Source organism: Metabacillus arenae, from assembly GCF_014773385.1.
Taxonomy (GTDB): Bacteria; Bacillota; Bacilli; order Bacillales; family Bacillaceae; genus Metabacillus_D; species Metabacillus_D arenae.
Genome location: NZ_JACXAI010000005.1, coordinates 57672 through 226547, shown reverse-complemented (window position 1 = coordinate 226547; position 168876 = coordinate 57672). Strand labels below are relative to the sequence as shown.

General features: G+C 38.4%; 142 protein-coding genes, 3 tRNA genes, 1 rRNA gene and 5 pseudogenes (1 of these 151 cut by a window edge). 114 read left to right on the top strand and 37 right to left on the bottom strand.

All coding sequences use genetic code 11. The annotated features are described in order from the left end of the window. From IC621_RS06505 to dnaA, 10 genes and pseudogenes are all read right to left on the bottom strand, one after another. Positions 1–170 (bottom strand): 16S ribosomal RNA (locus IC621_RS06505); the annotation flags it as partial. Positions 171–419: 249 nt separating this feature from the next. After that, positions 420–1000, bottom strand: a pseudogene (locus IC621_RS27145) (HD-GYP domain-containing protein). Between the two features lie 169 nt (positions 1001–1169). Next, on the bottom strand, positions 1170–1523 hold the full coding sequence (locus IC621_RS06490) for a hypothetical protein (RefSeq protein ID WP_191156878.1): 354 nt from the start codon (positions 1521–1523) through the stop codon (positions 1170–1172). 187 nt (positions 1524–1710) lie between these two features. Beyond that, positions 1711–4230 (bottom strand): DNA gyrase subunit A, encoded by a 2520-nt coding sequence (gyrA, locus tag IC621_RS06485; RefSeq protein ID WP_191156876.1) that lies wholly within the window; start codon positions 4228–4230, stop codon positions 1711–1713. Between the two features lie 700 nt (positions 4231–4930). Further along, the gene (gene gyrB, locus IC621_RS06480; RefSeq protein WP_191156915.1) at positions 4931–6850 is read right to left on the bottom strand and encodes a DNA topoisomerase (ATP-hydrolyzing) subunit B; all 1920 of its coding nucleotides are present in this window, start codon (positions 6848–6850) and stop codon (positions 4931–4933) included. Positions 6851–6990: 140 nt separating this feature from the next. After that, positions 6991–7254: an extracellular matrix regulator RemB gene (gene remB / locus IC621_RS06475; protein ID WP_191156874.1), complete on the bottom strand. Its 264-nt coding sequence runs from the start codon at positions 7252–7254 to the stop codon at positions 6991–6993. Between the two features lie 8 nt (positions 7255–7262). Next, positions 7263–8387, bottom strand: coding sequence for a DNA replication/repair protein RecF (gene recF / locus IC621_RS06470; RefSeq protein WP_191156872.1), 1125 nt, complete (start codon positions 8385–8387; stop codon positions 7263–7265). 15 nt (positions 8388–8402) lie between these two features. Then, positions 8403–8618 carry a S4 domain-containing protein YaaA gene (yaaA, locus tag IC621_RS06465; protein WP_191156870.1) on the bottom strand — a complete coding sequence of 72 codons (216 nt, stop codon included), beginning with the start codon at positions 8616–8618 and terminating at the stop codon, positions 8403–8405. Between the two features lie 431 nt (positions 8619–9049). After that, positions 9050–10186 (bottom strand): DNA polymerase III subunit beta, encoded by a 1137-nt coding sequence (gene dnaN, locus IC621_RS06460; protein WP_191156868.1) that lies wholly within the window; start codon positions 10184–10186, stop codon positions 9050–9052. Between the two features lie 273 nt (positions 10187–10459). After that, a complete protein-coding gene (gene dnaA, locus IC621_RS06455) occupies positions 10460–11809 on the bottom strand; it encodes a chromosomal replication initiator protein DnaA (protein WP_191156866.1) in 1350 nt (449 codons plus the stop codon). A gap of 634 nt (positions 11810–12443) precedes the next feature. On the opposite strand from dnaA, the gene rpmH reads away from it, so the two are divergent. The 8 genes from rpmH (at position 12444) to noc (ending at position 20918) form a co-directional block, all read left to right on the top strand. Next, a complete protein-coding gene (gene rpmH / locus IC621_RS06450) occupies positions 12444–12578 on the top strand; it encodes a 50S ribosomal protein L34 (protein ID WP_191156864.1) in 135 nt (44 codons plus the stop codon). Positions 12579–12911: 333 nt separating this feature from the next. Beyond that, positions 12912–13277, top strand: a complete 366-nt coding sequence (gene rnpA / locus IC621_RS06445) for a ribonuclease P protein component (protein ID WP_191156862.1) — start codon at positions 12912–12914, stop codon at positions 13275–13277. Between the two features lie 261 nt (positions 13278–13538). Beyond that, positions 13539–14309, top strand: coding sequence for a YidC family membrane integrase SpoIIIJ (gene spoIIIJ / locus IC621_RS06440; RefSeq protein WP_191156860.1), 771 nt, complete (start codon positions 13539–13541; stop codon positions 14307–14309). Further along, positions 14306–15037, top strand: a complete 732-nt coding sequence (jag, locus tag IC621_RS06435) for an RNA-binding cell elongation regulator Jag/EloR (protein ID WP_318153012.1) — start codon at positions 14306–14308, stop codon at positions 15035–15037. Before spoIIIJ ends, jag begins: the two co-directional genes overlap by 4 nt. A gap of 793 nt (positions 15038–15830) precedes the next feature. Further along, a complete protein-coding gene (gene mnmE / locus IC621_RS06430; RefSeq protein WP_191156858.1) occupies positions 15831–17216 on the top strand; it encodes a tRNA uridine-5-carboxymethylaminomethyl(34) synthesis GTPase MnmE in 1386 nt (461 codons plus the stop codon). Between the two features lie 79 nt (positions 17217–17295). Beyond that, the gene (gene mnmG, locus IC621_RS06425) at positions 17296–19185 is read left to right on the top strand and encodes a tRNA uridine-5-carboxymethylaminomethyl(34) synthesis enzyme MnmG (RefSeq protein ID WP_191156856.1); all 1890 of its coding nucleotides are present in this window, start codon (positions 17296–17298) and stop codon (positions 19183–19185) included. Between the two features lie 24 nt (positions 19186–19209). Then, positions 19210–19926 carry a 16S rRNA (guanine(527)-N(7))-methyltransferase RsmG gene (rsmG, locus tag IC621_RS06420; RefSeq protein ID WP_191156911.1) on the top strand — a complete coding sequence of 239 codons (717 nt, stop codon included), beginning with the start codon at positions 19210–19212 and terminating at the stop codon, positions 19924–19926. 113 nt (positions 19927–20039) lie between these two features. Then, positions 20040–20918: a nucleoid occlusion protein gene (noc, locus tag IC621_RS06415; RefSeq protein WP_191156854.1), complete on the top strand. Its 879-nt coding sequence runs from the start codon at positions 20040–20042 to the stop codon at positions 20916–20918. Positions 20919–21255: 337 nt separating this feature from the next. Here the strand turns inward: noc and IC621_RS06410 are convergent, their stop codons facing one another. After that, positions 21256–21609 (bottom strand): cupin, encoded by a 354-nt coding sequence (locus IC621_RS06410; RefSeq protein WP_191156852.1) that lies wholly within the window; start codon positions 21607–21609, stop codon positions 21256–21258. Positions 21610–21800: 191 nt separating this feature from the next. On the opposite strand from IC621_RS06410, the gene IC621_RS06405 reads away from it, so the two are divergent. Continuing rightward, complete coding sequence (locus IC621_RS06405; protein WP_191156850.1) at positions 21801–22562, top strand: ParA family protein; 762 nt, start codon at positions 21801–21803, stop codon at positions 22560–22562. After that, positions 22555–23409, top strand: coding sequence for a ParB/RepB/Spo0J family partition protein (locus IC621_RS06400; protein WP_191156848.1), 855 nt, complete (start codon positions 22555–22557; stop codon positions 23407–23409). Before IC621_RS06405 ends, IC621_RS06400 begins: the two co-directional genes overlap by 8 nt. A gap of 221 nt (positions 23410–23630) precedes the next feature. On the opposite strand, the gene yyaC is transcribed toward IC621_RS06400, so the two are convergent. Further along, positions 23631–24260 carry a spore protease YyaC gene (gene yyaC / locus IC621_RS06395; protein WP_191156846.1) on the bottom strand — a complete coding sequence of 210 codons (630 nt, stop codon included), beginning with the start codon at positions 24258–24260 and terminating at the stop codon, positions 23631–23633. A 98-nt stretch (positions 24261–24358) separates the two neighbouring features. Between yyaC and IC621_RS06390 the strand changes: the two genes are divergently transcribed. From IC621_RS06390 to IC621_RS06265, 26 genes are all read left to right on the top strand, one after another. Continuing rightward, on the top strand, positions 24359–25378 hold the full coding sequence (locus IC621_RS06390; protein WP_191156844.1) for a YkvI family membrane protein: 1020 nt from the start codon (positions 24359–24361) through the stop codon (positions 25376–25378). A gap of 55 nt (positions 25379–25433) precedes the next feature. Then, positions 25434–26324: a mechanosensitive ion channel family protein gene (locus IC621_RS06385; RefSeq protein WP_191156843.1), complete on the top strand. Its 891-nt coding sequence runs from the start codon at positions 25434–25436 to the stop codon at positions 26322–26324. After that, positions 26321–26518, top strand: a complete 198-nt coding sequence (locus IC621_RS06380; protein WP_191156841.1) for a DUF951 domain-containing protein — start codon at positions 26321–26323, stop codon at positions 26516–26518. Before IC621_RS06385 ends, IC621_RS06380 begins: the two co-directional genes overlap by 4 nt. Positions 26519–26662: 144 nt before the next feature. Continuing rightward, positions 26663–27763, top strand: coding sequence for a redox-regulated ATPase YchF (gene ychF, locus IC621_RS06375; protein WP_191156839.1), 1101 nt, complete (start codon positions 26663–26665; stop codon positions 27761–27763). A gap of 265 nt (positions 27764–28028) precedes the next feature. Then, positions 28029–28316, top strand: coding sequence for a 30S ribosomal protein S6 (rpsF, locus tag IC621_RS06370; protein WP_191156837.1), 288 nt, complete (start codon positions 28029–28031; stop codon positions 28314–28316). Positions 28317–28356: 40 nt separating this feature from the next. Continuing rightward, positions 28357–28845 (top strand): single-stranded DNA-binding protein, encoded by a 489-nt coding sequence (ssb, locus tag IC621_RS06365; RefSeq protein WP_191156835.1) that lies wholly within the window; start codon positions 28357–28359, stop codon positions 28843–28845. A 32-nt stretch (positions 28846–28877) separates the two neighbouring features. Continuing rightward, positions 28878–29114, top strand: coding sequence for a 30S ribosomal protein S18 (rpsR, locus tag IC621_RS06360; RefSeq protein WP_191156833.1), 237 nt, complete (start codon positions 28878–28880; stop codon positions 29112–29114). Between the two features lie 364 nt (positions 29115–29478). Then, positions 29479–30405, top strand: coding sequence for a YybS family protein (locus tag IC621_RS06355; RefSeq protein WP_191156831.1), 927 nt, complete (start codon positions 29479–29481; stop codon positions 30403–30405). A 36-nt stretch (positions 30406–30441) separates the two neighbouring features. Further along, positions 30442–32418: a DHH family phosphoesterase gene (locus tag IC621_RS06350; RefSeq protein ID WP_191156829.1), complete on the top strand. Its 1977-nt coding sequence runs from the start codon at positions 30442–30444 to the stop codon at positions 32416–32418. Then, complete coding sequence (gene rplI / locus IC621_RS06345) at positions 32415–32864, top strand: 50S ribosomal protein L9 (protein WP_191156827.1); 450 nt, start codon at positions 32415–32417, stop codon at positions 32862–32864. The genes IC621_RS06350 and rplI overlap by 4 nt, the downstream gene beginning before the upstream one ends. 605 nt (positions 32865–33469) lie before the next feature. Further along, on the top strand, positions 33470–34822 hold the full coding sequence (dnaB, locus tag IC621_RS06340) for a replicative DNA helicase (RefSeq protein ID WP_396652985.1): 1353 nt from the start codon (positions 33470–33472) through the stop codon (positions 34820–34822). 700 nt (positions 34823–35522) lie between these two features. Further along, positions 35523–36815, top strand: a complete 1293-nt coding sequence (locus IC621_RS06335) for an adenylosuccinate synthase (RefSeq protein ID WP_191156823.1) — start codon at positions 35523–35525, stop codon at positions 36813–36815. A 678-nt stretch (positions 36816–37493) separates the two neighbouring features. Then, positions 37494–37569, top strand: a tRNA-Lys gene (locus tag IC621_RS06330). A gap of 10 nt (positions 37570–37579) precedes the next feature. Beyond that, positions 37580–37651 (top strand) — tRNA-Glu (locus tag IC621_RS06325). 151 nt (positions 37652–37802) lie between these two features. Beyond that, positions 37803–37875: transfer RNA gene (locus IC621_RS06320), tRNA-Phe, on the top strand. Positions 37876–38393: 518 nt separating this feature from the next. After that, positions 38394–39839 (top strand): peptidoglycan DD-metalloendopeptidase family protein, encoded by a 1446-nt coding sequence (locus tag IC621_RS06315; RefSeq protein WP_191156821.1) that lies wholly within the window; start codon positions 38394–38396, stop codon positions 39837–39839. A gap of 218 nt (positions 39840–40057) precedes the next feature. Further along, positions 40058–40762, top strand: coding sequence for a response regulator YycF (gene yycF, locus IC621_RS06310; protein ID WP_191156819.1), 705 nt, complete (start codon positions 40058–40060; stop codon positions 40760–40762). 5 nt (positions 40763–40767) lie between these two features. Further along, positions 40768–42603 (top strand): cell wall metabolism sensor histidine kinase WalK, encoded by a 1836-nt coding sequence (gene walK, locus IC621_RS06305; RefSeq protein WP_191156817.1) that lies wholly within the window; start codon positions 40768–40770, stop codon positions 42601–42603. Beyond that, positions 42600–43940 (top strand): YycH family regulatory protein, encoded by a 1341-nt coding sequence (locus IC621_RS06300; RefSeq protein ID WP_191156816.1) that lies wholly within the window; start codon positions 42600–42602, stop codon positions 43938–43940. Before walK ends, IC621_RS06300 begins: the two co-directional genes overlap by 4 nt. Continuing rightward, positions 43927–44721: a two-component system regulatory protein YycI gene (locus IC621_RS06295; protein WP_191156814.1), complete on the top strand. Its 795-nt coding sequence runs from the start codon at positions 43927–43929 to the stop codon at positions 44719–44721. Before IC621_RS06300 ends, IC621_RS06295 begins: the two co-directional genes overlap by 14 nt. 40 nt (positions 44722–44761) lie before the next feature. Next, positions 44762–45556, top strand: a complete 795-nt coding sequence (locus IC621_RS06290) for an MBL fold metallo-hydrolase (protein ID WP_191156812.1) — start codon at positions 44762–44764, stop codon at positions 45554–45556. Between the two features lie 126 nt (positions 45557–45682). Further along, positions 45683–46903 carry a S1C family serine protease gene (locus tag IC621_RS06285; RefSeq protein WP_191156810.1) on the top strand — a complete coding sequence of 407 codons (1221 nt, stop codon included), beginning with the start codon at positions 45683–45685 and terminating at the stop codon, positions 46901–46903. 71 nt (positions 46904–46974) lie between these two features. Then, positions 46975–47637: a type 1 glutamine amidotransferase domain-containing protein gene (locus tag IC621_RS06280; RefSeq protein ID WP_191156808.1), complete on the top strand. Its 663-nt coding sequence runs from the start codon at positions 46975–46977 to the stop codon at positions 47635–47637. Positions 47638–47913: 276 nt separating this feature from the next. Continuing rightward, a complete protein-coding gene (locus tag IC621_RS06275; RefSeq protein ID WP_191156806.1) occupies positions 47914–48069 on the top strand; it encodes a CxxH/CxxC protein in 156 nt (51 codons plus the stop codon). A gap of 83 nt (positions 48070–48152) precedes the next feature. Beyond that, complete coding sequence (gene rlmH / locus IC621_RS06270; RefSeq protein WP_191156804.1) at positions 48153–48632, top strand: 23S rRNA (pseudouridine(1915)-N(3))-methyltransferase RlmH; 480 nt, start codon at positions 48153–48155, stop codon at positions 48630–48632. Between the two features lie 720 nt (positions 48633–49352). Beyond that, the gene (locus IC621_RS06265; RefSeq protein WP_191156802.1) at positions 49353–50015 is read left to right on the top strand and encodes a DNA-binding response regulator; all 663 of its coding nucleotides are present in this window, start codon (positions 49353–49355) and stop codon (positions 50013–50015) included. A gap of 260 nt (positions 50016–50275) precedes the next feature. Here the strand turns inward: IC621_RS06265 and IC621_RS06260 are convergent, their stop codons facing one another. Then, the gene (locus tag IC621_RS06260) at positions 50276–51025 is read right to left on the bottom strand and encodes an SDR family oxidoreductase (RefSeq protein ID WP_191156800.1); all 750 of its coding nucleotides are present in this window, start codon (positions 51023–51025) and stop codon (positions 50276–50278) included. 108 nt (positions 51026–51133) lie between these two features. Between IC621_RS06260 and IC621_RS06255 the strand changes: the two genes are divergently transcribed. From IC621_RS06255 to IC621_RS26830, 3 genes are all read left to right on the top strand, one after another. After that, complete coding sequence (locus tag IC621_RS06255; protein WP_318153011.1) at positions 51134–51697, top strand: TetR/AcrR family transcriptional regulator; 564 nt, start codon at positions 51134–51136, stop codon at positions 51695–51697. Between the two features lie 582 nt (positions 51698–52279). Beyond that, positions 52280–54043 carry a tetratricopeptide repeat protein gene (locus IC621_RS06250; RefSeq protein ID WP_191156798.1) on the top strand — a complete coding sequence of 588 codons (1764 nt, stop codon included), beginning with the start codon at positions 52280–52282 and terminating at the stop codon, positions 54041–54043. Positions 54044–54633: 590 nt separating this feature from the next. After that, a complete protein-coding gene (locus IC621_RS26830; RefSeq protein WP_263575982.1) occupies positions 54634–54756 on the top strand; it encodes a hypothetical protein in 123 nt (40 codons plus the stop codon). A gap of 91 nt (positions 54757–54847) precedes the next feature. On the opposite strand, the gene IC621_RS06245 is transcribed toward IC621_RS26830, so the two are convergent. From IC621_RS06245 to IC621_RS06230, 3 genes are read right to left on the bottom strand one after another with little or no spacing between them, the layout of a single operon-like run. Continuing rightward, positions 54848–55096, bottom strand: a complete 249-nt coding sequence (locus IC621_RS06245) for a hypothetical protein (RefSeq protein WP_191156796.1) — start codon at positions 55094–55096, stop codon at positions 54848–54850. 56 nt (positions 55097–55152) lie between these two features. Continuing rightward, positions 55153–56397 (bottom strand): tetratricopeptide repeat protein, encoded by a 1245-nt coding sequence (locus IC621_RS26365; protein ID WP_224752344.1) that lies wholly within the window; start codon positions 56395–56397, stop codon positions 55153–55155. A gap of 1 nt (position 56398) precedes the next feature. Further along, positions 56399–57100, bottom strand: a complete 702-nt coding sequence (locus IC621_RS06230; protein WP_191156794.1) for a DUF4915 domain-containing protein — start codon at positions 57098–57100, stop codon at positions 56399–56401. Between the two features lie 380 nt (positions 57101–57480). On the opposite strand from IC621_RS06230, the gene IC621_RS06225 reads away from it, so the two are divergent. From IC621_RS06225 to IC621_RS06200, 6 genes and pseudogenes are all read left to right on the top strand, one after another. Then, positions 57481–57624 (top strand): hypothetical protein, encoded by a 144-nt coding sequence (locus tag IC621_RS06225; RefSeq protein WP_191156792.1) that lies wholly within the window; start codon positions 57481–57483, stop codon positions 57622–57624. A 142-nt stretch (positions 57625–57766) separates the two neighbouring features. After that, a pseudogene (locus IC621_RS27140) lies at positions 57767–57877 on the top strand (adenylyl-sulfate kinase); the annotation flags it as partial. 252 nt (positions 57878–58129) lie between these two features. Further along, positions 58130–59473 (top strand): phenylacetate--CoA ligase family protein, encoded by a 1344-nt coding sequence (locus IC621_RS06215; RefSeq protein ID WP_191156789.1) that lies wholly within the window; start codon positions 58130–58132, stop codon positions 59471–59473. Positions 59474–59506: 33 nt separating this feature from the next. Next, the gene (locus IC621_RS06210; RefSeq protein ID WP_191156787.1) at positions 59507–60742 is read left to right on the top strand and encodes a phenylacetate--CoA ligase family protein; all 1236 of its coding nucleotides are present in this window, start codon (positions 59507–59509) and stop codon (positions 60740–60742) included. 72 nt (positions 60743–60814) lie between these two features. After that, positions 60815–61657: pseudogene (locus tag IC621_RS06205) on the top strand (bifunctional 3-deoxy-7-phosphoheptulonate synthase/chorismate mutase); the annotation flags it as partial. Between the two features lie 56 nt (positions 61658–61713). Continuing rightward, entirely contained in the window at positions 61714–62310 is a 597-nt protein-coding gene (locus IC621_RS06200; RefSeq protein ID WP_191156783.1) for a 4-hydroxybenzoate synthetase, read from the top strand. Between the two features lie 118 nt (positions 62311–62428). On the opposite strand, the gene IC621_RS06195 is transcribed toward IC621_RS06200, so the two are convergent. Beyond that, entirely contained in the window at positions 62429–62734 is a 306-nt protein-coding gene (locus IC621_RS06195; RefSeq protein ID WP_224752343.1) for a hypothetical protein, read from the bottom strand. Positions 62735–62968: 234 nt separating this feature from the next. Then, positions 62969–63187, bottom strand: coding sequence for a hypothetical protein (locus IC621_RS06190; RefSeq protein ID WP_191156781.1), 219 nt, complete (start codon positions 63185–63187; stop codon positions 62969–62971). Between the two features lie 170 nt (positions 63188–63357). Here IC621_RS06190 and IC621_RS06185 point away from each other — a divergent pair, with 170 nt between their 5' ends. The 5 genes from IC621_RS06185 (at position 63358) to IC621_RS06165 (ending at position 69966) form a co-directional block, all read left to right on the top strand. Continuing rightward, positions 63358–63756, top strand: a complete 399-nt coding sequence (locus IC621_RS06185) for a hypothetical protein (RefSeq protein ID WP_191156780.1) — start codon at positions 63358–63360, stop codon at positions 63754–63756. Continuing rightward, on the top strand, positions 63683–63919 hold the full coding sequence (locus tag IC621_RS06180; RefSeq protein WP_318153010.1) for an N-acetylmuramoyl-L-alanine amidase: 237 nt from the start codon (positions 63683–63685) through the stop codon (positions 63917–63919). The genes IC621_RS06185 and IC621_RS06180 overlap by 74 nt, the downstream gene beginning before the upstream one ends. Positions 63920–64009: 90 nt before the next feature. Further along, entirely contained in the window at positions 64010–64819 is an 810-nt protein-coding gene (locus tag IC621_RS06175) for a CPBP family intramembrane glutamic endopeptidase (protein ID WP_191156903.1), read from the top strand. Positions 64820–65406: 587 nt separating this feature from the next. Next, a complete protein-coding gene (locus IC621_RS06170; RefSeq protein ID WP_191156776.1) occupies positions 65407–68130 on the top strand; it encodes an MBL fold metallo-hydrolase in 2724 nt (907 codons plus the stop codon). 378 nt (positions 68131–68508) lie between these two features. After that, on the top strand, positions 68509–69966 hold the full coding sequence (locus IC621_RS06165; protein WP_396652980.1) for a YdiU family protein: 1458 nt from the start codon (positions 68509–68511) through the stop codon (positions 69964–69966). A 715-nt stretch (positions 69967–70681) separates the two neighbouring features. Here the strand turns inward: IC621_RS06165 and IC621_RS06160 are convergent. The 4 genes and pseudogenes from IC621_RS06160 to IC621_RS06145 all read right to left on the bottom strand — a co-directional run bounded on the left by IC621_RS06160 (position 70682) and on the right by IC621_RS06145 (position 73775). After that, positions 70682–71251: pseudogene (locus IC621_RS06160) on the bottom strand (permease). A gap of 119 nt (positions 71252–71370) precedes the next feature. Further along, positions 71371–71949, bottom strand: coding sequence for a TetR-like C-terminal domain-containing protein (locus IC621_RS06155; RefSeq protein ID WP_191156772.1), 579 nt, complete (start codon positions 71947–71949; stop codon positions 71371–71373). A 19-nt stretch (positions 71950–71968) separates the two neighbouring features. Further along, on the bottom strand, positions 71969–72682 hold the full coding sequence (locus tag IC621_RS06150) for an MBL fold metallo-hydrolase (RefSeq protein WP_191156770.1): 714 nt from the start codon (positions 72680–72682) through the stop codon (positions 71969–71971). Between the two features lie 220 nt (positions 72683–72902). Next, complete coding sequence (locus tag IC621_RS06145) at positions 72903–73775, bottom strand: pentapeptide repeat-containing protein (RefSeq protein ID WP_191156768.1); 873 nt, start codon at positions 73773–73775, stop codon at positions 72903–72905. Positions 73776–74080: 305 nt separating this feature from the next. On the opposite strand from IC621_RS06145, the gene IC621_RS06140 reads away from it, so the two are divergent. Both IC621_RS06140 and IC621_RS06135 read left to right on the top strand, forming a co-directional pair. Then, a complete protein-coding gene (locus IC621_RS06140) occupies positions 74081–74749 on the top strand; it encodes a YdeI/OmpD-associated family protein (protein WP_191156766.1) in 669 nt (222 codons plus the stop codon). 559 nt (positions 74750–75308) lie between these two features. Further along, the gene (locus tag IC621_RS06135) at positions 75309–75653 is read left to right on the top strand and encodes a c-type cytochrome (RefSeq protein WP_191156764.1); all 345 of its coding nucleotides are present in this window, start codon (positions 75309–75311) and stop codon (positions 75651–75653) included. Positions 75654–75743: 90 nt separating this feature from the next. On the opposite strand, the gene IC621_RS06130 is transcribed toward IC621_RS06135, so the two are convergent. Continuing rightward, positions 75744–76004, bottom strand: coding sequence for a hypothetical protein (locus tag IC621_RS06130; RefSeq protein ID WP_191156763.1), 261 nt, complete (start codon positions 76002–76004; stop codon positions 75744–75746). Positions 76005–76448: 444 nt separating this feature from the next. Between IC621_RS06130 and IC621_RS06125 the strand changes: the two genes are divergently transcribed. The 7 genes from IC621_RS06125 (at position 76449) to IC621_RS06095 (ending at position 84542) form a co-directional block, all read left to right on the top strand. Beyond that, on the top strand, positions 76449–77228 hold the full coding sequence (locus IC621_RS06125; protein ID WP_191156761.1) for a glycerophosphodiester phosphodiesterase: 780 nt from the start codon (positions 76449–76451) through the stop codon (positions 77226–77228). A 408-nt stretch (positions 77229–77636) separates the two neighbouring features. After that, entirely contained in the window at positions 77637–78626 is a 990-nt protein-coding gene (locus IC621_RS06120; RefSeq protein WP_191156759.1) for a LacI family DNA-binding transcriptional regulator, read from the top strand. A gap of 562 nt (positions 78627–79188) precedes the next feature. Then, positions 79189–80163, top strand: coding sequence for a substrate-binding domain-containing protein (locus tag IC621_RS06115; protein ID WP_396652979.1), 975 nt, complete (start codon positions 79189–79191; stop codon positions 80161–80163). 76 nt (positions 80164–80239) lie between these two features. Then, a complete protein-coding gene (locus tag IC621_RS06110; RefSeq protein WP_191156755.1) occupies positions 80240–81751 on the top strand; it encodes a sugar ABC transporter ATP-binding protein in 1512 nt (503 codons plus the stop codon). Next, entirely contained in the window at positions 81744–82724 is a 981-nt protein-coding gene (locus IC621_RS06105; protein ID WP_224752342.1) for an ABC transporter permease, read from the top strand. Before IC621_RS06110 ends, IC621_RS06105 begins: the two co-directional genes overlap by 8 nt. Positions 82725–82736: 12 nt before the next feature. Next, the gene (locus tag IC621_RS06100; RefSeq protein WP_191156752.1) at positions 82737–83804 is read left to right on the top strand and encodes a Gfo/Idh/MocA family protein; all 1068 of its coding nucleotides are present in this window, start codon (positions 82737–82739) and stop codon (positions 83802–83804) included. A gap of 249 nt (positions 83805–84053) precedes the next feature. After that, on the top strand, positions 84054–84542 hold the full coding sequence (locus IC621_RS06095; protein ID WP_191156750.1) for a PaaI family thioesterase: 489 nt from the start codon (positions 84054–84056) through the stop codon (positions 84540–84542). Between the two features lie 193 nt (positions 84543–84735). Here the strand turns inward: IC621_RS06095 and IC621_RS06090 are convergent, their stop codons facing one another. Beyond that, entirely contained in the window at positions 84736–85908 is a 1173-nt protein-coding gene (locus IC621_RS06090; protein WP_191156748.1) for an MFS transporter, read from the bottom strand. Between the two features lie 446 nt (positions 85909–86354). On the opposite strand from IC621_RS06090, the gene IC621_RS06085 reads away from it, so the two are divergent. The 9 genes from IC621_RS06085 to IC621_RS06045 all read left to right on the top strand — a co-directional run bounded on the left by IC621_RS06085 (position 86355) and on the right by IC621_RS06045 (position 95818). After that, positions 86355–87221 (top strand): MurR/RpiR family transcriptional regulator, encoded by an 867-nt coding sequence (locus IC621_RS06085; protein WP_191156746.1) that lies wholly within the window; start codon positions 86355–86357, stop codon positions 87219–87221. Between the two features lie 158 nt (positions 87222–87379). Further along, complete coding sequence (locus IC621_RS06080; protein ID WP_191156744.1) at positions 87380–88417, top strand: DctP family TRAP transporter solute-binding subunit; 1038 nt, start codon at positions 87380–87382, stop codon at positions 88415–88417. Positions 88418–88488: 71 nt separating this feature from the next. Next, the gene (locus tag IC621_RS06075; protein ID WP_191156742.1) at positions 88489–88983 is read left to right on the top strand and encodes a TRAP transporter small permease; all 495 of its coding nucleotides are present in this window, start codon (positions 88489–88491) and stop codon (positions 88981–88983) included. 15 nt (positions 88984–88998) lie between these two features. Then, a complete protein-coding gene (locus IC621_RS06070; protein ID WP_191156740.1) occupies positions 88999–90276 on the top strand; it encodes a TRAP transporter large permease in 1278 nt (425 codons plus the stop codon). A 104-nt stretch (positions 90277–90380) separates the two neighbouring features. Next, positions 90381–91418 carry a zinc-dependent dehydrogenase gene (locus IC621_RS06065; protein WP_191156738.1) on the top strand — a complete coding sequence of 346 codons (1038 nt, stop codon included), beginning with the start codon at positions 90381–90383 and terminating at the stop codon, positions 91416–91418. Positions 91419–91456: 38 nt separating this feature from the next. Then, entirely contained in the window at positions 91457–92281 is an 825-nt protein-coding gene (locus IC621_RS06060) for a class I fructose-bisphosphate aldolase (protein ID WP_191156736.1), read from the top strand. A 12-nt stretch (positions 92282–92293) separates the two neighbouring features. Then, positions 92294–93859: a xylulokinase gene (locus tag IC621_RS06055; RefSeq protein ID WP_191156735.1), complete on the top strand. Its 1566-nt coding sequence runs from the start codon at positions 92294–92296 to the stop codon at positions 93857–93859. Next, positions 93835–94779 carry a ribose-phosphate diphosphokinase gene (locus IC621_RS06050; RefSeq protein ID WP_191156734.1) on the top strand — a complete coding sequence of 315 codons (945 nt, stop codon included), beginning with the start codon at positions 93835–93837 and terminating at the stop codon, positions 94777–94779. Before IC621_RS06055 ends, IC621_RS06050 begins: the two co-directional genes overlap by 25 nt. A 52-nt stretch (positions 94780–94831) precedes the next feature. Then, positions 94832–95818 carry a 2-hydroxyacid dehydrogenase gene (locus IC621_RS06045; protein ID WP_191156733.1) on the top strand — a complete coding sequence of 329 codons (987 nt, stop codon included), beginning with the start codon at positions 94832–94834 and terminating at the stop codon, positions 95816–95818. Positions 95819–96397: 579 nt separating this feature from the next. On the opposite strand, the gene IC621_RS06040 is transcribed toward IC621_RS06045, so the two are convergent. Continuing rightward, positions 96398–96649 (bottom strand): hypothetical protein, encoded by a 252-nt coding sequence (locus IC621_RS06040; RefSeq protein WP_191156917.1) that lies wholly within the window; start codon positions 96647–96649, stop codon positions 96398–96400. A gap of 715 nt (positions 96650–97364) precedes the next feature. Here IC621_RS06040 and IC621_RS06035 point away from each other — a divergent pair. The 4 genes from IC621_RS06035 to IC621_RS06020 all read left to right on the top strand — a co-directional run bounded on the left by IC621_RS06035 (position 97365) and on the right by IC621_RS06020 (position 101792). Then, on the top strand, positions 97365–100016 hold the full coding sequence (locus tag IC621_RS06035) for a DEAD/DEAH box helicase family protein (RefSeq protein WP_191156732.1): 2652 nt from the start codon (positions 97365–97367) through the stop codon (positions 100014–100016). 115 nt (positions 100017–100131) lie between these two features. Beyond that, a complete protein-coding gene (locus IC621_RS06030; RefSeq protein ID WP_191156731.1) occupies positions 100132–100416 on the top strand; it encodes a thiamine-binding protein in 285 nt (94 codons plus the stop codon). A 651-nt stretch (positions 100417–101067) separates the two neighbouring features. Beyond that, positions 101068–101565 carry a DUF6773 family protein gene (locus IC621_RS06025; RefSeq protein ID WP_191156730.1) on the top strand — a complete coding sequence of 166 codons (498 nt, stop codon included), beginning with the start codon at positions 101068–101070 and terminating at the stop codon, positions 101563–101565. Positions 101566–101597: 32 nt separating this feature from the next. Then, complete coding sequence (locus IC621_RS06020; RefSeq protein WP_191156729.1) at positions 101598–101792, top strand: helix-turn-helix transcriptional regulator; 195 nt, start codon at positions 101598–101600, stop codon at positions 101790–101792. 201 nt (positions 101793–101993) lie between these two features. Here IC621_RS06020 and IC621_RS06015 read toward each other — a convergent pair whose 3' ends face one another. After that, positions 101994–103463, bottom strand: a complete 1470-nt coding sequence (locus tag IC621_RS06015) for an alpha-amylase (RefSeq protein WP_191156728.1) — start codon at positions 103461–103463, stop codon at positions 101994–101996. 244 nt (positions 103464–103707) lie between these two features. Here IC621_RS06015 and IC621_RS06010 point away from each other — a divergent pair, with 244 nt between their 5' ends. From IC621_RS06010 to IC621_RS26360, 13 genes are all read left to right on the top strand, one after another. Next, complete coding sequence (locus tag IC621_RS06010; protein ID WP_191156727.1) at positions 103708–104493, top strand: ABC transporter ATP-binding protein; 786 nt, start codon at positions 103708–103710, stop codon at positions 104491–104493. After that, positions 104493–106136 (top strand): hypothetical protein, encoded by a 1644-nt coding sequence (locus IC621_RS06005; RefSeq protein ID WP_224752341.1) that lies wholly within the window; start codon positions 104493–104495, stop codon positions 106134–106136. The genes IC621_RS06010 and IC621_RS06005 overlap by 1 nt, the downstream gene beginning before the upstream one ends. Before the next feature lie 157 nt (positions 106137–106293). Further along, positions 106294–106998, top strand: coding sequence for a class I SAM-dependent methyltransferase (locus IC621_RS06000; protein ID WP_191156726.1), 705 nt, complete (start codon positions 106294–106296; stop codon positions 106996–106998). 229 nt (positions 106999–107227) lie between these two features. Next, positions 107228–107593: a hypothetical protein gene (locus IC621_RS05995; protein ID WP_191156725.1), complete on the top strand. Its 366-nt coding sequence runs from the start codon at positions 107228–107230 to the stop codon at positions 107591–107593. A 66-nt stretch (positions 107594–107659) separates the two neighbouring features. Then, positions 107660–107986 carry a hypothetical protein gene (locus IC621_RS05990; RefSeq protein ID WP_191156724.1) on the top strand — a complete coding sequence of 109 codons (327 nt, stop codon included), beginning with the start codon at positions 107660–107662 and terminating at the stop codon, positions 107984–107986. Positions 107987–108253: 267 nt separating this feature from the next. Then, positions 108254–108547: a WXG100 family type VII secretion target gene (locus tag IC621_RS05985; RefSeq protein ID WP_191156723.1), complete on the top strand. Its 294-nt coding sequence runs from the start codon at positions 108254–108256 to the stop codon at positions 108545–108547. 89 nt (positions 108548–108636) lie between these two features. Then, entirely contained in the window at positions 108637–108876 is a 240-nt protein-coding gene (locus tag IC621_RS05980) for an EsaB/YukD family protein (RefSeq protein WP_191156722.1), read from the top strand. A gap of 11 nt (positions 108877–108887) precedes the next feature. Next, positions 108888–110210 carry a type VII secretion protein EssB gene (gene essB, locus IC621_RS05975; protein ID WP_191156721.1) on the top strand — a complete coding sequence of 441 codons (1323 nt, stop codon included), beginning with the start codon at positions 108888–108890 and terminating at the stop codon, positions 110208–110210. A 24-nt stretch (positions 110211–110234) separates the two neighbouring features. After that, complete coding sequence (gene essC / locus IC621_RS05970) at positions 110235–114719, top strand: type VII secretion protein EssC (RefSeq protein ID WP_191156720.1); 4485 nt, start codon at positions 110235–110237, stop codon at positions 114717–114719. Then, positions 114716–117706 carry a type VII secretion protein EsaA gene (gene esaA, locus IC621_RS05965; RefSeq protein ID WP_191156719.1) on the top strand — a complete coding sequence of 997 codons (2991 nt, stop codon included), beginning with the start codon at positions 114716–114718 and terminating at the stop codon, positions 117704–117706. The genes essC and esaA overlap by 4 nt, the downstream gene beginning before the upstream one ends. Continuing rightward, complete coding sequence (gene essA, locus IC621_RS05960; protein ID WP_191156717.1) at positions 117696–118178, top strand: type VII secretion protein EssA; 483 nt, start codon at positions 117696–117698, stop codon at positions 118176–118178. The genes esaA and essA overlap by 11 nt, the downstream gene beginning before the upstream one ends. Positions 118179–118636: 458 nt before the next feature. Beyond that, the gene (gene purU / locus IC621_RS05955) at positions 118637–119524 is read left to right on the top strand and encodes a formyltetrahydrofolate deformylase (protein WP_191156715.1); all 888 of its coding nucleotides are present in this window, start codon (positions 118637–118639) and stop codon (positions 119522–119524) included. A 75-nt stretch (positions 119525–119599) separates the two neighbouring features. Continuing rightward, complete coding sequence (locus IC621_RS26360; RefSeq protein WP_224752340.1) at positions 119600–119707, top strand: hypothetical protein; 108 nt, start codon at positions 119600–119602, stop codon at positions 119705–119707. Positions 119708–120527: 820 nt separating this feature from the next. Here IC621_RS26360 and IC621_RS05950 read toward each other — a convergent pair. Further along, a complete protein-coding gene (locus IC621_RS05950) occupies positions 120528–120776 on the bottom strand; it encodes a GlsB/YeaQ/YmgE family stress response membrane protein (protein WP_191156713.1) in 249 nt (82 codons plus the stop codon). Between the two features lie 426 nt (positions 120777–121202). On the opposite strand from IC621_RS05950, the gene IC621_RS05945 reads away from it, so the two are divergent. The 7 genes and pseudogenes from IC621_RS05945 to IC621_RS26355 form a co-directional block, all read left to right on the top strand. Then, complete coding sequence (locus tag IC621_RS05945) at positions 121203–122384, top strand: ParM/StbA family protein (protein WP_191156711.1); 1182 nt, start codon at positions 121203–121205, stop codon at positions 122382–122384. A gap of 12 nt (positions 122385–122396) precedes the next feature. Next, positions 122397–122999, top strand: coding sequence for a hypothetical protein (locus tag IC621_RS05940; protein ID WP_191156709.1), 603 nt, complete (start codon positions 122397–122399; stop codon positions 122997–122999). 188 nt (positions 123000–123187) lie between these two features. Continuing rightward, the gene (locus IC621_RS05935) at positions 123188–124819 is read left to right on the top strand and encodes an SLC13 family permease (RefSeq protein ID WP_191156707.1); all 1632 of its coding nucleotides are present in this window, start codon (positions 123188–123190) and stop codon (positions 124817–124819) included. 362 nt (positions 124820–125181) lie between these two features. Beyond that, entirely contained in the window at positions 125182–127080 is a 1899-nt protein-coding gene (locus tag IC621_RS05930; RefSeq protein ID WP_191156705.1) for an ABC-F family ATP-binding cassette domain-containing protein, read from the top strand. 308 nt (positions 127081–127388) lie between these two features. Beyond that, complete coding sequence (locus tag IC621_RS05925) at positions 127389–129182, top strand: cation:proton antiporter (protein WP_191156703.1); 1794 nt, start codon at positions 127389–127391, stop codon at positions 129180–129182. Between the two features lie 269 nt (positions 129183–129451). Further along, positions 129452–131629: a DNA topoisomerase III gene (locus IC621_RS05920; protein WP_191156701.1), complete on the top strand. Its 2178-nt coding sequence runs from the start codon at positions 129452–129454 to the stop codon at positions 131627–131629. A 189-nt stretch (positions 131630–131818) separates the two neighbouring features. Beyond that, a pseudogene (locus IC621_RS26355) lies at positions 131819–132076 on the top strand (virginiamycin B lyase family protein); the annotation flags it as partial. Positions 132077–132203: 127 nt separating this feature from the next. On the opposite strand, the gene IC621_RS05915 reads toward IC621_RS26355, so the two are convergent. Together IC621_RS05915 and IC621_RS05910 are read right to left on the bottom strand one after the other, a co-directional pair. After that, positions 132204–132995 (bottom strand): endonuclease/exonuclease/phosphatase family protein, encoded by a 792-nt coding sequence (locus IC621_RS05915; RefSeq protein WP_191156699.1) that lies wholly within the window; start codon positions 132993–132995, stop codon positions 132204–132206. 2 nt (positions 132996–132997) lie between these two features. Continuing rightward, the gene (locus tag IC621_RS05910) at positions 132998–134635 is read right to left on the bottom strand and encodes a PTS transporter subunit IIBC (RefSeq protein ID WP_191156697.1); all 1638 of its coding nucleotides are present in this window, start codon (positions 134633–134635) and stop codon (positions 132998–133000) included. Positions 134636–135215: 580 nt separating this feature from the next. On the opposite strand from IC621_RS05910, the gene IC621_RS05905 reads away from it, so the two are divergent. Beyond that, entirely contained in the window at positions 135216–135476 is a 261-nt protein-coding gene (locus IC621_RS05905) for a hypothetical protein (RefSeq protein WP_191156695.1), read from the top strand. A 134-nt stretch (positions 135477–135610) separates the two neighbouring features. Here the strand turns inward: IC621_RS05905 and IC621_RS05900 are convergent, their stop codons facing one another. After that, complete coding sequence (locus tag IC621_RS05900; protein ID WP_191156693.1) at positions 135611–136489, bottom strand: AraC family transcriptional regulator; 879 nt, start codon at positions 136487–136489, stop codon at positions 135611–135613. A gap of 242 nt (positions 136490–136731) precedes the next feature. On the opposite strand from IC621_RS05900, the gene IC621_RS05895 reads away from it, so the two are divergent. From IC621_RS05895 to qoxD, 6 genes are all read left to right on the top strand, one after another. Next, positions 136732–137910 (top strand): galactokinase, encoded by a 1179-nt coding sequence (locus IC621_RS05895; protein WP_191156691.1) that lies wholly within the window; start codon positions 136732–136734, stop codon positions 137908–137910. A gap of 77 nt (positions 137911–137987) precedes the next feature. Continuing rightward, on the top strand, positions 137988–139502 hold the full coding sequence (galT, locus tag IC621_RS05890) for a UDP-glucose--hexose-1-phosphate uridylyltransferase (protein ID WP_191156689.1): 1515 nt from the start codon (positions 137988–137990) through the stop codon (positions 139500–139502). Between the two features lie 848 nt (positions 139503–140350). Then, positions 140351–141328, top strand: a complete 978-nt coding sequence (gene qoxA, locus IC621_RS05885) for a cytochrome aa3 quinol oxidase subunit II (RefSeq protein ID WP_318153009.1) — start codon at positions 140351–140353, stop codon at positions 141326–141328. A gap of 17 nt (positions 141329–141345) precedes the next feature. Next, the gene (qoxB, locus tag IC621_RS05880) at positions 141346–143301 is read left to right on the top strand and encodes a cytochrome aa3 quinol oxidase subunit I (protein ID WP_224752339.1); all 1956 of its coding nucleotides are present in this window, start codon (positions 141346–141348) and stop codon (positions 143299–143301) included. A gap of 4 nt (positions 143302–143305) precedes the next feature. Next, complete coding sequence (gene qoxC / locus IC621_RS05875; protein WP_191156687.1) at positions 143306–143917, top strand: cytochrome aa3 quinol oxidase subunit III; 612 nt, start codon at positions 143306–143308, stop codon at positions 143915–143917. Between the two features lies 1 nt (position 143918). Next, positions 143919–144248 (top strand): cytochrome aa3 quinol oxidase subunit IV, encoded by a 330-nt coding sequence (gene qoxD, locus IC621_RS05870; RefSeq protein ID WP_191156685.1) that lies wholly within the window; start codon positions 143919–143921, stop codon positions 144246–144248. A gap of 27 nt (positions 144249–144275) precedes the next feature. On the opposite strand, the gene IC621_RS05865 is transcribed toward qoxD, so the two are convergent. After that, positions 144276–144557 (bottom strand): spore morphogenesis/germination protein YwcE, encoded by a 282-nt coding sequence (locus IC621_RS05865; protein ID WP_191156683.1) that lies wholly within the window; start codon positions 144555–144557, stop codon positions 144276–144278. A gap of 160 nt (positions 144558–144717) precedes the next feature. Here IC621_RS05865 and IC621_RS05860 point away from each other — a divergent pair, with 160 nt between their 5' ends. The 4 genes from IC621_RS05860 to IC621_RS05845 all read left to right on the top strand — a co-directional run bounded on the left by IC621_RS05860 (position 144718) and on the right by IC621_RS05845 (position 148259). Next, the gene (locus IC621_RS05860; protein ID WP_191156681.1) at positions 144718–145185 is read left to right on the top strand and encodes an SRPBCC family protein; all 468 of its coding nucleotides are present in this window, start codon (positions 144718–144720) and stop codon (positions 145183–145185) included. A gap of 365 nt (positions 145186–145550) precedes the next feature. Continuing rightward, complete coding sequence (locus tag IC621_RS05855; RefSeq protein WP_191156679.1) at positions 145551–146474, top strand: hypothetical protein; 924 nt, start codon at positions 145551–145553, stop codon at positions 146472–146474. A 19-nt stretch (positions 146475–146493) separates the two neighbouring features. Next, positions 146494–147669, top strand: a complete 1176-nt coding sequence (locus tag IC621_RS05850) for a GNAT family N-acetyltransferase (RefSeq protein ID WP_191156677.1) — start codon at positions 146494–146496, stop codon at positions 147667–147669. 344 nt (positions 147670–148013) lie between these two features. Further along, on the top strand, positions 148014–148259 hold the full coding sequence (locus tag IC621_RS05845; RefSeq protein WP_191156676.1) for a DUF2164 domain-containing protein: 246 nt from the start codon (positions 148014–148016) through the stop codon (positions 148257–148259). 223 nt (positions 148260–148482) lie between these two features. Here the strand turns inward: IC621_RS05845 and IC621_RS05840 are convergent, their stop codons facing one another. Next, positions 148483–149802 (bottom strand): YjiH family protein, encoded by a 1320-nt coding sequence (locus IC621_RS05840; RefSeq protein ID WP_224752351.1) that lies wholly within the window; start codon positions 149800–149802, stop codon positions 148483–148485. Positions 149803–150067: 265 nt separating this feature from the next. Then, positions 150068–151243 (bottom strand): amidohydrolase, encoded by a 1176-nt coding sequence (locus tag IC621_RS05835; protein ID WP_318153008.1) that lies wholly within the window; start codon positions 151241–151243, stop codon positions 150068–150070. A gap of 343 nt (positions 151244–151586) precedes the next feature. Here IC621_RS05835 and nfsA point away from each other — a divergent pair, with 343 nt between their 5' ends. Next, positions 151587–152336, top strand: coding sequence for an oxygen-insensitive NADPH nitroreductase (nfsA, locus tag IC621_RS05830; protein WP_191156674.1), 750 nt, complete (start codon positions 151587–151589; stop codon positions 152334–152336). Positions 152337–153076: 740 nt separating this feature from the next. Here the strand turns inward: nfsA and IC621_RS05825 are convergent. Both IC621_RS05825 and IC621_RS05820 read right to left on the bottom strand, forming a co-directional pair. Then, the gene (locus IC621_RS05825; protein ID WP_191156673.1) at positions 153077–153373 is read right to left on the bottom strand and encodes a hypothetical protein; all 297 of its coding nucleotides are present in this window, start codon (positions 153371–153373) and stop codon (positions 153077–153079) included. Positions 153374–153539: 166 nt separating this feature from the next. Further along, on the bottom strand, positions 153540–155963 hold the full coding sequence (locus tag IC621_RS05820; protein ID WP_191156671.1) for a S8 family peptidase: 2424 nt from the start codon (positions 155961–155963) through the stop codon (positions 153540–153542). 689 nt (positions 155964–156652) lie between these two features. Here IC621_RS05820 and IC621_RS05815 point away from each other — a divergent pair. The 6 genes from IC621_RS05815 to IC621_RS05790 all read left to right on the top strand — a co-directional run bounded on the left by IC621_RS05815 (position 156653) and on the right by IC621_RS05790 (position 164184). Then, on the top strand, positions 156653–157534 hold the full coding sequence (locus IC621_RS05815; RefSeq protein ID WP_191156894.1) for an ABC transporter permease: 882 nt from the start codon (positions 156653–156655) through the stop codon (positions 157532–157534). 20 nt (positions 157535–157554) lie between these two features. Continuing rightward, entirely contained in the window at positions 157555–158436 is an 882-nt protein-coding gene (locus IC621_RS05810) for a carbohydrate ABC transporter permease (protein WP_191156668.1), read from the top strand. 122 nt (positions 158437–158558) lie between these two features. Further along, entirely contained in the window at positions 158559–160166 is a 1608-nt protein-coding gene (locus IC621_RS05805) for an ABC transporter substrate-binding protein (RefSeq protein ID WP_191156666.1), read from the top strand. A gap of 15 nt (positions 160167–160181) precedes the next feature. Next, the gene (locus IC621_RS05800) at positions 160182–161642 is read left to right on the top strand and encodes a glycoside hydrolase family 32 protein (RefSeq protein WP_191156664.1); all 1461 of its coding nucleotides are present in this window, start codon (positions 160182–160184) and stop codon (positions 161640–161642) included. A gap of 446 nt (positions 161643–162088) precedes the next feature. After that, on the top strand, positions 162089–163933 hold the full coding sequence (locus tag IC621_RS05795; protein WP_224752337.1) for a glycoside hydrolase family 32 protein: 1845 nt from the start codon (positions 162089–162091) through the stop codon (positions 163931–163933). A 2-nt stretch (positions 163934–163935) separates the two neighbouring features. After that, positions 163936–164184 carry a hypothetical protein gene (locus IC621_RS05790; protein ID WP_191156662.1) on the top strand — a complete coding sequence of 83 codons (249 nt, stop codon included), beginning with the start codon at positions 163936–163938 and terminating at the stop codon, positions 164182–164184. A 10-nt stretch (positions 164185–164194) separates the two neighbouring features. Here the strand turns inward: IC621_RS05790 and IC621_RS05785 are convergent, their stop codons facing one another. Then, positions 164195–165007, bottom strand: coding sequence for a bifunctional hydroxymethylpyrimidine kinase/phosphomethylpyrimidine kinase (locus IC621_RS05785; RefSeq protein WP_191156660.1), 813 nt, complete (start codon positions 165005–165007; stop codon positions 164195–164197). A gap of 283 nt (positions 165008–165290) precedes the next feature. On the opposite strand from IC621_RS05785, the gene galE reads away from it, so the two are divergent. Both galE and IC621_RS05775 read left to right on the top strand, forming a co-directional pair. Next, on the top strand, positions 165291–166283 hold the full coding sequence (galE, locus tag IC621_RS05780) for a UDP-glucose 4-epimerase GalE (RefSeq protein WP_191156658.1): 993 nt from the start codon (positions 165291–165293) through the stop codon (positions 166281–166283). Positions 166284–166379: 96 nt separating this feature from the next. Then, a complete protein-coding gene (locus IC621_RS05775; RefSeq protein WP_191156656.1) occupies positions 166380–166766 on the top strand; it encodes a cupredoxin domain-containing protein in 387 nt (128 codons plus the stop codon). A 59-nt stretch (positions 166767–166825) separates the two neighbouring features. On the opposite strand, the gene IC621_RS05770 is transcribed toward IC621_RS05775, so the two are convergent. After that, positions 166826–167146, bottom strand: coding sequence for a general stress protein (locus IC621_RS05770; RefSeq protein ID WP_191156654.1), 321 nt, complete (start codon positions 167144–167146; stop codon positions 166826–166828). 91 nt (positions 167147–167237) lie between these two features. On the opposite strand from IC621_RS05770, the gene IC621_RS05765 reads away from it, so the two are divergent. Beyond that, entirely contained in the window at positions 167238–168044 is an 807-nt protein-coding gene (locus IC621_RS05765) for a glycosyltransferase family 2 protein (protein ID WP_191156652.1), read from the top strand. A gap of 226 nt (positions 168045–168270) precedes the next feature. Continuing rightward, positions 168271–168876, top strand: the 5' portion of a protein-coding gene (locus IC621_RS05760) for a uracil-DNA glycosylase (protein ID WP_191156890.1). The gene runs 81 nt beyond the window's last position; the window shows 606 of its 687 coding nt (coding positions 1–606); the start codon lies at positions 168271–168273; its stop codon lies off the right edge, out of view.

The following is a 168876-nucleotide window of genomic DNA, read 5'->3' as shown; positions in this document are numbered from 1 at the left end:
TAGCCCCGGTTTCCCGGAGTTATCCCAGTCTTACAGGCAGGTTGCCCACGTGTTACTCACCCGTCCGCCGCTAACCAATCAAAAGCAAGCTTTTAAATGATTCGCTCGACTTGCATGTATTAGGCACGCCGCCAGCGTTCGTCCTGAGCCAGGATCAAACTCTCCGATAAAATGTAGAGTTGATTAGCTCTTTAAAAAATAAAAATAGAATTAACGTTGACGCTTTGCTTTGTTTAGTTTTCAAAGAACTTTAGTGTCACCTCTCAAAAGCGACTACTTTAATATAACATTTAGGCTCTTAAAAAGTCAACACTTTTTTTATTTCTTTATCAAATATGACAAGTGCTCTAAAGCCAACTTATAAAGTATAACATGAAAACTGAATTGGTCAAGGAGAAAAGAGCAAAATATTTTTGCTTTTACATTAGTTCTTTTATGTATAATTGGTGATTTTCGTTGAGATTTATGACCTCTTCTGTATCATTGATTTTTACTATTGGCCGGCCTGGTTCATTTTCAACAAAATAGACGATATCAGCAACTCGTCCGTCAGATAGCATCAGTTGCGATTTAGACATTAAAGATCCTATTAATTTTGTAAGTGTTTCGACCACAGCTAAATCATATTTTCCAAACTCATCTTTACGTATTTGTTCAAGAGCTTTTATCGGAGATTGTCTTTGCCGGTAAGGACGATATGAAACCATAGCCTGGTAAACATCAGCAACTCCAACAATTTTTCCATATGTATGCAGTTCTGTTCCGTTCCTGCCTAATGGATAACCACTTCCATTTAATCGTTTTGATGTTGAAGAATACCTACTTTTACAGCTTCTTTTACAGCTTTTAAATTTTTGATCATTTGATAACTATATAGGGGATGCTGTTTAATTTCGTTGAATTCACGATCTGTTAATGGAATACATTTTGCCATAACGTTTTCTTCAATTTTAGACATGCCGCAATCAGCTAAAAGGCCTGTAATAGCGATCTGAAAAATGTCCCCTTTTGAATAATTAAGTTTATAAGCAAATACCCCACTTAGTAAAGCAACAGATATTGCATGAAATAAATATATTCCCGCATTTGGATTTGGACATATTGAAATAACCTTAAGACCGTTTCAGGCTTTTGAAGAGCTTTGTCCAATAATGGAATTAAGATATGTCTTACTTTTCCAATATCGACAAATGTCCACCTCGCCATGAAAGAAACATTTTTTTATACGCAGACACTGCTTCTACATAGAAATGTTCGATATCTAATTCATTTATTATTTCTGAAGGTTTCACATCTGCTTCATGGCTCTCAACATTCGACAAAGTTGTTTTAAAAGCACGAAAATCTATTCCGTTTACAAGCTTTGGCTTTACATCCACATCTTTAATTAAAAAGACAGATAGGATTTGCAGGAGCTCTTTATTTAATACAGCTTCCTTAAGCAAAAGCGGTCGGTTTGTTTTTAAAATAACATCTTCTGATAAAATACAGCCTTCTTTAAGCTCATACACTGGTACTCTCAAGCTTTCAACCTCCCTTTTTTTATTATAAATGGCAAAGGATGTAAAAAGAGAATTTTTTCATCGGAAAACCAGCAGAACGTTTAAAATAAATTTGAATCTGATAAGTGTTTCCTTAGAGTAAACCGACAACAAATAAGCAGGTGCTCAATGCATAGAAAAAACGCAGCAAACAAAGCTGCGTTTAAAATTACTCTTCATTTGGTTCCGTTTCAGTGTTTGTATTTACATCTGCGGGGTTATCTTCTGTCTCCATGTCAACTATTTCTTCCGGTTTTTCTTCCTCTTTCTCAACTATTGCAACTGTTGCGACATATTCATTTTCATCAAGCCTTATCAGCTTAACTCCTTGAGTATTTCGACCCATTGTGGAAATACCGCTGACATCCATCCGAATCAGGACACCGCTTGCTGTAATCAACATTAGGTCCTCATCTCCTTTTGGAGTTTTAACGGAGACTACCTGGCCGTTTTTGTCAGTGATGTTACACGTTTTGAGTCCTTTACCGCCACGGCTTTGAATACGATATTCTTCAGCTGGAGTCCGCTTACCATAACCATTATGTGTGACAATGAGGACATCCGTTTTTTCCTCGAGAATTTCCATTCCTACTACTTCATCATCTTGATCTAGAGTAATCCCTTTAACTCCAGTTGCCGTACGGCCCATTAATCTTACATCTGTCTCAGGGAAGCGAATGAGCATTCCGTTCTTCGTTCCAATGATCATATGCTTCGAGCCATCAGTCAATCGAACAGAAATTAATTCGTCCTCCTCTCTTAAATTAAGAGCAATCAAACCGCCTTTTCGGATATTAGCAAACTGAGAGAGAGCCGTACGTTTTGAGATCCCTTCTTTTGTCGTAAAGAATATATACCAATCATCTACGAACTCGGAAACTGGGATAATGGCATTTATCCATTCTCCTTTTTCAATACCTAATAAGTTTATAATCGGTATACCTTTTGCTGTCCGGCTGTATTCAGGAATTTCATACCCTTTTGCACGGTATACTTTTCCTTTATTTGTAAAGAATAGGATCGTATCATGTGTAGAGGTCGTTAATAGATGCTCAACAAAGTCATCTTCGTTTGTTCCCATTCCTTGAATACCACGTCCTCCTCGTTTTTGACTCTTATACGTAGAAAGAGGAAGCCGTTTAATATAGCCATTATGCGTTAATGTTAATACAATGTTTTCTACAGGAATTAAATCTTCATCCTCAATCATTTCAATTCCACCGGCAACTAGCTCAGTACGGCGCTCATCATTGAAGCGGTCTTTAATTTCCGTTAGTTCATTGCGAATAATCTCAAGTACTTTTTCTTCATCGGCTAAAATAGCTTTTAATTCAGCTATTAGCTTGAGTAAGTTTTGATATTCTTCTTCAATCTTCTCTCTTTCCAATCCTGTTAAACGCTGCAAACGCATATCCAAGATCGCTTGAGCTTGCTTTTCTGATAAAGAAAACTGCTCCATCAGGCCCTGTCTTGCAATATCAGTTGTTTGAGAGTTGCGAATTAAGTTAATGACAGCATCTAAGTTATCAAGAGCGATACGCAAGCCCTCTAAAATATGAGCTCTAGCCTCTGCTTTCCGAAGTTCAAAAGCAGTTCTTCGTTTGATTACTACTTTTTGATGCTCAAGATAGTGATATAAGCATTGCTTCAAGTTTAAAACTTGAGGCTGTCCGTCAACTAATGCTAGAAGGTTTATACCAAAGCTTGTTTGAAGAGCTGTTTGTTTAAATAAATTGTTTAGCAATACATTTGCATTTGCGTCTTTTCGGACTTCAATGACAATACGCATCCCTTTTCGGTCTGACTCATCACGAAGATCTGAAATTCCCTCGATTTTCTTATCACGTGCAAGGTCTGCAATTTTTTCAATTAATCTTGCTTTATTGACTTGATAAGGAAGCTCTTTGACAAGGATAACTTGCTTTCCTGAAGGTTTTTCTTCTATCTCAACTTTAGCACGAATGGTGATGGAACCCCGTCCCGTTTCGTAAGCTTTTCTAATTCCGCTTCTTCCAAGAATTTGGCCTGCTGTCGGGAAGTCTGGACCTGGGATAATTTCCATTAATTCAGCAATTGTAATATCTGGGTCTTTACTTAGCGCTAAAACACCATCAACCACTTCTCCAAGCTGATGGGGCGGAATGTTTGTTGCCATCCCTACCGCAATACCCGCTGCTCCATTTACGAGCAGGTTAGGAAATCTTGAAGGTAAGACAATTGGTTCTCTTTCTGAACCATCGTAGTTATCTTGATAATCTATTGTATCTTTCGTAATATCACGCAATAGCTCCATAGATATTTTAGACATACGTGCCTCTGTGTAACGCATGGCAGCTGCTGCATCGCCATCAACCGATCCAAAGTTTCCATGACCGTCTACCAGCATGTAACGGAAGTTAAAATCCTGAGCCATCCGAACCATCGAATCATAAACAGCTGAATCACCATGCGGATGATACTTACCAATAACTTCCCCAACAATACGAGCTGATTTCTTGAATGGTTTATCGCTCGTCATCCCAAGGTCATTCATAGCATACAAAATTCGCCGGTGAACAGGCTTTAATCCATCACGAACATCTGGAAGTGCACGGGAAACGATAACACTCATCGCATAGTCCAAGAAAGATGTTCTCATCTCTTGGCTTATATTTATTTCCTTTACTCGAGGTTTTAAATTTTCATCCATCATAATACCTCCTTCATGTCAAAACTTAGAACGATAAGCTCAAGTCAGATTTTATCCAAAATCTCAAGGTCACAACATATCATTCTGATAATATAAAAAATGGGAGCTAGGTGTCTCCACCCATTCATTGAGAAAAATTTTATAGAAAATAATTCTTTGAAACCTTCAGGAAAAATCCATGATTAGAAGCTTCAGTTTTATGTGATTATTTTTTTCAGCATACACTCCATTATATCAATAATAGATGGACATTACACATCATTTTAAAAGATTCATGCTAATTATGTCGATAAATATAGTTATTGAGAGTTTTTTTGTATTATTTAATAGCAAAGCAGCTCAGACTTAGGGGAGGGGAGGAGCCGAGTTGATTAAATATATATATCAGCTTTGCCGCCTTCGATTTCTCCAAAAAATGACCCTAACCTATTAATTTATAGGCTGTAATCTCTTTTTTGTGTTTATACCTACTTCCCTTAAGAGTAGCTGTTTACCGTTTTGGAAATGCAATTACCCCAGTAGAAACTGTAACAGCATAAAACCAGATTATTAGAATATATGCCGGCTAAAAAGGATACCTGACAATTTTCATATTACGCATGCGATAAATTATTTTATTCTCTTTCAAAATGAGTTAGGAACTTGACGATTTGCCAACCAAGAAAAAAAACACTCAGCGCAAACTGAGTGTTCAACCTAGCTAGATATCAAGATTTTTAACGTATTTTGCATTTTCTTCAATGAAGTTCCGACGGGGCTCTACTTTATCTCCCATCAAAATATCGAAGGTTTCGTCTGCTTCCATTGCATCTTCGAGTGTAACTTGAAGCAGGGTTCTTGTTTCAGGGTCCATTGTTGTTTCCCAAAGCTGTTCGGGATTCATCTCACCTAAACCTTTGTAACGCTGGATCCCTGGTTTCGGCTGTTGCGGCATTTCTGCTAAATATCGTTCAAGCTCTTTGTCATTATAAGCATATTCAATCCGTTTTCCTTGTTGAATTTTATATAGTGGCGGCTGGGCAATATAGACAAAGCCGCTTTCGATCACTTGACGCATATAGCGGTAAAAGAATGTTAGCAATAAAGTTCGAATATGGGCTCCATCAACGTCCGCATCCGTCATAATGACAATTTTATGATAACGGGCTTTCTCCGCATGAAAATCCTCGCCTACCCCTGTTCCGAGAGCCGTAATGATAGTACGAATCTCATTATTAGATAGAATTTTATCTAGGCGGGCTTTTTCAACATTCAAAATTTTTCCTCTCAAAGGGAGAATTGCTTGGAAATGGCGATCACGCCCTTGTTTAGCAGATCCACCCGCTGAGTCTCCCTCAACGACATAAAGTTCTGAAATAGAGGGATCTTTAGAAGAACAATCTGCTAGTTTTCCTGGTAAATTTGATATTTCCAATGCACTTTTTCTTCGTGTCAATTCGCGTGCTTTTTTTGCAGCCATACGAGCTCTCGCTGCCATTACTCCCTTTTCAACTATCTTTCTAGCTGAAGAAGGGTTTTCAAGTAAGAAGGTCTCTAGAGCTTCTGAAAATACTGAGTCAGTTACCGTTCTCGCTTCAGAGTTCCCGAGCTTCGTTTTTGTTTGTCCTTCAAACTGAGGATCAGGGTGCTTTATTGAGATAATGGCAGTCAGCCCTTCACGGACATCTTCCCCGGTTAAGTTTTGATCATTTTCTTTAAAGACACCGTTTTTCCGTGCGTAATCGTTAATCACACGTGTAAGTGCTGTCTTAAAACCAGCCTCGTGAGTTCCGCCTTCATACGTATGAATATTGTTGGCAAACGAGTAGATATTACTTGTATAGCTGTCGTTATACTGCAGGGCTACTTCAATGGAGATGGAATCCTTTTCCCCTTCAATATAGACTGGCTCCTCATGAACAACTTCCCTTGTGCGATTTAAATGCTCAACATATGATTTGATACCACCCTCATAGTGGTATTCCTTGGTCCGTTTTTCTTCTCGTTTATCTTCAATCGTAATTTTTAAGCCTCTATTTAAAAACGCTAGTTCGCGTATACGAGTTGCTAAAATGTCGAATTCATACACGATCGTTTCCTTGAAAATTTCAGGATCTGGTTTAAAGTGAGTAATCGTTCCCGTAATGTCAGTTTCACCAATTACCTTTAAATCTTCACAAGGTACGCCTCGTTCATATTTTTGATAATGTATTTTCCCATCACGATGTACTTTTACATCCAATTCGGTGGAAAGGGCGTTTACAACAGAGGCACCTACCCCATGAAGGCCGCCGGATACCTTATATCCTCCGCCGCCAAATTTCCCCCCTGCATGAAGTACAGTCATAATGACTTCAACTGCAGGACGGCCCATTTTTTCTTGAATACCGACTGGAATACCGCGCCCATTGTCTTTTATTGTTATACTATTATCTTCTTCAATTATGACGTTAATTTCTGTACAGTAACCTGCCAGAGCTTCATCAATACTGTTATCAACAATTTCCCAGACTAAATGATGCAAACCTTTTGAGCTTGTTGAACCAATATACATTCCAGGACGTTTACGAACGGCTTCAAGTCCTTCTAAAACCTGGATCTGATTCTCATCATATGCATTTTGCTCCATTTTTTGTTCCATCGCCATGCGAATCACCTGCACTTTTCTAAAACATAAATTTATAAACTGTATAAGTCTCCAGCTTGTGATGACCTATAGACCCCTCCAACCTATCAATCAGGCAGGCTCAGTACTTTTTTAACTTGACCCATAAATTATTCTTAATCTTTTAAAGAGGACATTTTTGGATCGAACATTGAATGTGACCGCCTTTTTAAAGTACTTGAACCTAAAGGTGAAAAATAAATATGTTCAGTTGTAATAACAATTGATTTAGGTTCACTTTGAGAAAGGTGGACAAACTGGGATTTCTGCCTATCCATAAATTCCTGATAGAAAGGTGATGCTTGCGATGAATAGTAGTCTAAAATCATCACAACTTCTCGGGACGGTACAACAAAATTGTCACCTAAATGGATATACATATTCCTACTCACCTCGAGTTGACAGAAACCAGTTCTCCAGTGGAGACGTGGAACATTGTGGCTTCTTTTAAAGTTTGATGGTCAATTCCTTCAACACTAGTTGTTGTAACAAAGGTTTGCACCTTTCCTTGAATTGTATTAAGTAAGTGTGATTGCCTGAAATCATCCAACTCAGATAATACATCATCAAGTAAAAGAATGGGATATTCTCCAATTTCCTCGTGAATCAATTCAATCTCCGCAAGCTTTAAGGAAAGGGCTGTTGTTCTTTGTTGTCCTTGTGAGCCGTAGGTTTGAACGTCACGTTCATTTACCAAAAATTGTAAATCATCACGATGAGGACCTGCTAAAGTCGTACCACGTTCGATTTCTCTTTCTCTTATTTTATCAAATTTTTCTTCGTATGCTTCTATCATTTTCGACAAATCTCCGTCATCTGATACGTCAACAGAAGAAAGGTAATGAATGGTGAGGTTTTCAAGGTCTCTGCTTATCCCTGAATGAATAGGCTCTGCCCATTTTTGTAATTGCTTTATGAATTCAAGCCGTTTGATAACAAGCTTCGTTGCAACTTCAATCAACTGAGCAGTTAAGACATCAAGCATTGTCAGATCAGTTTGCTTTTTTGTCATAAGCTGCTTTAAATATTGATTTCGTTGATTCATGATTTTTTGATAACGGCTAAGATCATAAATATAAACTGGGGAAACTTGTCCAATTTCCATATCGATAAACCGCCTACGGATCTGCGGGCTGCCTTTTACTAGATTTAAGTCCTCAGGAGCAAACATGATAACATTCATTGCTCCAATATATTGACTAAGCTTTTTTTGCTCAATATGATTGACCCTAGCTTTCTTTCCCTTTTTAGAAAGCACAAGCTGCATTGGAATCGAGCCATTAGCTTTTTGAACCCTACCCTCTATTTTAGCATATTCTTCATCCCATTGAATTAATTCTTTATCATTAGATGTTCGGTGGGATTTTGCCATAGCCAAAACATAGATCGCTTCCATCATGTTTGTTTTGCCTTGGGCATTCTCTCCAAGTATGACATTCACTTTATTTTGAAAATCAACTGAAAGCTTTTTATAATTTCGATAGTTTGTTAACGTTAATTCTTTGATAAACAATATCGTTCACCAACTTTAATTAGTCACTGTAAATATACCGACCTCAGGGATCTTTACTTCATCTCCTGGAGTAAGCTTCTTTCCTCTGCGATTTTCTGGTTCTCCATTCACATAGACCTCATATTCTTGGAGAAACCATTTTGCCATTCCGCCGGATTGGATAACATCTGCTAGCTTTAAAAATTGGCCGAGTGTAATGGTTTCCGTTTCAATTTTGATAGCCTCTGCCATTTGCTTCGCCTACTTTCTACTAGTCACTAATACCTTATTGTACTAAAAAAATGATCTTGTTGGAAAGAATATTTCTGTTAGAGGAGGTTTTATCCGCCTAAGATCAGGATAAACTCCGTGAACCTTCAAATGAAAAGCAAAAAGGCACACCCAGGGTCGGAGCAGGACAACGATATCTGTATACCATTACCCGAGCTTAAACTTCTTTTCGTAAGAAAAGCTCAGGGGCGCTAGTCCTTAAGCGAGCTGGCATGAAGGTTGTATCGGCGGATTAGCTTATGACCTAAAGACTGATTGCGCTTGGAGCTTAGACACTAAAGCTAAGTACAAAATACATTTTCTTATCTAATAAAATACCTGACTCCCCTAACACTTCAAATAGTAATCTCGTGTATATGGGGAGCCAGGCACTTGCAGGACAGCTCAAGGCATTAATATGTTCTAACAGGTAATATTAATTGCAAAATCGTTTCATTCTGAGGGGTTCTGATTAAGAAAGGGCGCATTGCCCCAGTGAAACTGATTTTAATGTCTGTCCCTTCTAACGCCTTTAATGCATCTAACATATATTTTGCACTAAAGGAAATTTTTAATTCCTCACCCTCAATATGGTGAGTTTGAACCTCTTCACTTACTTTTCCGATCTCAGGAGAATTTGAAGAAACTTCTAATATTCCCCCTGGAAGTGTTGATAGCTTTACTACATTGTTCCTTCCCTCTCTTGCAAGCAGGGAAGCACGATCAATTGTTTGTAAAAATTCTTTGGATTGCACTTCTACCTCTGTTTTGCTTTCTTCAGGTATTAAACGAGATGTATCTGGATAATTTCCTTCTAAGAGCCTTGAAAAGAAAAGGAGGTTTTTGGCTTTAAAGAGTACTTGGTTCTCTGTAATAACAATATCGATAAGATCGCTTGTATCATCTAAAATTTTGCTTAATTCATTTAAACTTTTTCCAGGAATGACGACATTGTATGATTCTTGATGATCATTTTCTATTTTTGCCATTCTTAAAGCGAGGCGGTGGCTATCTGTTGCAATACAGGTCAATTCTCCAAACTCGAGTCTCCAGTTTACACCTGTCAAGATAGGTCTTGTTTCTGAAGTAGAAACAGCAAATACAGTTTGACGGATTAATGTTTTTATTAAATCGATTGGTATCTGAAATACATGGTGCTCCTCTACTTGTGGAAGATGTGGATATTCATCTGAGTCTAAACCATTTAAATTAAATTCTGCTTTACCTGAACTGATTCTAGTTAAATAGTTTTCTCCAACCTCAATTTCCACAGTATCCTTCGGTAGCTTTTTCACAATTTCACTAAAAAATTTTGCTTGCAGGACAATACTTCCCGGTTGTTTAATTTCGATAATTTCTGATCCTTCTTCTTCGGCAGGTATAAATGATTCAATGGAAATATCAGAATCACTTCCTGTTAAAGTAACTCCCTCATTTGAAGCCACAATTTTTATCCCTGTCAGAATAGGAATAGTCGTTCTAGATGGGACTGCCTTCAAAACATCTTGGATGCTGTTCACTAATTTGTCTCTTTGAATGATAAATTTCATTTTTCATGATCCTCCTTACCAATTCATAGGCATACTTTTTATCAACTGTTTATATATATTTTTTTAAAAAATTAGTAGAAGTAATAGTAGGGCCTGTGATTATGTGGATAACTTCGAAATGATAAGGAAACACAGACTATCCACATGTGGACAGCCTGTGTATGAATCGAGCTGAGTTATTCACATTATCCCTATAATCATTTTACCTCATTAGAACATGATAGGTCCTATAAATCTCGGTAGATAAAAAAATAATAAGGGTAATTTATAACTTTACCCTCTTAATTGGTCTCGAATCTCTTTTATTTGCTTTTGGAGTTGATCATCTGAATGAAGCAGCTTTGAAATCTTTTCATGTGCGTGTATAACAGTCGTATGATCTCTTCCTCCAAATTCTTCACCAATTTTAGGAAGAGATGAATCTGTTAGCTCTCTTGATAAATACATGGCAATCTGTCTTGGAAAAGCAACCGACTTCGTTCTTTTTTTAGCCTTGAAATCTTCTAACTTAACGTTAAAATGTTGCCCTACATTTCTTTGAATCTCTTGAATTGTTATCATTTTAGGTTTTGAGCTTGGTATGATATCCTTCAGTGCTTCAGCGGCCAAATCAGCATTTATATCTTTATTGATAAGAGAGGAATAAGCAACGACTCGTATAAGGGCCCCTTCTAATTCACGAATATTAGAATCAATTTGATTTGCAATATAAAGCATGACTTCGTTCGGAATATCTAAGCCCTCTGCTTTTGCTTTCTTCCGTAAAATCGCTATCCTAGTTTCCAAATCTGGCGGTGTAATATCAGTAATAAGTCCCCACTCAAACCTCGAGCGCAAACGGTCTTCAAGAGTAGGTATTTCTTTTGGCGGCCGATCACTTGATATGATAATTTGCTTACTTTCTTCATGAAGGGTATTAAATGTATGGAAAAACTCTTCTTGAGTTTGTTCTTTTCCAGCTAAGAATTGAATATCGTCTATTAAAAGAACATCTACATTTCGATATTTATTTCGAAAATCGACAGCCTTATTATCTCGAATAGAGTTAATAAACTCATTTGTAAATTTTTCAGATGACAAATAAACAACCTTTGCACTAGGGTTGTGGTCAATTACATAGTGTCCGATCGCATGCATTAAGTGAGTTTTTCCAAGACCTACTCCCCCGTATATAAATAATGGATTATAGGCTTTTGCAGGTGCTTCTGCAACAGCAAGTGATGCAGCATGGGCAAAACGATTTCCAGATCCTATAACAAACGTATCAAACGTATATTTAGAGTTAAGTACATTTTGAGGAAGCTCTCCATGCTCCTCCTCATCCTTTGTTAGTTTCTTTATCGGAGATTTTGGCATAAAATCTTCCTCATTTTGATTCTGTGGAATAATAAATTTTATCCCAAGTTTTTCTCCTGTTAAGTCATATATGGTATCGGCAATCAAGCGCAAATACCTTGATTCAAGCCAGTCCCTAGCAAATTCATTGGGTGCAGTTATGATTAATATATCGCCTTGTAATGCATGAGCTTTGGTAGATTTAAGCCATGTCTCAAAGCTTGGCTTGCTCAATTTTTTCTCTATTTTAGCCAGAGCTCGATTCCATAAATCTGCTATGTTTTCCATTATTGGTCTATCCCTCCTTTACTCTTGGATTGGCTTTGGGTGCATAATAAAACCACCATGCATAAATATTCATCAACAGATATTGTTGAGAAATATATAATATAGTAGAAAAACGTCTTTTCGACACAATTCATCTATTGTGGACAATTTTCTTCACAGGCTGTTTAAAAACTTTCCACATTTTATCCACAATCTGTGGATAAAAGAAAATCTATTTTCAGTTATTCAGGGTTAAAACACAAATATAATATCAAAATAAAGCAAGTGTTGCAATGATTTTTTGAAACTTATCCACATAAGTCGCAGTATGTGGGGGAAAATTGTCCACATGTGAAAGAAGTGTGAAAAACTTGTCGATAAGGGGTGTGGATAGAGAAAAATATGTCAATAAAATATCCACAGAGGAGAAGAAGGATTTTTTTCCTAAATTGGATAGACAATTTGCTTACTTGAATATAGGTTCTTGATCTAAGAAATTTGATTAGCTTTTTTAATCTATGCCCAATTTTATGTTTCAAGACGAGCTTGAAGGAGCTCCATGCGTCTTGCACTTTTGCTCTTGACAATATTAGTAGCTACTCACTATAATTAATAAGACTGTCTTTAACAGCTATTCCTCAGGGAGGTGTCATATATGAAAAGAACATATCAACCAAGCAAACGTAAACATAGTAAAGTTCACGGTTTTCGCAGCCGTATGAGCACAAGCAACGGACGTAAAGTTTTAGCTCGCCGTCGCCGTAAAGGAAGAAAAGTATTATCTGCTTAGGCCACTGAAATTTGTCAGTGGTCTTTTTTGCTAGATAAGAAAGTTTACGTCAATAAAAATAGTTACGTACTACAGGAAGGTATTACGCCCTAACTCCAGGCGCAATCACAAGCAATTTGTTAAAAAGCTAATGAACAGTGCCCTCAAGCCGGACTGTGCTTGTTGCCGAAGGACCAGCGCCTTTGCGAATTTCTTTCCTTCCGGTTCAAACTTATGCAGTGTCCCATCTAGTTCAAAAAAGAGGACACTGTTTTAATACATAAAGATTAAGGAAATAATGACACCTAAAGTAAAAAGAGTTGTCAGGAAGTTAAATACGGAGTGAGTAACAAAATGAAAAAGCGTAATCGTGTTAAAAAAAATGAAGACTTCCAAAAGATCTTTAAACAAGGAAAGTCCATGGCAAACCGTCAATTTGTTATTTATCTTCTTGATCAACCTGAAGAAAAAGAGTTTCGTTTGGGACTTTCTGTGAGTAAAAAAATCGGAAATGCCGTGACAAGAAATCGAATTAAAAGACTAATACGGCAAGTTTTTTTAGAAGAAAAGGAATTGCTGCAAAATAGGAAGGATTATTTGATTATTGCCAGAAAACCTGCTTCAGAAATGGGTTACGAGGAAGTGAAAAAGAGTCTGCAGCATCTTTTTAGAAAAACAAATGTGTACAAGAAAAGAAAAAATAAAAAGTATTCTGGTTAAATCTATCAAAGAAAAAAGAATTTTCTTTTGAAAGATGTTAAACTGTTTTTATGAATGGCTGTTTTCGCAAACTTTGTTTCTATCTGCAGGCAAAGCCTATCATTTCAAAAGTTAAGATATCTTTTTCGAAGTGAGAGGTTAGATGTGAGACTAGAAGCAATCGGCGAACCGCCGATTGCCTTTATTAAAAGGTACTTATATGTTTGAAAAGAGCCTAATGAAAAGACTGAAATAAAGTTAAATGCTTAGGAGGAAAGTCGGTTGAAAAGGCGAATATTTTTATTGCTAGGACTTGTCGGTTTGTTAACCATTTTAACTGGTTGTACAGAAATTAATGAACCGATAACAGACAAGAGTGAAGGTTTTTGGAATCAATACATTGTTTATCCGCTGTCATGGCTGATTACATACTTTTCTAATCTAACTGGTGATAATTATGGATTAGGGATTATCATCGTTACACTGCTTATCCGTTTTGCGATTTTGCCTTTAATGATAAAGCAAATGAGAAGTTCCAAAGCTATGCAGGAATTGCAGCCTGAAATGCAGAAATTACGTGAGAAATATAGTTCTAAAGATCAAAAAACTCAACAAAAACTACAACAGGAAACGATGGCCTTATTCCAAAAGAATGGTGTAAATCCACTGGCAGGCTGTTTTCCATTACTTGTTCAAATGCCGATTCTCATTGGTTTTTATCATGCAATTATGAGAACACAGGAAATCGCAAACCACAATTTCCTATGGTTTGATTTAGGGGAAAGAGATCCTTTCTTTATCCTTCCAATCGTAGCCGGGATTACAACGTTTATCCAGCAAAAAATGATGATGGCAGGAACAGCCAATCAAAATCCGCAAATGGCTATGATGCTTTATATCATGCCGATTATGATTGTTGTCTTCGCTATAAGCTTTCCGGCAGCGTTATCATTATACTGGGTTGTCGGTAACTTATTTATGATAGCTCAAACATTTTTTATTCACGGTTCAAAAACAAAAGTAACTGAACCTGCGGGAGGAACGAAAAAGTGAGAGAGATAACTGCTACTGGACAGACCGTCGATGAAGCAGTAAAATCCGCATTGGCTGAACTCAACATGACAAAAGAAGATGTCGAAATTCATACCATTGACGAAGGTAAAAAAGGTTTTCTAGGGATATTTGGGCAACGACCTGCCGTTGTAAAAGTGAAAGTAAAAGCTGGGCCAACTGCTATTTCTGCCTTGACCTATGAAGATGAACAAGAAAAGAACCCCAGCATAACGGCTGAAAGCAATTCAGAAGTCTCTTTTGAAGCAGATGAGGAATTACAGCAAAAACCAATTGAAAAAGCTCAACAATTTTTAACAAATGTCATTGAAAAAATGGGTGTTGAAGCAAAAATATCTATGAAACAAGCTGGCCGTAGTTGTACATTTCAAGTAGAAGGGGAACAGATTGCTCTTCTAATCGGAAAAAGGGGACAAACATTAAATTCCCTGCAATATTTAACACAGCTTGTGGCGAATCGGCATTCTGATCAATATATTCAAATAGTAGTTGACGCTGAAAATTATCGTTCCCGCCGAGAAGAAACACTCAACCAGCTAGCAGAAAAGCTGGCAAATCAGGCAATTCGCACTTCTAAAGAAGTATCACTTGAACCTATGCCATCTTACGAACGGAAAATTATTCATGCTGCCTTAACGAAAAGAAGAGATGTTAAAACCTATTCAGTTGGCGAAGAACCGAGAAGGCATATTGTTATTGCAAAAAAATAAAGAAATTTGGGTACCGGCGATTAGCCGGTATTTTTTTGTGGTTTCAGAATGTTTAAGTACATTAAAGTATTAACGCATTATAGTTAGTTATCATTGTCCAGCTGCAGCGCCTTGGTCACAAGCCATTCATCAAACAAGGAATAAATGCCTTTCTGTGAAGCTTTCATTTACTTTGTCTGAGCTGTTCAAGGTGCTTCCGCTTACCCTTGTTGCCTAGCTCCAAGCTCCTTATGTCTTGAGTTAAAAAACCTATCCGTCATAAAAATGAAAATCCTCCGAGTTGCGTCTCTTCTAAATGTTAATAGATATATCCTTGATTTTCACTTTTGTTCACAATTTCAATAAATTTCATCAAAAGTAGGTGTGGATAATAGGAAGTGAATGATTGTTATAAACATGTGGATAAGTTAAAATGATTAAAGAATATGCAGATGTGGATAATAATGAGAAGTGTTTCTCTTTAATAAAAAAAGGAAATATGCTATCTTAAAGTTTTGATTGCAATAAAACTTTTTTTCTAATAGATAATAAAGAACTAAAGTAGATGAGGTAATTAAATAAGAAACCGGCTCTTCCGCCGATTTCAGGTAATTCCCACGTCTGACATCTAACTTCAAGAAAGACTCGGAAGTGTTTTTCTTTCTAGAATATATCTAGCGTAAGGAACCATAGGCCATTTAAGCAAATCCGCCTTTGAAGGTTAAAGAACAGCCTTTCAGCTGGCTCAGCTTATACTTGTCGCCGAAGAACCAGCGCCTTGCGCTTTCTTAATTAAATGAGGTGAAATGCTCAAATGGAATTTGATACGATTGCAGCCATATCTACACCAATGGGGGAAGGAGCTATTGCTATTGTGCGCCTCAGCGGGAATGAGGCAATTTCAATTGCTGATTCGATCTTTAAAGCACCTGCTCCCAAGAAGCTGAGAGAAGTGGCCACTCATACCATTCATTATGGAAATATTGTCGATCCCGAGACTCTTCAAGTCATTGAGGAAGTCATGATCTCAGTCATGAAAGGACCAAAAACATTTACGCGAGAAGATGTCATTGAAATAAATTGCCATGGTGGTCTTGTAACGGTAAACAAAGTCCTTCAGCTTGTATTAAATCAAGGAGCAAGATTGGCAGAGCCAGGTGAATTTACAAAGCGGGCATTCTTAAATGGAAGAATTGACTTATCTCAAGCAGAAGCAGTCATGGATTTGATCAGAGCGAAGACAGACCGCGCCATGAATGTAGCATTAGGACAAATGGAGGGAAGATTGTCAAAGCTAATCAAACGACTTCGACAGGAAATTCTAGAAACATTAGCACATGTTGAGGTAAATATCGATTATCCAGAATACGATGATGTCGAGGAAATGACTCATCATATGCTTATAGAAAAAGCAACTTCTGTAAAAACTGAGATTCAAAAGCTGCTGCAAACCTCTCAGCAGGGGAAAATATTAAGAGAAGGACTTTCAACTGTCATTATTGGAAGACCTAATGTAGGAAAGTCCTCTCTTTTAAACAGCCTTGTCCATGAAAATAAAGCAATTGTTACAGATATTCCAGGCACAACACGTGATGTTATCGAAGAATATGTGAACGTTAGAGGGGTGCCTTTAAGACTTGTTGACACAGCAGGTATCCGTGAGACAGAGGACATTGTTGAACGAATCGGAGTTGAACGGTCAAGGCAGGTTTTAAAAGAGGCAGACCTCATTTTACTTGTATTGAACTATAGTGACGACTTGACCCATGAGGATGAGCAGCTGTTTGAAGCAATCAAGGGAATGGACGTCATTGTGATAGTAAATAAAACAGACTTGCCGCAAAAGATTGATCTAAAACGAGTTCAGACCCTTGCCGAAGGGCGTCCTGTCGTCACAACCTCTTTATTAGAGGAGCAAGGAGTAGATGAACTGGAAACAGCAATAAGCTCTCTTTTCTTTGAAGGAAATGTTCAAGGGGGAGATTTAACATACGTCTCTAATACACGTCACATTGCCTTACTTACTCAGGCAAAGAAAACGATAGAGGATGCTTTAGATGGAATTGAGGCTGGAGTGCCGATTGATATTGTACAGATAGATTTAACGAGATGCTGGGAGCTGCTAGGTGAAATTGTTGGAGATTCAGTTCAAGAAAGCTTAATTGATCAGCTTTTTTCACAATTTTGCTTAGGAAAATAGCAAAACTCATCTGGTCAAAATTGGATTGTGTCGTTCGCCTTATGAAAGAAAAAAGGATTTTGAAAAAGGAGGAAAAAACATGGGATATCAAGCAGGCAGGTACGATGTAGTGGTTGTAGGTGCTGGTCACGCTGGTGTTGAGGCCGCGCTCGCATCAGCAAGATTAGGAGCAAAAACACTTGCTCTTACCATCAATCTTGACATGGTTGCATTCATGCCCTGCAACCCTTCAGTCGGCGGACCCGCAAAAGGTATTGTTGTCCGTGAAATCGATGCCCTTGGCGGAGAAATGGGCAAAAATATAGATAAAACACACATTCAAATGAGAATGCTGAATACCGGAAAAGGACCTGCTGTCAGAGCATTAAGAGCTCAGGCAGATAAGTTCCTTTATCAGCATGAATTAAAGAAAACAATGGAAAATGAATCGAATTTGACGCTTCTTCAAGGTATGGTTGAAAAATTGATTATAGAAGACGGAGAGTGCAGGGGAGTTATTACTCAAACAGGGGCAGAATATCGGGCAAATGCAGTTGTCTTAACAACTGGGACTTTTTTAAGAGGGAAAATTATATTGGGGGATTTGTCTTATTCTAGCGGTCCGAACAATCAACAGCCTTCAATTAAGTTATCAGAGCATTTAGAGGAATTAGGTTTTGATCTTGTTCGCTTTAAGACAGGAACCCCTCCACGTGTAAACAGCCATTCCATTGATTACAGTAAAACAGAAATTCAGCCGGGTGACGAAGTACCCAGAGCTTTTTCATATGAGACGACAAAATACATTACAGATCAGCTTCCGTGCTGGTTAACCTATACAAGTGAAGAAACTCATCAGATTATTGATGCCAATCTTCATCGGTCCCCAATGTTTTCAGGAATGATCAAAGGGACAGGTCCAAGATATTGTCCATCAATAGAAGATAAGGTTGTCCGATTTAATGATAAGCCTCGTCATCAGATTTTTCTTGAACCTGAAGGAAGGAATACACAAGAGGTCTACGTACAGGGGCTTTCAACTAGTCTTCCTGAAGATGTCCAGCAAGACATGTTAAAAACGATTCCAGGTCTTGAAAATGTTCAAATGATGCGGGCAGGTTATGCAATTGAGTATGACGCGATCGTTCCGACACAGCTATGGCCAACATTAGAAACGAAAAAAGTATCTGCTCTTTTCACCGCTGGTCAAATAAATGGAACCTCTGGTTACGAAGAAGCAGCAGGCCAAGGGATTATGGCCGGTATCAACGCAGCTCAAAAAGCACTTGGTAAAGAAGAAGTGATTTTAGGAAGATCAGATGCCTATATTGGTGTCTTAATCGATGACCTGGTTACAAAAGGAACAAATGAGCCATATCGATTGTTAACGTCAAGAGCAGAATATCGCCTGCTGCTCCGTCATGATAATGCAGATTTAAGGCTAACTGAGCTTGGTCATGAGCTTGGTCTTATCAAAGAGGAACGATACAAGCGTTTTGTTGAAAAAAAGGAAGCAATTAAACAAGAGAAAAAACGGCTTCATTCCATTATCATCAAACCAAATAAAGAAACACAGGCCTTAATTGATTCTATCGGGGGCAGCTCTTTAAAAGATGGAATTAGAGCAACCGATTTGTTAAAGCGTCCTGAAATGAAATATGAGCATATCCTTCAGCTTGCACCTTCTGAAAAGGAAATCGATGCTGATGTGCAAGAACAGGTAGAAATTCAAATTAAATACGAAGGATATATTGAAAAATCTCTTCAGCAGGTAGAAAAACTGAAAAAAATGGAGAATAAAAAAATACCAGATCACATCGATTATGATGCGATTACCGGTCTTGCTTCAGAAGCACGTCAAAAATTAAAAGAAGTACGTCCTTTATCTGTCGCCCAAGCCTCAAGAATATCCGGAGTGAACCCAGCTGATGTTTCCATCTTGCTGGTTTATATTGAGCAGGGGAGAATCGCAAAGGTTTCTAATGAATAATGGAAAGAAGAAAGGGCCTGAATGATGAATAGTAATCAATTTCAAACCATGCTTGAGGAGAAGGGAATTACTCTTACTCCTAAGCAGCTTCAGCAATTTAATGATTATTATGAGCTATTAGTTGAGTGGAATGAAAAAATGAACTTAACTTCTATAACAAATAAAGAAGAAGTGTATTTAAAGCATTTTTATGATTCTATTTCAGCAGCTTTTTATTTTGACTTTACTAAACCATTATCAGTTTGTGATGTGGGAGCTGGAGCTGGCTTCCCAAGTATTCCGATTAAAATTTGCTTCCCCCATATCGAAGTATCAATTGTTGACTCGCTGAATAAAAGGATTACCTTTTTACAGGCATTAGCTGATAAACTAAAATTAAATAAAGTGAATTTTTATCATGACCGGGCAGAGACATTCGGAAAAAATAAGCAGCACCGAGAATCTTATGATGTAGTGACTGCCAGAGCTGTTGCAAGGTTATCTGTCCTTAGTGAGCTTTGTTTGCCATTAGCAAAAAGGAACGGTCATTTTCTTGCTTTAAAGGCAGCGTCAGCAAAAGACGAATTAGAAAACGCACAAAAGGCGATCAAAACATTGGGCGGTAACGTAAGGAAATTAGATGAATTTCTCCTTCCAATGGAAAACAGTTTACGTTCAATTATTGTGATTGAAAAACAAAAAAACACTCCGAAAACCTATCCGCGTAAGCCGGGAACACCTAATAAAACACCAATTGAATAGTTCCATTAGGTGTTCCATAAGGAGAATTTTTTTTGTAAGATAGAATATGAGCAGGAAATAAGAATAGGAAAAGAGAATTATATAGTGGTAGTTTTTAAAGGTGGTGTAAGCTCATGAAGAGTCCCTTTTCACGTTTATTCGGTTTAGGAGAAAAGGCGCAATCTGAATCAGATTCAACAGAAGAAATTGAAATGGTCGAAGAAAACGAAGACTCAGTAAAAGAACAAGTACATCAAATCCCAGTTCATGAAATTATTCCAAATCAATATCAACCCCGCACCATTTTTGCGGATGAAAAGATAGAAGAGCTTTCTCAAACAATAAAAACTCATGGTATTATTCAGCCAATTGTGGTTCGCAGCATGGAGGGCGAAGCAAGCTATGAACTTATTGCCGGGGAAAGACGCTGGCGTGCAGTTCAAAAGCTAGGCTGGGAAACAATACCGGCTATTATAAAGAATTATAGTGATGCAGAGACTGCCTCCGTGGCCCTCATTGAAAACCTTCAGCGTGAGGAGCTGTCTGCTATCGAAGAAGCTATGGCCTATGCAAAATTACTCGAGCTTCACCGATTAACTCAGGAAGCTCTTGCCCAAAGACTCGGAAAAGGACAGTCAACAGTTGCTAATAAGCTTCGTCTTTTAAAATTGCCTCAGGAAGTACAAGATGCGTTGCTTCAGAAAAAAATAACAGAGAGACATGCAAGAGCATTAATTCCACTCAAATTGCATGAGCTTCAAGTAAACTTAGTAGAAGAAATTGTAGCAAAACAGTTGAATGTTAAACAAACAGAAGACAGGGTCGTAAAACTCCTTGAAAAGGAAAAGCCTAAACCTGCGGTTAAAAGAAGATCCTTTAGCCGGGATACAAGAATCGCAATGAATACAATCAGGCAATCCCTTACTATGGTGGAGGATACGGGTGTGAAAATCAATTCTGAAGAAGAAGAATTTGAAGATTATATCCAATTCACCATAAAAATCCCAAAATAAAACGAATATGACGATACCAATTAATACGGCAGAGTAATGTGTGAATAATAAATTTTTATTCATTATGAAATGCCCCAGTCAATTTCAGTTTTTCGAGGACAAATCGAAACTCTAAGATTATTAAAGTTTTTATGTAAAAATGAATATTCGGCTCGAATTTCTGTTATAGATAACAGGTACAAAAACAGTGTTCAAAGCGCCTTGAGCATTTTCAAGGCGCTACAAAATGCGAGGTCACAACCCAATCCTCCCATAAATCCCTTTTCGGTTAGGCTTGTAGTGTACTTCCCGCAGCTGTCCAAGAGACTTTTTGCTTTCGTTTCTTTCTTGTCTTATCTTATTTTCTTGTCATTTGTTCAGGATTTAAGTCTTCTCCCTCTATAACGATAGCGGTGAGCCCTTCTTTTGTCGTCGTTTCATGGCCTTCTCCCTGTCTCCAGAAAGCCGCTTCTCCAGCCTGAATTTTTATCCTTTGCTCTGCTTCACCTCTTACCCATCCTTCACCTTGAATAACAAGCAATAGTTGATTAGTGGCAGCTTCATGAAAGCCAATTACACCCTCTGTTTCAAGTTGCATACAAGCAATATGGATATGTTTCATTTCTTGTTTGATAATAGGCATCAAAGAAAAATTGGAAGAAAAAAGATTGATTGGTTTCCCAACAGCCTTATCAAATCGATATATTTCCACATTTCCCCCTCCTTGTTAAACTAATATTCTATCTTTTAAGTCTTTTTTCCTCTGTATTTTCCAGGAAATTATATTAAAATATTTTTATAACCAAAAATAAATGATTATATCATGAAAAGTGAAAACAATTCTACCGTGTGTTCATTTTTTTGATAAAATAGAAATACGCCAATTTGAAAGTAGGTGACACCATGGGCAAGATTATCGCAATTGCAAACCAAAAAGGTGGAGTTGGTAAGACAACAACATCGGTTAACCTTGGAGCCTGTTTAGCCTATATCGGAAAAAGAGTTTTAATTGTAGATGTAGATCCACAAGGAAATGCAACGAGTGGAATAGGAATTGATAAAGCAGATGTTGACCAATGTATCTATGATATTTTAGTAGAAGATGCAGAAGTTAAGGACATTATTAAACCTACCTCTGTCGAAAATCTAGATGCAATTCCTGCTACCATTCAGTTAGCTGGAGCTGAGATTGAGCTTGTTCCGACCATTTCAAGAGAAGTCCGGCTTAAACGAGCGCTGGAAAAAGTAAAACACCACTATGATTATATGATTGTCGATTGTCCTCCATCACTTGGTCTCTTAACGATAAATGCTCTAACTGCATCTGATGCCGTTATTATACCAGTACAGTGTGAGTACTATGCACTCGAAGGGTTGAGTCAGTTATTAAATACTGTTCGGCTAGTTCAAAAACATTTAAACACTGATCTTGGCATTGAAGGGGTTTTGCTCACAATGCTAGATGCACGTACAAATTTAGGAATTCAAGTAATTGAAGAAGTAAAGAAATACTTCCAAGAAAAAGTTTACAGAACGATTATTCCTCGGAATGTTCGTCTAAGTGAAGCTCCAAGCCACGGGCAACCTATTATCTTATATGATCCACGCTCTAGAGGGGCGGAAGTATATTTAGATTTAGCAAAGGAAGTGGTGGCAAATGGCTAGAGGACTTGGTAAAGGTATAAATGCATTGTTTAACAACATGGAGGTCAGTAAAGAGGATTCTGTTCTAGAAATAAACATTAAAGATCTTAGACCAAATCCTTATCAGCCAAGAAAAACCTTTCAAGAAGCGGCTATTGATGAATTAAAAGAGTCTATTGAACAGCATGGCATCCTGCAGCCATTAATCGTCCGAAAAAGTATTAAAGGATTTGAAATTGTAGTTGGGGAACGTCGTTTTCGAGCAGCAAAAAAAGCAAATTTAAAAACAGTTCCTGCAGTTATACGAGAATTTAATGAAAAGCAAATGATGGAATTAGCCTTACTAGAAAATCTTCAACGTGAGGATTTAACTCCAATCGAGGAAGCACAAGCTTATCAATCCCTATTAGAAGAATTACATATGACACAAGAGGAATTAGCAAAACGATTAGGGAAGAGCCGCCCACATATTGCAAATCATTTGCGGTTATTAACCCTTCCCGCAACTGTCCAAACGCTTATTTCAGAAGGTAAGCTGTCAATGGGACATGGACGGACATTGCTGGGATTGAAAAAGAAGGAAAAGCTTTCGCCATTAGTGGAAAAAATTCAAAAAGAACAATTAAATGTCCGCCAAGTTGAGCAGCTGGTCCAACAATTAAATGATCATGTTTCACGTGAAACAAGGAAAGCACCGATTAAAAAAGATATCTTTCTCAAAGAACGGGAATCGTATTTACAAGATTACTTTGGCACCTCTGTTACCATAAAGCAGCAGAAGAAAAAAGGGAAAATTGAAATTGAATTTCTGTCACCCGAAGATCTTGAGAGAATACTAGAATTGTTGAAACAAAAACAATCATCTTAAATAGTAAAGGAGTTGACCTTTAGAAATCATCAATATTTCTATCTCAGCTTCTTTTTTTTGGGTTAAAATGTTTTAGTCATTATCCAGATCAGGCGAGTATAGCCTGCAATCACGGGTCAAAACTTGATAGTATTAATTTTAGCCGATGGGCTAAATATGCTGAAAGTACAGAAGATTCAGATAGCAAATTTGTTGGCCGAGCCTTTTTATATCTGTTTAATTTATTGCTCAATATGTGGTTCAGGAATGGGGTTGATGGCAGGCTTAAATAATGCTTTCTTTCTTGCAAAGGCTCTGTCTGTCATATACAGGCTTTCAGCTATGATATCAGACATTGTCATTACTAAATGGAGCCTTGTATTTTGCAGAACAAAAAATTCCATAAAGCCACTTACATTTACTATGCCATTAATATGGATATCACCAACAGCTGGCAGCTCTTTATTTACTCCTGAACCTGGTTTGATAGGACCTGCTCCTACTTGAAAGGTACCCACGTTCTTAATCCTTCCTAAACAGGCATCGATTGCAATAATAAATGGGTTTCGGTGAGCTTCTTTAATCCTTTTAACTGATTCTTGAAGGTTAACAGCATGAACAGGATCTTTTAACGTCCCATATACGTGAAAATGAGATAACCTTTTCTCCATAAGCTTTGTGCCCGTAAGCGGCCCCAGGCTGTCACCAGTTGAACGATCTGTCCCAATGCATAAAACAACAATCGGCTTATAAAAAAGACGTGGCAATAAATCCTGAATACTAGACGATAAGTGACGTACCGCGTCCTCATCTTCATGTGAGATACGGTCTGGTGTTCTTTGCGATGAAAAAAGCCCTGATTTTAGAATCATAGGATTCACTCCCTCGTCATAGTAGTAACAGTATACGGAAGAAGTTTCCTTTCTATACATGGAACAAGTAACTTTCTATTTAGGCGAGGTGTTGAAGTTTGTGGAGTGCGGGATTTAAATGGATGTTCCTCATTTTAGGTACGATAATTGGAGCAGGCTATGCATCTGGCAGAGAACTATGGCAGTTTTTTGGTTTTGAAAGTGGACTGGCCATTCTATTATTCACCATTTTTTTTAGTTTTGCATGCTATACGATTATGAAAATCAGTTATAAAGAAAAGTCTGAGCATTTTTTTCCTGTTTTGGAGAGATTAGTAGGAACAAAACTATCATATGTGTATGATGTCTTGATTATCGTGTATTTATTTACAACGACTGTTGTTATGATCGCAGGCGGCGGGGCTACATTAGAAGTGTTTTCTGTTCCATATTGGATGGGAATTATCGTATTTTGTCTGATGTTAGCCGGTTTATTTTTCTGGGATGTGGATGGGGTTTTTTCGCTAAATTCATTTCTGATTCCTATTCTTATTATAGGATTATTAGTTGCTTTGATGTCTTTTCAATTTCAACACCCTCATGCTTGGATTTTAAATATGGAAAAGCAATATAATTGGCCTTCGGCATTAACATTTACTTCCTTGAATATACTGCCCCTTGTTGCTGTTTTATCAGCGATTGGAAAGGAAATAAAGTCTATTAAAGAGGCGAAGATTGCAAGCATTGGCAGCGGGTGTATTCTAGGGGGGATTTCTCTTTTATATAATGAAACACTGGTTCAATTAGCCGATTATATTGGAGACTACGAAATTCCCCTCTTTGCAATATTAGAAGGATCCCCTGTTATCGCAATAGTTTTTATGTCCTTTGTTTTATGGCTTGCAATTTATACAACAGCTGTTTCAGGGATATTTGGATTAGCCACTCGATTTAGAAAAATTGTAAATATTCCAATTTGGCTCATGGCCTCAATCTTTGTTTTACTGATGATTCCTTTTACATCATTGGGGTTCTCCGCTTTAATATCGTTTTTGTATCCTTTATACGGGTTGATTAATTTATACTTACTTGTTGCAATTTTACTCTTTCCATTAACAAATCGCTACAAATGGGATTAAAATCCTGCTAAAATAAGGACATCAAATTGGTTTTTGTAGTAAGTGAGGTTCTATAATGAATATACTAGAGAATATTTGGAAGAGGCTTATTGACTATTTATCCAATGAGGAGCTCTGGGTAAGTATGGGACAAGGCTTTTTGAAAATCATTCTAATTATTGCCTTGTCCATCTTGCTCATTAAGATTGGAAAAATCGCCGTTCATAAAGTGTTTAACTTTCGCTCAAGATCCCCTTTGCGAATTTCGGAAAGAAGAGAAAATACTCTTGTTCGCTTGCTTGAAAATGTTTTAACCTACATTATTTATTTTGTAGCTCTTATGATGGTTCTAGAAACCTTCACAATTGATGTAAAAGCATTAATTGCTGGTGCAGGAATCGTTGGACTTGCAGTCGGGTTCGGTGCTCAAAGCTTAGTGAAGGATGTTATTACAGGATTTTTTATTATTTTTGAAGATCAATTTTCTGTTGGTGATTATGTTCGAGTCGGCCAATTTGAAGGCCATGTAGAAGAAATCGGCTTACGCACAACAAAAATTAAAAATTGGACCGGTGAGCTTCACATTATTCCAAATGGTAATATTATGGAGGTTACTAATTTTTCAATCCATAATAGCATTGCATTTGTAGATGTAAGTGTTGCATATGAGGGCGATATTTCAGAATCAGAAAGAGTTATTCAAGAGCTGCTTGAGGAGCTCCCTTCAAAATATGAAGAGATGTTGACTACACCTGAGCTTTTAGGAGTTCAAATGTTAGGTGCTTCCGAGGTGACGCTGAGAGTCGTGTGTGAAGTAGAACCTATGGCTCATTTTGGTGTAGCCCGCATTCTTCGTAAAGAAATTAAACAAAGACTTGACCAGCATGGAATCGAAATTCCATTTCCGCGTATCGTGATGTACAACCGCAGTGAAAATCAGGTAGCTGAGAAAGGAAGAGAAGCATGATCGAAAAAGAGTTCGGCTTAAACGATATAGTAGAAATGAAAAAACAGCACCCTTGCGGCGCTAATCGCTGGAAAATTATCCGAATGGGAATGGATATAAGAATTAAATGTGAAGGCTGTTCCCATAGTGTAATGATACCTCGCAGGGAATTTTCACGAAAAATGAAGAAGGTGCTGGTAAAACACGAAGAATAGCAGAGCTTGCTTTCTTGGGTACCAGGTACCAAAAGTACCTGGACCCTCTCTTGCGCTTTTCATATATAGTCCATATAATTGTGAAAGATTGGTCAGAATCGGAAATGAATCGATGATGATGTTTATTATAGAGGAGTTGAAATTATGGCACTGACTGCAGGAATTGTCGGTCTACCAAACGTAGGAAAATCTACTTTATTTAATGCTATTACTCAAGCTGGAGCTGAATCAGCAAATTATCCTTTTTGTACTATCGATCCAAATGTTGGAATAGTGGAAGTACCAGATGTTCGTCTGCAAAAGCTTACTGAACTAGTTCAACCGAAAAAAACGGTTCCAACCGCTTTTGAATTTACAGATATTGCTGGGATTGTAAAAGGCGCGAGTAAAGGAGAAGGTCTTGGTAATAAATTCCTTTCTCACATTCGTCAGGTCGATGCAATTTGCCACGTTGTGAGGTGTTTTGCTGATGATAACATTACACACGTCTCAGGGAATGTTGATCCTGTCTCTGATATTGAAACGATTAATTTAGAGTTAATTTTAGCAGACTTAGAGACAGTAGATAAACGTATCGGCAGAGTTGAAAAGTTAGCAAAACAAAAAGATAAAGCTGCTTCATATGAGTTTGAAGTGTTGTCAAAATTAAAAGAGGCATTCGAAAATGAAAGGCCAGCAAGAGCTGTTGAATTTACTGAAGAACAGCTTAAGCTTGTGAAGCAGCTTCATCTTCTAACAATCAAGCCTGTTTTGTATGTAGCAAATGTAAGTGAAGATGAGGTAGCAGATCCATCTGGAAATTCTTATGTACAACAAGTTCGCGAATTTGCAAGCAATGAAAATGCTAAAGTAATTGTCATATGTGCCAAAATTGAATCAGAAATTGCTGAGCTTGATGGAGAAGAAAAAGCGATGTTCCTTGAAGAACTTGGAATAGAGGAATCAGGCTTAGATCAATTAATTAATGCCGCTTATCATTTACTTGGGCTGGCTACTTATTTCACTGCAGGTGTCCAGGAAGTACGTGCTTGGACATTCCGTAAAGGGATGAAAGCACCTGCTTGTGCCGGTGTCATTCATACAGATTTTGAACGAGGCTTCATCCGTGCCGAAACGGTAGCCTATGATGATTTATTAGCAGCAGGTACGATGACGGCTGCACGGGAAGCAGGGAAAGTTCGTTTAGAGGGGAAAGAATACGAAGTAAAAGATGGGGATGTTATTCATTTCCGTTTTAATGTCTAAGCTCTTTTCTGAATGATTGTTTCTTTTTTGAACGAACGTTAAACAAAGAAAATCAATATCTCTCCTGTTTCCCTTCTTACTCTATGGGAAACAAAGATTTTAGAGTGATTAACTCTGTTTGAATGACGTCGAAGTTTACGAAAACAATCAATGTCTATGCTATTGCACTATGAAATAAAAGTTGGTATAATGTAAAATTGTGAGTAATATAAATATTGCTCCTTGCCCATTATGGGCCGTTTAGACCAAAAGGAGGTGCGAAAAGATGAGAAAATACGAAATTATGTATATCATCCGCCCAAACATTGAGGACGAGGCTAAAAAAGCTCTTGTAGAACGTTTTAATGGCGTTTTAACTGAAAATGGTGCGGAGATTAATGAGACGAAAGAATGGGGAAAACGTCGCTTAGCATATGAAATCAATGATTTCCGTGACGGCTTCTATATGATCTTGAAAGCCCAAGCAAACACTGAAGCAGTTCAAGAATTCGATCGTTTAGCGAAAATCAATGACGACATCATTCGTCATATCGTTGTAAAAGAAGAAGAATAATCAAATCGATCAAAATATCAAGCAAAGGATGGTCTTGATTATGATCAATAGAGTCGTATTAGTCGGAAGACTTACAAAAGATCCAGAATTGCGTTATACCCCGAATGGTGTAGCTGTAGCAACATTTACTCTTGCAGTGAATCGCCAATTTACGAATCAGCAAGGGGAACGTGAAGCTGACTTCATTAACTGTGTAATTTGGCGCAGACCAGCTGAGAACGTAGCAAACTTTCTGAAAAAGGGAAGCTTGGCAGGCGTGGATGGCCGCCTTCAAACACGAAACTATGAAGATCAAACAGGCAAACGCGTTTATGTGACTGAAGTCGTAGCTGATAGTGTTCAGTTCTTAGAACCTAAGAACAGCAGCGGCGGAAACAATTATGGCGGTGGATCTAATAACAGAAATGCATTTGGTTCTGATCAGAATCAAAACCAGCGAAACAATCAAGGTCATACAAGCTTTGATAATGATCCATTTGCTAACGATGGAAAACCGATTGATATTTCAGACGATGATTTACCGTTTTAATAAATAATCTATGTTGAAGGGAGGATATAACCATGGCAGGACGCAGAGGTGGACGTGCTAAACGTCGTAAAGTGTGTTATTTCACAGCTAACGGTATTACACATATCGATTACAAAGAAGTAGACCTACTAAAAAAATTCGTTTCTGAACGCGGTAAAATTTTACCTCGCCGTGTGACTGGTACTAGCGCTAAATATCAACGTAAGTTGACTTCAGCTATTAAACGTGCTCGTCAAATGGCTTTACTTCCATACGTTTCAGGTGAATAATGAAAACCTTAGCAGCAGGACCGTTTCCTGCTGCTTTGTTTTGTATCGCGGAAATAAACCTGAACCAAGGTCACGCAGATTTTCTGCTTTTTTTATTTTGGCAGTCAAACCCCATTGATGAAGATTTTTTTTCTGTCGAGTTTATTACCCATCTTTTTATCCTCTTATCTTCTGACAGAAAAACCTCATCGATCAACCTTCAGAACAAACTTCTCTATTACTTTCCTTGCATCATACCCTTCACGAATGTTTCACTTTATTTGATTTATTAGCTGAAAGTGTCATACAATAATCTTGGACTGTTTTTATTCTGGGGGATTATACGAGAAGATTAGCATCGTGTTAAGATTGATGAGGTGAAAATGTGAAACAGACAAACTTCCTTACAGAGGGTGCTGTGCTATTAGCGCTCTATGCTGTATTGCTCTTTTTAGTGATATACATACCAGTCATTGGAGTAGTTCTTATGTTTGGATTGGCACTGCCTTTCATCATAATTGCTTACCGTTACAGTATTAAGCAATCCCTATTAGTCTATTTTGCCTCCCTGCTGCTTTCTATGCTTATTGCAAACGTGAGCGGTATTGGAACGACACTAATTTTTGCAACAGCTGGTATTCTTATGGGGCATTATTATAAAAAAAATCAAACGATGTCTGCTATTATTGCAGGGTCTCTCTCCTATTTTGTAACAACCGCCATTCTTTACAGTGCGGTTATCGCTTTTTTGCAAATTGATATCCCGGGGCTAATTGAAGAATCTTTCCAACAATCTATCTCATTATTTCAATCAATGGGGCAGGATATAGGAGATGAACAATTAAAGCTACTAAAGGAGCAGCTTCAAACTGCGGAATACATGTTTCCTAGTGTGTTTGTCATTACCGGTGTGATTCTTTCCTTTATTACACACTTAATTTGTTCCCTTATGTTAAGGCGTTTAAAGGTGCAAATCCAGCCTTTGCCACCTTTTCGGGAATGGAGTCTCCCCAAAAATTTAATTTGGTATTATCTAATAGCAACGATTCTGATGCTTTTTAATTTAGAAAAAGGAAGCTACTGGTATATTGCTGCATTAAATGTATATTATGTATTAAATTTTGCAATGACAGTTCAAGGTCTTTCTTTCGTTTATTTTTACAGTCATCATAAAAAAGTTTCGAAAGCACTACCTATTCTTGTGACCGTCTTTTCAATAATCCTCCCGTTTTTACAACAAATTGTGAGGATATTAGGTATAATTGATTTAGGCTTTAACTTGAGAACGCGGATTAAACAAGTAGGGAAATAACATGATTTCATCCACTGTTACGAGGAGCTGACAAGAATGCCTAGTTTTTACGATAAGCCATTGTTCAGGTACCCTGTATATGCACTAATCGGCGTGACAGTGATCGCAACCATTTTTCTCCTGTATTTCAACTGGATCATTGGGGTATCTGGAATAGTCATCTTGTTGCTGATTCTCTTCTTTCTGAAACATGCCGATTTAAAAATTAAATCTGAAATGGAAGATTATATTTCAACCCTTTCTTATCGGCTTAAAAAAGTCGGTGAGGAAGCCCTCATGGAGATGCCGATAGGAATTTTGTTATATAATGATAACCATTATGTCGAATGGACGAACCCATTTATGGCTACTTGCTTTGATGAAGATACATTGGTGGGCAGATCCCTTTATGATTTGGCAGACTCTCTCATTCCTTTAATTAAACAAGAAATCGACATGGAAACAATCAACTTATATGAGCGGAAATTTAAGGTGATTATTAAAAGAGAGGAACGGTTGTTATATTTTTTTGATGTAACAGAGCAAATTGAAATTGAGAAGCAGTATGAAGATGAACAGACAGTCCTTGCCTTTATTTTTCTTGATAATTATGATGAGATTACCCAAGGGATGGACGATCAGACGAGAAGTACAATCAATAGTGAAGTGACCTCTTTATTGAACAAATGGGCAACAGATTATGGGATCTTTTTAAAAAGAATCTCTTCTGAAAGATTTATTGGTGTACTAAATGAAAATATATTAACCAGCTTGGAAAAGTCAAAGTTTTCTATATTAGATGAAGTTCGTGAAAAGACAACAATGCAAAATGTCTCTTTAACCTTAAGCATTGGAATTGGCGCTGGAATTCAATCATTGGCAGAATTAGGTGATTTTGCACAATCCAGCTTGGATCTTGCGCTTGGAAGAGGCGGAGATCAAGTAGCTATCAAACAGCCGAATGGGAAAGTGAAATTTTTTGGCGGCAAAACAAACCCAATGGAAAAAAGAACCCGAGTGCGAGCCCGTGTCATTTCTCATGCTCTTAAAGAGATTATCTCACAAAGCGATAAGGTTCTTATTATGGGACACAAATATCCAGATATGGATGCGATCGGGGCTGCAATTGGGATCTTGAAGGTAGCTCAAGTCAATAATAAAGATGGTTTTATTGTACTGGATCCGAAGGAAATCGATTCAAGTGTGAAACGGTTGTTAGATGAAGTAAAACAGCATTCTGAATTATGGTCAAGATTTATCACTCCTGAGGAAGCCTATGAAATTTCAACCGATGATACCCTTCTTGTTGTAGTTGATACACACAAACCTTCTCTTGTTATTGATGAACGCCTCGTAAATAGACTTGATCATATTGTTGTCATTGATCATCACCGAAGAGGAGAAGACTTTATTAAAGACCCTCTGCTCGTCTATATGGAGCCTTATGCATCCTCCACAGCCGAGCTTGTGACAGAGCTGCTTGAGTACCAGCCGAAACAATTAAAAATGAATATGATTGAAGCCACATCTTTATTAGCAGGGATTATCGTAGATACAAAAAGCTTTACATTAAGAACAGGATCAAGAACATTTGATGCCGCCTCGTATTTGAGGGGAAAGGGTGCTGACACCGTTCTTGTCCAGAAGTTTATGAAGGAAAATATTGAGACTTATGTGAAGCGTGCGAAGCTTATTCAAAATGCAGAAATGTTTAAAGATGGTATTGCTATCGCAAAATCATCTGATGAGGGAGACTTCTTTGAGCAAGTAATAATTGCGCAAGCAGCAGATACATTACTTACAATGAATGGAGTTATTGCTTCTTTTGTCATTGCACGTCGAAGTGAGGATCTGGTCAGTATAAGTGCCCGATCTCTTGGAGATATCAATGTCCAAGTGATTATGGAAGCTTTAGATGGAGGCGGTCATTTATCAAATGCGGCCACTCAAATGCAAGGAATTACGATTTTACAGACAGAAAGTCAATTAAAAACGGCGATCTTGGAATATCTTGAAGGAGGAACAAAATCATGAAAGTTATTTTTCTAAAGGATGTTAAAGGTAAAGGAAAAAAAGGGGATGTAAAAAACGTTGCTGACGGATATGCTCACAACTTCCTAATTAAACAGGGGCTTGCTGTTGAAGCAAATAATGCCAATGTCAAATCGTTAGAAGCCCAAAAAAACAAGGAAAAGAAAGAAGCAACAGAAGAACTTGAACATGCAAAGGAACTAAAGGAAACTCTAGAATCCTTAACGGTTGAGTTTCAAGCTAAATCTGGTGAAGGCGGCCGTTTATTCGGTTCTATTACGAGCAAACAAATTGCGGAAGAACTTAAAAAGGCACACAATATCAAGGTTGATAAACGAAAAATAGAACTTCCTGAGGCAATTCGAGCTCTTGGTTACACAAATGTACCTGTCAAGCTCCATTCTGAAGTAACAGCCCTACTAAAGGTTCACGTTAAAGAACAAGCATAATCAGCAAAATAAAAGGCGATAACCTCGCCTTTTATTTTCTTGCCTATTAGATTTACGTTGCTTCTAGATTTTTGTGCAGGTCCATCGCATTAGCCAATAGTTTAGGATGTTATTTATTTCATGAAGTGACGTTTTAAAATTCGAATTACATTCACAGTGAGGCTCGCCTTGAGGCTGGCTCAATTAGGGGCAAAGGCTTTGAGAAAGAAAAAATCCCCTTCTATGAGGCCTGTCTCACGCTATTCTGGGCTTTTCAAAACGCCTCCTACTTCCATTATGTGAAATAAACAATTAATTGTAAAAGAATGTTATAAATTGTTCAACTGCAGCGCCTATCACCCTGAGAAGGTTAAAGAAAAACTTTTATCAGATCTTCTTGTGCTTGCCCTAGGTTGGACAACGCGCTAATTTTGAAATATTTGTAGAGGTATTGAATAAGAAATCGGCTTGTTCGCCGATTTCATCCATTCTCACCTCTCACTTCTCACTTCCAGAATGACAGGGAATATCTTCTACTTGATGATTCCTGTGTTTCCCCTATAGTGTATAGGATAGGGTTTTTTATTAATTAAAATGGAGGGCGGTGACCAGCTTTGAATGAAGTGATGAATGATCGGATTCCACCCCAAAATATAGAGGCAGAACAAGCAGTTATCGGAGCCATATTTTTGGAACCCTCTGCTTTAACGCTGGCATCAGAGCTGTTAATTCCTGAAGATTTTTATCGTGCATCCCATCAAAAGATCTATAATGCCATGCTTTCCTTATCTGATAAAGGAGAGCCTGTAGATTTAGTAACAGTGACTTCAGAGCTTGCAGATGTTGATCTTCTTGATGAAATCGGCGGAATTTCTTATTTAAGTGATGTGGCAAACTCTGTTCCAACAGCTGCTAATATTGAATATTACGCGAAAATTGTCGAAGAAAAATCCATTCTGCGTCGTTTGATTCGTACAGCTACAGGAATTGCCCAAGATGGATATTCACGAGAAGATGAAGTGGAAAGCGTATTAAGTGAAGCGGAAAAAAACATTATGGAGGTTGCCCAAAGAAAGAATGCGGGTGCCTTTCAAAATATTAAGGACGTTTTGGTCCAAACCTATGACAATATTGAACTACTTCATAATCGAAAAGGTGAAATTACCGGAATTCCAACGGGATTTAGTGAATTAGACAGAATGACAGCCGGCTTTCAGCGAAACGATTTAATTATTGTTGCCGCCCGTCCTTCTGTCGGGAAAACCGCTTTTGCGCTGAACATTGCCCAAAATGTCGCGACAAAGACAGATGAGAGCGTAGCGATCTTTAGTTTGGAGATGGGGGCAGAGCAGCTGGTAATGCGGATGCTTTGTGCAGAGGGAAACATTAATGCTCAAAATTTAAGGACTGGTAACTTGACTCCAGAGGACTGGGGCAAGCTAACAATGGCGATGGGCAGTTTGTCGAACGCTGGTATATATATAGATGACACCCCAGGTATTCGTGTCGGTGAAATCCGTGCAAAGTGTCGCCGTCTTAAACAGGAAAGCGGATTAGGAATGATTTTAATCGATTACCTGCAATTAATTCAAGGGAGCGGGCGCAGCGGAGAAAACCGTCAGCAGGAAGTTTCGGAGATTTCTAGATCACTGAAGGCCCTTGCCCGTGAGCTTAAGGTTCCAGTTATCGCCTTATCACAGCTTTCCCGCGGTGTTGAACAAAGACAAGATAAACGGCCTATGATGTCTGATATCCGTGAATCAGGAAGTATTGAGCAGGATGCAGATATTGTCGCATTCTTATACCGTGACGATTACTATGATAAGGAATCAGAAAACAAAAACATCATTGAAATTATTATTGCAAAACAACGTAATGGCCCAGTAGGAACGGTATCCCTTGCGTTTGTCAAAGAATACAACAAATTCGTAAATTTAGAACGGAGATTTGATGACACAGATGTTCCGCCTGGTGCATAAAAAAGCTTGCTCTATTTCAGAGGAGCTTTTTTGTGATTTCAGAAAGTTTAAGTAGATTAAAGTATTAACGTATTAAAGTTAGTTATTATTGTTCAGCGCAGGCGGACAGGACGTCCAAGTGCCAGCAGGCATAAGGCCGTGACGCCTTTGCCGGCCAGGCGCCATCAGTCCTTAGGTCATAAGCTAATCCGTCAAAAAGGTTAAAGAACAACCTTTCTGTCGGCTCGTCTTATGCTTATCGCCGTATAGCGGGCGTCCAGTGCTTTTCATTCTTTTGTAATGATCTATGAAGAAAGTATTAGTCATTTATTTGATCGGAAAAGTCGTACATAGACATGCAATTGTGAAGTTTTTAATCCTTCTATACATTTAGAAAAGTTCTGGATTTGTTAGACCACAATGGAAAAGAGTAACATCCCTCACTTTTTTACCTTTTACAGTATAACGACTAACAAATATTGATTCACCACTCTCATTTCCCAAGAAATAATTTTGTAAATGTTTATTAAGAAACAATTCTCTTAATCTATTAAACTCTTTTTCAAACAACAGATAGGTAGAATTATAAATTACACGAACAAATTAATAATATATTAATATTAACGTTCGGATTTTACATTGACTTTCGTCCTTTACGTTGGTAAAATTAACTTGTTTGATTGTGCAAAAAGTGTTTTTTAAAGCTATGGAGGTGCACGAAATGTCTTCGGTTGTAGTCGTTGGTACACAATGGGGAGATGAAGGAAAAGGTAAAATTACCGACTTTCTTTCAGAAAATGCAGAAGTGATCGCTCGTTATCAAGGTGGTAACAATGCAGGTCATACTATTAAGTTTAATGGTGAAACGTACAAGCTTCATCTGATTCCATCAGGGATTTTCTACAATGATAAAGTATGTGTAATTGGAAATGGTATGGTAGTTGACCCAAAAGCTCTAGTGACAGAGTTAAAATATTTACATGACCGCGGGGTTAGCACAGATAATTTACGGATCAGCAACCGCGCCCATGTCATTCTGCCTTACCACTTAAAGCTCGATGCGGTCGAGGAAGAACGTAAAGGCGCTAATAAAATTGGTACGACTAAAAAAGGAATCGGTCCTGCTTATATGGATAAAGCAGCAAGAATCGGAATTCGTATTGCAGATTTATTAGACCGTGAAGTTTTTGAAGAAAAATTAGCTCGAAATTTAGAAGAAAAAAATCGTTTATTTGAAAGAATGTATGAAGTTGAAGGCTTTACTTTAGAAGAAATTTTAGACGAATATTATGAGTATGGTCAGCAATTTAAACATTATGTTACAGATACATCTGTTGTATTAAATGATGCTCTAGACGAAGGGCGCCGTGTGTTATTTGAGGGTGCACAAGGGGTAATGCTTGATATTGACCAAGGAACATATCCGTTTGTAACTTCATCCAACCCTGTCGCAGGGGGAGTTACAATTGGTTCTGGTGTAGGTCCAACAAAAATTCAGCACGTAGTTGGCGTATCAAAAGCATATACAACCCGTGTTGGGGACGGTCCATTCCCGACAGAGCTTGATAATGAAATCGGTCATCAAATCCGTGAAGTAGGTCGTGAATATGGAACTACTACAGGCAGAGCACGCCGTGTAGGCTGGTTTGACAGTGTAGTTGTCCGCCATGCACGCAGAGTGAGTGGGATAACGGACCTATCTTTAAATTCAATTGATGTCTTAACTGGTATCGAGACTTTAAAGATCTGCACAGCTTACCGGTATAAAGGTGAAGTAATGGAAGAGTTTCCAGCAAGCTTAAAGGCACTAGCTGAATGTGAACCAGTTTATGAAGAACTGCCAGGCTGGTCTGAAGACATCACAGGTGTGAAAAACTTAGGAGAGCTGCCTCCTAATGCACGTCATTACATTGAACGTGTTTCTCAATTGACAGGTATTCCGATTTCAATTTTTTCTGTGGGACCTGATCGTACACAAACGAACGTTGTCCGCAGTGTATACCGAGCAAACTAAATATTTATTAGGAGGGTGATATGGAGGCGGTGAGCCTTCAGGTTACCCTCTTCTTTTATTTTTGACTATATTCCTTTTATAAAATGTTGTTCCTTAAGAATCCCTTTGAATAAGTAAGTAATAAATTATTCCAGCCAATAAATATGATTAGCCTCCAAAAGATCGGCAAACGGTTAATATAATTGCTAAACTGTAAATAAAATTGATTTGCAGCAAGTAAAATTACCAATCCGGCCACTAAAATCAAAGAATCGGCAAATAAATTTTAAGATAAAGCCAGAAATCGGGATGCTGGCGCCAATAAAGGTAAAATGAGGAAAATATATGTCATTTTTTTGCTGTACTAGATTAGCCATCTACCTACAAAATTAAAATCTATTATTTTTATTTAAAAATTCTATTGTATAATAGATCAACTTTGTGATATCATTAACAATGTCTTGTTTGACAAGTTATTTTTCTTTACAATTGCTGGTGAGGACGCCTGCGACAAGATGTGAAAAAAAATATTGCTACTCATTATTAAAATGAGCCATTAGCTCAGTTGGTAGAGCACGAACGAGTAAGCTGCGGAGCGAAACATCAGCGTACTCATCGAGCTGCTTCTTGCATAAGCTTCCTGAGATGAGGACGTCTGCGACAAGAACAAAACAAAATATTGCTACTCATTATTAAAATGAGCCATTAGCTCAGTTGGTAGAGCATCTGACTTTTAATCAGAGGGTCGAAGGTTCGAGTCCTTCATGGCTCACCATTTACTATATGGCCCGTTGGTCAAGCGGTTAAGACACCGCCCTTTCACGGCGGTAACACGGGTTCGAATCCCGTACGGGTCATGTTCTTTACATAAATAGAACAATGACAGAGCCTCATATTACAGATTGAAAAAGCTCTGACAAAGAAATAAAAAGGGCTTTACCCTAAGTAATTCCTGAGATTTGGGCGAAGGTTGCGAGTACAAACTGAATTTAATTTTTGATTATATACGGCTCGGTAGCTCAGTTGGTAGAGCAAAGGACTGAAAATCCTTGTGTCGGCGGTTCGATTCCGTCCCGAGCCACTTGAAAAAAGCATGGTCTCACACTATGCTTTTTTTTGTTAGTTAAAATTTTAAGTATATTAAAACATCTTATAATTAGTAATCGTATCCAGCTCCAACACCTATCTGATTCAAGGCGTCCTATGCTTTACGAACTTGATTCTAGTTTTTTAAAAAAATTGCCGTCACCAAAGCTTTTCACTCTTTATTCATCCAAAATCTATTAGATCAGATCTTAACTCCTCTTTTATTATCTGCTTCTTAAGTTTTATTTTAAATTTCGAACAAAAATTTTAAATTCCTCTTTTTATTTCCCTTTTATGGCATTTCAAATCAGAACCAGATAATGACAAATTGCGCTAATTATTGTCACTATTAATACAGTAGTATTACAATTTGGATACATTCACAGAAATGTAAGTGTTTTTATGGTATTTTAATATGGTGTTAAAGAACTAGATAATGAAAGAACTAGATCTTTTGTTATATAGGTAGGAAAAATAAACCATATATGTTCTTTGGTTTTAGGGGGAAACATAGTGTTTAAGAAGCATAGTAGACTGAGAGAAAGCTTTCGGCTAAAATTTAATAGAATACATAAAATAATGGCAGGCGCTGCTGCTTTTGCTGCTGCATTTACCTTTGGGGTTCAAAGCGCGAGTGCTGATGAAAATCTAGCTACTGTTTATCATATATATTTAAATGATACATACGTAGGAACGATTGACAATAAAGACTTAATTATAGATGTCGAGAAAGAAAAAGTAGAAGAGGCACAAGGTAAGTATCAAGATTTTGAGCTGACAGTTGAGGATATGGAGATTGTCCCTGAGCAAATGTTCCGTCCTGTTGCTGATAATAATGAGGCATTGAATAAGCTAAAAAGTGAATTAGATGTTGCTGTTAAGTCTACAACAATTCAAATAGGTGACAAGTCGGTGGCTCATTTCAGTTCAAAAGAAGATGCAGAAAAAGTATTAAATGAGTACAAGAAGAAATTTGTTTCGGAAGATGTTTTGAAACAATTGGAACAGCCTGATGAAATAAAGCACTCTGAGCCGTTAAAAGAAGGTCAATCTCGGATAACGGACGTTTCCTTTTCTGAAAATGTTTCTCTTACAGAGCAAAAGGTTTCTCCAGACGAAGTTTTAACAGTTGAAGAAGGGGTAAAGCTCCTTGAAAAAGGGACATTAGAAGAGAAAGAATATGAAGTAAAAGATAGTGATAATTTAAGTGAAATTGCATCAAGCCATGACCTTGGGCTTGAGGAGCTATTAAAGTTAAACCCCGGACTGAAGGATGATTCTGTCATTAACAAGGGCGATAAGTTAAAAGTAACTGAATATCTGCCATTTGTAAAAGTTCTTGTTCAAGAAGAGGTTTCAGAAAAACAAGTGGTAGAGTATGAAACAGAAACGATTGAGGATTCCTCAAAGTTTAAAGGAGAAACAGAAACAAAACAAAAAGGTGAAAATGGAGAAAAGCTCCTAAACTATGTCGTGCATAAGGAAAATGGCTCCGAAGTAAAACGTGAAACGTTAAAAGAAGAAACATTAAAAGAGCCTGTAAAAGAAATTATCGTCGAAGGAACAAAGGTTATTCCTTCCCGTGGAACCGGAAACCTTGACTGGCCTGCAGTTGGTGGCTATATTTCAAGTAAAATGGGAACACGATGGGGAAAAATGCATAAAGGGATTGATATTGCACGTCCAAGTGACCGTACGATCAAGGCTGCTGATAATGGCAAAATTGTATCAGCTGGAAATGATGGTGCATATGGCAACAAGATTGAAATTGACCATAATAATGGTCTGCGCACAGTTTATGCTCATCTCGACTCCCTTTCTGTTTCAGTTGGGGACACCGTTTCAAAAGGCCAGAAAATTGGTGTCATGGGTTCGACCGGCCGCTCTACTGGCGTTCATTTGCATTTTGAAGTATACAAAAACGGGTCGCTTCAAGATCCTTTGAAATATGTTAAGTAAGTATGATCTCCTCTAGCATTGCTAGAGGTTTTTCTATATACCGGCAATAAATAACATGTTAAAATACGGTTTATTAAAGGATAAATTGGATACTGAGAAGAAGGTTATACTAGAGAGAGATGACTACTATAACCATGGTACATATAAGTAGAAGTAGATGAATGTTTTTATTCTGTCTGTTAAATTAGTATAAGGACTGCTTAAAAGGAGCGAAAAAAATGGAAAAAAGGATTCTTGTTGTAGATGACGAAAAACCAATTGCAGATATATTAGAGTTCAACCTTAAAAAAGAAGGATATGAAGTCCATTGTGCTTATGATGGTAATGAAGCCATTGATATGGTAGATGAAATCAAGCCTGATCTTATCTTGCTTGATATTATGCTACCAAATAGAGATGGAATGGAAGTTTGCAGAGAGATTCGGAAGACATATGACATCCCAATTATTATGCTGACGGCAAAAGACTCAGAAATCGATAAAGTATTAGGCTTGGAGCTTGGTGCAGATGACTATGTGACAAAGCCGTTTAGTACAAGAGAATTATTGGCACGTGTAAAAGCTAATTTGAGAAGACAACAGACGCAAGGTATTGAAGAACCATCAGATACGAATGAAATTCATATCGGGTCTCTTGTTATTCACCCTGATGCATATGTTGTTTCAAAACGAGGGGAAACGATTGAGCTGACTCATCGAGAGTTTGAGCTTCTTCATTATTTAGCGAAACATATTGGACAAGTTATGACTCGTGAGCATTTGCTGCAAACTGTGTGGGGGTATGACTACTTTGGTGATGTGAGAACTGTTGATGTTACTGTAAGACGCTTACGGGAAAAAATTGAAGATAACCCTAGTCATCCAACATGGATTGTAACAAGACGAGGAGTAGGCTATTATTTGCGAAACCCTGAACAGGAGTAGGATAAATGGATAAAGTTGGTTTTTTTAGATCCATTCATTTTAAGGTTACCATGATTTATGTATTGCTCATTATATTGGCGATGCAAATTATAGGGGTTTATTTTGTCCAGCGACTGGAAGACTCTCTTATAAATAATTATAATGATTCCCTTGATAAGCGAGTCAATTTATTGGCTTATAGTATTGAGCAGGAAATATCAAAAGAAGATCTGGAAGAAGGATCTGAAAACACTTCAAATAATATTTCTTCGATTCTGATGGATTTTGTCACAGAAGAAATCCAGGAAGTAAGAGTGATTGATAAGAATAGTAAGGTAATTGGAACATCTAATCCATATAATCGGGAAATTGTCGGGAAGCGGACAACAGAGGCATTGATTAAGCGGACTCTTGCATTAGGTCAGCCGCATCACAATATCATGTTTGATACACAATCAAATCAACGTGTCCGCATATCCTCTACTCCTATCAAGAGTAACCTTAATCAGGAGGTAAAAGGTGCCATTTACCTTGTTGCTTCTATGGAGGATGTTTTTAATCAAATGCAGGTCATCAATCGAATTCTTTATACTGGAACAGCCATTTCCTTAGTGATAACGGCTGTATTAGGCGTCATTTTAGGGAGAACGATCACTCGTCCACTTTCAGATATGAGAAAACAAGCGATGGCTCTTGCGAAAGGGAATTTCACTAGAAAAGTAAGAGTATATGGAGAGGATGAAATTGGGCAGCTTGCAACAACTTTTAATCATCTGACTGATGAGCTGGAGGAAGCTCATGCTATGACTGAAGGGGAACGCAAAAAGCTTGCTTCTGTTATTGCCCATATGACAGATGGAGTTATTGCAACAAATCGGAAGGGTGAAATCATATTAATCAATGATCCAGCTCTTGAGATGTTAAATGTTTCACGTGAAACGGTATTAGAAAGACCTATCGTAGATTTTCTTCCAAATGACGGAGAGTCGTACCAATTCAATGAATTAATTGAACAGCAAGAATCTCTAATTTTAGATATTAGTACAGAAGAAAAGCCTTATATTCTGAGGGTTAATTTTTCTGTCATTCAAAAAGAAAAAGGAAGATTTGATGGCCTCATCGCTGTTTTCTATGATGTGACGGAACAGGAAAAAATTGAACAAGAACGAAGAGAATTTGTAGCGAATGTATCACATGAGTTAAGAACTCCGCTCACAACGATGCGAAGCTATTTAGAGGCGCTGGCAGAAGGTGCGTGGAAGGATAAAGAGATTGCTCCACAGTTTCTAAATGTCACCCAAAATGAAACTGAACGAATGATTCGTTTAGTGAATGACCTTCTTCAGCTATCAAAATTGGATAGTACAGATTATCGATTAAACAAGCAATGGATTAACTTCACTGGTTTCTTCAACAAAATAATTGACCGCTTTGAAATGACAAAGAAACAGCATGTTACTTTTAACAGGCAATTGCCAGAGCAGCCATTATATGTAGATATTGATACAGATAAAATCACACAAGTACTGGATAATATTATTTCGAATGCTTTAAAGTATTCCCCTGAAGGTGGAGAGGTTACTTTTAAGATTGATATTTTAAAAGAGCACCTTCAAATAAGTGTTCAAGACCAAGGGGTAGGAATTCCACAAGATAGTGTGAAGAAAATTTTTGAGCGTTTTTATAGAGTGGACAAAGCCCGAACTCGTAAATTAGGAGGAACAGGTTTAGGGCTTGCGATTGCCAAGGAAATGATTCATGCCCATGAGGGGGATATTTGGGCTAGCAGCAGGGAAGGCAGAGGAACAACTATTTACTTTACGATTCCATATACAGAGGATCAAGAGGATGAGTGGGAATGAATATTGAAAATATAAAAAGTGCTTTGTTAACTCTCCTAGTTTTGATTGGAATCTTTTTCACATGGAATATTTGGACCTATCAGCCCAATTATGATTCCTTGCCAGATAGTCCTTTGCTCGAAAGCTCCCCAATTTCCCAAGAAACAAAAGAAGTCCATGAAGTGATTCGGCCTTTCCAAATCATTTTGCATGAAAACAAAAAACATTATGGGTCTTATCATGACTCTTCAATTAAAAGTGTATGGAAAGAACTCAGAAGATGGCAATTTGAAACTACTTTTGATATTACAAATCAATTTTCGGATAAGGAATTTTATCAATGGATTCATGGAGAGGATGGAAACAACAAAATAGAAATTGTTTTCTCTGACGAAATTCCTATAAAGGTGCTGCAAACGATTTTTAATTGGAAAACAGAAGAAACCTTTTATCAATCTTTTGACAGGATCGTCCTTCCTGAAGCAGAAAAACAAGGAAATCAAAAAATATATTTTGCTTCTTATGAAAATCAGACTGTTTTTGAAGTAACGGTAGGCAACCAAATGGCTCTTGAAACAGTCGCAAATATATTCGAGGATAAAGAAAATTATGAACCTTACTTTTCTTATAAGGTGAATTCACGGAAAGTTTTCTTTTTACCTGCAAACTCCTTAACCTTTTATAAGAAGCAATTTTTAACAGAGACAATTAGCGGGGAGAAATTTAAACAAGCCTTATTCAATAATCCTTTGTATGTAAGGCAGGAAGTAGGATTTTCTAGAAATATCTATACTGATGCAACCAGGCTTCTTGAAATTTATCCAAAACAGAATGAGTTGACTTTTGTCAATCAAGGCAGTGAGCCTACTGTATCCTTAGAAGGCGGAGATGCCATCCTGCATAGCATTAACTATTTGAATAATCATGGCGGCTGGACGGATAACTATAAATTTTTCCACATTAACGGCAATCAGGAAGTGACCTTTAATTTAAATGTAGACAGTCTTCCTGTTTTTGAGAGTAAAGAGCAGCCTTACCACCCCACAACAATTCGCCAGCGCTGGGGAAGTGTTGAAATCTCCAATTATCACCGCCCAACCTATAAGCTCGGAAATAATGCGTTTGAAACAAGTCAAAGCTCTCTGCCAACCGGAGAAAAACTAATCGAATACTTGAAAAACAACGAATATAACCTTGGTGAGATCAAGAGTATTTTTCCTGCTTATGAACTAACATCAACAGATCAGCAAGTGGTGGTCGTTACGCCTGTTTGGTGTTTAGAAACCGAAATGAGTAATTTTATAACAATTGGCTCGAAGAGTTCAGATCAAGGGGGCAAAGAAATTGGATTGGAGTAAAACAAAAACCATCTTCATTATTGCCTTCCTAGTTCTTGACGTGTTTTTAGCGATTCAATTTTTTACTAAACAAAAAGAGGCTAATATTGAAATTATTCAAAAATCACCTATTCAGGATCAGTTAAAGCAGGATAATATCACATACGGAGATCTGCCGAAAATTGATAAGGCGACATATATTACAGGAAAAAGAAAAGAATTTACGAAGAAGGAAATCGGTAGTCTTAAAAACCAAACAATTGTATCAACCCAAAATGAAGGTGAGCCTGTTTACCGTTTAGAAGCTACATTTGATGATCCGATTACTTTACCTGAAACAAATCCTGCAAGTATGCTTAATCAATTTGTAACGGAAAATATTCTTTTTGGAGATAAATATAGCCTGTGGAAGATTGAAGATTATCAAATCATTTATTTTCAACAATTCGAAGGAAAAACAATCTTTCAAAGCATACTTGATCAAAATGGCAGAATTGGTATGGTGCTATTGAGATTGAACGAGAAGAAAGAAATAGTGTCTTATGAACAAACAATGCTTGAAGGAATACAAGAAATTCAAGAAAATGAAAATGTTTTATCTGCTTTAAAAGCGATTGAAGCTGCTTACAATGCCCATGAAATCAGCCCGAATAGTGAAGTATCAAAGGTGGAGCTTGGATATTTCACTCATATTCCGCTTTCAAATGTTCAAATAATGGCACCAACCTGGCACATTGTCATTAATGAGAAAGAGGATATTTTTGTGAATGCCTCTGAAGGAATTGTGAGCAGGCCCGATTAAATGAAATAAATAAGAAATTTAGTAACTGGAGTGAGAAACGATGAGCTTGCATTTTAGTGTGCTCGCAAGCGGAAGTACGGGGAACGCATTTTTTGTAGAAACGGAGGATCATTCCTTTCTTGTTGACGCTGGTCTTAGCGGCAAACAGCTTGAGCTGTTAATTGGCCAAATCAATCGCAGCATGGACAAGCTAAGCGGTATCCTGGTCACCCACGAGCATAGTGATCATATTAAAGGGTTAGGCATTATTGCGAGGAAATATAACCTCCCTATTTACGCAAACGAAAAAACGTGGATGGCAATGGAAGGGTCATTAGGGAAAATAGCTACGGACCAAAAGTTTCATTTTGAAACAGAAACGGTTAAAAGCTTTGGATCGCTTGAGGTTGAGTCATTTGGTGTTTCTCATGATGCGGCTGAACCGATGTTTTATGTGTTTCATCATGAAGGAAAGAAGCTTGCGCTTATTACAGATACGGGCTATGTGAGTGATCGAATGAAGGGAATTATCCGTAATGCAGACGCCTTTGTATTTGAAAGTAATCACGATGTTGAAATGCTCCGGATGGGGCGGTATCCATGGAGTGTCAAGCGTCGGATCTTAAGTGATGTTGGACATGTTTCAAATGAAGACGCCGCAATTGCGATGACAGAAGTAATTGGAGATCAAACAAAACGTATTTATCTGGCACATTTAAGTAAAGATAATAATATGAAGGATTTAGCAAGATTATCTGTAAACCAAACACTTGCAAGTAAAGGGTTTATTACTGGTGAACAATTTGCTCTGTATGACACGGATCCTAAATCTCCGACGCCTCTTGCAGCAATATAAAAAACCCATGTAACGGACTGGGTGCCTTCATACATTTTATGGTCAAGCAGCTCTGCCACATAGAAAGACAATTATTATCCAGGTCATCGGCAAATTGTTCACCGTCTGAAAGGAAGGGACTCAAGAATGGGTTATTATGATGAGGAGAATGAGAAATATAGCCAAAAGCAAAAGGGAAACCGAGGCGGCTGGTTTTTAGCTGGTGCAGTCGGTGCTATATTAGGAGCTCTTCTTATGATTTTCGCTTTACCTGTTTTATCCAACCTCAATTTTTTGCCTTATGATCTTCAACTAGGCGGTGAAGAAGAATCTGAAACAACGCAAAATGAGGAGCCTGGCCCGCAAAAAAATGTCAAGGTAGATGTGAATACCGCTGTAACGAATGTCGTAGATGATGTGTCAGATGCTGTCGTAGGAGTTGTTAACCTTCAGGAAGCAGGTTTTTGGGATGAAAAAGGGGAAGCTGGGACAGGCTCTGGAGTTATTTACAAAAAGGATGGGAATACAGCGTTTGTTGTGACAAATCATCATGTTATTGCTGATGCTTCTCAAATTGAATTAAGTTTAAGCAGCGGGGAAAGAGTGCCAGCTGAATTATTGGGAAGCGATCAATTAACAGATTTGGCTGTGCTTCAAGTAAACAGTGAAAAGATTGAAAAAGTAGGTGACTTTGGGGACTCGGATAAAGTTAAGCCTGGAGAACCTGTTATTGCGATCGGTAACCCTTTAGGGCTGCAATTTTCCGGGTCTGTTACTCAGGGGATCATTTCAGGAACAGAGCGAGCAATTCCAGTTGATTCGGATCAGAACGGTCAGGTTGATTGGAATGCAGAAGTATTGCAAACTGATGCCGCTATTAACCCTGGGAACAGCGGTGGTGCTTTAATTAATATCGATGGAAAAGTCATTGGAATTAATTCCATGAAAATTGCGCAATCTTCTGTAGAAGGGATTGGACTCGCCATTCCAAGTAATTTAGCCGTTCCGATCATTGATGATCTTGAACGCTTTGGAGAGGTACGAAGACCTGAGCTTGGTGTAGGCTTGCAATCGCTAAGTGATATTTCAAGCTATCATTGGCAAGAAACCTTAAAGCTTCCTAAAGAAGTTACAAATGGGGTTGTTGTCATGTCTGTCAACCAGCTTTCCTCTGCAGGCCAAAGCGGATTAAAGGAGCTGGATGTCATTACCGAATTTGCAGGCGAAAAGGTTCAGGATATTATCGGCTTTAGAAAAGAGCTTTACAAGCAGGAAGTCGGCAGTTCTGTAAATGTTGTTTTCTATCGAAACGGTGAAAAACAATCACTCGACATTAAATTGGGAAAACAAAGTATACAAGGGAGCTAACAGCTCTCTTGTTTTTTTTCCTTAATAATGGGGTATTTTAAGATAAACGATTGTAAAAGGAAGTGAATAGGATGGCTGAGAAAATTTTGATGATTGTCACGACTGCAGATAAAGTAACAGATGACATAAAAACCGGAATTTGGCTATCAGAATTTGCGGAACCTTTTATTGAATTTAAAAAATACGGTTATGACGTAACAATAGCCAGTCCAAAGGGCGGAAAGGCCCCTTTAGATCCTAACAGCATGGAAGAAAACCAGCCTAAAGGTTTTATTGAAGCGATACCGTTCCTTGACAGTACTTTGAGACTTGAGGAAGTGGAACCAAGTGAGTATAAAGCGGTCTTCCTTCCTGGCGGACATGGAACGATGTTTGATCTGCCAGATAATAAGACACTTCATACGATCCTAAAATATTTTATAGATAAAGGCAAACTGATTGGAGCGGTCTGTCATGGACCATCGGGATTGGTAGAGGCAAAAGGAAGCGACGGCCGTCACTTTGTGAACGGGAAAAAGCTGACAGCATTTACAGATGCAGAAGAAAAAGAAACAACTTTGGATGGGCATATGCCCTTCTTACTAGAAAGCAAACTGAGAGAATTAGGAGCTCTCTTCGTTGAAGCGCCCGAGTTTACAGATCATGTCGTAGTAGACCGAAATTTAGTTACAGGTCAAAACCCTCAGTCAAGTCTAAGTACGGCTAGAGCATTTTTAGAGGAATTGCAAAAATAATTTTTGGAAGCCGGTCTTTTTTTGATAAGGTCGGTTTTTTTATTTTACTGAGTTGGTTGAAGTGTTATATGTTAATGTAAGTTATACCTCCAGCGCCTAACCCGCCTGAGTTGACATACCAAACCGACCGAAAAGGTTAAAGAAAAACCTTTTTGACGGCACACCTAAGTGCTTGTCACCAAAGGACTAGCGTTTTGTGTTTTTCGTTCTTGTTGATAAGTGGATTTCATGATAAAACTAGTAGAGGAATCTACCTGTGGATAAGGAGAAGATAGAATGAAATGTTGTGCGGATCATGTCGAATTAGCGATCGATATGTATGTCGATGAGCACGAAACAGCTCCGGAAATAATAAAAATTGAAGATTTCAACAATTTATCCACAACCTGTGGATTATGTGAAAAACCCGCTATATATATAGTAGGGATCTAATATTTCTATACCATATGTGGATGGGAAATACACATCTGTGGATAAAGTGTGTGCATAACTTGTTTTTAAAGTGGGGATGAACTGTGAATATCACAATTTGTACAATAGGAAAATTAAAGGAAAAATATTTAAAGCAAGGAATAGACGAATATTTAAAGCGGTTAACTCTCTACGCAAAGGTAGAAATCATCGAGCTGCCAGACGAAAAAGCACCTGAAAATTTAAGCGAACAAGAAATGCTGCAAGTTAAAGATAAAGAAGGCGACCGCATCCTCTCCAAGCTATCAGACGATACTCACGTCATCGCCCTCGCCATCGAAGGAAAAATGAAAACCTCCGAGCAGCTGGCCGCTGATTTAGACAAGCTTGCCACATACGGGAAAAGCAAGATAGCTTTTATTATTGGGGGATCACTCGGGCTAAGTGACGCCGTTATGAAACGGGCGAACGTCACCCTGTCCTTTTCAAAAATGACCTTCCCTCATCAGCTGATGCGGCTGATTTTGCTTGAGCAGGTTTATCGTGCTTTTCGGATTAATCGGGGGGAGCCGTATCATAAGTAAATGAGGTTTTAAGCCAAATTGCCTCTCCTTAAGGATGGGGAGGCTAGAACTTAACAAGTTTTCTTAGGAGAAATCGAAATAATAAGAATTTTAAGGAAATAGGTTGACAAAATTATGAATCCTTTTAAACTAAAAATAGCTCTATCCTCAAACTCCTCTGCAACATTTTCTTTTCTCCTTTCCTATCGCATAAAATAGCTTTTATTTTTTAAATTATTTGTCTTAATTCACCTTTTATTTTCTCCAATCGATACCACATTAAACCTCTTTTTTACTTCACATTAACACCCGTTAATTATAAAAATTTGTTCGAAGTTAAATGAAAAATGAAGGGAGATGATTTATTCGTATTTACCATACTATTTGGCAAACCGCCTGAAAATTATCATTTGTCATTTGAAGAGTATCGAGAAAAATGTTTGCGATTAGGATTTCATGGTTCCGATTGAGGAATAGGTATTAGTCTTTGAAGAATTAGCAGAGGATATTGAGGATAGATGGGCTTTCAAATTAGTAAATCATTTAATTTTTGTGGTTTGTCCACTAAATTTTGATTAAATTATGAGGATTTTTCCTTTGTTGGCTGTTCAGAGCTTTAGAACAGGTGGTTTCCGGATCAATTCTGATTGCATCGCTTGCTGGAACGATTTTTGGAAATATGTTAAGGTACCTCTCATTTAGATAAGGAATGAATTACCATTGGATAGGAGGAGGGATGCTATGGGATTTGAAGAAGAATACCAAGCATTTATGAAAGCTCACTTACAGGTAAGAACTGGTGAACGGTTGCGGCGCTTACAAGAAGGTCACAGCCATGCTGAAAGGGTGTTTTTGAGGCAAGTGTGGTGGCCTTTATTTTATCAATTCAGCTATCTTCATCCGGAATATGAAGTCAATGATTTCAAGGATGGCAAAAGATATTTGGACTTTGCTTATATTCGTCCCGCCATCCGGATTTGCTTTGAGATCGACGGGTATGGCCCTCACCTGAAGAACCTTAGCAGATGGCAATTTTCCGACAGCCTGGAACGTCAAAACCAGTTGGTGATTGACGGATGGACCGTGATCCGTTTTTCTTATGACCAAGTTAAAGAGCAACCTCGTCGGTGCCAACAAAATGTCCAGCAAGTGATTGGCCGATGGCTGGGTGATGAGCTGGATCAGAGCTCTTTGTCCATTTTCGAAAAGGAAGTGCTTCGACTAGCGATTCGAAAAGGAGAAGCCATATCCCCTATAGAAGTCGAGAAGTATCTGAAGGTAAGTGACAAGACGGTAAAAAAAGTACTCTCTCAACTAGTCGATAAAAAGAAGCTGATTCCTGCATCAGGAACCATGAGAATCCGCTCTTATCGGTTGGGGGAACAGGTTAAGCATCCGGTCTGATAAATAGACGGAAAAATTACTCTTAATTAGTAAATTAGATAAAAAATAGCTTAAATAGACGGAGAAATTCCTCCTATTGACCCTAAAACCGCGAAAATGGGGGATTTTGCTTTGCATAACCGGAAAACCCCCGCTTATACACCTCGAAACGAGCTCCATTCTGCATCTAACCGAAAAATCTCCGCTTATTTTATTTTCGCTGATCATTCATCACTGCCATCCTGTATTCCAACATCCATTTACGCTCAAGGCTCATTCATTCATTCTTTTGCCATCAAATTGGGAAGGAAGTCGGGGAAGTATTTACCGGCAAAACGCATAAATTTTGAGAAACCAGGTACTACACGTTTTTTGTTTTTTTCCATACCTTTGATTCCATGCTTAACGAGAGTCTTCAAACTCATATTTGGACCTCTTTTCTGCATGTTCGGTTCAAGATTGGTTTCGGCAACGAGAGGTGGGACAAGCTCCATTACGTGAATATTTTTATTCGATTTCTTTAGCTGTATTCGAAGTGCATCGGTAAACATATGCACGCCTGCTTTTGTTGCGGAATACACAGGTTGAATGGGCGAAGTAACATAGGAAAGACCAGAGCTAACGGTTACGATCATGGCTTCTCTTTGTTTGGAGAATTGGGGAAGCAATGCTTTTGTTATCCAAATGGTCCCGTTTAAATTCGTTTCAACTTCAGAGGTTGCCTGCTCCAGGTCAACGTTTTCATCTAGCATTTTAAATGGACGCATGATGCCTGCTGAGTTGATTAAGATATTGGCCTCGGGATAGTTTTCATTAATAAATGCTGCGATTTTGCGAACAGAATCCGCATTTGAAATGTTCCCTCGAAGCCCGATTAGTCCTTTATTATCTTTTGTTATTTTATCGATGGTTTCTTGATTACGACCAACAACAATGACTTTATTGCCACGTTTCAACAATTCATTGGCAAAGGCAAGACCAATACCTGAAGTGCCGCCCGTGATGATAATAGTGTTATTTTTAAGCTCCATATTGTTTCTCCTCTGTTGGTTACAAATTTTAATTTTTGTAACTAAATAATAATATTAAGATATACTGTTTAGTTACAAAAGTCAATAGTTGTAACTGAAAGTGTTTGTATGTATAATGAATGCATGAAAAGTTTAAGCAGAGAACTAATATTGGAAACCGCTCACCGAATGGTGGCTGAACAAGGCATGGAGAAAGTTAATCTTTCAAAAGTCGCAAATGAACTAGGAACGACTCATGCGGCGATCTATAAGTATTTCACAGGAAAAGAAGAACTATGGACTGCTCTTGCAAGTTCATGGCTTAATCATGAATTGGCAATACTTTTTCCTTTTGAAACTGAAAATTATTCATCTACAAAGGAAATCGTTCATGACTGGCTATGGAGTTTAAGCGAATCAAAATATCAATCTTATTTACGTGAGCCAGAAATGTTCAAGTTATATACTACCTATATTGATGGAAATCCAATTGTATGGGCCCGACACATTGAAGATTTAGTGGGAAGCTTAAAAGCGGCAAGTAAAATCGAAGACAACGGACTTTTACATGCCCTTCTGTTGGCATTCTCCTGGTTTTCCGCGCCTGCCTTTGCAGAAAAGTGGTTACTGATTGATATTAAAAGAGAATTTGAAGGGGTCTGGAGAGTGGTTGAAGCGGGGATCTTGGAATAACAGCAATATTTGGCGGATGGTTTATGGTGCGGCTAGATATAGTAAAATTCTCCTGCTACACATCGTCAAGGGCCTATAACTTGCCGTTACAGACAGCGCGGTAACCGTATCATAAGTGATGCTAAAATAGAAAGGGACTTTAATGTGTCCCTTATCTCTTTATCCGTTGGATTTTGTTTGTCTAAGGCTGATAAATGAACTTTCTTTTCATGGATATAACTTCCCATTAATAATAGCAGCCATATTGCTGGATTAACAATAACCAAAGTAGGAATAACCTTGGTTCATATGCCTGGTCGCTTCTTGCATATCAAGTATCGTTATGCTAAAGAAAATATTTCACAATGATTGCAGACAAAACCTTCTTATCCATTTATTTTGGCATAACGATACGGTTAACATTGGCATTAGCCGAGAACATATCAAAAGCAAGGGCATATAAATATTATGTATTTCTTTATATATGAATGGTGCCGAGAATCGTGCCGGTCATAGAGGCGATGGCATGCCTGGTATTGGAAGATCATGATATACGACAAACTGCAATGTTGGGCTGAAGATATTTGAAAGGGAGAGTTATCCATGTCTGACGACAAGCTGGAGAGAGAGAGAAAATTAAAGGATTTACTGGTACGTTTAACGGATTCGCCATTTTACAAACGAAAATTAGCGGATTATAATCTGATGAACATAGGACTAAAGCAAATCTCAACATTGCCGATTACAGTAAAAGGCGAACTTCGAAAGGCAGGAGCACTTGACCATCTTGCTGTTGACCGTAAAGAAGCGGTGCATTATTGCGAATCGTTCGGCACTTCTGGAGAACCGGCATCTGCTTGGTTTACGAAGGAGGATTTGGAAACTGGCATAAGACAAATAAAAGGGTGCGGGGTACGGTTTGACAAAGAAGACATTGTACTGCTTCGATTTCCACATGGATTGACGGCTACCGCATTTCTAATGCAGCAAACCTGCCTTCAAGTGGGAGCGACGATCATCCCCGAGTATAGTACGGTTACACCTTATCCTAAGGTGCTTGATCTCATGAATCGATTGAACGTCACGATCATTGCCGGATCTCCTCGCGAGATAGAATTGTTGGCCGAGACGGCGCGCTTGCTTGGTTTAAACAGCAGCGAGCATTTCTCCTCTCTTCGGGCGATCATTGTTACCGGAGAAGTAGTGGGTAAACGTCGAAAGGAGCATTTGAAACAGAAGTGGGGTGTTCCAATAATTGATATATACGGTACTGCCGAGACTGCTAATATTGCAGCTATGTGCGAGCATGGCATGATGCATGTCTTAGAGCAGGACGTTGTGGTTGAAGCGCTGAAGGAAGATGGTTCCGGGCTTGTCAAACCGGGGGAGAGGGGGCTCGCTGCGATTACGACATTGTCCCATCAAGCTTCACCGCTGCTGCGGTATCTCAACGAAGACGTGATCTCCGTCGAGCAGGGTTTATGCGCATGCGGCCAAACCGAAAGCAAGCTCGTCCATTATGGTCGACTGAAGGATAGAATTAGATTTGGGGAGATTGTGTTGGATGACAAGGATATTCAGGACGCCATATACTCGTTAGCTCCCGTACCCGATGCTTGGAAAGCTATGCAGCAAGAGAACGGATTTCATATGATTCTCGATTCGGAGCGATATGCCGATTGGTCGTTGGAGGGAATTCAGGTTCAATTATCCGAAATGCTGAAGGTGACGGTAACCGCGGAGATCGGCTTCGGTACGCTGCTTAACCGGGATGAGCTCGCACGAAATGTTGCTTCAAAGAGACAGGTCTATATTTGTAAGCGCGACAACGAAGATCCCGACATAAGCAGCTTCATTCTACTGCGGGACTTGCTTCGTCGCGGTTACAACGAGTTTATGAGCTGCAAGTACGAGAAAGCACAGCAATTGTTCGAAGAGGCGGTAGCTCTGAGTCCCCACAGTGCGGAAGCGCATGCATGGCTGGCTGCGGTTTACGGTCGTAAGATCGATGCCGCTTGGAGTTTGACGGAGAAAATTGAACTTTTTTCGATGCTGGAAAACGAGATTACGACCGCCCTTGAAATCGATCCGACATTGCCACTCGCTAGGAGAATGAACGGATCCAAATTGTTAAATACGCCGGATATGCTAGGGGGAGATCCCGCCGTAGCAATTAATGAATTCCGTTATTGTATCGACCAGGGGATGAATGATGTTGAAATATGGGTATCCCTGGCTGAATGCTATATGAAAACGGATGATCCAGTTAAAGCGATAGAAGCATTAAAAGCAGCATTGGCTCTAGAGCCAATGCATGAAAGGGCGGCACAATTATTGCAGCAAGCAAAAAAACGCAAGCATTTATAAAAAATAGCGAGAATAAAAGGTAAAAAAGTTTAAACTATTCGTGTGCAAGGGTTGTCATGTTGTCAAACGAGTACCATACCGAAGTAAAGGGAGAAGAAAGAAGCACAACCCTTATTACAAAAAGCCTACTCGAAGAATGGGGAAGGCTTCTATGTGCATGCACCGAAACAGAAAGGGAATGTCAAAGAGCAGCTCAATATATTGCAAGATAAATTCGTTGACCTGAGATAGGGTTAGGACGCGGGGAATATGGTGGGGAGTATGTAACGTTTAAATACGTCTCGATAAAACAAAACGCTCTTGGTAGAAGCATTTATCGGATGATTAGTGCCTCACATACCTGGTGAACATTTTAAACAATTCGCTATTATAGGGGATATTCACATCGCCTCAAACGTCAAAGCAAAGAAAAAATCAGCTTATTTCCACAATCCAGTCGTCGTCAAATCGTGAAAGTGAAACGAATGGTTCGTAAAAGAAATTGGAGAGAGAGAATACAACACCAGACAGGGAAAGATCCGATGAATTGACTCAAGTATTCGTATTATTTTAAATACAAAGGAGAAGTCTGTCCTCAGGATAGCGAGTTAGTGAAAAAGCAGTATGTGAAACAAGCCATCAACTATCAATGCTTTGCTTGTCATGAGGAAGAGGCAATTCCTTATGATGGCGAACGAGATTTTGACATTATGAATGGAGGCGATCCGACCTAGAGCATAAATGTATCCAGAATACTACAAAGGCATTCATGGCCAGGAATACAAACTATCGGATGTCCTCACATCATGATAAAGGACCAGGCGGTTATGCCCGGTTTTTCTTAATACTCTCTACCCCACTCGTTATCATTTCTTGTCCGGTTGCTATGACACCACTCCTCAAGGTTATAGCGATTTTTCGCAATAGGATTCGGGGAGACTGATTTCCATCACTCACCACATCATTCATTTCATTGCTGACTCGGGTAGCACCATTGATCAAAGCAGTTGCAATGATCGGCTCGGTTTGTTTCCTTATATTCTTAACGATCTTCTTAAACGCATCTTTAGACATGCGTGTCACCTCCTTTCAAAAGAAACTTTCCTTCCTATGCCCTGTTGCAGCATGGACTAGCGCCGTCCTTTCTGATTCAGCCGATTGCGAGGAGTTTCTTCTTTCTTTTGCTGCTCCGCCCAGCTCAGGAGCTCGCTCCCGGCGGCACGAACGGCCTTTCTTATCAAAATTGATGTGGGGCTCTCAGTGTTCGGTATATGCTCAACAGCGGGTTTCCCTTCCAAAGATTTAAGCTTTAGCTTGAGGAGATGCAGAAAATCAGAATCCTGCGTTTCGTTCGTCAGCCTCCTCCAGCACATAATCGCAGCCTGATTTCGACCGATCCGGCAATATACTTCGCCAAGTTCGTAGATAAGCTTCAAGTAATTATTGGTCTCAAGGAAGCCTTCTTCATGCATTTTCTGATCGATGAGAAAGGTGTAATCTTCAATCACCGTGTGGGCCCGGTGGAAATATTTTTCAGGCAATCTATATGCGGCTCTGCCTCGCAGCAGTCGGATCCTGCCATTCTGAGGGGCGGCACTTACCGCTCCATCAAGAATCTTCAGGCCTGCTTTCGAACCCTTCAATCTACTCAACGGTGATGTCTTATCCCGAGCGATTAGCATCATGGTGATGCCATAGTATGCATCCACAAGCGGGTGGCCCGGATAGTCGGATCGCGCCCTTTCCACCAACTGCTGCATGTCTTGAACGGCCTTTTTATTGCCTCCCAAGGCGTCCTTGTGTAATGGAATAACCTGCTCAAGAAAAATCTCGATATCCTTCTCGCTTTTTTTTTCCAATTGTCTATTCGACTGGGTTAATTGCTGCAATACTTCATTCGCTTCGCTCAATTTTCCTGCATTTTGGTAAGCAGCGCTTAAATCCTCTATAATTTCCCTTACTTGCTTATTAGTAAGGTAACTAGGATCTTCTTTATAACGATCCAGCAGGAAGGAGAAGTCTTCGATCGCCGTCTGTGAGCAATGGAAGAAGGATTCTGGCAGTCTCAGACATACATTCGCACGCAACAACCGAATTTCCTTCTGGTTCGGGTCCATGGAAATTGCTTGATTCAATGAATCTAGTCCTTCCTGCGCTTTATCCGCTTTTTCCAGAGGCTGAACAGCATCTCGTGCTAATAGCACAAGAGTGCTACCGTAATAGGCTTCAATTAGAGCATTGTCGGGCTCGGTTTTGCGAAGCTTTAAGAAAATCTCATAGGCGTTTTTCACCGCCTTATTATCTCCGTCTACGCCTTTCATAAGAACCCTTTTTCCTTCCTCGAATTGCTTCATAAATGTGTCGTTTTTTTTCATTTCAATTTTCCCCTCCCAATGAAATAATCGGGTCAAGAACAAGAATCTGATACACTTGTTGCGCTGGCAATGATACAAATCGAGAGATTCTAAATTCGGGATTGTAGACATAGATTCCGCCATCCAAGCAGCAATTCGAGAACTCATGAGGGATTCGTAAAACATGCCGCATCCTGCTCTGACCGATAAAGATCGTATCGTCCGTTATTGCAAGTCCGCGTGTAAAACCTGGTAGTTGAATTGGCGCTTCGTCCCCGGTTATGACACTGAACGACATAGAGTCGCAATAAGATAGTTTGTTTTGATGCACCATTATCGAATGAGGCATATACAAACTCTTTACGACGACATGATTCGCCGGGTCTATGTCGAGGTGTTGACGGGGATGAAAATCGGTCAAATCAATCGCGACAATCCCACCGTTTTTATGAATTGGCTCCAGATACCATTTACCATAGGGAGAAAACATAGAAACATATAAAGTACGACCATCCAACCAAATGTCATTAATATGATGAACGTCTTTGTCCGCAGAATTGAATCGAATCTCCCCTATTCGGGTGAACGTATCGGTCTCATAGCATCCGATCGCATTAATCGCCGTTTCCACAACCAAAACAACATTATCATTAAACTTAACGATGTCGTGAAAATCGAGTTTCAAGTGTTTCGTTTTCTGGATGACTTGGAATCTCTGGTCCATAGTAATGATTTGATTATCGTCGGACGTTACGAATAATCGATCCTTAACCAATGTCATTCCCGAACAACTGCCGGTGTATAGCTTCTCCAAAGCGTTATTTTTAAAGTCTAACAAAAATAATCCACCCTGATCTGAACCACTGGCTGGACAGCTTATTAGAAGACGTGTATTCAGATATTGAAAGTCTTGATCATTCTCCAAGCCGAATAACAACACGGATTAACCCCCTCCTTAAAATAAACATTTGTGCTAATTACGATATGTATGGTTTATATGAACGGTTTAGATGGAATACTCACATTTTAATAAAATGTGTTTTTGTCCGAATCAAGTCTGACTTTCCTTGCATTTCATAAAGAGTAAAGGAAGGAGTGGAGAACATGAATGATAGAAAGCTAAATAAAAAAGAGAAAAAAGTAGAAAAAGTAAAAGAGAAGTTGGCAAAAAAATCGAAGAAAAGCAGGTTAAAGATAAAAGCAAAAAAGATAAGAAAGTGCAAAAAGATTGAAGCAAGAAATTATTAGAGCTGATCAAAACTATCTAAGGAAACAATTCGTAGTATATCCGAGGCTGCAAAGCTCTTTATAGAGCGGGAATGGTTACGCCTTTTTGCAAGGACCGTGCCCTCACACATTCTTTACTTCTTGAAGGTGATTTAATCAATTTTATGTGACGTGTTCGCTCGGCGAATGCGAAAGACGGGAACCTAAAGGTCTTGATAAAAAGGTCAAAGCAGGTGAAATCCTGGGAATTTATCGGTATATCCTATCTTTATGAATCCTAGATCACAAGAGACCTTTATAGAAACCGATACAAATGGCAGGAGATTTCGCCTGCGCAGATTCTGTACGGCTTTACATTTCTATAACTTTATTTTCAAAGAGACGCAATGATAGTTGTCCGTTGGGATCTCCACAATCGATATTAGGCTTCAGGTGGTCGTAAGATGTTGTCCTATCTCTATCTCAGGGCCATTGGTACATTCTGTATAGGCCGCGTTATTAAGAATACATGGAAAGGAGGATTTAGATGAAGTTTCAAACTCATAAGATGTCAGTTTCCATTGACGAACATTCATCCCATCTAGAACAATTCAAGGAATTTTATAAGCAATTGGATGATGAAGGAAAAACCATTGAAATACTTCCTCATCAAAAAATAGAAGATTATCAGTTAAAAGCTGTTAACGCCACTCTTGCTCATGTGTGGAACCGAAATGAATACTACCGTTCGACATTGAAAGAGGCAGGCTTCACAGTGCCTAAAATCGATAGTTTAAAACAATTAGCTTCCGTACCGATGCTGAAGAAAGATGTCATTAGAGGTGATAAAGAAAAGATATTATGCGTCGATTCGAAAGAAATAGGCCAAGTTCACCTTACTAGCGGCACATCGGGTAAGCCAATATATACCTCTTACACATTAGCTGATCAATATGTATACGATCTGCTGCCGAAGTATTTGGAGCTGTTTAAGGAGTCGGACGATGATGTCGCGGCAATTGCGCTGCCTTATGAATTTGCACTGCCCGGCCTTGGATTTCAGCGATTATTTCAATTTGCGTTTGGTACGATGGTTCTTTCGCTTGGCAAAGGCGGTTACATGGCTCCTATCGATAAGTCGTTAGAATTAATGAAGGAATTTCAAGCCACTGTCCTTACTACAACCCCTTCTTACGCAGCACTCTTAGCAGAAGAAGGCGAGAAGTTTGGTATAAAAATTGGGGAAGATATTCGCCTGAAGAAAATATGGCTTACTGGCGAAGGATGCTCTTCCCCCTTCCGCGAACGGCTGGAAAAGTGGTGGGGATGCGAAGTCTCGTTCTTCTACGGCTCAACCGAGTGCGGAGTTGTCGGTGTAGAATGCAGTAAGCATAAAGGGTATCACGTCATGGAAGGGCATGTGAAAGTCGAAATCGTTGATCCGGTTTCGGAGGAAGTGCTTCCGTACGGTCGAACGGGAGAAATCGTTGTGACGACGCTGCTGCGTGAAGGAATGCCGATGGTGCGCTACCGGACCGGGGATCTTGGCAACTTACAAAAATCCAAATGCGATTGCGGAATTACAATGGACGTTATGCAGCTTAGAGGCCGAATGGAGCATATGCTGCGCTTGGGCACCGAAGACTATTCTCCATTCTTGATCGAGCACTTTCTCATGGAGATTCCCGAAGTAGGTTTATGGTATCACCTTAAGATGGATCAAGGAGTACTCACAATCGAAGCCGAGAAGTTTCGGACAAAGCTAAGTGACGAGCAATTGGCGGCAAAAATTCAAAAGCATATGGCTGATCGGATTGGGATACATTGCGAAGTCGTAATCAGACACGATATTCCTCGTACGTTCGGCAAAGCGACCAGAGTATTCAATTAGCTATAAACAAAAAACGAGAGAGGAGGTGCCTTAATGAGTGACATCGATAGAGAGAGGGCGCGAAAGTTTCAGGAGATGTATGTGCGAATTCTAAAATCTCCTTTGTACAAGAGGAAATTATCGGACTATGCTTTAAACGGCATTGAATTGAGTCACATCCAGACACTTCCGTTAACGACAAAGGGAGATCTGCGGAAAGCCGGCATCTTCGGTCACCTCGCCGTCGATATGAAGGATATCGCTCAATACCACGAATCGACCGGCACGACCGGGGAGCCCTCCGCTGCCTGGTTTACGCAAAAAGATTTGATGAATGGCGGAAGACAATTGATGGAATGCGGTGTGGGTTTGACGTCTGAAGATCTGGTGCTGATCCGCTTTCCTTACGCAATGGCGCTGCCTGCATTCTTAATGCAGCATGCAGCTTGGCAGACAGGAGCTGGGGTCGTTCCCGCAAGCGGACGTACTGTAGTTACCCCTTACCCCAGAGTGTTAAGCCTGATGAAAAATCTTTCTGTCACGGTGTTGGCGGGACTCCCGCGTGAGATGGAACTGCTGGCCGAAACAGCTCGTCTCGGCGGTTCTGAGCCGAGCAAGGACTTTCCGGCTCTGCGCGCCATATGCGTTGCTGGTGAATTAATGAGCGACAAGCGCAGGGAGCATATAGAAAAGCTGTGGAGCGTGCCTGTATTTAATATGTACGGTTCGACGGAAACTGCCAATATCGCTACAATGTGCGAGTATGGCACAATGCATATCGTAGAACAAGATTTTTTCGTAGAAGTACTGAGTGAGGACGGTTCAAACCCCGTCGCTTATGGAGAAAGAGGGTTTGCGGCAATCACGACGCTTTCCCATCAGGGTTCTCCTCTGCTGCGATACTTTAATGAAGACATTATCTCTGTAGAGCCCTGTTTATGCGATTGCGGCCGGGCTGGAGCCAAGCTGGTTCATTACGGCAGAAGCAAGGATCGAATCCGTTTCGGAAATATCGTCCTAGATGCAATGGATATTCAGGAAGCCGTATATTTGTTGTCTCCTGCTCCGGATGCTTGGAAAGTGCTAGAGCAGGAAGAGGGGCTGCACATTTTACTAGATTCGCATGATTCCGGGAAATGGTCGGAGGAAAATGTCAGTTCTCGATTATCTTCTCGACTTCAAGTGCCGGTCACAGTTGAAATCACTACGTTGCTCGATCGTGTCGATCTCATAAGTAACGTTCCATCGATAAAGCCTGTATATATCAAAAAGCGAAGTAACGGCGCATAGAAATAGATCCATTGAATTCGGGTAGCATAACGATAATTGGTTAGGAGGATTCCCATTAATTAGACTGAAAGAAAGGAATTGTTCATCATGAACGATAAATTGCAACAAGAGAAATCACTGCTTCTCGTAAGCCGCCACCATAAAAGCGAGGATACGATTATTAATATTAAGCAAGCAGTGATCGGTGGTTCTTCGCATATGCTGATCGCAGGTCCCTGCTCGATCGAATCGAGAGATCAGCTCTTAACGGTTGCTTCCGCTTTAAAGAAAGCTGGCTTAACGGTTTTACGCGGCGGGGCGTTCAAACCGAGAACTTCTCCTTACGATTTTCAAGGGCTCGGTGAAGAGGGATTAAAAATTATGAAGGATGTGGCGGATGAAATCGGAATGGTGACAGTCAGCGAAATTATGAGTCCCGCTCAAATCGATACAGCCGCCCGTTATATCGATATCTTTCAAATAGGTGCGCGCAACATGCATAACTTTGACCTGCTGAAAGCAGTCGGACAAACGCAGAAGCCCATACTACTGAAACGCGGCCTTTCCGCTACTTTGAAGGAGTTTATGCTCGCAGCAGAATATATTCTGCATCAAGGGAATAACCGGGTCATGTTAATCGAACGTGGTATACGCACTTTCGAGCAAGCGACTCGCAATACGCTTGATATTTCTGCTGTTCCCATCTTAAAGCAGGAGACCCATCTTCCAGTGCTAGTGGATGTCAGTCATTCTACCGGGCGGAAAGATATTCTGCTGCCTTGTGCAAAGGCAGTGCTTGCCGCTGGCGCCGATGGGATTATGGTTGAGGTGCACCCGAATCCTCCGGCCGCTCTCTCCGACGCGAAGCAGCAAGTCAACATAGATGAGTTTTATGCGTTCTGGAAGGGGCTCTGCGATTCCGGTTTGTACCATTAACTTTCAGGTAACTGCCCGAAGAGAGTCGCGCACTATTGTCTAATGGAGGTGAGAGTTTGATAGACTCACAGTTTGAGCGAAAGAGGTCGGATGTTTTACACGGATTGATATTCGACTTTCTATTAGTAACGGATGGACGGACAACGGATTTGCTGGAAATGCTGTTGAACGAAAAAATTATTGTACAAGTGATCCGGCAAGAACAGATAGGTGAAGAGGATACAAACCTGATGGGTGAATCCTCGGGAGGTCCGTACTATATTCGAGAATCGCTTTTGATCGGCGAGAAAAGTCGATTTGTCGTGTCACACAACATTGCGCTTGTATATTCTAAGCATGTACCTCCCGCTTTGTTCGAGAAAATTGCGCATCGACAAGAGGGAATTGGAAAAGCGATCAGCTCACTCGGAATGCGTACATTCCGAAAGGTGGCCGATTCTGGATTCATGAACGAAGAGGAAACGGTCGATCTTTTTCAACAGCCGATCAAGATACACTTTCCTAATTTGCAAAAAAAGGTACCTTACAAAAGATACTTCATTTATTTTGGAAGTAAACCGGGGATTCAGATACTCGAATATTTCCATCCAAGCATCATCGGACACCGTTTACAGCAAGGGATGGCGAAAGAGCAATCGAACAAAGAAGAATAAGGTTCTAAGGGAGTAACTGATCAATGGGTGGCTTTACAGGGAGAAACGCATCCCTTAGGTCAGCCATTGCTTTTGAATATGCAGGCCTCAGCAGTAAATGATATGCTGACAGGCTTCTTTATTTTTTTCTCGATTTTGCTTTCATTTGTTCGACGATATCGACTCCGGAGTCGACCATTTGTTCACCAGCATATTGTACGCCCTTCTTTACGGCTTCGAATAATTTTCCTGCAACGATATCGACGGGTTGATCACGATCTTCTAAGGCTTTAATAATTTCTTGCTGGGTTACGTCTGCTCCGTTTTTGACCGCCGTCGTGTAGTTCGCAGTAAAGTATCTAAATCCGCGATTGATTTCGCGAAAAATTCTCGAAAACTCTTGATTTTCCCTTGACAACTGCTTCACCTCCTTACGATACTTCATTTAGCCATTCTCGACTCTTTCCCTTTCCTCGTTCAACATACCTTTGCAATATTCCGCTTCCTGAAAAACGATCGACCTGTTGATACGCTTCACAAAGTTTGTAGATCATTCTACGTTGCCGTGGGATGCTTTCGTTATCGAGCATCCAGCCAGACGCAATTGTGTGAATATGCGGTTTGCTTTTCGAATGGAGTCTACATTTCCTGCTGCCCCTTCATCATGAACTGAATCGCTTCAGAGCCTCTGCTCGTCGGATTCGGCTTTCAACGTGGCCGCAACCTCGTCATCCTGCATCGGAATGGAATCAATCGTTCCCGTTCGTTTCTTGTCGTACCAAGATGTAAACAATGCAACGATAACGCCAACCACAAGTACGAAAACAAACACCCCGCATAAACTCATTCCCAGAATGAATAAGGTTTTATCCCTAAAACCCATATTACTTGTTTTCATTCTCCTTTCACTCCTACCTTATAAGAATAGTTCAGTATATGAATAAATACCCTAGATCATATAGGTAATGGACCATTATTCGGTGAATTCCACTTTAGTCCAATCCAGATTCGCTCACTCACATAAACATATAAAGAGTCATCAAACATATAAAAGGAGGTTCCCAATCAATGGATCATATTCAGAGGAAAACTGATTCTAATCCGGCCGCAGATGAAGAAGCACTTTCGACAGTTTCGAAACAGGAGGGCGATTTGGAGTGGAAGCGGTTTATCCAAAAAGAGTTAAAGAAACTAGAAAATCAGGAAAAGGATGAAGGGAAAGAAGACTCGGAGAAGACCTCATCGGCTGAGACTGAGTTTAATTTCAGTTCCCTTATCGAGAAGATACCTCTAGAAAAATTGATCGATTCGGCAGTACGAAATTTTAAGAAAAAGATAGAATCGGAAAAAACAGACAACAAACCAAAAAAGGAGAAAAAAGAATCTAATAAGCATGATTATAAATATGAAGATGATCAGGAAGAAGAAACATACAGGCCAAGGAGGCGCCGAAAAAAAATATATTAGAAAAACCAAAAGAACGAACCGTGGAGTTAAAAAGGGTAATCTCTACATGACAAACGTATCTAACCATTTCCCTTCTGTTTTGGTTGAAGGTGGATTTATGACGAATAAAGAAGAAGCAACACTCATAACCGTTTACCATAAGCATTGGATTGAATCTAGTTAAGAAAAAAGCCCTTCCTATTGGAGGGACTTATTTTAACGGGTTATTTTCAAAATAGATCGATAGCGACTAAGAGAAGGTGCATCACGATTGATGAAGGAAGCACTTTTACTTCATTCCACTGTTTTACGAAATATAGCGTCATTGTTCTTATTTGGGATACTTATTATCATTTTACAAACAAATCACTACCTGCTGATGAGTGTTTGGGGAATATGCGCATGGTTATTTTTCTTCAATAAATCAATGAGATTTTTTATTTTGACAACGACGGCTTTTGGAATCGGATTCTTTCTATATGGCTATGTGAACTCGCATTGGATCACCCACCTGAATCCTGAGGGATTGCTCATCATACTTAATAGGTTGTCGTTGATTTTTCTCATTCTTCCGTTAACAGCCATATCGCTTATTTATAAACTTCCTTTCATGCGATATTGGCAAAGCCCGCAATGGGGTGAGTTGGTTCGCGTACCGTTTATTTTGTCAGGCTTCCATCACACGAAGGTAAGTGTATTTCTCTCCATTGCGATGATGATAAATCTTATTGCTTTTATGCCATTTATTGTGAACAATGGTTGGGCATACATCCAGGAAATATGGTGGTTCATGCTTATTTTTTCAATTATTAACTCCGTGCTTGAAGAAATCATTTGGAGAGGCATGCTTCTAAGTCGTTTTTCTGAGCACTTTGGCAATCGATGGGCGATAATGATAACGAGCATAGGCTTTGGGCTGCAGCATTATTCCCTTGGATTCTCTTGGGGTGGTTGCCTTGTATTCACTTTGGGAGGGCTGTTTTTCGGTGCTATTACAGTCAAATCAAAAAGTATCATTCCTGCAGTAATATGGCATATGTCAATCAATGCCCTAATGGTTCTTAGCGGAATGATAGTAAAATAAACCAATGTATGGATATCCCTCGCCAAATGAAAGGAAAATCTGAAGACCAACGTGAGAAAGAGCCTGTCCCAAAACGAAAGGAAGACATAACTTAGGCCTATTCCATCGCGATGATACCTGAGGACGTTCATTATGAAAGAGTGACTCTCAAGGGATCGGAATTAAATTCATCCCGTATTTCCTGAGTGACAGGGGGACAGAATATTAGTCTATCTTCACCAGTATCGTCAATTTCCCGTTCATCAAAAAATGTTATCCAGACAGGGATTAATGAGAGCTTTTTTCTTAATACGGTTACCCCCTCCGATCGAAAATTTAATTTTCATTTTACGAACTAATACTTAGCAAGGTATAGTTTAACAATACCTTGCATGCAGACAGCGTGCAAAAACATAGTTCTGCTCCTGAAAGACCGGATATTTTTCAGAAGGGTTGTTAACTAACTTTTATGCATTTGAAACATTTTAGATATAATAATAATAGAAAATTAGTTTCAAAAACTGCTATAGACTATCAGTCGCATAAGCACTAAAGCTAACTCTGAAGGTATAGTTTATGAATAAAAAAGCTTTGAGGGGGAAATAACGGTGAAAGTTAGTGTTTTGGGAGGCGGAAATGAAGTAGGTGCCTCTTGTTTACATATTCAAATAGCGGGTACGAGTCTGTTAATTGATGCTGGGATGAGAATGAATGGTGACGATCCGCTTCCTGCACTTGGTATGCTTGAAAGCCTTGATCATCCGAAGGCAGTACTTGTTACACACGCCCATGCCGATCATATTGGCGCCCTGCCCATCATTCATTCCCTTTACCCGAATATACCAGTATATGCAACGCCGCCTACAGCTGATTTAATGAAAATTATGATGAAAGATTCATATAAAATATTAGAACAGCGATGCAGAGAAACAAATACGTTGCCGCCATATACGGAAGAACAGGTAAAGGATTTGCTTAATTCCATTCTTCTTTTTCCAGCCAGTGGAGAATTACGGGTTGGCAATGTTAAAATTAGAAGCTTTCGTGCAGGGCACATTTTAGGCGCGGTCATGTTTTTGATTGAAGGAGAAGGTGAAACGATTTTTATCACTGGCGACTTAAGTTTTAAAGCTGGCCGAACCATATCAGGTGCACAAGTACCTCATCATATTCAACCGGATGTTTTGATAATGGAATCAACATACGGAAATAGAGCCCATACAGATCGTAATACAGAAGAAAATCGCCTTGCAAAACACGTTTCAGAGGTTATATCTAACGGTGGTTTTGTTCTTATTCCCGCATTTGCATTGGGACGGGCACAGGAAGTTCTGCTTATCTTACAGGATTATATGGACAAAGGACTTATTCCAGAATTTCCTATTTATGTTGATGGGCTTGTCACTCCAATCAGTAAAATCTATAACAACTATCCACACTTCTTAAAAGGTCCTGTTGCCTATCGAATAAAGAATCTTGGAGATGCGTTTATAAGGGAAGGACGTTGCAGGGCAATCCATTCAAAAGAACGTGAGTCAGTCTTAAGTGGAAAGCCTGGTTGTATTGTAGCTTCATCTGGTATGTTAATCGGTGGTGCAAGCTCTTGGTATGCGGAAAGGCTTGTGTCAAACGAAAAAAATGCTATTTTCATAACGGGATATCAAGATGAGGAAAGTCCTGGAAGGAAACTGTTGAATATTGCCGACGGGATAGAAGATCATATCGAGCTGAATGGGACAAGTTATCCTGTAAAGTGCCTTGTTGGAAAATACGGTCTTTCTGCTCATGCGGATGCAAATGAAATGAATCGGTTTATCCAGACACTGGAACCTACTTATACTTTACTAGTTCATGGTGACGATGAGGCAAGGAAGCAGTTGTCTAATGTCATTGATTCAAAATTTCATCCGCTGCTTGTTGAAAATGGTGAAACATATCCATTTGAAAAACGGAAATCAGGAAAGGGTGTTATCGGGAAACGCTATAAAAATCATGCAAATGCGATCCTAAGGGAGAAAATTGGCAGCTTATTGCTTTATCAAAAGGAAACAGAGGAAACATATCAATTGGCCATTTGCATGAATGTTCAGGAGCGAACGAATACTTTAATCTGTCACACCCTAAAAGGAAAACAAATCAAGTTAGGTCTAGGGCAAATAAAAGAGACTATATGCTATTGGAATCGCTCTATAGATGAGCTGAAAGAAGCTGCAGGCCAAGTGCTTGCCTTCAGCCGTCCATATCTTGAAAGCTTAAACTGGAATATTTTACCGGATGGAAATCTTTTACTTAAAGATATTTTTCAAATCATGCATTTGGATAGTATCAAAAGTCAGTTAGCCGTTTCGTTAGCTGTTCAAAGCCTTCCTGAAAATTATATTGAACGAGTACAACCTGGCATCACTACTTACAAAATCGATCAATCGATAAAAAGTAGATTAACAAAATTAGCTTTACCTATTCAAGGGCTTCAGGTGAATCCCACTTATGCAATGGACATAGCTCGGAATTATATGGCAGGCCATCCACGTTTTATCCGCTGCGGAGTGGACGATCTTGGAACGGAAAAGGAAAGGTTGACAATCTACTTTGACTTTCCTCATGCTGTTTCAGAAAACGAGCGAGCGGAAATGGCAGATACGATAATAAAAGAAACAGGATGGCCTATCCATTTTTCAGAATCGGTTCGACAAGATCTTCTTCAAGAAGAGTTAACAAAGCTATTAGGGAATCCTATACAAACCCCATCCATTCATTTATATGAACGAAAAGTTGTTGTCTCCATCTCAAGGTCAGAAAATACAGACAAGATGGTTGGACAATTTAGAAAAATAACTGGATTTACTCTGCAATTTAAGGGGCAAAATGCGTCAACTCAACAAACAGGGAAAGAACGGGAATTATTCCAATCTAAGACAGTTTCAAAGCGTCTAGAAAATAACCAAGCAATGGAAGAAACGAAGAGATGGGCCAAAGAACGGGAAATAACCATTTATAAAACTAGTATTAAACAAGAAGAAAGTACAACAATCATGGAAGTACATTTTATTTCTCCTGAAATAGCAAAGCTGCATGACATTGAGTTAGAAGAGCTTTCCTACCGGATCGGCATGCCTGTGACTTATGCGAAAAGTCCTAAACAAAATGAAATCATCCGCCTGACAGTACAATTGCTGCCTTCCAGTTGGAATCTCAAGAAAAACCCATCCATCCATATGGATAAAGCAACTGTTTCTATAAAGCTGTCTGACATGCCTGTGGAAGATGAAATAACGATCGTTAGTGAAAAGATAAATCAAGCAACCGGCTACGTATTAGAAGTCAAAGTGTAGAAATGATGCCAAGAGGCAACGAAATACAAACAGTATAAGCAGTTTGCAAAAAGCAGAAGACATTATATCTTCTGCTTTTTTATCGATTAGGAAATTATAAAATCGAATTTAGAACTAAAGATTTACTTACTCGAAGATTCGTATCCTTCCTTCTCTGCCTTACCTAATAAATACAATAAAGCAAAAAGGAAGTAACAGATATCAACTTTACTAAAGGTGCCGTCTTTGTATAAAAACGGTATAATAAATTGACAGAAGTAGACATTAAAAAGGGCTGCAATGTGGTATATGAAATGTAGGTAACTAAAAATAACATAAAATGCTTATGAAAAAACGATTATCCAAAAAGACAAAAGAAGAAAAGGAGAAACTATGACAATGAGTAAAGAAACAGGATGGAACTTTGACAACAGTTATGCTCGTCTGCCGAAATCATTTTTTACGAGCATCAACCCAACTCCTGTAGACTCACCTAAGTTGATCATTTTCAATAATCAGTTGGCAGCAGCTCTAGGTTTGAATGTCCAAGCGCTGCAAAGTGAAGACGGCGCAGCGGTGCTTGCTGGAAACCAGATTCCCGATGGTGCTTCGCCTCTTGCTCAAGCTTATGCGGGGCATCAATTCGGGCATCTTAACATGTTAGGGGACGGCCGGGCTGTGCTGCTTGGCGAGCAGATCTCGCCCCAAGGTGAGCGGGTTGATATTCAGCTTAAGGGTTCAGGTAGAACACCATATTCACGCGGAGGCGATGGTCGAGCAGCGCTTGGACCGATGCTGCGCGAATACATCATCAGCGAAGCCATGCACGGGCTTGGTATTCCTACCACCCGAAGTCTTGCAGTTGTAACAACTGGAGAGTCAATCATCCGCGAAACCGAGCTGCCTGGTGCTATTTTGACCCGTATTGCTGCCAGTCATCTGCGCGTCGGTACCTTTCAATACGCGGCTGGGTTGGGCAAAGTGGAAGAGCTTCGGATTCTGGCCGACTATACAATCAAGCGTCATTTTCCGGACATTGAAGAGAATGAGAACCGATATCTGTCGCTTCTTCAGGAAGTGATCAAACGTCAGGCTGAGCTTATTGCCAAATGGCAGTTAGTTGGCTTTATTCATGGGGTGATGAACACTGACAACATGGCCATTAGCGGAGAAACCATCGATTACGGTCCTTGCGCCTTCATGGATGTCTATGATCCGGAAACGGTGTTTAGTTCTATTGACGTTCAAGGCCGTTATGCTTATGGTAATCAGCCATTGATTGGCGGATGGAATCTAGCGCGATTTGCCGAGGCGCTTTTGCCGCTATTGCATGATGATCAGGAGCAGGCAGTCGAAATGGCCCAGGAAAAGGTATCAGGTTTCACTAAGCTTTATCACTCGCATTGGCTCGGGGGAATGAGAGCAAAACTGGGGATATTTAACGAAGAGAAACAGGATGAAACCCTTATTAATGACCTTCTCAGTATGATGAAGAATCATCGCGCGGACTATACCAATACTTTCCGAGCACTAACATTTGAAAGACATGAGGATACGGATCTGTTTGGAACTTCTGAGTTTACTCAATGGCATGAGCTCTGGCAGGCGAGGCTGGGCAGACAGGAGGAATCGAAAGACTCCGTGAATCAATTGATGCAAAACAGCAATCCTGCACTTATCCCGCGAAACCACCGAGTAGAAGAAGCGTTAGAAGCCGCAGTGGAACAAGGAGACTTCAGCGTAATGGAAAAGCTTTTGGATGTTCTTTCAAATCCTTACGCTCACTCCTCCAAACAGGAAGAATACTGCACGGTGCCTGCATCAACAGCCCCTTACCGTACCTTTTGCGGTACCTGATAGAGAAACTCTTTGTCGTGGATTACTATACGAATGCAGCCTTTTTCTTGAGGCCGCATTCTTTTTTTGTGATTTCAGAAAGTTTAAGTAAATCAAAGTGTTAACGCATAAAAGTTACTTGTCATTGTCCAGCTCCAAGCGCCATCGACCCTTAAGTTATAAGCCAATCCGAGAAAAAGGTTAAAGAACAACCTTTCTGCCGGCTCGTCTTATGCTTGTCGCCGATAGACGGGCGCTCTACGCTTTTCGTTCTAATATTAGAATTTATATGTTATCTCATTATTGGCGGTTTAATAACAATATATGGAATCTGTACACTACTTAGATATGATGATCTATGTCGAATAATCGATATTTTGAGATTTTCGAAGATAAGTCTGCCAATTTCGTAGAAAAATTACAGATTTCGAAGATATAAGGGGAAAAATCGAAGATAAGTTCGATAGGTGGGTGATCAAGAGCAAAAAGCTATTTGTTATGGAATGAACAAACAGAAATCGTTTGAAATATGGTCAAAATGAAGCGAGTACCCTAAAGAACTAGATAAAGAGTATAGAAAAAAATCAGCTCTTTCCCTGATTTCATCAATTTCCACCTCGGACCTCACACCTTCTGAAAGATGCGTAGCGTTTTTCTTGTTTTGATTATTTGGTTTACATAATAGAAAAAAATCTACTCGTACAATAAAGTAGATTATACGTAATGCTGTGTGGAATTAAACACCAAAAACACTCGTCACAAGAGATAATATTAACAATATGGCCATAAGCCCGCCTGCTGCAATAGCATGTTTTCTTTGATTTCCTTTGGCTTTTGGTACAAGGGAGCGATAATACAGGATAGAACCAATAATGACGAGAGCAAGCTCAACACCCATACTGATAATGGGAAGTTTCCATAGTCCTAGTCCTAGTAGTGGAAAATTCCCGAAAGCTCTAGGAAGGATGGCCATATCTGCTCGATGGACGAGTAGATCAAGGAGCCAGTGGCTGAAAACGACCGAGGAAATGACAATGCTTCCGCGTTTTCCCCAAAACCGCCAAGCTATTAAACCAGCAATGATTGAAATGATAAGTGCACTTATTAAAGAATGAGTATAATGAGCATGAATGATCACTTCACCATAACCACCACCTTCTATAAGCTCTTAGCCTTCAACACCTGCAATGAACAATGGAACAAATACAATATCTAATAATTGAGTACTTACCATAAGAACCCACAAAGGAACTTCCGGTGTTTTTGCTTTTACTGCAGCTGCAACTCCAAAATGGCCTGCAAACATTTTAGTTCAACTCCTTTTCAATTGAAGTACGAATTTTGCTATCAAATATCCCACAAACCACTGAAAATAGAAGCATAAATACGATAAAACTCATCATTGATCACTCCATTATTGATCTGCTATTTTTGCGACTTTATTTTATGAATGCCTGCAAGAAAGGTATCGATAAGGAGGGTGATGCTGACATCAATATCGATGGGGATACCAAAGGCTTTCTTTTGTTCAAGTGATGCGAAGCCATGTAAAATGCTGCGGAGTCCTCTAGACGCATGAATTGATTCTTCATCATTCAGTTCATAAGCATTTAATACGCGGACAACGAGATCCATGATTTTTGAACTTATATTTTCCAGAGCAGTGCTATAGAAATCAGCATTTGCCCATAGGGTTGCCTCATATAAACCAGGATGATCACGGGCAAAGCTAATATATGCTTGACTGATCGCATGAACAGCTTCATCTTTTGATCGGCCAATAGCTGCTTGTGACATCCTTTTATATAATTCCTCTAATCCATAAATAGCTAAATCCCTTTGCAAACCTTGTAATCCATCTACATGGTTGTATAAAGAAGGCGGGCGAATCTTTAATTTTTTCGCTAGTGTTGCTAAGGTTAAAGAATATACTCCATCTGTATCAACAATTTCTGTTGCGGCTCCTAAAATGATATTTAAATCTAGTCCTGCTCTAGGTGACATATTCATTCCTCCAATTTTTTCAACTGATTGTTTTTTCAAGCTTATGAATGGCGAGTTCAAATATACTAGCAGGCTGCTTGATCATTTTCCCATGTCCAACGGCAAGAAGAGACGGCTTTTGATTTTTAATCTTCTTCGCGCTTTTTAATGACTCTTCCTTATTCCAAGTCGCCATTGCTGGGAAAGGAAATAATAGTTTTAAATGCCCAGAAACAGCTATTCCCCCACGTGTTTGAAAAGCGTCTCCAGCAATGATTGCGTTCGTTCTTTCATCAATAAAAGACATTGAGCCTGGAGTATGGCCGGGTGTACTAATCGCTCTAAGCGAGCCAATTTGATCCCCTTCTTTAAGTAATACATCTGGTCGTGTTTTTACCTCTTCAGGCTTAGGAACTCCACCTTTTATAGGTGTTTGGTTTTCATTTTCATCTAAAGAGTGATCCCCTCTTAACAAGCGTTCGTCTCGTTTGGAAATATAAACTTTTGCATCAGGAAGTATATCCTTTAGCTTATCCAATGAGCCGATATGATCCCCGTGTGCATGTGTCAAAACAATTCGCGTTAGAGGCTTCCCTATTTTTTGAACTGTCTCTATTATGCTTTTACAGCTATTCGGCAGAGCAGCATCCACTAAAGTCAATTCATTTTTTTCTTCAACAATGTAGCAATTAACGGGAAAAAGTGCAGGGTAAAAGGTTAATTGATGAATAAAACCCTCTTTAACAACTTTCATTTTGTCTACCTTCCTTAATAATGTAAACTAATAATGTTAGTTTTATTTTAACTAATGATATTAGTTTTTAGCAAGCATTATTTTTATTTTTTTCTATAGGAGCACGTCAGGGATTTCGTATTTAATTAAATATGGTTATTTTAGTAACAAAAATCCCAACCTCTCATTAATAGCATAGAGAGATTGGGATATTTTAATGTTATTTTATTTGTTTTTTTGCTTAGGTAATAGACCAGTGTCCTGGGCGAGATAGCATTTGCGGTAATTTTGTGTGAGGATCGCCCTTCGCAGAATTAATCTGAACTTGAGTGAGAAAGATGCTATCGGTGAGATCAGCTCCACTAAGGTCGGCGTCTCGTAAATCAGCACCGATCAAGTCAGTCACTCTCAAGTCTGCCTCTCGGAGGTCCGCAGCAATAAGGTATGCTCCTCTTAAGTCCACCCCTCTGAGATCAGCACCTCGTAGATTTGCACCGATAAGATCGGCTCCTCGCCGATCGATTTTCCGACTTGTTTTGGAGCTCTTAAGTTGGCGCCGTGATTCCGTCCGCACTAGTTCGCTTGTTCTTAATAGTAGAGCGTTTACATCTGCTCGGTGTGATGGAACATCTAGCTTCATAAGTGAATCTGGACTAAGCTGAGTAAGTCGTACCGTCTCGTCGAGCGCCAAGTTAAGCTCTCTAAGAATCGGACGAGACGCTTTCAACGTCAGAGCTTCAGTCAGATACCAGAGCATCTCATGAAGCTGTTGCATAATTGGGAATACATCGAACATTTTCTTCGCCGTTTCTGGACCTTCATGCCAGTCCACTCCACTGAAAGTGACTTGAGAAACCTTTTGCCCTGCTCCAAAACAGTCAAAAACACTACATCCTTTATATCCCTGTTGTCTAAGATTTTTGTGAATACCGCAACGGAAGTCCGATTGCAGATTGGGGCAAGGCTTGCCAGCGTCTTTATCGATTGCAAAATCTGTCGAAGCTACGAAGGTTAGCGCAACACAACATAAGCCGAAGCAGTTCTCGCAGTCAGCATGAAGACTATTCCGACTTATGTCGTGTTTTGAGTTAGGATAATCATTATTCTCAAACAATACATGCACTTCCTTTGCTTCTGTTTTTCTTTCATATATTAATAGATAGATATATAGATTGATTCGTTTTTTTTGAGTCCAATGAGTAAAAAAAGTTTACCAACTTTCTAATATTATCACTGAATAATTTAACAGTCAAATATTGGTTATATTTAGAAAATAGGATTAATAAAACGGACTTTTAGTTATGGTCCCTCCAGAATGCTCGACTGATTACTCATATAAGACATTCCAAAAAGTTGCTAACGTAAAGGGAAACTTTTACACTAAAGAGGCAATAGAAAATATTTAACAGGTGGAAAACGATGACAAAAACAATAGTAGAAAAACTAAACTTACAAAAATATAAAAAAGCAGCTGTTCTGGATTTACCAAATGGTGCAGATTATTTAGCGGAGCTAACTGATTATGATACAGAGCTAACAGATTGTACTTATGATCTTATATTTGCTTTTGTGTTAGATATGGAGTCTTTAAAAGGTCTCGTAAACAAGGTTATCGAAAAAAATTATTTAAATAAAAACGGCTATATCTTTTTGGCTTATCCAAAAAAGGGAAATAAAGTATATCCCACGTATATTCACCGTGATGATTTATTAGATGGATTAGGTGCAGATGAAAATGGGTATGTTGGGGCAAGTAACATTAAATTTGCACGTATGGTAGGTTTGGATGATGTCTTTACGGTTGTCGGTTTAAAAGAAGACTCTCGAAACAAAAATCGCACATCTTCAAAAGCAAGTCAATGCGTAGATGATTATATTAAAATGATTCCAGATGTCGAAAAAGATTTGCAAGATACTCCAGATTTACTTGCTTTCTATCAGTCACTTACCCAAGGATACCGTAAAGATTGGGCCCGTTTTGTGTATAGTGCTAAGCAAGAGGCGACAAAAGCGAAAAGACGCGAGGAAATGAAAATGGTTCTTAGTGGGGGTTACAAGAGTATGGATTTATATCGGAAAGATAAATAATGAATTAAATTCTCGCTAAAACCTTCCCTGTATAAGAAATAATGTCCCCCTTTCTAGCATTATAAATATTACGTCCCTACTCCCTTTACTAACCAATAGTTTAGTTCGATAAATCCTTACGAATATTGCTTACTATCTTCAAAATGGTCAATGTAGTCATCAACTCATTGACTATTTTTTGTTAACTGAGATCGTTTAAGTTAAATAAAGTATTCACAGGCATGCATTCCAGCTATATTGACAAGTACTTTACTTTATAAAAATACAATTTTGCAAAATCTTCAAATAGTTTCCTTTATGACGGTTATACTATAAATACCCAAAATTATAGATGTTTCCTTACTTTCCTTAATAAATAATAGCTGTTCCCGTAAACTTTGCTGCTTTTGTGTGACAATTTCATTCATTTGGAAAAGGGTCATCAAAAGAGGTCAATGTGCCCGGGAATTTTTCTGGTTAGAATAGTAAAAAAGCAACAATCACTTAGAAAATAGCCTAAAAGAAAAGTTTTCACTCCATCGACCATTACAACCAAGAACTTCATCAGGGGGCTGCAATTATGAAAAAAATATGGATTACTTCTGTCATCAATATCGTTCTTGCGGGATGTTTAGTATTTTTATTGTTTTTTTACGAAGGCGCTCAACCTTCACAGCCAGAAGATGCTGGTGGTGGAGAAACAGCTGCCGGAAATCCAGAGGAAATTGTAAATAGCAACTGTACATCCTGCCATGGGAATAATCTACAAGGAGGATCTGGACCGCCTTTAGAGAAGGTTGGTGGGAAATATGGACAAAATGAAATAGAAGAAATTATTAATAATGGGAAAGGCGCTATGCCAGCAGGAGTTATTTCACAGGAAGAAGCTGCAATCGTGGCTGAATGGTTATCACAGAAAAAGTAATGGTTATATAGGTAAACATAATGAATTGGAAAATATAACACAAAACAGCCTCTTTCCATTGATGGAACCCAGGCTGTTTTATAAATTTATTTAGAAAAATAAAGGCCAATTAAATACGATAGACCAAATGATGGCATTAAATAGTAAGCCTATAGTAAAAACTGTCCAACGGTTTTTTTTGTTTTCCCAACAAGCTACAATGATGGCAAGTCCTATTGGGGCTCCGATAAAGGAAAGCCAAGGAAATGGATGAAAGGTTTTTAAACAAAAAATGCCAAAGCAAGCTGTTAATAATAAGGACAAAAAACCTTCACTTAATAATGATAGTTCAGTTCTGGTATGAGTGCTCATTTTTTCTCCTTCCAGTTAAAAGATAGTATATAAATATTATTTGTATCGTTTTGGTCTTTTTATGCAAATTTTCGGTTTCCTTAATGAACTATACAAAGGAGCAGAATCCTGCTGCTTTATACCGTCTGAAAAAAGCAAGTCAATGCATGAATGCTTCCTTCAGGTGAATAGGATACATAAGACAAATTATTTAGGCAGCTTTTTTTAATTAATTGTAAATTTTAACTAATTAAAACGCTTACTATTAATCTGTTTTAGCTTTTATGTAATGATTTTGTAAAAAATGTTTTATTAGAATAGATAAATGTTAAATTAATTCGAGAAAAGCAGCAAGAGGAGAATAAATCCAGGATCATATATTAGATAAAATAAAGGCAGAGGATAAAGCTTAATATTATGCTTTGTTCTCTATTCCTTTTTATCATAGAAAGGATAGGGTCGATCATGAAACAACCTAAAATATTTGGTCACCGCGGATGCATGGGAACCGTGCCGGAAAACACGTTATTAGGGTTCCGTCATGCATTAGAATTGGGTGTAGATGGTATTGAGTTTGATGTACAGCTAACGAAAGATGGCGAAGTAGTCGTCATTCACGATGAAAAAATCGATAGAACGACAGATGGAACAGGCTATGTGAAAGACTATACTTTAAAGGAATTAAAACAAGTCAGTGCTGGCGCCAAATTCTCAAATTTAGAATGGTTTGATAAAAATGTTTGGCGTAAAGAGCGTATACCGACACTTGTAGAAGTTTTAGAGTTGATTAAACCTTATCAGATTGAGTTAAATATAGAATTGAAAACAAATATTTTCCCTTACGAAGGTATTGAAGAAAAGGTTTTAGCAATTGTTCATCAATTTGATTATGCTGATAAAGTGATCTACTCTTCATTCCATTTACCCTCGATACTAAAATTGAAAAAAATAGAGCCAAGTGCAAACATTGCATGGTTATTAGTAAATAAACTAAGCAGACCTTTAGAATATGTTCAAAGTCTAGAATTAGAAGGAATACATCTCCATAAAGACCTATTATTAAAGGAAGTATATACTGGAAAAAGTACGGATGATTTTAGTATCAGAGTGTGGACAGTTAATAATGAAAAGGAATTAGAACACCTATCAAACATGGGTAACATAGAAGCCATTATGACGGATTTTCCAAAAAAAGCTATTTCCTTAAGAAATGCCAGGTTAACCCACATGATTCATCAAACTTAAAATTAAAGGTGTTGGCTAAGACGACACTCACCTGTTCAAGGAAAGCTTCGTTCAAAGTCATGAACCTCCTCCCTCTTTAGTTAGCCTGCTGATCACAAATTGGCAGGCTTTTTGTCTATTCGCTGACCTTGCTAATTTTTTGATACGAAGAAAGTATTACTGCAGAGATTAGCGACACTCCCCCAGCTTTTTTTGTCGAAAAAATCGATATAAAAAACACCAATTTCAATGAAAAAGTTCCTTCTCCTTTGTAATCAATTACATTTCTAACACATATAAATTCATTTGGGGTAATAAAAAAGTCTGATTTTAACCAATTTTCTGTATTGACAGATAATTAGGCATATATTACTATCAAAATGTAATCGATTACAAAAATGGTACCGCCAAAGAAAGTAGGATAAAAAGATGGCAAACATTCAGCAGGTTGCTAAACAGGCGGGAGTTTCCGTAGCAACAGTTTCTAGAGTATTAAATGGGCAAAGTACAGTAACTTTAAAAACAAGAATTAAAGTTGAAGATGCGATTAAAAAATTAAATTACGAACCTAGTATGCTGGGCAGAAATTTAAGGAACTCAGAAAGCAGGATTCTATTAATATTAATTCCGACCATTTTCAACCCTTTCTATTTAGAAGTCATTAAAGGGATTGAAAGCATTGCCATCAGCCAAAATTATAATATTCTTTTATGTGAAACGGATTCAAATCCTGAAAGGGAAAATATATATTTTGATTTAGTTAGGAAAAAGATGGCGGATGGGATTATTTCGATGGATCCGGCTGTAAATGCCGATAAATTAACAAAACTGGCTGAAAAGCATCCGATTATTCAGTGTAGTGAATACTCAGTTGATAGCGGCATTCCATATGTAACGATAGATAATGAAGAAGCATCCTATCGGGCAGTCAAGCATTTAATCAAAATTGGTCATGAAAAAATTGCTCTGATAAATTCAGATGAAAAATATCTATATGCAAGGGAACGTAAAATGGGTTATCAGAAAGCTTTAGAAGAACATCATCTGCCTTTAAATAAGGATTACATCTTTCATACCGAGCAGCTAGGGTTTGACTATGGCCAACAGACAATGAAAAAAATATTAAATCTAAAGGACCGCCCAACTGCGGTATTTGCTGTATCTGACCTATTGGCTATTGGAGCATTAAAAGAAATCAACAGTAATGGACTGCACGTACCGAAAGATATAGCGGTTGTAGGATTCGATAAAATTGATTTTTCCAATATGACAAATCCTACTCTAACTACAATAGCCCAGCCCATGTATAAGATGGGGAAAATTGCTGCGAAAATGTTGATTAATAAAATAAAAGGTGAAGAAGTTGAAAGTATGATATTAAATCATGAATTAGTTATACGCGAGTCTACTTTAGGATAAGGGAGTTTCATACTTTGTTGATATATATACAAAGTAATAGTTCGAGATCCGAGAGTCTGAAATTGAGAGGTCAGAGGTTAAATTACATGCACAAATCTGTTAAGGCAGCTAAGACCAGCGCTTTGCTATTAAAATAGCTGTTTTCGTAAACATTGCTGTTATTGAAACAAGGTCTATTACTTCGAGATTAAAGGTATCTCTTGAGGCAGGAGCCGAGAGGTGAGACTTAAAGCAATCGGCCAATCCACGGTTGCCATTAGGTTCCTCTTATACCTTAAAAGCAACAAACACATAGAAAAGGGCCTAAAAAATTTGATAGCTGAGCGCTGGCCTTAGATGTAAATGTAATCGGTTACACAAAAGGGGAGCAATTAAGGAAAGGCTGTTTTCACAAACTTGTTGTTATCTGCAACAAAGCTTCTCACTTCAAGAATAAATTATTTCTTGAAGTGAAAGGTGAGAATAGAAGCAATCAATGATTCGTCGATTGCCTTTATTTAAGACCCATTATTTGTAAATAACAACAATCTTTTAGAAGAGGGCCTAACAAAAAAACCAAGGGGTGAAATTTTTGAAGAGATTACTAGTTTTATGTTTGTCTTTAATGACAGTCATTGTATTAGGAGCATGCAGTCAGGAGGAAAGCAGCGCAAGCGGCGATGGAGACGATAATTTAAAAATCGGTATTTCATTACCATCTGCAACACACGGTTGGATGGGTGCATTAATTGAAGAAGCAGAAAATCAGGCGAAGGAACTGAAAGAAAGTGACGGTATTGAGTACGTGATGACCAATGCGGCTGATCCGAACAAGCAAGCAAACGATGTCGATGATTTAATCTCACAAGATGTTGATGTTATTGTTATGCTTCCAATCGAGTCAGCGGCATTATCTCCAGTAGGTCAAAAAGTAAAAGATGCTGGTATTCCATTAGTCATCGTTGACCGTGAATTAGAAAATGATGCAGCAACTGTGGTTGTAAAGGGTGACAATGAAGGTATTGGGGTAAATGCCGGAAAATATTTTATTGAGCAATTGAAAGGGAAAGGAAAAGTTGTTGAAATTACAGGCCCGCCTAGCTCAGTAACCGAGCAACGCGGTGCAGGTTTTATAGAAGCTATGGAAAGTGAAGATGGGATTGAAGTGATCGCTTCCCAAAGCGGAGATTTTTCAACTGAAAAGTCTTTGGAAGTTATGCAAAATATTCTACAAGCTCATTCGCAAATAGATGCTGTTTTCACACAGGATGATGGAATGGCACTAGGTGTGCTCCAAGCAATTAAAGAAGCTGGCCGTGAGGATATTAAATTCGTAACAGGTGCCGGCGGTGGCAAGGGAGTTTTTGAAAATATTAAAGAAGACGGCTTAATCTCGGCAACATTCCTGTATTCGCCAACTATGGTGAAAGATGCAGTGAAAATTGCAGCAGATTTGGCAAAGGGTGAAGAACCAGAAGAAACGATGGTTATCAAAGAAGCTACTAAGGTTACAAAAGAGAACGTTGATGAGCATTACAATCCGGATTCCAAATTCTAATAAGATTCAGGGAAATGCAATAGGTGTGTAGACAGTTATTGTATTTCCTCTTTTCCTATAAAGGAGAGATAAAAATATGGCTGCTAATCCATTGTTGACAATGACCAATATTGAAAAGTCTTTTAACGGTGTACCTGTTTTAAAAAATGTATCACTGAATGTGGAACGGGGAGAAATTCATGCTTTGCTTGGGGAAAATGGGGCTGGAAAGTCTACCTTGATGAATATATTAGGAGGTGTTCACCAACCAAATAAAGGGACCATTCACATGAATGGCATTGATGTGAAAATGGCAAATCCAAGAGTTTCACAAGACAATGGGATAAGCTTCATCCATCAAGAGCTTAATGTGGTGCCTGATCTTAAAGTCTATGAAAATATGTTTTTAGGTTCTGAGCTTAGAAATAAGTTAGGTTTTTTAAAAGTTGAAGATATGTGTAACCATTCAAATGAAATTTTAGCTAAGCTCGGGGTTAAAGTTAATCCGAAAGAATATGTTCGTAATTTAGACACCTCCTATAAACAATTAATTGAGATTTCAAAAGCCTTGCTGCATAACTCTAAGCTTATCATTATGGATGAACCAACAACCTCACTTGCAGAGCATGAAGTTGAACGGTTATTTGAATTAATGAAGAACCTCAAGAAATCTGGCGTTTCTATTATTTATATCTCCCATAAGCTCAAGGAAATTAAGAAAATTTGTGATCGTTATACCGTTTTACGTGACGGAGAATTAGTTGGGACTGGCAGGATCGAAAATGAAAGCCTAGAAACAATCACCAAGCTGATGGTTGGAAAGACAATTTCTGAAGAGCGATTCATACAAGGTCATTCGTTTGGTCCAATTTTATTAGAAGTGAAAAATTTAAGTGATGGATTATTTAAGAACATTCATTTTACAGTCCGAAAAGGTGAAATTGTAGGCTTCACTGGTCTAGCAGGGGATGGCAGAACAGAGCTTTTTGAAAGCTTATTTGGTTACCGTAAAAAATACACCGGCGAGATAAAAATAAAGAATCAGGTTGTAAAAGTAGATCATCCGCGAAAAGCCTTAAAAGCAGGAATAGGGCTTGTTCCAAAGGATCGAAAAGAAAATGCGATCATTAAAGATTTAAGTGTTATCCATAATTTGAGCTTATCTTCGATTGGCAACTTTGAAAAGACCGGATTTATCCAAGAGAAAATAGAAAAGGAGAAATTCGAGTTCTATAAACAAAAACTGAACATAAAAGTACACAACCCCAGCATCACCATTGACAAGCTGAGCGGTGGGAATCAACAAAAAGTAATCATTGCAAAATGGCTTGAAGTTAATACAGAAATTATTATTTTTGATAACCCGACACAGGGTATTGATGTAGGAGCGAAACGAGAAATTTATCAGCATATCGTTGAATTAGCAGAGCAAGGAAAAGGGGTCATTATTTTATCTTCAGAAGCGCCAGAAATCTTAAAAATTTGCCATAACATTCATGTGATGTACCAAGGGGAAATAACAGCCAGGTTTAAGGGAGAAGCAGCAACTGAAGACAAAATTATGAGTTATGCTACTGGCTCGAAAAGGGAGGCCGAAAAAATTGGCTAATACAGTTCTGAAAGAATCCAATCAGCAAACAAAATCAACAACTACAAAAAGCCGCCTTTCCTGGCTATGGGCAGAATATAGTGTCATTATTGCATTCTTAATTATATTTATAGCTGCGGCAATGATCAGTCCTAGATTTCTAGATATCAATAATCAACTCAATATATTAATGCAGGTTTCGATAATCGGTATTGTTGCATTAGGTATGACCGTTGTTATGCTTTCCGGCGGTATTGATTTATCAGTGGGTTCTGTCCTTGCATTTGTCGGTGTAATGACTGTTCTAGCCTTAAACGCGTCAGGAAGTATTCTTGTTGCTATTTTAACTGCATTATTCGTAGGTTCTTTTGCAGGTTTTTTAAATGGATTAATGGTCGCAAAAGGCAAAATTGCTTCGTTTATTGCCACGTTAGGTATGATGGCTGCAGCGCGGTCAATCGCATTATATATTGCTGACGGCGGAAGCGTCTCAGGGGAAGTCTCCGGATTCACCGCTATTGCAAACAGTGATATCGGAATTGTCGATTACCCTATCATTATTTTCCTGATTATGACCATGCTTGTCTATCTATTAATGCATAAAACTCGTTTCGGCCGTTATGTATATGCCCTTGGCAGTAATGAAAAGGCTGCGCTTCTTTCAGCCATTCGTGTAGATCGTGTTAAGCTTGGGGTATATAGCTTGGCAGGCTTGTTAGTAAGTGTGGCGGCTATTATTGAAACCTCCCGCCTCAATTCTATTTCGTCGTCCAGTTCAGGGATGGCATATGAGTTAGATGCTATCGCGGCTGTCATCATTGGCGGTACAAGAATGACTGGAGGCCGGGGTAAGGTGATCGGTACTTTGTTTGGTGTGCTGATTTTAGGGATTCTTAATAACATGATGAACTTAATGAATGTTTCTCCTCACCTTCAGGGATTTGTAAAAGGATTAATTATCATTGTTGCTGTTGTTTTCCAAAAGAGAGAATAGGGGGAGATTCGCTTGCGTCGTATAAAAGCAGGTATTATTGGATGTGGATCGATAGCTAAAAATCGTCATGCACCTGAATATAAAGCCAATCCATATGTGAACGAAATGGTTTTTTATGACAGAAATCCAGAACGGGCTGCAACGCTAGCTGACATGTTTGGAGGCAGCACAGCACACTCCGTTGATGAATTATTAGCAGATTCCACTATACAGGTTGTTAGTGATTGCTCATCAAATGAATACCATCACATCTTTTCTACGAAAGCATTACTTAATGGTAAGCATGTTTTATGTGAAAAACCAATTTCTCTAACAATCGACCAAGCAAACCAAATAGTCGAGGCCCAAAAGAAATCAGGCAAAATATTAATGGTAGATCATAACCAGCGATTAACCCGCGCGCATCAAAAGGCTAAAAAAATGATTGAAAATCAAGTGCTTGGTAAAGTCCTTACGTTTAGAACTACTTTTGGACACAAAGGGCCGGAGCATTGGGGAATAAATAAAACAAACGGGACCTGGTTTTTTAAAAAGGACCGCTCGGGCTTTGGGGTAGCAGGTGATTTAGGTATCCATAAAATTGATTTATTGCATTACTTATTAGATGACGAAATTGAGCAGGTCAGCGCCTTTCAAGGATCGCTCCACAAAGTCACTGAAGCCGGAGACCCCATCGAAGTATGCGATAACATTGTTTGCAGCTTAAAGACGAAACAAGGACGTTTAGGGACAGCTTCTTTTTCCTGGACATATTACGGGGAAGAAGACAATAGTACAATTATTTATTGCGAAAATGGTATTCTGAAAATATACCATAGTCATGAATATCAATTAGAAGTCATTACAAAAGATGGAGAAAAAATAAATTACAAATTAGAAAACATCCAAACAAACGACAACCAAACAAACAGTGGGATAATCGACGCATTTATCGAATGTGTACGCCTTGACAAGCCTCCAATTGTTTCAGGTGAGGAGGCACGATCTTCATTAAACGTAATTCTTGGCATGCTAGAAGCAGCAGAAACAAATAGGGTTGTTACGGTGAGTAGTAGCATAAGCAGCATTAAGGTGAATTAAGCTTTGAAGAATTTTAAAAAGATTACTGAATAAGAAGAGGATTCTTTCATTTGTGGGCTAGCAGGACTAATGTCATGAATGAGAATGAAAAGTGCAAGGATGTTAGCTCTTCGTCGACAAGCCCATAAGACTAGCCACTCTTACCTCCCAGGACTGGTCTATTGTGAACCTGCATTTTTGTTAGAATAAATTTCTTGATCTAGTGTACTAAAAAGTAATTAATATGTCATTCTATTCTGAGGTGAAATAATGGAGGAGAAGGTGCAAAAAGCAATTCAAGATGATTATCCGGATGATTTTGCATGGTGCTATGGGTGCGGCGGGTTGAATAAAAATGGCCATCATTTTCGAACTGGCTGGCTGGAGGATCGAACTGTTACAATTTATACGCCGCTTCAAGACCATACCGCAATTCCCGGCTTTGTTTATGGCGGAGTGATTGCATCGTTAATTGACTGTCATGGAACTGGTTCAGCTGCATTGGCGCTTCATCGGAAAAATGGCCATGAACCAGGGGATGGAGCGGAACCGCCTCGGTTTGTTACTGCTTCGTTAAATGTAGACTTTATAAAGCCAACACCTCAAGGAGTCACACTAAAAGCCATTGGGACTGCAGAAGAGATACACCCGAAAAAGTGGAAAGTTCATACAGAGGTATTTGCGGATGAGACGCTTTGTGCACGTGGAGAAGTTGTTGCTGTAGTGATCCCTAGTACCTTTATAACAAATAAGAAATAGGTAGTCTTTATAGTAAGAAATCAGCTCTTCCGCTGATTTCTTTAAATCCCACCTCTGACCTCTCATTTCTAGAGGTGAGAAGTGAGAGGTGAGATTAGAAGTAATCGGCGAGACACCGATTGCCTTATTTTCAGTACACACACCGATAAAGCTATCCTGGAATATCTAAGGAACAGCAACTTCTAAATTTCTCCTATTCAACAACTTTCTTGGATGCAATTACAAAATAAACAAAGAACACACCGCAGGCTAAACCTAAGAACCCATATCCGCCGAAAATATCAAACTTTGAAGACAAAAAACCGAAGCCTAAGCCTGAAACGATAAGCACTGCATTCAATCCTAAAGACTGAAACGAATCAATCGTCGCTCTCATGGAGGAATCAATTCTATGATGTAAATAACCGTTTGACAGTGGTTCAATGATCCCGGAAAACAAACATATTAAGAAAATTACCGCCAAACCGGTATAGTCCTTCATTACCGATAAATAGAAAAACCCTGCAGCAAAAACAGCCGTCACCACTGACAACAGAGTCCTGCAGTTGAACCGTTTTTTCAACACATGTGCAAATAAATTCCCAGGAACTCGGATAAACATAATTCCTGCTGAAAACAGCCCGAAATATATCACTGGAATCTCGAGTCTATTTAAATAAAGCTGCCAGAATTCATCAATGAAATTTAACGCTGCTCCTGTAACCATGCCTGAAAGAACCACAAGACAAACTCCTGGATTTTTTCTGAAAAAGAATACAGAGGCTTTTATATATGTTTTAATCTCTACCTGCTCATCGGTACTACTTTTAACAAAAGGATCAACCAACGTCATTGCAGCACACACGGAAACAAGCATGCTTACAAAGGATATCCAATAGTTTAACTCAAATCCAAATCGGTTTGCCAAAAAACTCCCACACATTGCTGCTATTATGGCTGATGTGAAATCCCATACATTTAACCGGCCTAGATATTTTTCGAAAGATTGCTCATTCCCGCTTAGCAATAATGAATCATAGAGCATTGCATTTTCCGACCCGCTGCTTGCAGAACGGCCAATTCCTGCTAGAAAAATGGCTGCTGCAAAATGCCAAAACTCTGTTGCAAACAACAGAATAAGAAACATGAAACATTCCAATAAAGCACTTAATACGATCATTTTCTTTCTGCCCCATTTATCGGCAATGATCCCTGTTGGAACTTCAAGTAAAACGACGGTTATCGCAAATATAATTTCGGTATATACAACCATCTGGATGCTCATGCCTCTCTGTTCCCAGAACAACCGTTCAATAACATAAGCAGGAATAAGGTTGTAAAAGAATCGATTAGCATATAATTTCCAAATATTATCCATATAATTCATGATATAGCCCCTCTCATTTTTGATTGCACTTTGTCAATCAAATCATGGAGGTGCTCGGGGAACTAGAAATTCTAAAGGTTAACAGGGAGGTCTTGCATTTGTCATGTCAACAGCTCCTTTTTGTATATAGTTCAACATTTACTTTAAACAAATAATAAGTCAGTGGAAAAAAATGGTCAAGAAAAAGCTGCATCATTGATTGTCATACAATATGCTGTATCATCGACCCTGGACATCTTCGAATGGTATTCGATCGTCCAAGTATAACAGGTCCAGCTGTATGATAGGGGCCATAAAATATGGGAATAAAAGGTTTTCTAAACAAATAGAGGTATAATCCATAGATTCCACTTTAGCCCCATTTACCAGAATTATTTGTCATTATAAAAATATCTAACTATAATGAAAATAATAAAATTTTTAAACCAAATGAAGGAGGACTTCTTTTGAATCAACTAAATATCAATACAGCTCCTGGTCTTTTTGCAAGAATAGATGCAGTGATGTCCAAGCTTAGGGGAGCAGAGAAAAAAATCGTTGCTTATATTGAAAGTAACAGAGAAGAAATTATTCATTTATCAATTACAGAGGTTGCAGAAAGAAGTCATACAAGTGAATCTTCTGTGGTCCGGTTATGCAAACGCTTGGGTTATAAAGGGTTCCAAGACTTGAAAATAAACCTTGCAAGAGAGTTTATAGCACCTGAGAAGCAAATTCACGAAGTAATTGAAAAAGGTGATAATGTTGTAACCATAAAGAAAAAAATCTTTCAATCCAATATTCAAGCTCTTTATGATTCATTGGAAGTTTGTAATGATGATGAACTGGAAAAGGCAGTAAATGCGATCTCCCAAGCAAAGCATATTGAAATTTATGGAACAGGAGGGTCTGGGACAGTCGCTAAAGACGCACAACATAAATTTTTGAAATTAGGCATTAAATGTTTTGCCCACATAGATGGAGTTTTACAATCAATGTCAGCGAGTGTTCTGGATAAGGATTCTGTTGTTATCGGAATTTCACATGCTGGATCCAATACTGATCTCTTACATGCAATGAAACTGGCAAAAGAAGAAGGTGCGACACTAATTTGTATTACGAATTCTTCTAAATCGCCGATGACTCAAATTTCTAACATTCATTTGCTTACTGCTTCTAAAGAAACAATGTTCCGAACTGATGCGATTTCCTCAAGAATTGCCCAGCTTACTATAATCGATATTTTGGTAGCTTCAGTTGCAAATCGGAACTATGAATATTTCTTTAGTAAATTAGAGAAAACAAGGAAATCCACCATTCACAAAAAGCTTTAACAACTCAATATGAAAAAAATATCCACATTTTTCGAAAAAAGCTTGAAGGAAATTACCACCACGTGTTATCCTCTAATTATCAGAAAAGTTCGATAATGGAATTTCACTCAATCAATATAGCTCTCATATTGAACTGTTCTTTAAGGGGAGGAATAACAGTGAAAAAATTATTTGTCATTTTGACAGCGATTACATTGATTTGTGTACTAGCAGCATGTGGTGGGAAGGAAACAAGCGGCGGGGAAGCTTCAGCTAAAGTTGAAGCGGTTACATTTAAATTAGCAACTCCTGATCCTGATGATTCAGACGTAACTGTAGCAGCAAACGAGCTGGCAAAGGTTGTAGAAGAAAAAAGCAACGGAAAGATTAAAATTAGTGTCCATGCTAATGGCACATTATATGGTGGGGACCCAGCAGCTGCTATTAAACAGCTTGGGGCAGGCAGTCTGGATATGCTGGCTCTTTCCTCTTCTTTATATGCAAATTTTGAGCCAAAGTATAGTGCGATAAGTATCCCTTATCTTTTTAATGACAAAGAACAGTACGTTTCGTTTATCAATGGTGATCCCGGGAAGAAACTATTGGATTCAGTTGATCAGCTGAATATAAAGGCACTTGGATATTGGCCTCGAAACTTTAGACAAATTACAAACTCTAAAGGGCCAATCGAAAAGCCGGAAGATTTAAAAGGGGTTAAATTAAGAGTTCCTAATAACCCGTTATGGGTAGAATTCTTCAAAAATACCGGTGCGGTTACCACACCAATGGATTTCAGTGAAGTATACAATGCATTACAGTTAGGTGCAATCGACGGCCAAGAGAATCCGCTGAGTGTTATCAAAGCGGCAAAAATGAATGAAGTTCAGAAATATACAACCATTTCCAACCATATGGCTGATGCTTGGGTTGTTGGAATTAACAGCAAAAAGTTTAATCAACTTTCAGAAGACCAACAGAAAATTTTGCTGGATGCCGTAAAAGAAGTTCAATCATGGAAATTAGATTATGATGAAAAAGAAACAGAGGAAACCATTGAATTTTTGAAAGATCATGGCGTGAAGGTAAATGAATTAACATCAGAGCAACAACAAAAATTTGTAGATGTTTCTAAACAAGCCTACCCAGAATTCAAAAAACTTGTAAGAGATGACGCTTTCTTTGAGGAAGTTTTAAAATTTGTAGGAAAAAACGAATAAAAGATTCATAGGACAGAGGATATCAAGAGGTCTGTGATATCCTCACCTTTTAATAAAAAGGAGGCAGCAATATGGTTGACGACCAAGATAAGCAAAAAGAAGAAGTGCCGGCTGTATGGAAATATTTTAATAATATCTCAAATCTTTTTGCCCTCTTAACCACAGTTGTCGTTTTTATCGTAGTCATGATTCAAATTATTGGAAGGTTGATTGGTCACTCTGCTCCATGGACTGAGGAGGTAACGAGACTCATTTTTCTTTGGATGGTTTTCTTAGGTATCGGCATTGGATTTAAAGAAGCTGAGTCAGCCAGAGTTACTGTACTAGTTAAGTATCTACCCAAGAAAGCTTCTATATGGATTTATTCTATCGGTACTATAGGCTTCTTCCTTTTTATGCTATATGCCGGAATAGAATTGATGCAGCAACAGCTTTTGATGAATGAAAGGAGTTCTGTATTATTAATCCCGATGTGGCTGATCGGTATCAGTGTTCCTTTATCAGCGGTTATCGGCATAATCAATACGATACAATCCTTAATTTATCATCGAAATCTCTTGAACTGAAAGGAGTGAAGCTGGGTGTCATTATTTTTACTAGGTTTATTTTTTATTCTGATGTTCATAGGTATACCGATTGCTGCATCTTTAGGAATTGCCGTAGTAACAACCGTTCTACTGTTTACGGATGTTCCGATTAATATTGTGACACAATCCATGTATAGTTCGATGAATAGCTTTCTTATGGTTGCGGTACCTCTGTTTATCCTAGCTGGAATCATCATGGAGGAAGGGGGAGTAGCCGACAGAATATTTGACTTTTCAAAAAGTATGGTTGGATGGATGACGGGCGGTTTAGGCCATGTAAACATAATTGCGAGTTTGATTTTCGCCGGGATGGCCGGCTCATCTGTTGCAGACATTGCTAGTACAGGTCGGATACAGATTAATGCGATGGTAAAAAATAAATACACTTTAGAATACGCAACAGCATTAACATTGATCACCTCTATGTTAGCCACCATTATCCCGCCCAGTATTTTAATGATCATCGCTGCATCAACTGCAGGAGTTTCTATAAGTGCTGCTTTAGTTGGCGGACTTGTTCCAGGGGTAATCATTTCGATTCTCTTTATGGTATATAACCATTATTATTGCAAAAAGCATAATCTTGGTGAGCGAATAAAATTTGATATAAATGACTTGAAAGTGAAATTTATTAAGGCCATGCCCGCTTTATTAGCTCCAATCATATTGCTTGTGGGAATTTTAATTGGATACTTTACCCCTACTGAAGCAGCAGCCATCGCTGTATTTTATATGCTTTTTATCTCCTTGTTTGTTTATAAAGATATTACGTTCAGGCAACTCCCAGATATATTTTTTAGAACAGCAAAGCTATCAGGTACCATTCTTTTTATTGCGGTTACAGCAAAACCGGCAAGCTGGGTGTTTGAATACGACGGACTTCCAAGCAGAGTGGCCTCATTCATTGGTAATATAAGTGACAGCCCATTCATTATTATGACTCTACTATTTATCTTTTTAGTTATTGTCGGTATGTTTATGGATGCGACAGCCGCTATTTTCATACTTGTTCCTATCATTATGCCAACGGTCCACGCGGTTGGAATAGATCCTGTTTTTTTCGTAGTCTTTTTGGTTATTCTTTTGTCATTTGGGCTTATTACACCACCGATAGGGATCTGTTTATATGCTGTGTGTAACATCACAGGACTCAAATTGGAAAGGGTCACAAAAAGTACCATGCCCTGGATTTATTTCACGTTTGCAATCTTGTTTGTCTTCGTTCTCATACCAGAGCTTATTACAGAACCTTTAAAATGGTTTGGTTTTTAGAAGTTCATGAAAGGGTTTTTTATGTAAATAAAAATGAAGGAAATTTCCTTCAACACTTATTTGCATTTGAAAATAGATTTTTTAATCAGATAGGAGTGTAAATCATGAAGGCAGCAATTTTCCATGGGCCAAACAGCCTTTCACTTGAGGAGGTACCTGTCCCGGATATTAGTGATGATGAGGTTCTTATTCGAGTAAATGTCAGCGCTGTATGTGGGACAGATGTCCGCATCTTTTTGGGAAAGAAAACAAAGGGAGTGCGCACCCCTTCTATCATTGGCCATGAAATCGCAGGAACTGTGGCAGAAGCTGGAGCCAATGTTACTGAATTTAAGCCAGGCGACCGTGTTGGTGTTATACCCGTCATTCCTTGCAGGAAATGTTATTACTGCTTAAACAGCATGGAAAACGTCTGCCTAAGCCGTACTGCCATTGGTTACGAATTTGACGGCGGTTTTGCTGAATACTTACGAATACCTAAAAAAGCCTTAGAAGCTGGTAATCTAGTAAAGCTGCCTGATCACTTATCGTTTGAGGAAGCTGTCATTACAGAACCGCTTGCTTGTTGCTTGAATGGAAATCGTAAAGCAAATTTAAAGATCAATGACGTTGTTGTGGTAATTGGCGGGGGTCCAATCGGACTAATGCATGTTCAGCTGGCAAAGATTGCAGGAGCAAGTAAAGTGATTGTAAGCGAATTAGTTGATCACCGCAGAGATAGAGCTATTAAAACTGGCGCTGATGTTGTGGTGAATCCAGAGCAAGAATCTCTGCATGATATTGTCATGAACGAAACAGAGCAGCTTGGTGCGGATGCAGTAATTATGGCGATTGGGGCCTTACAATTAGTTAATAACTCTGCTGGTTTATTGAAAAAAGGCGGGACATTAAACTTATTTGCCGGGTTCACAAAGGATGTGATGTCAGAAATAGACCCTAACTTAATTCATTACAATGAAATCACGGTAAATGGTACTTCAGCTTTAACTCGTTCAGATTACCATAAAGCGCTGTCTTTAATTGCTTCAGGACAAATCAATACAGAAGTATTGATATCAAATGGTTATACATTAAACGATATTCAACAAGCTATTGCAGACGTTCGTGATGGTAAAGGAATGAAATCTGTAATCAATATCTAATCTATAACCTATTAAAAAATTAAAATGGAGTGATGATCATGTCATTTTTAGGAAAAGAAATTCGTTTAAACCGTTTACTTCATTCAGAAACAGGCCGTTACTTGGGGGTAGCTGTTGACCAGGCTACTGCCCGTGGGATTTTTGATGAATTAATGCCAATTGAAAGAAAAATTAGTGAAATTGTGGCAGGTAAACCGGATGGAATCACAATGCACAAGGGGATAGCTGAGAAATGTTTTGCAAAGCACGCAGGAAAGACCTCGCTAGTATTAAAAGCATCCACCTTCTCTCCATGGCAGCCCAATTATGATACACAAGTGGCAAGTGTAAATGAAGCCATTCGTTTAGGCGCTGACGCCATTTCAATGGGTTGTATTGTTGGAGGAGACGACCAACCTGAACAATTACGTAATCTAGGAGAAATTGCTGACAAAGCATCAGCTGCCGGCCTTCCGCTTATTGCACACATTTATCCTCGTGGAAATCAAATACCTGATCATGAGCAAAATGATTGGAAGAACGTGGCATACGCCGTTAGAGCAGGTGCTGAACTAGGTGTTGATATTGTGAAAACGAAATATACTGGTTCACCTAAAACATTTGAAAAAGTGACGGCATCTACTCCAGGAAAGGTTGTTGTCGCAGGAGGAGAAATCAAAGGCGGTGTCGAAAGTTATTTTCAAGCAGTAAAAGATGTATTGGATGCTGGCGGGGCAGGTATAACCTTTGGACGCTTTGCATGGAATACAGAAAATCCAACAGCAATAGTAAAAGCATTATCCTCTATTATTCACAATGATCGTACGGTAAAAGAAGCACTGGAACTTTACAACGAGTTAATGTATGGAAATATCAATGTCTGAAGGTGATGTATAATGTCGCACGTTATTGGAATTGATATCGGTTCCAGTAGCATTAAAATAGGTGCAATTAACAAAGAAGGGGATATGGCTTTTGTTTTAAGAAAGCCATATTCTTTTCAATATCTAGACCAAGGCAGGGTTGAAATCGATTTAGACCAAATTTGGAAGGAAACCAAATCTTTGCTTCAAAAGGCATTTGAGAAAGTAAGGAGGATAGGATGTGTTAACGCTATCTCACTTTCAACATTTTGTAACTCCTCTGTTTTTATGGACCAGAAAGGAAACCCATTATACTCAGGAATTGTCTATTTGGACAAAAGAAGTGTGGATGAAGCAGATTGGATTAAAAATGAGGTTGGTGAAAAGCGATTATATAAGGTAACAAGAAACCGTATGGAAGCTGGCATGTATTCTGTTTCAACATTGCTTTGGATGAAGAAAAATAATCCTGAAATTTTTTATCAAACGTATAGATGGGGAAATCTATCAACCTTTATCCTACACAAATTAACTGGGCGTTTTATATTGGATTGGACGCAAGCTTCATTTTCAGGCATTTTTAACCCTGTTAACTATCAATGGTCAGAAGAGCTGTGCGAAGTGATAGGAGTTCCTATGAGGCTTCTTCCTGAAATAGGAGAACCGGGTTCAATGCTAGGTGACCTAATTGATTTTGATGGAGTCTTTAATGAAGCACGGATTCCGGTTATCGTCGGTGGAGCAGATACAGCCTGTTCTGCATTAGCGCTCAATATACGCCCAAATGAAATGTTTGAATCAGTAGGTACTTCAGATGTTTTGACTGTGTGTTCCCACCATCCTGAAAGGTTAGATACAAGATTTTTAAACCGGTCTCATGTTATAAAAAACCAGTGGTTATCTCATGGGGCTATGTCTACCCCGGGAGCCAGTATTAGCTGGTTTTATAACAACTTTCTAAAAGATGAGGGAGATAAAAGCATCGCTTTAGAAACGGTTCCGGAGCAATCCGCTATTGGAGCAAATGGAGTTTTTTTTCTGCCCTATATGCATGGTGAGCGCACACCAATATGGGATCCATATGCGAGGGGTACTTTCATTGGCCTGCAAATAAATACCTCGAAGTCAGATATGATAAAAGCAATTTTTGAAGGCTGTGCGTATGGCTTAAAACAGATTAATGATATTGTAGAAAAAAAGTATCAATTAATCCACACTAGTTTTCAGTCAATTGGCGGTGGGGCGAAAAATAGGCACTGGACTCAGATCAAAGCCAATGTTTTAAATAAACAGATCGAGGTAAAAGACGTCAATGAAACAGCTGTTTTCGGTGCTTGTTTACTGGCAGGGATTGGGGCGAGTTATTTTTCTTCATTTAAAGAGGCCATGCAGATCTGTCCAACAAAAACCATTTTTACTGTGGAGCCTGAAGAGACATCAGTTAAAATTTATAGAGAGTTATATGAGTTATTTTGTGAAATTTATCCTTCATTAAAATCATTCTTTCAAAAATCAAGTATAATTAAAGATAGGAATGTTACTCAGGTTAATGCAAAAAGTGGGGAGAATCTAATATGCCAAACAATGAATTCAAAATGAAGGTGTTTACGTTAAGCTCCAATCAAGCACTGGCACGGGAGGTTGTTGACCTTCTTGGTATTGAACTAGGGAAATGCTCAGTCAACCGATTTAGTGACGGGGAGATTCAACTTAATATTGAAGAAAGTATACGTGGGTATGATACGTATATTATCCAATCCATTTCCACGCCTGGGAATGAACATCTCATGGAGCTTCTTGTTATGATTGATGCATTAAAAAGGGCATCGACAAAAACGATTAATGTAGTAATTCCTTATTTTGGATATGCCCGTCAGGATAGAAAGCTGGGTGCAAGACAGCCGATTACAGCAAAATTAATTGCTAATTTATTGGAAAAAGCGGGGGCGACCAGGGTGATCGCGATAGACCTTCATGCCCCGCAAATTCAAGGGTTTTTTAACATTCCTGTTGACGAACTAACGGGTATTTTAGTTCTATCAGATTATTTCGCCAAGAAAAATCTTGAAAATACGGTAGTAGTAGCCCCTGATAACAGTAGTATTAGGCGTGCCAGGAAGCTTGCGAATCGGTTAAATACATCAATTGCTTTCATAGATCGAGAATGTTATAAGACCAATAATCCTGAAGCAGTGAATATTATTGGTGAAGTAAAAGGAAGGAATGCCATAATAATAGATGACATGGTAGATACAGCAGGTAATGTTACCCTTTCAACCCAGGCTTTGCTTGAGAATGGTGTTCATGAAGTCTATGCATGCTTTACCCACGCTGTTTTTTCAGGATTTGCAATTGAGAAAATTCAGGAATCGCATATTAAGGAATTAGTTGTGACCAATACCATTTCTGTTCCTGACGTTATGATGCCTGAAAAAATCAAGTGGCTGTCGATCGCCCCAATGTTATCCCAGGCTATTATGAGAGTCCAAAACCAACTATCTATAAGCATAATGCTTTGATAAGGGAGTTTTGTTTTTTCTGCACTAAAATAATCGAAAGGTTGTGAAATCCTTGAAGCCCAAAGTCTACATAACACGGAAAATACCATCATCTATTCTGGAGAAAATGCAAGAAGTCTGTGAGGTTCGAATGTGGGAGAAAGAGGATATTCCTGTTCCTTATGAAGTTCTCGAAAAAGAAATAGATCATGTTGATGGTTTATTTTGTTTACTAACAGAAACAATTGATGAAGCGTTAATGATAAAAGCAAAAAATTTGAAAATAATCTCAAATATGGCAGTAGGTTATAACAATATTGATGTGAAAGCAGCAACCCATAGAGGGATCATGGTAACGAATACACCGGAAGTATTAACTGAAACAACAGCGGATTTAACCTTCGCTCTTCTTATGTCTACAGCAAGACGAATACCTGAGTCAATGGAGTATTTGAAGAATGGAAAGTGGAAGACTTGGTCTCCTATGCAATTGACAGGGCAAGATGTTTTTGGCGCGACTCTTGGCATTATTGGTTTAGGAAGAATTGGTGAGGCTCTCGTAAAAAGAGCAAAAGGCTTTGACATGAACATTTTATATTATAATCGAAGTCGAAAAACGGATAAAGAGTACGAACTAGGCATTCAATATACAGAACTCGAAACATTATTGAAACAATCAGATTTTATATGTGTGATGACACCTTTAACACCTGCCACTATAAATCTAATCGATAAAAAAGAATTAAGCTTAATGAAAAAGACAGCTGTACTAATTAATACAGCAAGGGGTGGAATTGTAAACGAATCTGCTTTATATGAAGCCTTAATAAATGGAGACATCTGGGGAGCCGGGTTGGATGTGTTTGAAAACGAGCCTGTATCAACAGAACATTCGCTCCTTACCTTGCCTAACGTTGTGGCCTTGCCGCATATCGGCAGTGCCAGCATAAAAACTAGATTGAAAATGGCTGAAGTTGCATCTGAAAATTTAATCCAAGGACTAACGAATAGTGTACCAAAAAATCTAGTAAATAAGGAAACATTAAATTTGAGAGCTTAATTTATAGTTGGCTTACTAGAAATCTTTATTGCAAAGGATATATATACCTGGCATCTTACGAAAAGTTTTAGATTCGTCAACGGTTTTTATCAATTCATTGCGATTTCATCCTAAAGAACCTGACTGTTGTTTGTCATTCTTCGCCTGATGAAAAGCATATTGAGATGACCGATTTCAAAGTCCTTCAGGCAATATTGAGGAAAAAGAAAAACAAGTCACATATTTACTTGCCAAAAGATACTTCTATTGGCCGAAGTTACCCACTTTCTTTCCCTATCACAAAATTTACTGGCCGATTCTTTGAATTTAATAGCCTGATGAGAGATATTACTTTCCATTACTAGATTTTATTGTCCTGCCTGACCCTTTATTGGCGTCTTTGTCTTTATACTTGCCACACTACGTGTCTTAAACCGACACATTAACAATTTTGCTTTTTTGTGGACATGTCCTAAATAAGGCTGATAACAAACTGATTACTTTCTATATGAAGCACAATGGCAAATATTGAAGAAGAGTCTTTATTGCAAGGGAGCTATCGTCTTATCTATCAGAGCCAAATCTACCAAAAAAACTCCCTTAAAAAGGGAGTTCTCCATCCTTAATCTGAACAATTCTATCACTCTCAGGCGTTATATCTTCATTTTCAACTACCCGATCACACGTTGGGCACGATATATAAACATCGTTTGTGTGAAAACCTACATTTCCGTGGGTTATCTCTTGGATGTCAAAAATTGTTCTCCATTCGATACTAAACTCCTTTTCGCAATGTTTGCAGTAAACGGAACAAGATCCAAAATCCCCTTTCATTTTCTTACGTTTCTTCATGATCATTTCCACCTTTCCTAATCATAACTTACTCATTTCGTCTAAAAAGGCAGGGCGTCTCTTGTATATTGATTTTCAGATATCTCATCTTCTGGCGGCATCAAAAGAGCTTCTTTTTTATTTCGGGATGTTTGTTTGCGATTGTTATCACAATGCCGATGAGCTCCTCTTTCTTCTTTTGCTGTAGTATCTGCTGCAAATTCAGTCTCTTTTTCGCAGATTTCTTTTTAGGCTGATTATTGACCTTATCTCGCAAAGCATAAAAAACTGCTGCCTGATGCTTGCAGTAAATGTCCCAATCATTTTGTCTCTAGAATAAATCCTTCCTCCCCAAGTGCAGCCTCAACAATGTAATCATCAGTCCCTTCTACTTCAGCCTGCCAGTGATTCTCGACAGTTTCTGTCATTTCAGAAATAAATCCATCTCTCCAAAATTACATCCGCAATCTGCTTTTCAAAATTAGAAAGTTTCAATGGTGGCACCTTTTTTATAAAATTCTTTTCTCTAAGTTTACTAGTTTAAAAGATAAGGGGTAATCTAAAAAGTTGAAAAATTGATCAAGAGTTTAAAGGATATTTCGGTTTACTAGTCTGATAGAATAATATTTAGAAATTCATAAAAAAACTATCACTCTATGATTCAGGCTTTTCAGGTAGGATAATTCCATTATATTCTAGTAGATAGTTACTTTAAAAAAGAAAGGAGAAAGAACCTTTGAAGACCTTTCCAAAGCATTTTCCATTTATTTACGAATGGCGGTCGTATCAGCAGCGCGTTCTTTCTTCCCTTGCCGAGCACCTTCAAAACCGTCACCTTCATTTAATAGCACCGCCTGGTTCTGGAAAGACAGTGCTTGGACTTGAAGTGATGCTGCGCTTAAATGAGCCGACTTTAATCCTTGCGCCAACACTTGCTATTAAGAATCAGTGGCTGGAGCGTTTCGTCGAGTTGTTTTTAAATGTGAAGGAAGCCCCTGATTGGATTTCCATGGATTTGAAGAATCCCAATTTTCTTACAATCACAACCTATCAATCTCTCCATAATGTATTCTCTGATAAAGAGGAGGAGATGAATGGGGAGAATTTTGGCGAAGTAAAAAAGGAAGCCCTCGCATTAATAGAACAAATCGGATTCAAAACGATGATCCTTGATGAAGCCCACCATTTGAGATCGGCCTGGTGGAAAAGTGCTCTGGAATTTCGAAAAAGTCTTTCTGAGCCGAATATTGTCGCGTTAACGGCAACACCTCCTTACGATGTGACTTTATCAGAATGGGATCGATATATTGAACTATGCGGACCAATTGACCTTGAAATTAGTGTACCTGAATTGGTTCAGGAGCATGATTTATGTCCGCATCAAGATTATGTCTATTTTTCTGTGCCCTCAATAAAAGAAAGAGAGACCATCCATTCCTTTCGGAAGAATGGTGATCAAGTAAGGGATACATTATTAAAGGATTCTGCATTTGTTAACATACTAAAAGAACATCCATGGATAACGCAGCCTGATGCTCACCTTGAATCGATATTATCTTCTCCTTCCTATTTTTCCAGTCTGCTTATTTTTCTAAATGAAGCAAAGGAAATCAAGTGGAAGGAGTATGTCCAGCTTCTTGGAAGAAAAGGAAAATCCATTCCAAAGCTTGATCTGGAATGGCTGGAGGAATTGCTGACAGGCTGTCTTTATAATGATGATTATACGAAGAAGCATGAAGAACTGGTAAAAAGAATGAAAAAGTGGCTTAATCGAATGGGAGCTATAGAGCGGCGAAAGGTTCACCTTCGTTCAACGAAAAAGATTGACCGTACTCTTTTAACAAGTGTATCGAAGCTGCGCAGCATTGGGGACATTGTGGAATTTGAAGCAGGTGTTCTTAATGATGAGCTACGACTGGTTATATTAGCAGATTATATTCGCCTGGAGGATTTGCCGAAAAATCCTGAGGATGAAAAACCGTTAAATCGGTTAGGCGTTATCCCAATTTTTGAAACACTTCGCCGAAAAAATATGAAAGCTGTTAGGTTAGGGGTGTTAAGCGGCTCCATTGCGATTCTTCCAAAAACTGCGGTATGTGCGCTGCCTCTTGAATGGCAGGAGGACATAAGGCTCACTCCTCTTTCCCATGACCCGGAATATGTAACTGTGCAATTCACTGGAGCTCAAAGTCAAAAGCTTGTCAGGGTGATGACAGACCTGTTTACCAAAGGAGAAATTCATGTATTGACAGGTACAACCGCTCTTTTAGGGGAGGGCTGGGATGCTCCAAGTATTAATTCTATTATTCTTGCTTCCTATGTTGGGACGTTTATGCTTTCCAATCAAATGAGAGGAAGAGCCATAAGAGTGCAGAGGGGAAATGAGGGTAAAACCTCTGCCATATGGCATCTCGTTTGTATTGATCCTTCTAGGCAGGACTGCGGTTATGATATGGATACTTTATCAAGGCGGTTTAAAGCCTTTGTAGGAGTTTCTTATACAGGTGAATCGATTGAAAATGGCATGGACAGGCTGAGCTTAGAGCCGCCGCCTTTTACAGTTATGAAAATGAATAAGATGAATGAGCAGATGCTGGAGCGGGCTTCCCGTCGAAACGAGTTAAAGAATCAATGGGAGATGGCCATTCATAAAAATAATGGGGATAAAATGGTAGAAGAGCTAAAGGCATCACCAGAGTTCTTTCCCAAAACCCTCCTTTTCACCAATACAATCAGAGCCCTCATTATCCAAGGAATTACTTTGGGATTGTACATTTTTTATAATTTCTTGGAACGAATACCGTTTAGGGACGTGTCTTCTTTGAAATCGATTCTTACCTTTCTGCTAATCGGTCTTGGCGTTGCTATCCTATTCATGCTCCCAAAAACGTTTAAAGGACTTTGGCTCTGGTTTAAACATGGAAGAATTGAAACGAGCTCTAAGCAATTGGGCGAGGTTGTCATTCATACTCTCAGCTATATGAAATTAATCGAATCGGACATAAAAAAGCTGGAAACAAAAGCAGTCCAAACTTTTGATGGTTCCATGTACTTCTGGGTAAACGGCGGAACAAGATATGAACACACTCTCATTTTAGAGGCTGTCCAGGAAGCTGTAGGGTCTATTAATAATCCAAGGTATTTCCTAAAACGTCATTCCAGTTGGGGTCCCTTTAAGCAATATGATTATCACGCTGTCCCTCAAGTAATCGGGCAAAACAAAAAAGGGGCAGAATTTTTTCATAAACAATGGAAAAAAAGAATCGGGAAAGCAGACCTTATCTATGCAAGAACATTAGCAGGAAGAAAAGAACTGTTAAAGTCCCGTATGAAGTCCATATCCTCTGCTTTTGCCAAGAAAGCAGAGAGGGTTTCGGCTTGGAGATAGGCCATGTAACCTTACTAATCTTAAGAGGACAATTTCCTGCTGAATTCAAATGTTTAGCCGCTCCTACCAAAAGGGAATGGTCTACTAATACCATCCCTTAGAAAGGAGAATGAAAATGGCAACTGTAACAGCCGGAATCCAAGTTTTACCAAATGGTCAAGATGTAGATACTTATGGTGTAATTCCAAGAATTATTGATTCAGTAAAAGATTCAGGTTTGAAATATAAGATTGGCCCAATGGAGACAGTAGTTGAAGGAGAGCTTGATGAAATCCTGCACTTAGTCAAAGAACTGCAATTAGTAGGTATTAACTTAGGTGCGAGCGAGGTAATGAGTAATATTAAACTCCATTACAAGCCCGACGGAGTGACAATTGAAGATAAATTGACACATGTATAAAAAGAATAGAATGAGATAAGCAGAGGGTATTTCTTCTGCTTTTTTTCTGTTTTGGATAAAGGACAATGTGAGTCTTATAAGAAAAGGTTTCACCTTTTCCGAATAAGTAATCGAATTAAATGCTGTGACAAGTGTGTAGAATTATGAAGGGCTGCCAGAGTGTATTTCGGGTAGCCTTTTCATATATTCTGAAAATGATAGCGGCAAGTAAGCAAGGTATGTGAACAGTAAAGCCGAAATGAGGACAATAAATAAGGTGAAAGGCGAATAGAATTAATAATAGGGAGGATCTAGCAAGTAATATCTAACAATTGGAAAGAAAAAGTGAAGAAATGGACAGTAACAGACTCGTAAAGGTTAATAAACGAATAATGGGGTTAATATATCTGCCTTTTTAAGCAATGCTAGCTCTTGTTTTTCATGTAAGAGCAATTACCCTTTACAGGGTTTTGGAAGCACATTGATAGGAAAACATCTATGTGCTCAAGAAAGGGCGCCACACCTCAAAATGATTGGGATTATAGTATTTTTCAGACTGTGTTGTAGGACGAAAAACAAAATTTATTTTACTTATTGACATATATATATTGCAAAATGTCATCAATAAGTTATAATACAGGTAAAGATATACAATTTGAGGAGTTGAAGAAAATGCACTTGTTTAAGAAAAAAGATATTGCCGTAGATGAACGAATAGTAAATAGTAAAAATAAAATTTACAAAGAAATGTATTTGCTGATCTTGGCCGTTTGCATCCTATCAATTGTTGTCAAATATGCACTTTATGGAATGAATACTCATTTGGTTATAACTGAGCTGGTTATTTTACTTGCTCAAGGGATTTACTATGTGGTCAGGTCAGTTGGAATGGGGATTTTTTCAGATGATGTTGAGGTTCATGACCGAACTAGTAAAGTTCCAATGGGTATGAAAAATCTTATCAGTGGACTTTTCTTTGGAGTTGCCCTTGCCATTTTCTTTGGAGTGAGAAGCGCGATGGATTATGGGGAAACTATTTTAGAACAAATATGGTATTTTATTTTAGTATTCTTTGCTTCTCTAATGATTTATGCGCCATTTTTTGGCTTAATTCTCGCTATTGTCCATTTTTCTGCAATGAAAATAAGTAAAAATCAAACAAAATATTAATTGCGATAGGTTGAAAAAGCGGAGGATTCTCGATGAAGAATATAAAGTTAAAAGTAGCAAGGGTGGAAAAAGACCTATCCCAAGAACAACTAGCCAATAAGGTAGGAGTTTCAAGGCAGACGATTGGATTGATTGAATTAGGAAAATATAATCCAAGTCTCAGCTTGTGTGTGGCAATCTGTCAGGCATTAGATAAAACATTAAATGATTTGTTTTGGCAAGAATAAAAAAGGTAATGTGCATATAGAAAATAAGCTTACTTTCTATATGCATTTAATTAGTTTTGAAAAGTCAGCTACCTTAGTCTAGCTCCAAAAGCCATCGATCCTTAGGTCATAAGCCAATCCGCCCGAAAAGGTTAATGAACATCCTTTTCTCCCCCGTGCTTGTCGCCAATGGACCAGCCAGCGGCTTGCGTTTTTTGTTTCTTATTTTTCCAAATCCTCCTCAGGAAGCGCCCAAACTGAAACACTCTCTTTATTAACAGGAAAAAAAGCATGACCGTCCTTCTCGATTATAATGTGATCCTTTCTTGTATTAGTTAGATCAACCCATACTTCACCTGCACGGGCTTCGCCGACAAACATCTCTTTTCCGCCTTCATCCCCATTTGAGATGACGACAGCACAGCCTGACCGCTCTATTTCAGATACACCGCGCCTTACCCATCCAATTGTATTAGGATGATCAAAATAATCCTCCTGATCACCATATGCTTTATGATAGCGAGCGTAAAGCAGCGGATCAATCGCTTCTTTTTTACTGTCAATAGGCTCATCTCCGCTGATTCCATAATAGTCCCCATAAAATACACACGGGTAACCATCCTTTCGCAGGAGAATAAGTGCATACGCACTTTGTTTAAACCAATCTCCTACCCAGGAGTTAAGTGATCCGTTTGGCTGGGTGTCATGGTTATCAACAAAGGTTACTGCGTTCAGTGGATGAGATTTAACAAGCGTACCATCAAAAATAGTCGTAAGATCATAATCCCTTCCTGTCTTTGAAGCTGCTTCTAAGTTATAATGAAGCCCAACATCAAATAGATCAATCTTATACTCAATATGCTCCAAAAAATCCTGGCAGCTTTTCAAATCAGGCTTCCAAAATTCCCCGATAAAATAAAAATCCTTACCAAATTTCTTTGCCATATTATCTACAAACTCTTCGATAAAATCATAATTAATGTGTTTAATCGCATCCATCCGGAATCCATTGCAATCTAATGTATTAGCTAGCCACCAGCCCCAATAGAGCATTTCACCTCGAACAGCAGGATGATTGTAATCAATATTGGCAAACATTAAATAATCGTAATTTCCAAACTCAGAATCGACTGGATCATTCCACCCTTTATTGTCACCAACGATTCGAAAAACGCCTTTTCGATCGTGCCTGGCATCATAATCAACCCCGTTGAAATGATTAAAATTCCATTGAAAGGAGGAATAACGTTTACCGCGGGCAGGAAAGGTAAATTTGGTCCAGCCTTCTATCTCATATGGCTTTGAAAGGTCATTATCGCGATTATTCGGATCTACCTCAATGACTTGAAACGTTTCTTTCTCATCAGCTCCAGCCTTATGATTCATGACAATATCTACATAAACATTAATGCCATGCTCCTTACAAGCAGAAATGGCTTTATGAAGATCCTCTTTCACTCCATATTTCGTCCGGACCTCTCCCTTTTGATCAAATTCCCCTAGATCGTACAAATCGTAAATTCCATATCCTGGATCATCTGTATTCTCAGCCTTTGTCACAGGGGGAATCCATACGGAATCAATTCCCCTCTCTTTTAATTCAGGTGCCAGCTCCATCAAACGGTGCCAATGAGCACCGTCTGATTTTATGTGCCATTCAAAAAACTGCATAATTGTGTGGTTGCGTTCCATGCTCAGTCTTTCCCTTCTATTAGATTACAAAAATTGTTAGTTTGATAGATAATAAAAATAATCACTCAAATAGGGATAGAGTGAATGCTGCTCTGTCCGCCTTTATTATGTAAAAAGTTCCATAGATTTATTATACCCACATTGGGGTAATTTAAATATCCTAGCAGACAATTATTTGATTTTCATAATAATAGGAAGATGTGTTACCATAAAAATACAAATCTATTAAAACAGGTGATCATCTATGAATGGGCGAAAGCCAATTATATCAATTGAAAATTTAACAATGAATTATAATGGGAAAATGGTTTTGCGAGCAATTGATCTGGAAGTCTATGAAAGCCAGATTATTGGTTATATCGGACCGAATGGAGCAGGTAAAAGCACAACCGTAAAAATCATGCTCGGGTTAGTAGAAGGATATCTTGGAGATGTAAAGCTGTTTGGGAAAGATATTTCGGATGGAGATATCAGTTATAAAAAAAGAATTGGCTATGTACCTGAAACAGCTGAACTATATGATAATTTGACAGCAAGTGAGTACTTAACGTTTGTTGGTGAATTATATGGTATAGATTCAGAACAAGTCGCTGAAAAGGCCCTTCGATTAATGAAGATGTTTGAACTTGAAAATATCTATCATTCTCGTATTTCTTCCTATTCAAAAGGTATGAGACAAAAAGTCTTGCTCATTTCAAGTCTATTACATAACCCTGATTTATTATTTTTAGATGAGCCATTAAGCGGTCTGGACGCTAATAGTGTAATGGTAGTAAAAGAAATCCTTGCCCAGCTTGCAGCTCAAGGGAAAACCGTTTTTTATTCCTCCCATATTATGGACGTTGTTGAGAAAATCAGCAATCGGATTGTTTTATTAAACGAGGGACAAATTGTAGCTGATGGAAGCTTTGATGAGCTCAGAAAACAGAATACAGAAGGAACATTAGAAGAAATATTCAATCAGCTGACAGGATTCGATAAACATAAGGAAATAGCTGAAGAGTTCGTTTCCATCGTTCAGGAGGTGTAATGGACCTGAGTGATTTTAAAACTCTGAAGTTTCTTGATAAGTTTAACGGTCTTTTCGAACGGTTTGGCATTGATTATGTTGCAATGAGAAGAATTTTGCAGGTTAAGCTTACGATGGATCAGAGACGGGTTCCTACTATATTTACACAAAACACTGCCAAGAAGAAGCAAGATGAAAATCAATTTATTAAATCACTATGGATATATGGGCTATTTGGTCTTTTTCTCATTCCATTTATCCTGTTAGGGGATAATTATCTCTTTCAAATGAGTATTACCTTCGGGGTTGTCATGTTTATTATCATGACCTCGATGATTTCGGATTTTTCAACAGTCCTTCTTGATATTCGTGATAAAATGATCCTTCAAACTAAACCTTTGGGTAAAAGAACTGTGAATGCGGCTAGGATCATCCATATTACGATTTATATGTCGTTTCTTACAGGCTCTCTAACGGCTATCCCGTTAGCGGTAAGCCTATTTAGACATGGTTTTTCCTTCTTTCTTCTATTTTTAATAGAGTTAATGGTCGTTAATCTTTTTATCGTAGTCATAACAGCTATCAGCTACATTGCCATATTAAAATTGTTTGATGGAGAAAAATTAAAAGATATGATTAATTATGTGCAGATTTTGTTATCTATCGCTCTTTTAATAGGATATCAATTTGTGGCTAGATCTTTTGAATTTGTAGATTTAGACGTGGTTTTTCAATTGCAGTGGTGGCAATTTTTTATTCCACCGGTTTGGTTTGCAGCACCCTATGAGTGGCTGCTGCATGGAAACAACAGCTTTTATATGATCGCATTTTCCATTTTGGCACTTGTTGTCCCATTTCTTTCTATTTTTGTTTATATTAAACTCATCCCATCATTTGAGCGAAATCTGCAGAAGCTGTCCAATCAAGGGGCGCCAGGTAAGAAAGGCCATAATAAATTGAGATCTATGATTGCCAATACTGTCTGTCGAAGTAAAGAAGAAACCTGCTTTTTTCATTTTGCTTCTTTAATGATGAAAAATGAACGTCAATTCAAGCTAAAGGTCTATCCCTCATTAGGATTTTCATTGGCTTTTCCATTCATATTTATGTTTAACGAATTAAGGGAGAAACCACTAAGTGAAATGGCATCAACCAACTCATATTTTTCCATATATTTTGCCATAATGATGATCCCATCAGTCGTATTTATGCTGCAGTATTCAGGTACATACAAAGGAGCCTGGGTTTTTATAACAACTCCAATACAGGAAATGAGTTCAATCTATAAAGGCACATTAAAGGCTTTTCTGGTGAAGCTCTTCTTACCTGTCTATCTAGTGTTAAGTGCTGTTTATATTGGAATATTTACTTACAAAGTGATCCCAGACCTAATCATTGTATTTATCAGTGCCTGTGTATACACCATGCTATGCTTTAAAGCTTTGTTTAATGGTGAGCTGCCATTTGCAGAATCATTTGAGGTTATCCAGCAAAGTGATGGGTGGAAAGTATTTGCTCTCATCATGATGATCGCATTATTTGCCGGAATACACTTTGTTAGTACTATTTGGGTTGGTGGTGTTTACATCTACCTCATTCTGTTAGTGGGATTGAATTTCTTTCTTTGGAAGAAGGGATTTTCACAAACTGCTGAACCGAAATGATTTTACCGAGCCTGTGGATTGCTTAGTGTTTCACGTGAAACATTGAGTTGGGACTTTAATAGGAAAAGGTTTTTTACCAGTATTAGCAAATAGAACTTCCTGCACCCTTTACTAAAGTGCTATTATATAACTAAATCATGCAAAGAGGTGAGTTTAGATGAGTAGAGTTGAGCCGAGTAAGAAATTAGATTTGGAAAGAATTATTTTTATTGGAAGAACATTCGAAGAGTATGTGGATATGTTTTCTCTTTCAACAGAAGAATTGAAGGGCAAAAAAATATTAGACTGTCCTGCAGGAGCTTGTTCGTTTACTGCACTAGGCAGCAAATTAGGATTAAATATAACCGCATGCGACATTGCTTATTATCATTCTAGAGAGGACCTTAAAAATAAAGGGTTTGAAGACATTGAACATGCAATGGAACACATGGAAAAAGTGAGAGATCATTATGTTTGGGAGCATTTTACAGATGTGGAAGATCTCAAAACCAAACGTTTAGCTGCATTAAATGCTTGTACAAATGATATGAAGGAATTTAATGAACGGTATGTGCCTGTTACATTACCTCATTTACCGTTTCAAGATGGAGAATTTGATATGATACTTTCTGCACATTTTTTATTTATGTATGCAGACAGACTAGACTATGAGTTTCATATAAAAACAGTGAATGAATTATTAAGAGTGTCAAAAAAGGAAATTAGGATTTTTCCTTTAGTAGATTTGGAAGGAAAGCGATATAAACATTTAGATCTATTAAAAAGATATCTTTTAGATGCTGGATGCACAACCGAAGAGATTGAAGTTTCATATGAATTCCAAAAAAATGCAAATTCAATGCTAAAGATAATAAAAGCTTAATAGTGTCGAGGGCAACGTTCTGCGTTGTCCTTTTATAGTTGGAAAGGAAGAAGAGTGGTCTATAAAGTTCCTAAAAAATTTCATACTAAGGTGTCTTAAGCATAATATGCTGTTAATAAATTACCACCAGCTCAACAACATATAACCCAACGTCTTGAAATAAAAGTCCCTATCAATCTCCTTAATTGAAATCAACCTCTCCTCAGCTGTTCGAATTTATCAAAGAGGCATGGATACATACCATCAAAAGGAAGATGTCATTAATCAGTTTAAACTAGCATATGAGCAAAATTACCTAGAAGATTTTGATAGACGAAAAAGAAGAATAATTGATAGAATTTATGATATGGAAGCTAATCCACTCTCCTATCAATACCTGCTAAGTTTGTCAGGGAACCAAGAGCTTAAGAGGATACAAGTACATGAGCATATTCCTGCTTTAGGTTCTGCATTTTCAGGTCGGTTTACCCACACGATTCACCAATTTCAAGATGAGCATGCTAAAGGAATAGAGCTTCTTGGAAGAATTCGTACTTCTATTGAAAAAATGTTTGAAGAGGAAAAGGATATCGCTGCGATTTTTGAGTTGAGATAAAACCAAAGAAGGGCGCATTTTGCCTATTTTATAGTCCGATAGTAGGGTGAAAAAAGGAGGTAGCATATGGGCCAACTTTACAAATTTCATGAAATGGAAGCAGATCAGGATCTACGGGATAAGGCAGCTCATTTTAAATACCTATTAGAGCAAATGAGCACCTTGGGTAGAGAGATGAAAAACATTATTCGACAAGAGCTTGAGCATAGTTCTGGCGAGATAATCAAAGAAATAAATGAGGCCATTCTTCAACACCAAATGAAAAACGAAGCAACCATCAGTGAACAGCTTGTCGCAATGGATTCGGCTGCACCTCAATATACTCATTATATCAACAATATGAACAAGCAATATGTTACACTTTATTATAAGGAAAAAGAGATTCAGATATAGATAGGTTAGAAGCAGTCCCTTGAAAAATGTGGAGTTAATCATAAAACCACTATATTATTAGACTATTCGCTCAATTGGGGACTATTAAGCTATTTAATGGGTAGAATATAAGTATAATTACCCGCTAGTTAAGGTTTGTTATTCCCAAATAAGGGAAATGATAGATATAATTTACCATTTTAGCATTATTCTAGAAGTAACAATTGACCTTTAATGTTATTGTTTTTACAATTAAAGTAAATCGAAAACAAAAAGGAGAGATTTTTAATGCCAGGAGAAATTCGCGTTACACCAGCACAACTAGTAGATATGGCCAACAAGTACAGCACAGAAAGTAATAGTGTTGGGGAACAAATCACTCGCTTAGATTCAATGATCAGCCAACTTCAAGGTATGTGGACTGGTGAGGCCAGCAATGCATTTGCTGAGCAATATGAGTCTTTAAAGCCTTCTTTTATTCAAATGCAGACTCTATTAGAGGAAATTTCTACTCAGCTTAATAGCACATCTCGTGCGCTTGAAGATGCTGACCAACAAATTGCTAGCCAAATTCGTGGTTAATAGCTTCATCTGACAATCAAATGCAGGGAAGAAAGGAGCGCCAATTCTTATCGGAATGAAGGCGCTTCTTATTTTTGAGGTGAAAAGACATGTATATAGAAGTCACAGTAGATCTGAAAAACTATACAGGTGAAACATTCGACCTTCGCCTATCCAACTATCATTCTGTGAAAAAAGTAGTGGATATTGTTTGGCAGGCCAGATACATTTCTGACCCACCTCGAGAAGGGTACTGGGTACGTATTCCCAACAAACAAATTGTCGTTTCAGGAAACCGTAAACTGGTGGAGTGCGGGATCACCACCGGAGACCGATTTGAAATCTTATGAAGGAGTATCCCATGTCTGAGAAAAAACAATCGTACTTACAACAGCAGCTTGAAGCCATTATCACGAAGGAAGACGGCTACACCTTTTCCTTCCAAAAAGAAAAAATTAAACTAGATCATGCCGTTGAGATGGACATGGTCAAGGAAATGGACCCATCCATCCAAAGAGATATTATTCTGTCAGATGATGAATTAAAAATTGTTGTAAAGCCGCCTGAAAGCTATTTATCTTTCCTTCATATAAAGAAAAAAAACATGCACAGCAAATACTTACTAGCTTATCAGCTTGTTAAACAAGTAAAAGACTTCTCCTTTTCCAGGCTGCATCTTTGCGTATGCCCAGAAAATATTGTCTTTGATCAAAGTTTAACTCCTTACTTTCTTCACTATGGAGTAAAAGAGAGCCTTCCGCCATATGAAAAAGATGCTGACCGATTATGGATTGAGCTGAAAGCAACTGTAGCTGCAGCCATTGATCATAAATATACGTTTCATCAATACCTTAATTTTCACGAGACATTAGAGCTAACACCACTTTCTAAAGAGGTATTATCAGCTGAAACAGAAGAGGAGCTTCTCCATTTACTTGAAGAGAAAATCGTTCAACTAGAGGAAAGTGAAAAATCACTTATTCACATTCCTCAAAAAAAATGGAAGCTAACCCGATACATAGCTTTAGGATTTCTTATTTGTTTGATTCCCGCGTTAATTTATACTATATACTCTATGTTTATTTTACAGCCCAAACAGGAAGCATTTGTTGCAAGTAATGAACAATTTCTTGGCAGTGACTATAGTGAGGTTGTGAATACACTTTCAAACTATGGTGTTGAAGAGATGCCTAACGTAGTCAAGTTTCAGCTTGCCTCAGCTTTTATTGTGAACGAATCATTAACAGAAGAGCAAAAGGAGAATGTTCGGAACACGATTACTCTTCAATCTGACCCGAGGTACTTTGATTATTGGATTCATATTGGGAGAGGAACTGCGAAGGATGCATTAGACATAGCGCGCTCTCTTGAGGACCGTGATCTCATTATGTTTGGACTATTAAAATATGAAGAAGAAATTAAATCTGATGAAAGCCTTTCTAGTGAAGAAAAACAAAAGCAGTTAGAAGAAGTAGAGTCTGAAATAGAACAATATCAAGAAGAAAAAGAAGCCCAGCGTGAAGAAGAGCAGCAGCAGGAGGATGAGCAACAGGCAAGAGAGCAGGTAGAACAGCAACAGCCTGCGGAACAAAAAAATGATCAGCAGCCTGCAAAAGATCAAAACCAGCCAGCTGATCAGAAGGAAGCGTCCGAAGAACAACCTAAAGAGAAATCTGCAAACTAAACCCGTGCTTCAGGAGGTGATTTCATGAGCTTATTATGGGTATTTTATGGACAATCATATCAACAATATGAGTTCGACTATCAGTCATTTCGCCCTTTTTCGTTGGGGAAGGAAAATCAGCAAACTATAACAATTTCTGACTTCCCTTTTACTCAAGAGTCCTTATCTTTTACAAAACATAACGAAGAAGATGGACTTATTATATGGAAGAAGGATACAAATTTAGGGACGTTAACAACGGAAAAGCCTTTTCAATTGACTGAAAACAACCAAACGATGCACTTTTATTTAACTCCATCAAGTCAAAATTCAGAAACCTTTTATACAGGTCATCGTCGTGAATTGAATTTTTCAACAAAAGATTCATCTGCAGATGTTTTCATTGACTCTTCATCTGAATTTTTATCAAGTAATGAGTCTTTTACCCTATTAAACATTAACAATCATTGGTTTGTATCACCAATGAGTCAAAATATCTATCTCAATGGGAAAAAAGTTGAGGCTGAAACCGAAGTAAAAGTTGGAGACATTCTATTCTGGCCTTTTATGACAATTCAATTCATTGAAGATGACCTCATGCAGCTGGCAAGCAAGGATGAATATCAAACAGCTCTCTCGAAAACGGAGAGACCTACATCTGAAATGAAAAAAAAATACCCAGTATATAGACGGACACCACGCATGATTTACGATCTTCCTAAAGAAAAGGTCTCCTTATCCTTCCCTAGTCAGGAAGCAGAAGATCATAACCGCGGACTTTGGATGATTATTCTTCCGCCCCTCGTCATGCTTATGGTCATGGGAATTGTTGCTTTAGTTGCACCAAGGGGAATTTTTATTATTATTTCAATGGTGATGTTTGGAATGACCTTAATTACATCTACCGTACAATTCTTTAAAGAAAAAGGCAACTATAAGAGGCGTAAAGAACGTAGACAAAGAGTCTACACAGTATATCTCGAAAATAAACGCCAAGAGCTGCAGGAATTAGCTGATAAGCAAAAGCAGGTTCTCTATCATCATTTTCCTTCGTTTGAACGGATGAAGTATTTAACTGAACAAATCTCAGATCGGATTTGGGAGAGAACACTTGAGAGTACAGACTTACTCCAGCTTCGAATTGGGACAGGCAAGGTCCCTTCCAGTTATCAAGTATCCATCAGCTCTGGAGACATGGCGAACAGAGAAATAGATGATCTGCTCGAACAATCACAGCTCATGGAAAAAGTATATCGCGAAGTGGGTCCTGTTCCAATTAACGTGGATCTATCAGTTGGAGCAATGGGTCTAATTGGAAAACCTTCCATTGTTAAAAAAGAAATTCATCAATTAATTGGCCAGCTAGCCTTTTTTCATAGCTATCATGACGTGCGATTTGTGTTTATTTTTAATGAGAAAGAATATAGCAAGTGGGAATGGGTAAAATGGCTCCCACATTTTCAGCTGCCACACGCTTATGCAAAAGGGCTTATTTATAATGAACAAACACGGGATCAATTGCTTTCTTCTATTTATGAAATCTTACGTGACCGTGACCTGGCTGAGCAAGAGGACAAAGTAAGACACACACCGCATATTGTCTTTATCATTACAGATTATCAATTGCTTTCTGATCATGTCATTCTTGAGTACTTAGAAGGGGAGTCCTCTCATCTCGGGATTTCAGTTATATTTGCAGCAGAAACAAAGGAGAGCTTATCAGAAAACATCCATACTCTTGTACGCTATGTGAATGATCTTGAAGGGGACATCCTCATCCAGGAGAAAAAGGCCGTTCAAATCCCGTTTAAGCTTGATGAACATCATTATAAAGGGAACGAGGAATATGCAAGGATGCTGCGAACGCTCGATCATCAGGTCGGGATTACTAATTCTATTCCTCAAAGTGTATCTTTTCTAGAATTATTTCATGCAAAAGAAGTAGATGATCTGCCAATTGAACAGAACTGGTTAACGAGAGAATCTTCAAAGTCCCTTTCCGTCCCTATCGGATTAAAAGGAAAGACAGATCTTGTTGAGTTAAATCTTCACGAAAAAGCACATGGTCCTCATGGATTGCTTGCCGGGACGACAGGATCAGGGAAAAGTGAGTTTTTACAGACATACATTTTGTCTTTAGCTGTTCATTTCCATCCCCATGAAGTTGCATTTCTATTAATCGATTATAAAGGTGGAGGAATGGCCCAGCCGTTTAAGGATATACCGCATTTGTTAGGGACGATTACAAATATTGAAGGCAGCAAAAACTTTAGTAACCGTGCACTTGCATCGATTAAAAGTGAATTGAAAAGGCGTCAACGCTTATTTGATCGCTTTCAAGTGAACCATATCAATGATTATACAAAGCTTTACAAGCAGAATAAGACTGATGAACCTTTGCCTCATCTGTTCCTTATTTCTGATGAGTTTGCCGAGCTTAAAAGTGAAGAGCCGGATTTTATTCGTGAGCTTGTCAGTGCTGCAAGGATAGGGAGAAGCTTAGGTGTCCACCTTATTTTGGCAACTCAAAAGCCAGGCGGCGTCATTGATGATCAAATTTGGAGTAATGCGCGTTTCAAGGTAGCTTTAAAAGTACAGGACGCAGCTGACAGCCGGGAAATTATTAAAAACTCTGATGCTGCTTCTATTACAGTAACTGGCCGCGGCTATCTGCAAGTTGGAAATAATGAAGTTTATGAGCTTTTCCAATCTGCTTGGAGCGGTGCCCCGTACATGGAAGAGACCCAGGAGGCAGAGGATGAGGTAGCAATTGTTACTGATCTTGGCCTTGTTCCTTTATCTGATATATCAGCAGAGACAGGACACAAAAAAGATGTGGAATCTGAGATAGAGGTCGTAGTTAATAAAATTGAAGAGATTCAACAGACAATGGGCATTAAGAAGCTGAATAGTCCATGGCTGCCTCCTCTTGCTAGCCGAATGTCACGTTTCACTTATACAACAGAAAATGATCATGAAATTCTATTAGGTTTAATAGACGAACCAGAAAAGCAAAGTCAAACACCTTATTCCTATCAGCTAATGGCCGACGGTAACATAGGAATATTTGGTTCATCAGGATATGGAAAATCACAAACAGTTATGACCCTTCTGTTAAGTATTGCTACTAAATTTAGTCCCGAAGAGGCTCATTACTATTTATTTGATTTTGGTAATGGATCTTTGCTGCCTTTAAAGCAGCTGCCTCACACTGCTGATTTCTTTTTAATTGATGAAGAACGGAAAACAGAAAAGTTCATCCGTATTTTAAAGGATGAAATTGCTTATAGAAAACAGCTTTTCCAGCAAGCAGAAGTCAGCAGTATTAAAATGTACAACTCTTTAAGTGAGAAGAAGCTACCATTACTGTTTATTACAATTGATAATTTTGATTTAGTTAAAGAAGAAATGCAAGATATGGAAATGCAAATGACTCAGTTTGCAAGGGATGGTCAATCTCTTGGAATCTATATGATTCTGACAGCTACAAGAATTAACTCTATTCGCCAGTCGTTAATGAATAATTTAAAAACAAAGGTAGTTCATTATTTAATGGACAATTCTGAATCGTATATGGTTCTTGGCAAGGTTTCATTTGCTCCTGAACCAATTCCAGGCAGAGCAATTATCAAGCGTGACCAAGCCTTTTTTTCACAGGTATTTATGGCTTCTGAGGGTAAGGATGATTATGAGCTTCATGAACAAATGAAAGAAGACATCCAGGATCTGGTAGTTAAATATAAAGGGATTTCTAAGCCAAAGCAAGTTCCTATGCTGCCTTCTGAACTGACTATGATTAACTTTACCCAATATGCTGAAGAAAGCAATCAGCCTGGAATTATTCCGATTGGGCTTGATGAAGAGCTAGTTCAGCCTGTTTCTATTAATCTGCCAAAGAACAAGCATTGTCTCGTACTCGGTCAATCGCAAAAAGGTAAAACCAATGTCTTAAAGGTTGTGTTAAATACACTGCTAACCCAGGATATTGAAGAAATTGGTATTTTTGACTCAATTGACCGCGGACTTTCTAGTTTCGCAACAGAAGAAAAAGCTGCGTATATGGAAACAAAGGACCAAATTGTTTCATGGTTAGATTCAGTTGAAGCTGCCTTTAATAGAAGAGAACAAGCATATTTAGAGGCAGTAGCCCAAGGATCTGTCCATACTCTAGCTTTTAAACAGATTCTACTTGTCATTGATGGCTACTCTAGGTTCTTACAAACGATTGATACGATGATTCAGGAAAGAATGACACGCTTCATGAAAAATTACAGTCATCTAGGCTTCCATCTTGTTATATCAGGCAACAATAACGAGCTGACAAAAGGCTTTGATTCATTTACAAGTGAAATTAAGCAAATACGCCAGGCACTCATTCTGATGAAAAAATCAGAGCAAACGCTATATACTTTGTCCTATAATAGAAAAGAAGAAGAAATTCACCCTGGTTTTGGTTACTATGTCGAAAATGGAAAAGAAACAAAAATTCAAATTCCTCTATGTGCAATAGAAAGGAAGATTTATTCATGAAGGAACAAAGAATCAATATCGTGAAGATGATCGCAGCGGTTCTTCTTATTCTAGCTGTCCCCACCTTGTTTTTTCAGTTAGTTGGGGACAATCCTATGGAAGTAAGAGAGATTGCCACTCGATCGATTGCGGTGGTAAATGAGGATATCGGTTCTGAACAAGTAATGGCAGAAAATACTGAAGAGGGAGGAGAAGATTCTTCTCAATTTGGTAAAGAAGTCGCAAAGATTTTGGGAGAAGAGTCAGATTATCAGTGGACGGTTATGGGACGTAGTGCTGCTGATAATGGCTTGCAAAATCAGAAGTATGATGCGGTTATTTATATACCGTCCGATTTTTCTCAAAACATATTAACCTATGATGAACAACAGCCGCAGAAAGCCAATTTTGAATATAAAATTCAGGGTCAATTGAACTCGGTAAACAGAGAAAAGGTCCTTCGTGAGCTTGAGGACGCAACAAACCGTGTTGATAAAGAAATGTCCTCGTTATATTGGAGCTATGTTTCAAATGATATGAAAGCAGTCCGCCAGGAATTTGATCGAATTCTGGAAAAAGAAATAGCTTTCCAAAACGCGATGGTCAGCTTCTATCAACCAAGCTCCAAGGATTTAGCTGGTGAAATCGAACAGCACAAACAAAGGCTGGAACAGCTTCGAGCTTCCATGCAGCAAGGAGAAGAAGGAGCACCAGAACGGAAAGACAGCTTAGAGCAATTCGAACAAAACCTCACCCAATTTGTTCAGTATGTAGAAGAATACCAGGAATATCAAGAAAGACAAAAAGAGCTTTTGCAAAAGGCACAGGATGAGAGTATCCTCGCGATCCAATCAGGGACAGAAGATTTTCTGGAAATGCAAAGGCAAACCATCAAAGACATGAATGATCAAGGGAATCAAATCGCTGGTGATGTCAAAGATATTAGGCAGATGCTTAACAATAATAGTGAAACCATTGCTGATTTGAGTATTGTTCGCCTCAAACAGATTGATCGTCAGGAAGAAGAGTTGAAAGCTGTCCATGCTGGTTTTATTGATTTGTATGAGCAGGAAGATAATAAAAAGTCTCTAGATAATCTTCAAACTACAATAATTACATTAAAAAACGATATTTCTACCGGTAATGGCGGGGATGATGAACAACTAGAAAAGGAAGAACCAGTTAAAATAGAGGAACCGGTAAACGGTGACATAATAGATGGACCAGAGGGTGTAGAACCCCCAGGTTCTATTAGTATGGAAGATGAGAGGCAGAAGTTAAGGGAAACTTCAGATAAAATAAACTCACTACACAATACGCTATCTGAACAATTAAATGAAGAACAACAAGATAAAGTCAAGGACGTTCTGGAAGAACTAATTGGTGTGTCAAATAGTATTATAGCAATTGAAAATACTATTAAAGAAAAAGAAGATAACAATACGTTGAAGGCTGAATATGGCAAGTTATTCAAACAATATGAAGACCTCATTGGACAATACAATCAATTAGTTGGAATTAATCAAACAAATAATAACACGATTACTGATTTACTAGATAAGAATAATAAATTAGTAGAAAAGTATAATGTCTTAGTCGAAAAGATGGAGGCTTCCTCTAATGATGAGGTAGAAATATTAAGTCAAATTAACAGTTTAGAAGAAAGTATACTTTCTTCTGATGCCCTATCCCATAACAGGAGAGATGACTTAAGTCCTATTTTTGGAACGGAAGTTTTCTACAGCTCAGAAAACATTAAAGAAATAATGGAATACTATGGGAAATTATCTGAAATGAATTCTATTTTAAACAGCATTCTTGATGTTCGTCATAATGGTAATCCAATCAAGGATACTGTCATGCAAGACAATTTCCTGAACAACGATATTAAAACAATCCTTTCCCTCACAAAAGAAGAACAAGGCGCATGGGATGATCTGATGAAAGAAGAAGTCCCAGCAACCCAGGAAGAACTTAAGACCATGCAAGACAATTTCATGGCATTTATGGACCAGTACAATAAAGATCTTGAAGGTTTACAAACTTCATCAATGGAAGATTTGGATGCAATGCAGGAGAGCGCCAATACTGTATTAAATCAAATCCAGAATCCTGCTCAATCAACCGGAGTGGAGGCTCCTCGTCCGAATGTTGAAGATGGAACGTTAGTAAGCAGTCAGGAGAACATTTCTCAAGAAGTACTTCAATTAAATGAGCTAATGAAATCTTTAAGTGAAACTCAGGACAATGTGGTGGACTACACTGGAGAGTTACAGCAGCAAGTTAATAATGTTCAAGAGGACGCAGATACTTTAAATGAGAAATGGGCGACAAATGTTGCGTCAACGAAGCTTGTTCGAGAGGATGTCTTTAGTGTGCTTGGAAATACGTTTGTAGACGGGCAGAATAATGGTGCGGTCTATGAACACTTGGCAAACCCTCTTCAAATTAGCGGTGAAGCACCAGCTGAAGCAGCGAAGAAAATACCGCCGGTTGTCATTTTGGTTATTATCCTTTTAAGCAGCTTGCTGATCGGTTTCTTTAGCCATTATTTCAATGCTGCACCATTACTCGTTAGAGGATCATTATTTGGATTATTGAATTTGATTGTCGGCATGATCATTAGTCTGTTCGGCTTAAATATTTATACATTGTCTGATGAAAGAGCGATTCAATGGTCGATCTTTACGGTTCTGTTATTGCTTGCAAGCTCTACCCTTGTTCGAGTAGCACTCACATTTGGCAATATGATTGGGTGGATTGCAAGTATTGGTTTGGTTGCTTTTTTTATAAGCCCGTTATTGGCGCAAGCTGCACCGAACTTCAATTATGAAGACCCAATGTCACTGGTTTACCTATCTCTTCAATATGAGACGAACACTCTATTTACACAGGGGGTACTTGTAACTGCAGGGATTATTGTTGTCTTGTCTGCCCTTCCATTTGTTTCACAAGCATTTAAAAACGCTGGCATTGAGAAAGACAGTGATGAAGTTCATGAAATTTAATTGGATCTTGAAAGGGGTAGTTCTACTATTCCCCCTTTCATTTTTTCTCTCTAGTCCATCAGCAATTGCTACACCAAATCTCAACGGATTAGAGCCATATATTTATGAAGGGAAAAATACGAAGCGCGGTACTGACTATCTTCGCGAGAAGTCCAAATATGAAAAGCCAGAGGATATTCCTGAGGAGCAGCAGGATCTTACATTTGAAAAAACAAAGCAAAACGATGATGAAGAAATCCAAAATCAGCTTTTTTCAAACTATACTCGTGAAAACAATACGATTACCGCAAAAGCTGAACAAATGGAGTTGTTTTCACCATCAATGGATCAGTCAGCAAGTTCTCTAATAAGTCAGGAGCCTGTCCAGAAATCGTCCACTTTATTCTATATTTTTGGTTTTTTAATTGGTATTAGTGTCCTTACCGTTTTTGGGTTTATTATATGGCATTATAAGAAACAACAACCCGATTAAGACAGTCATTGGCTGTCTTTTCTTTATTAGTTAAGAAAGTTTACGTTAATTAAAGTATGAACGTGATAAACAGTGGTATCTTTATCCAGCTTCGAGTACTATCGGTCCTTTGGTCTCAGGGTCAATCCGCCGGAGAAGGTTAAAGAACCAACCTGCATGCCGGCTCGCCTTGTGCTTGTCGCCGAAGGACTAGCGCTCTGCGCTTTTCGTTCTTGTTCAACCAAAGAAACGCGTTAATTAATCCATTAATGTAGTGGTCCGAATTTATTATTGCTCAGCTTCAGTGATTTGCCTCGAAACTCTTCAAGGCGCTGGAGAATTTTGCTTTTATAGCCTTTGATCTTGACAGCAGGTGCTCTTAATCATATAGTGAATATTGTTTATCAAATAGGCCTGAATTGTCGATTGTGACTGTCTATAGTTTTTTATATTAAAATTTTGAATACAGAGGGATTGTCATGGAAACTTACTCACAAACTTTTCTAGAAAGCCAAAAAAACATGGGACGACTTCTGATAAGTTGTCCTGACAAACCGGGAATCGTAGCAGCTATTTCAAAATTCCTCTATCAATTCGGAGCGAATATTGTTGAATCCAATCAGTATTCAACAAATCCTGAAGGTGGCTCCTTCTTTGTTCGCATTGTATTTGAATGTCCGGATTTGAAAATGAAGGAAACAGAATTAGAGGAGCAATTTCAACCAATTGCTGATCAATTTTCCATGCAATGGAGATTTACATTTGGATATGAAGTGAAAAAGACAGCAATATTTGTTTCAAAAGAGCTACACTGTCTGCGCGAGTTGCTATGGGAGTGGCAGAGCGGGGACCTGCTGACTGATTTGGCACTCGTTATTAGCAACCACGAAGATTGTCGTGAAATAGTCGAATCGCTAAATATTCCGTTTTACTATATACCTGCAAGTAAGGAAAATAGAGTGGAAGTCGAAAAGAAACAATTGCAATTATTAAAAGAATATAATATTGATCTCATCATTTTAGCGCGTTATATGCAGATCCTTACGCCTGAATTCGTAGAAGTGCATCCAAATCGGATTATAAACATCCATCATTCGTTTTTGCCTGCATTTGTAGGCGCTAGGCCATACGAACGTGCATATAAACGAGGAGTAAAACTAATCGGGGCTACCTCACATTATGTAACAAATGATTTGGACGAAGGACCAATCATTGAACAAGACATTATGAGAGTGGACCACCGTGCAAATATAGAGGAATTAAAGAAAATTGGCCGTTCAATCGAACGTAGTGTTCTTGCACGTGCTGTGAATTGGCATCTAGAAGACCGGATTATCGTGCATGAGAATAAAACAATCGTTTTTTAACACTATTCATTTTCTCTTCTTAGTTTAAAAGTTGTCTTAAACGGAAAAATAGAAAGTATAAGAGGAGGAATCAGAATGAAACGGCTAATAAAACGAGCAATTAAATGGGCTCCTGTCGTCTATCCGATCGTGAAAAAAATCTTGAATAAACGTAAAAAGTCTCGGGTTCACCGGAGTACTTAAACCATTTAATAAATGGGACTGTCCTATAATGACAGCCCTTTTTTTGTCTGGTCTGCTATTATTCATGAAACAATCATCCAAGCAAGGATTCAAAGTATGTTTGCATTTTATAAACAATGAAAACAAAATCGTAAACTTGCAAACAAAATAATTGTTTTCGTTTGCGAATTTGTTTTCATGTTTACATTTAAGTATACACTGCGTGAAGTCAGCTTCCAGCAGTACTTTGACTTCTAGATTTAAACTTAACTCATTCCATATAATAGAGACTTGAAATAAATAATGTGAATCTTCACATGGTGGTTAAAACCAACACATTAATATAATACGGAGGAGAATTCCCCCACAAACTACAGTCTTCAAGCAGCAAGTAAATCTAAGTATTGTTTATAAAATCAGCGGTCATTTTTGGAAATATTTTTAAATTAAATGGCAGAATAGATGGTTGTTGTTCTTAAAATGAATTAAAAATTCTAAGTAGCCGAGAATTAGAACTTTTATTTTCTAACCATATATATAAATTAAGGTGATTAAGATAATCGTATTCCTCAAGATTAATTTGCGCTTATGAGTTAATTTTCCTATGTCCATGTTTTACTTTTTCTACCTCTTTCGACAGTATTTTGCGGTTATTATCAGACAAGGATTGATAATAAAAGACAAATAACACTATTTTGTTTTACAATTAAGTTTAAAAATCCAAACTGCTCCAACATTCTCAAACAAAAAAAAAGCCATAATAAAATCTATGACTCTATTTAGACAATTACTCGCTTTTAAGTTAGGGAGTAAACACTTATCAAACACCTTTATATATTTCTTATTTTCTCATCGCTTTTAGAATCAGACTCAAAATAAATACAAAAATGATAGCTCCGATTAGAGCTGGAATAATCGCAATGCCGGCTAATGAAGGGCCAAATGTTCCAAGCAGCTCTCCACCAATCCAAGCACCAATAATTCCGGCAATGATATTTCCGATAATACCGCCAGGCACATCTTTACCTAGAATAATACCTGCTAACCATCCAATTAAGCCTCCGACGATTAAATATAGAATGATCCCCATCTCTTCTTCCTCCTTTTGTTAGAAGAATTTTAACCATCCAATACTTATTTTTTGTTGTTATGTTTTATATACCCCCTCCCTTTCTAATGCAAACAAACTATTTTTTGTAACAACAGATGTACATATAATATAATTTTTATAGAACAGCAGGATTTGTTTGCATAAAAATAAATAAAGAAAACAAAAGTGTAAACAAGTAAACAAATTGTATAGTCTTGTTTGCGATAAAGTTTGCGTGTAAGCAATTTTGCAAACATTATAAAATTAGAAGGTTTTTGAAATCGAGTAATGAAGTTTACGATTGTGTGTACATGTTTACAATTAAAATAATATTCATGTCATTATTGATTAATTCACCTAACTCTTATAATGTATAATTAAATAGAGAAGATTTTTCTCTCTTCGAATGAAAGGATGATGACAATTATGAGCAAAACAAGAATAGCTGCAATTGATGTAGGTAATGATTCTTTAAAAGGAATTTTTGGAAAGCTGGATTATGAATTAAACATTCCAAATGTTATTGCTAGAGATATAGAAGACCGGCCTGTAATTGGAATAGAAGAATTAGACTCTAAAGAACCACTTGAAGGCGTACATATTAAAGTGCACTCCCCTGCCCTAAAGGAAAACAACGCTATTTATCGAGTAGGTCACCTTGCGACAAAAAGTGACAATGCTGCAGAGTTAGATCCAGGAAGCAGCAAATCTGAAGAAGACCAGACTCTTGTTATGTTATTTACTTCTTTAGCTTTGGATGCAGTCCGTGAAGAAAACTCGGCAAACTTCCCTAGAAATAACAAAGTGATTGATACCAATTATATTCTTGGGACAGGCCTTCCTCTCCGTGAAGTAAAAGAAGGAAAAGATGCAGGGTATCGCTCAAAATTAATGGGTTCAGTCCATCAGGTTGAGTTTTTAGTAACTCCGAAATATCAAGGGTTTAAAGTGAACATAAAATTTGACGATGTTAAAGTATATCCTGAGGGCTTTGCTGCTTATATTAATCTAGTAATGGATAACGAATTAAATATTATAAATAAAGAATTAATTGATAAACGAATTTTAATTCAGGATATTGGCGGACTTTCAACTGATATTGCTGTCATAAAAAATCGCAATGTTGATGATGATAAAGCACAGGGCTTTAATTTGGGTGTATCTGAGTCATTAGAATCAATTAGGGAAGAAATTCGGTCTAAGCATGGCGTTGAGTTGGACAGCCGTCGTGATGTAGTTGAGATTATTACGAAGAAAAACGACCGCAACCATATTATGGTCAAAGGAAGCCGTACTAGTGTCCATGACATCACAGACCGTATCTTGCTTGATCTTGCTAAGAAACAATATCGCCTTTTAAGAAACGTTTGGCAAAAAAATTCCCAGTCTGAGATCTGTTACTTTGTTGGGGGTGGATCAGCTGTATTAAAAGAGTATATTAAAACTCTAAACAATAATCTTGATGGGTATAATATTGATTTCTTTGAAGATGAAAAAGAGAGTATATGGATGATGGCAAATGCTTATTATAAATTAATAGCTGAACACCTCCGCCGTACGACTGCGCAAGCAAAAAAAGACGAGGATAAGAAAAAGGTTAAAGCATAATAGGGTGATTAAATGAGTAAATCTGCTTCAAATAAAATAGAAAGAGGCCAGACCATAGCGTTTCGCGTACCGTCTGATACCCCAGATCATGTATTAAAACAGCTGCAGAGATTAAAAGAGACAGAGCGGAGAAATTTTTCTAGTAAAATTGCTGAATTTGTCATGCAAGGAGTTGGCCAAACGCTGACGAGGGAAAGAGAAACAGTTACGATACCCCTTCCGCAGAAATTGAGCAAGATTCAACGGGATTGGCTAAAGCACGAGCATTCAGAGGCATTACTTGGAAGTATTATGTACCAGCTCTTATCGGATCCTGTTCGGGCAGCTTCGCTGTTAGCTTCATTAAATAGCAACTCAACAGATATTAACCAAGCCCTCTATCTCCAGGATGTTGGGGATATTAAGGAGATATCAGAAGAGAGCAGCGAGAATAACATAGCTGCTGATCATGCTTTTAATGAAGTGGCCGTACAGCAAGAATCATTTGAAGCAGACGATGATTTGGACTCATTTGATTGGACATCAGCAAAAAAAGACGAACCAGCTCAAGAGGAAGATCAAGAAGAAAGTCTTGATGATCTGCTAGGTGGATTTCTGTCTAAAATGAATAAGTAATTAAAAGAAGACCTTTTCACTGCCTGACCTGCAGTTGTTTTAGGTCTTCTTTTTATCTAAGGAATACCCTAAAACTTCTGAACTATTTTTTTGAAAGAAAGGATTTTACCCTTTAAACTGTTCTAATTTCTCTTTAAAATGAAACCAACCTATAGTAAGCGTTTGCAAATATAAGGGAGGTTTTTAAGATGGAGAAATCAGTGATAAGACAGGCTTGGAATCTAAGCTGGGATGCACATGAAAAAGTGAAACAACTTTTATTTTTTACTTCCTCTAATGACACACCTATTCAACAGGATGCAAATAACACACAAGTCTCAAAAACAGCAAAAAAACAACCAAGTTATCGACCCTCTCAATTTATGGGATTACTTCTTGGTCCCCTATTGTTTGTTCTTACAATGCTGCTATTCTCCCCGGAAGGATTAAACCATAGCGCGAAAGCAGTGCTGGCCTCGACTCTATGGATTGCTATCTGGTGGATTACTGAAGCCATTCCTATACCTGTTACATCGCTCCTCCCCTTAGTTTTATTTCCTGTGACAAAAGCATTAGATGGAGAATCAGTCGCATCTTCCTATGGCGATCCGATTGTCTTTCTTTTCTTAGGAGGATTTTTAATTGCTTTATCGATGGAAAAATGGAACCTGCATAAGCGGATTGCCATTAAGATTGTATCCTTGATTGGAACAAGTCCAAAACGGATCGTACTAGGATTTATGCTTGCGACAGGCTTTTTATCGATGTGGGTCTCCAATACAGCTGCTGTTATGATGATGGTACCGATCGGGACTGCTATCATTTATCAAGCTGCAGCCAATGCAAAGAAGGCTCAGAAAGAGGGGGTTTCATTAAATACGTTTGAGAAGGCAGTTATATTTGGTATTGGCTTTTCTGGAACGATTGGAGGCCTAGGCACACTCATCGGTACTCCACCCAACATCATTCTTGCCGCAACTGTAAAAAAACTATATGGAATAGAAATCTCTTTCGCACAATGGATGTTCTTTGCTGCCCCTATTGTCCTGATACTGGTTCTGTTTTCTTGGTATTATCTGGTGAATATTGCCTTTCCAGTGAAATTTAAAGAGCTTCCGGGCGGGAAAAGCCTCATAAAAGATGAATTAATAAGACTTGGTAAGATGACATTTGAAGAAATAGCAGTTTTGAGTATCTTTTTATTTGCTGCGTTTATGTGGATTACAAGAACGCTATTGTGGCAAGACCACATACCAGGTATAAGTGACACGATGATTGCTATTTTTGCGGGTACCCTTTTATTCTTAATTCCTTCTAAAAACAAAGAAGGAAAGATTCTTGACTGGGATGTAGCTCGTGAACTTCCGTGGGGGGTATTGCTTTTATTTGGAGGGGGATTAGCAATTGCTGCAGGATTTAAGGAGTCTGGTCTGGCAGACTGGATTGGCAAGCAATTAATTGTGCTTGAAGGGATGAATTTTTTAATAATCGTTATTGTTACAACAGCCTTAGTCCTTTTCTTAACCGAAATAACTTCTAATACCGCCACAGCAACGATGATATTACCTATTTTAGCATCGTTAGCGGTCGCAATTAATGTCCACCCATTTGCCTTAATGGTCCCCGCAGCAATGGCAGCAAACTGTGCATTTATGTTACCTGTAGGCACGCCCCCAAATGCCATTATCTTTGCAACAGATAGAATTACGATTCCTGAAATGGCTAAAGCGGGGTTTTGGATCAATATGATAGCAATTGCCCTAATAGTTTTGGCCGTTTATTTTATTCTGCCACTGATTATGGACATTACATTAACTGTATTTCCAAATGAATATAAGTAGAATCTTAATAGAACATTTTTTAGGATTATTTTTCGGGAAATAATCATTAGTTTTGGTTCTGCCATCAGTTTGTAAAGAAAAACAGCCAAATATCACCAGCTAGGAGAACAACGCTCATTTGGGGAAATAACATTTTCCTTCCATGCGAATAAATACTGAAATTTCAAAAAGGGATACTTTTGAACTAGCACTTTTGGAAAGGTGGAAGAATATTCATCATGTGAGACTCTGATAAACTTCTTCCCTCTTTCTCTCAATCCAAAAGCTTGATCCAAGTGAAACGTTTTTCCATTGTCTTTTTACATAAAAAGCTTGTACACTTAAAGGAGCAGGTTATTACATAATGAAGGATTGAATGACAGATGGCGATCTTTTCGGTGGAAAATCTCGTAAAAACATATGGAGAGAAAGTACTTTTTGATCATATATCTTTTTCGATAGCTGAAAAACAAAGAATTGGACTTATTGGGGTAAACGGTACGGGAAAATCTACTTTATTAAGAGTGTTAGCAGGACTGGAAGAAGCAGAAAGCGGCGATAAATTTCATGCGAATCAATTCAGCATTGAATACCTCCCGCAAGAGCCTGAGCTAAACGATCAGCTTACAGTGTTAGAGCAAATCTATTATGGGGATTCTCTAATTATGAGGACTCTTAGGGGGTATGAACGGTCCTTGCAAGAGCTTGAACAGGACCCTGAAAATCAAGCTAAACAATCAGCATTATTTGTCATACAGCAAAAAATGGATGAATTAAATGCATGGGAAGCAAGTACAACTGCAAAAACGATCCTGTCCAAACTCGGTATTAGAGATTTTTCAAAAGCAGTCCACAATCTTTCTGGGGGACAAAAGAAACGTGTGGCGATTGCTAAGGCATTAATTCAGCCTGCGGATCTGCTCTTGTTGGATGAGCCAACTAACCACCTTGATAATGAAACAATTGAGTGGCTTGAAGGTTACTTAAGCGGATATAAAGGCTCTCTTATGGTAGTAACACATGATCGGTATTTTCTAAACAGAATGACCAATCGCATTTTTGAGCTTGATAAAGGGAAGCTTTATTCATATGACGGGAATTATGAGTTGTTCCTTGAAAAGAAGGCGGAGAGAGAAGAAATAGCTGTTCAAAGTGAAAAGAAACGTCAAAACACGCTTCGCAGAGAGCTTGCATGGCTGAGAAGAGGTGCAAAGGCGAGAACTACTAAACAAAAGGCCCGTATTCAAAGGGTAGAAGAACTCCAGGAAAAAAAGGCTGATCTCTCAAAAGATCAACTTGAATTTGCCATCGGCTCAACGCGTTTGGGCAAGAAAGTGATTGAATTGCAAGGGGTAAAGAAATCTTTTGGATCCAAAACATTAATCAATCATTTAGATTATCTAATAGTACCTGGTGAAAGGCTTGGAATTATCGGGCCTAATGGCAGTGGAAAATCAACATTATTAAATATGTTAGCCGGGCGGATTTCTCCTGATGAAGGGAATATTGTTATCGGGGAAACTGTTAAAATTGGTTACTATACTCAAGATGCTTTAGAAATGAACGAGGAATTAAGAGTAATCGACTATATTAAAGAAGCAGCAGAAATCGTTTATACCGTAGATGGCCAATTGATAACTGCCGAACAAATGCTAGAAAGGTTCTTATTCCCGCGTTCCATGCAATGGACTTATATTCGAAAGCTTTCAGGCGGAGAACGCAGGCGATTGTATCTCCTCAGAGTTTTAATGGGCGAGCCAAATGTTCTCTTTCTGGATGAACCGACAAATGATTTGGATATTCAAACATTGAGTATTCTAGAGGATTACTTAGACCATTTTCCAGGAGTAGTGCTGACAGTTTCCCATGATCGTTACTTCCTGGATCGAGTAGTCGACCACCTCCTTGCTTTTGAATCACAAGGCGAAGTTGGCCGTTTCCAAGGGAATTATTCGGAATATATGGATCAAAAGCAAATGGAAGAGCAGCTAAAAGAACAAACGAAAAAGACTGTACCTTCCACACGTAATGAAAAAAAGGAAAAAAGAACAAAGCTATCCTATAAGGATCAACAAGAATGGGAAACGATTGAAGATGTAATCGCAGATTTGGAAGAGAAAAAGACTAAGCTGGAGGGTGAAATTGTATCAGCAGGAAGTGATTTCACAAAAATCCAGGAATTAATGAAAAATCAAGAAGAAGTTAATGAAAAACTAGATCAGGCTATGGAGAGATGGACGGAATTATCGATGATGGTTGAGGAAATTGAAAGCGGAAAATAGGGAAAAAAGGGATGAGAGACTCATCCCTTTTTTATGTATAAAAATCTCTGTTTAATAATTTGATTTCCCGCCTTTACTCGGTTCTTAAGATTAAAATGTTTTCTTAAAGTTGTGTTGTTGGATAAATGAACCTTTTAATTAAAGTAACCGATTTAGTGTAGGTGAGAATCAGTGTAATAAGTCTGAGGTAACTAGATACAACTTGATAGGATATCAATTGTTTAAAATTTATCCGATTGAGGAACATGTAAAGGAAGTAAATTTCTCATACTAAACAATAAGATTTCTAAAAACTGGCAGGTGACTTTATGATTGATTCTCTGTTGTTTCACTTTATGTTCATCATCTTTTTGGGGATTGCATCACAATGGGTAGCTTGGCGATTTAAGCTTCCGGCTATTGTTTTAATGTCAATAGCGGGTTTGATCGTCGGCCCTTTCTTAGGCTTCGTTAATCCTAAGGAAGAGTTTGGCGATCTTTTTAAACCCCTTGTCTCCATGGCTGTGGCGATTATTTTGTTTGAAGGCAGCTTAAATTTGGATTATCAGGAAGTAAGAGGGTTAGGTAAGCCTGTTGTTAGAATTATTACCTTAGGAGCTTTCATTGCTTGGATTTTAGGTTCTCTAGCCGCTCATTTTGTGGCGGGGCTGTCTTGGGCTGTAGCTTTTGTTATTGGCGGATTGTTTATCGTTACAGGGCCTACCGTCATTCTTCCACTGTTAAGACAAGCACGTTTAAAACCGCGTCCGGCAGCTATATTAAAATGGGAAGGAATTATTGTTGACCCTTTTGGTGCATTATTAGCTGTGTTTTCATTTGAATTTATAAAATTTTTAGTATTAGCTGAAGTGAAGCTTGAAGCATTACTATGGTTTTTCCTGGCATCTCTTCTTGCGGTCATCTTGGGATGGGCATGCGGAAGAGGAACAGGATGGATGCTTCAAAAAGGACATGTACCAGAGTTTCTTAAGTTTCCGGTTGTATTTACAGTAGTTCTTGCCTGCTTTGCAATAGCAGATGAATTAAAGCATGAGACAGGTCTGCTTGCCGTAACGGCTATGGGAATTACATTGGCAAATATGCATATTTCCTCAATAAACGATCTCAGGCATTTTAAAGAAAATATTTCGCTGCTATTGATCTCAACCATTTTTATTATGCTCACGGCTTCTCTTACAATGGAAACTCTGTTAGAGATTTTAAATTTCCGGATTATTGCATTTGTCGTTCTCATGCTGTTTATCGTAAGGCCTTTATCTATTTGGATTTCAACTGTAAAAACAGATTTATCCAAGCAGGAAAAAACACTTGTTGGCTGGATTGCCCCGCGAGGAATTGTTGCACTGACTGTTTCCAGTTATTTTGCCGCAGTTTTATTGGAAGAGGGTTTTGAAGATGCTTCAATATTAACCTCCTTGACGTTTGCTCTTGTATTTGCCACGGTCGTGGCTCACGGATTTTCGATCAGCTGGTTAGCTAAAAAGCTTGGATTAGCTATTGACCAGCCTCCTGGAGTATTAATTGTAGGCGGGGACAGCTTTAGTACTCAATTAGGAAAAGCTTTTTTGGAGCTGGAAACTCCCGTTTTAATTGCAGATTCCTCCTTTCAAAGGCTTTCTTCTGTAAGAAATGCGGGAATCCCATATTTTCGGGGAGAGGTCTTATCTGAACAAACGAAATATCATTTAGAGTGGACTCCTTACGAGTATATGATTGCTGCTACAAAGCTTGATTCTTACAATGCTCTAGTATGCACAACATTTATCCCGGAATTTGGACGAAACAACCTTTTTCAGTTAAATATTCGCTCAAAGCAGGAAGCGGATGTTGATGATTTGTATCATACGATTGGCGGTCAGTACCTATTTAAAGAAGGTGTAACCTGGGAAGAGCTCAATAAACGAGTTGAAGATGGAGATGTGATTAAAAAAACAACCATCACTTCAGAATACACCTATGAAAACTATGTAACAGAAAGCCATGAAAAAACGTTATTTCTTTTTATTAAAAAACCTTCAGGAAAGCTGCAATTCTATACAAATGAGGAAGACCCTAAAGCAGAGCCCGGAGATATTATTGCCAGTCTAACTAGACCAAAATAAAGTGAAACTTACATCTGCAGGGTTTTGACGGAAAAGTGGAAAGAGATTGCGGGTGACAGGACCATGACGCAACGGATAGGATGAAATATCAAAGACCAGAGACTTCATAAAGAGGTGTTTGGTCCTTTTTGCTTTAAAATAAAATGTAGAACTAATTTTCTGTTTTTTTACCTTAGGCGCATTGCCAGACTGGGCTTCTGGTTCGATAAGAGATTTTCACCTTTAAATTATGGTACCATGAAGTATCAACATTTTTAGGAGAATGCAATATGGGAAAAAAAGTAGTTCTGGCGGAGAAGCCTTCAGTAGGAAGGGATATCGCAAGAGTATTGAACTGTCATAAAAAAGGAAATGGGTATTTAGAAGGCCAGGATTATATTGTTACGTGGGCGCTTGGACACCTTGTGACACTTGCTGATCCAGAAGCCTATAGTGAAAAATATAAGACATGGAAGCTTGAAGAGCTCCCAATGCTCCCATCCGATTTAAAGCTTATTGTCATAAAAAAAACCAGTAAGCAATTTTATACTGTGAAAACACAATTAACAAGAAAAGACGTCGATGAAATAGTAATTGCCACAGATGCCGGGCGTGAAGGTGAGCTTGTTGCCAGATGGATCCTTGAAAAGGCGAATGTAAGAAAGCCGGTGAAACGGCTGTGGATTTCTTCAGTCACTGATAAGGCGATCAAAGAAGGCTTTAAACATTTAAAGAGCGGCAAAGCTTATGAAAACCTTTATTATTCTGCAATTGCCAGATCTGAAGCGGATTGGTATGTTGGTTTAAATGCGACCAGAGCTCTAACTACAAAACATAATGCTCAGCTCTCTTGCGGGAGGGTTCAAACACCGACTCTTAGTATCCTTGCCAAAAGAGAACAAGAAATAAAGTCGTTCCAGCCGCAGCCGTTTTATGGGATTACAGCTGAAACAACTAAAATGAAGCTAATCTGGCAGGAGAAGTCATCAAAACAAACAAGGACCTTCTCTAAAGAGATAGCTGAAGGAAAAATAAAAGTCCTTCAACAGAAAGAGGCCGTGATTACCGAAGTAAATAAAAAGCATAAAAAACAGTTTGCCCCTCAGCTTTATGATTTAACGGGATTACAGAGAGATGCTAACAGGCTTTTCGGCTTCTCAGCCAAAGAAACATTGTCAATTACCCAACGGCTTTATGAAAATTACAAGGTCCTCACCTACCCGAGGACAGATTCAAAATATCTTTCTGAAGATATTGTCGGTACACTAAAGGATAGACTTGAAGCTTGCCGCATTGGACCCTATACAAAGGTAGCTGCGAGCTTATTGAAAAAGCCAATTAAGGCTACCAAAAGTTTTGTTGATAACCGGAAAGTATCTGATCACCATGCCATCATTCCAACAGAACAACCACCGATGATGCAATCGTTCAGTGACAAAGAACGGAAAATCTATGATCTTGTGGTGAAACGATTTTTGGCCGTATTAGCAGATCCTGCTGAGTTTGAAGAAATGACAATTACTGCCCAAATTGCTGGGGAAATCTTTATTGCAAAAGGAAAGGTTCTTTTAAACCAAGGATGGAAAGAGGTTTACGATTTCTCCTTAGAGGAAGAAGAGGAACAATCAGGTCCTTCTTTACCATCAGTAAAAGAAGGAGAGAAGCTTTCTGTAAGTAAACTCAACCTTACTCAAGGGGAAACAAAGCCTCCGGAGCCGTTTAACGAGGGCAGTTTACTTGCGGCAATGGAAAACCCAGCCCGTTTCATGACCGATGAAAGCAAGCAGTTAAAAGAAACGATTGGAAAAACTGGTGGACTCGGGACTGTTGCTACAAGAGCAGATATTATCGAAAAGCTGTTCAACAGCTTTTTAATTGAAAAGCGTGGAAAAGGGATTTTTGTAACCTCAAAAGGAAAGCAGCTGTTAGACCTTGCTCCAGAGGAATTAACATCGCCAACCTTAACGGCAGAGTGGGAGCTTCAGCTTGAAAACATTGCAAAGGGCTCCTTGAAAAAGAACGCATTCATCCAGCAAATAAAAGACTATACCAAAAAAGTTGTCTCAGAAATAAAAAACAGTGAGCAAAAATTTAAACACGATAATGTGACAGGTACAAAATGTCCAGACTGTGGCAAGCTTATGTTAGAAGTAAAAGTGAAAAAGGGAAAAATGCTTGTCTGTCAGGACCGTGAATGTGGACACCGTAAAAACATCTCCAAAACGACAAATGCTAGGTGTCCTCAATGTAAAAAGAAGCTCGAGCTGCGTGGAGAGGGCGAAGGACAAATTTTCGTCTGCATTTGCGGTCATCGTGAAAAGCTGTCTGCTTTTGAACAAAGACGTAAAAAAGAAAAAAACAGTAAAGTCTCCAAAGGGGATGTTGCGAAGTATTTGAAAAACCAAGATGATGGGGAGCTTTCAAATCCTGCACTAGCAGAGGCTTTAGCGAAATTGAAGCTTAAATAATAAAATGGGAGAACGCTGATTGTTTGCGTTCTCTTATTTTTCACAATAATTTATGTAAGTAAATCTTCGGAATACGTTGGAATCGGACTTATTCTTTTTGAGAGGTATGAAATCTTCTAAACTGTTTCATCCAATTACGAACTAAATTTGGTGTTTCTTCAATTATGCTAGCTATTTCTATTACAGTAAACTGGGGAGATTAGCGAATATGCAATTTCAACTCCAAACGCGCGTCCACATGCTATAACCAGCGGCAAAGAAGAGGAATTATGGTTTTCTGAATGGGGAGCAAATAAGATAGGACGTATTTCTTCAATTGATAGAAAGATAATAGAATTTGATATTCCTACACAACGAGCAGAATCTCATGGCATTTCATGTGACCAAAACGGGGAAGTTTGGGTTGCTTTAGAATGTAACAAGATTGGGTACTTGAGAGTGGTTTGATAAAACTTAAGTTAATTAAAGCTGTGTTAAAGGGTGGGTCGTTACCCAGCAGACCCCAAATATAAACAATGCCGTCAAAAAGATTAAATAACAACCTTTCTGACGGCATTCTTATGCTCGCGTCTTTTTATATATCCAACACCACTTCGACCCCAAAATGATCAGAGATCACATTATAGTTCACGCCATTAAATATGACCCTTGATGAGGCTGTTTTTAAAGGTTGATTCATTAAAATCAGATCAATCCGCAGATCTTGCATATTTTCATCCCAACCTGCTATTTTCCCTTTAACAGTTATGCCGGAGTCCTTTTCTTTCGCTAAATCATACGTATCATATAAACCTTGTTGTATAAGGTAGTCGTAGCCTTCATTTCGGATATAAGCATTGTTATTAAAGTCGCCCATTAAAATAGAGAGCTTAGTAGACGTTATATCCTTCATTATCCTGTCAGCTTGCTGCTTAAATGGTTCTTCCTCATCATTCCACCATCCGAGATGGCAGGAATAAAAAGAGATTTCTTTGCTCTGATAGGAGATGACTACCTTTACAATTTTCCGGGCTTTCCAAAAGGAAACGTCCTCTGATTGGCTTATGAAAAATGATTCCTGTTGGACAATAGGGTGTTTTGTAAGAATAGCTAGGCCTTCTTCGTAAATATCATAGCCGATATGTGCTGCATCCCACACCAGCTGATATTCTTTAATACCCAGCTTTTCAAGCTCCTTTAGCAAAAGCAATCCAAAGTTATCTGTTTTTAGATTTTCAGTTGCAAGCTCTGACTTGATTAATTGACTTACTTCTTGGAGCGCAATCACATCATAGCTGTTTTCTTTAATAGTTTCAGCTAAGTAGCGTATTTTTGCTAACTGATTTTCTTCCTGCCAGGAATGGCAATTCAATGTAAGAAGTTTCATCTCTAAAACCCCAGCAAATCTTGAACATCTGATTTTATCACATCAGCTTTTGGCCCGTAAATTGCTTGAACACCTTTATCTCTTAGAACAAGACCCATTGCGCCATTTTCCTTCCATTGGCTTTCTGGAGCAACAAGGCTTGTATCTTTAACTGTTACACGCAGACGTGTCATACACGCATCTACATCAGCAATATTTTCTTGACCGCCAAGCATTTCAATAATGGCAGGAGCTAAAGAACCGTCCTTTACATTTCCTTTTGATTCAGAAGAACCTTCTAAATCAATATAGTTGCCGTTACGTCCTGGAGTTGGGAAATTAAACCTTTTAATCATAAAGTTTGCGATTCCAAAATTTAATCCAAAGAAAACCAAGCATGCAATAATGAAGTTTAGTAGATCCAGCCAAAGTCCTGCTTTAATAATCATCGGTGCCCGGGTAATAAGCTCAATCACACCAAAAGCGTGAACGCGAACGTCAACAAGGTCTACAATCGCAAACGCTAAGCCAGTCGTGATTGCATAAATAACATATAAAACCGGAGCTGCAAACATAAACATAAACTCGATTGGCTCGGTTACCCCTGTTAAAAATACGGCAAGTCCAGCAGATAAGAACATCGATTTGTACTTCTTACGTTTTTCTTTATCAACATTACGGTACATCGCAAAAGCAATTCCTATTAAAGATGCCCAAGATAAAATCATTTGTCCAACTTTAAAGCGGGCAGGAGTGACATCATTTAATAATTGGTTATAGCTGGCTGTATCACCGGCAGCTAAAAAATTGTTTAAATCAGCAATCCATGCTAACCAAAGTGGATCTTGCCCGGAAACAGTTGACCCGGCATTAGGTCCAGTTAATATTTCATATGTTCCGCCAAGCTCCGTGTAGTTCATCGGAACGGTTAGCATATGGTGAAGTCCAAATGGCAGCAGCAGACGCTCCAAAGCACCAAAAACAAATGGAGCAATGACTGGTGCCGTGTCACGGGAGGATGCAATCCATTTACCGAAATCATTAAGCAGTCCTTGAATAAAAGGCCATACAAGTGAAAGAACAACAGCTGCGATGACTGACCCGCCGATTACAGCAAACGGAACAAACCGTTTTCCGTTAAAAAAGGAAAGAGCGTCTGGAAGCTTGTCAAAGTTATAGTACTTATTAAAAAGATTTGCTCCGATAAAACCGGAGATGATACCGACGAAAACCCCCATGTTTAAAGCAGGGGCTCCTAAAATGGAAGTAAAGTAATCTTGAACAGCCAGTTTTTGTCCAAAGAATGAGTTTACAGTAGCATTTGGGTCACTCAACATGGCACTGTTTACACCGAAAATCGCTCCAGTGATTCGATTAATCAGGATAAATGCAATCAAAGCGGCAAATGCACCGCCTGCACGTTCTTTAGCCCATGATCCCCCAATTGCAACGGCAAATAAAATGTGCAAATTTGTAATAACCGCCCAACCGATGTCTTCTATCACTCGAGCAATCGTTTGCACAAGAGTGATATCACCACCTATCATGGCAACTAGTTTTCCTAATGAAATCATAATTCCAGCAGCTGGCATTACAGCTACAACTACCATTAAAGCTTTACCAAACTTTTGCCAAAAATCAAATGAGAACAGCTTCTTCATCTTTATATTTCCTCCCTTTGTGTATGGGCTTACATACAAAACTAACATTGTCGTTTAACACGAAGCCAACTAGCTTGAAAGAATGACAATAAAACAGTTGATCATAGCGAGTTAACTAGTATATTTAGCTAATGTCAATTGAAGCTTAGTCTTCTTTCTTACAACTTCTAAAATTTAGATAAAGCGAAACTATTCGTCAGCGTAAGTTTTTCATCCTCACTGAAGGTTGGTTCTAACAATTCGGACTCTTACGATTCCTCACAACTTACGTCATAAAGGTTCCTGCTCGCGAAGAAGGACTTATATCATTTTGATAAGAGAATAGTACCACTTTGTCTTGAAAAGTGCAATCGTTTGCATTAAAAATTTTTAAAATTGCTTTTGAATTAATGTTTCCAATATGGGAAAATAAAAACAGTAATTTTCTTACTGTTGGAACAGAAATATCAAGTTATTAATAGGTATTTAACGTATAAAAGTGCAAAATCTTTTTCAAGCTTATACGGCTAGCCTGTCCTAGCCTGATTAAAGTGCTTGCACTTTCTTTTATCATATAAGAATGAAAGTCTGGGTGGGAAAAATGGAAAAGCAAATAGAAGAGCTTTACGATGAAATTTACGAACAAATTGCCCGTCAACACGAAAAAGTGTTAGAGCTTGCTGCTGAGCAAGCAAAAGAGCAATTTGTCCTTTCAACTAAAGAGGAAGAAAAGCTAGTAAGAATGGAACTAGCTCTGCAAATATCAAAAGACATTCTTGAAAACATGATGATGCCTGGAACGACCATGACCATCATGCACCCTAAAGGGTCATTAACAATTGATTTGCACGAAAACAAATGACTATTAGGAAAATATTAGAATCTACCCATAAAAAGAATGTTGACCTTGCCATTATTCAACACAGACTAAGCTTAAGATAGGTATTGCTTATAGTCTGTATTCCTTACCTTAAGCGGTATACGGTAATTCTCTCTTTATAGAAAAAAATCCTTACTTAAAATATCCCCTTGATGCTTTCGAACGTTGCCAGGGGACATGCCGACTACTTTTTGAAAAACCTTGTTTAAATAGTTCGCATTATTGTAGCCGACAAAAACCGCGATTTCTTCAATCGTGTATTTTGTATTTTGAAGAAGCTGAACAGCTTTTTCAATACGAATCTTTGTCAAATATTGAATCGGAGTCAGCCCGGTTGTCCTTTTAAATTCCCGAGTAAAATGATACCGGGATAGCCCTGAGGCTTCTGCCATTTCTTCTGGCCCGATCTCTTGCTGATAACAGTTTTTGGCAAATAAGACAGCACTGATAATGGATTCTGGCCAGTCATCCATAATATGATCCATGTTTGAAAGGTAATCATACAACCCCATGATGAATTGATACGCATAGCTTGAACCTTGATAAGGGTTGGTGATTTTTTTATTAGTTGCCTCACTTAATATTTGCTTTAGTAATTGAATTAAAGAGGATTCTGGATGAATACGAATCACTTGATTTGTTCTTTTTTTTACGAAATTCCAGCATTTCTCAGCTTCATGGCCATATAAGGTTAAGTAGAGAAACTCCCATTTTCCTGATTCATCAGGCAAATAATAGCGATAATCACTAGGGCTATGCACAATAAAAGCTTGCCCAGGCTGAACTCTATACGTTTTGTTATTGATATCGATTTTCCCATAACCAGACAAAGTATATTGAAAAATACATTTATTAATATCCTTTCGTTCCAAACCGCTCCAATTGTAAATTGGGGATGATTGTTCATCCCATCCTACTGACCATATTTGAGCAACCGAGTTGATTGCCTGATCAGCAAATCGAAAAGCATAGGCCCCTAATTTCTTCTCTTTCATCCTCATGACCCTCCTCACTTCTATTTTTACCTAAGCAAAAAAGTAAACGTTCACTTGTAACCTTATTTTCTTCTATAAGACAGTATAACATCATAGATAAAAGATGATAAGGTCCCTCTTTAGCAAAAAAGTACCTTTTTCTCTATCTATTTTTACCATTGTGCAATCCTACCAAAGTTTATAAAATATGAGTAGATGTAATCGGTTGCAGCAAATTTCAAATAGAAGAGAGGGGTTTTAGTATGTTTAATGATTTAAAGGCTAAATTCAAACTAGTGTTTCAGCAGGAAGATAATGTGCGAATTTTCTTTGCTCCAGGGCGAGTGAATTTAATAGGTGAGCATACTGATTATAATGGCGGTCATGTCTTCCCCTGTGCATTAAACATAGGTACCTATGTCGTAGTTAGAGCAAGAGATGATCAGATGATTAATATGTATTCTCTAAATTTTGAGGACAAGGGAATCATTCAATTAAATCTTCAGCAATTAGCATTTGAAAAAGACCATGATTGGGTTAACTATCCTAAAGGGGTTATAAAAGAAATTCAAAAATTAGTCAATATCCCTCAAGGGTTTGATGCTTTATTTTATGGAAATATTCCAAACGGTGCCGGTCTATCTTCTTCAGCTTCGATTGAGCTTGCAACAGCTGTTATGGTGAATGAATTGTTTCAGTTAAAAATTAATCAGCTGGAATTAGTGAAATTAAGCCAATATGCTGAAAATCATTTTATCGGAGTAAACTGCGGAATTATGGATCAATTTGCAATTGGGATGGGGAAGCAAGAAAGTGCCGTTCTATTAAACTGTCAAACTCTTCAATATGAATACAGCCCGCTTCAGCTTGGCGAGGCAAAACTTGTGATAACGAATACAAACAAGAGAAGAGCACTGGCCGATTCTAAATATAATGAGAGAAGAAGTGAATGTGACAGGGCGTTAGCTGATTTGCAATCAGAGCTGAAAATTGAGTCTTTAGGGGATCTGACGCCAGCTGAATTTAACAAATACAAACATCTTATTAGGAACGAAATTGATCGAAAACGGGCAAAGCATGCGGTTTATGAAAATGATCGAACGATAAAAGCAGTTAAGAACTTAAAGGAAGGAGAGCTAAAGGCATTTGGAGAGCTTATGAATGAATCACATGTATCATTGAAAAATGATTATGAGGTAACAGGCCATGAACTTGATGCATTAGTAGAATCAGCATGGAAGCAGCATGGTGTGATCGGTTCAAGAATGACTGGCGCAGGGTTTGGCGGTTGTACAGTTAGTATTGTAGAGAGCGAGCATATTGAATCTTTTATCAACAACATAAGCCAGCTTTATACAGAGAAAACTGGCTTGGAAGCAGATTTTTATGTTGTAGAGGTTGGGGATGGTGCAAGGGAATTAGTAAATGAGGACGAAAAATAGATGACTGTCCAGTCTTAGCTTTGGGCGGCGATATAACCTGTTAATTGGATTTATTTAGGTTGGGAGAGGTGAGGAAAATGTTAAAGAAGATCAGTACACAAATTGAACGGCTTTTGCAGTATGGGATGCAAAAAGAGTTAATCATGGAATGGGACATCGATTTAACTCGCAATAAGCTGATGGAAATATTGAATTTAGACGACTTTTATCCAATACAAGTGCCGCAAGAAAGGTTAGATACACCTGTCGAAATTTTGGAAGAAATTCTGGATTGGGCAGCAGAAAACGACCTTTTGGAAGAGAACACCGTCACATACCGTGATCTTTTGGACACAAAGCTAATGGCATGCTTTGTTCCTTCTCAAACGGAAATGATACGGTGGTTTGACACTTTGAAAAAAACGAATGGAGCAGAAGCGGCTACAAAAGCATTTTATGATTACTCAAAGGGTGTTCATTATATTCGCACAGACCGAATTGCCAAAAATCAACATTGGTACTCACAAACTCTTTATGGATTAATGGAAATTACGATCAATCTCTCAAAACCCGAAAAGGATCCAAAGGCTATTGCAGCAGCAAAAAATTTAAAGCAGGCAAACTATCCAAACTGTCTGTTATGTAAAGAAAATGTTGGATATCGGGGACGAGTCAATCATCCTGCCAGACAAAACCATCGTATCATCCCTGTTACATTAAAAGAAGAGCAGTGGTTCCTGCAATTTTCTCCTTACGTCTATTACAACGAGCATTGTATTGTCTTAAAAGGGAAGCATGAACCAATGAGTATTACAAAAGAGACATTTGAGCGACTTCTGGATTTTGTAGAGCAGTATCCTCATTATTTTCTCGGGTCAAATGCTGACTTACCGATCGTTGGAGGTTCTATCCTAAGCCATGATCATTTTCAAGGGGGAAATCACGAGTTTCCAATGGCTAAAGCGGGAATTGAACAATCATTTGAGTTATCCAATTTCCCTAAGGTCTCTGCTGGTATAGTAAAATGGCCGATGTCAGTCATCCGCCTGCAGAGTCATGATAAACAAGAGGTTTTGCATGCAGCAGATTATATATTAAATGCATGGAGAGCTTACAGTGATCAAAGGATAGGTGTTTTTGCATTTACGGGTGAAACACCGCATAATACGATCACACCAATTGCTAGAATGAGAGAGAGGGTATTTGAGCTTGATCTTGTTTTAAGAAACAATCGAACAAGTGAAGAGCATCCACTCGGTATTTTCCATCCTCATCAAGAGGTTCACCATATTAAAAAAGAGAATATCGGTTTAATCGAAGTAATGGGACTCGCTGTATTGCCGGGCCGTTTAATAGAGGAAATGAATCTAGTGGCAAAAGCTCTCGTTTCACAAGATTTTGAAAAGCAAATGGAAGACAACCAAGAAATTACAAAGCATCTTGACTGGGCAAGAAAAATAAAAGATTCTCATCAACTAACACCAGAAAATAGTTTAAATGTATTGAAAGAAGAAATGGGTAACGTATTTGCCGAGATATTGGGGCATGCAGGAGTGTTTAAACAAGATGAAGAAGGCCAAGGCGCGTTTAGAGACTTTATGATGACCTTGTAAATTCTTCGACAGCTGAGGTTATATTTTTTCTGACATGTTTCACGTGAAACATGTCTGTTTTTGTATGGTAAAAAGTTTAAAATGATTCTGGTATTAATGTGTAAAGAGAGGTATTGTTGTTCAGCTGCAACGCCTACCCCGTCTGAGGTCACAAGCCAATTTAAAAAGAAAGGAAAAAAACATTTTTTCATATTTGGGAAAAGTTCCATAGAAGCAAAAATAGTAACTAACTGAATGATTAAAACAGTCTTTTTTAGCACTCCTCTAGTAACCCTGCATTAAAGATTTTCAGTTTCCTCTTCTCAAGGGAAGTAGATAACAGAGCCTTATCGGTTTCACTATTTGTTCAAATTACGAGAAAATATATGCCGAAGCATATGAATTATTAAATAACCTCGCAATAATTCTAAAAATTATTACATTTATTATTAATAATCTTGCAATTACATTTCTTAGGTCTCCTATTTTTGGTTTTCCCATTGCGATTACCACATCAACAAATTGGGAAAAACCCGAAAATATTACATGTAAATGCTATTTCTTCCTGAAAACACATTCATTTACATAGTTATGAACACTTTTTGAACTAATTTTGTCGAAGTCGTGACATTTGGGTGAAAAAGTCATGACAATTAAAGAACAACGGTCCCGAGTCGCTTTATCTTTGATAGGATGTGGTATAGGAAAAGGGTGAAAACTGCGTTAAATCAGCTTTGATATCAACATTGAATGAAGCAAATTTTTAATTTTTTAGAGCTGATTCGGTATATCCCCTATGCAAAAGAAATATGACGAATAAACCCCGTCATTACTTTACAATTAAAACTTCGGGAAGGACGGTGATCCTCTTGTTCAAATGGTATAAACCTTTTATGCTGCTGGTAATGATGACTTCTGTTTTCATTCTAGGAGGCTGCAGTGAGCTAGTTGTATTGGATCCAAAAGGGCCTGTTGCTGCACAGCAACGTGATCTTATTCTTCTATCAATATGGGCCATGCTGTTTATCATAATTGTTGTATTCGTTTTGTTCACGATTGTCGTTGTGAAATACCGTGAACGGAAAGAAAACAAGGACTATGAGCCTCCTGAAATGGAAGGCAGTACAAAGCTCGAAATAATTTGGACTGTGATTCCGATCTTAATTGTCATCGGATTATCAATTCCGACTGTACAGACAATTTATTCATTAGAAGAAGCTCCAAAATCTTCTAATGACAAGGAACCACTCGTTATTCATGCAACCTCCGTAAACTGGAAATGGGTGTTCAGCTACCCTGAAGAAGGAATTGAAACAGTAAATTATCTTCACATTCCAGAAGATCGCGCAGTGTTGTTCCGTTTAACATCAGCTGATTCGATGGCAGCTTTTTGGGTTCCGCAGCTAGGCGGTCAGAAATATAATATGGCCGGTATGGAAACAAAGCTGTATTTACAAGCGGATGAGCCGGGAACCTATCAGGGCCGTAATGCGAACTTCACTGGTGAAGGGTTCTCAAATCATCGCTTTGATGTGATTGCGCAAACGGAAGGTGAATTTGAAGATTGGGTGGAAGAAACGCAAGGTTCTGCACCTAAGCTTACAGAAGAACAATACGAAAAACTTATGCTTCCCGGTGAAGCCAAAGAGATGGAATTCTCCTCAACACATTTAGAATTTGTCAACCATGCTGAGGATGCAGAATATGCAATAAAAGTTCGTGAAAAGTATGGTGTAACATCAGATCCTCATGGAAAAAAAGAGGACCAGAAAAACGAGACAGAGAACGATTCGGACAATCATGAAAACCATGAAGAGGCATCACATTCTGAATCACACTCTCATTAAGAAGGGAGGATCAACTATTGTTTGATTTTATAAAAGACAATCTCATTCTCGACGACCCGCTTATTATGGGTGCCAATATATCGATTGCCTTAACGTCAGTAGCTATTGTATTTATTCTTACCTATTTCAAAAAGTGGAAATGGCTTTGGACTGAATGGTTAACAACTGTTGACCATAAAAAATTAGGTATTATGTACATTATTGCGGCAATATTGATGCTCTTCCGTGGAGGAGTAGATGCCATGTTAATGAGGGCACAGCTCACATTGCCTGAAACTGAATTTCTAAATTCCCAGCACTACAATGAAATCTTCACGACACACGGTACTATTATGATCATATTCATGGCAATGCCATTTTTGATTGGTTTAATGAACGTTGTCGTACCGTTGCAAATCGGTGCTCGTGACGTAGCGTTCCCGTACTTGAATGCGCTAAGCTTCTGGACATTTTTCATTGGAGCTATGCTGTTTAACATTTCTTTCGTGTTTGGCGGATCGCCGTCAGCAGGGTGGACAGCTTATATGCCGCTTGCTGGGCCAGAACTAAGTCCTGATGTCGGTCAAAACTATTATCTATTAGGATTGCAAATTTCCGGTATTGGTACGCTCTTAACCGGAATCAACTTTGCAGTAACGATTCTGCGTATGCGTGCGCCGGGTATGACATTAATGAGGATGCCAATGTTTACTTGGACATCTTTCATTACGGCTGCCATTATTATCTTTGCATTCCCGGTTTTAACAGTTGCTCTTGCTTTAATGACATTTGATCGTCTGTTTGGTACACATTTCTTTACATTAGCAGACGGCGGTATGCCGATGCTTTGGGCCAACCTTTTCTGGATTTGGGGCCATCCTGAAGTTTATATTGTTATTTTACCTGCATTTGGTATTTTCTCTGAGATTATAGCAACATTTGCCCGTAAATCGTTATTTGGTTATAAAGCAATGGTTATTTCAATTGTAGCGATTTCAGCACTAAGCTTCGTCGTTTGGGTCCATCACTTCTTTACAATGGGCTCAGGTGCAGCGGTTAACTCGCTCTTCTCGATTACGACGATGGCCATTGCCGTTCCAACCGGAGTTAAGATCTTTAACTGGCTGTTTACCTTATATAAAGGAAAAATTAAGTTTACAGTTCCGATGCTATGGTCACTTGCTTTTATTCCGAACTTTGTTATCGGAGGGGTAACAGGAGTAATGCTGGCTATGGCAGCTGCCGATTATCAGTATCATAATACGTATTTCTTGATTGCTCACTTCCATTATGTATTAATAGCTGGTACTGTGTTTGCCTGTTTTGCAGGGTTCGTATTCTGGTATCCGAAAATGTTTGGACATAAACTGAATGAGCGTATTGGAAAGTGGAGCTTCTGGTTATTTATGATTGGTTTTAATGTTTGCTTTTTCCCATTGTACTTTGCAGGGCTTGCCGGTATGCCAAGACGTATTACTACCTATGCAGAAGCAGATGGATGGACTGGATTAAACATCATTGCTTCTATTGGGGCAGTTGGTATGGCTCTTGGATTTGTTGTATTAGTCTACAACATTTATTACAGTGCACGCTACGAAAAGCGGGAAGAAAAAGGAGACGTTTGGGAAGATGGCCGTACATTAGAGTGGGCGACTTCATCAGCCATTCCTCCACATTATAACTTCGCTCACACTCCAGAAGTAACAGGGCTTGATGCATTTTGGAGAACGAAAGAAGCGAATAAAGGGAAAGAGCCTGAAAACCAACCTTACAAACCGATTCATATGCCAAGCAACTCTGGCAGACCGATTATTATGTCTGTATTCTTTGGAATAAGCGGATTCGGCTTAGTCTTCTCTCTATGGTGGATGGCAATCCTTGGAGCAATCGGAGTTGTAGCTTGCCTAGCTTTAAGATCGTTTGAATATGATGAAGGCTATTATGTAAGTGTAGATGAAATAAAAGAAACTGAAGAAAAGTTAAAGGAGGCGTGAGAAAATGGCACATACTGAGCAAGTAGATCCTAACACGCCTTTAGAATATCAATCAGAAACTGGAAGACTGAACATTTTCGGTTTCTGGTGGTTCCTTGGGGCAGAGATTGCTTTATTCTCAACGCTTTTTGCAACCTATTTTGTTTTGATTAACAGAACATCCGGGGGGCCCTCTCCTGAAGAGCTGTTTGAAGTAAAAGGCGTTATGATTATGACCTTCTTACTTTTAACAAGTAGTTTTACATGTGGTTTAGCGATTCATGAATTACGCCGCAGAAACCAAAAAGGTGTCCTCACCTGGCTGCCGATCACATTACTTTTAGGACTAGGCTTCCTAGGATTTGAAATCTATGAATTTGTTCATTATGTTCATGAAGGAGCTAGTCTTTCAACAAGTGCTTTCTGGTCAGCATTCTTTGTTCTCGCCGGGACACACGGACTTCACGTAACACTTGGTATCGGCTGGATTACTCTTATCATGATTCAAATTTTCAAAAGAGGTTTAGTACCTGCGACAGCAGCAAAAGTGTTTATTTCAAGCTTATACTGGCACTTCCTTGATGTTGTCTGGATCTTTATCTTCACAGGTGTTTACCTCTTAAGGCTGGTGATGTAAAGTGGCACATAACAAAAGTGGAGCACAGTCACATAATCATTTCCCATGGCATCATGTCATCGGATTTGCAACATCAATCATCCTTACTTTAATTGCACTTTGGGTAGCTATGTACACTGAATTATCTTCAACGCTGAAAATTGTAACGATTTTTATCTTTGGTTTTATTCAAGCTGGCCTTCAGCTCTTCATGTTCATGCATGTTCGTGAAGGGGAGGATGGCGGATGGAACGTCATAAATATGCTATTCGCAGCTTTTATTGCGGTTGTCATTGCATTAGGGTCTTATTGGGTCATGGAGTTCGGTGTACATCTAAACCATCACCATTAAAAAAATCTGGCGATTTCGCCAGATTTTTTATTTAATAACATTTAAGTTACGCTTCAATTTTCGTTTTCGCAGGATAGGCGATGCCCATAATACAAAAGCTGCAACGTGAGCAAAAATAATGTTTCCAACAAACACCATAAACATTAGAATGTATCCAACAACACTTAAGTCAGTAGTAAGGTATATGCCGAAAAATACCCACATGAGCGCGATAAATGGTAGATGAAAAAGCGCCCAACCTCGTTTTTCGGTCCATAAGAAAAGTGGTGTTGCACTGGCAATCAATGCGTATGCAAAAAACATATCCATGGTATCATCCCCTTTATATTATGTTTACGCTTACAATCAACAATATGTGACAAAATACAAAACATTTTGTGAACATTTTGTTACAACTAGTATAACATATGTAGTTGATTTTTCCATAGTTTACCGCAATAAATTTTCTGAAAATAAGGAGAATTAACAAATGCCAGTTGTAAAAACAGAATTATTTATTTTATCTTGTCCCGAAATTTGTTTTGATTTAGCAAGAGATATTGATGTTCATCAGCAGTCAACCCGTAAAACAAACGAAAAAGCGATCTCTGGTAGAACTTCTGGTTTAATTGAATTGAATGAACAAGTGACATGGGAAGCTGTCCATTTTGGCATTCGTCAACAATTAACGGCAAAAATAACAGAGTTTGACCGGCCCCATCGTTTTGTAGATGAAATGGTAGAAGGAGCATTCAAAAGCTTCTTTCATGTACATGAGTTTATTCCAAAGGAAAATGGTACATTAATGATTGATACATTTACTTATAAATCTCCGTTTGGCATCTTAGGATCTTTTGCAGACTTTTTGTTTTTGAAAGCTTATATGGAAAAGTTTTTAACAGAAAGAAATCTCTATGTGAAGAAATTGGCCGAAGAACGGTTTGCTGGATTCTATTAAATGGTATTGATGAAGTGTTGATTGGGGCTGTCGGGTTTAAACCATCCCAAAAGGTTTTATATTTATTTGATGAATGGCATTTTTGAGATTTTGAAGACCAAATTGCAGAACAATCAGTTGAATCTTTTTAACCATACATTAAAAACCAAAAAGGAGAAGGACCGGCTCAGTATGACTATGATTGATGGTAAAGTAATTTGGGGCAGGTTTGTATAGTAAGAATAAGCAGCGAACCAAAAACGAAGGGTGATGATGAGCATCATCTTTCTCTTTTTTTGGCTTAGTTCATAATGATTAAAGGATTTTTCTTTCCTATTGCCGAAAAAGTATGTAAACCAACGATGAACCAAGGGGGATGCATATATTTGAAATTGACGATTGATCGTTTTAAACAAGCAGAAGAGTTTATAGAAGAACATGCCCGTGAATTAGAAAAAACATATTTTCGTTTTTTGTTTAAAAAGGGTTCAGAACATGATGTACTAAATGAGCTTGAGAACTTTCAAAATCAAGATGGAGGCTTTGGGCATGGGATAGAGCCGGATTTCTTTTTGCCTGATTCTTCTGTTATGGCTACGACGGTGGCTTTTCAATATTTCAGTAAGCTGAAAGTCACAAGTCAGGAGCCGTTAGTTCAACATGGGATTAACTATTTATTATTGCAATATAAGGATAAAGAAAAAAGATGGCCTTCTGTTCCACCTGAAGTAAACCAATATCCCCATGCGCCTTGGTGGCACTTCAATGAAGAAGGTAATGGAAATGACGTCGAACAATTTTGGGGGAACCCGAGCGCAGAAGTAATCTCCTATTTATATGAGTATGAAAAGCTTGTTGCAAAGGAATTTTTAGTAGAGCGAATTAACGATGCATTAGAAAGAATCGCAAATACCAAGCACATTGAATTCCATGAAGCTATGTGTTATTTGCGACTCGCTGACGTTTTAGAAGAGGAAAAAGCAAAAAGAATCTTTTCAAAAATTGGGGAACATCTCCATGAAATCATTGATTGGGATGAGGAAAGCTGGAAAGGGTATGGTTGTCAGCCTTATCATTTAATTGATTCGAAAGTTTCACCTTATTATGAAGAAAACAAGGAGAAGGTAGACAAGAGCTTAGATTTCCTTATTCAATCTCAGCATAAAGATGGATACTGGGAGCCGAATTGGTCACGGGAGTTTGAGGGAGATGATCAGGCATGGAAGAAAGCAAAAACTGAGTGGAGAGGAATTCTGACTATAGGGCAGCTGGATCTATTAAATCGATTTGGACGGATTGACAAAAACTAGGAAGAAAGGGGAGGCAGCGATGAGAGAGATTAGAAAATTCAAAGAAGAAGAGATCGAAAAAAGCCTGGAGCTTTCTCAATTTGCTTTTCAATATTCGATACCTGCAAACGAGATCGAAAAACAAAAAGAACAAATTAAAAATCATGAAGTTATTGGAGTTTTTGATGAAAATCAACTTTGCTCCAAGCTCCACATCATTCCTTTTCAAGTGTTTTTCAAAGATAAAGTGTGTGCAATGGGAGGTATAGCTGGTGTTGCATCATGGCCTGAGTTTCGAAGACAAGGCTCAGTGAAAGATTTACTTAAATCATCGTTAGCTGCTATGAGAGAAAAAGGGCAGCTTCTTAGTTACTTGCACCCTTTTAAAATTTCATTCTATCGTAAGTTTGGGTGGGAAGTGAGTGCTTCTTTAAAAAAGTATGAAATGAAAAAGGAGGATCTTGTTGCCTTTCCAGACAGCAATGGCTTCATTAGAAGAAGGTCAAAGGATGAAGCGGTCCCTTTGTTAAATGAAATCTATGAAGATTTCGCGAAGCAGTATGTCGGCATGCTAAAGAGAGATTCTAGCTGGTGGGCAAACTCTGTACTATCAGAAGGCTGCCATGCTGCATTTTATTTTGACGAAGAAAAAAGTCCAAAAGGGTACTTGTTATATAAGGTAAGTGAAAGAAAAATGAATGTGAAAGAGTTTGTTTGCTTTGACGGAAAAGCACGGTCAGAATTATGGAATTTTATCTGTCAGCATGATTCGATGATTCAATCCTTAACAATGGTTGTGACGGAAGATGATCAGCTGCCCTTTTTATTACATAATCCAGAGATCAAGCAAGAAATCTATCCTTTTGGAATGGTGCGAGTTGTCGATGTAGCAGGCTTTTTAGAAATAGGCTTTCTGCCGGCAGTTGATGAAGAAATCGTATTGACCATTACGGATTCTTATGCAGAATGGAACGACGCGACATTTATCTATAAAAATGGTAAAGTTGAAAAGGTTTTGAACTACGTTCCTCTTTCTAAAGAACGCGAACAGAAACAGCTTATAATGGATATTAATACGTTTTCTGTTTTGGCTGTAGGATATCGTTCACCTGCTTTTCTTTATGAAATTGGAAGAATACATGGTCGAAAGGAACACGTAGAGGCTTTGAAGCAACTAATTGACCCTGCTAATACAAGTTTGCTTGATTTCTTCTAATGAAGTTAGGTCAGGTTTTGTCGAAAAATTGATATATGGGAAATTTCGAAGATAAATCTGCCATTTTCGAAGATATAATGAAAATTTCGAAGATAATTGGTTCAATTTCGAAGATAACCTTCGTTCAATGCTGATCAAGAGTAAATGGCGTCTCTGTAATTGTATAAACATTGAGAAATCTACTAAAATGTGGTCAAAATCATGTGGAACTACCCAAAAAAAGTCCAAAGAGTGTAGATAACAAAGGCAACTGAGTGTCCACATTTTGATCTTAAATTCAATAATCATATGCTACACTAACTTGATCAGAAGGAATTTTTAGTAAGAAAGAAGGGGAAAAAACAATGGAGATTACATTGTCCAAGGAAAACAAAGCCATGATGATTGAAAGCATCCAAACATTTTTTCAAACAGAAAGAGACGAAGAGATTGGTATTATCGCAGCAGAAAGTATATTGGACTTTATGATGGACGAGCTTGGTACCCTTTTTTATAACCAAGGTGTACACGATGCCAAGACAATGGTTGAACAAAAAATCATGAATTTAGATGAAGATTTGGATTCATTAGTAAGACCCTTGAAAAGATAAGTTCCTTTCCTTTTTTGTCAACCCGAGGGAGGAAGCTATTAATTTATTGAGTGGACACATATAAACTTAAGCTGGAACGCTTGAAAATATCATTGCCCATATTGAACCGGGTTAGGTGAAGGGAATCGATAGTTTGATTAACCTAGAATAATAAAATCGAGCATAAATTCTCAGGAAACGTCAAAAAAATGCCAGGTTCCACTAAGGAGCCTGGCACCTTTTATTAAAAAATAATATGGGCTGCGATTACAATTACAGGTAAAGTAATGAATGTTCGTTCAATGAAAATAATGATTAAGTCTTTTAAACTGACAGGGATTTTCGATCCTAGCAGCAAACCGCCAACCTCTGACATATAAATAAGCTGGGTTACAGAAACGGCTGCTACAACAAAGCGAGTCATTTCACTTTCAATTCCTGCTCCTATAACAGAAGGAAGGAACATGTCCGCAAACCCGACGACAAGTGTTTGAGATGCTTCTGCAGCTTCAGGTACTTGCATGATTTCTAGTAAAGGAATAAACGGCATGCCAAGCCATTGGAAGAATGGCGTGTACTCGGCAATAATCAAAGCAAGGGTTCCTAACCCCATGACAATGGGCGCAACACCCATCCACATGTCAAGGATGTTTTTACCCCCATCTTTTAGGAAACCTTTGATTCCACTGTTTGCCCGGGCTTTTTCAGTGGCTTTTGTTAATCCCCACGAAAAAGGTGTATACCCTGCTGGGATATCTTCTGAATACTTTGTTTGCTCTTCATTGAAATAAGTATCCGGTTTTCTTGATAATGGCGGGATTCTTGGGCTAATAACAGCTGCGACAAGGCCGGCGACAAGGATTGTCAGGTAAAAAGGTACAAACATTTTGCCAAGGCCTACTTGGGAAATGACAACAAGGCTAAAAGTGATGGATACAACAGAAAATGTTGTACCGATAATAGCTGCTTCCCGTTTTGTATAAAAGCCTTCTTCATACTGTTTGCTTGTTAAAAGCACACCGATCGTTCCATCTCCAATCCAAGAAGCAAGGCAATCAATTGATGAACGGCCAGGTAATTTGAAAACCGGGCGCATAAGCTTTGTGAGAAGAGCGCCAAAAAGCTCTAGTAAGCCAAAGTTCAATAAAAGTGGTAAAAATAAGCCTGCAAACAAAAATACAGAAAAGAGAACTGGCAGTAAGCTAGTGAGTAACATGCCGCCTGTGTTTTCTGACCAAATCATTTCTGGTCCAATCTGAAACAATGCAAGGATAGCAAAAATCATTCCTAATAATCTAATAACAAACCAAAATGGGGGGACAGTAAAAAGCTGATAGAAAAATGTTCCTTCTTTTAGCGATTTCGGCTTTATGACAACTGCTGCAAAACTTCCAATAAAAGTAATGGAGATGATGAATGTCATAATCTCAGGTAAATAGTTTGCAAGCAATTCTTGCACAAATCCAGAAAGGATAGCGATCGGAATAGTAACCTCCTCATTGTAAGGGAGCGGAATCATAAATAAGATAACCCCAATAAGAGAAGGTATTAAAAACTTTATCATATCTGCTGCTTTAATTTGCTTATATGGTTTTATATATGGCTTCAACATGAAAACTCCTTATAAATTATATAATTATACAACAAAAGTAATTTTAATTCATTGAGGGAAATTGTCAATAGCTTTTTCAACATAACTTTTTTCCAAATCCTTAAAACATGAATATGTAAGCGGATTCATTTTATTTTTCTAGCAATGGAATGAATTGGGAGATGCATTCAAAATTTAGATGCATACTTCCCTCAGTTCTTCCAGAGCCATTTATCATCTAGTTTTGTGCTAAATAGTCCAAAGTGGCAGTTAATAAAACTTTTCCGGCTATAAGCATGGACTCCTCATCAATATCAAACATAGGGTGATGATGGGGATATACAGCATTTACCTTGTCATTTTTTGCACCAGTGAAAAAGAAGGTTCCAGGAACCTTTTCTAAATAATGGCTGAAGTCCTCTCCACCCATTATAGGTTCCATCGTTTTTATTTTATCGTCAGTCAATACCTTTTTTGCGCTGGCTATTAGTTGTTGTGTTTCATTTAGATGGTTGACGACAGCAGGGTAGCCTTTGTTATATTGAAATTGGTAGCCTGCATTTGCCCCTTGACAGGTTGATTGAATGATTAGCTCCATTTCGTTAATGATGAAGTCTTGAACCTCAGGATTAAAGGTTCTGACTGTTCCTTCGATGGTAGCAGAATCGGCAATAACATTGAATGCATTGCCTGCATGGAAGGATGCGACCGTCAATACAGCAGGTTCAAGAGGATTAATCCTTCTGCTGATGATTTGTTGCAGCTGGCTGACAAGAGAAGCTCCGATTGCAATAGAATCAATCGTTTCATGCGGAGAAGCCCCGTGCCCGCCTTTTCCTTGTACAGCAATTTGAAAACGATCGGCTGCTGCCATAATAGGTCCAGACCTCAAGCCAATTTCACCCACCGGAATGGTCGCCCAAATATGAGTACCGAAAATGACGTCTACATTTTCCAGACATCCGTCTTCAATCATTGGCATGGCCCCGCCAGGAGCTAATTCTTCGCCAAATTGATGAATAAACACAATATTTCCATTAAGCTCTTCTTTCTTTTCACTTAAAACTTTAGCGACTCCTAGTAAAGTAGACGTATGAGCATCATGAGCACATGCATGCATAACTCCGGGAACTTTTGACTTATAAGGAACCTCTTTTTTATCTTGAAGAGGAAGAGCATCAAAATCAGCTCGCAGGGCAACCGTCTTTCCAGGCTTGCCGCCTTCGAGATACCCAACGACTCCATTCCCTCCCACACCAGTGCGGACGGTAATACCAAGTCCTCTTAAATGCTCTGCAATTTTTGCAGGTGTATTGACCTCCTCATGTGAGAGTTCTGGATATTGATGAAAGAACCGGCGGTTTTCAACCATTTCTGGGAAAATTTCTTCTAATCGCTTCAACAAGTGATCCAAGGAAAAAACCCCTTTTCTTATAATATTTCGAATTGTTATATTATTAGGGTATATGACATCTCATAAGAAATCTACAAAAATATTATTATTTAATACTAGAAAAAATTATGTTGGAATAAATATTTTATTCTGGATAGAATATTTGTTTATTTATCGGAGAATTGATACAGTTTTTTATAAGCACTTTTCTAATTTATTGTTGATTAAAAATTAGTAAATATAGGTAGTCGATGTGTCTCGCATCCCACCCCTCACATCACGGAGAAACACCAGTAATCGAAGTAATTAACTATGTTTTAAGTCGCAAAAAGATGAAATGAACAGCTATAGGAGGAAATGATAAATGAACACTACGATTGAAACGATTCTCCGACATCGTTCGATACGGAAATTTAAGGATAAGGCTCTTACAGACGAGCAAATTGAAACCATTGTGAGAAGTGCTCAAGCTGCTTCCACATCAAGCTATATACAGGCTTACACGATTATTGGAGTGGATGATTTAGACATAAAGGCAAGGCTTGCTGAGTTAGCTGGAAATCAATCATATGTGGCGGAAAACGGGCACTTCTTTGTTTTTTGTGCAGACCTGCACCGTCATGAAGTAATCAGTGAATTGCACAGCCAAGATTTTTCTGAGTCATTAGAAAGTACAGAAAAATATATGGTAGCTGTAATTGATGCTGCTTTGGCAGCCCAAACAGCTTCTATTGCTGCGGAATCAATGGGCTTGGGGATTTGTTACATTGGAGGGATTAGGAACCAGTTGGACAAAGTAAGTGAATTGTTAAATACGCCTGACCGGGTGATTCCGCTTTTTGGCCTTGCAGTGGGTTATCCAGACCAAGAGCCTTATTTGAAGCCGAGATTACCGCTCGAAAATGTCTATCATAAGAATGGTTATCAGCAAAACGATCAGCTTTATAAAAAGCAATTAGAAGAGTACGATCAAGAAATATCAGCCTATTATCACGAAAGAACCGGAGGAAAGCGGAAGGAAACATGGACAGGCCAAATGGCAAAGATGCTATCTCTTCCTAAAAGAATGTACATGAAGGATTTCGTTGAGAAAAAAGGATTTAATAAACGGTAAAAAGCTAATTTCCCCTGTGCCTTGTTGGTACAGGGTTCTTTTAATGTCGCATGACAATATCACTCATAAGAAGGGATTCTGGAATTGAGATTGTTATTATCATAGAAGAGGAGAAATCCGCCTGGAAAGCTGGATTTCGCTCATAGTTCAGAGATCGCGCAAAGAAAAGACGGTATCGCTCATAGTAAGGGAGAGATCGCTCATAGGAGATCTGATTTCGCGCATAGAGAACTGGGTTTCGCTCATAGTCCAGAGATCGCGCAAAGAAAAAACGGTATCGCTCATAGTTCAGAGATCGCGCAAAGAAAAGACGGTATCGCTCATAGTAAGGGAGAGATCGCTCATAGGAGATCTGATTTCGCGCATAGAGAACTGGGTTTCGCTCATAGTCCAGAGATCGCGCAAAGAAAAAACGGTATCGCTCATAGTTCAGAGATCGCGCAAAGAAAGGACGGTATCGCTCATAGAAAGGGAGAGATCGCACATAGGAGATCTGATTTTGCGCATAGAAAACTGCGTTTCGCTCATAGTCCAGAGATCGCGCATCGCTAAAGGAGGTATCACCTCATAATATACCTCACTTGAAAAACAACTGGTTCCCCGTAGACCCAACCGGCTTTACCGAGCGGGTAAGAGCTGCGATTTCTGGTTGGGTGTTCCAATTGAGTGGTCAGGAAGCCGATAGAAATAGCTTCCGAATATCCACTGAGCTTCTATATATGTCATGAATGATGGCATGCTCACTTTTTCTTAGGGTATTTGTTAAAATAGCCCCGATGATTTTTTGTTAATTTTTTTGGAGGTCTTTTTTTCGATTGAAAAAACCAAATAGGAAAGGAAAGAAAAAGATATAAAATATAACAAAGGCTGAAGAGCCAGCTGAGCGGCATCGTCATCATCAAATCAACAATATCATTGGTAGCTGCACGGAACGCAAATCTGCGGCCGCGGATGAGATGCATGAAATAGAAAAGAATTGTAAATAAAATAAAACAAACTGTATAGGAAATGAGAAAAAACAGTAAGAACTTTAGCATTGAATATTTTTCCCCCGCCCTTTGTCTATAATACTTGTTCAAAAAAATAAGGGTGACCCATATTTACAAGGCTCCTCTTGGACTAGTAAACTTTCTTTCTTAGAAAGACAAAGTCCTTAGCAGCTTTGTTATGGGTACACCCTATTATATGAAACAAGCCTTCAAATTATTCTACTGTAAATGGTTCTGGTGTAAGAGCATAATCCGTTACACCTTTTTTGGTAGCACTAATATAGAAATAATATTCGCCTTTTGCAACAGGCAGACTGCCGATCTTTCCATTCCATGTAAAAGATTGTAAGCCTTTGCTGACATTTTGATGTCTGCTCGTTTCACCAACAATTTCAAAATTAGAGTTTACTAGATAAAGAACAACATCCTCTGCTCCACCTGGGAAATAGGCCTCAATATTAAAGTTATTGTTCCCTGCCGGTGTCACGTAAGGGCTTGTCACACGAGGGTAATCAGGCTCTTGGACAAACAGGATTGTCGGAACCTCTGTCACTACTTTTTTCCCGTCTTTTAAAACAATCGTACCTTCATAATATCCAGGTGTTAGTTTAGAAGCGTCTACTTGTACGCGTAAATTGACCTTTTTAGAAGACTTAGCATTTATTTTGACATTTTTGCTGGTCTTTACTTTAATGCCGCGCTTTGCGTTTTCACCTTTAAATTGTACATCAACCGTATATTTCTTCTTTTGATTTGATAAATTTTTCACTTGAAAATGTTGTTTTTCTGTTTGCTTCCCTTTCTTTTTAGAAAAGACACCAAAGGAATGGCTTCCAGGTGCTACTAATGTATCAACATTAATAGCATCAGGAACGCGGATGCTTCCTGCACCTTGTGTATTGAGAGGATAAAGGTTACCATCCGGATCTTTTAGATTGTGGGCTGTGTTCATTAAAGCAGCCTTAACATCCTCAACACTCCATTTTGGATTGGCTTCCAGTAATAGTGCAGCAGTACCTGCTACATGTGGAGAGGCCATACTTGTTCCTTGATAGGAAGCATACCCATGTGGGTTAGCAGCATCATGTGTTGGTACGGTACTGACAATATTCACTCCAGGAGCAGAAACATCAGGCTTAATCATCCATGTATCAACAACAGGACCTCTTGACGAAAAATCTGCCATTGTTTCATTTATTGTTTTTACAAATGCAAATTTAAATGTTGTCTTATTGTCGCCAGCTTCAATGGCACGGGCCAGCCTTCGTCCATCTTCATTTGAGAGCTTTACTGTAGGTACTTCCATACCTGGTATTTCAAATTCAAATTCACCAGGTATATTATTATAAATAACTGCTCCAATTGCACCAGCATTTTTTGCATTAGTCGCTTTATCAACAAATGGGATACCCCCGCGGCTTATAACAGCTACTTTTCCATCCACATTAATTCCTTCAAAATCAGCGGGTTGTCCTAAACCTGCATTTACAAGCTCAACTTCTTTTCCGCTTAAATCTAAAAGCTCTTGATCATCCGCAAAGCCCATAACTTTGGCAGATTCATAGCCGGCAAATTTTGCAGAGTACACATTGTAAGGTAATTGAGTCGCCCCTACTGAGATAGCTTCACGGGAAGTCCCGGGAGAACCCACTGTCCAGTTTTCAGGACCGCTGTTCCCATTCGAAGTAACAGCAACAACTCCTTCAGCCATCGCCCAATCAAGGGCTATACTTGTTGCCCAGTCTGGACTGTTTAGAGTATTTCCTAGTGATAGATTCATAACGTCAGCACCATCTTGAACTGCACGCTCAATTGCGGCAACAACATCTTCGGTTGTACCTGAGCCGCCAGGACCAAGAACACGGTAAGCCAGCAATGTCGCTTCAGGAGCAATTCCTTTAATATAACCATTTGCTGCTACTGTACCAGAAACATGAGTGCCATGAGCTGTTTCTTCCCCGCGCGGGTCGCCTTTTGGTGTCTCTTGCGGTTCATTATCATCATCTACAAAGTCATACCCCTTGTAGTCACCAAAGCTTCCAGCTAAGTCAGGGTGTGTATAGTCTGCTCCAGTGTCAATAACAGCCACCTTTATTCCTTCACCTTTATATCCGGTTTCCCAAGCTCTGTTTGCGCCAATATATGGAGCACTTTTAAGCATTTGCGGGCTATATTCTTCTGTAGATAAAACTCTTTCTTTTCCTTCAACATGATCTGTTTGATATTCAATATTTGGATAGACCGCTTTAACTTCCTCTAAGGTTAATAGCTTTGGAACCTCGCTCGCCGGAAGCTCAACGGAAAAGCCTGAGAAAACATATTCATATTCGCGGTTAATTTTAGCGTTTTTTACTGCCTTTTTTGTTTTTGCCTTGGCTGAATCACGTGCTTTTTTCAGATTTCCTTTGCTTTGGGAGATTCCTGCTTGTTTTGCTTCAACAATTGATTCTTCCTTAAGCTCTACAATAACAGTTGTCGATTTTTTGGAGGAAAGATTTATATCCCCGTACACCTTTGCTAATTCACGTTGTTCAGTTGATTTCTGTGTTGCTGCAGCATCTGCTCCTAAGGAAAAACTTGAAAGAGACAGGGCTAATGCGGTAGTGTACACAAATGATTTAAAGATCCCTTTTTTCAATGAAACTCCCCCTTGATTTAAGAAAATAAAAGCAAGTGCTTTTTTAAAATATTTTTTTCAAAACATTTATAAGATTCAGTAAAAATGGCAAAAATTCCTTGAAACCTTTTACCTGTTTTAGTACAGGACTAATGGCAGGGGTGGTTGTTGTAGCTCTAAAGTTATACACATTACCTGTGTACAGAAAAAAGTTGTTTATAGATATAGTAGGGAACAAATGTACCCACACAAAATGTGGATAGAAAATGTGGATATGTTGATAACTTCTGTGGAAAACCTGTTCGTAATTTAAAAAGTTCATGTGAATATCTAAAAATTGCTAATAAATAGTGTAATTAACGACATGATTGTGGATAACCCATTGTATTTATACTTTTTATTTAGGGGATAAAGGGAGGTAAAATATTCAAAAGTATAAACAAATGAAGAAAGTTATTTCAATAAAAATGAATAACATCTCCTTTATACTTTTGGAAGTGGTTTCATATTTTTATGAAAGCGATAACATTTTTTTGTGAAAGCGGTTGACATATGAAAGCGGTTGACATATTATAAGAAAAAAATCCTGTTTTATAGTTTTATATTTTAAAAAAATACAATTTTGAAAGGAGATTGCTGTGGAAAATACAACAGTTCTGGAAAAAGGTGTTGAAAAGGGAAAAGAAAGAAACAAAATTTTGGAATATATTATGAGGAATTTTTCACTTTATCTTTTTCTAGCCCCTGCAGTCATTTTAACAATTATTTTCAAATACGTTCCGATGTATGGTTCTATCATTGCTTTCAAAGATTTCAGTCCCATGAAAGGTATCCTAGGAAGTAATTGGGTAGGTTTTGAGCATTTCATTCGCTTTTTATCCTCTCCAAATTTTTATGAGATTTTTATGAATACGCTTAAATTAAGTTTTTACGGTTTGATTTTAGGGTTTCCCGTTCCAATCATTTTAGCCCTTATGCTAAATCAAGTAAGAAGAAAATCCATTAAAAAAAATATGCAGCTTATATTGTATGCACCAAATTTTATATCTGTTGTTGTTATAACGGGAATGCTTTTTATATTCCTTTCACCTAATGGTGCCGTCAATTCAATATTGGGATTTTTTATGAACAAACCAATTTCTTTCATGACTGAGCCTGAATACTTTATGTCTGTTTATATTATTTCAGGAATTTGGCAAGGGGCTGGCTGGGCGTCCATTATTTATATTGCAGCGCTAGCAAATGTGGATCCCTCCTTACATGAAGCTGCAACAATAGATGGAGCTTCTCTTCTCAGGAGAATCTGGCATATCGATCTTCCAGCGCTCAAACCTGTTATGGCTGTCTTATTTATTCTTGCGGCCGGCGGAATTATGGCCATAGGGTTTGAAAAAGCTTATTTAATGCAAACCACAATGAATATTACAGCTTCCGAGATTATCCCAACTTATGTTTATAAAATAGGCTTACAAGCTGGGGATTATGCTTATTCAACAGCAATAGGACTTTTCAACTCTGTAATCAATGTCATTATGCTGGTAATTGTAAATGTAATTGTTAAGCGTCTAAATGAAGGTGAAGGCCTGTATTAAAGAAGGAAAGGGGGATTATTATGCATTTAAACTATTCAAAATCAGATAAATTCATTTTGTTATTAAATAAAATCATTCTAGCAATTATTCTATTAATTGTATTATTACCACTTTTGTACATCCTGTTAGCATCTTTTTTAGAACCGAATGCATTGCTTAATAAAGGACTCTCGCTAAAGGCTTCTGATTGGAGTTTAGAAGGGTACAAGAGGATTTTGCAGAATGATGCGATTATCAGAGGTTTTATCAATTCAATTATCTACTCATTCGGCTTCGCTTTTATCACCGTAGTAGTTTCAATACTAGCAGCATATCCGTTATCTATTGATGGATTTGTTGGAAAAAGATTAGTAATGGTTTTCTTCTTAATTACAATGTTTTTCAGTGGCGGTTTAATTCCAACCTATTTAGTTGTGAAGGATTTAAATATGCTAAACACGATGTGGGCCGTTCTTTTGCCTGGGGCTGTAAGTGTATGGAATATCATATTAGCAAGAACCTACTTCAGAGGTATACCGAAGGAGCTTCATGAGGCGGCAAGAATTGATGGCGCTTCCAATCTGATGATATTTCTAAAGATTGTCCTGCCTTTGTCAAAACCAATCATTTTTGTTCTTGCATTGTACGCATTTGTTGGTCAATGGAATTCGTATTTTGATGCAATGATTTACCTGGAAGATCCAAATTTGCACCCATTGCAATTAGTTTTACGTTCCATTTTAATCCAAAATGATGTACAACCGGGAATGATTAGTGACCAATTAGCGATGGCTGAGCTTAAGAAGATTTCTGAAATGATTAAATATTCATCCATTGTCATTTCAAGTCTTCCTTTAATTGTCATGTATCCTTTTTTCCAAAAATATTTCGAAAAAGGCGTTATGGTAGGGTCTATAAAATAAATGTCTCTTTTTCTAATAGACCAATTAACATAAGGGACTTTTAAGAAGTGCTTCCAGTCCCACCTTACGATTTCTGGTACCAACAGTTTTACCAAAATAAATATTAAAATGGGGGTTATGTAATGAAAAAAATGTTCAAGACAATTTCACTATTGTCTATCGCTGCCTTATTAGCAACTGCATGCAGCAACAGTACCACCACTTCGTCTTCGGAGAAATACGAGATTGCTGATACGAAGTTTCCTTTAAAGGAGGAAGTAACTTTAAAGTTTATGACACAAAGCTCTCCTATTGCACCTAAAGATCCAAATGAGAAATTAATTTATCAGAGATTAGAAGAGAAAACAGGTATCCATATTGATTGGACAAACTACACAACAGATACTTTTATAGAAAAAAGAAATTTAGCAGTTGCGAGCGGTGATCTGCCAGATGCCATTATGGATGCCACCTTTAGTGATTATGATCTTCAGAAGCTGGGCAGCGACGGTACAATCATCCCGGTTGAAGATTTGATTGAAGAACACATGCCTAACCTCAAAAAGGTGCTTAAGCAAGCCCCAGAATATCGAAAGATGATTACTGCATCAGATGGGCATATTTATTCATTTCCATGGATTGAAGAATTAGGTGAAGGGAAAGAAAGCATTCACTCTGTTGATACATTCCCATGGATTAATGTAGAGTGGTTGGAAAAACTAGGGTTAGAAATGCCGAAAACTACAGAAGAATTAAAAGAAGTTCTTATTGCGTTTAAAACACAGGATCCGAATGGCAACGGCGAGGCGGACGAAATTCCTATGTCATTTATTATTAACCATGGAGGGGAAGATTTAGCCTTTTTGTTTGGCTCCTTTGGCTTAGGCGATAACTGGGATCATACGGTTGTTACAAACGATGGAAAAGTAACATTTACGGCTAACCAAGATGGTTATAAAGAAGCGATTAAGTACTTTAATGAATTATATAAAGAAGGCCTTATCGATGAAGAAGCATTTGAACAGGACTTCAATACTTATCTTGCAAAAGGAAAAGAGGAAAAATACGGTTTATATTTCACGTGGGATAAATCAAACATTACTGGATTTAATGATAAATACAAGCTCATGAATCCACTTGCAGGACCAAGCGGAGAAAAAAATGTTACGAGAACAAACGGAATTGGTTTTGACAGAGGAAAAATGGTTATTACAAGTGCCAATAAAAATGTAGAGTTAACCGCCAAATGGATTGATCAATTGTACGACCCTATTCAATCCGTACAAAATAACTGGGGTACCTACGGTGATGAATCACAACAAAATATTTTCGAGTTCGATGAAAGTGCAGGCATGTTAAAACATCTTCCGCTAGACGGTGCTGCACCAGCAGAGCTTAGACAGAAAACAAACATTGGCGGTCCGTTAGCTATACTGGATGAATATTACGGTTCGGTTACCACTATGCCCGATGATGCTGCTTGGAGGCTTGATTTAATGAAAGAAGTCATGGTTCCTCATATGAAGGCAGATAATACCTTTCCAAAAGTTTTCTTCTCTTTAGAGAATATCAAAGAATTATCTACCATTGAAACAGATCTATTTGCATATGTAAACCGTAAACGAGCTGAGTGGATTAAAAGTGGAAAAGTAGAGGAGGAATGGACTGAATATTTAGCAGAATTAGATAGACTAAAATTGGATAGATGGCTTGAGATTAAACAAAGTGAATACGATCGAAATAAAAAGTAAAGGGAGTAGTTGACAGTGGAAACAATAAATATAGAAAAATATAGACCAAGTTTGCATTATTCTCCAAAAAAAAATTGGTTGAATGATCCTAATGGATTGATCTATTTCAAGGGAGAATATCACTTATTTTATCAGCACAATCCACATGATAGTAAATGGGGTCCCATGCATTGGGGCCACGCTGTCAGTAAAGATATGATTAAATGGGAAGAACTGGATATTGCTCTGTATCCAGATAAACTGGGGACCATTTTTTCAGGAAGTGCTGTCATTGACTGGCATAACTCTTCTGGATTTTTCCCTGAAGAGCCAGGGATGATAGCGATTTTCACTCATCATTTCGTTGAACCAAATCAAACTGAACCTGTTCAGTCACAAAGCCTTGCCTTCAGTTATGACCAAGGCAGAACCTGGACAAAATACGAGGGTAATCCTGTACTTAAACATTCCACAAAAGTAGATTTTAGAGATCCTAAAGTCTTTTGGCATAGCAAAAGTGAAAAATGGATCATGATATTGGCAACAGGACAGACCATTACCATTTATTCTTCTCCTAATTTAATAGACTGGCAGCTTGAAAGCGAATTCGGAGAAGGTATTGGTTCCCATGAAGGTGTGTGGGAATGTCCAGATCTATTTGAGTTAAACGTAGAAAACAGCGATGAAAAAAAATGGGTATTACTTGTGAGCATTGGGGATAATCCGTTATTTGATAAAGGTTCACGAACACAGTATTTTATTGGTACCTTTGATGGATCGACCTTCACCGCTGATAATAGCAACAATGAAGTTCTATGGTTGGATTTCGGAAAAGATAATTATGCAGGTGTAAGCTTTTCTGATATTCCCAGGGAAGATAACAGGAGAATCTATCTCGGATGGATGAGTAATTGGAGATATGCAAATCAAGTTCCGAGTCAAGGATGGAGAGGTCAGATGACCTTACCAAGGGTTCTGACATTAAGATATATTGAAGACAAACTAAAGATTGTCCAAAAACCGGTGAAAGAACTAGATCGTTATTTTACTAAAAAGTATGAGATTTATGATGAAATAATCATAAGTAAAGTGGAAAAAACAATCGAAATCGATGAATCGAGTTTAGAAATCGTCTTAAACATTGACAATTTGAACGCTGAAAAATTTGGATTAGTTTTATATTACACTGAAACGCAAAAAACAACAGTCACGATAGATGCATCGAAAAATCTATTAACGCTGGATAGAAAAGATTCGGGCGAGGTACATTTCTCAGAAATCTTTGCAAACAGCCAAGAAGTAAAAATTCATGATTCAAAAAGAATTAACTTACGAATTATTGTTGACGCTTCCTCAGTGGAAATGTTTGTTAATGACGGCAATTATGCATTATCAAGCTTAATTTTCTCAGATAAAGTTTGTGAGAAAGTATCCATTTTCTCATTAGACGGTGATATAAGAATAAGAAATTACAGCATATCATCTCCAAATCTATGAACATTTAAAATAGTATTGGAAATTTCTTGTTATGACTAAAGAAGGAACCATATTGGCAAATTCAAAAGTCTAAACATTGGTTTTCTGGAAAAGCAATGTTAATTCTAGCTGCAAGCGCACCGGCTTTAGTAGGTGCCTCTTATTGATGAGATCAGAAAGTTTAAGTTAATTAAAGTATTAACGTGTTAAAGTTAGTTATAGTTGTCCAGCTGCAGCGTCTAGCCCGCTTGAGGTCTCAGGGCCAAGCGTCAAAGAAAGGAAAAAACGCCTTTCTGTGAAGCTCGCCCGACTGCTCACCCTAGGCTGAGCAAGGCGCTTCTGCTTTTCCTTGACTTCGAACATATATGGCTGACTAATGTGAGCTTATTAAAGACGTGATGACCAAAATAAATATAAAAGAGGAGAGATAGTCTATACAGTTATATTGAGGGAGGAATCGATAGATTTTGAAATTTAAAAGGACGTTAGGTGCGTTAGTTGCGATGTTTTTATTAGTGGCTATACTAGTTTTATTAAGAGGAGAGGTGGAAGTTGATATGAAAATTGAAAGCGTTTACAATAAACCAAAAGCGGATTCTGGTTATTATACTGAATTGTATCGTCCCCAATATCATTTCTCGAGCCCCTCTGGAAATCTAGCTGATCCGAATGGGCTTATTTACTTTGAAGGAGAGTATCATTTGTTTCATCAGAAAAATGGAACTTGGGCTCATGCGATTAGTGATGATATGATGCACTGGGAACACTATCCTATTGCTTTAGAACATGACGAGTTAGGTCAAGCGCTATCAGGCAGTGCTGTAGTAGATTGGAATGATTCAACTGGTTTTTTCAATGGCAAGCCGGGATTAGTAGCCATTTACACGAATACAACAGGCGGGGAAGCGCAAAGTATCGCTTATAGTAAAGATAATGGGAGAACATGGGAGCGTTATGAAAGCAATCCAGTTATCAAAAACCCTGGGATAAAAGACTTCCGCGATCCAAAAGTGTTCTGGCATGAAGAAACATCCAAATGGGTAATGGCCGTTTCAACAAATCAAAGTGTTACGTTCTATAATTCTGACAACTTGATTGATTGGGAATACCAAAGTCGTTTTGGTGATAATGAAGGCTCCCATGTAGCAGTATGGGAATGTCCTGATTTATTCCGTTTACCTGTTAATGGCGACAAGAACAATGTAAAATGGCTTCTTCATGTCAGCATTGGTGATAACGATGTTACAAATGGTTCTACAGCTCAATATTTTATTGGTGAGTTTGATGGAACCCAATTTATAAATGAAAACCCTCCAGAAAAAGTACTGACAACTGATTTTGGACAAGATTTTTATGCGGCTCAGTCATTCTCGAATATAGAAAATGGGCGCAGAATTTGGTTAGGATGGATGTCAAACTGGAGATATCCATACCAATCGCCAACTAAACCATGGATGGGTTCCATGTCCATTCCACGTGAGCTAGCCCTTAGGACAATCGAGGATGGTAGTATCAAGCTCTTTCAGGAGCCTATTAATGAGATGAAGAGGTTAAGAGCAGATGCCCATTATGTTGGATCGTTTAAATTGGAAGGAAACCATCCAATTGAAGCTTTTTCAGGAACAACATATGAATTTGAAGCAACTATTGAATGGGATCAAGTCGAGGAGTTTGGGATACGTCTTCGGAAATCTGAAGATGAAGAAACAGTTTTCGGTGTAAATACAAATAGTGAAGAAATTTTCCTAGATCGTTCTAATGCAGGACTAGAAACATTGATTGACCGAAATGGGAATCCATTTAAGTTTGGGACCCGCTACAAAACCCATTACCCAGTGGAAAGAAAACAGATTAAAATTAGAGGCTTAGTAGATGAGTCTTCAATTGAAATATTTGTAAATAAAGGCGAATTTGTATTTACTAATCTTATTTATACAAAACCAACGAACGCCGCCATTGAACTATATTCAAAAGGTGGAAATGTAGAAGTTAATTCACTTCATTTTTTTCATCTTAATTCGGTTTGGAGGGAACAGCCTCAAGAGAATAAAGTAGAACGAATTGTTTTATCTGAAGAAAAAGTAACTTTAAAGGTTGGTGAAAGTGCACGTGTAAAAGCCCGAGTAAAACCAGACTGGCTTAAACATGATGGGAAATTGAGATGGAAAGTAGATAAACCAAAATTAGTTAAAGTAACAAAACAAGGTGATTCTGTTTTGGTGGAAGGTGTGAAACCTGGTATTACAAATATAATGGTTAGCGATCAAGAAGGAAAAGCGGCTAAAGAAATGGAGGTCAGTGTGACAGAATAGCCATGCCAGAAAAAGATATCGTTCATTTAAAAAATTCTGTGGAAGTAAACGAGACAAGTGTTGAATTGCTTTTTTCTTTTCAAAAGTTGGTATATTTTAAAGAAAAAAATCAGCAGAAAAAGCTTGTTATTTCTAGGAAGATTAACAAAAAAGCAATCGGTGTTACACCGATTGCTGGTAGTCCTACATCTGTCCTCTTAATCTCAAGAGATTCCCTTAACTTTGCTCCAGGAGCAGCAAAAATTGCTTAAAAACCCTTCATTATTCACCGTGCATACGCTTAGCTGAATGTTTCACTGGTCCAACATATTGATTTAGAGGGAAAGAGTGGCGTATAGCAGATGTAATGAATTGCTTAGCTGCGTAGATCGCTTCCTTTACCTCTGTTCCTTTTGCAAGCTCTGCTGTAATAGCTGCAGAGTATGTGCAGCCTGCACCATGAGTAAACGAAGTTTCAACACGTTCACCTTCTAGAAGTTCATAGTCTTTACCATCATAAAGCACGTCAAGGGCATTATCATGCTCTAGCTTTCCGCCGCCTTTAACTAATACATATTTTGCACCCAGCTCATGAATTTTTGCGGCAGCTTCTTTCATTTGTGCTACTGTTGTAAGAGAACCAAGTCCGCTTAACTGTCCAGCTTCAAACAAGTTTGGAGTAATAACAGTTGCAAAAGGTGTCAAAATTTCACGAAGCGCCTCCGCATGTTCGGGGTAAAGAACCTCATCTGCCCCTTTACAAACCATGACTGGATCAACGACGATATTTTTAAGCTGATGTTTTTTGATCGTCTCAGCTGCAAGCCGTATGATTTCAGGTGTCGGCAGCATACCTGTTTTCATTGCATCTACCCCAACACCTTCAACAATTGTCGAAATTTGAGGCTTTATCGTATCTACTTCAACAGGAAAGACCTGGTGATTCCAATTGTTGTACGGGTCCATTGCCACAATAACAGTCAAAGCTGACATTCCATAAACACCATGCTCCTGAAATGTTTTTAAATCAGCTTGTATTCCGGCACCGCCGCTTGAGTCAGAGCCAGCTATAGTTAATGCTTTAGGCATTGTCATATGAAAAACCTCCATCCGAAAAAATGACCAATCTTTGAGCAGGTCTAAATTAATTATATAAAGGTTTGGGTAAGAGTACAATGTTCGTGTTTTTAATAGGACGATCATCTTAGAGGCAAACTAACTGAAAAATCATCACTCAATAATTAGAACTTTTTTAGTATGAAAGGTTTAATAGGTTAAGCATCTATATCCAATCAATTTTGAATTATTTCTGAGGAAATAATAGATTTGTTGTATAATAATGTACAGAGTATTTCAGAAAATTAGGAGGAGATTGCTTATGTCTATTTTGGTATGCGGTGGTGCTGGTTATATTGGGAGTCATGCTGTTTCTGAACTGTTAGATCGTGGAGAAAAGGTGGTTGTTGCTGATAATCTGCAAAAAGGACACCAAGAAGCAATATTACAGGAAGCTGATTTTTATCATGGGGATTTAAGAGATGAAGCTTTCTTAGATCGAATCTTCAGTGAAAATGAAATTGAAGCTGTGATGCATTTTGCAGCAGATTCACTTGTCGGAGAAAGTGTAGAAGATCCTTTAACTTATTATGATAACAATGTATATGGTGCTCTTTGCCTTTTAAAAACAATGAACAAATATGACGTGAAAAAAATCGTCTTTTCTTCAACAGCGGCTACATACGGTGAAGCAGAAAAAATGCCGATCACTGAGGATACACCAACTGAGCCTACAAATCCTTATGGGGAAACAAAGCTGGCTATCGAAAAAATGCTGAAATGGTCTGAGAAAGCATACGGAATCAAATATGTCGTGTTACGTTACTTCAATGTAGCAGGTGCGCATGTAGAGGGGAAACTTGGAGAGGATCACAATCCCGAAACCCATTTAATCCCAATTATTCTTCAGGTTGCCTTAGGAAAACGAGATAAGATTATGATCTTTGGAGATGACTACGCAACACATGATGGAACTTGTATTAGAGATTATATTCATGTAACAGATTTGGCAGATGCTCACTTACTTGCGATAGATAAACTGCGTCAAACAAATGAAAGCGGTATTTATAATTTAGGAAATGGAAATGGCTTTACAGTAAAAGAGGTAATTGACACGGCCCGAAAAGTAACCAGTCATCCTATTCCTGCAGTAGTAGCGCCGCGGCGAGCTGGAGATCCAGCCAAATTGATTGCTTCTTCAGATAAAGCAATGAAGGAGCTGGGATGGAAGCCTCGCTATGCAAAGCTTGAAACAATGATTGAAAGCGCTTGGAACTGGTTTCAAAAGCATCCTGCTGGTTATCACAATAACTAAAACTTTTTCACAATTGAATTGTAATCGCATAAAGGAACAGGTGCTGTACACTAGTTATAGCCCTGTTTTTTAAATGACAAGGGGTAGGAGGAAATGATGAAAAAGGGATTTTTAATCTTACTTGTGATCCTTATTTTGACAGCTTGCCGTTCAAAGGAAGAAGCTCAAGAGAAAACTTCAGATGTAAAAGAAACAGGAGAAGTCCAGGAAGTAACGATCACAGGCTACTCAGGGGATAACCCGGAGGACTTCAAATTTGAACCCGAAGAAGTTACCGTCAGCCAAGGAGACACGGTAAAATTAACGTTAAAAAGTAATGATGAAATCGAGCATGGCATTACCTTGTATGGTATAAATCAGCAATTAAAAGATGGCGAAACAGTAGAGTTTATAGCAGAAGAAAAAGGTGAATTTGCCGGACAATGTTCAGTATTTTGCGGTCCTGGCCACGGAGTCATGAATTTTAATCTGATTGTTAAATAAATATTTAAGGTACCAGGTAACAAAGGTACCTGGTACCGTAAGTAAATACTTCGTAAATGCTAGTGTTCTTTAGCAACAATGATAACCTTGCCGTGATCCATTTCTTCTTCCATCTTTTCTGCTTCGAGCTGTGATAGACCAATTGATTCCATTTTAGAGCGTAATTCATCGCCTCGAGACCGGAAGACATTGGCCAAGGAATCAAAAATTCCCTGCTGCCCTACATCGACTTCTTTAGTATCTGTGCCATCTGTTAGATGCCTTGAACGTTCAGGATCATGGGCAAATAAGAAGATGTCTTGCTTTTCAATTCCTCTAGTTGTTAAATTATTAATAATTTCACTGGCTTGTACGCCGTTTTCAACTATAAATGTTTTCATTTTAACAACAACTCCTTTGTTTATCCTATTCCCGCTGTGAATGAAAACAAACATCATTAAACTAGAAACAGAAGATAAGAGGTGCCGAATATTGAAAGTATCAATCGTCATTACTACTTATAATCGGAAAGAAGAGTTAGCGGAATTAATAGAAACGATTTCGCTTCAGACTTATTTACCTTTTGAAATTATTATTGTAAATGATGGAGGAGAAAGGGTAGAATCATTGGCCAGTTACTATCATGACCTTCCAATAAACATTATCCATTTAGACGAAAATGTAAAGCATGTTAATGCTCGGAATATAGGTGTGAGGCAGGCGACAGGGGATTTCATTATGCTTTCTGATGACGATGATTTCTTTACTCCTGGGCATATAGAAAGAATGGTGAAGGCAATAGCGGATGCAGATTTAGTCTATTCAGATGTTGAAATCGTAACGTTTAGGGAAAAAGGAAAACAGAGAATTCCAAAGACACGCCGTTTATTTGCTTATCATTATGATTTAGCTGCAATGAGGCGCTTCTCAACCTATGTCCCTTCAGGCAGTCTATATCGAAGGAGTTTGCATGAGAAAATAGGTTATTTTGATCCTGATGTACATAATTATTGGGATTGGGATTTCTTCCTGCGAGCAGCGGAGGAATCCCGCGTAAAACGGGTCCCTGTAGCAAGCGTCATTTATGCTTTTGCTGAGGATGGACAGAACCAATCCGCCCAGCTATCTGGTAAGCGTGAGAACTATTTAAAGGTATTATGTGATAAACATCAGTTGGGTGAGCTCCCACAGGAAAATTTTTTCACGTTACTCGAATTGCCGGAGCTTAAGCAGCGGGAAGCCGAAAGCGAGATTGTCTGGGACGGATTACCAGTCAGCTCAAGGCTTATGAACCCATGATCGGTCCTTTGCTTTTCAGGAACTAAAGAATATGGGAGAAACACTGCTCGCTGGCGTCTGATGGCATGGGCTAACGATAAGCGGGGTAAAAATATCAAATAAACGAAAGTTTCACTTATCGAAAAATATAAATAGACGTTTTTCCTGTGATATGATCTGGGTAGGAGAGAAAGAAATGCCGAGAGACATGGACCGGAAAACCATTTTCGGGGAGAGGGGCTTTTTAATGAAAAAGATTTTGCAAAATGACTGGTCTGACGTGCTTGAGGACCAGTTTCAAACAGAAGATTATTTGCAGTTAAGAGAGTTTTTGAAAGAAGAATATACAAATGAAACGGTTTACCCTCCAGCAAATGATATCTTTAATGCTCTGCATTATACAACCTTTAAAGGGGCAAAGGCAGTGATTTTAGGACAGGATCCTTATCATGGTCCAAATCAGGCACATGGTTTGAGCTTTTCTGTCCAGCCTGGGGTAAATATCCCGCCTTCTTTGCGAAATATTTACAAAGAGCTTAAAGAAGATATAGGATGTGATACACCTGACCACGGCTCCCTTATTCATTGGGCCAAACAAGGAGTGCTATTATTAAATACCGTTCTGACAGTACGAAAGGGAAAGGCCAATTCACATCAAGGAAAAGGATGGGAGACATTCACCAATGAAGTGATTAAATCTTTAAATAAACGAGATGAGCCTGCGGTATTCATCTTATGGGGAAAACATGCACAAGCAAAAAAAGAGTGGATTGATATAGATATGCATTACATCATAGAATCCCCACACCCAAGTCCATTTTCAGCAAGCAGAGGCTTCTTCGGGAGCAAGCCT

What these genes read in the sequence shown, in the direction of transcription:
- gyrA (WP_191156876.1), bottom strand. Translation starts at nt 4,230, where the DNA reads ATGGATGAAAATTTAAAACCTCGAGTAAAGGAAATAAATATAAGCCAA.
- gyrB (WP_191156915.1), bottom strand. Translation starts at nt 6,850, where the DNA reads ATGGAACAAAAAATGGAGCAAAATGCATATGATGAGAATCAGATCCAG.
- remB (WP_191156874.1), bottom strand. Translation starts at nt 7,254, where the DNA reads ATGTATATCCATTTAGGTGACAATTTTGTTGTACCGTCCCGAGAAGTT.
- yaaA (WP_191156870.1), bottom strand. Translation starts at nt 8,618, where the DNA reads ATGGCAGAGGCTATCAAAATTGAAACGGAAACCATTACACTCGGCCAA.
- dnaN (WP_191156868.1), bottom strand. Translation starts at nt 10,186, where the DNA reads ATGAAATTTATCATTCAAAGAGACAAATTAGTGAACAGCATCCAAGAT.
- dnaA (WP_191156866.1), bottom strand. Translation starts at nt 11,809, where the DNA reads ATGGAAAACATAGCAGATTTATGGAATCGAGCTCTGGCTAAAATAGAG.
- rpmH (WP_191156864.1), top strand. Translation starts at nt 12,444, where the DNA reads ATGAAAAGAACATATCAACCAAGCAAACGTAAACATAGTAAAGTTCAC.
- rnpA (WP_191156862.1), top strand. Translation starts at nt 12,912, where the DNA reads ATGAAAAAGCGTAATCGTGTTAAAAAAAATGAAGACTTCCAAAAGATC.
- mnmE (WP_191156858.1), top strand. Translation starts at nt 15,831, where the DNA reads ATGGAATTTGATACGATTGCAGCCATATCTACACCAATGGGGGAAGGA.
- mnmG (WP_191156856.1), top strand. Translation starts at nt 17,296, where the DNA reads ATGGGATATCAAGCAGGCAGGTACGATGTAGTGGTTGTAGGTGCTGGT.
- rsmG (WP_191156911.1), top strand. Translation starts at nt 19,210, where the DNA reads ATGAATAGTAATCAATTTCAAACCATGCTTGAGGAGAAGGGAATTACT.
- noc (WP_191156854.1), top strand. Translation starts at nt 20,040, where the DNA reads ATGAAGAGTCCCTTTTCACGTTTATTCGGTTTAGGAGAAAAGGCGCAA.
- IC621_RS06405 (WP_191156850.1), top strand. Translation starts at nt 21,801, where the DNA reads ATGGGCAAGATTATCGCAATTGCAAACCAAAAAGGTGGAGTTGGTAAG.
- IC621_RS06400 (WP_191156848.1), top strand. Translation starts at nt 22,555, where the DNA reads ATGGCTAGAGGACTTGGTAAAGGTATAAATGCATTGTTTAACAACATG.
- yyaC (WP_191156846.1), bottom strand. Translation starts at nt 24,260, where the DNA reads ATGATTCTAAAATCAGGGCTTTTTTCATCGCAAAGAACACCAGACCGT.
- IC621_RS06385 (WP_191156843.1), top strand. Translation starts at nt 25,434, where the DNA reads ATGAATATACTAGAGAATATTTGGAAGAGGCTTATTGACTATTTATCC.
- IC621_RS06380 (WP_191156841.1), top strand. Translation starts at nt 26,321, where the DNA reads ATGATCGAAAAAGAGTTCGGCTTAAACGATATAGTAGAAATGAAAAAA.
- ychF (WP_191156839.1), top strand. Translation starts at nt 26,663, where the DNA reads ATGGCACTGACTGCAGGAATTGTCGGTCTACCAAACGTAGGAAAATCT.
- rpsF (WP_191156837.1), top strand. Translation starts at nt 28,029, where the DNA reads ATGAGAAAATACGAAATTATGTATATCATCCGCCCAAACATTGAGGAC.
- ssb (WP_191156835.1), top strand. Translation starts at nt 28,357, where the DNA reads ATGATCAATAGAGTCGTATTAGTCGGAAGACTTACAAAAGATCCAGAA.
- rpsR (WP_191156833.1), top strand. Translation starts at nt 28,878, where the DNA reads ATGGCAGGACGCAGAGGTGGACGTGCTAAACGTCGTAAAGTGTGTTAT.
- IC621_RS06350 (WP_191156829.1), top strand. Translation starts at nt 30,442, where the DNA reads ATGCCTAGTTTTTACGATAAGCCATTGTTCAGGTACCCTGTATATGCA.
- rplI (WP_191156827.1), top strand. Translation starts at nt 32,415, where the DNA reads ATGAAAGTTATTTTTCTAAAGGATGTTAAAGGTAAAGGAAAAAAAGGG.
- dnaB (WP_396652985.1), top strand. Translation starts at nt 33,470, where the DNA reads ATGAATGATCGGATTCCACCCCAAAATATAGAGGCAGAACAAGCAGTT.
- IC621_RS06335 (WP_191156823.1), top strand. Translation starts at nt 35,523, where the DNA reads ATGTCTTCGGTTGTAGTCGTTGGTACACAATGGGGAGATGAAGGAAAA.
- yycF (WP_191156819.1), top strand. Translation starts at nt 40,058, where the DNA reads ATGGAAAAAAGGATTCTTGTTGTAGATGACGAAAAACCAATTGCAGAT.
- walK (WP_191156817.1), top strand. Translation starts at nt 40,768, where the DNA reads ATGGATAAAGTTGGTTTTTTTAGATCCATTCATTTTAAGGTTACCATG.
- IC621_RS06300 (WP_191156816.1), top strand. Translation starts at nt 42,600, where the DNA reads ATGAATATTGAAAATATAAAAAGTGCTTTGTTAACTCTCCTAGTTTTG.
- IC621_RS06290 (WP_191156812.1), top strand. Translation starts at nt 44,762, where the DNA reads ATGAGCTTGCATTTTAGTGTGCTCGCAAGCGGAAGTACGGGGAACGCA.
- IC621_RS06285 (WP_191156810.1), top strand. Translation starts at nt 45,683, where the DNA reads ATGGGTTATTATGATGAGGAGAATGAGAAATATAGCCAAAAGCAAAAG.
- IC621_RS06280 (WP_191156808.1), top strand. Translation starts at nt 46,975, where the DNA reads ATGGCTGAGAAAATTTTGATGATTGTCACGACTGCAGATAAAGTAACA.
- IC621_RS06275 (WP_191156806.1), top strand. Translation starts at nt 47,914, where the DNA reads ATGAAATGTTGTGCGGATCATGTCGAATTAGCGATCGATATGTATGTC.
- IC621_RS06265 (WP_191156802.1), top strand. Translation starts at nt 49,353, where the DNA reads ATGGGATTTGAAGAAGAATACCAAGCATTTATGAAAGCTCACTTACAG.
- IC621_RS06260 (WP_191156800.1), bottom strand. Translation starts at nt 51,025, where the DNA reads ATGGAGCTTAAAAATAACACTATTATCATCACGGGCGGCACTTCAGGT.
- IC621_RS06255 (WP_318153011.1), top strand. Translation starts at nt 51,134, where the DNA reads ATGTATAATGAATGCATGAAAAGTTTAAGCAGAGAACTAATATTGGAA.
- IC621_RS06250 (WP_191156798.1), top strand. Translation starts at nt 52,280, where the DNA reads ATGTCTGACGACAAGCTGGAGAGAGAGAGAAAATTAAAGGATTTACTG.
- IC621_RS06245 (WP_191156796.1), bottom strand. Translation starts at nt 55,096, where the DNA reads ATGTCTAAAGATGCGTTTAAGAAGATCGTTAAGAATATAAGGAAACAA.
- IC621_RS26365 (WP_224752344.1), bottom strand. Translation starts at nt 56,397, where the DNA reads ATGAAAAAAAACGACACATTTATGAAGCAATTCGAGGAAGGAAAAAGG.
- IC621_RS06230 (WP_191156794.1), bottom strand. Translation starts at nt 57,100, where the DNA reads ATGGACCAGAGATTCCAAGTCATCCAGAAAACGAAACACTTGAAACTC.
- IC621_RS06225 (WP_191156792.1), top strand. Translation starts at nt 57,481, where the DNA reads ATGAATGATAGAAAGCTAAATAAAAAAGAGAAAAAAGTAGAAAAAGTA.
- IC621_RS06215 (WP_191156789.1), top strand. Translation starts at nt 58,130, where the DNA reads ATGAAGTTTCAAACTCATAAGATGTCAGTTTCCATTGACGAACATTCA.
- IC621_RS06210 (WP_191156787.1), top strand. Translation starts at nt 59,507, where the DNA reads ATGAGTGACATCGATAGAGAGAGGGCGCGAAAGTTTCAGGAGATGTAT.
- IC621_RS06195 (WP_224752343.1), bottom strand. Translation starts at nt 62,734, where the DNA reads ATGAAGTATCGTAAGGAGGTGAAGCAGTTGTCAAGGGAAAATCAAGAG.
- IC621_RS06190 (WP_191156781.1), bottom strand. Translation starts at nt 63,187, where the DNA reads ATGAAAACAAGTAATATGGGTTTTAGGGATAAAACCTTATTCATTCTG.
- IC621_RS06185 (WP_191156780.1), top strand. Translation starts at nt 63,358, where the DNA reads ATGGATCATATTCAGAGGAAAACTGATTCTAATCCGGCCGCAGATGAA.
- IC621_RS06180 (WP_318153010.1), top strand. Translation starts at nt 63,683, where the DNA reads ATGATTATAAATATGAAGATGATCAGGAAGAAGAAACATACAGGCCAA.
- IC621_RS06175 (WP_191156903.1), top strand. Translation starts at nt 64,010, where the DNA reads ATGAAGGAAGCACTTTTACTTCATTCCACTGTTTTACGAAATATAGCG.
- IC621_RS06165 (WP_396652980.1), top strand. Translation starts at nt 68,509, where the DNA reads ATGAGTAAAGAAACAGGATGGAACTTTGACAACAGTTATGCTCGTCTG.
- IC621_RS06155 (WP_191156772.1), bottom strand. Translation starts at nt 71,949, where the DNA reads ATGTCACCTAGAGCAGGACTAGATTTAAATATCATTTTAGGAGCCGCA.
- IC621_RS06150 (WP_191156770.1), bottom strand. Translation starts at nt 72,682, where the DNA reads ATGAAAGTTGTTAAAGAGGGTTTTATTCATCAATTAACCTTTTACCCT.
- IC621_RS06140 (WP_191156766.1), top strand. Translation starts at nt 74,081, where the DNA reads ATGACAAAAACAATAGTAGAAAAACTAAACTTACAAAAATATAAAAAA.
- IC621_RS06135 (WP_191156764.1), top strand. Translation starts at nt 75,309, where the DNA reads ATGAAAAAAATATGGATTACTTCTGTCATCAATATCGTTCTTGCGGGA.
- IC621_RS06130 (WP_191156763.1), bottom strand. Translation starts at nt 76,004, where the DNA reads ATGAGCACTCATACCAGAACTGAACTATCATTATTAAGTGAAGGTTTT.
- IC621_RS06125 (WP_191156761.1), top strand. Translation starts at nt 76,449, where the DNA reads ATGAAACAACCTAAAATATTTGGTCACCGCGGATGCATGGGAACCGTG.
- IC621_RS06120 (WP_191156759.1), top strand. Translation starts at nt 77,637, where the DNA reads ATGGCAAACATTCAGCAGGTTGCTAAACAGGCGGGAGTTTCCGTAGCA.
- IC621_RS06110 (WP_191156755.1), top strand. Translation starts at nt 80,240, where the DNA reads ATGGCTGCTAATCCATTGTTGACAATGACCAATATTGAAAAGTCTTTT.
- IC621_RS06095 (WP_191156750.1), top strand. Translation starts at nt 84,054, where the DNA reads ATGGAGGAGAAGGTGCAAAAAGCAATTCAAGATGATTATCCGGATGAT.
- IC621_RS06090 (WP_191156748.1), bottom strand. Translation starts at nt 85,908, where the DNA reads ATGAATTATATGGATAATATTTGGAAATTATATGCTAATCGATTCTTT.
- IC621_RS06075 (WP_191156742.1), top strand. Translation starts at nt 88,489, where the DNA reads ATGGTTGACGACCAAGATAAGCAAAAAGAAGAAGTGCCGGCTGTATGG.
- IC621_RS06065 (WP_191156738.1), top strand. Translation starts at nt 90,381, where the DNA reads ATGAAGGCAGCAATTTTCCATGGGCCAAACAGCCTTTCACTTGAGGAG.
- IC621_RS06060 (WP_191156736.1), top strand. Translation starts at nt 91,457, where the DNA reads ATGTCATTTTTAGGAAAAGAAATTCGTTTAAACCGTTTACTTCATTCA.
- IC621_RS06055 (WP_191156735.1), top strand. Translation starts at nt 92,294, where the DNA reads ATGTCGCACGTTATTGGAATTGATATCGGTTCCAGTAGCATTAAAATA.
- IC621_RS06050 (WP_191156734.1), top strand. Translation starts at nt 93,835, where the DNA reads ATGCCAAACAATGAATTCAAAATGAAGGTGTTTACGTTAAGCTCCAAT.
- IC621_RS06040 (WP_191156917.1), bottom strand. Translation starts at nt 96,649, where the DNA reads ATGAAGAAACGTAAGAAAATGAAAGGGGATTTTGGATCTTGTTCCGTT.
- IC621_RS06030 (WP_191156731.1), top strand. Translation starts at nt 100,132, where the DNA reads ATGGCAACTGTAACAGCCGGAATCCAAGTTTTACCAAATGGTCAAGAT.
- IC621_RS06025 (WP_191156730.1), top strand. Translation starts at nt 101,068, where the DNA reads ATGCACTTGTTTAAGAAAAAAGATATTGCCGTAGATGAACGAATAGTA.
- IC621_RS06020 (WP_191156729.1), top strand. Translation starts at nt 101,598, where the DNA reads ATGAAGAATATAAAGTTAAAAGTAGCAAGGGTGGAAAAAGACCTATCC.
- IC621_RS06015 (WP_191156728.1), bottom strand. Translation starts at nt 103,463, where the DNA reads ATGGAACGCAACCACACAATTATGCAGTTTTTTGAATGGCACATAAAA.
- IC621_RS06010 (WP_191156727.1), top strand. Translation starts at nt 103,708, where the DNA reads ATGAATGGGCGAAAGCCAATTATATCAATTGAAAATTTAACAATGAAT.
- IC621_RS06005 (WP_224752341.1), top strand. Translation starts at nt 104,493, where the DNA reads ATGGACCTGAGTGATTTTAAAACTCTGAAGTTTCTTGATAAGTTTAAC.
- IC621_RS06000 (WP_191156726.1), top strand. Translation starts at nt 106,294, where the DNA reads ATGAGTAGAGTTGAGCCGAGTAAGAAATTAGATTTGGAAAGAATTATT.
- IC621_RS05995 (WP_191156725.1), top strand. Translation starts at nt 107,228, where the DNA reads ATGGATACATACCATCAAAAGGAAGATGTCATTAATCAGTTTAAACTA.
- IC621_RS05990 (WP_191156724.1), top strand. Translation starts at nt 107,660, where the DNA reads ATGGGCCAACTTTACAAATTTCATGAAATGGAAGCAGATCAGGATCTA.
- IC621_RS05985 (WP_191156723.1), top strand. Translation starts at nt 108,254, where the DNA reads ATGCCAGGAGAAATTCGCGTTACACCAGCACAACTAGTAGATATGGCC.
- IC621_RS05980 (WP_191156722.1), top strand. Translation starts at nt 108,637, where the DNA reads ATGTATATAGAAGTCACAGTAGATCTGAAAAACTATACAGGTGAAACA.
- essB (WP_191156721.1), top strand. Translation starts at nt 108,888, where the DNA reads ATGTCTGAGAAAAAACAATCGTACTTACAACAGCAGCTTGAAGCCATT.
- essC (WP_191156720.1), top strand. Translation starts at nt 110,235, where the DNA reads ATGAGCTTATTATGGGTATTTTATGGACAATCATATCAACAATATGAG.
- esaA (WP_191156719.1), top strand. Translation starts at nt 114,716, where the DNA reads ATGAAGGAACAAAGAATCAATATCGTGAAGATGATCGCAGCGGTTCTT.
- essA (WP_191156717.1), top strand. Translation starts at nt 117,696, where the DNA reads ATGAAATTTAATTGGATCTTGAAAGGGGTAGTTCTACTATTCCCCCTT.
- purU (WP_191156715.1), top strand. Translation starts at nt 118,637, where the DNA reads ATGGAAACTTACTCACAAACTTTTCTAGAAAGCCAAAAAAACATGGGA.
- IC621_RS26360 (WP_224752340.1), top strand. Translation starts at nt 119,600, where the DNA reads ATGAAACGGCTAATAAAACGAGCAATTAAATGGGCTCCTGTCGTCTAT.
- IC621_RS05950 (WP_191156713.1), bottom strand. Translation starts at nt 120,776, where the DNA reads ATGGGGATCATTCTATATTTAATCGTCGGAGGCTTAATTGGATGGTTA.
- IC621_RS05945 (WP_191156711.1), top strand. Translation starts at nt 121,203, where the DNA reads ATGAGCAAAACAAGAATAGCTGCAATTGATGTAGGTAATGATTCTTTA.
- IC621_RS05940 (WP_191156709.1), top strand. Translation starts at nt 122,397, where the DNA reads ATGAGTAAATCTGCTTCAAATAAAATAGAAAGAGGCCAGACCATAGCG.
- IC621_RS05935 (WP_191156707.1), top strand. Translation starts at nt 123,188, where the DNA reads ATGGAGAAATCAGTGATAAGACAGGCTTGGAATCTAAGCTGGGATGCA.
- IC621_RS05930 (WP_191156705.1), top strand. Translation starts at nt 125,182, where the DNA reads ATGGCGATCTTTTCGGTGGAAAATCTCGTAAAAACATATGGAGAGAAA.
- IC621_RS05925 (WP_191156703.1), top strand. Translation starts at nt 127,389, where the DNA reads ATGATTGATTCTCTGTTGTTTCACTTTATGTTCATCATCTTTTTGGGG.
- IC621_RS05920 (WP_191156701.1), top strand. Translation starts at nt 129,452, where the DNA reads ATGGGAAAAAAAGTAGTTCTGGCGGAGAAGCCTTCAGTAGGAAGGGAT.
- IC621_RS05915 (WP_191156699.1), bottom strand. Translation starts at nt 132,995, where the DNA reads ATGAAACTTCTTACATTGAATTGCCATTCCTGGCAGGAAGAAAATCAG.
- IC621_RS05910 (WP_191156697.1), bottom strand. Translation starts at nt 134,635, where the DNA reads ATGAAGAAGCTGTTCTCATTTGATTTTTGGCAAAAGTTTGGTAAAGCT.
- IC621_RS05905 (WP_191156695.1), top strand. Translation starts at nt 135,216, where the DNA reads ATGGAAAAGCAAATAGAAGAGCTTTACGATGAAATTTACGAACAAATT.
- IC621_RS05900 (WP_191156693.1), bottom strand. Translation starts at nt 136,489, where the DNA reads ATGAAAGAGAAGAAATTAGGGGCCTATGCTTTTCGATTTGCTGATCAG.
- IC621_RS05895 (WP_191156691.1), top strand. Translation starts at nt 136,732, where the DNA reads ATGTTTAATGATTTAAAGGCTAAATTCAAACTAGTGTTTCAGCAGGAA.
- galT (WP_191156689.1), top strand. Translation starts at nt 137,988, where the DNA reads ATGTTAAAGAAGATCAGTACACAAATTGAACGGCTTTTGCAGTATGGG.
- qoxC (WP_191156687.1), top strand. Translation starts at nt 143,306, where the DNA reads ATGGCACATACTGAGCAAGTAGATCCTAACACGCCTTTAGAATATCAA.
- IC621_RS05865 (WP_191156683.1), bottom strand. Translation starts at nt 144,557, where the DNA reads ATGGATATGTTTTTTGCATACGCATTGATTGCCAGTGCAACACCACTT.
- IC621_RS05860 (WP_191156681.1), top strand. Translation starts at nt 144,718, where the DNA reads ATGCCAGTTGTAAAAACAGAATTATTTATTTTATCTTGTCCCGAAATT.
- IC621_RS05850 (WP_191156677.1), top strand. Translation starts at nt 146,494, where the DNA reads ATGAGAGAGATTAGAAAATTCAAAGAAGAAGAGATCGAAAAAAGCCTG.
- IC621_RS05845 (WP_191156676.1), top strand. Translation starts at nt 148,014, where the DNA reads ATGGAGATTACATTGTCCAAGGAAAACAAAGCCATGATGATTGAAAGC.
- IC621_RS05840 (WP_224752351.1), bottom strand. Translation starts at nt 149,802, where the DNA reads ATGATAAAGTTTTTAATACCTTCTCTTATTGGGGTTATCTTATTTATG.
- nfsA (WP_191156674.1), top strand. Translation starts at nt 151,587, where the DNA reads ATGAACACTACGATTGAAACGATTCTCCGACATCGTTCGATACGGAAA.
- IC621_RS05825 (WP_191156673.1), bottom strand. Translation starts at nt 153,373, where the DNA reads ATGCTAAAGTTCTTACTGTTTTTTCTCATTTCCTATACAGTTTGTTTT.
- IC621_RS05815 (WP_191156894.1), top strand. Translation starts at nt 156,653, where the DNA reads ATGAGGAATTTTTCACTTTATCTTTTTCTAGCCCCTGCAGTCATTTTA.
- IC621_RS05810 (WP_191156668.1), top strand. Translation starts at nt 157,555, where the DNA reads ATGCATTTAAACTATTCAAAATCAGATAAATTCATTTTGTTATTAAAT.
- IC621_RS05805 (WP_191156666.1), top strand. Translation starts at nt 158,559, where the DNA reads ATGAAAAAAATGTTCAAGACAATTTCACTATTGTCTATCGCTGCCTTA.
- IC621_RS05790 (WP_191156662.1), top strand. Translation starts at nt 163,936, where the DNA reads ATGCCAGAAAAAGATATCGTTCATTTAAAAAATTCTGTGGAAGTAAAC.
- IC621_RS05785 (WP_191156660.1), bottom strand. Translation starts at nt 165,007, where the DNA reads ATGACAATGCCTAAAGCATTAACTATAGCTGGCTCTGACTCAAGCGGC.
- galE (WP_191156658.1), top strand. Translation starts at nt 165,291, where the DNA reads ATGTCTATTTTGGTATGCGGTGGTGCTGGTTATATTGGGAGTCATGCT.
- IC621_RS05775 (WP_191156656.1), top strand. Translation starts at nt 166,380, where the DNA reads ATGAAAAAGGGATTTTTAATCTTACTTGTGATCCTTATTTTGACAGCT.
- IC621_RS05770 (WP_191156654.1), bottom strand. Translation starts at nt 167,146, where the DNA reads ATGAAAACATTTATAGTTGAAAACGGCGTACAAGCCAGTGAAATTATT.